A 229,354-nucleotide genomic window follows, 5' to 3' on the forward strand; every position below is an offset into this window, starting at 1 on the left:
TCGGCGCAGGCGAACACCTTCACCGTCTTCAGGAACGTGCGCGCCGCCTCCAGCCCGCCCTTGATGTCGAACGTCAGCATGCCGCCGAAGCCCTTCATCTGCTTGCGCGCCAGGGCGTGCTGCGGGTGCGACTCCAAGCCCGGGTAGGTCACCTTCTGCACCTTCGGGTGCGAGACCAGGTACTGCGCCACCTTCATCGCGTTCTCAGCATGGCGCTCCATGCGCACGTGCAGCGTCTTCACGCCGCGCAGCACCAGGAAGCAGTCCATCGGCCCCGGCACCCCGCCCACTGCGTTCTGCAGGAAGTACATCTTCTCCGCGATGTCCTGCCGGCTCGTGCCCGTGAACCCGCCAATCACGTCGCTGTGGCCGTTGAGGTACTTCGTCGTCGAGTGCGTGACGATGTCGAAGCCCAGCTCCAGCGGCTTCTGGAAGTACGGCGTCATGAACGTGTTGTCCGCCACGGAGATGACGCCGCGCTTCTTCGCGATCTCGGAGATGCGCGCCAGATCGATGAGCTTGAGCATCGGGTTGGTGGGGGTCTCCACCCACACCATCTTCGTCTTCGAGGTGATGGCCGCCTCGAAGTTCTCTGGCTTGGACAGATCCACGAAGGAGAAGTTGAGCCCCAGGCGCTTGAAGACCTTGTCGAAGATGCGGAAGGTGCCGCCGTACACGTCATCCGAGACGACGACGTGGTCCCCGGTGTCCAGCATGTGCATCAGGCAGTCGGTGGCCGCCAGGCCCGAGGCGAACGCGGCGCCGAACTTCGCGCCCTCGAGCGCGGCCAGGCACGCCTGGAGCGCATTGCGCGTGGGATTCTGGGTGCGGCTGTACTCGTACCCCTTGTGCTCCCCTGGTCCGGCCTGGACGTAGGTGGAGGTCATGTAGACCGGCGTCATGATGGCGCCAGTGGTGGGATCCGGCTCCTGGCCGGCATGAATGGCGAGCGTGTCGAAGCGCATGCCTGGGGCCTAGCACACTCCCCCAGGCCCCCGGGAGAGGCAGTTCCCACCTCTCAACACCGTCACAGCTGAGCCGAGGCCTCCTCCCCGCCTCTGACTCCGTGCAGCAAATCCGCCACCACCTTCAGGTCCTTGATGAAGGCCCGAAGCTGCGCCTTGCGATCCTGCTCGGTCGGCGCCCGGAGAATGGATGACGGGTGGACAGTAGCCACCACCACTGGGGCATGGTCGGAGTGGAGCGGCTGTCCGCGCTGCCGCGTCACCCGGAAGTCCTTGCCCAGCAGCGCCTGGGCCGCAGTGGCCCCCAGGCAGACGAGGATGTCCGGCCGGAACACCCGGAGCTCCGCCTCCAGCCAGGGCTTGCACGCCCGGATCTCCCCCGCGCTCGGCTTCGCGTGGATGCGGCGCTCGCCCTGCATCTCCTTCCACTTGAAGTGTTTGACCACATTGGTGACGTACACCTGGCTCCGGTCGATCCCCGCTGCCTCCAGGGCTTCGTCGAGCAGCCGGCCAGACGGGCCCACGAACGGCCTGCCGGCCACGTCCTCCTCTTCCCCCGGCTGCTCGCCGACGAACATCACCCGGGGTCCTGGTCCCGGAGGGCCCTCACGCTCGCCGAAGACGGTCTGGGTCGCCTTCTGCCACAACGGACACGCTCGACAGCCCGCAGCGGCTTCTCGGAGCTTGTCCAACGTGGGCGACTCAGGGATGAGGGGGGCTGCGGTTTCCAGGGATGAGGTTCGCTTGGGCATGACTACTCCACAGGGTAAGCACACACCTCCCAATCCAACAGGTATGTTCGAGAACCGGCTGCGCAAGAACGCCCGCCACTTCCGGAAGTGGGCACGCGCACGGGGCCTTACCTGCTTCCGCATCTATGACCGGGACATCCCCGAATACCCCTATGCCGTGGACGAGTACGGGGACCACATCCATCTGGTCGAGTACCCGCGCCGCCGGGCCCTCCAGTCCGGCACGGTGGAGCAGCAGCGCGAGGAGGTGCTCGCCACCGTGGCCCACGTGCTCGAAGTCGCGCCCGAGCACATCCACGTCAAGACGCACACCCCCCAGCCATGGGGCCGCACCCAATACGAGCGGCTGGGCCAGGACAGCGAGCGGTTCGTCGTCGAGGAACAGGGGCTGAAGTTCTGGGTCAACCTCAAGGACTACCTGGACACCGGCCTCTTCATGGACCACCGCCTCACACGGGCCCGCGTCCGCGAGGAGGCCCAGGGCAAACGCTTCCTCAACCTCTTCGCGTACACGGGCGCCTTCACCGTGTACGCCGCCTCCGGTGGCGCGGCCCACACGACGACCGTGGACCTGTCCAACACGTACCTCGATTGGGCCGAGGAGAACCTCGCGCTCAACGGCCTGTCGGCCCCGCGTCACACGCTCATCCGCGCCGACGTGCTGCCCTGGCTGGAGGAGCAGGCCGAGGAGCCGGATCGCTACGAACTCATCGTGTGCGATCCACCTTCATTCTCCACCTCCAAGCGCATGAGCGGCAGCTTCAACGTGCAGCGGGACCACTCCCGGCTGCTGGCCGCCATCCGCGCCGTGCTCGCGCCCGGTGGCGTCCTCTACTTCTCCACCAACTTCCTGGGCTTCGAACTCAAGGACACCGCAATCAGGGACTTTGAGAAAGTGGAAGAGCTCACCCCCGCCTCCATCCCCGAGGACTTCCAGCGCAAGGAAATCCACCGGTGTTGGCGGATGGTGGCACCGCGCGCCACTCGCCCCTAGGAGCAGACCTCGCTTCCCGGCCAGTCGACCGACCCTGCCCATTTGAAACCAGAATGAAGGTCCGCCGAGAATAAGGGGACACTTCCAAGAGAAAGGCAGAGGGTCAGGACGCAATGCACGCGCTTCGTAGGGCCATCTCAGGCCGAACGTTCAGTCTGCTGGCACTCGCTGCAACCCTGGCCCTGGCGGGGGGATGCGGAGGGGATGATTCGGGTGATGGGGACGGAGGGGGCGGAGGGGGCGGAGGCGGAGGTGGGGGTGGAGGCGGCGGAGGCGGGCCGATGACCGTGAGCGGCCGGGTCACGTACGACTTCGTCCCGGCGACCTACTCGCCCACGACGAAGTCGGGCACGCTCGTCTTCACCCAAGCCACCGAGAAGCCCGTGCGCAGCGCGGTCGTCCAGGCGCGACAGGGCTCCACGGTGCTCGCCACCACCAACACCGACGAGCAGGGCAACTACCAGCTCAACTTCACCACCACTTCCTCCGCGGCCGTCACCGTGGTGGCGCTCGCGAAGACCACCTCTCCGGCGATCCAGATCGAGGACAACACGGACGCGAACGCCATCTGGGCGGTGGGCGAGACCGTCACCTCCGGCACCACGACCAAGAACCTGCACGCCACCCATGGCTGGATGGGCACGGGCTATGACTCCTCGAGGCGTTCCGCCGCGCCGTTCGCCATCCTCGACAGCATGTACACCGCCGCCAAGGCCTTCATGGATGTCCGGCCGGTCACCTTCCCCGCCCTCAAGGTGAACTGGAGCCCGGACAACGTCCCGCAGCCGGGAGACAAGTCATCGGGCCAGATCGGCACCTCCCACTACGCCTTCCTGGACAAGGAGATCTACGTGCTGGGCAAGGCCGGCGTGGACGCCGATGAGTTCGACAGCCACGTCATCGTTCACGAGTGGGGGCACTACTTCGAGGACAACCTCTCGCGCGCGGACAGCCCCGGCGGGCCTCACACCTCGGGCGATGTGCTCGATCCGCGCATCGCCTTCGGCGAGGGCTACGGCAACGCCATCGCGGCCATGCTCCTGCCGGAGTCCGTCTATACGGACACGCTCTGGAGCGAGAACTCGACGACTCCCGTCGCCTTCGGCTTCGACGCCGAGACCGCCCCCACCCCCACGGATGATCCGGACCCGGGTGCCTTCTCGGAGATGACCGTGCTCCGGGTGCTCTACGATCTCTACGATTCGGGCACCACGGAGTCTTCGTACGACTCGGTCGCGCTCGGCCTCGGCCCCATCTACGACGTGCTGACCGGCCCGCAGAAGACGACGGAGGGCATGACGACCATCGGCTCGTTCATCGCCGGCCTCAAGGCGCAGTCCGGGGTGAACGCGACAGCGGTGAACACCCTGCTCAGCCACTACAAGATCGGCCCCATCACCACCGCCTTCGGCGATGGAGACTCCCGGCTGCGCGCCATGTACACCAACGTGAACGCGTACCCGTACACCGACTCGGCGCTCAAGCTGGGCGGCGGCTACGACTCGAACAAGTGGGAGCAGAACCAGTACTACGTGTTCACCGGCAACGGGCAGCGCGTGACGATCAGCGCGAACTCCACCTCCGATGTGGCGGTCGCCGCCTACTTCAAAGGCGAGGTGATGGACCAGGCCGACGAAAACCTCTCAGGCACGGAGACCATCACCTTCGTCACCCAACCCGACGCGCGGTACGTCCTGGTGGTCACGGGCTTCGAGGAAAGGAACATCGAATACCCTGTTACCATCTCCATCAAGAGCCCGTGACACGGCCTTGCTTCCCGCATACGCACCTGGAGCGCACATGAATCGCATGGCACTCGCAGTCCTCACGAGCCTCCTCTCGTTGCTGCCGTCGGCGGCCTGCACGCCCACCGCCAAGGCGGCCCCGGATTCCAGCAGCAAGGCCGATACCGCGAAGGTCTCCGCACCCGTGACCGTGGACGCCCAGCTTCAAGAGGGCCAGGCCCGCGTCACGGTCCGCTTCGACTCCCCGGCCTCTGATGTGAAGATCAACGTCCACGGCGTGGATGGCCTCGTGGTGAAGAGCGCCGCCACTCCCGTGGCGGGCTCGAGCTTCACTCAGGCCTCGACCAGCACCTTCGATGTCGCCTTCACCCCGGGCCCGGGCCGCTCCCACCTGGTGGTGGGTATCGAAGGCTCGTTCAACGGGACGCAGCGCTCGACCGTCAAGAGCTTCGCCGTCGGCACGCCCTCGGCCGAGCAACAGAAGTCCCAGGGCAATGTCATCACGGGAGACGATGGTCAGCGCATCAAGATCCTGCCTTCCAACGGCGGAGCCAACGCGCAGTAGCACCGAGGTTCCGGACCGACCCGCGAGGTTCCACGGGTCGGTCCCTCCCCGCGGCTTTCTCCCGCGGGCCTGCCGTGAAGCAACTCAGAGCGAGCAGCGGCCACCGATGCAGCGCTCGCCCGAGGGGCAGTCGCAGCTGACGTTGCACACCATGCCCGAGCCGGAGCCCGAGCCCGGCAGGCAGTAGCCCACCTGGCACGAGTAGCCCGTCTGGCACTGCGAGGTGTACGTGCAGGGCACGCGGCACTGGCCATCCACACAGTCATTGCCCGTGGGGCACTGCGCGTTGGTCACGCACTGGTTCGTCGAGCCCGGGCGGCACAGCCCCGACTGGCACGTCTCGTTGACGGGGCACTGCGTGTTGGTGCTGCACCCGCGGTAGCACTCCGCGTTGATGCAGTAGTTGCCGGAGCCACAGTCGCTGTTCACGCGGCACTCCGGGCTCGGCTCAGGCTGCTGGCAGCTGCCCCCGTCCGGAGTCCCTCCATCCACCGGAGGAGGCGGCGGCGGATCGCAGTAGTTGTCGTGGCCGCACTTGCCCCCACCATTGCAGTCCGAGTCATGGTTGCACGTCTTGCAGCACACGCCGTCGACGCAGCTCTCCGACCAGCCACACTGGGAGTCCGAGTTGCACCGCTTCGCGTCCGACCCGATGTCGCGACATGTGCCGCTGCGGCAGTACTGGTTGGAACGACAGTCGCTCGAGTCGAAGCAGGAGCGGGACTCGTCGTCCCACCAATCGTCACCATCGTAGTCCGTGATGACGCACCCGGAAGAGAGGCTGAGTGCGACGAGGGAAACCAGCCATGAAAGGCGGGCAGGGGCGTTCGACATGGGGGTCCTCCGAGCGAGGCGGTCCGGCCATCCGTCCTCGGTTTGATGGCCTTGGTGTCCGGAGCCCCGCAGATTGATCAAATTTCTTTTTTGATCGCTTTCGGCGGGTGCGGCGACCCAGGGGCATGGAGGTAGTGTGTTGGCCTGGACCATCCCAATAGGCGAAGGAGCGCTCCAAGCCTTGTTCTTCCGTGGTGCACGTCCCGTGGAACCTCCACCGGCGGAGGCCCAGCTCCTCGCGCTCGTCCGCCGCATCCAGCAGGGAGACCGCACCGCGTTTGATCGCCTCTACCACCTGACACGTGTGGACGCCGCCCGCACCTTGCGCCATCTCGTGGGCAACCGGACGGATGTGGAGGACCTGCTGCAAGAGACGTATCTGCGCCTGCTGTCCGCGGTGAAGGGCTTTCGCGGCGAGTCGCGCTTCCGCACCTTCCTCTATCGGGTGTGCGCCAATGTGGCTCTCTCGCACTTGAGATGGAAACGGCGGCGGCCCGAGGAGCAGACGGACACGCCTCCAGAGGTGCAGGCCCAGGGGGCGGATCCCGAACAAGAGGCCGCACGGCGGCAAGCTGCTCGGCTGGTGGAGCTGGCGCTGGAGCGGCTCAAGCCCAAGAAGCGCATCGTCTTCGTCTATTACGAGCTGTGCGGCATGAGCCCCGACGAGATCGCCGAGGCTGTGGGAAGCTCGGTCAATACTGTCCGCAGCCGTCTCCACCACGCGCGATTGGAGTTCACCGAGGCCATGCACCGTCTGGTCGAGACACCCCGCGAAGGAGGGCGCCATGGCTCGCCATGAGTCGGAAGCCCTGTGGGCCTTCGCCGCGGAGGAGCTGGGCGCCGAGGAGCGCGCGCGCGTGGCGGACCACCTCGCCCACTGTGAGCACTGCACGGGCGAACTCTCCAAGGTCCGCCAGGCCCAGGCCCTGCTCCGATCGGTGCAGGAGCATGAGCCCTCGGTGCGCTGGTCCGAAGCGGATGAGCGCATCCAGAGCGGTGCGGCGCGTCGACTGACCCGGCTCGAAGCCACGTCGCGATGGCCGTGGGCCGTCGCGGCCGTAGGGATCATGGCGGCCTTGCTGGCCCTTGTGGTGCTGCGGCCCTCGGCGCCCCCGGTTCAGCCGAGTGCGCCGATCGCAGTGCGCCCGGAGCCTGCCGCTCCGGTGGTGCCTTCTCCCGTGGAGCAGCCCGTTCCGCCGTCGACGCCAGCGTCCACTCCGGAGGCCATCGCCACGCGCGTCGAGAGCGCCTCGGGAGCCTGGATCCGCGAGGCAGATGCACCAGAGCATTCGCTCCAGGCAGGCACCCAGCTGCGCTCCGGCGCTTCCGTGAGGACGCGCGCGAAGTCCAGCGCCCTGCTGCAACTGCCGGATGAGAGCCGGGTGCGGCTGTCTCCGGACTCGGAGGTGACGCTGGCTCGCACCGAGGCGAAGGACGTGCAGCTCACCGTGACCAAGGGCCGACTCGCCGTGCAGGCCTCGCACGTGGCGCGGCAGGGCTTCACCGTGGAGGCCGCAGGCGTGCGCGCCTCCGTGGTGGGCACCGTGTTCTCCGTCGAGTGCACGGGGCGCGGTGCCGTGGTCGCCGTGCTCGAGGGCAAGGTCCGAGTAGAAACGGAGGGGCAGCCTCCCCTGTTCGTCACCGCTGGCCAGCACCTTGAGGTGCGCACGGGCCAGCATGCTCCCAAGACGCGTCCCCTCTCCGTGCAGGATCGCCAGGCCTTCCAGGAGCTGAAGCAGCCGCCGGAGACCTCCACCGCTCGCCCGAGCCCTGGAACAGGTGGTCTCTCTCCGGCCTCCAAGCCAGCGACGGAGGAAGCTCCCACCGAGCACGCCAGACCCACTCCAGAGAGTTCCCCAGCCTCCGTGGCAGCCACCGCTCATGCGGATGCGGAGGGCTCGGAGATTGCGCCCTACCCCGTGCCGACGAGCCCCGAGCCCATGGCAGCCGTGGTGCAGGCTCCCTCATCCTCAGCGCCGGAAGCCGCGTCGAACGGAAGCCCTGGGTCCTCCTGGGCCCCTCCCGAACCGAGCGGCTCCGAGCCGGGTGCCGCGGACGCGCGCTTCCTCTGGAGCGCCCGGGAGCAGCTCAGCGCCCGCACCTGCGAGAGCTTCCTGGTGGGGCTGGCGGAGATCGCCGAGAACAGCCGGGTCCGCGAGTTCCGCGAGCAGGCCCGCTACCTGCGCGCGCGCTGCTTCGAGGAGCGGCTGTCCAAGGCCGAGGCCGAAACCGAGTACCGCCGCTATCTGCGCGAGTTCCCCAAGGGCCGCTACGTCCGCGAGGCCAGGACCGCGCTGCTGCCGTAAGCCTCCAGACGGAGTTCTCAAGAGCTCCCTGGTGGATCTCCCAAGGTGTTCGACGCCTGCCAGCTTGATATCCCGTGCTCATCTTGGACAGGGGATCACCGTGAGCGCGGAGCAGTGGATGGAGCAGGTGCGCACCATCGCCCACGAGGTGCTGAGTGGCGTGGAGAACGTGGCGGTCTACGGGAACGACTCGGGCCCCAGGGCGGTGGGGATCGACCTCATCAGTGACATGGGAGAGGTCCTGGAGAGAGTCATCGTGTCCACCCGGGGCGAAGTGCTGAAACCGGCGTTGGCCGCCAGACTCGGGCTCTCCGCGCAGATGGAGGAACTCGCGCGACGGCTCCGTGCCTTGGAAATACCCGTCGAGGACACCTCCACCGCTTGGGAGAAGGAAGTCGGCGCCATCGCCAGCGAGGTGCTGGCGGGGACGGGGCACGATGCGGAGCTCCGTCGCGACATCGAGGGTCATTGGTGGATCGGGATCGAGCTCTTCGACGAAGAGAGGTTCAAGCTCCGTTTCCGGCTGCTCGCAACCACCCGGGGCGATGTGCCCCTCCCCCTGCTCACCGAGAAGCTCGGGCTCTCCGCGCAGGCGGCGGAGCTCGCGCGGCGGCTGGGAGCCCTGGGGGTACAGCCCGAAGACCCACCCCTTCCCGAGGCGCAGGCCCAATTGGTGGCCGAGACCCTCGATGGCTTGCGTTCCGGGCTGGCGCAGGGGGCATACCCCCTCCCGGAGCTCCTCGAGGGTCATTGCTACCATACCGAGTGGTCCGAGATCGGAGACGACCACGCGCTCCGCAAGGTGCTGAAGCAGTTCTCCCAGGACGTCCTCAAGCACCTGGACGAAGAGAGTGAGTGGCCCGAGGAGACCGAGGTAGACCGATTGGAGGCAGCCTTCGCGGACCTGCTCGAGGCGGGGATCGTGACGCAGATAGGCCAGGGCTTCACCCTGACCTTGGTATGGGAATCCGCCCACGCCGAAGCGGACAAGCTCCGGGAGCGCGGGCTGGAGCCCTGGGGCGCGGCGGTCTTCACCGAGCAGGATATTGATTCGGCGCTCAAGGGAGACCCGCTGTACATCGGCTTCGGAGGCCTGCTGAGCGAAGAGTCCTCCGAGAAGGATGCGCGGGTAGGGCACGCCATCGTCGAGACCCTCCGCAAACATGGCTTCGCACCCGACTGGAATGGCAGCGAGAACAGCCGCATCGCGGTGCTTCCTGTCTTCACCTGGCGGCGCAGGCGCTCGCAAGTCGATACGATCGAGAAGCTCACGCTCGGAGATTTGCCCCCCGAGCTGGTGGAGCAATTTCCCCAGCTGAGCATGATCTGGATGCGCGCCGAGGGGATGTACCTGTACGACCTGGCCCAGATGCGATCGGACAGCGTCGAGCAACTCACCCTCGCGCATTATGAGGATGAGATAGAGGCCCGAGCTGCCCTGCCCGATGTGACGGCGCTCGTGAAGAAGCGCTTCCCTCGGCTCCAGACTCTCATCATCAAGGACTACAGATCCTTTGAGGAGACCATCGATCTCTCGGCGTGAAGTGCCGCGGGGCTGGGGCTACTTCCGCAGCGCAGACGCGAGCACGAACCTGCCGACCAGCTCGATGGCCTGGCCAGACTCCGGCTCGTTGTAGGCACTGCCTGTAAAGGTGGCGACCAGTTCGAGCGAGGGGAAGACGAACGTGTACTGGCCGCCATTGCCGCGCGCGAACCAGGCCTCCACCGGTGTGCCGCCGATGCCGAAGGTGTTGAGCCACCAGAGGTAACCGTACCGGGAGTCCCCCAGCGTCCGCTCGCTGACGGTGGACTCCTGGACCCAGGACTCCGGGACGATCTGCTGGCCCTGCCACCTGCCCCCGTCCAGCATCAGCTGGCCGATCTTCACGAAGTCCCGAGGGCGCAGGAGCAGGTGCCCACCCGCATCCGTGCGCCCACCGTCCGCCTCCTGCCACTCGAAGTGGGTGATGCCCAGCGGATCGAAGAGGAAGCGACGTGAGAACTCTGGGAACTTCATGCCCGCGGCGTCCTCCACCAGCGCGCCCATCACCACCACGCCTCCGGTGCAGTACACGGTCGACTGGCCGGGCTCCTCCGCCATCGGCAGATCGAGGATGAACTTCACCCAGTCCTTGGAGTCGTACATCTTCTCCTCCTGACCTGGCGAGCCCTCCTCCCAGTCGTTGCAGGCAAGTCCGCTGCGCATCTCGAGCAGATGGCGCACGGTGATGCGCTCCTTGCGCTCGTCCGCGTTCTTGAAAGGCGCGTACCGCAGGAGCAACGGAAGAATGGGAGTGTCCACGCCCGGCAGCAGGTGCTGGTCCAGCGCCACGCCCGTCAGCAGCGAGGTGAGGCTCTTCGTGGCGGAGCGCAGATCATGCGGCTTGTCCCGGTTGAAGCCGTTCCAGTACCGCTCGTACACGAGCTTGCCGTGGCGGGCGATGAGCAGGGAGTCCGGCGCGGGGAACTCCTCGGCCGCGATGCGCTGCTCGAGCTCCGCCAGCCGCTCGGGGGCCATGTCCTCGGCCTCCAGCGATGAGACCTGCCAGCCGTCATCGAGCGCATCCGGTGGACTGCCAGGGCCCTCCATCCTTTGGTGTCCACAGGCCAGCAGGCCGATGGCGAGCACCACTCCCCCGAGGAGGTTCGGCAGAGTGGGAAACCGCAGGAGGGAGCACAGCCGCATGGATGTCCTCAGCGTCAGGAGTCCCAGCGGGGCATATCACCGTCTCAACGCTCGGAGTTGGATCCGTCGTCGGTGAACTCCGCATCCACCTCGCCTGGGATCTGGCGGCTCGGCGGCACGGGCTGCTCGAAGGGCTGCTGCGGGGGACGCACTTCCTGGACACGGCCCCAGCTCTGGACGGTGACTCGCACCGAACCGTCCTTCATGCCGCGCTCCATCGATCGACGGACCCGCTCGGCGACCCAGCGCCGGGTCGGGGGAATGATCAGGAACAACCCCAGGACATCGGTGATGACGCCCGGGACGATGAGCAACAGCCCGCCCACCAGCACGAGCACGCCGCTCAAGATGCCTTCCTCGGGCACTCGGCCCTGGGCGACCTGGGCCTGCCAGCTCCGCATCACCCGCAGGCCTTCCCTCTTCGCAAGGGCCGCCCCCAGCATGGCCATCACCAGGACGAGCCCCACCGTGGGAGCGGGTCCAATCTGCCGGCCGATGCCGATCAGCAGGTACAGCTCCAGGATCGGCACTACGATGAACGCTAAGAAGAGGTATCGGGCCACCCTTCCTCCCTAATGCTTCTCCCCGGCTTTTGCCGCCTCCGCGACAGCCCGGGGAGCGAGCGCCCGCAGGAACTGTTCAATGCGCTTCAGCCGCCGAGCTTCTCCATGAGCGAGCTCACCAGCAGGTACAGCACGAAGAATCCTCCGCCGATGAGCAGCAGGACCTTCAGGCCGGTGGGGAGCCCCTCGGGCGGAGGCGCGTAGCTGGCGGCCACGGCCTCGGACACCCCCATCATCTCCCCCGCATAGCGGGCCGTGCGCAGGAACTGATCGGCCACCGCCCCGCTGTCATTGGCACTCAGCTGCTTGCCGAGCTGGGGATCGACGAGCCGAGCCTCGGCGGAGGCAGCCAGGGCCGCGGCCTCCTCCACCACCTCGCGCACCAGGTCCGTCTTGTCCGACAACCCCACACGCAGCTCCGTGGCGATGACCTGCCCGCCCTCTCGCAGGGTGCCCACCTCGACATCCCCGTGCTTGAGCCGCCAGATGCGCTGGCCATCCGGACGTGCGAACGCACCCTTCTCCGCGAGGAGGGCATCCACCCGGGAGCTGTCATAGGGTGTCCCGGGAACCAAAGTCTGAAGGAGCAGCTCGTATCTCACTCGGGTTGGCAGTATACGCCGCGCCACGACCATGCCCATGCCGCCCGGACAGAAGAAGGGAAGACCCTCGCGCCCACAGCACGGCCGGGGCCGCCCCCACCGCCCCGAGACACCGGCCCCCGACCGCACCGCGCCCGAACTCGGCCCGGACGGGCTGCCCCAGGTGTCGCTCGTGCGCCGAGGCGTCGACCGCTGGCAGGCCGGCCACCCGTGGATCTACCGCGCGGACCTGAACGGAGATCCCGGTCTGGCGGGTGGCGAGATAGTGCGCGTCACCGATGGCCGCGGCTGGTTCCTGGGCAAGGCCTTCTATTCGAAGCACTCGAAGATCGCCCTGCGCTGGCTCTCGTACGAGGACGTGGCCGTGGACACGGACTTCTTCCGCCAGCGTCTGGCCGCCGCGGACGCCATGCGCCGCAAGGCCCTGCCCGGAGAGACCACCTACCGCCTCGTGCACGGCGAGGCAGACCAGCTGCCCGGGCTCGTGGTGGACCGCTATGGCGACTACCTCAGCGCACAGTTCCTGGTGCCCGCCATGGAGAGCCGCAAGGAGCTCATCGCTGACCTGCTCTCCGAACTCTTCAAGCCGCGCGGCATCGTGAACCGCTCGGACGTGGGCGTGCGCAACCTGGAGGGACTGCTACCCGAGAAGGGGCTGCTGCGCGGCGAGTTGCCCGGGCCCGTCTCCTTCGACGAAGGGCTGGTGCGCATGCGCGCCGACCTGCTCGAGGGCCAGAAGACGGGCGCCTTCCTGGATCAGCGCGAGAACCACGTGATGGCCTCGCAGTACGCCTCGGGCGAGGCCCTGGACTGCTTCTCCTACGTGGGCGGCTTCGCTCTGCAGCTGGCCGCCCGGGCCCAGCGCGTCACCGCCGTGGAGATCTCCGACGCCGCCGCCGCGCAGTTGCGCGAGAACGCCGCCGCCAACCGGCTCACCAACCTGGACGTCGTCGTGGCCAACGCCTTCGACTACCTGCGCGACTCCCTGGACGAGGGCAAACGCTTCGACACCATCGTTCTGGACCCACCCTCGTTCGCCAAGAACAAGGACGCCGTGGCCGCCGCCATCCGCGGGTACAAGGAGATCAACCTGCGCGCCATGCAGCTGCTGCGGCCCGGCGGCTACCTCATCTCCGCCAGTTGCACCTACCATGTGGATGAACAGGCCTTCGAGGACATGCTGGCCTCGGCGGCCGCTGACGCACGGCGCCGTGTGCAGATCATCGAGCGCCGGGGTGCTGGCAAGGATCACCCGGTACTCCTGAATTTGCGGGAAACGCGCTACCTGAAGTGCTTTGTGCTGCGCGTGTTGTGAGATCAGCGTGTTCGACCGCGGCCCCTCCATTGTGAGAAAAGAAGAAATGGATGCCACCGCGGAACTGGGACGACGACGACGAGGCCCCTCAAGCCACAGGGGCTGTCGCTGAGGCACGCGCGCTGCGTGAGTTGCGAGCCATCTACCGGCAGGCGGACGCGGCCTACGCTCCCTTCTCCTGTCCGGCGAGCGGCGAGTGCTGTCAACTGGCGCGCACCCAGCGCCAACCGTGGCTGTGGTACCCCGAGTGGCAGTTGCTCGCTAGCCGCCGGCCCCTGCCTCCACCGCGCGAGGATGGAGGCTGCCCGTACCTGGATGCCGCGGGCCGACGGTGCACCGTGTACGCGGATCGGCCCTTCGGCTGCCGGACCTTCTTCTGCGCGCGGATCCGGGGGCCGGCCCGTCAGCCCGCGGACACGGTGGACGCGCTCATGCGGCGCCTGGAGGCCGTCTCCCAGCGGGTGAGGCCCTCCCTGAACGGCCCGCGGCCGCTGTTGGAGTGGCATGCCGAGACCTGGTCTCTGCAGTCTCTGGAGGAACCGCGATGAACCGTCGATGGATGCAGTGGATGGCGATGGCTGTGCTGGCCCTACCTGCTGGGTGTCGCTCGGACGGCTCGGGAGGGGCGGCCGATGCGGTCCTCTCCACCACGCTCGCGATCGCCGCCTCGGGCATCTCCCGCTCGAAGGGGGACTGCTACGCCGCGTGTCCCACGGGGACCACCTGCGATCACAACACTGGCTACTGCGTCTCCCTGCCCTGCCGTGGCCAGTGCAAGGCCCACGAGCAATGCGTGGAGGATGGAATCCACAGCAAGTGCATCGCCCTGGGGCTGCCGGGCGAGAACGTCACCGTGGAACCGAACCAGGAAGCGAAGACCCAACCGTGACCCTCCGCTGGCTGATCGCTCCTCAAGAGTTCAAAGGTACCCTCACCGCCTCCGAGGCCGCCGAGGCACTTCGCTCGGGGCTCCGGCAAGAGGCTCCCGAAGTGCTCCTGGATATCGCGCCCCTGGCCGATGGCGGGCCTGGGACGGTGGATGCGCTGCTGGCCGGCACCGGGGGCGAACGCCGGGTGCTCACCGTGCAAGGTCCGCTCGGGGCGCCCGTGCAGGCGGCGTATGCGCTGCTGGAGTCCGGGCGCACGGCGATCATCGAGATGGCCGCCGCATCCGGGCTGTCGCTGCTGCGCCCCGAGGAGCGAGACCCACGGCGCGCCTCCACCTATGGCACGGGCGAGCTGATGCGGGCGGCGCTGGACACGGGCTGCTCGCGCCTCATCGTCGGGCTGGGAGGTAGCGCGACGAATGACGGGGGAGCCGGGGCGCTCACGGCGCTGGGCTACCGGTTCCTCGATGCGGAAGGGAAGCAACTGCCCCAGGGCGGCGCGGCGCTGCGCCGGATGGTGCGCGTGGACACGAGCGGGGCACACCCCCGGCTGGCGGATGTGGAGCTGCTGGCTGCCACGGATGTGACGGCGCCGCTGCTGGGGCCCAATGGAGCTTCGCGGCTCTTCGGTCCGCAGAAGGGCGCGGATCCGCAGATCGTGGAGGAGTTGGAGGCGGCCCTGGCCTTCTTCGCCCAGGGGCTGGCGCCCGAGTTCATCCGCGTTCCTGGCGCGGGCGCGGCGGGCGGCTTCGCCTACGGGCTGGCGGTGCTCGCGGGAGCGAACATCGTCTCGGGCTACGGGCTCGTGGCGAAGGCGCTGCACCTGGAGCGGAGGGTGGCGGTGGCGGACGCGGTGCTCACCGGCGAGGGGCGCTTCGACCGGCAGACGGCGCTGGGCAAGGGGCCCTCGGCTCTGGCGCGCTCGGGCAAGGAGCTGGGCAAACCCGTGGTGCTGTTCGCGGGCTCGGTGGTGCGCGAGGAGGGGCTGGACACGTCGATGTTCCACGAGGTCATCGACGTGGGAAATCCGGCGCTCGACAAGGAGGCGGCGATCCTGGCGCTGCGGCACGCCGCCATGCGCTGGGCCTCGGTCGCCAAGCACATGAAGCCCCACGACGCCCGGGACCGGGACCGGGCGCGCCGGGACGAGCACATGGATGGGGGCTCCCTGTAACGGACCGAGGGCCGGGGCCGCCCCGGCTCACAGCTCCACGGGATCCGAGGTCTTCACCAAGCGCATCCCGGCCTGCCGCAGCTCCTCGATCGCGGCATCGGCCACGCGCGGGAAGTCGAGCGAGGGAGGCAGCGGATCCAGCGGAGGCGCGGGCACGGGGCTCATCGCATCCTCAAGGATGTGGATGCGGCCCATCTTCGAGGGGTCCTTCTTCTCGATGTGCTGGCGCAGATCCATGAGCGTGGACAGCACGCAGTGGGACTTGGCCTGCCCGAAGACGTAGACGCGATCGAAGGCCATGAGGCGATCGAAGAGCGCGGTGTTGAACTCGCCGACCTTCTGGCCGCGCACCTCGGTCACCTCGGGGGAGAGGACGGAGTAGTTCTCCGTGAGGGGGTGCTCGCCCTTGAGCTCGAACCACGTCTGGGTGTCCCGCGCGAGCGCGTGGAAAAGGCTGGCCTCATACACGGCGGGTACGAGCGGGTGGCTCAGGCCGCCGAGCAGCGCGTGGAACGGCCAGACGGTGAGGATGTACTTGCCGCTGGACTCGAGCCGCTCGCAGTACGCGAGGCTCTCCTCCGGGTAGCGGGTGGGCTTCCAGCGCCCGTCACGGATGTCCTCGGCGGTGATGGGCGTGAGCGGAGGCGGCGGCAATCCCCCGGCGTCCTGCCACCACGAGGGGTGGAAGATCTGGAAGGCGCGGTGGGTGTCGAGCGAGAAGACGAGCTCGCTCACGCGATCCAGGTTCGTGTAGAGCCACCGCAGCGCGCGTTGGGTGTCCTCGACAGCGCCTGGGACGAAGAGGCTGGCGCCAGGGGTGCAGAAGGCCACCTGCACATCGATGCCGAAGGCGGCGACGCGGACGCGATCCTCGCGGGCGGGGCGGACGCGGTGGGTCTCGGCGTAGCGGCGAGCCTCCTGGGCAACCTCAGCGGCGCGCTCCAGGTAGAGCTGTCCGGCACGAGCGTCCTCGTGGAAGCGGGGGATGGGCAGTGCCATGACGTTCTCCTGCGGCGGATGGGGCCAGGTGGCGCCCCATCATAAGCGCTCCCCGTGGAGCTAGGGGTCGTTGTCCTGGGAGACCGAGGAGGCGCCAGACTCAGACTCCTCCTGCTCCGGCCCCCCTACCCCGTCCTCCGAGAGGAGCGCGGGGGGCTCATCCACGAGGAAGGTGGCGAGCTCGGCCATGGCCTGGCCAGCCAGCGGTGCCTTGTGGCCCTCGTAGCACTGGTAGCGGCCGATCAGGAACTCCCGGCTCCACAAGGGAGACCGCTCGAAGGGCTGGAGCGCCTTCTGGCACAGCCCCGGCCAGTCGAGAATACCCGCCATCGCGAGCTGGGCCCGCTGACGCTGGGTCTCCAGCGCATACCCGGCGAAAGGCTGCGACAGCTGGCCATAGAGGCGCATCCCCAGGGAGCGCTCCCTCTGCGCCAGTTCCTGCGTGGCCGCCAGGAGCTGGTTCGCCACGCTGCGCTGTCCCCAAGGCTCCCGGTGGAGCGCGTCATAGGCCAGGCTCAAGGCGTTGGCCGCGTCCGTCCACCGGCCCTGGCTCAGCCGCAGCATTCCGAGCAGCGTCTCCGCCTCCATGGCCCCCAGCGGACGGAGCTGATCCACAAAGGGCACGGCGGCCTCATCCCCGCTCAAGGCAAGCGCCTGCGCCACCATCGTCAGCTCCACCAGCCCCTGGGGCTGCCACCCCGCCGCACGCCACGCGCGCACGGCCCCCTGCGCATCTCCGCGGGAGAGCAGTTCCAAGAACCGCTGCCGGTCCACCGCGCTCCGTGGAAGCTGCCGGGGCTTCACCAACAGCTTCTGGTGGCTCGCGGAGGACACCATCAGCCGCTGCACCTCCACCCGATCCCAGTCGACCTTGCCCTGGCTCACCTGCGGACGGGACACCTGGAGACCTACCGCACCCGCGCGCAGCCCGATGGGCAGCCCGGAGGACTCCGTGCGCCCCACCGTCCGCGCGATGGCGAACTCCATGAAGGAGAGATCATCCGTGTTGATGAGATCCTCCTGGCCCTCGGAGAGCTTGCGGGCCAGCGCATCCCCACCGAGGTAGTGCGCGAGCACACCCTCCAGCTCATCCGTGGACCACGCGACGATGGCGGCCTTGTGGAACGGCTCCTGGGCCAGCCTGGCGCGCATGCGGTCGGCGTCGTAAGCCAGCGGCGCCTCGGTGGCCACCAGCAACATGTCCCCGCTGTTCAGCTCCCACGTCTCCACGGCCGGGAAGACAGAGGCCAGCGTGGCGTAGGCGCTCTTCATCGTCGTCGCGTCGATCTCATACGCCTGGAGCCACTGCAGGAAGATGCCCCCCGGGGCCAGCCGCTTCCTCACCGCCTGGTAGAAGTCCTGGGTGAAGAGGCTGGAGATGCCAGCGCGGTAGGGGTTGGAGGGCTCGGAGAAGATGGTGTCGTAGGTCTGGCGTGAGGCGAGCAGCACCTCGCGCGCATCTCCGATGAAGGTGTGGACCTTCGGGTTGGTCAGGACGTTCTGGTTCACCGCCGAGCAGTGCTCGGCGACCTTGAGGATGGCCGGTTCGATCTCCACCACATCCACCCGCTCCATTTCCGGCACGGCCCCCATCCACCCCGCGGTGCTGCCCGTCCCCAAGCCAATGACCATCGCGCTGCGGGGCTGGGGGTGGAGCAGCAGGCCCACCAGCCCGCTCATCACCTGGGTCGACGCGTCACCGATGCTGCCGCCATCGGACTTGCCGTTCACGTAGAAGGCCGGTCCGTCGCGCACGAGCACGCCCACGTTGCTCTCGATGCCCTCGTACTCCCAGAAGGCCTCGCGGCGCGGAGTCTCCATCAGGTTGCGCAGCTTGTTTCGGGTGGGGCGCTCCATGCGGACGCGGCCTGCGCCAATGGGGTTGTGACGCCAGCCAGCGCTGGGACCAGGCTCCAGCAGCATCATCACGGCCAGGACTCCCGCCGCCGCGGGCAGCCACAGCCTGCCGAGCTGGCGCTCCAGCCGCAACGAGAGCACCAGAGCCACCGCGCCCAGCAGCAGCAGCAGCGCCACCGCGAGCTTCCAGGTCCCCGGTGCCGTCAGCAGCGGCATGAGCCCGAAGCCACCGGCCAGCGAGCCCACGATGGAGCCCACGGTGTTCCACGCATACGTGAGTCCCACCTCGCGGCCCACGTTCTCGCGGCCACGCCCCATGAGTGCCAGGAGCAGCGGGAACTGGACGCCCGAGATGAACGCCGCGGGAAGGATGACGATCGAAGCCACCATGGCCCAGCTCAGCACCAGACCCAAGAAGCCGAAGCCCTCGAGCGAGCGCAGCATCATCGCCACGATGGCCAGCCGGTCTCCCAGAGCGTAGGGCAAGGCAATGAAGAGCGCCTCCGCCAGACACGTGAGGGCAAAGCCCTGCAGCGTCGCCGGCCGATCCTGCCGCCACAAGGCATAGGCCGCGCCTCCCAGGCCGATGCCCAGCAGCGCGACGATGAGAATGAGGCCGAAGGTGAAGGTGGAGCCGCCCAGCAGCGGGCTCAGCATCCGGTACCAGACCAGCTCCATCAGAAGGAAGGCAAAGCCCACTGCGGCCGCCGCAGCCAGGACGAAGCGGCGCGGAGGAGGAGGCAAGGCCGATGCCGGAGCCGCCACGGCGGGAGCAGCAGCCGGCGCAGCAACTGGCGCCTCCGTGGCCGGAGCCGTAGAGGACTCCTGCTCGGGCATGGAGCGCGAGGCGACCCGCGCCGCCACGGCGATGAGCCCGTTGACGAAGCACGCCAGCCACAGCGTCTGCTGGGTACCGAAGACCTCGAAGAGGAAGAAGGTGGACAGGGCCGCGCCGGCCACGGCGCCCAGGGTGTTCACGCCGTAGAGCACTGCGAGCGCGCGCCGACGCACGTCGTCGGGGGTCTCCGCCGCGCGAGCCGCCGCTGGCAGGGTGCCGCCCATGAGGAGGGTGGGCACGGCCAGCAGGAGCGCGGAGAGCACCAGCCGCACCACGCTTCCCCCCACCATGCCGAGCACCACGGTGCCGCCCAGCGCGACGTAGACTTTGCGCGCGACCCACACCAGGGCCGGAGTGAGCGCCGCGCTCAGGGCGATGAGGCCCTCCAGGTTGCCGTACAGCTCCAGCGGGCGCCGGTGCTTGTCCGCGCGACCGCCCAGGAGCGCACCTCCCAGACCGAGCCCCGCCATGAAGATGGCCAGCACCGCCGCGGAGGCCGCAGTGGAGGCCCCAAAGATGAGGCGCAGCTCACGCTGCCACGCGGTCTGGTACACCAGTGCACACAACCCCGAGCCAAAAAGGAACGGAGCGATCTTCAAGGCACGTGCGTTCATTCAATCTCTCGTGCGCGCGCAGCGAACCCACCCCAGGCTCCAAGGCGCGCCAGGGCGCGGATTAAACCGCAGTCCCTCTGGCGCGGCCAGAATCGGAGCCACGTTCACCTGCTTGGGTCACGGGCAACCACCGCTCTGGGGGCGAGCCGGTGCCTGACAGCTCCCCCCTCCCGCTCGCTATCGGGCCTTCGGAAAGTGGCGGTTTCGCAACTCGTCGGCGAGGGCCTGCGTCGCAGGCGTCGGGACGACACGAACCTCTTTGACCTCCGGGAGCTGAGCGCCCACGAGCGAGGGAGGCCCCTCGGGGGGGCTGTCCGTGAGCTGGAAGTAGCCCTCGGGCGCTGGCTCGCCCTCCTGCCCGATGAGCCCGATGGGCCCGGAGCCATGGCGCCGCCGGAAGAGAACGGGTGAGCCAGGAATGCTCTGCTTGCCCTCCGCCGCCTCGTTGCCGAACTTCATGGTCGGCGTGGTACCGGTGAGGGACAGCTTGTAGACGGCGGCCACGCGGTCGCGCGTGAACGGGCACTCCATGGGCCGGGCGACGATGTGGCCCCCATACCCGTAGAACTGGGCCGAGGGCTCCCAGCCCACCTGGCGGCGCAGCTCCTCGAACTCGCGGGTGGCCTGCGCATCCAGGCCGTCCTCGAGGATGTTGACGGGGCGGATGCCCAGATCGCGAGCCTGCGTGACGGCGTACAGGTACTGGAGCTTCTTGTTGCCCGAGTCGAAGCGGATGGAGTCACTCCGGGCTGGCTCCTCGCGGATGAGGCGGTAGGCGGCGGGCAGTCCGGAGGCGAGGGTGTCATAGGTGTCCAGCAGGTAGCTGGAGCGCTGCGGCCGGCGCTCGCGCATGGCGCGGAAGGCCGCCTCGTCCGAGCCATAGCGTTGGATGTGCTCATGCCCCATGGTGCCCACTGGGATCATCCCCAGCGTACGGGCGCCCTCCACGTTGGAGGTGCGCGTCACGCCGATGTCCTTGCAGGCGCGCAGGGCGATCTCGTGTTGCTCCAGGCAGGTGGCGGCACGCAGGCCCACCTCGAAGATGCGGCTGGGGTCCTCGACGATGTCCACCAGCTCCTTCACCTGGGCGCGCACGCGTTGGTAGTAGCCGTCGGGGTCCACGCGAATGGGCACGGCCTTGACGCCCACGTCATCGAGCGTCTCCAGGGCGATGTGCTTCTGCTGCTCGCAGGTGACGACGGTCAGCGCGCGGGCCAGCTCCTCGCGATCCGTCAGCGCCAGGGTGGCCACCTGGATGCGGAAGTTGAGCTGGATCAGCAAGGGCTCCAGCCAGGACACAATGGCCGAATTGCCCGTCAGCGAGAGCACCGGCTCTTTCGGGTAGAAGAGCGCCCCTCGGGGGAGAGCGTGGATGACGAGCCGATCCTTGCGTTGCATCGCCGACTTGAAGCCGATCCCCATCTCGTAGTCGTTGCGAGACAGGAAATCGTAGTCCTCGGGCTTCGGCTCGGGCAGCAGGCTCCGGATGAAGGCGACGATGTCCAGCGGCACCACCTGGAGCCCGCCTTTGCGGTGCGTGTAGTAGAAAGTCTCTCGGCGCAGGGGCCAGCCCGCCTCCGCCATGCTGAACTTGTAGCCGTCCGTCGCGAGCAGCGAGGTCGCCATCAGGTATCTGCCTCCTGGACTGAGCGTATCAGGGGGCGCCGGGGCGTGCGCTGTCCGTTATCCAACGGTGGTATCCTGCTCTCAACCAGGTTCGCGCTCACGAGGCAGCGTCCCGCCACCCAGTGCCCGAGGAGCCTCGCTGTCGCGGGTGCACTCAGCGGGGTATTGCGTCCTCACATAAGCTCCGGTGCCGCATGTCGCCGGTCCCTCCTCGCCGCCTGCTGCTCGCATTCGCCTTCAGCCTGGGCGTGCATGCGATCGTATGGCTCGTGCTGACCGAGAGAGCGCGCAGGACTTCGGACCCGCGCTCACCCCTTCCGCCCACTCCGGTGACACTCGAGTTCATGGACGTAGAGGTCATTCCTCCCGCGCCCAGGCCTCCTGAGCCCTCCCCTCCCCCACCCTCTGCGCGCGAGCCTTCGCCGTCCGTGCCCAAGCCCGTCGCGAAGGCACCGCCTCCTCCGCCTCGCCCTGAACCCGCGCCGCAGGCTGCGGCCCCACCTCCTCCCTCCAGCGACATTCCTCGAGCCGAGGCTCCACTCGCTGCGGATGCCCCGCGCGCCGATGGCCTGCGCCTCACGCCCTCGCCCAGGCTCATCCCCTCCCCATCACTGACTCCTGGAGGAGCAGTGGCCGTGGAGCGCGCCGATGCGGGAGTTCCCGGAGGACTCGCTGCTCAGTCCGCGCAGCAGATCGTGGACACACTGGCCCTGGAGAGCCTGGGCAAGGGCAAGGTAGAGCGAGGCCTGGCCCACCCCTACTTCACCCAACTCGGGAAGAGCCTGCTGAAGGTCTGGGACGCGGAGCGCGCCGTGACTTCGCACGGTCTCAAGGGGTTCCTGGAGCAGGCCCAGGAGAACAGCAAGGCGTGGAACGCCGTCTGGCGCGACCGGGCCTCAGCCTACGGCGCCTCGGGCTCTCCACTCGAAGCGGACGCCGCGCAGACGTCGAACCGCAGGCCTCCCAGTGGCGACCCCAACCTCCAGGCCCGCAGGGAGATGCGCCAGCAGATGCGCGAGCAGTTCATGGCCACCCGCCGCGCCACCATCCGCGTGGTGCAGGACGCACAAGGCCAGTTGCTGGAGGTGACACTCGTGTCCCCCAGCAACAACGCTCAGGTGGACAGGGAGGCGCTCAAGGACGTGCGAGCCGCCGCTGAGCAGCTCCCACCGCCGCCCGCCGAGGCGCTCGCGGGCCGCCAGACGCTCACGAGCCTCTGGCAGTTCGAGCTGATCATCTCCATCTCGCCCCCGGTGCCCACGCTCAGCTTCGAGTTCGACGAGGCGCTGAACTTCGTGGACATGCGGCTGCCGCTGGATCGCCGCATCTACAAGCGGGTGCGGCTGCTCTCGGTCCAGTGAGCGGCAGGGGGGCTCAACGCCTGCGCCGGTTCGCGAGCAAGGAGCCAGTCTTCCCCGTGCCATAGAGGCGCTGGTAGTCCTTGAAGCTGCGCCGGATGACTTCGAGTGCCTCGGGCCTGTCGTACACCTCGGCGATCTCCACCTTGCGCTTTCCCTCGCCGGGGATCTGCTTGTACGTGAGGAAGTAGTGCTTGAGCCGGTCCACCATGGCTCGGGGAGCCTGGGCCATGTGCTGGATCTCTCCGTAGGCCAGGTCCGACTCCAGCACCGCGATGATCTTGTCGTCGGCCTCGTTGCCATCGATCATCCGGAAGCCGCCGATGGGCACCGCGTGCACCAACAGGTTGCCGCTGGTGATGACCTTCTCCGTCAGCACGCAGACGTCCATGGGGTCTCCGTCGCCCTGGATGTCCCTGTAGCCGGTGCGCTCGGCGGCGCGCTTCGCCACGTTCTGGCCGCAGAACGTCTGCGGGATGAAGCCGTACGGCGTGGGGCACTGGCTGGAGAACTGCTGGGGGCGATCCAGCCGCAGGATCCCCGTCTCCTTGTCCAGCTCGTACTTCACCGCGTCCGTGGGGACGATCTCGATGAAGGCGGTGATTCGCTCCGGTGCGTCCTCGCCAGGACTCACGCCGTGCCACGGGTGGGCCTGGAATGCATGCTGCGGGCGCTTCTTCATGGTCTGTCTCCTGAGAGCTCACACGCCTGGGCGTAGAGCTTCGCGACGGTCTCTTCCAAACGGTGCGTGAGCGCTTCCCGGTCATCCACGGTGAACCCCTGGGTCGAGATGGGCTCACCGATGACCAGGGCCGCGCGCTGTCCCCAGCGGATCCCCAGACTCCCCTTGGGGAGGATGTTGCGCGTGCCGGACACCGCCATGGGGACGATGGGCACTCCGGCCTGGATGGCGAACACGGCGGCGCCCTTCTTGAACGGCTTGAGCTTGCCATCCGAGTTGCGCGTGCCCTCGGGGAAGAACATGACGCTCACCCGCTCGCGCACGGCGATGACGGCCTCCGAGAGCCGGCTCTTGTCCGACTCGCTCCCATCCCGGTCCACGGGGATGTTGCCCGCCAGGCGCATGGTCTGGCCGAAGATGGGAATCTTGAACAGCTCGCGCTTGGCCACCCATCGCGTGTGCTTCCGGACGTAGGAGAAGAAGAGGATCACGTCGTAGTTCGACTGGTGGTTGCAGACGAAGACGACGTTGCCCTCGGCGGGCAGGTGCTCCAGGCCCCGAGCGGTGTGGGTGGCTCCGGCGGCGGCCATCATCGAGCGGCCCCAGTAGTACAGCAGGCCGTCCGCATCGCGCGGGTCGCGGATCGACAGGATGGACGTCAGCGGCGAAGTGACTCCGGTCAGTCCCGCCGCGACGACATCCGAGAACACGGTCTTGAGGAACTCAGGGATCACACGAACTCGTGGGCGGGAAAGAGGAGGACGTCCGTGATGCTCGAGACTCCCATCAGCAGCATGAGGATACGATCGAGCCCCACCGCGATGCCCGCGGAGGGAGGCATCCGCCCCACGGCCTCCAGGAAACGCTCGTCGAGCGGATACACGGGACGGTTCAGGGACTTGCGAAGCGCCTGTTCCTCCAGGAGCCGGGCTCGCTGCTCGGCCGCATCCGTGAGCTCGGAGAAGCCGTTGGCCAGCTCCAGGCCCTTGACGTACAGCTCCACGCGCTCGGCCACGGTGGAGTCTCCCGGCTTCAGGCGCGACAGCGAGGCCATGGAGGCGGGGTACTCGATGAGGAAGGTGGGCCGCTCGTGCCCCAGCCCCGGCTCCACCTTCTGGAGGAAGAGGTGGAAGAAGACGTCATCGAAGCTCGTGGCGTCCCAGGTGCGGACCCCGATGGCCTCGGTGGCGCGCTTGAGGGACGGGCCGTCCGGACAGGCTCGCAGGTCCACACCCGTGGCGCGCAGCACAGCGTCCCGTACGGTGACGCGCTCGTAGGGCAGACGGGTGAAGAAGGCCGGGTCCGCCCCGGGCTCGCCACCTGTCGCCGAGCGCCCCGCCTCGGCCAGGGCCTCCTCCGTGTCCCGCATGATGGCGTGGTAGTCGGCGTTGGGCCGGTAGAACTCCAGCATGGTGAACTCGGGGTTGTGGGTGCGGGACACCTCTCCGTTCCGAAACACCTTGCAGAGCTGGAAGATGGGGCCGGCCCCGTCGGCGAGCAGGCGCTTCATGGCGTATTCGGGGCTGGAGTGCAGGTAGAGCGAGCGGGGCTTGCCCACATCCGTCTCGGGGATGAAGGGGGCCTCGAAGGCGTTGATGTGGGGCTCCATGCCGGGGACGGGGACGAGGAGGGGGGTCTCCACCTCGAGATACCCCTGGCTGGCGAAGAAACGTCGGAGGGCGGCATGGAGCGCCTGGCGGCCGGCAACGGATCGCCAACGGACTGGATTGGGCATGGGCCCGGCGGAAGTTACATTGCCCCCCACATGCACCCAAGGCTTCCCTTCCTGATGGCTGTTGCCTTCTGTATCAGCGCCTGCCCCAAGGCGCCCCCCCCGGCTCCGCCCCCCGTGCCCACGGAGACGCAGAGCCTGAACAACGAGGTGAAGGACCTGGCCGCCCAGGCCCAGGCCCTGCTCGAGACGCAGAACCGGCTGGTGTGGGATCTCTGGACGGAGGGCAAGGCGGTGAACATCGCCGCTACGTACCAGGGGAAGGAGAGCCTCTTCTCCGTGGAGAACATCCGGAAGATCGACCGGCTGCGCCAGCTCACGAAGGATCCCCGAGAGCTGCGGGCGCTGACGTCGCTCCAGTCGCACTTCGCGGGCGAGTACCTGGCGCGCGAGCTGGCCGAGTACAACGACGCCATCGCCAACCTGGAGGCCTCGCTGACGTTCTCGGCGGATGGGCGCGAGGTGCGCTACCGGGACCTGGAGCGGCTGCTGGCCAACGAGAAGAGCGCGGTGAAGCGGCGCGCGCTGTATTCCTCGGCGGTGCCGGCCATCGAGCGGCTGAGCCAGTCGCTGCGGCGCCGTGAGGAGCGGACGGTGGAGCTGGTGAAGGAGCTGGGCTACCCGTCGTACGAGGCCTTCGGGGCGGAGCTGCGGCAGGCGGATCTGGACAAGCTGGGAGTGCTGGCGGAGGAGATCCTCAAGGCGACGCAGGAGCCGTACCGCACGGTGATGGAGCGGCTGTCGCAGCACGAGCTGGCGCTGCCCTTCTCTTCGATCACCCGGGCGGACATTCCGCGGTTGTTCCGGTCGCGAGAGGTTGAGGACGCCTTCCCGAAGGAGGAGGCGATGCTGCGAGTGCACGGCTCGCTGCAGGGGTTGGGCATCGACATGACGGAGATGCCGAACATCTACATCGACGCGAGGGATCTCCCGCGCAAGAACCCGCGTCCGCTGACGCTGCCCATCGAGGTGCCGAAGGACGTGAGGCTGTCGGAGAAGCCAGCGTCGGGAGTGTTGCACCAGGCGCGGCTGCTGCATGAGGTGGGGCACGCGCTGCACTACGGTTTCACGCGGGAGCAGCGGTTCGAGCTGGCGCGGCTGGGCAACCCGACGGTGGGCGAAGCGTATGCAGCGCTCTTCGAGGATCTGCTGGAGGATCCGGTGTGGCTGGAGGAGCACGCGGGGGTGAGTGGAGATCAGCGGGCGCAGTACCTGGCGGCCTCGAGCGCGCACAAGCTGTTCCTGATCCGGCGGGCGGCGGGGCGGCTGCTGTACCAATTGGGACTGCACCGCCAGGAGGGAGGGGACGCGAAGGAGCTCTACAAGTCGATCATGGAGCGCACGGACGCGATTCCGATGAAGCCGGAGGACGAGGCGCGCTACCAGATAGACCAGGAGGACTTCTTCCAGTCAGCGGACAATTTCCGGGCGTGGTTCCTGGCGGGGCAGCTTCAGGGTCAGCTCAAGGCCCGCTTCGGCCCGGCCTGGTGGCGCAGCGCCGAGGCGGGGAACTTCCTGAAGAACCTGTGGGCGAACGGCAACGCTCTGTCAGCGCGGGAAGTAGCGGAAGCCATCGGTGAGCGGGGGATCGAGCCGGACGTGCTCCTGCTTAGGCTGGGAACGACGCTCCAGGTTCCCATCACCCTGGACACGAAGACGAGCGAGGAGTCCACGCCCCCCGCGCCCGCGCCCGCCCCACCACCTCCCGCCAATCCACCGGCTCCGAGCAACGTCCCGGATGCCGGGACATAGTCGAGGCAAATACATCAAGTGGGCCTCCCCGGAGGGGAGGGGACTCAGGGCAGCAAAACTGTGACAGGAGCCACACGTCGCGAGGATGTCCCATCCCCCAACTGGCCCAACCCTCCCTCCCCCCAGGACCAGACCGTGCCATCGCTGCGCAGCGCCAGGGAGTGCAAAGAGCCCGCGCTGACAGCAGTGATGCTGGTCAAACCCACGACTCCCGTAGGCAACAGCTGATTGGCAGTCCTTCCGTTGCCTACCTGGCCACTCTCATTGGAGCCCCACGCCAGGACGATGCCATCGCTGCGAAGAGCCAGCGAGTGCGCGGTGCCCGCGGCGATGGCCGTGATGCTGGCCAAAACCGTCGATTTCCAAGGGGTAAGCCGATTCCCGGTCTGCCCATCCCCGAGCTGACCTCTGCCGTTGGCTCCCCATACCCAGACGGAACCGTCGCCTTGCAAAGCCAACGCGTGGGCACTTCCCGTGGTGATAGCCTTGATGCTGCTTGGGCCATCCACCTGAACAGGTGGAAATTGCCCACTGGTCGTTCCATTACCCAACTGCCCCTCTCCACTATTGAATCCCCACGCCCACACACTCCCATCGTTGCTCCTGGCCAACGAGAATCCCTCCCCCGTGGCGATGGAGACGATGTTGCTCAAACCAGACACCTGAACAGGACTCGGGTGACTCGACATACCATCGCCGATGTTGCCCCATGCCCACACGGTGCCATCGTTCTTCAATGCCAACGAAGAGTATGGGCCAGCCGCAACGGCGATCACATTGCTCAGGTTGAGCACCTGCACGGGAACGAGGCGACGGAGGACAGATCCGTCTCCCACCTGGCCACTGATGTTATTGCCCCAAGCCCACACAACCCCATCACCGCGTAATGCCAGCGAGTGGTCGAACCCCGCGGCGATGGCAGTAACTCCTGTGAGCCCTGAGACCTGGACTGGAGTGTGCCTGTCGGTGGTCGACCCATCGCCAAGCTCACCTAAGGTATTGCTCCCCCAGCTCCATACGGTGCCGTCATTTCGAAGAGCCATGGAGTGAATGTATTCAGCGCTGATTGAGTTCACTCCCGTCAACCCTGGGATTTGAACAGGCACGAGGTGTCTCGAGGACACGCCATCGCCGATCTGCCCTCGATTGTTCGCCCCCCAAGCCTGAACGATTCCATCCTTTCGAAGGATCAACGAATGACTCGAGCCTGCAGCAATGGTGGCTACGCTATTCACACCAACGACTTGCACGACTGTACCGCGGGGGGTGACAGTCCCATCACCCAACTGACCATCATTGTTGGAGCCCCAGGCCCAGACAGAACCATCACTCCGCAGTGCCAGGGAATGAGCATCCCCCCTGGCAATGGCGGTAATGCCCGTCAACCCAGGGACCTGTACACTGAGTTTCACACCGTCTCCCCAAGTCCACACAGTGCCGTCGCTCCCGATCGCCAGTGACTGAGAGAGACCTGCAACAATGCCAACGATGCCGCTCAATCCGATCACCTGTACTGGAGAGGGGCGTCCGCTGGTCGTTCCGTCGCCGAGCTGACCGTAATCATTGGAGCCCCAGGCCCAGACCGTCCCATCAGCGCGCAGCGCGAGTGAATAGTCGGTTCCCGCGGCGACAGCAGTCACTCCCGTCAGACCCGGCACGCGAATCGGTGTGGGAGCGTTGGTGGTCGTCCCATCGCCCAGTTGACTCTTGTCGTTGAGACCCCATGACCAGAGGGTGCCGTCGCTGCTCAGGGCCAGGGAGTGGGTATATCCCGCCGCGACAGCCTTGATGCCACTCAGCCCCGACACCTGTACGGGCTCCAAGTGGTCCGTGGCAGTCCCATCTCCCAACTGGCTGCTCCCATTGGAGCCCCAGGACCAGACGGTGCCATCCGCGCGCACCGCCAGCGAGTGATATCCGCCTGCCGCGATGGTCAGGACGCTCTTCAGACCGGAAACCTGTACAGGAGCATCGCGGTCAGTGCTCACGTCATCGGTGAGCAGGCGGCTCCCCCAGGCCCAGACCGTACCGTCAGCGCGCAGGAAGACTGAGTGGCTGCGCCCAGCAACAACCGCTGGAGCCGGGCACGGATTGGCCGAGACGTTGAACGATCGGGTCGCGGAGAGCCCGGCCTCATTCGTCGCCGTAACGGAGATGGCGACCTGGCCCCCCGAGGGCACGCACAGCGGCGCCGTCCACGTCACGTCGCTCGAAGCGTTGGTGCTCGCCGGACTCCCGAGCTTCCCGACGCTGGCCGTCCACTCGAACCGGAGCGGACTCTTTTGAGCATCCTCCGCCGTGACATGGAACGTCACCTCCTCCTCGGCCAGCACCGCGGCCCCCGACTGCGTTCCATCCGTGAACATCGGGGGCGTGCTCGGATCCACCTCCGGGAGCGTGATGCATGCAGAGGCCAGAAGGAGCGCCAGGGGGGCCACAAACTTGAATGAGGGCATGTCTCGGCTGCCGTGCAGGGTTCGTTCCACCCTCTATCCTGTCCACCACCCTCCACTCCAGATGCCCCTCAGACAGAGGCACCGTCCGAATTCCGAGACTCCCCGTCTCCATCCGGAGACGGTCCCCACCCCATCCAGTTTCCAACCCTGAGCGCGCTCCACCTCCACATCCCCTTCCTTCGAGGATGACCCGGCGGGGCATGCGTGCCATAGGTAGCACCCACAGTCTCACCCGCCACCGATGACCGAGAACAAGCCCACACAGACCGAACGCCTTCCGACCGGGGTCTCCGGCCTCGACACCATCCTCCGAGGAGGCCTCGTCAAGGGCGGCGTCTATATGATCCTCGGTATGCCCGGAGCCGGGAAGACCATCCTCGGCAACCAGGTGTGCTTCCACCATGTCCGCACCGGAGGCCGAGCCCTCTACGTCACCCTGCTCGCCGAGTCCCACACGCGGATGATCGGCAACCTGCGCTCGATGAGCTTCTTCGAGCCCTCGCGCATCCCCGACTCCCTGGCCTATCTCAGCGCCTACTCCGTCCTCGAGGAGGGTGGCCTGGAGGCGCTGTTCGAACTCATCCGCAAGGAAGTCCGTGCCCACGGAGCCTCCCTGCTCATCCTGGACGGACTGGTCGCCGCCGAGGAGGTCGCTCCCACCGAGCGCGCCTTCAAGAAGTTCATCCACGGGCTCCAGGTCATGACGGGGATGATCGGCTGTACCACCCTCATGCTCACCACCGGAGGCGGCAAGGGTCTCAAGGCCGAGCACACCATGGTGGACGGGCTGCTCGTCCTGCGCGAGCGCACCTTCGGCGTGCGCGCCATGCGCGAGCTGACCATCCGCAAGTTCCGAGGCAGCGCCCACCTCCGCGGCCAGCATGGCTTCGACATCACCGACGAAGGCATCGTGGTCCATCCCCGGCTCGAGACGCTGATGGAGGACATCTCTCCCGATCGTCCAACGGACCAACGCCATGCCTTCGGCATCCCCGGCCTGGACGACATGCTCCGCGGCGGCGTGTTCCAGGGTTCCTCCACCATGCTCTTCGGAAGTCCCGGGAGCGGGAAGACCCTGTTGGGGGTGCACTTCCTCGCGGAAGGCGCGCGGAAGGGAGAGCGTGGGCACTACTTCGCTTTCTATGACTCACCCCGGCGCACGTGCGAGCAGGCCGCCAGTGTGAACCTCCGTCTGGAGCCGTTCATCGAGCAGGGCCTGCTCGAGCTGAGTTTCCGTCCCCCGGTGGAGAACGGGCTCGACGCCATCGGATCCGAGCTCCTGAGTCTCATCCGGGAGCGCGGGATCCGCCGGCTCTTCGTGGACGGCTTCGACGCCCTGAAGAAGGCGGTCGTCCACCCTCCGCGCATCACGCGCTTCATGGCCGCGCTCGTCAACGAGTGCCGGGCCCGAGGCGTGACGCTGCTGTTCTCCGTGGAGACCGAGTCACTCTTCGGGCTCGAGCTGAAGTTTCCGCTGCGCGGCATCTCGATGATCTGCGAGAACATCCTCTTCCTGCGCTGCGCGGAGGTGGGGGCGACGATGCGGCGCTTCATCTCCGTGCTGAAGCTGCGCACCAGCGCCCACGACCCCCACCTGCGGGAATTCCTCATCCAAGGAACAGGCCTCGAAGTCGGAGCCCCGATCGAAGATGCACAGCTGTTGATGTCGGGCCTGGCCCTGGCGTCCAAGCCCAGCCGCAAGTCCCACAAGTTCCGACTCAAGCGCCGAGGCAAGTAGGTATGGGGCCCATCCTCATCGTCGATGACGAATTCGGCATCGTCGAAGCCCTCGCGGACTTCCTGCAGGATGAGGGCTACCGGACGGAGACTGCGCCCAATGGTCGGCAGGCCCTCGAGAAGATGGCCCTGGAGCGTCCAGCGCTCGTCCTGCTCGACTACATGATGCCGGTGATGAACGGCCCCGCCGTGCTGGAATCAATGAAGAGCGATCCCCTCCTACGTGATGTGCCGGTCGTGCTCATGAGCGCCAGTCCCCCGAAGTCGTGGCGGCACCTGCCGGCCACCGCCTTCCTGCCCAAGCCCTTCGGACTGGCACAGCTCATCGAACTCGTGCAGCGCACCGTGGGTCCCTCGCGCCCCCTGTGACGCGCAGTGTCAGCCGAATCGGGGATTCCCAAATTGAAATCGATTCCCTGCCTCGCGCATCCTCTCCGCGTCCAAGGAGTCCGCATGCTGAAGCAGCTGAAGAAGACCCTGGTGGCCCTCACAGGCTTCCTCGCGCTCGTCCTGATGGCCCCGGTGGCTGGTGCGGGTCCGCTCGACGGCAACAGCAGTGACGTGCTGCTGCAGGGATTCCACTGGTACTCGTACCAGACGTATCCATGGTGGGGTGTCATCCAGAGCAACGCGGTGAACATCAAGAACGCCGGGTTCACCATGGTGTGGCTGCCTCCGCCCAGCGACGCGGCCTCCAACGAAGGGTACCTGCCCCGCCGGCTCCAGGTGCTGGACAGCAAGTACGGCACGGCGACGGACCTGCGCAACGCGCTCACCGCGCTGAACGGCCAGAATGTGAAGCCCATCGCGGACATCGTCATCAACCACCGCGTGGGCACCACCAACTGGGCGGACTTCACCGAGCCCACCTGGAACTCGGACTCGGTGTGCAGCAATGACGAGTGGGTCACCAGCCTGCCCAAGGGCAACGCCGACACCGGTGATGGCTACAGCGCCGCGCGCGACATCGACCACACCAAGCAGTACGTGCAGGACAGCATCGTCAGCTGGATGAACTCGCTCAAGAGCATCGGGTACGCGGGCTGGCGGTACGACTACGTGAAGGGCTACAGCGGCACCTACGTGGGCACGTACAACACGCGCACCACGCCGTACTTCTCCGTGGGCGAATTGTGGACGGACCTGGACCTGAACAATCCCAACCCCCACCGCCAGCTCCTCATGAACTGGATCGACGCCACGGGCGGCAAGTCGGCCGCGTTCGACTTCACCACCAAGGGGCTGCTCCAGCAGGCGGTGCAGACGGGCGAGTTCTGGCGGCTGAAGGACTCGGCGGGTGCGCCCGCGGGCGCCATCGGCTGGTGGGCGGCCAAGTCCGTCACCTTCATCGACAACCACGACACCGGCCCGAGCTACCCGAGCGGCGGGCAGAACCACTGGCCCTTCCCCGGTGACAAGGTCCTCCAGGGGTACGCCTACATCCTGACCCACCCCGGCATCCCCTCCGTGTACTGGGTGCACTACTTCGACTGGGGCACGGCGACCCAGAACGCCATCAAGACGCTCATCAGCATCCGCAAGGCGAAGGGCATCACCAGCACCTCCGCGGTGAGCATCCAGGTCGCCGAGGCCAACCGCTACGCCGCCATCATCACCGGCACCGCGGGCAAGGTGGCCGTGAAGCTCGGCTCCTCCAGCTGGTCTCCCTCGGGAACCTGGACGCTGGCCACCTCCGGCACCAACTACGCCGTGTGGACGCAGTAGCCTAGGGCTCGTCCTCGTCGGTCGAGTCCTCGGCGGCCTCCGTCTTGGCACCGAGGATCCGATTGAGCTCCGCCCGAGCCGCCGCAGCCTGCTCGGGGGAGAGACGCTTGGCCATCTGCATCTGGTCGATGATCCAGTGGGAGCGCCGCTGAAGCGCACGGGAGCCTGACTTCGGCGAGCGCTTCCTCGGAGACGGCAGCATCGCCGCCAGGACGGCGCCCTGGGCCACGGAGAGGCCCAGCGCGGACACACCGAAGTGCTCCCGTGCGGCGGCCTCGATGCCGTAGACGCCGTCCCCCCACTCCACCACGTTGAGATAGATGGCCAGGATGCGGCTCTTCGTCAGCTCGTTCTCGAGCCGGCGTGCGAGCACCAACTCCTTGGCCTTGCGCAGCAGGCTGCGATCGGTGGACAGCCAGAGGTTCTTCGCGAGCTGCTGGGTGATCGTCGAGGCCCCTCGCCCCAGCTTGCCCTGCTTCCACGCCTCCTCCATCGCCCGCTCCAGCTCCACCGTGTCCACACCCTCGTGGAGGTAGAAGGCCGCGTCCTCCGAGGTCAGGACCGCCTGGATCACGTGCTTGGGCACGTTCGACAGCGACACCCAGTACTGCTTCCGCCTCGGCTTGCGCCCCGCCTCCCGCGCCTCCTCCGCCCGCTGCTCGATGAGCGCCGTCGTCTCGGGGTTCTGCTTCTGCAGGGGCGCCGCATCCGGGAGCCTCACGTACTCATAGGCGGTGAACGCCAGCAGGGCGACCAGCACCAACCCCAGCCATCGCCACCAGCGCCTCCGCCGAGGCCCGCCTGGGGCCGGCTGGCCCTGTTCCGACACCTGACTGCTCTCCATGGGGTCCATCTACCTCGAAAACCGCGCTCGAAATGAAAGAGGCCCCCACCCTGCTCCAGGTGGAGGCCTCCACAGACTCTCGGGGCTACGACTACAGGAGCTTCATCAGCTCCGCGCGCTTGGCCTTGTACTCATCCTCCGAGAGCACCCCGGCATCGAACAGCTCCTTGATCTCCTTCAGGCGCTGCGCGGGGCTGCGCGTGTCAGCCGCTGCCGCCGGAGCCTCGGGCGCCGCCTGGGGGGACTGAGCCGGGCGCTGCTGCTGCTGGTTGTTCATGAACATCTGGGCCATGCCCATGCCCATGCCCATGCCCATACCGGCCATGGCGCCATCCGAGCCGCCACCGCCCTTGGCCATGCCCTCGGCCGCGCCCAGCATCGCCTGGCCCTGCGCGTACTGCTGGAAGCCACCGGCCACGCGCGAGTAGGCCACGTCCTTGGAGAACTTCTTGAGGGTGGCCTCGTCCTCCTCCTTGATGCTGATGTGGAAGTTGCCCAGGCGCACCACGGTGAGCCCGTAGGTGTCCACGTGCGGCTTGATGCCAGCGATCACCTCGGTCTCGATCTCCTCGGTGTACGCGCCGCTCGTCACGTCCAGCAGCGGCCAGCGCTTCTTCACCAGCAGCTCGGCGATGCGATCCTTGGTGACCTTGAGCACCTGGCTCTTGAACCAGCCCAGGAAGTCCTCGTTGCTGGAGCGGCCCATGCCCACCAGGCCCACCACCAGCTTCTCCGCCTCCGTCACGCGGATGGAGAAGTCGCCGTACACCATGGTGCCGATGCCGAGGCCCGTCTCCGGATCCCTCACGTCACCAATCGGCCCGCCGAACTTCACGCCCGGGTGCTCACGGGTGGAGACGAAGAAGACCTCCGTCATGAACATGTTGCCGCCGGTGAAGCCCTCCAGCAGCCGGGACAGGAAGGGGATGTTCTTGCTGTCCAGGGTGTGCCGCCCCGGCCCCAGCTTGCCCTCCACCTTGCCGTCTTTGACGAAGAGCGCGATCTCGTCTGCGTCCACGGTGAGCTGGGTCAGCATCCGGATGTTCTTCTCCGGATACTTGTAGATGATCTCACCCTTGGCTTCGTCCGCCCGGGCAATGAAGTTGCGCTTCGCTTCGCCCTTGATCGAATCGAATAGACCCATCGTGTTCGCTTCGCCTCCGTTCGGACCGCGTCACCTACAGAAACCCACGCCGCCGCGTCTTCCATACGGATAGCGGCCAGGGCGATTACATGCTCGCCCATCGGCGGGGGAACCTTTGCCCGCAAGATGCCAGTTTCATTGGGAAATGCCTAGCCAACCGAGCAGGCGCCCGTCCGCATTGTCCGATCAGCCCCAGCGGCTGATGAGGCGCTCGCGATCGAGCAGGCGGATGCTGGCCACCAGCAGCACCGCATCCAGCAGCAACACCACCACTCCCTGCACTGCGTAATAGCCCATGCCCGCGGTGAGCCAGCCAGCCACCTGGCCTCCCACCAGCCCCACCAGAGGCAGCACCACGAGGGCGGAGAGCTGCTGGGCGGTGCGGGCCTCGGACACGCGCGCGGAGATGAGCACCGCCACGCCGTTGCCGAAGAAGGCGAACAGCGGCGCCAGCACGAAGATGCCAAAGGACCACAGCGTGTTGGGCATGAGCGGCCCGTGCACCAGCGGCCACGCGACGATGTCCACGCCCACGCAGAACAGCAGGAAGGCCACCCAGGAGATGGCCACCGCGGGAACCAGCGAGGCCAGGCTCTTGCCCGCCACCAGCTCCGCGGGCGTCACGGGCGAGGCCAACAGCGGCTCCAGGGTGCGCCGCTCCTTCTCTCCCGCCACGCTCTGCGAGGAGATGAGGATGGGCACGAAGACGGGCATCACCAGGAACATGCCGAACCAGTCGGTGAGCGTCCGGTCGATGAGGAAGCGTGCCGAGTCCGTCCCCAGCGGCAGGGCCTGGTCGTAGTACAGGGCGATGACGCGCAGCTTCGGATCATTCGACTGCTGCGCGTACGTCCACACCACGCCGATGGGCACGAAGATGAACACCAGCGGCAGCGTCGACATGGACAGCAGCAGCCCGACGTTCTTGCGCAGGTCCAGGAAGTCCTTCCAGAAGACGGCCAACGCGCGCTTCGGTCGGAACGCCATGCTCACACCCTCCCCTGCCGGATCAGCTCCAAGTACACTTCCTCAAGAGGCCGGTGCGCGGGCACCGCGCTGTGCACCCGCGCGCCCGCGTTCACCAGGCAGGCCACCACGTCCGGCGTCTGTGCATCGTCCGTAAGCATCACCTTCAGCCGACTGCCCTCGTGCAGCACGTTGGGCGCAAAGGACAGCGCGGTCAGCGCCGGGAGGAAGCGCCCGGCATCTCCCTCCACGCGGACCTCCAACGCCTGCCCCGAGCGCCGCAGCTCGCCCAAGGGAGCCAACGCCAGCAGCCGGCCCTGGATGATGGCCACCCGCGAGCACAGCCGCTCCACCTCCGCGAGGTTGTGCGAACACAGGACGATGGTGCGCCCCTCGGTGGCCAGCTCCGCCACCGCGTCTCGCACGGCACGCGCCGACTCGGGATCCAGCCCGGAGGTGGGCTCGTCCAGGAAGATGACCTTCGGGTCGTGCACTAGCGTGCGGACGATGGCCAGCTTCTGGCGCATGCCCTTGGAGAAGCTGCCACACGGGTCGTCCTCGCGCCCCGCCAACCCGAAGCGCTCCAGGTACGAATGCGTGCGCGGCCACACCGCCGCCTCGTCCAGCTCGTGCAGTTTGATGAAGAAGCGCAGGTTCTCCCGCGCCGTCAGCCTGTCATAGAGCCCTGGCTGCTCGGTGAGCAGCCCCACCGAGCGCCTCAGCTCCTCGCCCTGGGTGCGCGCCGAGAAGCCCCACACGGAGGCCTCGCCCTCGGAGGGCTGCAGCAGACCGGTGAGCATGCGCACCGTGGTCGTCTTGCCGGCGCCGTTGGGCCCCAGCAGCCCGAACACCTCACCCGGGCGCACGTCGAACGTCAGCCCTTCAACCGCCGTCCTCGCCCCGAAGCGCTTGGCGAGCCCCTGAACCTGAATGCCACTCAATCGATGGTCACCAGAACGAACTTGTTGTTGATGTCACGGTCGATGACGGTGACCTTCTTGTCGGGCCCCACCGCGTTGGAGAGGACGCCCAGGCGGTTGTGCTCCACGAGCGCCCACTCGCGGCCCGCCGGGGCCACGAAGTTGCGCATGCGCATGTTCGAGTCCCCGGAGCGGAACTGCTCCACCGTGTTGCGCGAGTAGAACGTCTCTCCATGCCAGTTCATCATGAACGCGGCGATGGGCTCGCTGGGCTGGTGCTGGCGCCAGTAGCGCCAGAAGAGATCCCGCTGCGTCCAGTGGTGGGACAGGTCCACCCAGTGGTTCCAGTTGAACCAGATGGCAAAGCTGAAGGTGAACATCCAGAAGGTGCCGAAGAGCATCACGCGGGCCCGCCGGATCGCTCCCACCGTGGCGAGCGTGCCGCCCACGGCGAAGGCGATGCCCATGGCCCGCTTCACGTTCACGGCCTCCATCAGCACCCGCAGCAGCACGTCCGAGCCCGCCGGCTTGGCAAAGCCTCTCCAGGCGAGCAATCCCCCCGCCAGCACCCATGCACCCGCGAAGGCGGCGTTCCAGATGCGATCCTGCGGCTTGGACTTCCAGGCCACCCAGGCATTGAAGGCGCCAACAAGCACCAGGGCGATGCCGAGCAGGCCCATGACGGTCGTCTTGCCCTCATTGGCCATCGAGATCAGCGTCGCGCATCCGCCCAGCAGCATCATGAGCGCTCCGGTGCGCGCCGTGGGGGTACGGTCCTTGGGATCCTTGGAGAAGAAGGCATCCACCGAGAGGTACACCCCCAGCGCCAGGAGCACCAACGTCACCAGATCCCCCATCCACAGCGAGCGGGAAGTGAAGAACGGGATGGGCTTGCTGACGAGATCCACGGGGTACGGCCGGTCGTAGTTGTAGACGAAGAGATCGGTGAAGTCCTTCGGGTTCTCCGCCATGTCCTTGCCGACCAGGATGAAGAGCACGAGCCCGAACAGCAGGCTCACCGCGTGCTCCGCGGGCCCCTCGTTCCACAAGCGATCGATGAAGATCGAGATGAGGATGGCCAGCCCCGGGAGGATGGGGAACACGTAGTGGTGGAACTTCGTGGCGCTGGAGGCCAGCAGGTAGAAGCTGAAGGCCACCCATAGCACCGCGAGCAGCGCCAGGTGGTCCGCCTTGGACGCCGAGCGCAGCCGCAGCCGAGACACCACCGCGAACGCTCCGGGCAGCAGCGCCACCCACGGGAAGATGGCGTAGCCACCCTGCTCGATGAAGTAGGTGAAGGTGCCACCCGGCGTGGTGGTGTGCACGCCCGCCGTGAGCCGGTTCAGGTGGTCGTGGATGAAGAAGCGGTAGAAGAAGCCCTTGCCCTCGTCATCCACGCCGTCGAACAGGCTCAGGGCGAGGTACCAAGGCACTGCCACCGCGCAGAACACCAGGAAGCCGGTGCCCAGGCGCATCCGGAACATCTGCCCCCAGAGCACGGGCATGGGCCGCTTGCCCTCGCGCACCTCCTTGCGGAAGCTGCGCTTCAGCAGCCAGAGGATGTGCTCGCGCCCTGCCTCCCAGCTCCACGGGATGACGGCCAGCGCCGCGTAGAGCACGAGGAAGGCCGCCGGCATCAACCCCAGCAGGCCCTTGGCCAGCACGGACAGCCCCAGGAAGACATAGAAGGCGTACCACCAGGCTGTGCGGCGCTTCGTCGTGTCATCCAACTGGGCGATGAACGCGCACGACATGGCGCAGATCAACGTCGTGACGAAGGGCGTGTCCGTCACCGCCTGCCGCGTGAGCAGGTAGTAGAGCGGCATGGTGGTCAGCACGAAGGCCGTCGCGAGCCCCGCCCGCCGGCTCACCACCCGCGACACGGCCAGCGACAGCAGCGCCACCGCGGTCACGCTCAGCAGGGCGAAGGGCATCCGGAAGCCCCACTCGGTGTACCGAGCCAGCTCGCCGGTGCCGCGCAGCGCTCCCACCACCTGCATCCCCAGCGCCTGCATCCACATCGTCAGCGGCGGCTTGGAGAAGAACCACGCGCTCTCGTAGAAGGGATACAGGTAGTCGTGGCGCATGATCATCATCCGCGCCACCTCGCCGTAGTGCGTCTCCCAGGGATCCCACAGCCCCACGGCTCCCAGATAGGGGATGAACAGCAGCGCCGCGAGCCCTCCCGACAGCAGCAGCGTGCGCAGCGTCTCGGGCAGCGTGCCCCAGCGCTTGATCCACTTCTCGTCCCAGATCGTCTTGCCGAGCATCCCCTCGGCGAAGGTCTCCGCCGGCTTGTCCTCGTTCGAGGCGTTCGCCGGGGACTGCTTCACCTGGGGCGGAGTCTCCACCGGAGCGGATTCCGCCTGGGCCTTCTCCACCACCGGGGACGGAGCTGCCGGAGCGGATGCCGCTGATTCCGCGGGGGCTTCGGCCTGGGGAGGCTTGTCCGCCTCCTGCGGGGTGCCCGCCTGCTGGTTCTCTGCCTGTTGCTGCTCGCCGTCGCTCGCCACGGAACCGGATGCCTCCGTCTGGGTGCGGCCCGCCTACATCCCGGGTCGCGGACTTATACCCCCCGTGCCGCCCCGGGTCGACCTTCACCGGTGTGCAATGACCGCGTCATGGGTGCCGTGCATTGTGCCGGACGCTGCACACCCGTGCGCAACGAACCCCTGCATGCCCGCTCTCTGGGCCTCGGGGCACGCGGTTTGAAGAGGCCTCCTGCGCCGACCCCGTCCCCCACGGGGTCCGATGTGGGAGGCGAGATGATCATCCAGGCAGTCGCACTGAGCTGGGCCCTGCTGCTCTCGCAGGTCGAGGGCCAGAAGAGTGCCCCCCCGTCCAGGGCCTCCTCGCAGGAGGAGAACCCGGACGGCAACCCCGTCAACCTGCGCAACCCAGGGGATGCCCAAGCACCCTCCCAGGGCTCGGCGCCGACCCTTTCCCACTCCGATCTGACAGGGCTGTTGACTCCCGAGGAGCCAAGGCCCTCGCTCCGCTACGATCAGCCCATCCTCTGTACCCGGCTCCCCTCCACGAAGCAGGTGCCCACCGGGGAGTACCGGATGCAGTGCGATCCGGTGACGCGGCGGTGCCTCATCGCCCCTGCCAACGAGTTGGACAGCAGTGGAGAGGAGACGGATCGCCCGCTGCTGCGCACCTCCTATTGTGACCGCTCGGAGGTCAGCGCCGAGGCCCGCATCCAGGAGGGCTACCGCTTCGTACCCGCCATTGCCGAGTCGCCGCCGGGCTGGTACCGCGATGAGCAGGGCCGGGTGATGCAGTTCAACTTCGATCTGCACCGGCGCATGTACGTGGGCGGCGCGTGGGCGCCCCTGAAGCGCAACGGGGGGGATGTCGTTACCGACCGCATCCGGGTGGATTTTGGCATCCAGACGGAGACTCCAGGAGGAGCAGATGACCACCGGCTCCACCGGTTCACGTTCCTGGAGACCGAGGCATATGTGGGCGAGTCGAGCCTGGATGTGACGCTGCTCCGCTATGACTTCAACGTCGAGCGCAAGGTGCCGCTCTTCCGCATCACGACCTTCTTTGGCGAGCCGCGCCGCTTCGACGTCGGGCTCAACCTGGGCGCCTGGGTGGAGGTGCTGCACCAGGAATCCATCGAGCGAGAGGACTCGGAGTTGAGTCTGCTCACCTGGGGTGCCGTACATGGCACGCTGGACCTGTGGCACTCGGAGGATCTGGTCTCCTTCGTGCGGCTGCGCGCGGGGCCCGGCCTCGAACGCGATCGCACGCATGCCATGAACACGCTGGTGCCCACCGCCGCGCTGGAGGGCGATTTCTCCCTGGATGCGGACGGCTTCCACCACCTGCTCTTCTCTGCCGAGGCGGAGGAGGTGCTGATGGCGGATCGCGTGGAGGGGCGCCCGCTGCGTCCCCAGCGGCTGAAGGCTCGGGCGGGGTATGAACTCATCCTGCTGGCCATCAACGATCAGCCCTTGAGCCTGGTGGTGGATGCCCGAGGCGTGTGGCGCAGTGACATTCCTCACGTGGACGCGAAGTGGGAGTGGTCCGCCAACGCGGGGCTGCGTGTCTCGCTGTGGGCACCTGCGCGGCGGAGCGCTCCGTTGGCCAGTGCTCGCTGAGAAATGAGGACCTGACGGCATGCTCGCGCTCGGACTCACCGCCCTGCTGTTTGCCCTGCCCTCCGGCCCCTCTGGGTCGGTGGCCTCCGCGCCGCCTTCGGGGGACGAGTGCATGGGCGAAGAGGAGTTGACGGGTGAGCGCTTCCCCATCTGCTTCGATCCCGGCAATGCGCTGCTGCTCGGCACGGGGCTGCAGGTGAGGGAAGGGGTGGCGCTGCCCACGCTGCAGGCCGGCATCCTGCTTCGCACCGAGCGCACCAGCCGGAGCAAGGGGATGCTGTGGTTCAACACCCACCGCATCCTCGTCACCGAGGCCACGCCGGGGACCTCGCGGCGTGCGATCACCACCACCTTATATGAGGGCACGTTCCGGCGGCACCTGGAGGAGGGCTTCATCCTGATTCCCACCTCTCGACCGCTGCGGATTCCCTTCCCGTTCGACGTGACGGTCGCGATGCGGGCGGGTCACCTGGAGCGGCGAGTCTGGGAGGGGCCAGGGTTCACGGTGGAGACGGGGCGGGTGTCACTGCTGCTGGATCCACTCCGCTCAGCGAGCGGGCGGCTGTGGCTGGGCTTCGGGCCCGTGGCGAGCCACTCTCTGCGGCGCCTTCCGGACGGGGAGCTGGAACAGGAACTCTCTCCTTTCACCACCGGGCTGCTCGAGACCGGATACGAGACGGAGGATGGCTGGTGGACGCTGCGCGCGTCGGGGCTGGCCGGGTGGATCAACAGCCTTGAGGGTGACCGGCGCTTCCGAGTGCGTGCGGATGCGAGCGTCGAGCGAATCCTGTTCGCGGTGAACAACCAGCCGCTGTGGCTCCAGGTGTACGGGACGTATGCCTACAAGGACATGGGGCTCGCGAAGCAGACCGAGTGGACGGCGGGCGCGCGGCTCATGGTGCGAACGTTCAGCGCCCTCTGAGGTTCGGGCCGCTAAAGCGTCAGCCGGAGCGAGCCGAGGATCTGATCGTTCCGGCCGAAGTAGCCGAGGGGGCTGTAGGGCTTGCCGGCATAAACCTCCGCCGCGAGCCCCACGCTCACGTGGTCCGTGAAGCGCCAGCCGGCTCGTGGGGCGAGGACGAAGGAGCGCTGGACTGCCTCGAAGGCTCCGCGAAAGCCGAGCTCCCAGCGCTGGTTTCGTGGCGCATAGCGTGCTTCCGCCACCAGCATGTGAAGGAAGGCCGTGCGGGCCTGCCCACGCGCCGTGCCTGGCTCCAGCAGCACGAGCAGCTCTCCCGCCTCCACGCGAGGCACCGCCAGCCCCAGGTAGGTGACGGAGTAGATGAAATCGGAGTCCTCTGCCTGCGACGCCCCGAGCACCCACGTCACCGCCGGCTTGCGCAGGGGGTGCAGCCGCTCGTCGAAGAACGTCTGCGCCGGGCTGAAACCCACGTCCATATCGAGCTGCGTGGTTCTCAGCAGCGTGGTCGCCTCCAGCCCGAAGACGTGCTGCCGCTCGTAGCGGCCCGTCACGAGCGTCTCTCCTGCCTGAAGCCGCTGCTGGAGCGAGAGCAGGAGCGCCGCGTCGGGAGTCTCGCCTCGGTCCTGGGCTCGCAGCACGGCTTCCAGCTCTGGATCCAACTGCACCGCAGGCAGCTTCTCATTCGCCCACACCCACGAACCGCCCACGCGAATGCCTCGGATCTCGGACGTGACTCGCAGCCCCACGTCTCCGAGCCATGGGAATGCTTTCGGACGCTCGGTCTCCAACAGCCGAGGCTGGAGCGCGTCCTCGATAGAGGGATCCACCGAGAACGGGAGACGGATTCCCAGCCCCGGCTGGAAGAGCGCCTCGTCCTGGCCGAAGACGTCATAGCGGTGAGGCGTGAAGAAAGGCACCCACACGGCGGTGAGCGAGAGCGGTCCTGCTCCGCCCAGTGCCCGTGCCGCGAAGACGGGCAGCTTCGCGTCCTCTGGCTCGGTGAGCACGAAGCTCTGGCGCAAATCCCTCGGGTTGAGGACATCCGTGGGAGCGAAGGCCGCATTCGCCCCGAAGGACAGCGTCTGCTGCCCCACCCGCAGGTCCACGTGCGGGGTGTAGAGGTCGAGGAATGCCTCGCCCAGCGTGGGCTCGAAGATGGCCTTGGCCCGCTCCAGGCCGCGCTCGGCACCTGCGCGCCACAGCGCTCGCCCCTCGACGAGCAGCCGCAAGGAAGGCGAGAACTTCACATCCGTGGCGAGCGACGCCTGTCCTCGTCCGTCCACCACGTGCTCGGAGAGCCCGTCACTCCTCTGGGCCTCGAAGCCGGTATCCACGCCCGCTTGGAGACGCAGGCTGCCGCTCACCTGCACAGAAGGAGCTGCCACGGGCGCGGAGAAGGATTCTTCTAGGGCGGAAGGTGTCGGTTCGAAGGACTCGAGATCCGAGCTGGTGGCTCCACGCTTCGCGGCGTCAGGCTGGGGCACGAACTCCTCGATGCCCGAACCGCCATCTGGAACCTCTGGCGCCGTGCTCCCACCATCCTCGCCTGAGGCCAGTGCGGTGGCCGCCAAGAGCGCGAGCCCGAGAGCGAACGCGCGACTCACCCGCGTTCCAGCGCACGCTCGGTGAAGGCCTCGTCACCGAGCTGCGCCTCCTCGAGTTGGAGCACCTCGATCGTCGTCACCGAGCCCGTCTGAAGGTTCTCCATGGACGAGCGCGCGGCGACGACGCGGTCCTTGAAGCGCTTGAGCTGAGCGACCCGGTACACCTTGAAGGGCTTGCCCTCCTTATCGGTGTACTCGGCCTGGGTGGGCACATAGGTCTCCTGATCCACATAGAACTTCACCTCTCCATAGGGAGAGTCAGGACCGGCCTTGCCGACCAGCACCCAGGCGAGACGATCCATCACCTTCGACTCGCCCACCTTCTTCATCGTGTCGTCGCTCTCTCCACCGGTACCGCCGAGGTCCGCATAGGAGAAGTCCGTGTCCATGAAGGACTGGCCTCGCTGCGTGTTCGCCACCTTCCGCACGCGCTTGAGCTTCGGCAGATAGAGCGAGATCTCCGAAGCTTCGCCCTTGGCCCCCTCCACGGTGAGGACGGTCACACCGGCCACGCTGGCAGGCTGTTGAAAGCGCACGAGCGAGTGGGTCCGCTCGCCGATCTTCTTGGCGGAGCTGGTGACGACCTGCTCCTTGCGCTTGCCGTCCTTGCTCACGGTGGTGAGCTTGAGCTGGGCACTCAGACCCAACAGGTTGAGGGCGCCGCGCTCGCGGCTCTTCCGGGCGATGTCCGCTGCGGACTCATCAGCGCGCGCCGGAAGGAACGCCAGCAGCGCCACGAGCAGCGCGGCAGCACGGGACAGGGAGAGATGGGTCTTCCGCATACGTGGACTCTAAGTGCTTTCCGTCCTTCTGGAATTGCCTGCTACCGGCCTCCCGCTTTCAACGTGGCGCGGAGCGCGGCCTCCGCTGCGCGCAGCCTCGGGTCGCGCGGATCCACACGCCTCGCCTCCTCCAGCCGCAGCAGCGCTCGCGCCGTATCCCCCCGCGCCAGCTCACAGCGCACCCCTGCCTCCAGTGCCACCGTCTCCGAAGGCCCGTACACCAATGCCTCCTCCGCCGCACGGCACCCCTCCTCCACTCGCCCCGACTCGAAGAGCGCCCGCGCCAATTCCACCCGAGTACCCACCTGAGAGGGTGCCAACCGCACAGCCTCCCGCAGAGGCTCCACGGCCTCCTCCGGCCGCCCCCACCTCCGCAGGGACGCGCCCAGCTCCGCCAGCGGCTCGCTCGCCCCAGGCACCAGCAACGAACGCGCTCTCGCCTCGCGCAACATCGCCGGCTCCTCCAGCCGCAGCTCCGCCACCATCCGATCCACCACGCGCGAATACCGCGGGAAAGCCTCCGGCCACGTGAACACGAGTTGGTACACGAACTCACCGTGCGGCACGAACAGCGCCCTCAGGTGCGTCACGCCTCCCGGCCCTCTCAGCTCGGCCTGGACCCGCTGAGCCTTCCCACCACTCACCCAGGCCGGCTCAGGCCCACGCACCTTCTCCGGCCGCCCCTCGGGCAGCCCCGCCTCGGCCGAGAGCGCCGTCTCGACAAAGCGCAGCGCCTGCAACTCCCCGTCTCCCGGCTCCCCCGCCTGAATGGCCTCCGCTGCAAAGCTCGCGCGCCCCAGCCCCGGCAGTCCGTTGGAGAACGCCAACCGCCCCAGCCGATCCGCCCCCTGCCGCCAGCCGCCCGGCATCGCCACCGACACCCCGAACACATCGTCCCGCTCCACGCGCCACAGCGACCGCCCGAACACCCCCAGCGCCGCCAGCACCACCGCCGCCACCACCACACTGCCCGCGCGAATCCACCCCATGCTCGGAGGCTCTCCCGCCCTCAGCCTCTCCGGCACCAGGAACAGCCCCACCAACAATCCCGCGACAAAGCCTCCCAGGTGCCCCGCGTTGTCCACGCCCACCGAAGTCCACCCCATCCACAGGAAGACGAGCACCGTCGGCAGCACGCCCTCCCCCGCCATCCGCCGCCCCGCCGGAGACAGCGCCGCGCGATACCTCCGCCCCAGGACGATCAACGCCCCCACGCACCCATACGCCATGCCCGAGGCCCCGACGCTCACCTCCTCGGCCCACAACAGCGAGCACGTCATCGTCGACAGCCCCGCGGCCACCAGCAGCGCCCCGTACTCCACCCGCCGCCACGTCCCCTCCAGCACCGAGCCTGCCGCCAGTAGCACCAGCAGGTTCAGCCCCAGGTGCAGCGCATCCCGATGGAGGAGATTCGCCGTCAGCAGCCGCCACGGCTCGCCCGCCTCCGTGATCAACGGGCCCACCTTCGCGCCGAAACGCACCATCGCATCCACGTCCAGCGGCCCGGCGCGCGCCGTCCCCACGTAGATGCCGGACGCCACCAGCGCCAGCCCCAGCGTCACCCACGGCACCCGTCCCAGCCGCCCGCGCCCCAGGGACTCTGATCGGGGTTCACCCGGGCTTGACAGGGGAAGACTCACGTGGGTTGGTTCTCCTACTTCCCCCTCAGGGGGGCGGGCGAATCGTCCAACTGCCCGATGGACAACACCACTGAATGTCCCCCAACCTGCCCGAATTCCTCTGTATTCTTCAGGGGATGCTTACCTTGTAACGCTTCTGCCCCTTCTGCTATAGCTGTAAGCGGATCCGACCCGTGCTGAAGCTCATCATCGAAGACGACGAGGGGCGCAAGACCGTTGTTCCCTTCGTGCGCGAAGAGATCACGATCGGCCGTCAGGAAGGCAACACCATCCGCCTGACGGAACGAAACGTGTCCCGCCGCCACGCGCGCCTCATGCGCCTGAACGGGCATGTCGTGGTGGAGGATCTGGGCAGTTCCAATGGGACTCGCATCAACGGCGAGCGGATCAGCGGCCAGTCGCAGGTCAAGGACGGCGATCTGATCCAGATCGGTGACTACGATCTGGCGCTGCAGAGCGACGCGGCCATGGCCGCCGGAGCTCCCCCGAAGGCTCGCCCCGCTCCCGTACCCGAGGAGCCGAGCGACGCGGACCACCACTCCGAGCCAGAGACGGAGACGGAATCGCCCGTCGAGGAGGATTCCACCCCGTCCGCCGAGCGCCGTCACTCCACCGCCATCATCAAGATGGACCACGTGGAGGGCAACCGCAACCGCAAGGTCCGCGAGCTCGAGGCCGAGGAGGCTCCCCGGCTCGTGGTGGTGAGCGCGGAATTCAAGGGCCAGGAGTACGCCTGCATCCGCACGGAGATGAAGATCGGTCGCACGGACGACAACGACATCGTCATCGACCACCGCTCCCTGTCTCGCACGCACGCCAAGGTCGTCCGCGAAGACAACGGCGAGTGGCGCATCCTCGACATGCAGTCGGCCAACGGGCTCACCGTCAACGGGGATACCTACGCCCAGGCCCCGCTCAACAACGGGGACGTCATCGAGTTGGGCCACGTGAAGATGCGCTTCGTGGCCGCGGGCGAAGCGACGGGCTCGGTGGGAGCCGCGGGCCGCTCGAAGCTGCCACTGGTGCTGGCCCTGTTGGTGCTGGTGGTGGCCGGTGGGACTGCCGCCGCCTGGGCCCTCAAGGTGGGCCCGTTCAAGGACGACGCGCCGCAGAGGCCTCCCGAGATCACCCAGCAGCCGCCTCCTCCACCGCCGCCCGACCCGGGACAACAGCCCCAGCCCCCAGAGCCCTCTCCGGGCACCGACACGCCTCCGCCAGAGACCGCCGTGGCGGCGGACACACCCCAGGTGCACCTCAAGGCGGCCGACGGAGCCCTCCAGATCTGCGACCTCGAGACGGTCGCCGCCGAGCTCAAGAAGGTGAGCGGCCCCCCGTCCGCCGAGGGCAAGGCGCTCGGAGAGAAGCTCCAGGCCGAGCAGAAGGCCATGGACGCCATCGGCGAGGCCCAGAAGCTCCTGACGGACAAGAAGTACGACGAGGCGCTGAAGAAGGCGGCTCCCGCCCAGAACTCGGCCTGCTCTCGCGAGGCCTACACCCAGCTTCAGAACGACGTCCAGGCGGCCAAGGCACCTCCCAAGGTCGAGACGGCGAAAACGCCGCCGCCACCGCCTCCGACGAACAAGCCGCCGCCCGCGCAGCCCGCCGCCGACGCACAGGAGCAGGCCCAGGCCACTTATGATGATGCAGCCAGGGCTCTGCGCGCCAAGCAGTACGACTCGGCACTCACGCTGGCCTCCAAGTGCGTGTCCCTCGTCCCTGACAAGGCCGAGTGCCATATGCTGTTGGGTGCCGCATACGCAGGCCTGTCCCAGTGGGACAAGGCGGCCACCCATTACAGGAAGTTCCTGGATCTGGCGCCGGACCACAAGATGGCGCCCAAAGTCCGTCAGACAGTAGATGCCTACGAGCAGTCCAAGAAATCGTCCAACTAACCCCAGTCATCGCGAGCCTCCAGCACTACCCAGAGACGCGCGATTCCACCCCAGAGGTTCTCAACCGCAGGCGAGGAGAGGCTGTGCAGATTCGCATCCTGGTGGTCGATGACGAGCAGGACAACTGCGACTACCTGAAGCTGGTGCTGACCCGCGAGGGCTACGAGGTCGTCACCACCACGGATCCCACCCAGACGGTGGAGATCCTGCGGGGGTCCGACTTCCATCTCGTCATCCTCGACATGATGATGCCGCAGATGTCCGGTACCGAGGTGCTGGACCAGATCCGGAAGTACGACACGGATATCGCGGTCATCGTCGCCACGGCGTACCCCACGGTGGACACGGCGGTTGCCTCGCTCAAGGCGCAGGCGTCCGACTACGTGAAGAAGCCGATGGAGCCGGAGCAGTTCATCACCGCGGTCCGCAACGCCCTGCAGAAGAAGGGCTTGTCCCAGGACCCGGAGGCGGACCTGCACCGCGCCATCGGCCGTGTCATCCGTGACGCGCGCAAGACGCAGGAGCTCACGCTCAAGCAGCTGGCGCGGCGCACCGGTCTGTCCGTGTCGCTGCTGTCCCAGATCGAGCGCGCCGAGTCCTCGGCGTCCATCTCGTCGCTCTACAAGATCGCCTCCGCGCTGCAGCTGCGCATGGGCGAGCTGTTCGGCGATACCTGAGCCGGTACCCGGCCCGGGTCAGCGGCCCTGGAAGCGGGGCGGGCGTTTCTCCAGGAACGCCGCCCTGCCCTCTCGAGCGTCCTCGCTGCCAAAGGCCGCGGCCCTCAAGGCGCGCGCGTGGGCACGCTCCTGCTCGGAGAGCGCTGGCCGTCCCACCAACCCGAACACCTCCTTCATCCCCGCCACGGCCAGCGGCGCGTGCGAGGCCAGCGTCCGGCACAGCTCCAGGGCGCGCGCCTCGGCATCCTGCGCGGCAGGGCACTCATCCAACAGGCCCCAGGAGAGCGCCGTCGCCCCGTCCAGCTTGCGCGCGGTGAGGAACAGGCTCCGCGCCCGGGCCAGTCCCACCAGCCTCGCGGCCCGTGACATGCCATCCACGGAGTAGACGAGGCCCAGCCTCGCCGCCGGCATGCAGAACACCGTCTCGGGGGTCCCCACGCGGAAGTCGCAGGAGCACGCCAGGTCGAAGCCCGCGCCGAACGCGGCTCCCTGCACCAGCGCCACGCTGGGCACCGGGTGGCGCTCCAGCCGCGAGAGGAACGCCATCAGCGGATCGTCCGGCAACCGCCCATCCGCCGCGGGCGGCCCCAGGTTCGTCAAGTCGTAGCCGGAGCAGAAGGTGCCGCCCGCGCCGCGCACCAGGAAGACCCGTACGGGGACATCGGGTGGCGGAGAGAGCGCTGCGTCCAACTGCGCCAGGAGCCGGTCATCCAGCGCGTTCTTCCGCGCCGGGTTGACGAGCGTGAGCACGCGGATGCCGCCCTCGCGATCCTCCACCTCCACCGTGGGATCCATGAGGGGAGCTCGCGCCTAACTGAGCACCACGAGGACATCGCCCTCGGTGACCGCCTGGCCCTCCTTGCAGAGGACCTCCTGCACCACGCCCGCCTCCTCCGCCTCCACGGGCATCTCCATCTTCATGGACTCGAGGATGGCGACGGTGGTCCCCACTTCGACCTTATCGCCGACCTTCACCTCGATCTTCCACACAGTGCCAGTGATGTGCGCCTTCACGACTTTCGCCATACGGTGTTGCCTCCTCGCGCTGAAGCATCGAAGTGTTGAGAGGTGCCACTGCCGCCGCGCGGCCTACGGCTTCGCGTGGTTCTCCAGGAAGCGCGTATCGAGCCGGCCCTCGGCGAAGGCCGGGTCCTTGAGGATGCGCAGGTGCAACGGGATGTTCGTCTTGATGCCCTCGACACGGAACTGCTCCAGCGCCGCGATCGAGCGCTCGATGGCCTGGGCCCGCGAGTCTCCCGAAACGATGAGCTTGGCGATCATCGGATCGTAGTTCGGGGTGACGGTGTTGCCCTCGGCGTAGCCCGAGTCCAGGCGCACGCCCTCGCCCTGGGGAGGCACGTACACCTTGAGCGGCCCGGGCGACGGGAAGAACTTCACCGGATCCTCCGCGTAGATGCGGAACTCCAGCGCCGCACCCTTGCGCTTCACGTCCTCCTGGCGGACGGTGAGCTGCTCCCCGGCGGCGATGCGCAGCTGCCAGCCGATGAGGTCCAACCCCGTGGTCAGCTCCGTTACCGGGTGCTCCACCTGGAGCCGGGCGTTCATCTCGATGAAGTAGACGTTGCCGTCCGAGTAGAGGAACTCCACCGTGCCGGCGTTGGCGTAGCCGAAGGCCTTGGCCGCCGTCACGGCCGCGGTGAACAGCTTCTGCGCCACGTCCGCGTTCTTTCCGTCCGCGAACAGCGGCGAGGGAGCCTCCTCCACCACCTTCTGGTGGCGCCGCTGGATGGAGCACTCGCGCTCCAGCCCGTGGATGAGGTGGCCTTGATGGTCTCCGAGGATCTGCACCTCGATGTGGCGCGGCGCCGGGAAGTAGCGCTCCAGGTACACACCCTCACGACCGAAGGCCGCCTTCGCCCGGTCCGTGCACTGGCGGAAGACCTTCTCCAGCTCCGCCGGATCCTTCGCCGCCGCCATGCCGATGCCACCACCGCCACCCGCCGCCTTGCAGAGCACCGGGTAGCCGATGCGCTCGGCCGCCGCGAGGGAGCTGGCCACGTCCGGCACCACGTCCTCGGTGCCCGGCACCACCGGCACACCCGCCGCCGCCACCAGCTTGCGCGCCTGGCTCTTGTCCTTCATCCGCAGCATGGCCTCGGGCGGCGGGCCCACGAAGGTGATGCCAGCCTCCGTGCAGGCTCGGGCGAATTCGGCGTTCTCCGACACGAACCCGTAACCCGGATGCACCGCCTGGGCGCCCGTCTTCTTCGCGGCCTCCAGGATGGCGGGGACGTTCAGGTAGCTGTCCTTGGCGGGCGCGGGACCCAGGCGCACCGCTTCGTCCGCCTCCTTGACGAAGGGCAGGTCCGCATCCGCGTCCGAATAGACAGCGACAGTGGAGATCCCCATCCCCCGGGCCACCACCCCGATGCGGCGGGAGATCTCACCCCGGTTGGCGATGAGCAGCTTCTTGAACATGGCGACACCCTGGCTCGGAAGGGCGGCCAACCTAACCCCCGCCTCCTGACGTGACAAGCAGCCAACCGAGGGCTCGCCACAGGACCGTACAGGTTCGCACAACCACGTCACACCGTTGCGATCGCTTGGGCCCCTGGCGTACCTTGCCGACACCTTGAAGCCGAACGACACAGGGGCCGGGACGGTAGTGGATCTGCTGGGCGCTCGCCGGGAGCGGAGGCTCGACCTCTACCGAGCGAGACTCGCTGATCGGCTCGCAGCCAATCGCCTGGCGCTCGAGAACCTCTACCAGGGCGGCACCCTCTTCTCTCCCGAAGGCACCAAGACGGGCCGGGCCCTGCTCAAGGCGCGCCAGTTGCTGCAGCGCGTCAACACGCTCGTGGAGCTGCTTGCCGGTGATGGGGTTGCCCCTCCGCCGCGTCTCCCCGAGCGCGTGGAAGAGGTCTACGCCGAGCTGGACACCCTGCTGGCCCGGAGCGATGCGCTGTCCGGCCGGGATGGGGCCAGCGTGGCCCGCCTCCCCCGCCGCTGATCCCTCCCTGAGGCGCCGGCACCTGGCGCGAACTGGTCCTACAGGCAGACCAGTAGCCCCAAGCCGGCTGAAACGAACGAGGCACCTCGCGCGCGATGGCGGGAGGTGCCTCAGTTGCTTTCAGAGAGGGTGAACCGCCGCGCGAGCAACGCTCGGGGCCTGCTCAGGGCATCTCGGTCTGGCCCTGCCGGCGCAGGAACGTGGGGATGTCGAACTGATCCTCGTCCAGCGGCAGCGCGGCGTCCTTCACCACCGCGGTGCGCGGAGGCGACGTCACCGCCTTGTTCTCCGTCGAGGACATGGCGCGGCTGCCGGCCTTGGCGGGAACCAGGCTGGCCACCTCCTCGCGAGCCGCCGTCAGCACCGAGGGCGCCGGGCGGTTGACGAGCGGCACGGGCGTGGTCGGCACCGCCACCGCGCGCACAGGCTGCCTCGCCGCATCCCGGTGCACGAAGCCCGTGGCGATGATGGTGATCTTCACCTCGTCCTTGATCTCCTCGTCGATGAGCGAGCCGAAGATGATCTCCGCCTCGCCGTCGGCGGCGTCGTGCACCAGCGTGAGGGCCTCGTTCACTTCCTGCAGCGTCATGTCGCGGCCGCCGGTGATGTTGATCAGCAGGCCCGTGGCGCCGTCGATGGAGATGTCCTCCAGCAGCGGGCTGGAGATGGCCTGCTGCATGGCGCTCAGCGCGCGCGACTGGCCCGAGGCGCGGCCGGTGCCCATCAGCGCCAGGCCCTTGTCGCTCATGATGGTCTTCACATCCGCGAAGTCCACGTTGATGTAGCCGTGGTACTGGATGAGGTCCGAGATGCCCTGCACCGCGTTGAGCAGGACTTCATCCGCGCGCTTGAAGGTCTCCAGCAGCGGCATGGGCTCGGTGCTCAGGGTGAGCAGCCGCTGGTTGGGGATGGTGATCAGCGTGTCCACCGCGGCCTTGAGCTCCACCAGACCCTGCTCGGCCTGCTTGCGGCGCTTGTTGCCCTCGAAGAGGAAGGGCTTGGTCACCACACCCACCGTGAGGCAACCCAGACTCTTGGCGATGTCCGCGATGATGGGCGCGGCGCCCGTGCCGGTGCCACCGCCCATACCGGCGGTGACGAACACCATGTCCGCGCCCTCGAGCACGGCGGCGATCTGATCCTTGGACTCCAGGGCGGCCTCGCGGCCCATCTCCGGGTTGGCACCCGCTCCCAGGCCCTTGGTCAACGTCTGTCCGAGCTGCAGGCGCGTGGGCGACTTGTTGGCGGCAAGTGCCTGCACGTCGGTGTTCGCGGCGATGAAGTCGACCCGTTCCAGCTTGGCCAGGATCATCGTGTTCACCGCGTTGCAACCGGCGCCACCCACGCCGACAACACGGATCTTCGCGGCCTGCTTGTTCTGCTCGAACTGGTCCATGGTGATCCTTTCGGCGGAAGTCGCGCACCTTTTCGGGCGTGCTTCCCAAGGTCACCCATCATCAGCAAGTCGCGATCTTTGGCAAGTATTCCGCTACCTGCCTGTAGCGGCCCGCAGCGGCCCCAAGTCCTGACAGGCACTTACGCGCCGCACTGAACGTCCATTCCGTGTCGCGGAATGTGGCTGCGCGGGAGCTTGACTGGAGATCCGGATTTTGTCCCGCGGGCTCGTGCACCGCATGACCGCCCTGGCAGCCGCGCTCCGGAGATCCACCCCGAAGCACGGACCGCAGGACGGTCACGCACCACAGTCTCGGTCAGGGGTCTGACATGCCCCCCCGAACGGCTCAGGGCTGGTCGACCTCGACCTCCCGAGGCTTCACCTTGACGACGGTGAACTCCACGCGGCGGTTCTGCTCGCGGCCCTTGGCCGTCTTGTTGGAGGCCACCGGCCGGGCCTCGCCGTAACCCACCGCCTCGAGGCGGCCGCCGTCAATGCCCTCCATGGAGAGGCGATCGCGCACGGCCTCCGCCCGGGTCCGCGAGAGGACCAGGTTGACCCCGTCATCGCCCTTGTCGTCGGTGTAGCCCTCCACACGAACCTTCTCGATCTGCGAGTTGGCCCTGATCACCTGCGCCACCTGCTTCAGCAGCGGGAAGGACTTGGGGAGGATGGTGGACTTGTTGTTGGCGAAGAAGAGCTTCTCGAGGATGACGATCTTCTCGCCCTCGACGAGCACCTTCGCCTTGCCCTTGTCCGGGCAGCCGTCATCGTCCTTCACGCCGTTGATGGTCTCCGGCTGCGTGGGGCACTTGTCGTCGGCGTCCGCGACACCGTCGTGATCGTTGTCGGGATCCGGGCAACCATCCGTGTCCTCGAAGCCGTCCTTGTCCTCGGCGGCCTGAGGGCAACGATCCTTGTCATCCAGGATGCCGTCCCCGTCCGTGTCCGCGATCGGCGCCGTGTCCGGGCAGCCGTCTTCGTCCTCGAAGCCGTTCTTCGACTCAGGCTCGTTCGCGCACTTGTCGCTCGCGTCCGCGATGCCGTCCCCGTCGTTGTCCGTGTCCGGGCAGCCGTCTTCGTCCTGGAAGCCGTCCTTGTCCTCGGCGGCTGCGGGGCAACTGTCCTTGTCATCCGGGATGCCGTCCCCATCCGTGTCCGCGACCTGCGGCGGAGGAATGACCTCCACCTTGGTCTTGCCCTCGTTCGGCAGGGGCTCGGGCGGCTTGACCTCGGCCTTCGGCTCGGGCTTGGGCTCCGGTCTCGGGCTCGCCTTGGGCGCGGGCGCCACGTAGGCCAGGCCCGCGAACACGCGGAAGCCCGGCGTGCCGTAGCCCTGCGAGAGGCCAGGGCCACCGCCCAGGTGCGCGGCGATGACGTCCGAGATGCGGTACCGCACCGTGGCCAGCACCTCCAACGGCTTCTCCTCGGAGCCCCCCTCGCCCAGGCCCAGCGCGCCCATCAGCGTGCCGCCCACGGCGAGTTCGCGCCCACTGACCCGGAAAGGCACCTCCGCGCCGACCCCGTAGGCCAGCTCGTTGGAGACGACCAGGTTGCGCAGCTGCTGCTTGGAGCGGAGGTTGAGGCCCACGTTGGCCAGCACCCGCGCGCCCCCGCTGCTCCCCCACTCGCCGAGCAGCTTCGGACGGACGGAGAAGCCGCCTCCGAGAAAGCCCGAATCACCGCCGGTGGGCAGGTGGATGGGCACCGCGGCGCCCAGCGTCAGTCCGCCTGAGGAGTACAGGCTCGCCTTGGGCACCACGCGCACGTCTCCCAGGCCGGACTTGCCGACATCGTCCGAGAAGATGGGAGAGTCGCCGGACTGGGACGTCTGCGACGTGAAGGGCACCGCCAGGCCAATCTCGAACCGATCGAACAGCGCGATGGCGCCCAGGATGTCCACGGTGAGCTGGTTCGCCACCAGCTTGTAGGCCACGGCGTTGTCCTGGCGCGGATCGAGGACGGTGAGCGGGTCCTTCGCGTAGTTCACCGACAGGCCCAGGTTCCAACCCCAGTTCCCGTTCACCCTCGCGCTGTGGAGGCCCAACACGTCATAGGCCCCCGGCGCTGGCTTGTACTGCTGGACGTCGATCTTCTGGGACGCCGGGCTCGTGACGATGGTGGGCTGGGCCTTCGCCGGAGCCGCCACGAAGACGGCCAGCATGCCCAGCACACCCCAGACGCCCGCCCGAGAGGCCGGGTGCGAGCTGCCCGCCGCACGGCGCCGCCGCAGGAGCGGCAGGCCGAGCAGCAGCAGCAGCGGCATCAGGCTGGTGCCCGTGGAAGCGCAGCCGCTGCCCGCGATGATGAAGTCATCCGAGTCGTCCAGCGGATCAGTGCCACCGTTGACCTCGGCGCCATCGCTCGCGCCACCGTTATCGGTGTCCTTGTCGCGCGGATCGGTCTCGCCCGCATCCACGACACCGTTGTGGTCCTTGTCCTCAACGCCATCCGACAGGCCGTCACCGTCCGTGTCGGGGTTGTTCGGATCCGTGCCGGTTGCGATCTCGATCGCATCCGGAATGCCGTCGCCGTCGGAGTCGAGCGAAGTGCCGGTCACCGTCACCGTCACCGTGGCCGTATCCGTGCCGCCGTTGCCGTCCGAGATCGTGTACGTGAAGGTCGTCGTGCCCGTGAAGCCCGTCGCCGGCGTGAAGCTCACCACGCCACCCGTGAGCGTCACCGTGCCGTTGGCCGGCTGGGTCACCGCCGTCACCGTCAGCGTCTCGCCCACGTCCGGCGCGAACGTGTCGTTGGCCAGCACGTTGAGCACCGTGGCCCCGCTGTTCTGGGCCACCGTGAACGTGTCGTCCACTGCGTCAGGCGGGTGGTTCTGCGTATCGCTCACGATCACCGTCACCGTGGCGGTGTCCGTGCCGCCCTTGCCATCCGAGATCGTATACGTGAACGTCGTCGTGCCCGTGAAGTCCGTCGCTGGCGTGAAGCTCACCTCGCCACCGCTGAGCGTCGCCGTGCCATTGGCCGGTTGGGTCACCGCCACCACCGTGAGCGTCTCGCCCGTGTCCGGCGCGGACGTATCGTTGACCAGCACATTCAGCACAGTGGCTCCGCTGTTCTTGGCCACTGTGAACGTGTCATCCACCGCGTCAGGCGGGTTGTTCGGCGTCTCGCTCACGATCACCGTGACGGTGGCCGTGTCCGTGCCGCCGTTGCCATCCGAGATCGTGTACGTGAACGTCGTGGTCCCTTTGTAGCCCGGCGCCGGCGTGAAGCTCACGCTCGAGTCCGTGAACGTCACCGTGCCATTGGCCGGCTGAGTGACCGCCGTGATGGTCAGCGTCTCGCCCGTATCCGGCACGAACGTGTCGTTCAATAGCACGTCCAGAACCGTGGCCGAGCTGTCCTTGAGCACCGTGAACGTGTCGTCCACCGCATCCGGAGCATCGTTCACCGGCGTCACCGTCACCGTCACTGTCGCCGTGTCGGTGCCGCCGCTGCCGTCGGAGATCGTGTACGCGAACGACGTGGTGCCATTGAAGTTGGCCGCCGGCGTGAAGCTCACGTTCGAGTCCGTGAACGTCACCGTGCCATTGGCCGGCTGAGTGACCGCCGTGATGGTCAGCGTCTCGCCCACGTCCGGCGCGAACGTGTCGTTGGCCAGCACGTTGAAGTCCGTGGCCCCACTGTCCTCGGCCACTGTGAACGTGTCGTCCACCGCGTCAGGCGGGTTGTTCGGCGTCACCGTCACCGTGACGGTGGCCGTGTCCGTGCCACCATTGCCATCCGAGATCGTGTAGGTGAACGTCGAGGTGCCAGTGAAGCCCGTCGCCGGCGTGAAGCTCACCACACCGCCGCTGAGATCCACCGAGCCACCCACCGCCGGCTGAGTCACCGCCGTCACCGTGAGCGTCTCACCCGTGTCCGGCGCGAACGTGTCGTTGACCAGCACGTCCAGCACCGTGGCCGAGCTATTCCTGGCCACCGTGAACACGTCGTCCACCGCGTTCGGCGGATCGTTCACCGGCGTCACGATCACCGTCACCGTGGCCTTGTCCGTGCCACCACGACCGTCGGAGATCGTGTACTCGAAGGTCGTGGTGCCGTTGAAGTTGGCCGCCGGCGTGAAGCTCACCACACCGCTCGTGAGCGTCACCGTACCGTTGGCCGGCTGGGTCACCACCACCACCGTGAGCGTCTCGCCCGCTTCCGTCGTGTCGTTGGCCAGCACATTCAACACCGTGGTGCCGCTGTCCTCGGCCACCGTGAACGTATCGGCCACCGCGTCAGGCGGGATGTTGGCCGTCTCGCTCACGACCACCGTCACCGTGGCCGTGTCGCTGAGACTGCCATCGGAGATCGTGTACGTGAACGTCGTGGTCCCCGTGTAGCCCGCCGGCGGCGTGTAGCTCACCACACCGCTCGTGAGCGTCACCGTGCCGTTGGCCGGCTGCGTCACCGCCGTCACCGTCAGCGTCTCGCCCGTGTCCGGCGCGGACGTGTCGTTGAGCAGCACGTCCAGCACCGTGCCCGAGCTGTCCTTGAGCACCGTGAACGTGTCGTTCACCGCGTCCGGAGGATCGTTCACCGGCGTCACCGTCACCGTGACGACGGCCGTGTCCGTGCCGCCGTTGCCGTCCGACACCGTGTACGTGAACGTCGTCGTACCGTTGAAGTTGGACGCCGGGGTGAAGCGCACCGCGGTGCCGGTGTTCGACACCGTGCCGTTGGCCGGCTGGGTCACCGACGTGATGGTCAGCGTCTCGCCCGTGTCCGGCAGCGTCGTGTCGTTGGCGAGCACGTCCAGCACCGTGGCGCCGCTGTCCTCGGCCACCGTGAAGCTGTCATCCGTGGCGACAGGCGGGTTTGCGGGCGGGAACACAGACACCGTCACCGTGGCCGTATCCGTGCCGCCGCTGCCGTCCGACACCGTGTACGTGAAGGAGGTGACGCCGACGAAGCCTGTCGGCGGAGTGAAGCTCACCGTGCCTCCGCTGAGCGTCACCGTACCGTTGGTCGGCTGGGTCACCGCAGTCACCGTGAGCGTCTCACCCACGTCAGGCGCCGTCGTGTCGTTGGCCAGCACGTCCAGCACCGTGGCCCCACTGTCCTTGAGCACCGTGAAGCTGTCGTCGTTGGCCGTCGGCGGGTGGTTGGAGCCCGAAACCGTGACGGTCACCGTCGCCGTGTCCGTGCCGCCATTGCCATCCGACACCGTGTACGTGAACGTCGTAGTGCCCGAGAAGCCCGCCGCAGGCAGGAAGCTCACCACACCACTCGTGAGCGTCACCGTGCCGTTGGCCGGCTGGGTCACCGCCGTCACCGTCAGCGTCTCGCCCGTGTCCGGCGCCACCGTATCGTTGGCCAGCACGTCCAGCACTCGTGCCGGGCTGTCCACCGGCACCTGGAAGCTGTCGTCCACCGCATTCGGCGCGTCGTTGACCGGAGTGACCGAGATCGTGACGCGAGCGGAGTCCGAGCCGCCATGGCCATCGGACACCATGTACGTGAACGTCGTGATGCCGTTGAAGTCGGGGGCCGGCGTGAAGCTCACCACGCCGCCCGTGAGCGTCACCGTGCCGTTGGCCGGCTGAGTCACCGCCACCACCGTGAGCGTCTCGCCCGTGTCCGGCGCCGTCGTGTCGTTGGCCAGCACGTCCAGCACCGTGGCGCCGCTGTCCTCCGCCACCGTGAAGGTGTCGTCATCCGCCGTGGGCAGGTTGTTGGTGCCCGAGACCGTGACGGTCACCGTCGCCGTGTCCGTGCCGCCGTTGCCATCCGAGATCGTGTACGTGAACGAGGCGATGCCGCTGAAGTCCGGCGCCGGCGAGAAACGCACCACCCCACCCGCGAGCGACACCGAGCCATTGGTCGGCTGGGTCACCGCGGTGACGGTCAGCGTCTCCGGCGCGTCTGGCAGGTACGTGTCGTTGAACAGCACGTCCAGCGCATTGGCCGTGCTGTTCACCGCCACCTGGAAGCTGTCGTCGTTGGCCGTCGGAGGATCGTTCACCGGCGTCACCGTCATCGTCACCGTCGCCGTGTCCGTGCCGCCATTGCCGTCCGACACCGTGTAGCGGAACGTCGTGGTGCCATTGAAGTTGCGCGCTGGCGCGAAGCGCACCAGGCCACCGCTGAGCGCCACCGTGCCGTTGGCCGGCTGGGTCACCGCCGTGATGGTCAACGTCTCGCCCGTATCCGGCAGCGTCGTGTCGTTCGCCAGCACGTTCACGGCCGCGAGCGGGGAGTCCTCAGTCACCGAGAAGTTGTCATCCACCGCGTCGGGCTGATCGTTCACCGACGACACCACCACCGTCACCGTGGCCGTCGTCGTCCCACCGTTGCCATCCGAGACCGTGTACGTGAACGTCACGGTGCCGTGGAAGTTGGCCGCGGGCGTGAAGGTCACCACGTTGCCCGAGAGCGTCACCGAGCCGCGGCTCGGCTGGGTCACCGCCGTCAACGTCAGCGTCTCGCCCGTGTCAGGAGAGATCGAGTCGTTGGCCAGCACATCCAGCACCGTGGCCCCGCTGTCCTCCGCCACCGTGAAGGTGTCGTCGCCGGCCGTAGGCGGATCGTTCACCGGCGTCACCGTCACCGTGACGGCGGCCGTGGCCGTGCCGCCATTGCCGTCCGACACCGAGTACCGGAACACCGTCGTGCCGTTGAAGTTCGGCGCTGGCGTGAAGCTGAGGGTCGAGGACGTGAAGGTCACCGTGCCGCCCACAGGCTGCGTCACCGCCGTGATGGTCAGCGTCTCGCCCGTGTCCGGCGCCGTCGTGTCGTTGGCCAGCACGTTGAAGTCCGTGGCCGAGCTGTCCTCCTCCACCGTGAAGACATCGTCCACAGCCGTCGGCGGGATGTTGGAGCCCGTGACCGTAATCGTGACGGTGGCCGAGGCCGTGCCGCCATTGCCGTCCGACACCGTGTACGTGAACGTCGTGGTGCCCGTGAAGCCCGCCGCCGGCGTGAAGCTGACGTTCGCGGCCGTGAAGGTCACCGTGCCGTTGGCCGGCTGGGTCACCGACGTGATGGTCAGCGTCTCACCCGTGTCCGGCGCCGTCGTGTCGTTGAACAGCACATCCAGCACCCTGGCGCTGCTGTTCACCGCCACCGTGTAGCTGTCGTCGTTGGCCGTGGGCTGATCGTTCACCGGCGTCACCGTCACCGTCACCGTCGCCGCGGCCGTACCGCCATTGCCATCCGAGATGGTGTACCGGAACGTCGTGGTGCCATTGAAGTTCGGCGCCGGAGTGAAGCTGACGTTCGTGGCCGTGAAGGTCACCGTGCCGTTGGCCGGCTGGGTCACCGCCGTCACCGTCAGCGTCTCTCCCGTGTCCGGCGCGAACGAGTCGTTGGCCAGCACGTTGAAGTCCGTGGCCCCGCTGTCCTCGGCCACCGTGAAGACGTCGTTACTGGCCGTCGGCGGATCGTTCACCGACGTCACCGTCACCGTGACGGTCGCCGTGGCCGTACCGCCATTGCCGTCCGACACCGTGTACGTGAACGTCGTCGTGCCGTGGAAGTTGGCCGGAGGCATGTAGCGCACCACGCCGCCCGTCAGCGTCACCGTGCCGTTGGCCGGCTGCGTGACGGCCGTCACCGTGAGCGACTCACCCTCGTCCGGCACCACCGTGTCGTTGGTCAGCACGTCCAGCACCGTGGCCGCGCTGTCCTCGGCCACCGTGAAGGCGTCGTTGTTGGCCGTCGGCGGATCGTTCACCGGCGTCACCGTCACCGTCACCGTCGCCGTGTCCGAGCCGCCGTTCCCATCCGAAACCGTGTACGAGAACGACGTGGTGCCGTGGAAATTGGCCGCCGGCGTGAAGCTCACGTTGGAGGCGGTGAACGTCACCGTGCCGTTGGCCGGCTGCGTCACCGAGGCCACCGTGAGCGTCTCGCCCGTGTCCGGCGTCGTCGTGTCGTTGGCCAGCACGTTCAGCACCGTGGCCCCGCTGTCCTCGGCGAGCGTGAAGCTGTCGTCGTTGGCCGTGGGCGGGTTGTTCGGGCTGCCCACGCGGACCTCCACCGTGGCCGAAGTCGTACCGCCATTGCCGTCCGAGATCCGGTACGTGAACGTCGCGAGCCCCTCGAAGCCAGGCGCGGGCGTGAAGCTCACGTTGGAGCCCGTGAAGCTCACCGTGCCGCCGGTGGCCGGCTGCGTCACCGAGATGATGACGAGCGTCTCGCCCACATCCGGCACGGACGAGTCGTTGGCCAGCACATCCAGCACCTGGGCCGCGCTGTCCTTGGGCACCAGGAAGCTGTCGTTGTTGGCCGTGGGCGGGTCGTTCACCGGCGTCACCGTCATCAGCACCGTGGCCGTGTCCGAGTCCCCGCTGCTGTCGGACACCGTGTAGGTGAACGACGTGGTGCCGAAGAAGTTGGCCGCCGGCGTGAAGCTCACCACGCCTCCGGTGAGCGTCACCGTGCCATTGGCCGGCTGCGTGACGGCCGTCACCGTGAGCGTCTCGCCCTCGTCCGGCAGCGAGCTGTCGTTGAAGAGGACGTCGAGCGGCGTGGCACCGCTGTCCTCGGCCACCGTGAAGGCGTCATCGTCGGCCGTGGGCGGGTCGTTCACCGGCGTCACCGTCACCGTCACCGTCGCCGAGTCCGAGCCTCCATTCCCATCGAGGATCCGGTACGTGAACGACGTCGTCCCATGGAAGTTGGGCGCGGGCGTGAAGCTGATGTTGGAGTCGGTGAAGGTCACCGTGCCGCCCGTGGCCTGCGTCACCGAGGTGATGGTCAGCGTCTCGCCCGTGTCCGGCGCCGAGCTGTCGTTGAGCAGCACGTCGAACACCGTGGCGCCGCTGTCCTCGGCCACCGTGAAGCTGTCATCCGTGGCCAGCGGAGGATCGTTCACCGGCGTCACGTTCACCGTCACCGTCGCCGTGTCCGTGCCTCCGTTGCCGTCCTCCACCGTGTACGTGAACGTCACCGTGCCGTTGAAGTCGGCCGGAGGCGCGAACTCCACGCTGGAGCTCGTGAAGGTCACCGTGCCGTTGGCCGGCTGGGTGACCGCGGTAATGGTCAGCGTCTCGCCCGTGTCCGGCGCGGTGCTGTCGTTGGCCAGCACGTCCAGCGCCGTGGCGCTGCTGTCCTCGGCCACCGTGAAGGTGTCATCCACGGCCGTGGGCGGGTCGTTCACCGGCGTCACGTTCACCGTCACCGTCGCCGTGTCCGTGCCGCCGTTCCCATCCGAAACCGTGTACGTGAACGTCACCGTGCCGTTGAAGCCCACGGGCGGCGTGTAGCGCACCACTCCTGAGGTGAGCGTCACGGTGCCGCTGGCCGGCTGCGTCACCGCCGTCACCGTCAGCGTCTCGCCCGTATCCGGAGTCGTGGTGTCATTGGCCAGCACGTCCAGCACGGTGTCCGCGCTGCTCTCGGCCACAACGAAGGTGTCGTTCACCGCATCCGGCGGGTCGTTCACCGGCGTCACCGTGACGGTGACCGTGGCCGTCGCCGTACCCCCATTGCCGTCCGACACCGTGTACGTGAACGTCACCGTGCCGTTGAAGTTGGCCGCCGGCGTGAAGCTCACGCTGGTGTCCGTGAAGGTCACCGTGCCGCTAGAGGGCTGGGTGGTGGCGGTGATCTTCAGCGTCTCGTCGAGCTCGGGCGCCGTCGAGTCGTTGGCCAGGACGTTGAGCACGGTCGCCGCGCTGTCCTCGCCCACCGTGAAGGCGTCATCCAGGGCCGTGGGAGGATCATTCACCGGCGTCACCGTCACCGTGACGATCGCCGTGTCCGTGCCCCCGTTGCCGTCCGACACCGTGTACGAGAACGTCACGGTGCCGAAGAAGTTGGCCGCCGGCGTGAAGGTGACGTCGGAAGCCGTGAAGGTCACCGTGCCGCTGGACGGCTGCGTCACCGCGGTGATGGTCAACGTCTCGCCCGTGTCCGGCAGCGTCGTGTCGTTGGCCAGCACGGTCATGAGCGTGGGGCCGCTGTCCTCGGTCACCGTGAAGCTGTCGTCGTTGGCCGTCGGCGGGTCGTTCGTGTTGCTCACGTTGACCGTGACGGTGGCCGTGGCCGTGCCGCCATTGCCATCCGAGATCGTGTACGTGAACGTCGTGGGCCCCACGAAGCCCGCCGTGGGCGTGAAGATGACGCCCGTGGAGGTGAAGGACGTCGTGCCGTTGGCCGGCTGCGTGACGGCCGTCACCGTGAGCGTCTCGCCCGTGTCCGGCACCGCCGTGTCGTTGGTCAACACGTCCAGCGTCGAGGGGCCGCTGTTCTCGGGCACCGTGAAGGTGTCGTCGTTCGCCGTGGGCGGGTCATTCACCGGCGTCACCGTCACCGTCACCGTCGCCGTGTCCGAACCGCCGTTGCCGTCGGACACCGTGTACGTGAAGGACGTGGTCCCGTTGAAGTTGGCCGCTGGAGTGAAGCTGACGTTGGTGGCCGTGAAGGTCACCGTGCCGTTGGCCGGCTGCGTGACGGCCGTCACCGTCAGCGTCTCGCCCGTATCGGGAGTCGTCGTGTCATTGGCGAGCACGTTCACCACCGTGGCCGCGCTGTCCTCCGTCACCGTCACGGCGTCGTTCACCGCGTCCGGCGGGTCGTTCACCGGCGTCACCGTCACTGTGACGGTCGCCGTATCCGTGCCCCCGTTCCCATCGGAGATCCGATACGAGAACGTCGTGGTGCCGTTGAAGTTGGCGGCGGGCGTGAAGCTGACGTTCGCGGCCGTGAAGGTCACCGTGCCGTCGGTCGGCTGGGTCACCGACGTGACAGTCAGCGTCTCACCCGTGTCCGGCAAGGACGAGTCGTTGGCCAACACGTTCAGCACCGTGGCGCCACTGTCCTCGGCCACCGTGAAGGCGTCGTCGTTGGCCGCGGGCGGATCGTTCACCGGCGTCACCGTCACCGTGACGGTCGCCGTGTCCGTGCCGCCGTTGCCATCCGAGATCGTGTACTGGAACGTCGTGGTGCCGTTGAAGTCCGGGGCCGGAGTGAAGCGCACCTGGGTGGCGGTGAAGGTCACCGAGCCATTCGCCGGCTGCGATACCCCCGTGATGGACAACGTCTCGCCCGTGTCGGGCCCCGTCGTGTCGTTGGCCAGTACGTTCACCGCCGTGGCACCGCTGTCCTCTGCCACCGTGGCGACGTCGTCCACCGCATCCGGCGGATCGTTCACCGGCGTGACCGTGACGGTCACCGTCGCCGTATCCGTGCCACCGTTGCCATCCGAGATCGTGTACGTGAACGTCGTGGTCCCGTTGAAGTTGGCGGCCGGGGTGAAGCGCACCACGCCCGTGGTGAGCGTCACCGTTCCGTTGGCCGGCTGAGTGACGGCCGTCACCGTGAGCGTCTCGCCTACGTCACCGTTGAGCGAGTCGTTGGCCAGCACATCCAGCACCGTGGCGCTGCTGTCCTCGGCCACCGAGAAGCTGTCGTTCACCGCATCCGGAGGATCGTTCACCGGCGTCACCGTCACCGTCACGGTACCGATGGCCGTGCCACCATTGCCGTCCGAGAGCGTATACGTGAACGTCGTGGTCCCGTTGAAGTTGGGCGCCGGGGTGAAGCGCACCACGCCACCCGTGAGCGTCACCGTGCCATTGGCCGGCTGGGTGACGGCTGTCACCGTCAGCGTCTCGCCCGTATCCGGAGCGCTCGAGTCGTTGGCCAGCACATCGACCACCGTGGCAGTGCTGTCCTCGGGCACCGAAAGGGTGTCGGCGGTGGCCGTCGGCGGGTCATTCACCGGGTCGACCGTAACGGTGACCGTGGCTGTGGCCGTGCCACCATTACCGTCCGAGATCGTGTACGTGAACGTCGTGATGCCGAAGAAGTTGGGCGCCGGGGTGAAGCTGACGTTGGTGGCCGTGAAGGTCACCGTGCCGTTGGCCGGCTGGGTAACCTCGGTAATGGTCAGCGTCTCGCCCGTGTCCGGCGCGGTGCTGTCGTTGGCCAGCACGTTGAGCTTGTTGGCGCTGCTGTCCTCGGACACCGAGAAGCTGTCGGCGTTGGCGGTGGGCGGATCATTCACCGGCGTCACCACCACCGTCACCGTCGCCGTGTCCGTGCCGCCATTGCCGTCCGAGATCGTGTACGTGAACGTCACCGTACCGTTGTAGCCAGGGGGTGGCTTGTAGCTCACCACCCCGCCGGTGAGCGTCACCGTGCCGCTGGCCGGTTGCGTCACCGCCGTCACCGTCAGCGTCTCTCCCGTGTCGGGAGCAAACGAGTCGTTGGCCAGCACGTTCAGCACGGTGTCCGCGCTGCTCTCGGCCACCGAGAAGTTGTCGTTCACTGCGTCCGGCGGGTCGTTCACCGGTCTCACCGTGACGGTGACCGTCGCCGTATCCGTGCCGCCGTTGCCGTCGGACACCGTGTACGTGAACGTCAACGTGCCGTTGAAATTGGCCGCGGGCGTGAAGCGCACATTGGACGTGTTGGCCGTCACGACGCCGCCCGAGCTGGGCTGCGTGACGGAGGTGATGGTCAGCGTCTCGCCCGTGTCCGGCAGCGTCGTGTCGTTGGCCAGCACGTTGAAGGTGGTGACTGCGCTGTCCTCGTCCACGGAGAAGGCGTCATCCACCGCGTCGGGCGGCGCGTTCACCTGCTCCACCGTCACCGTCACCGTCGCCGTATCCGTACCGCCGTTGCCGTCCGAGATCGTGTACGTGAACGTCACGAGCCCGGTGAAGTTGGTCGTGGGCGTGAAGCTCACGTTCGCGGCCGTGAAGGTCACCGTGCCGCCCGTGGCGGGCTGCGTGACAGCCGAGACGGTCAGCGTCTCGTTCGTGTCCGGAGCGAACGTGTCATTGCTCAGCACGTTCAGCACCGTGGCCCCGCTGTTGCGGCTCACGGTGAAGGCGTCGTTCACCGCGTCCGGCGGATCGTTCACCGGTCTCACCGTGACGGTGACCGTGGCCGTGGCCGTGCCACCGTTGCCGTCCGAGACGGTGTACGTGAACGTCGTGGTGCCGTTGAAGTTGGCCGCGGGCTTGAAGCGCACCTTCGTGGGATCGAACGTCACCGTGCCGTTGGCCGGCTGGGTCGCGGCGATCACGGACAGCGTCTCCCCGGTGTCCGGCGCCGTCGAGTCGTTGGCCAGCACGTTGAAGTCCGTGGTCGCGCTGTCCTCGTCCACCGTGAAGACGTCCGCGGTGGCCACCGGCGGGTTGTTGCCCACCACCACCGTCACCGTGGCGGTGTCGGTGGCGTTGCTGGGATCCTTGATGGTGTACGTGAACGTCACGGTCCCCAGGTAGCCCGCCGCCGGGGTGAAGGTGACGTTGGTGCCCGTAAAGGTCACCGTGCCCTTGGACGGCTGGGTCACCGCGGTGATCGTCAGCGTCTCCGGCGCATCCGGCAGGTACGTGTCGTTGGCCAGCACGTCCAGCACGGTGCCCGGGTTGTTGGCTCCCACCGTGAAGCTGTCGTTCACGGCATCCGGCGGATCGTTCACCGGCGTCACCGTCACCGTCACCGTGCCCGTCGCCGTACCGCCATTGTTATCCGCGAGGGTGTAGGTGAACGTCGCGGTGCCGAAGAAATTGGCGTCCGGCTTGAAGCTCACCACGCCGCCGGTGAGCGTCACCACGCCGCCCGAGCTGGGCTGCGTCACCGCGGTGACGGAGAGCGTCTCGCCCGTCTCCGGCCCCGTCGAGTCGTTGGCCATCACGTTGAGCACGGTGGCCGCGCTGTCCTCGGCCACGGAGAAGATGTCTGCAGTGGCCACCGGCGGATCGTTCACCGGCGTCACGTTCACCGTCACCGTCGCCGTCGCCGTCAGCGCGCCATCCGAGATGGTGTACGTGAACGTCGTGGTGCCGTTGTACTCGGCCGGCGGCGTGTACATCACGCTGGTGCTCGTGAAGGTCACCGTGCCGTTGGCCGGCTGAGTCACCGCGGTGATGATGATCGTCTCCGGACCGTCCGGCAGGGACGAGTCGTTGGCCAGCACGTCCAGCGCCGTGGGCGTGTCCTCGAGTACCGCGAAGGTGTCATTGGTGGCCGTCGGCGGATCGTTCGAGCCCGTCACCGTCACCGTCACCGTGCCCGTCGCCGTGCCGCCCCGGCCGTCCGAGATCGTGTACGTGAACGTCGCGGTGCCGAAGAAGTTGGCGTTGGGCTTGAACTGCAAGGTATTGCCAACGATGGTCACCGTGCCGCCCGTGGGCTGGGTCACCGCGGTGATGGACAGCGTCTCGCCCGTGTCCGGCGCCGTGCTGTCGTTGGACAGCACGAAGAGCGTCGTGGCCGCACTGTCCTCGGCCACCGTGTAGATGTCGTCTCCGGCCGTGGGCGGGTTGTTCGCCTGGCCCACGTTGCACGTCACCGTGGCCGTGTCCGTGGCGCTGTGACCATCATTGATCGTGTACGTGAACGTCGTGGTGCCTCGGAAGCCGACGTTCGGCGTGAACTTCACGCCCGTGGCAGTGAAGGTCACCGTACCGTTGGCCGGCTGCGTCACCGAGACGATCGTCAGCGTCTCGGGCGGGTCCGGCAGGTACGTGTCGTTGGCCAGCACGTCCAGTGCGTAGTCCACCGCGTCGCCCGGCACCGTGAACGTGTCGTCCACCGCGTCCGGAGGATCGTTCACCTCCGGAGAGACGTTGATCGGGACGATCCGGCTACCGTTCTTCACGCCTCCGAGACCGCTGTTGCCCAGGTCGATGACCGACAGCACGAGGCCCGTCATGCCGTAGTAGTTGGGCGCCGGGGTGAACTTCAGGATGGACAACGCGGCATTGATGCTGGCCAGCGTTCCCGTGAACTGCATGGTGGAATCGTGATCGCCGTCGCCGTTGGTGAAGGTCAGCCCCGTCGTCTGCCTGAGCGTCATGGACCCGCGCAAGGCCCCTCCGGTGATGTCCAGGGTCACTCGCAGGTTGCGGTTGAAGGCGTCCGGGTCCGCGATGGAGATGAGGTTGCCGTTCGCCGCCGAGAAGATGATCTCCGTGTCCTCGGGGGCCGTCTGCACCGTCACCGGCCCGTTGACCGTGGGCGCATCGTTCGTTCCGACGACCGTCTCCTCCGAGTCCGTGTTGTTGGCCGGCGTGGGATCCGTCGTCGCCGAGGAGATGGTGACGCTCGACTGCAGCAGGACGTCGTCCTGGTTGGGCGTCCGCATGTGGAAGGTCAGGGTCGACGGGGAGTTCACCGCCCACGGCGTGAAGAGCCGGCAGTTCCAGACCCCGGCGCTCGGATTGCTGCAGGAGAACGGCCCCACGTCGAAACCCAGCGACGCGGCCTGGGTGGGCAGAATGATGGCCACCAGGACGTTGTCCGCCGGGTCCGGCCCCAGGTTCACGACCTCGAACTTGTAGTCGAAGGCGGTGTTCTCCGCGACCGGATCGGCCGTGTCAGACATCGTCACCTGCAGGTTGGCGTTCCCCGCCAACATCCAGGCCACGTTCTTGTCTGGATTCAGCAGCCACTCGCCCTTGGTCGGGCGCTGGCGCGGAATGATCAGCGGCTCCGCGGGCACCCGGGTGGCCACGGGAGCGGCGGCGGTTTCAAAGTCATTCAGTGACTCCGGACCGCAGCTGGCTCCCAACACTCCCAACAGGAGCAGGGGCATCAGCCGGCGGACGTTCGCGGAGCAAACAGAAATCGAGGAGGAACCCATCATGGTGGATGTTCCAGGCCGGGACGGAGCCACTCGGGAGCGGCCTCGTGCCTCGGTCGTTTGAGATGCGGGTGAGGACGTGGTCAGTGGGATTACGGCTGCCTACTTGAAGCGTTCCGTTCAGGATTGTACCCGAGGAATGTTGATCAAAAAAAAGAGGGACCCCACTTGGGATCCCTCTTCTTGCTTTCCGGGTTTCTGTTGAGCAGTCCGGCTAGAAAATTTCCTCAAGCCACTCGCGCATGCGGCCTTTCACTTTCTTGTACACGTTCTCTTCGCGAATCCGGAACATCCGGCGGTCGAGGTTGCGAGCGCCGTAGACGACCAGGCCCACGCCGGTCGCGTACATGGGGCTCTTCACCACGTCTACCAGGCCGCCGATACCGCGAGGCATACCGCGTCGCACGGGGAGTCCAAGCACCTCTTCGGCCAGCTCGGGCATGCCCGCCAGCAGCGTGGAGCCGCCGGTGATGACCACGCCCGAGGCGAGCAGATCCTCGTAGCCACACTTCTGGATCTCGCGGTGGACGAGCTGGAAGATCTCCTCCACGCGCGGCTCGAGGATCTCGCAGAGGATCTGCCGGCCGAGCACCCTCGGCTGGCGTCCTCCCACGCTGGGGACCTCAATGGTCTCGTCTTTGTTCACCATGCTGGCGAGCGCGCAGCCGAACTTCTGCTTGATGCGCTCGGCCTCGTGAGCAGGCGTGCGCAGGCCAATGGCGATGTCGCTGGTGAGGTTGTTGCCGCCCAGGGCGATGACGGCCGTGTGGACGATGGAGCCGCCGGAGAAGATGGCGATGTCCGTGGTCCCGCCGCCGATGTCCACCAGGCAGACGCCCAGCTCCTTCTCGTCCTCGCTCAGCACGGCCTCGGCGGAGGCCAGCGGCTGCAGGACGATGTCCGCGACGTTGAGGCCCGTGCGGTTGGCGCACTTGACGATGTTCTGCGCGCTGGAGACGGCGCCGGTGACGATGTGCACCTTGGCCTCGAGCCGCACGCCCGCCATGCCCAGCGGCTCCTTGATGCCGCCCTGATCGTCGATGATGAACTCCTGGGGCAGCACGTGGATGACTTCCCGATCCAGCGGGATGGCCACGGCCTTGGCGGCGTCGATGACGCGGGCGATGTCCGCCTCGCGGACCTCCTTGTCCTTCACCGCGACGATCCCCTGGGAGTTGAAGCCCTTGATGTGGCCACCGGCGATGCCCGTGTAGACGTGGGAGATCTCCGCCCCCGCCATGAGCTCGGCCTCTTCCACCGCGCGGCGGATGGAGGACACGGTCGCCTCGATGTTGACCACGACGCCCTTGCGCAACCCCTTCGAAGGGTGGGTGCCGATTCCGATGATGTCGATCCCGCTGTCGGTGAGCTCACCGACGATCGCGCAGATCTTCGTCGTGCCGATGTCGAGGCCGACGATGATCTCCCCAGACTTCTGCTTCGCCATGACCACTGCCTCCCAGGTGCCCCCACTCTCGTGAAAGGGCGTTCCCTACTGCGCCGAGGCCCCGCTCCTCTCGGATGCGGAGCTCGAAATCTTCACCGCCACCCAGCCGGGCCGGGCCCGGTTCTCCAGGTGGATGACATCCGCCGCCAGGCCCTTGGCGCTCAGCTCGCGCCGCACGCGCGTCAGCCGGGCCAGCTTGGCCTCCGTGTTCCCCTCCCCCATCAGCACTTCCTGGCCGGCCACCGTCACCAGCGCCAGGGCCCCGCCCTCCACCCGCACCTCGGACAGCCGCTCGTGGCGGCCGAGCTTCAGCGCCGAGTACGAGCGGGCCACCTCCAGCGCGGCCTTGAGGCGCTCGCGCACCACGGCCGGGTCCTTCACGTAGTCGTCCCGCACCACACCCGTGACGAGCGGCAGATCCAGCCCGTCTCCCGGCGTCACGCGCTTGAAGGGCTCGCCCTCCGCGTCCAGGACGTACAAGTCACCGAGCACCACGAGGGCCTCGGGGGTGTGCTCCACCACCTCCACGGAGACGGTGGCGGGGAAATGGCGCGTCACCTCCACGCGGCTCACCCATGGGTGCTGGAGCATCGCCTTCTCCAGAAGGGGTACGTCCATCGCGAAGAGGTTCTGCCCCGGCGCCAGGCCGGACAGCTTCACCAGCTCCGTGCGCGAGGCGCGGGTGAGCCCGGTGAAGTTCACCTCCGCCAGTTGGAAGCGCGGGGAAGCGAGGGCCCAGGCGCGCAGCTCGATGCCGCCCCAGACGAGGCCCGCCGTCAGGACCGCGGCGAGCAGGCCCTTGAGCACGGAGGGCCCGTGCGTCTGCACGACACTCTTCACCGCCTCCTTCTTCTGGGCGGTGTCGACGCGGCGACGGTTCTTGGACTTCCCGAAGGCCATGGAGAAAACGAGTGCGCATGCTGCGCCGGGTTGGATCTGCACGCCAGTTTTTGGCTACAGCTACGTGGCTGTTATGTAAGACGGGACACCACAGTCCGTCCAGGTTGTGACCGCGGGTTCTCGGCTGGGAGGTTGACAGTCCGAAGAGGCCGAAAGTACAAGGCCGCCCCATGCTGGTGCCTGGACTTCACGGTCCAGGCTGAAAAGGGAACCCGGTGTGAATCCGGGGCTGCCCCGCAGCGGTCAGTGAGAACGAACCTCGTCACATGCACTGGTTCCCCCTGGGAGCTGGGAAGCGACGAGCAGTAGGAAGCCGGCTCCGGCCGGAATGCTCACGAGCCCGAAGACCTGCCCGCATCCGCTCGTGGGAGAAATCCACGGACGGTTTCGACCTGGAGCCGCGAGGGACGGCCGGAAGGTCCGAGCGCTGAAGCCTCAGCGGGCCCTCACGCGTCTCGGCTTTTCCGAACCTCCACCCCTCGTGTCTTCAGTCGCCCGTGGGGGCGAAGGTCGGTCCGTGGGCTCTGATGAGCCTGGTGTGCGCTCGCGCGCACCGTGACAGCCCTTCTTCCACGCGGAGGCCCTGCCGGGCGGCCTCGGCCGTCCGTGCTGCGTGGAGGACGGACGATGCGGGACGAAGCAGAACAGACGGTGCGCTACCCCCAGGGCCACGTGCTCCTGCGCAACCTGGCGCGCACCTTCCCGGTGGTGACGCATGGAGAGGGCGTCTACCTCTTCGATGCCCGCGGCAAGCGCTACCTGGATGCCTCCGCCGGCGCGCTCGTGGCCAGCGTCGGGCACGGCAACCGCGAGGTCGCGGACCGCATCCACGAGCAACTGCTCCGCGTCGCGTACGTCAACGGCACCCACTTCACGACGGAGGTGACGGAGCAACTTGCCTCTCGCCTGTGCGCGCTCGCACCGCCGGGGTTGGAGCGCGCCGCGTTTCTCGGCTCCGGCTCCGAGGCCGTGGAGGCGGCGGTGAAGTTCGTCCGGCAGTTGTGGGTGGAGCGAAGCCAGCCCCAGCGCACCAAGGTCATCGCCCGCGTGCCCGGCTACCACGGCAACACGCTGTACGCGCTCTCGCTCTCGGGCCGCCCTCACTACAAGACTTTCTTCGGGCCGATGCTGGCCGAGGTCGTCACCACGGCCGCGCCGTACCCCTACCGCTCGGGACTGGAGGACTATGAGCGCGACGGCGCGGAGCACTACGCGCGGCTCCTGGAAGAGACTCTGCGGAGAGAGGGCCCGGATACCATCGCCGCCTTCATCGCGGAGCCTGTCATCGGTTCCTCGGCAGGCGCCTCCCCGCCGCCTCCTGGCTACTTCGAGCGCGTGAGCGCGCTGTGCCGCGAGTACGGCATCCTCACCATCGCCGACGAAGTCATGTGCGGGTGCGGGCGCACCGGGCGCTTCTTCGCCAGCGAGCGGGTCGGCTTCACGCCTGATGTGCTGGTGCTCGGCAAAGGCATCAGCGGCGGCTATGCGCCGCTGAGCGCGCTGCTCGTGAGGCAGACGCACCTCGAGGAGCTGCGCCAGGGCTCCGGCGGCTTCATGCACGCGCAGACGTATCTCCAGGCGCCCGCGATGACGGCGGCGGGACTGGCGGTGCTCGACTACTACAAGCGCCACGCGCTGGTGGACCACGCCGCGCGCGTCGGAGCGTACCTCCAGCGTCGCCTGCGCGAGGCGCTGCTTCCATTGCCCTTCGTGGGCTCGGTGCAGGGCGTGGGGTTGATGGCTGGCGTCGAGTTCGTGGAGGAGACGTCCCGCCGCCTCCCCTTCCCCCGCGCGCGCAAGGTGGTGGAGGGGCTGCTCGCCGAGCTGTTCGAGCGCGGGCTCGTGCTCTGGTCCAACACCGGCCACGCGGATGGGACGAACGGGGACCTGCTGATGATCGGCCCACCGCTCGTCATCACCGAGGCGGAGGTCGACGAGCTCGTCGACACGCTCGCGGACGGCATTCACCACTTCTTCCGGGAGGACCGATGAGTTTCCGCATCACCTATTCGGTGTTGGAGGCAGACCTGTCCACGCTGCATGCCCAGTTCGATGCGGCGCTCGACGCCGTTCGAGGGGCGCTAGGCGCTCAGCTTCCGTCATGGATTGGCGGCGAGCCGTACCGGAGCGGGGACTTGCTGGAGAGCCGCAACCCGGCCAAGCCGGACGAGCTGCTGGCGTCCTTCCACCGCACGCCCGTCTCCGAGTTGGACCGCGTGGTGCGTGTGGCTCGCGAGGCCCAACGTGCCTGGGGCGCCACGGCGTGGGAGGAACGGGTGCGCATCCTCCGGCGGGCCGCGGAGCTCATCTCCGAGCGACGGCTGGAACTCTCGGCGCGGATGACGCTGGAGGTGGGCAAGAGCCGGATGGAGTCGCTGGGGGACGTGGAGGAATCCGCGGACCTGCTGCGCTACTACGCCGCGCAGCTCGAGCAGGCCGAGGGCTTCCGCCGCCCCATGGCCCGGCTGTCTCCCCACGAGGACACGCTCAGCGTGCTGCGGCCCTATGGGGTGTTCGCCGTGCTCTCGCCCTTCAACTTCCCGCTGGCGCTCGCCGCAGGCATGAGCGCGGGCGCGCTGCTGGGAGGCAATGCCGTCATCCTCAAACCCAGCGAGGAGGCGCCCTGGTGCGCGGAGGGGCTGTACCAGGCGCTCGTGGAAGCGGGACTGCCTCCGGGCGTCTTCCAGGTGGTGCACGGCGAGGGCGAGTCGCTCGGCGCGGCGCTGGTGCGCCATCCCGGCGTGGACGGCGTCGCGTTCACCGGTAGCAAGGCGGTGGGCATGGACATCCACCAGCAGATGTCCACGGGCCGCGTGCGGCCGTGCTTCCTGGAGCTGGGGGGAAAGAACCCGGCCATCGTCTGCCGAGACGCGGACCTGGAGGCCGCCATCGAGGGCTGCTTCCGCTCCGCCTTCGGCCTGTCCGGCCAGAAGTGCAGCGCGCTGTCCCGCATCTACGTCCACGAGTCCCTGCTGGATGCCTTCATCGACGGGCTGGAGAAGAAGGTCCTGGCCGCGGAGGTGGGGGATCCGTCACTCGCTTCGGTCTTCACCGGTCCCGTCATCAACGCGGCGGCGGTCCAGCGCTTCGAGCGCGCGGTGGACGAGGCACGCCAGGACGGCGCGGTGGTCGTGGGCGCCGAGCGCTTGCGGTTGGAAGGTGCGCTCGCGAAGGGCTACTTCGTCGAACCCACCGTGGTGTTGCTGCCTCACAGGCACCGGCTGATGCGCAAGGAGCTGTTCCTCCCCTTCGTCGGAGTCACTGGCTTCCGCACGCTGGATGATGCGCTCCAGTTGGCCAACGACTGCGAATACGGGCTCACCGCGGGCATCTTCAGCCGCAACCCCGAGGACGTGGAGCGCTTCATGGCCGAAGCCGAGGCCGGAGTCCTCTACGCCAACCGCCGGACGGGAGCGACCACGGGCGCCTGGCCCGGTGTGCAGTCGTTCTGCGGCTGGAAGGCCAGCGGCGCGTCCGGCAAGGGCGGCTGCGGCCCCTACTACGTCTCCCAGTTCATGCGCGAGCAGGCGCAGACGCGGATGGGCTGAAGCCCCCGCGCGAGGAAACCGACATGAGCACGCTCCAACCCGAAGTGAAGGTGGCCCCTCCGGGGCCGAACGCGCGGGCCATCATCGCGATGGATCAGCGCTACAGCTCTCCCTCGTACATCAAGGAGTATCCCCTGGTCGTCGAACGCGGCGAGGGGCCCTGGGTCTACGACGTCGATGGCAACCGCTTCCTCGACTTCATGGCCGGCATTGCCGTGGCCTCCACCGGCCACGCGCACCCCACGATCGTGAAGGCCATCCACGAGGCCTCGAGCCGCTTCCTGCACATCTGTGGCACCGACTTCTATTACGACGCGTTCTCTCAGCTCTGTGCGCGACTCGCGGGCTACCTGCCGGAGATGGGACCCAAGCGCGTCTTCCTGACCAATTCCGGGACCGAAGCCGTGGAGGGCGCGCTCAAGCTGGCGCGGCACCACACCCGCCGTCAGTATGTGATGGCATTCAAGGGAGGCTTCCACGGCCGCACCTACGGCGCCCTCTCGCTCAACTCCTCCAAGGTCACCCAGCGCGCCTTCTTCGGGCCGCTGCTGCCTGGCGTCATCCACCTCCCCTACGCGAATCCGTACCGCTGCCCCAACGGGTGTGCTCCCTACGCGTGCGGCGAGGCGTGCAACCCGGCCCTGGCGCTGGAGCGGGAGTGGTTCGTCAATCACGTCGACCCGCGCGAGGTCGCCGCCATCTTCGTGGAGCCCATCCTGGGTGAGGGCGGCTATGTCGTCCCGCCCGCGAGCTTCCTCCAGCAGCTTCGCCGCATCTGCGACGCCCATGGGATCCTGCTCGTCTTCGACGAGGTGCAGTCGGGCATCGGCCGCACGGGGAAGATGTTCGCGGCCGAGCACTTCGGGGTGATGCCGGACATCCTGCTGTCGGCCAAGGGAATCGCCTCGGGCATGCCGCTGGGCGCCATCATCGCCCGGGAGTCGGTGATGACGTGGCCTCGCGGCTCTCACGGCAGCACCTATGGCGGTAACCCCGTGTGCTGCGCGGCGGCGATCGCCACTCTGGACGTGGTGGAGGGCCTGCTCGATGGAGTGCGCGCGGCTGGAGAGGTGCTCCAGCGCGGGCTGCGGGAACTCCAGGCTCGCTTCCCCGTCATCGGGGACGTCCGGGGCGTAGGCCTGATGGTGGGCGCCGAGTTCGTGAACCCGGCGACTCGCGAACCGGCTGGCGCCTACGTGGCCGCGCTGGAACAGCTCGCCTTCCGCAAGGGGCTGCTGCTGCTGTCGTGTGGCAAGTCCACCATCCGCTTCGCTCCTCCGCTGGTGGTGGGACGGCACGAGGTGGGCGTCATGCTGCGCGTCCTCGAGGAGTGCCTGAGCGAACTCCCGCTCCCCCTGACTCCTGCGCTCCCCCAGGCCGCCGTGGCCGGGGTGAAGCTCTGAGGCCCGAGAGGCCCCTGATATGAACAAGCTCTGCTCGATGAAGGAAGCCATTGCCGCTTCCGTGAAGCACGGCAGCTCGCTGGTGATTGAAGGCTTTACGCACCTGATCTGCTTCGCGGCCGGCCATGAGATCATCCGCCAGGGGATACGGGACCTGACGGCCATCCGCCTCACGCCGGACCTCGTCTACGACCAGCTCATCGAGGCCGGCTCGGTGCGCAAGCTCGTCTTCAGCTGGGCGGGCAATCCCGGCGTGGGCAGCCTCCACGCCCTGCGCCGACGCAGCGAGGCCTCTTCCCCCGAGCGGCTGGAGTTGGAGGAGTATTCCCACTTCGGGCTGCTGTCGCGGCTGCTCGCGGGCAGCGCCGGTCTGCCCTTCTGGCCGCTGAGCAACTACCACGGCGGAGACATCGCCCGCGTCAATCCCTCCATCAAGACGGTGCAGTGCCCGTACACAGGCCGGGAGCTGGCGACCGTTCCGGCGCTCCATCCGGACGTGGCCATCATCCACTGCCAGCGCGCGGACCGGGAGGGCAACGCGCAGGTGTGGGGCCTGCTCGGCTCTCAGAAGGAGGCGGCCTTCGCGGCGCGCAGGGTCATCGTCGTCGCCGAGGAGATTGTCTCCACCGAGCTCATCCGCAAGGACCCCAACCGCACGCTGGTGCCCGGCATCATCGTCAGCCACGTGGTGCACGAGCCCTGGGGCTGCCACCCCAGCTATGTCCAGGGCTTCCATGACCGGGACAACGACTTCTACGTGAAGTGGGAGGACATCTCCCGCCAGTCAGAGACGTACCACGCGTGGATGGAGGAGTTCGTCTACGGAGTGAAAGATCGACAGGGCTACCTGAAACGGCTGGAGAGCGGACTGATCGACAAGCTGCGCGCGAAGTCACGCGTCTGCGAGGGGGTGGACTATGGCTACTGAGTCAGTGGGGCCCACCGCCTCGGAGAGGATGGCCTACCGCGCCTCCCTGGAACTGAGGGACGCGGACGTCGTCTTCGTGGGCATCGGCCTTCCCAACCTCGCCTGCAACCTCGCGCGGGAGACTCACGCGCCGGACCTGTTCATGATCTACGAGTCCGGCGCCGTGGGAGCCATTCCCGAGCGACTGCCGGTGTCCATCGGCGATCCGTCGCTGGTGACGGACTCGCTGGCGGTGGTGGGCCAGGCGGACATCTTCCAGTGCATGCTCCAGCGCGGGCTCATCGAGGTGGGCTTCCTCGGCGGCGCGCAGGTGGATCGCTGGGGGAACATCAACACCACCGTCATCGGCGACTACGCCAACCCCAAGGTGCGGCTGCCCGGCAGCGGCGGCGCGTGCGAGATCGCCGTCCACGCGCGGCGTCTGCTCATCGTCATGCGCATGAGCCGACGCACTTTCGTGGAGACGTGCGACTTCGTCACCAGCCCGGGACACCGAGTGAATGGGAAGCGCCGCGAGGAGCTGGGCATGCCGGGCGGTGGCCCCGCGCGCATCATCACCGATCTGGGCGTGCTCGACTTCGACTCGACGGGGGAGGCGGTGCTCACCGAGGTGTATCCCGGTGTCACTCCCGAACAGGTGCGCGCGGCGTGCGGCTGGCCCCTGCGGGTGGCCGAGACGGTGCGAACAGCGGCGGAACCGGATGCCTCCGTGTTGAGCCTGCTGCGCGAGAAGCTCGATCCGAAGCGCCTCTACCTCTAGCGAAACACTCACGGAGCCCCCATGGCCCAGGCCTTCATCGTCGACGCGGTCCGTACCCCCATTGGCAGGTTCCGGGGTGCACTGAAGAGTATCCGGCCGGATGACCTGGCCGCGCACGTCCTGCGCGCCCTGCTCCAACGGAACTCGCTGGAGGGTGCTCGGGTGGACGAGGTGTTCGTCGGCTGCGCCAACCAGGCCGGCGAGGACAACCGCAACGTGGCGCGCATGGCGCTGCTGCTCGCCGGGCTGCCGGACACCGTGCCCGGCGTCACCGTCAACCGGCTGTGCGCCAGCGGCATGGAGGCCGTCATCCAGGGCTGCCGGATGATCCAAGTGGGCGAGGCGGACATCGTCCTCGCGGGCGGCGTGGAGTCAATGACCCGCGCGCCCTGGTCCATGCCCAAGCCCGACGACGGCTTCCCCTCCGGCAAGTGGGAGGCATGGGATACGGCGCTGGGCTGGCGCTATCCCAATCCCCGCCTCGCGGCCCTCTTCCCTCTGGAGCAGATGGGCGAAACGGCGGAGAACGTGGCCAAGAAGTGGAGCATCTCGCGTGAGGCGCAAGACAGCTTCGCGCTCGCCTCGCACCGCAAGGCAGTGGCAGCCCAGGCAGCGGGGCTCTTCGCGAACGAGCTCGTCGCGGTGGACGCCCCGCAACCCAAGGGCGCCACCGTGCGCGTAGAAGCTGATGAAGGGCCTCGCGCGGACACGTCACTCGAGCGGCTGTCCTCCCTGAAGCCCGCCTTCCGCCTGGGAGGGAGCGTGACGGCCGGCAACTCCTCGACCCTCAACGACGGCGCTTCCGCTCTGCTGCTGATGAGCGAGCAGGCACTGCGCGCATCCGGGGCCACGCCGCTGGCTCGCTACGTGAGCAGCGCGAGCGTGGGCGTGGACCCTCGCTACATGGGAGTGGGCCCGGTGCCCGCGTCGCGCAAGGCGCTGGCACGCGCGGGCTGGAATCTGGACTCGGTGGAGCTCGTGGAGCTGAACGAGGCGTTCTCCGCGCAGGCGCTAGCCTGTCTCCGGGACCTGGAGCTGCCCCTGGAGCGCGTCAACGTCCACGGAGGCGGCATTGCCCTGGGTCATCCGCTGGGTTCGAGCGGTGCCCGCATCCTCACCACGCTGGTGCACGCGATGAAGCACCAGGGCGCGCGCCGAGGGCTGGCGACCTTGTGTGTCGGCGTCGGCCAGGGGCTCGCCATGACCGTGGAGCGTGGCACATGAGAGAGCGTGCGCTCGGAGACGCGCTGCGCATCTTCCTCGACACGGAAACCTCCCCATCCGTCTGGAGCTACCGCCTCACGGGACGCACAGGACGTTCCAAGAAGGGCGTCATCAGCTCCCTGGATGAGCTGGCCGCGGTTCTGCGACACCATGGTGCCCTGCTCGCCGACCTGCCCTGGACGGAGCTTCCAACCTTCGGAGGGCCGGCGCCCTTGCACACCAGCGGAGTGTGGAGCTGGGACGAGCGGCGCTTGCTGGTGGGAGCGGAGCCCTCCTCACTCCAGCTCATCCCTCGCGACAGCCCCGACGTGGCCTGGACGCGAAGTCCCACTTAGAAGACCGCACCCACGTGACCAACCACTACGGCACCCTGTTCGGAGGCCAGGCCCTGGCCCTCATAGACAAGGCCGCCTTCATTGGAGCATCCCGCTACGCACGACGCACGGTCGTCACCGCGAGCAGTGAGCGCGTCGACTTCCACGTCCCCGTTCGCCAGGGACAACTCGTGGAGCTGGTGACCCGCATCGTCGCTACGGGACGCAGCTCGATGACCGTGGAGGTGGACCTCTTCGCGGAGGATCTGCTCACGGGGGACCGGCAGCTCGCGACGAGAGGGCGCTTCGTGCTCGTCGCGCTCGATGCACATGGCAAGCCCACCAACGTGCCCCCTCTTCCTGAGTCGCAGGCAGCAGCATCCGTTGGCGCCAGCTGATCGTCTTCCGGTCAGAGCCTGCCGGAGAGGCGCCTCGGAAGTCTGCTTGCCGAATCCTCGCCCGAGGGCTCGCTTACGAAGAAGGAGGTACTCTCCGGGCGCGCTCTGAGCCAACCTGTATGCCTGCCATACCAGTTCGGTTCACGGCCGCCGCCCACGGGCTCTCATTCCAGCCCGGGCACCGGCATGCACCTTGACCTGCTTTGAGGAGCCACCCTCCGGGCGCGGTCCAAGCCAAGTGGTATGCCTGTCATACCAGTTCGGTTCATGGCCGCCGCCCGCGGGCTCGCATGTCAGTCAGGACCTCGCCGTTGGAGGCGCACGCCCTCAGGCCTTGAGCGAAGCGCTCAACAGAATCCGCTCGCACAGGGCAGGAAAATCAATCCCTCGCCCAGCGGCGATCTTCGGCAGCAGGCTGGTCTCGGTCATACCCGGCAAAGTGTTGATCTCCAGCACAAACACCTCGCCAGACTCGATGGCGATGACGTCCGAGCGCGACGCCCCCGAGCACCCCAGCGCCTTGTGGACGGCGAGGCACACCTCGTTCACCCGGGCGTACTGGTCCGGAGGCAGCGGCGCGGGGAAGCGGTACTGGGTGCCGCTGCCGGCCTTGTACTTGGCCTCGGCATCGTAGAACTCGCGGGCGGGTACCACCTCGATGACGCCAAGCGCCTCGTTGTCCAGCACCGCACCCTGCACCTCGCGCCCCTTGATGAACTGCTCCACCAGGAGGAAGCCCGCATACTTGGACGCATCCTCCACGGCAGCCAGGTACGCCTCCTTCGTCTTGCAGACGTGCACGCCCACGCTGCTGCCCTCGCGGCTGGGCTTCACCACCACGGGGAACGGGAACGGCAGAGAGTCCACAGCCGCCCGAGCCGTCTGAGCATCGGAGAACACCTTATAAGGAGGCGTGGGGATGCCGTGGTGGGTGAAGACCTGCTTGGCGTAGACCTTCTCCATGCCCAGCGCCGAGGCGAGCACGCCGCTGCCGGTGTAAGGGATGAAGAGGGACTCGAGCAGACCCTGGATGGAGCCGTCCTCGCCGTAGCGGCCGTGGAGGGCGATCCACGCCACGTCCACCTTCTCCGCCACGAGACGCGCAGCGACGTCCTTGCCCACGTCAACGTCCACCACGTCATAGCCCAGGGAGCGCAGCGCCTTGGACACCGCGGCTCCGGTGCGCAGTGACACGTCGCGCTCCGCCGACAGGCCACCCATGAGCACGCCGATGCGCTTGTTCTTCAGATCGGACTTGGACAGGACGCTCATGAAAGGAACTCCCCTACGCGTTTGACTTCGGGTTTGAGTTCGACGCCCGTCTCGGCCTTCACCCGCTCCTGCATCAGCGTGATGAGCCCGAGGACGTCGCGGGCAGCAGCGCCGCCCAGGTTGACGATCCAGTTGGCGTGCAGCGTGGACACCTGCGCGCGGCCGAGGGTGTGGCCCTTGAGCTTCACCAATTCGATGAGCCGGCCAGCGAAGTCTCCCGGCGGGTTGGTGAAGACGCTGCCAAAGTTCGGCTGGCTGAGCGGCTGGGTGCTCTTGCGGTAGCCCAAGTCCTTGTCCATCGCCGCCTTGGAGGCCACGAGGTCTCCCTTGGGCAGCCGGAAGCGCACCCGTGTCACCACGGAGCCTGGAGGCAACTCCGAGTGCCGGTAGGCATGGGGAATCTGCGCCTTCGTGAGCCACCCCACCCCGTCCACGGTGGCGACCTCCACCGCCTCGACGACGCGGAAGCACTCGCCATTCTTGGTGCCGGCGTTCATGGACACTGCACCGCCGAGAGTGCCGGGGATGCCCGCGAGGAACTCCGCGCCCACGAGCCCATTGGAGCGCATCTGGTTGATGAGCCGGACGATGGCCGCACCCGCGCCCAGCGTGAGGAGCCCTTCCTCCGCGGTCACGTCAGCCACCTCGGGGAACAGGTCTCCCGGCAGCCGGAGGGTGACACCCTTCACGCCTCCATCGCCCACGAGCGTGTTGGCACCGCCTCCAATGATGGTGACGGGAGCGCCCTCCTCCCGGGCCAGCCGCAGCAGCGCCACGAGCGCCTCCGGGCTGCGCGGACGCACGAGAGCCTCCGCCGGACCACCCACCCGGACACTCGTGAGGGGCGCGAGCGGTTCGCCCGCCTTCACCTCACAACCTCCCAGGAGCGTCACCCGCTCCGGGAGAGAGGATGCGATACGCGCCGTCATGCTCACCCGCCCTTGGAGACCCCGGTCTTGCCCAGTTGCCCCAGCAGGTCCGGTCCCACCTGGGTGATGTCTCCGGCGCCGAGCGTGAGGACGATGTCCCCTTCGCGCAGGCGAGGCGCAATAGCGGCAGGCAGATCCACGCGCTTCTCCACGTACGTCACGTCACGGTGGCCGTGGGCGCGGATGGCCTCCACCAGCGCATCCCCCGTGGCTCCAGGAATGGGCTCCTCGCCGGCCGCGTAGACACTGGAGACGAAGACCACGTCCGCGTCGTTGAAGGATGTCGCGAACTCCTTCATCAGATCGTGCGTGCGCGTGTACCGGTGTGGCTGGAAGGCCACCACCAGGCGCCGGCCAAACGCCCGCCGAGCCCCCGCCAGCGTGGCCATGACTTCGGTGGGGTGATGCCCGTAGTCGTCCACCACGGTGATGCCGTGCGCCTCGCCGCGCACCGTGAAGCGCCGCTGCACGCCGCCGAACTCGGCCAGCGCCCCGCGCACGGTGTCGAGGGGAATCTCCATCTCCTCGGCCACGGCAATCACGGCCAGCGCGTTGAGCGCATTGTGCGCCCCCACCATGCGCACGCGGAACTCCCCGAGCGGCTCGTCGCGCCGGAAGGCGTTGAAGCGCGTGGTGAAGCCGTCCAGCGTCACGCCCTCCAGCCGATAGTCCGCCATGTGCGAGCTGCCGTAGGTGACAACGCGCTTCTCGATCCTCGGCAGCAGCGCCTGCACGTTGGGGTGGTCCAGGCACAGGACGTTCAGCCCGTAGAACGGCACGCGGTTGCAGAACTCCACGAAGGCCGTCTTCAGCGCATCGAGAGTCCCGTAGTGATCCATGTGCTCGGGATCGATGTTCGTCACCACGGTGATAGCCGGGTGCAGCTTGAGGAAGCTGCCGTCACTCTCGTCGGCCTCGACCACCATGAGCTCGCTCTTGCCGAGCTTGGCGTTGGAGTCGAGCACGTTCACCTTGCCACCCACCACCGCCGTCGGATCCAACCCCGCCGCCGAGAGCACCGTGGCCACCATGGAGGTGGTGGTCGTCTTCCCGTGGCTGCCGGCCACCGCCACCGCGTACTTCAACCGCATCAGCTCGGCGAGCATCTCCGCGCGGGGAATGACGGGGATCTTCCGCTGGCGCGCGGTGACGACCTCCGGGTTGTCCTTCTTCACCGCGGAGGAGATGACGACCACATCGGCCTGCACCAGGTTCTGCGCCTTGTGGCCCTCGTAGATGGTGGCGCCCATGCTGGCCAGGCGGCGGGTGATGTCACTGCCCTTCAAGTCCGAGCCCGACACCCGGTAGCCCAGGTTGAGGAGCACCTCGGCGATGCCGCTCATGCCGATGCCGCCGATGCCCACGAAGTGCACCTGCGCCGCATGCCGCGTCTTGAAGAGGCTCTGAGGCTTGCCGCCGGACTTCGTCATGACTTGCTCGCTCCTGGAGGAGAGGCCTTGGGTGCCTCATCCTTGGCCGGACGCTCGCGGCCGTTGGGCCCGTACGCCGCCACCATCAGCTCCACGCACACGTCCGCCAGCTCCTTGGCGGCCTCGGGGCGGCCCAGCAGGCCCGCCTTCTTCTCCATCTGCTTGAGGCGCGCCGGATCCAGCTTCAGGGCGCGGATCTGCTCGGCGAGCTTCTGTCCGGTGAGCTCGGACTCACGGAACATGATCGCCGCGCCCGTCTCCACCATCGCGTTGGCGTTCACTTCCTGGTGGTTGTCCGTGGCGTATGGGAAGGGAATGAGGATGCTGGGCTTCTTGCACACCGTGAGCTCCGCCAGCGTGGTGGCGCCCGCCCGGCACACCACCAGATCCGCCCTGGCGTAGGCGCTGGACATGTCGTCGATGAACTCGCGCACATCGGCCTGGAAGCCCTTGTCCGCATAGGCCTTTCGCACCATCTCCAGGTCGTTCTTCCCCGTCTGGTGCAGGAAGTGGATCTGGTCCTTCAGATCCCCCAGGTGGTCCAGCGCCTCCACCACCCGCTGGTTGATGCCCTTGGCGCCCAGGCTGCCGCCGAAGACGAAGACAGCGAAGAGCTCGTGCGCCACGTGCGAGCGCAGGTAGTTGTCCATCAGCTTGCGGCGGATGGGGTTGCCCACCAGGTGCACCTTGTCCTCGGGGAAGAAGCGCTTGGCTCCCTCGAAGGCGGTGAAGACCACCTTCACGAACTTCCCGAGCGTCTTGTTGGTGAAGCCCGGCAGCGCGTTCTGCTCCTGCACCGCGGTGGGAATGCCCATCAACCATGCGGCCATCACCACTGGCCCGCTGGCGTACCCTCCCACGCCCACCACCACATCTGGCTTGTGGCGCGCGAGGATGCGAAAGGACTCGATGAAAGCCAGCGGCAGCGCCAGCAGCCCCTTGAGGAACTGCCACAGGCCCTTGCCCTTGAGCCCCTGCGCGCGGATGAACTCCAGCGGAAAGCCGGCCTCGGGCACCTTGCGGGCCTCGAGCCCCTTCTCGGTGCCGACGAAGACCACCTCATTCTTGTGGTGGCGCGTGACCACCTCCTCCGCCAGGGCAATGCCCGGGAAGAGGTGACCGCCCGTTCCGCCACCCGCGATGAGGACCTTCACGCCGTCACCTCCCGCATCTCCGCGCCCGCGCGCGCCGGCCGGCTCGCTCCTTGCGACGCTGTACTCAGCGACAGCAGCACCCCCGCCGCACCCATCAAGACCAGCAACGACGTACCTCCATAAGACACGAACGGTAGAGTCAGTCCCTTCGTCGGCAGCAGCCCCATGGCCACGCACATGTTCACCGCTGCCTGGAAGGCGACAATCGAGGTGATCCCCAATCCCAGGTACGTGCCGAACGGCTCCGGAGACGCCAACGCGATGCGGATGCCTCGCCAGATGACCACGGCATACAGCGCCACCAGCAGCGTCACGCCGATGAGCCCCAATTCCTCGCCGATGATGGCGAAGATGAAGTCCGTGTGGGCCTCGGGGAGGAAGAAGAGCTTCTGCCGCCCGTCGCCCAGGCCCAGGCCTGTGAGCCCTCCCGAGCCGATGGACATGAGGGACTCGGCCACCTGGTAGCCCACGTCATGCCGGTGGGCCCAGGGATCCAGGAAGGCCAGCACGCGCTTCATGCGGTAGGGGCTCGAGGCGATGGCCACGTACGCCAGGGGCAGCGCCAGCAGCACCGAGCCCACCAGGTAGCTCAGCTTCGTGCCAGCGGCGAACAGCAGGACGAAGAGGAGGAAGACGAGCAACACCGAGCTGCCGAAGTCGGGCTGGCGCATACAAAGAAGCACCAGGACGCCGCACAGGATGAGGTGCGGGAGGAAGCCCACGGAGAAGGTGGCCACCTTCTCGCGCTTCTTGGCCAACGAGTAGGACAGGTAGACCACCCACGCGAACTTGGCGACCTCGGCCGGCTGCAGACCGAATCCTGGGAAACGAATCCACCGCCGAGCGCCACCCGCCGTGGTGCCAATGCCCGGAATCAGCACGGCCACCAACAGCACCAGGGTGACGATGAGCAGCGGCCAGGCCAGGCGCGCCAGCCGGCGCCAACCCACCTTCATGGCCACGGCCATGGCCACCACGCCCATGCCGGCGGCCATGAGCTGGCGCTTGAGGAAGTACAGGCTGTCGCCCAGCTTGTCCTGCGCGAGGATGGCGCTGGCCGAGTAGACCATCACCAGCCCCAGCGACACGAGCGCCAGCACGGCACACAGAAGGATGGGATCGAACCGCACAGCGGGCGCGGACGGTGTCTTCATGGCCTGTACCTCAGAGCGCCTGCACGAGCCGCTTGAACGTGTCGCCGCGGTCCTCGAAGTTCTTGAACTGATCGTACGACGCGCAGGCGGGAGACAGCAGCACGGTGTCTCCAGCCTTCGCCAGCTCGCGTGCCTTCCTCACGGCCGCATCGAGCGTACCGCACGGATGCACCGCCGCCTGCCCCTCGTACGCGGCGGCGAGCTTCTCCGCGTCCTGGCCGATGGTGAGCACGGCCTTCACCTTGCCTCGGCCCTCGTCCACCATGGGCTGGTACGGCGCGCCCTTCCCCTTCCCGCCCGCGATGAGCAGAAGGTTGCCCGCGAAGGCCCTCAGCGCCACGAGCACCGAGTCCACGTTGGTGGCCTTGGAGTCGTTCACCCACTCCACTCCATCCAGCACTCGCACGCTCTCCAGGCGGTGGGGCAGGCCCGGGTAGCTGTCGAGCCCCGCCTGCACCGCCTCGCGAGACACGCCGCCCAGCCGCGCCAGCAGCGTGGCCGCCATGGCGTTCTGCGCATTGTGCGCCCCACGCAGCGCGCGGTTCGTCAGCGTGTAGTCCTCGTTGAGGAAGTCCAGGCGAAAACCGCCCGGCCGAGCCACCGCGAGCCCCTTCAACTGCGGCCCGCCCGGCGCCACCTGTCCCGAGACGCTGAAGCCATAGGCCGGCACGTTCGCGTGGTTGCCCAACCGCATCACGTGCGCGTCCTCCGCGTTCAGCACCGCGAAGTCCCCGAGGCCCTGGTTGAGGAAAATGCGCGCCTTGGCCTCACCGTAGGCATCGTGGGTCGGGTACCGGTCCAGGTGGTCCGGGGTGAGGTTGAGGATGACGGCGCCCTTGGCCTTCATCTGGAGGATGCCTTCGAGCTGGAAGCTGGAGAGTTCCACCACCAGCGAGTCCCAGTCCTGGGGCTTCAGTGCGGCCTCGGCCAGCGGCAGGCCCAGGTTGCCACCCACGAAGGTGCGGCCTCCGCCCCGCTTGAAGAGCTCGCCGGTGAGCGCCGTGGTGGTGCTCTTGCCGTTGGTGCCGGTAATGCCGAAGAGGGGCACGGAGGACAGCGAGCGCCAGGCCAGCTCGATCTCGCCCCAGATGGGCACGCCCACCTTGCGCGCCTCCTGCAGCTCCGGCAGCACCAGCGGCACGCCCGGGCTCACCACCACGAGCGCCTGCTCCTCGAACAGGCCCGGCGGCGCGGACCCCGTCACTAGCGTCACGCCCTGCGACTTCAGCTCGCGGGCCACATCGCCCAGCGCCGCCTCGTCGCGCGCATCGAGCGCCGTCACCTGGGCCCCCTGCGCGAGCAGCAGCCGGATGGCGGCCAGTCCACTCTTCGCCAACCCGAACACCAGTACCTTTTGACCGGACAGCGCGGATGGCATGGGATGCGACTCCTAGCGCAGCTTCAGGGACAGCAGCGCCACGCCGCCACAGAGGATGGCGACGATCCAGAAGCGGACGATGATCTTCGGCTCGGCAAGCCCCTTGAGCTCGAAGTGGTGATGGACAGGGGCCATCTTGAAGACGCGCTTGCCCGTCGTCTTGAAGGAGATGACCTGGATCATCACGCTGAGAATCTCGGCGAAGAAGACCCCGTGGATGATGGCGGAGACGACTTCGTTCTTGGACAGCACCGCCAGCCCGCCCAGCGCGCCGCCCAGCGCCAGCGAGCCCACGTCGCCCATGAACACGGACGCCGGGTAGGTGTTGAACCAGAGGAAGGCGATGCCCGCGCCCACGATGCTGGCGCAGAACACGGACAGCTCCGCGCCGCCCGGCACCTGGAGGATGCCCAGGTACTGGTAGAGCGGAGTGGCCACGGTGCGCGTCACCCCGTTCACCGTCGCCGAGTCCGCGATGTTCAGCGTGGTGCCCGCCACGTAGCAGAGGATGGCGAACGTGGTGGCCGCGACGATGGTGGGGACGATGGCCAGACCATCCAGGCCGTCCGTGAGGTTCACCGCGTTGGAGGTGCCCACGACGACGATCCAGCCGAAGAACACGTAGAACCAGCCCAGGTCAGGGCTGAACCAGTGCGACGGAATGAACGGCAGCGTCAGCTTGGAGCTGATGAGCAGCGTGGGCCCGAACGAGCCATCCGCCTTCGTCCACGTGCACATGAGCCCGAAGATGGCGACCAGATAGAAGAAGGTCTGCAGCACCATCTTCTTGCGCCCGGCCAGCCCCTTGGAGTTGCGCTTGGACAGCTTGAGCCAGTCATCCAGGAACCCGATGAAGCCATAGCCGAAGGTGAGCAGCAGCATCACCCACACCGCGCGGCTCTTGAGGTCAGCGAACAGCAGCGTGGCCGCGCCGATGCACAGGAGGATGAGCTGGCCGCCCATGGTGGGCGTGCCCTTCTTCTTCTGGTGGGAGTCTGGCGTGTCCTCGCGGACGTTGCTCTGGCCGTGCTGCTTCAGCCGCAGCCGGGCGATGAGCTTGGGGCCGACGAGCATCCCCAACAGCAGCGCGAACACCCCCGCCGCGATGATGCGGAACGTGGGGTAGCGCAGGAAGTTGAGGAACCGGCCTGCTCCCGTGTCCTTGAGCCACTCGTAAAGCAGGAACAGCACTAGTGCGCACCTCCGGGTGCCGCGGCGCCCGTGAGGGCCGCCACCACCCGTTCCAGCCGCATGCCGCGGCTGCCCTTCACCAGGACCACGTCTCCCGCCTTCAGCCGAGGCTTCAGCCAGGCCACCAGCGGGTCCACCTCGGAGAAGTGGGCCGTGGAATCCCCCAGGCTCGAAGCGGCCTTGAAGCCCTTCTCCGAGCGCGGGCCGAAGAAGGCCACCACCTGCGCCTTGCCCACCACGCGCGAGCCGAGGGCCTGGTGCTCCTCCATCTCGCCGGGGCCCAGCTCCAGCATGTCTCCCAGCACCGCCACTGCGCGCCCGCCCGAGGGCACCAGCGTGCGCAGCGTATCCAACGCCGCGTCCATGGAAGCCGGGTTGGCGTTGTAGCAGTCGTCGATCACCGTGATGCCGCCGAGCCCGTCCACCACGTTGAGGCGCCGCGCGTACGGCCGCGCCGACTCCAGGCCCCGCGTGCACTCCTCGGGCGAGTAGCCCAGCGCGAGCCCCACCGCGAAGGCGCCCGTGGCGTTCAGCGCGTTGTGCTCGCCGATGAAGTGCAGCCGCACGGGCCAGTCCTTGCCCTGGTAGCGCACCGTGGCCTCGAGCCCCTCGCGCCCCAGCGTCTTCACCTGGGCCAGCCGCACGTCCGCGGCCTCCGCCCGGCCAAACGTCAGCTTGCGCGCCTTGCCTCGCGCCGCCTGCGCGGGGATGAGCGCGTCGTCCAGGTTCACCACCGCCACGGACTCGGCGCCCATCTCGCGGAACAGCTCGCCCTCGGCCTCCGCCACGCCCTCGATGCTGCCCAGGCCCTCGAGGTGCTCGGGCTGCACCACGGTGATGATCCCCGCGTCCGGCTGGACGATGCGCGCCAGGCGGGTGATCTCTCCCGGGTGGTTCATCCCCACCTCGATGACGGCCGCCACGTGCTCCGGCTCCAGACGGAACAACGTGAGCGGCACGCCGATCTCGTTGTTGAGGTTGCCCTCCGTCTTCAGCGCCGGGCCGCGCGTGGCGAGGATGGCACCCACCATCTCCTTGGTGGTCGTCTTCCCGTTGGAACCGCCCACCGCCGCCACGGGAATGCGGAAGCGCTTTCGGTGGAACCGGGCCAGCGCGCCCAGCGCCTCCAGCGTGTCGTTCACCGCGTAGAGCGGAAAACTCCCGGGCAGCGGAGGCAGGGTCCGGTCATCCCGGACCACCGCCGCCGCCGCGCCACCCGCCCGAGCTTGAGCCAGGAAGGTGTGCGCGTCGAAGCGCTCGCCCTGGAGCGCCACGAAGAGACAGCCCGGCTTCAGTGCCCGGGTGTCGGTGCAGACGTCCGTGTACGTCGCCGGAGCGAACCCGGTGCGCCGCTGCGCTCCAGTCGCCTTAGCCACCTCTTCGTCGGTGAATCGAGCGGCCATGGGGGCTCCGGGTTCGCGGCGGACTCAGCCTTGCGGACGGCTCGCGAGCGCCTTGGTGGACGCCTCGCGATCATCGAACGCCTTCTTCTCGCCGCCGATGATCTGGTACGCCTCGTGGCCCTTGCCAGCGACGAGCACCACGTCATCCGCCTGCGCCAGGCCGATGGCCGTCTCGATGGCGGCGCGGCGATCCGCGTCCACCAGGTAGCCCTTCTCGCCGCTCTTGGCCTTGCCGGCCGAGATGCGCCGCAGCCCGCCCTTCTCGAGGCCCGGCGTCACCTGGGAGATGATCTCGTCCGGATCCTCCGTGCGCGGGTTGTCGCTGGTGACGACGACCAGGTCCGCGCCCTCGGCGGCCGCGGTGCCCATCAGCGGGCGCTTGCCCTTGTCGCGGTCCCCGCCGCAGCCGAACACGACGATGACGCGGCCCTTGGCCAGCGTGCGCGTGGCCTCCAGCGCGCGCTTGAGCGCGTCGTCCGTGTGCGCGTAATCCACGAGCACCGCGGGCGCCGGCCCCGGCATGTAGTTCTCCACGCGCTCCATGCGGCCCGGCACCTTCGTCATGCGCTCGATGCCCGTCTGCACGTCGCGGCGAGCCATGCCCGCGCCCAGCGCCACACCGGCCGCCGCCAGGATGTTCTCCAGGTTGTGGGGCCCGAGCAGGCGGCTCTTCACGGGGATGTCGCCCGCGGGCGTCTTCAGCGTGGCCTTGATGCCCTGCAGCGAGTACGAGACGTCCGTGGCGGAGATCTCCCCGTTGCCCAGGCGGCTGAACTTCCACGCCATGCGCTTCTGGCCGCGCAGCTCGTTGTAGATGCGCGAGGCGTACGTGTCGTCCCCGTTCACCACGGCGACGCCGGTGGGCGACAGATGCTCACCGAACAGCTTCCGCTTGGCCTGGAAGTAGTCCTCGATGTCCTTGTGGTAGTCGAGGTGGTCGCGGCTCAGGTTGGTGAAGGCGGCGGCCTTGAACGTCAGCCCGTGCACGCGCTCCTGCACCAGGGCGTGGCTGGAGACCTCCATGACCACCGTCTCCACGCCCGAATCCACCATCTCCTTGAGGATGCGGTGCAACTCCAGCGCATCCGGAGTGGTGTTCGGCAGCTCCACCGTGCGGCCGGCGACCTTGTAGCCCAGCGTGCCGATGACACCCGTGGAGGAGTACGCCGCGGTGCTCATCGCCTCCAGCAGATAGGTGGTGGTCGTCTTGCCATTGGTCCCGGTGACACCGAGCAGCGTGAGCTGCTGGGCGGGCCGCCCATAGAAATTGGCGGCAATGAGAGCCAGCGCCTTGCGAGCGCTGCTTACCTTGAAGAACGGCACCTGCGAGGAGCCCACAGGCTTCTCGGAGACGACCGCCACAGCCCCGCGAGACACCGCCTCGCCAATGTACTGGGCTCCGTCTTCCTTCGTCCCGGGCACGGCCACAAAGAGGTCCCCCGCCTTGACCCGGCGCGAGTCCTGCGTCACCCCCGTCACATCGACCGAGGACCGACCCCCCGAAATCTGCTCGGCTCCACACCCTGCGAGGACATCCGTCAGCTTCATCTTTTCCCCTTCAGCACTGCAATCGCGGGGCCTGGACTGGTGCGGCTTCAAGGCCGCGTCGCCAGCTCCAGCGTCACCCGTGCCCCCTTATCCACCAGCGCGCCGGCGGCGGGGCTCTGCGATACCACGCGTCCACTGCCCAACAGTTGTGGCTCCAGCGCCGCGGCGAGCAGTTTCACCACGGCCTCGCGCCCGACCTGCCCCTGCACGTCCGGAACACGGACCGAACCCTCCCCTGCCTCCTGCTGCTCGGCGACAACGGGCCGGGCGGCGGAAGGCTTGGGAGTCAGAGGGGTTTTTGCCGCCACCGGGGGCGCGACCGGTGCTACCGCCACCTCGGGCGCAAGGGCGCGCGAAGGTGGCACGGCCAGATGGGCCATGGCGGCGGTAGCGATTTCCTTGAAGGCGGGGGCAGCCACAAGTCCCCCGTACACGTCCGTCTTGGGCTCGTCCACCACTACCAGTATGACGGCGCGCGGATTGTCGGCCGGTACCACGCCGACGAAGGAGGCGATCCGCTTGTCTGAGTACCCGCGTGCAACCGGATCCGCCTTCTGTGCGGTGCCTGTCTTTCCGGCCACACGGTATTCCTCCATGGCGGCCTTGGGAGCAGTGCCTTCCTTGGTGACCACGCTCTCGAGCATGCCGACGACCTGGCGAGCGACCTTGGATGACACAACGCGGCGAACCTCGGTGGGGCGGTTCTCCAGGAGGACGACGCCGTCCGGATCCACCACCTTGGAGATGAGATAGGGGCGCATGAGGACGCCGTCATTGGCCAGGGCGCCGTAGCCGGCGGCGACCTGCACGGCGGTGGCCGTCATGCCCTGGCCGAAGGCCTGGGTGGCCAGGGTGACTTCGGCCTTGGGGAAGGGAATGACGCCCTTGCCCTCGCCGGGCAGCGACAGGCCGGTGCGCTCGGCGAAACCGAACGCGTGGTAGTAGGACACCAGCTTCTCGCGCCCCAGCACCTGGGCCACCTTGGCCGAGCAGATGTTGGAGGAGAGCTGGAGGATGCCCTTGGCGGCCAGCCAGCCGTGCGGGTGGGTGTCGTTGATGGTGTAGCGGCCGATCGTCCACGCGCCGTTCTCGCAGAAGAAGACGTCCTCCGGCTTGATGGCCTTCTCCTCGAGCGCCGCGGCCACCACGAAGGACTTCATCGTCGAGCCCGGCTCGAAGGTGTCCAGCGCCGCGCGGTTGCGCAAGGTGTCGTGCTGCAGCGACTCGGGCGTGTTGGGGTTGAAGCCCGGCGCGTTGGCCAGGGCGAGCAGCTCGCCCGTCTTCGGGTCCAGCACCACCACCGTGCCGGCCACGGCCTTGGACTCCTCCACGGCGCGGTAGAGCGCCTTCTCCGCCACGTACTGGAGGTGGCGATCCAGCGTCAGGGTGACGGCGGCGCCCTCGCGCTCGATGGGATCCAGCGTGCCCTGGACCAACAGCTTGCGGCCCTTGGCGTCGCGGAAGCCGGACAGGCGCGAGTTCTGCCCCGACAGCTCGTCATCGAAGGCGAGCTCCAGTCCCTCCAGGCCGCGCCTGTCCGTGCCCACCACGCCCACCACCTGCGCCGCCAGCTCGCGCTGCGGATAGAAGCGCTTGGGTTCCTTGGTGAAGCCCAACCCGGGCAGCCCCAGCGCCTTCACCGCCTCCACATCCTGAGGCTTCGCCTGGCGCTTCACCCACGCGAAGCGCTTGGCCCGCTGCAGGCGGTTCTGCAAGTCATCGGACTCCTCGGCATTGAGCTTCAGCGCCTTGGCCAGCGAGCGAGCGCCCTTCTTCAGCTCCGGGATCATGGAGGGATCGACCCAGATGGAGTCCACCTCCACGCTCTGCGCCAGCGGGGTGCCGCGCCGATCGAAGATGTCTCCGCGCCGCGCGGGGATCTCGATCTGCCGGACGTACTGATCCTGGGCGAGCCCGCGCAGCTTGTCCTGCTCGTAGACCTGGAGATAGACGGCGCGGCCAAACACGAGCGACAGCAGGCTCAAGAAGAGCCCCGCGAGCAGCATCACCCGAAGCCGCAGCCACCGGGTATTGCTCTCGGGAACGCGCGAAGCCTTGAGGTCCCTCACCGGGCGCTCTCCCGCTCGGCGACGCGCACGCCCGCGGGAGTCCGGGCCGCGGCCTTGCCATTGCGGCGCACGCCGGGCAGCTCCGGCTGCAGCGCCACCACCGCCGAGCCTGGAGGCATCATCATGCCCAGCTGCTCACGGGCCAGCTTCTCCAGCCGCGCCGGGGCCCTGAGCGTGGCCAGCTCCAACTTGAGCCGATCGTTCTCGCGCGTGAGGGTGCGGCCCTCGGCCTCGGCCTTGGAGAGCCGGTAGCCCATATCCACCACGAACACGCGGCTGGTGACGTGAAGGAGGCCCACCGCCACGAACAGGGCCGACAGCAGCACCGCGGGCAGCAGGTGCAGCAGCACTCGGCCCACCGACACTCCATTGCGCGAATTGACCGGGTTCATCGGATCTTCTCCACCACGCGCAGGTGCGCGCTGCGAGAGCGGGGGTTGGCCTCCACCTCTTCCTCCGAGGCGGAGACAGCCTTCTTCGTGAGCAGGGCGAAATTGCCCGGGCCGCCACAGACGCAGACCGGCAGGCCCGGCGGGCAGCGGCACTGGCCCACCAGCGCGCGGAACGCCTCCTTCACCTTGCGGTCCTCGAGCGAGTGGAACGAGATGACGGCCGCTCGCCCACCGACTTTGAGCAACTGGGGCAGCGCGGAGAGCAGCGAGTCCAGGGCCTCCAGCTCGCCGTTGACAGCCATGCGCAGGGCCTGGAACGTCTTCGTCGCCACGTGGATCTTCTTCGGCCACGCCTTGCGAGGCACCGCGCGCTTCACCACCTCGGCGGCCTCCAGCGTGCGCGTGGGCAGGGCGCGCTTGAGCTCGCGGGCGATGGGCCGCGAGAAGGACTCCTCGCCCAGCTCATAGATGATGCGGGCCAGCTCGCGCTCGTCCTCCTCGGCAATCAGCTCCGCGGCGGTGCGGCCCTCGGCGCCCATGCGCATGTCCAGCGGCCCATCCTTCATGAAGGAGAAGCCACGCTCGGCCACGTCGAGCTGCGGAGAGGACACGCCCAGATCCACCAACACCCCATCCACCGGGAGCACGTCCACCGCCACCCGGGGCAGCTCGCCGAAGTTGCCGGCGCGTGCCTGGAAGCGCGGCTCGAACCGGGAACCCAGCCGCGCGGTGGCCGCCTCGAGCGCCACGGGATCGCGGTCCACGCCCACCACGGTCGCCCCCCGAGCCAGGAGCGCCTCCGTGTGGCCACCACCGCCCAGTGTGCCGTCGACGATCACCTTGCCTGCTCCGGGTTGCAGCAGCTCCACCGTCTCTTCCAGGAGGACGGTCTGATGGCTGAAGGCCAAAGCGAGCCCTGGCGCTAGACGAAGGGAGCCCGCATGAGGGCGAACGCCGCCCGGGCATCGTTCATATGCGGGTACACCTCGAACCGATCGTGTGCCCCCGCGGCCCGGAAGATGGCGGAGATATAAGGAGACAGGCCGGACAGCTTGATGTCCCCACCGGCGCGGCGGAACGCCTCGCTGCGCGCCATCAGCGGCCGAACACCGCGGTAGTCCAGGTGCCCCACCTCGGAGAAGTCCACCACCATCTGGCGCATGCCCCGCTGCAGCCGCTGCGTGAGCTCCTCGCACACCCGCGCCAGATCCTGCTCGCCCAGCTCCCCCTCGAGCATGAGCGTCTCCACCCGGTCGCCACTGGCGACCGCCGTGAATGCCCGCCTCGCCTCCGATACCTGATTCATACATCTCCCTACAATCTTGGGTGTGTTTCCGGAATCCGTCGAGAAACTGGCTACTGCCGCAGCTCTGAGAGCACGCGGGCGACATCCGCCGAGTCGGCCGCGGCCCGGGCGTCTTCCTGGGCCTTGGCCCAACCGGCGCGGCTCCACAGTTCGATGACCTTCACCATCCCCACCCACACCACTTCCTTCTCCAGCCCCGCGTGCGCGCGCAGCGCGGGGGGCACCAGGACGCGGCCCATCTTGTCCAGCGGGCACTCCTGGGCACTGGCCACGTAGAGCCGCATCAACGTCTTCACCCCTGGCTCCATGGGGTTGCGCTTGCCCAGCGCCGTCTCGAGCGCCTCCCACTCGCGCACCGGGTACGCGTGGAGGCACGGATCAAGCGCGGTAGTGAGGATGAGGCGCTCGTCATACGCGCCCGCCAGCGTCTCCCGCAGCCTCGCAGGGAGGCTGGTCCGCCCCTTCGCGTCGATCTGGTGCTCATAGACGCCACGGAACACGTGGAGCGCTTCCCCTCAGGAGCGTGCCACCGCCCCACCACGGCACGGGATTTCCCGCCACTCCTTCCCACTCCTTGCCACCGCGGCGCGGAAAATACGCGCGGCTTCCCACCGGGTCAAGAAATGCAACAGGCATGGATCGGCCCTGCCTGGCGGCCTGGGGCGCGCATCTAAGGGGGAGTGCGCATTGCTCGCCCGTTCAGGGCTCTGCTAAGTCCGCGAGGCCTTCCCCATGGGGGGAAGCCGCTCGTCCTCGCCGGGAGGACGGGCCGCATGGGAGGGCGCCTGGCGCCCGTCCCTTTTGGAGGCTCAGCACATGTTCCGCTTTGTTCGTTCCTCGCTCCTCGCTGCCGCGACCACCGCTCTCGTTGCCTGTGGAGGCGGCGACGGCGCCAAGCTCGGTGGTGGCAAGGAGGGCGCCGCCAAGGCCCTGTTCTCGGCCAGCCAGCCCGCGGGCATGGGAGGCCAGAAGAACGGCCAGTCCCTGATGCGGCAGATGGCCGCCGGCGCCGCCACGGGCGCCCTGGAGTTCAGCGTCGACTGCGCCAAGGGCGGCTCGGTCACGCTCAAGCTGGACCTGACGACCACGGGCAACCAGGCCGGCTCGTTCAAGTACGACACCGAGTACAAGGACTGCACCCAGGACGGCGTCAACAGCTTCGACGGCAAGCTCACGCTGGAGTACAGCATCGAGGCCTCGCAGACCTCGGTCGATCTGGCCATGCGCCTGAAGGGGAAGCTCGAGATCAGCGGCGACATCGACGACTACCTCGACGCCGACATCACCGAGACCTTCTCCGCCACGGACACCGGCGCCACCTCGGGCACCGTGCGCCTCACGCTCGATGGCACCATCAAGACGTCCCAGGGCAGCTACACCTACGCCAACGAGTCGCTCTCCATCACCCTGGATGGCGGCCTCCCGGCGGACGACAGCGGCAAGTCGTGATCACCCTGGCGTAACGGGTGAAACATGGAAAGGCCGGGCTACCCGTGAGGGAGGCCCGGCCTTGTCTTTTTCGCTCCCCCGCCCGACCATAGGGGTGAGCCCGCGCATGCAGATCTCTCCGCACGATTCCAGTGTTCGCCTGAAGGTGAGCTACAAGACTCCCGAGGCGCTCATCGACGAGTACACCCGGAGTGTCGGACAGGGGAGCGTCACCCTCGAGACGCGCCGCAGCCTGTCGCGCGGCACGCGCTTCGTCTTCGAGATGCAGGCCGAGGGTGTGGCGCAGCCTGTGGAAGTGGTGGGCGAGGTGGTGAACGTGTCGCCGCGGCCCGGTGGGCGCTACCACCTGACGGTGAAGTACGCGACGGACGTGGATCGCGCGGCGCTGGATGCGGTGCTGCAGCGCATCTTCGCGCAGGAGCAGGAGAAGATGCGGCGCTACCCGCGCGTGCCGCTGAACGTGCGGGCCATCGAGGCCACGCCCTTCTCTCCGGCGTTCTACGTGCGGGACATCTCTCGCGGTGGCGTCGGCATGGAGGTGGATGCGCAATCGCTGCCGGCCATCGTGAAGGTGGGCACGCCGTTCCTGCTGGAGATGGAGCTGGCGCCGGGTCCGCTGCTGCTGCCGGGCGAGGTGGTGTGGACGTCCACGGCCTTCCGGGCGCACTCTCCGGTGACGCCCATCTTCGGTGTCTCGTTCCGGGAGAACCTTCCCGCGGACACGGCCCAGCGGCTGGAAGCGCTGCTGGGACTGGACGCCCTGCCCCCCGGACCGTGGTGGGCGCGCGTCAGCTTCGGTCAGGAAGCGCTGACCCGCATTCCCTGAGCGCCGCGCTCTTCCTCTGAGCCACGCTGCGTACTCCCCGGGGGGACTGGGCGGAGTGCGTCTCGGCGCGAGATACCTCGCTGCCGTGAGGCCACGCGCATTGCAACGGTGTTGCCTATCGAGCGCCGGCATGAACTGGAGAAAAGAGGGGACTCGACTTTCCAGGGAATGCCAGTAATTTGCGCCGCCCGACGAGGACACACCATGAACGGCACGCATCGAGCGCACCTGTCCGCCATCACCGTCGCGGCGCTGTCCGCCTCGTCCGCCGTGGCGGGAACCGCCACCGTCTCGGACGGCTTCGAGGCCGTGGGCCGAATGGAGTACACGAACGAGCGCGCTCACCTCGGTTCCACGAGCCTCAAGTCGGATCCGGCCTCGGACGCTCGGAAGCGGGGCGCGGCGAACACCTTCTTCACGGGCGTCGCGGACGGAGAAGTCTCCCTCTGGTTCTACGACGACATGGGAGGCTGCTCGAACAACGTCTCCAAGAGCCAGGTGGCCTTCATCCAGACAGGAGCTGGGGGCGCGTCCACCGCGATGCTCGGCGTCATCACCAACAACTCGCCGTGCAACTACAGCCGCCGCGTCGGGACGACGTACGCCACCACCAACATCGCCCGCAGCCTGGGCTGGCATGAGTACCGCTTCGCCTGGAGCGGCAGCTCGCTGACGCTCTCCATCGACGGGCAGGTGGCCTTCAATGGCGGCTACCCCTTCCTGCCCGACTCCATCAGCTACGGAGACGTGTGGGCGGAGACCGTGTGGACGGGCATCGGCGCTGGTTGGTACGACGACGTGAGCATCCGCCTTACCACGCCGTAAGGCTTCGGACTGGCTCTAGCCACTGCGTTGCACATACAGTCCGCCCCCTCCGCTGGAGGCGCGATGCGTCACGGCGGGGTTTCAACGCAAGAGGGGGTACTACTTCATGGATTCAACACCACACGCTCGCAGGCGATCCTCGCCTGCGCCCTGGATTCTCACCGCGGCCCTGACCGTCGGGGTGCTGGGCTGCAGTGACGACGAGCCCAAGTGCAAGGATGAGCCGGTCAAGACCTGCGTTCCGCCGGACGATGGCGGCACGGGCGACGCGGGCACGCCGGACTCCGGTACGCCGGACGCCAGCATTTTCGATCCCAACACGCAGGTGCTCCTGACGCAGATCGACGTCTACCACACGCGCAATGGCATCCAGTCCTCGCCCTACAACTTCAACACCGCCTCCACACAACTGGTCCCCAAGGACGGCGGGACCGCCATTACGGGCACCATCGTCGAACCCGGCCGTCTCCGCTTCGATGCTCCGCCGGGCAGCTACCTGGTGAAGAACGTCGCCAACTACTACTCCATCTCGTGGCGCTCGGTGGACATCAGCGCTCGGCGCTACGGCGTGCCGGGCCGGGGCAGCGTGTTCTTCCAGACGCCCACCCCCACGAGCTTCAACCTCACCGGGCTCGAGCCGACCCCGGATCCGCTCTCGCCCACCGCATCCACGCTGCGCTTCCACTCACTGGACATCGAGGAGAGCGGCTCCTTCGACCTTCAGCAGCAACTGGGCGACGGGCAGACCTCGCTCGTGACGACGGATGCCCAGTACTGGTCGGACTACGGGAAAGTCCCTCGGTTCGATCCGGCCCGGGGAGACAGTGCCTGGGTGGTCCAGACCGTGGAGCGCGATGCGGGCGTCGAGGGGGACGGCGGCACCCCCTCGCTCTACACGTCGCTGACGCGCGCGGCAGACCTGAATCCCTTCGCGTTCGACGGCGGCACGCTCTCCGTCCAGGCCGCCCTGCAGCCGGCGCCCCAGCAGACCGTGCGCTTCGACTGGCGCCGCGATGAGTTCAACGCGCTGCGCATCGCGTCCGCGAGCTCGCCTTTCACCTCCGGGCAGGTCGAGGTGTATCCCGCGCTCAAGACAGCCCAGGACGGGTGGATCGACTACTCCCCCAGCCCCATGCTGTCCTATTCGGCTCAGCCCCGCGACGCGCAGACGCCGCGGGTGAAGGAGCTCGCCTATGGCAATCCCTACCCCGCTACCTGGGATGCGATCGCCATGTTCACCAGCACCTACGCCTTCGACGTCACGAACCCTGATGGGAGCAGGACCTACCGGGCCAGCGAGAGCTTCGCCTCGACCGAAGCCGTGAGCGATCTGGCAACCACGCCGGTCCGTCCCCGCATCTCGCTGCCGAGGAACTTCAAGGTGGACGGGATTGCCGCAACCACTCCGCAGCTCCTGGGCTCGGCCACGCCGCTGGTGACGTGGGATCCCCCCGAGCTGGGGACCCCGACGAGCTACACGCTGGCGATCTACAGTCTCGAACCGAGCAACGACTTCCTCAGGCCCGTGACCCGTTTCTACCTGGGCCCTGACGACCGCAGTGTGAGCGTGCCTCCCGGAATCCTCACACCGGGCAAGGACTATCACCTGCAGCTCACGGCTCAGACCTCGCCTGGAGGGCTGCGCCCGGAGCGGGTGTGGTTCACCCTCGTCGTGCCCCTCTCCGGCGCCACGACTTCCAGCGCGCTGTTCCGGGTGCAGTAACGCGCGGAGCCAGCCCGGGGTTCACACCCGGGCGAGCTTCTCCGGATTGAGGATCGAGCGGATGGCGTGGATGTGCTCGCCATCCGTCTCGAAGGTCATGACATCGAAGACCGCGCCGTTGACCCGGAACACCAGCGCGGGCCACCCGTTGAACTCGGCGAACTCCGGCTTGAGATCGAAGGGGACCTTCTTCATCAACCCGAGGAACAGGCGGGCCACGGCGTCGGCTCCCCGGACGGGGTTGAGCGACGCCCCCCGGACCTTGCCGCCACCATCGGCCCAGCTCGTCACGTCATGCGCGAGCAGGCGCTTGAGCCCGTCCAGGTCCCCGCTGAGGCAGGCGGACATGAAGCCCGTCACCAACCGCTCATGGGACTCCTTGGAGGGAGCGAAACGCGGCCGCCGCGCCCGGATGTGCTCGCGGGCCCGGTGCAGGCTCTGGCGGCAGGCGGCCTCCTCCTTGCCGACCATCTCGGAGACCTCGGAGTGGCTGTAGCCGAACACCTCGTGCAGCAAGTACACGGCGCGCTCCACGGGCGACAGGCTCTCGAGCAGCACCAGGAACGCGAGCGAGATGGACTCGGGATCCACCGGTGTGTCCGCCGTACGCATGGGCTCGGGGAGCCACGGGCCGACATACTCCTCGCGAGTGGCCTGAGCGCTCTTGAGGCGATCGAGGCACAGCCGGGTCACCACGGTGGAGAGGAACGCCCGCTCCGAGCGCACCTCCTCGCGGGGTGTGTCCTGCCAACGCAGCCAGGCCTCCTGGACGATGTCCTCGGCCTCGGCGACCGAGCCGAGCATCCGGTAGGCGATGGCGATCATCGCGGGCCGATGGGCTTCGAACGATTCCAGGGCTCCGTCGTTCATGCCGCCAGTGTCCCCTGCTGCGAGGCGACAGGCGAGAGCTTCCGGCCCGTCTTCCGCCAGGCAACGATGTTCAGGCCCATGCGCTCGAACCGCAGGGACGTGACCACGAAACGGCAGACCTGCTCCTTGAGCCAGGCGCCCATGCGGCCGCGGAGCAACCAGGGCGTCGGCGAGCCATCCAGGCGGTAGGGCTGGAGCAGCCCGTCACGGCGGCCCAGGCTGATGCAGAAGGCCGTGTCCACATAGTCGAAGGGCAGCGGATCCTCTCCTCGCGAGAGCCGTGCGAGGTTCTCGGCGACCTGGACTCCCATGGGAATGGCGGTCTTGCAGCCCATGAGCATGTGGGAAGGCGGCTCGACGAGCGCAGCGGCGTCCCCAATGCCGTGGATGTTCTCGTGGCCGATGACGCGCAGGCACGGATCCACCAGGAGCTGTCCGCGTGAATTCACGGGCAGCCCGGACTGACGCACCAGTTCGGGGACGACGAAGCCACCGGCCCACAGGCACGCATCGAAGGGCAGGCTGCGATCCGCGAGTTCGACGGAGCCGGCCTGGATCCGCCGCACCTGCCCCTTCTGAACGGTGACGCCGAGCCGGCGGAGGGCTTCGTACAGGTGCGTGCGTCCGGCCTCCGAGAGATTCTCTCCCAGCTCTCCGGAGGAGAGCAGCGTGACCTGGAGGCCCGGGTGGGCCTCGGCGAGCTCGGTTGCGCCTTCGATCCCCGTGAGCCCTCCGCCGATGACGAGCAGCCGTCCACCCCGCGCAGCGATGGACGGCAGGCGCGCGGCGAGCTCTCCCGCCGAAGCAGCATCCAGCGTGAAGGCGTGCTCACGGACTCCCGGCACACTGTCCACGTCCACCCGGGAGCCGATTGCCACCACCAACTGCTCGAAGGCGAGCCGCTCGTCGCCCAGGTAGAGGGAGCCTCGAGGGTCGATGCGGGTGACCCGGCCGATCTTCAGCGTGACACCAGAGCCCGCGAGCAGCTCCGCGAGCCCATGCTTCCCCAGATCCTGCCCGGCCGCCTGCTGGTGCAACCGGATGCGATCCACGAGGGACGGGCTCGCGCTCACCAGCGTGATGGAATCCTGCCCGCGCGTGCGCCGCGCGAGCCGAAGTGCACAGATGACGCCTGCATAACCGCCGCCCAGGATGACGATGCGCATGATGACCTCTCCTTGTTTTTCGCCCGGGAGACGAGCCAGCGCGCGCAGGCGTGACAGGGGTAATCAGGAACCGGAAACCCCTTGGATTTCAGCCCCTTAGCCCCCGTCCAAACGCCGGGGAGGATTGGGATAGATGAGGCAGAGCGCATCGAAGAGGGGCTCGCCCGGCGCGGTGTAGATGCCACTGAGGGCCCGAGCCGCCTGCGCCACCTCCGTGCCGAACGAGGGCACCAGGCAGATGTCCTCCGCCGTCTTGAACCGGCCCTTCAGGCGCTCCAGCCCCCTGCGCAGCGTGGCGATGTCCTGCTTGCCCCCTCGCACGGGCACGGAGGGCCCATTGGGGTCTCCTCCCGGCAGCTTGCCCACACTCGTGGTCAACTCGAAGCCATCCGAGCGCTGGATGATGCGCAGCTTGCCCGGAGCCACCTCCGCCAGCCACGCGCGGAAGCCATCCTCGTCCCGCAGCACGAGCCGGTAGGCCACCTCCGCGTCCGGGTGCTTCAGCCACACCTCGCCCGCCGAGTCCCTCAGCGCCTCGAGCAGCTCCGACGACTGCGCGAAGAAGGTGTCCGCATCCGGCACCACGAGCACCGCCTTGCCCTGGATGCGCTCCACCAGCCGCGCGAGCTCTCCGGGATGGACCGGCGTGAAGCGCTCGCTCCCGAGTTGGACGGACTCTCCCGCCAGTTCCAGCCGCAGCGCCTTCGCGGGGACCTCCGAGCCGTACACCTCCGCGGCCTTGACGCGGAACACCGCGTCATCCGCCACGCCCGCATCCGTGGGCTCGGCCACGAGCGGAGCCAGCGGTGCGGGGGCCAGGGATGTAAGCGGTGGGGCCGGCTTCTCCTCCTTGCACCCTACCCCTCCCAACACCACCAGGAGCAGCCCCGGCCCGAGCCGCCTCATGGAACCGTCTGCTCCGCCGTGGGCATCTTCGACGGGAACGCCGCAGCCACACACTCCGCGTTGGCCAGCCCGCTCTTCGAGGCGTGCTCGGCGGCCTCGCTCGCATCGTGGAAGAGGACCATGTCTTGGAAGCGGCTGGCATTCTCCGTCCGGCCCGCGTCGCGGATGTAGATAGCCTTCACCCGCCCGGGGAACTCCTCACGGATCTGCGCATACACCTCCGGATCCTTCTCCCCTGAGTCTCCTACCAGCACTACCGGCTGTGAAAATTGCTGCAGCAACCGTCGAATGACGGGCTGCTTGTAATTGGAGAGAGTTCCCGGTCCCAGGTCCCTCAAGTACAACCCGAGCGGGGGAAAGCCATGCCGACCCAGGAACGAGGAGATGCGCGGCACGAACTGCACCGGCGAGCCGCTCACCAGCGCGAAGGATGGAGATGTGGGCGCCTTCAGGCATCCATAGAAAGCGGCCATCCCTGGCACCACCGCCTGCGTGTCCGAGTCCTTGAGGAAGGCCGACTCCACCAGCTTCGCCTTGTTGACGACCTGCGTAACAGCGATCGTGTCGTCGAAGTCCGAGATGACGAGAAACGGTGTAGTGTCCGCGACGACCTCGACGCGGGCCTGAGCGCTGACGCCCGCCACCTTGGCCTCGGCCAGGGCGAATCCCGCCCGGAAGGTGGAGCCCGGGGCCGGTGGCAGGGTCACCTCGAAGTTCCCATCATGCCCGCTCGTCACGATGGCAGTGACGCCCTGAAAGGAGACCTCCACCTTGGCTCCCTCCCAGTTGGGAGCGGTGAGGCGGCGCAGGTTGCGCGAGAGCACGGAGCTGCCTTGGGAGGGCGCTTCCTTCAGCACACGGCCCTGCAGAATCACCCCGTCGCCCTTCCCGAGCGCCGGGAAAAGCAAGACGGCCGGCCCCGCCAGCGTACGGGAGGCCATGAGCAGGAGGGCAACTGCAAGAAAGCGGGCAGGCGAGTTCAACGATGATCTCTCAGGGCAGGTCAGACAGATCTGCATGATAGCTTCTGGCGGCTCCTCATGAGGACATGCAGTGATGCAAGCGCTGCAAGGGGCCTGCCCGAAAGGAGCCAAGACGAACGTGCAGCTGTCGGCCGAGGGCCATGAGTTCGGCAAGTACCTGCTGCTCGACCGCATCGCGGTGGGCGGGATGTCGGAGCTCTATCTCGCGCGCATGACGGCCGCGGCGGGTGTCACCAAGCAGGTGGTCATCAAGAAGATCCTACCGCACTACGCCGACAACGCCTCCTTCGTCTCCATGTTCATCAACGAGGCGCGCATCGCGGTGGGGCTGAACCACGGCAACATCGCCCACGTGTTCGACTTCGGCGAGGTGGACGGCGAGTTCTACCTGGCCATGGAGTGGGTGCACGGCCAGCCGCTGTCCACGGTGCTGCGCCGCGCGCGAGAGAAGGACCTGGAGGCGCTGCCGGTGCCGCTGGCGCTGCTGGCCGCCACGCAGATGCTCCAAGGCCTGGCGTACGCGCATAACCGGCTGGATGACAGCGGGCGCCCGCTCAACATCGTCCACCGGGACGTCAGCCCGCAGAACGTGCTGCTGGGCTACGAGGGCCAGGTGAAGTTGGTGGACTTCGGCATCGCCCGGGCGCGGCTGGCCAGCCGGATGGATGCCGCGGCCACGGCGACCCAGGGCAAGTACCTCTACTTCGCGCCGGAGCAGGCCCAGGGCCGCGAGCTGGATGCGCGTGCGGACATCTTCGCCGCGGGCGTGGTGCTGTACGAGATGCTCTGTGGGAGGCTCCCCTGGCAGGGCGAGCGGATGGAGGTGCTCCAGCGCATCGCCCGGGGTGACTTCCCTTCCCCGCGCACCCTCAACCCGCGCGTGCCCCCGGAGCTGGAGCGCATCCTGCTCACCGCGATGGCGGTGGATCGCGATCGGCGCTACCCCTCGGCGGAGGCCTTTGGCGAGGCGCTCGGGACGTACCTGCACACGGCCCTGCCGGACTTTCCGCCCAGCGCCCTGGCCCACTTCATGGGCTACCTCTTCGAGTCCGAGCTGGTGGCCGAAGGGCGTCCGGTGCGGCTGCCGCCAGACTTCCTGAGCCAGCTGGACCTGTGGAGCAAGGAACTGCCGCAGGAGCCCGTGCGGCTGCGCGCGCCCTCGTATGTGCGACTCCCCGCGGCATCACCGCCCCCGGAGGAGCTGCCGGAGCCTCCGCGCAGGTGGCTGTCTCCCCTGTCCTGGGTGCTGTTCGGCGCACCGGTGCTGGCGGCGCTGCTGGCCGCCGTGCTGATCGTCTCGGACGAGACCGACAAGACGTTCTCTGTGGAGCTCACCTCCACGCCCCAGGGCGCCTCTGTCTGGGTGGACGGACAGCTGCTGATGGACCACACGCCCACGCTCATCCCCCTCTCGGTGGACCGCGAACACCTGATCGAGGTGCACGCCATCGGCATGGAGTCCTGGAGCCAGCGTGTCCGGGCGGATGAGGGCGCCACCCTGGCCGTCCGCGCCGAGCTGCTCCCCGCCCGCCCGCGTACGGCCGCCCAGTCCCGTGCGGGCACCTCCGCCCAGGCTTCGGCTTCCCAGGTGCCCCTCGAGGGCCGCTTCCCACTGCAGGCCTTCGAGCTGAGGCCCTCGCAGCACACCATCCTGGTGCCACCCTCGGGCGCGGCGCGCCTGCGGCTGGATCCCTCGCGCACGTACTCGCTGAGCAGCGAGGACACAGTGGGAGCAAGTTCCAGCGCCGGTGGCGCCCTCGGCACGGTCGTCTACTTCCTGGAGGGAGGCCCAGGACTGCCGGCGCGGGCCTCCTTCGGCCTGCTGGGGCCCGAGGAACTGCAGGTCAGCAACGCGTTCGCGCTCTACCTCTTCGTGCCAGAACAGCCTCGGCAGGGCAGCTCGGGCAGCCTCCGGGTGCACGTGCGGGAGACGCGCAGCGGCACCGGCGCCACCGTCATGGTCGACGCACGGCAGCATGCGCTCACCCCGCGTCCCGATCAGAGCTTTACCCTGCACGGCCTGGATGCCGGCACCACCTACGAGGTCCGCCTCCGAGACACCGCCCGCCCCGCGCGGACCCGGGGCGTCCAGGGCGAGGCCGTGGGCCGGGTCCTCGTCCTTCAGGACGGAGGCTGCGGCGCCCAGGCCGGCGGGCCCTGGAAGCGCGGCGCGGCCCGGATCGTCGAAACCGGCCGCCCCACCCGCTTCGCCGGGGTGTCCTCGCTGCGCTTCACCTTCCCGGACGATGACCTGGAGGACAATGCGGGCGCACTCTCGGTGGAGGTGGTCCCGGTGGCCGGTACCCGGCCCTCGGGCTGCTGAGGGCGCCCCCGAGCCCGTGTGGCTCCCTGTAGCAATCTGGAGCATCTTGTAGCCGAAAAATTGATCAACCGAGCGTCTTCCCTACCCTGTGGCTCACAGGAAGCCCGCCCCGGCGGGCGAGACAGGGAGGACGCACATGAAGAAGTGGCTCACGCTCATGGTGTTCGGCGCGGCGGTGGTGGCGACGGTGGGGCTGTCTTCGCGGGTGTCGGCCCAGCCGGAGCACGAGCTGACGGACGCCGAGATCGACGCCCGGGTGGATGCGCGGCTGCAGGAAGTCATGCGCACCACGGTGCTGGCGGGCCAACGTTCGGAAACGCGCACCGCGGCGCTCAGCCGGTAATCTCGTAGCGTCCGGCGCCGCTCGGTGCTACGACCGGCGCTTGCGCGCTTGCTGCTCTCGCTCACGAGGGGGACATGCCAGAAGGACTCCAGCTCGCGGTCGGTGACCGGGTGGTGTACCCCAACCAGGGGGTCTGCCTCGTCTCGGCCATCGATGTGAAGGAGGTGGCCGGTCAGAAGCTGACCTTCGTCACCATGCGCCGTGAAGAAGATGGTGCCGTGGTGATGGTGCCGCAGGCCAAGGTGCAGACCATTGGCGTGCGCAAGGTGGCTACGCCCGAGGAGGTGGAACAGATCTACTCGTTCCTCCGCTCGGACAGTGACAAGGCCGACCTCGATTGGAAGCAGCGGGCCCGCACGAACCTGGACCGGATGACGCAGGGCGGAATCCTGGGTCTGGCCGAGGTGGTGAAGGGCCTGCAGGTGCTCAGTGAATTGCGGCCGCTGCCCACCAAGGAGCGCGAGCTGTACGACAACGCCCGGCACCTGCTGGTGTCCGAGGTGTCCGCCGCGCTGAACATCCCCGAGGTCAACGCCGAGGACTCGATCGACATCGTCCTCTTCCCGCCCGGCCGCGAGCGCCCCAAGCGCACGGTGGCCGAGTTCAAGCCGCGCGGGGAGGACGACGAGGATCTGGGGCTGGACGGCGGGTTGCTGGGGCTGGACGGCGAGCTGGATCTGCCCCCGGATGAAGAGGAGGCACCGCCCGAGGAGGAGGAGTCCTCTGGCGAAGAGGCGGAGGCCTCCGGCGAGGACGAGGAGGAGGCGCCCAAGGCGGCTCGCAAGAAGACCGCGAAGGCGGAGGGCGAGCCGGACGAGGGCGCGGAGGGAGCGGAGGGCGAGCCTCCGAAGCGCAAGCGGGGCCGTCCGCCCAAGCCGAAGCCCGAGGGTGAGGCCGCGGCGGCGCCAGCGGTGCCGAAGAAGCGAGGCCGTCCGCCCAAGCCGAAGCCCGAGGGTGAGGCCGCGGCGCCGGCGGCTCCGAAGAAGCGGGGCCGTCCGCCGAAGAAGAAGCCCGAGGGAGAGACCGAGTAGTCGAGCCGGCTCCGCGGCGGGCGAGTCCCGCCGGGCGAGGGCCCTGCGCCGAGGTGATGCTCCGTGATTCGCGTGGTGACGCTGGACTCGTACGATGAGAAGCAGTTGGCGAAGTTCAGCCGGACGCTCTACACGGCGTTCGGCGTGGGCAGCGAGCACTCGGGCCAGGTGGATTTGCCCTCGGGCCTGCCCGAGCCGCTGGACGCCGAGAAGGTGCTGGACGCGGTGAAGGGCGTGCGGGCGTACAAGGACGACAAGGTGCTGTACCTGACGACCCGGAAGCTGAAGGAGCGCGAGCTGCCGAGCGGCACGGCGCCGACGCAGGGCTTCTCGCGGTTCGGCAAGGACAAGGCGATCATCACCAGCGCCGGGTTCAAGGACCTGGAGGTGGGGTTCAAGCCGGTGGCGCGGCATGCTCTGCACCAGTTGGGGCACCTGTGGGAGCTGCACCACTGTCTGGATCCGCGCTGTTCGATGTACCCGCCCTGGACGCCGTCGTTCGGAGCGGGTGAGCCCAGCTTCTGCACCTTCTGCCGCGAGAAGAGCGAGCAGAAGATCCGCCTCGCGAAGTCCTAGTGTCCTGGTTCCCCGAGCTGCCCTGAGCCAGACGAATCATCGGACCGCAACGCCCACGGACTGATGATCGCGAGCGGGGCGGCTCCGTCCCAACCTGTCATCCAAGCATACAGGTTCGTCCCGAGCGCGCCCCGACAGAACCCGGCCCCCGAGCATCGAGGGGCTGATAAGGTCCCGCGCGTCTTGAACGAGAACAGTGCCCACAGGCCGCTCCTGCGAGCGCTCCCTCTGGTCGAGTTGGGAGTGATGGTGCTCGTCGCGCTGCTGTGCCTCCTCTTCTACGCACGGCTGCCGGGACGGTTCGCCTCCGAGGCGGACTATCGCGCCGTGAGCGAGCGGCTCCGGGCGGAGCTGCGTCCGGGGGATGCGGTGCTGCTCTTCCCCTGGTGGACGGAGCGGGCGCGGCTGTACCTGCCGCCGGAGGCGCCGGTGTACGGCTACTTCGGCTCGGACCGGGCCGACCTGAACGCGCACCCGCGAATCTGGGTGCTGGGCGAGCCTCAGCTGCCAAACGCCGACGAGTCGGACTTCCTGAAGGCCTTCCAGCCCTACCGGGTCGCGGTGGGGCAGCCCTTCCACGCGGGGAACCTGACGCTGGCGCTGTACACGAATGGCCGCTACCGGCCGCACCGCTTCGTGGCCTCCGAGTCATATGCCAGCGCCCGCGTCTACTTGGAGTCTCCCGACGGCACGCGGCGGCCGTGCCCCTTCGATGGGCGGGTGCACCGCTGCCCCGGGCCGCCCCACCTCTACGTGGCTCCCGAGTGGCATGAGATCTACTACGAGCCACGCCACTGCCTGTGGATGCACCCGCCCGGCGGCAAGGACCGGCTGGTGGCCGAGTTCGACAACGTCCCGGGCGGCACGGGGCTGCGAATCGAGGGCGGCATCATCTTCGAGTACCCCTACGGACGCCCCCACCTGAGCACCATCCACATGGGCGTGGACGATGCGCGCAGCGGCGAGCGGCTGCTGGACGTGGTGGTTCCTCAAGGGGTACCGGGTGTGCAGATCGCGGAGCACGCACTGCCTCCGGGCGAGCCCCGCACGGTGAAGATCTGGTCCCAGGCGGACAACGCCGAGCTGCGCCAGCTGTGCCTGGACGTGTTCGCGCTCGGCCCCGCGGGAGGGAATCCGTGATGCTGGGGCGGGCACCCACGAGGGACGAGCGGCGCATCGCCTGGGGCCTATGGGTGCTGGCCTTCGTGGCGCTCTTCCTCACCGAGCGGGCCGTGGGCTTCGTGCGAGACGAGGGCATCTACTTCGCCTCCTCCGAGAGCTACGCGAACTGGTTCCGGCTGCTCTTCCACTCGCCCTCGGTGGCGATGACGGACTCGGCCATCGTCCGAGCGTGGGACGTCAACCACGAGCACCCGGTGCTGATGAAGGAGCTGTACGGGCTGTCGCACCTGCTGTTCCACCGGGCACTGGGATGGCTCCGTCCCGCCACGGCGCTCCGGCTGCCAGCGCTGGGGATGGCCGCTCTGGTGCCAGCGCTGACGTTCCTGCTGGGCAGCGCCGTCTACGGCCGGGCCGTGGGGCTCTTCGCCGCGCTCTCCTTCCTGCTCGTGCCGCGCCACTTCTTCAACGCCGAGCTGGCGGCCTTCGACATGCCGGTGGCGGCGATGTGGCTGCTGGTCATCTACTCCTTCTGGCGAGCCATGGAGGATCGCCGCTGGGGAGTGTGGTGCGGGGTGGCGTTCGGACTGGCCATCGCCACCAAGCACAACGCGCTCTTCATGCCCTTCGTGCTCGTGCCGTTCGCCCTGTGGCGCGCGTGGAAGGAGAGCAAGGCCTCAACCGAGGCGCGCGAGTGGGCCTGGCGCTTCGTGGGCCTCTTCGCGGCGGTGACGGTTCTGTACGTGCTGCTCTTCGTGGCGCTCGGACAGGCGGGTTTCCAGAAACGGTTCATCCCCCTGAGCCCGCACACGCTGCTCTTCGTGGGACTGGCCGGGTGCGCCTTCTGGGTGCTGCGGGAGCTGTACCGTGTGAGCGAGCCGACGGCGCGGGCGCTGATCCCCATCGCCACCATGGCCCTCTTCGGGCCGGTCATCTTCTACCTGCACTGGCCCTACCTCTGGCACCACCCGGTGGACCGCGTGGCGTGGTACCTGAACTTCCACGCCACGCACGAGCACTACGCCTGGTTCTACCTGGGCGACGTCATGCGAGCCCCGCCTTTCCCGCTGTCCTACGTGGTGGTGAAGACAGCGCTCACGGTGCCCACGAGCCTCTTCGTCCCCATGGCGCTGGGCTGGCTCATCGTGGTGGGCCGAGGGCTGCTGAGCCTCTCGGAGCGCACGCGCGCCTGGGTGAGCCGCCCCACCACCACCGAGGCGCTGGTGGCGGCGAACGCGGCGTTCTCCATCCTCATCATCAGCCACCCGCAGGTGCCGCACTTCGGCGGGGTGAAGCACTGGCTGCCGTCGATGCCCTTCCTGGGCCTGCTCGCGGGCACGGAGGTGGTGCGCGGCTGCACGGCCCTGGCCGAGCGCCTGCGAGTCCGCCGCCCCACCCTGCCCTCCGCGGCGGTGGCGGCGCCGGTGTTCGCGCTGCTCATGGCGCCAGCGCTCATCGGCCTGGTGCGCGTGTTCCCCTATGGGACGGCGTTCTACTCGGAGCTGGCGGGAGGCATCTCCGGTGCGGCGTCGCTGGGCATGCAGCGCCAGTTCTGGTCCAGCCACGTGACGAGCGTGCTGCCGTGGATCAACGAGCACGCCAGGCCCGGCGCGCGCGTCTACCTGCACGAGGTGACGGGCTACTCGTTCCAGCACTACCAACAGAACGGGATGCTGCGGCCGGACCTGCAACTGGTGTGGAGCCCCTTCGACGCGGACATCGTCGCGTACCAGTACCACCAGGAGTTCCGCGAGCAGGAGTTCAACATCTGGCAGGCGTTCGGCACGCGGACTCCGGTGACGGGGCTCTACCTGGACGAGACGCCTCAAATCGTCGTCTATCAGCGCCCATGAGCGACGCGCGCACTGCGTCAAAGTCCTCCAGCGGACGAACCTTCCTCCCTGGAGCGCAACGGGCAAGCTAGGCTGGCCGGGCAGAAGGAAGTTCCACGCCACAGGGAGGGACATATGACGCGGTGGCCATGGGCCGTGGCAGCGTTGGCGCTGGGAGCTGGATGTAACAAGGGCAACGAGGGAGCGCCCACGCGTGCGCAGGTCCGCAAGGTGAGCGGCGCCACGATGGAGGTCGTCCCCAGCGACGGGCAACTGCCCTACTGCCTGCTCTACACGGTGTCGCAGAAGGGCATCATCCGGCAGCTCACGATGACGCGGGAGAACCGCTCCATCAAATGCGATGCGGGCAAGCCCATCGCGAACTCGAGCTTCCGTGTGCCGCTCCAGGAAGGGCCGGTCAAGGTCTACGTCTTCTTCTCGGATCAGCGCATCCAAGCGGGCTCGGTGGCACAGCAGCTCTTCGAGCTCCAGGGCCGCGACCGCGTGACGGGCATGGACTTCCGGCTGCCGGGCCAGGCCTTCGTGGAGATGCTGGAGTTCACCCCCGAGGAGGGAGGCGCCCCCGTCACCGGAGGCGTGGTGAGCTCCGGAGGCGAGGTGGCTCCCGGCTCTCCCGAGGCCACCCCGCCCGAGGACGGCCAGACCGAGGTGATGATGGGCGGCGCTCCCACGGACACCGATGGCGGCACTCCCGCTGGGGACGCGGGGCCCTGACCCTGTCCCAAGGACCGGTTGCGAACCTGTCCAACAAGCATACAGGTTCGCAACGGTCGCGCCCGGAGGGGGCTCGGGGAACCAAGTGTTGTCGGCATGACACTGCTTGAAGTCTGATGAGCGTCATGGACGCTCCTTCCTCGCTCACACCCGACGTGCTCGGCGCCCCTGAGGGGATTGCCAACCCCTACCCTGCGTACCGAGCCTTTCGGGGTCCCAACCCCGTGCGCTACCTGCGCCTGCCGGCCGGCCCGCTCACGGGAAGGACCGAGCCCTTGTACGCCTGGGCGCTGATGCGCCACGCGGACGTGCTCGCCGCCATCCGAGATCCGGCGACCTTCTCCTCGCAGACGCCTCAGGTGCTCAAGACGATCCCCAAGCTGGCACTGCTCCACGATGACCCGCCCCACCACACCCACCTGCGGCGGCTCGTGAGCAAGGTGTTCAGCCCGCAGCGGATCGCCTCTCTCTCCGACTGGATCAGCCGCATTGCGTTCGAGCTGCTCGACTCCATGGGCAAGGGCTCGGCGGAGTTCATGTCCGCCTATGCCGTTCCCCTCCCCATGCGCGTCATCGCCACGATGCTGGGCGTGCCGGACCAGGACTACCCCTCCTTCAAGCTCTGGTCGGAGGCCGTGGTCTCCTACGCCGGAATGCCGGCGGAGGAGCGCGCGCGGAAGACCCAGGAGATGATGGCCTACCTGGGCCAGGCGATCGCCGAGCGCCGCAAGCAGCCGAGGGAGGACCTCATCTCCGCCCTCACGGTGGCCGATGTCGAAGGGGCCGCCCTGTCGGATGCCGAGATTCGCAGCTTCGTCGCCGTGCTGCTCATCGCCGGCAACGAAACGACCACCAACCTCATCGGCAACATGATGGCCATCCTCGCCGACCGCCCGGAGCTCTGGCGCCAGGCCCGCGAGGACCGCTCGCGCGTGGAGCCCATCATCGAAGAGGTGCTGCGCTACGAGAGCCCCGTGCAGCGCCTGCCCCGGGTGACGACACGGCCCGTGCGCATCGGAGACGTGGACATCCGCGAGGGCGAACTCGTGGACATCGTCTACGGCGCCGCGAACCGGGACCCAGCCGTCTTCGAGGATCCCGACACGTTCCGGCCCGAGCGCCCCACCAACCACCAGCACCTGGGCTTCGGGCTCGGCACCCATTACTGCCTGGGCGCGCCGCTGGCCCGGCTCGAGGCGCGCATCACTCTGAGTGCGTTTCTCGATCGATTCGCCACGCTGGAGCGAGGCGTGGAGCCTGGGGTGAGACAGCGCGCCGCGCAGGTGAGCTTCGGCTATAAGGCGCTGCCCCTCGTGCTGGGCTGAAGGTGATACATCGATGAGTCGTGTGTTGAATGATCTGCTGGCGCTCCTCGAGTTGGAACCCATCGAGGAGAACCTGTTCCGCGGCCGCAGCCAGGATCTCGGCTACCGGCAGTTGTTCGGAGGCCAGGTGCTAGGCCAGGCGCTGTCCGCGGCCAGCAAGACGGTCGAGCCCTCGCGCCACGTGCACTCGCTGCACGGCTACTTCCTGCGTCCCGGCGATGCCGGCATGCCCGTGGTCTACACCGTGGACCGCGTGCGCGACGGAGGCAGCTTCAGCACCCGGCGCGTGGTGGCCATCCAAAAGGGCCAGCCCATCTTCACCGGGATGGCCTCCTTCCACGGCGAGGAGCCGGGGTTCACCCACCAGGCCACCATGCCCCAGGTGGCCGGCCCCGAGGGGCTCCCCTCGGACATCGAGCTGCTGAGCCGCAATGCCCACCGGCTCGCTGAGCGGGTGCGCGAGAAGCTCCTGGGCGAGAAGCCCATCGAGATGCGTCCGGTCAACTACATGGACCCGTTCGCACGTCAGCCGGCCGAGCCCGTCAAGCACATCTGGTTCCGTGCCAACGGCGACCTCCCGGAGGATCCGCAGGTCCACCGCTACCTGCTGGCCTACGCCTCGGACTTCAGCCTCATCTCCACCGCCGTGCTGCCACACGGCCACAGCATCCTGCAGCCCGAGTTGCAGATCGCCAGCCTGGACCACGCGCTCTGGATCCACGGGGACCTGCGCATGAGCGACTGGCACCTGTACTCCATGGAGAGCCCCTGGTCCGGCAATGCGCGAGGGCTGGCGAACGGGCGCATCTTCACGCGCGACGGCCGGCTGGTGGCCTCCGTCACGCAAGAGGGGCTGACCCGCATCCGGCAGCCGAAGTGAGCCCCAGCCTCCCGCACGGGCTCAGGTGATCCGCAGGGGCTCTTCGATGAGCGCGGGCTCGGTGGCCTTCGAGTCATCGGGCTCGAAGGCCGGTGCGTAGGGACCCGCGTGCGTCTGCTTCCACTTGCGGGGCACACGCTCGACGCCCACGGGGAAGATGGTCAGGCTGCCATCCGGATCGATGCGCAGGCGCAGGAAGTTCTTCCAGTCCGGCGAGGCCAGTCCTCCAAAGGCCTCGTTGGAGTGGGCCATGAAGCCGTTGACGCTCACCAGCATGTAGATGCCCACCACGAGAGGCCCGACCAGGTAGCCTCCCAGGAAGGTGAACAGCACGTTCAGCAGGAACCGGCCGGCCAGATGGAACCAGCCTCCCGTGCACGTCAGCCCATCCGCCGCCAGTTCCGGACAGACTCCCAGCACGCTGACCACGAAGTAGCTGGCGCCCCAGGCACACAAGAACGCGCCCACGATGTGGCCCAATCCGTGGAGAGCACCGGCCAGCAGCCTCCACCGACCGAAGGCTGCATCCGCGGAGACCGCGAGCCCGCCCATGGTGGCCACCCCCATCACCATCGTCAGCGGCCGGAGCACCATGGCCTGCCCCACGGCGCCCAACACATCGAGGATCCGTGACAGCCCCATGTGGCCGACCTCCGCGTAGGCCGCCAGTGCCAGCAGCAGGTACAGCGTCCCTGTCATCAGCCCGAACAGCGGGCTGTAGCGCAGGATCCACAGGTTGTTCCACGCCAACCGCCGGGACGTCTTCTCGTCCGGAAAGCTCTTCTTCAGCACGTAGCCGTCCAGCAATTCCTTTGCCGGAGGCGCGTGGGTGGGGTGCAGGAAGGCGCCTCCTCCTCCGGCGGTGATCTTCTGCTTCCCCTCGGAATCCTCGTGCCTGCGGTAGTGGTGAAGATCCCCCGCGATGAAGACGCTGATGCGCTTGCCCAGCACCTTCTCCTGCAGGTACTCGAGGTTGCTCTCCAGGTAGCCGCGGCGGCGCTTCGTCGCGGTGGCACTGATCCACGCGGGCTCGGCGTTGCACAGGATGACGCGATCCTTCGGACCCATCAGCGCCGCCACCGCACGGAAGTACTCCACCTGCGGCACGTCGATGTCGCTGTTGAGCTGCACGTCCGTGCCCAGCAGCCACCAGCCCTGCGGCAGCTTCAGCGCGAAGTAGCTGCGGCTCTGCCGCGTGCGCCGGCCCGCCACCCAGCGGTGGGCGCAGAACAGGCGCATGAATGAGGCCAGCCCGTCATACCAGTCATGGTTGCCCGGGATGACGAACAGGTCCGGGCTCGGAGGGTGCGAGCGGCGCATGGCCGACTCGTAGGGATAGATGAGCCGCTCCTCGTACGTCTCGCGGCTGGCTCCCGGGTACACCTCGTCTCCACCGAAGATGAGCACGCGGCCTCGCGGGGTGACGTATCGGGTGCCACCCTTCGTGCCCACCTCCAGCGTCGGCAGCGCCAGCAACCGGGCGATGCAGTAGGTGGAATCCCAGCCGTCTCCGGTGTCGGCCACGTAGTCCATCCAGAAGCTGCCCTCTCCGTCCTCCACCTGCGAGTAGTCGAAGTAGGGCTCCTGGGGCCGCACCACGGACTCGACCAGCCGCTGATCGGCGCGCACGCCGAACACGGCCGAGACGATCGCATCCAGGCTGGTGCGCATGAGTTGCGCGGGGTGGAACCACCGCACCATGCCCAGATGGCGCTGGGGTTTCGTGGCGGTACCGCTCTCCGGAGTCGTCACAGGAGCTTCAACGTCACCCAGCCTTGCCCCCGGGTCAACTCCCTGGCAGGTCGGCTGACCTCCGTCCACCCGGCCCTCCTGGAGCTCCCAGCGGGTAGGCATTGACGGGGGCGTCATCCTGCATGACGATCGTCATCCACGTCAGGAGCGATTCACGGATGGGCCATTCCAAGGCAGAGAAGGACGAGAGCCACGAGCGCATCGTGCGGGTGGCTGCATCCCGGTTCCGCGAGGCTGGTGTCGATGGCATCGGCGTGGCCGACCTCATGAAGGAAGCCGGGCTGACCCACGGCGGCTTCTACCGGCACTTCGATTCTCGCGACCAGTTGGTGGCCGAAGCGATCGAGCGCGCGCTGAAGGACGGGGGACGGGCCGTGGAGGCCGTGGAGCAGATCAAGCAGGCCCCGCTGGCCAGGCTGGTGGATGGCTACCTGAGCACTGCCCACCGCGATGGGCTGGCGACGAGCTGTGCCGTCACGACCCTGGCGGGCGACGTGGCCCGCAGCAACGACCGGGCACGGTCCGCCTACACTCGGCAGGTCGGCACGTACCTGGATCTGCTCACCCGGTTGATCGCAGGCGAGTCGCAGAAAGAGAAGAGGACGAAGGCCATCGCCGCGCTGTCCGCGTTGGTCGGCGCGGTGTCGCTGGCCCGGGCGGTGAACGACGAAAAGCTCTCCCGGGAGATCCTCAAGTCCGCCGCTGAGGAGTTGAAGGCCCAGTTGGAATGAGCCGGCCGACTACTTCGCGGCCCGAGCCTTGGCGGCCAGCTCAGCGAACTCCTCCCGCCCAAAGGCGGTACCGGAAATTCCCCAGCCCCCTTCGGCGGCCTCGGTCAGCAGCACCCACGTGCGGCTGGCCTGGGTCGAATCACCGGAGAGCTTCGTGACGATCTCCGTGGCTTCCTTGACGAGCTGCTTCTGGCCCTGACGGGACAACGATGCCGGAGGAGTCACCACCTGAATGCGCACGGTGCGAGCCGCGGCGGTAGCTGCTGTCTGCACCGCCGAGGACGGCAGGCGGTGGATGTACACGGCGGTGTTGTGAAGGTGGAAGGGCCCGGGAGCTGCCACTCCTTCCGCGCGAAGAACGGCCAGGGTGAGCTCCTCGCCGAGCTGCCGATCGGCGCCAGCGGGGAAGAGGTCAGCTGCTGCGTACACGTCGATCATCGGCATGGCGAGGCTCCTTGGAGCAGAAGAGAAGGCGGATCATCTGGATGACAATCATCATCCAGACCGAAGGATGATGACGATCATCATCCTCCCTGTCAAGCACACGGCTCCCGGTGCGAGGCGCAGGAGCCCTCGTCAGCTGGACCTCTATCGGGTTGGGTGCTAACGGCTCCCGGATGGCCAATGAATCGACTCCGATGACATCGACGCGCACCGCGCAACTGCGTCCCGAGCTGTCGATCCTGCTGACAGAGGCCGGTACCGGCCGCACCGCACTCGTCCTGCACGGGGGAGGTGGACCCATCACCGTGCAGAGCCTCAGCGAGCACCTTGCCCGAACCTTCCACGTGCTCAGCCCAACCCATCCGGGGTGGAACGGCACCTTGAGGCCCGAGTCTCTCACCCGCATCGGAGACCTCGCGGACGCCTACCTTCAGCTCCTCGAAGCCGAGGGCCTTCGGGATGTCCTCGTCGTCGGCTCCTCGATCGGCGGATGGCTCGCCTCCGAGATGGCGCTCCGCGACAGTAAAGGCCTCATCAGCGGGCTCGTGCTGATCAACTCGGTGGGTGTCGCGATCGAAGGGCAGCCGATCCGCAACCTCTTCACCCTGACCCCTCGCGCTATCGCCGAGCACGCCTACCACGATGCGGACCGCTTCTACGTCGATCCCGCCACGGTCCCTCCGGAGCAGAAGGCCCGGCAGCAGGCGAACATGGCGACCTTGAGAGTCATCGCGGGCGACCCCTACATGCACGACCCGGCGCTCCTGGAGCGGCTCGGGCAGGTCCGCGTCCCCGTCCTCGTGCTCTGGGGCGAAAGCGACCGCATCGTCACTCCGGATTATGGACGCGCACTCGCACGGGCCTTTCCGAATGCCCGCTTCGAGCTCATCCCGCGCGCCGGCCACCTGCCGCAGCTCGAACAGCCCCAGAGCACGTTCGCGGCGATCGATGGCTACGTCGCATCCCTCCCCTCACCGCGGACCTGACCTGCCTGGGCGAGGCCCGCGCCGGAACATGAAGCGCAACGCACGGGGCAGCCGCCTTCGCCACGCCTGTGCGTTGTGGTCCGCCGGAGGATCCGGCCGCCACCACAACTGGCTTCGCGAGTAGCCGCGAGAGCGAAGTTCCTCGGCAAGGGCTGCGGCGGGTGGAAGCATCCGGCCCTCGGCTTCTCGGCCCCCGCAGTCGATGTAGATGCGGCTGAACGAGGGGCGCGCACGGCGGCGCAGTGACTCGAAGATGGCGAAATGGGCCACCCAGCAACTGGGCGACAGAGAGAGCGCTCCGCCAAAGAGGTGCGGGAACGCGAAGTGAGCATGGAGGGCAAGCAGTCCTCCCCAGGAGCTTCCGCCCACCACGGCCCCAAGCGCTCCCTCCGGAAGCAGGAAGCGCTGGCGCGTGCGAGGCACCACTTCCTGGGTCACCCAGTCGAGGAAGGCGTCGGCACGTCCGCCACGGCCATCGGTGGGCCAGGGCGTCAGCTCGTCTTCGCGTTCGGACCAGGACGCGCCGCTGGGGATGGCCACCACCAACGGCGCCACGTTCCAGCGCCGGTCGAGCCCGTCCACGGCCCGGTGAACGAACCAGCCCTCATCCTGCCCCGGAGGCCCGTCGAAGACGTTCTGGCCGTCGAAGAGGAAGAGGGCCGGGGTGGGCACCTGCGGCTCGAAGCCGGGGGGCACGAAGACGCGCACCTCCCGGCCCGCGAAGCCCGGTGGCTCCATCCAGCCCAGCGATTCGAAGTGACCGGTGTCTGGCACGGAACCCTCTGACGAACAGTGAAGGAGGCCTGCCGGGCGCGGCCTGGCCCAACTGGTCCACTTGTCATACCAGTTGGCTCACGTTCCGCCGACAGGGCACCCGTTCAACGAGGGCCCCACGCCGTCAGCCGGTCAGAGCTCCACCATCGTCTTGAAGCCGCCGTAGACCATTCTCTTGGCGTCGAAGGGCATGCCCTTCGGGTCCATGGCCTTCAGCCGCGGGTCCGCCATCACCTTCTTGTTGATGCGGTCGCGCTGCGCGCGCGACTTGTAGATGATCCACGAGAACACCACGACCTCGTCCGACTTGAGCTTGACGCCCTGTGGGAAGGACGTGACCTTGCCCGGCTTCACGTCGTCCGCGACGCACTCGATGTACTCGAGCGCTCCGTACTCCTTCCAGACCTTGCCCGCCTTCTGGGCCAGGCGGCGATAGTCCTTCAGGTTCTTCTTGGGTACTGGCACAACGAAGCCGTCCACGTATCTCATGATGCCCCCCGGTGTGAGGTGAAGGCCTGGAACGTGCTTCAGACCGCAATGCGGCTCAAGCGTGCTCTCACGCTTTATCGGCTTGCGAACGAAGTGCCCCCGAACCTCAGCCTGCCTCCGGCACGAGCACGATGCGCCCGCTGACCTCATGCCGCTCCAGCATGGCGTGGGCACGCGAGGCTTCTCGGATGGGCACGAGGGTCCGCGCGGGGACTCGCAACCTGCGGGCCCGCAGGCCATCGACGAGCACTCGGGTCGCCTCGCGCAGCGCAGCGCCATCGAGGTCCTCGGTGGAGTACCCCGTCAGGGTGATGCCGAGCAGGAGATCCCAGACATCGAACACGGCATCGTTACCCGCCATGGCGCCCACGACGCTGAGTCGTCCCGAGTGACGCAGCGCCTTGACGAGCACTGGGAACAGCGGCCCGGCGACGGTGTCGAACACCGCGTCGACACTCCGCTCTGGCAGCGCGGCTCGAAGCGGCTCGGCGGCTCGCGCTACCACCACCTCATCCGCACCGAGCTCCGCGAGATAGGCCTGCTGCTCCGGGCGAGACGCCACCGCCAGAACCCACGCGCCCTGCATCTTCGCGAGCGCCACGGCGGCGGAGCCCACTCCCCCACCCGCGCCCGTCACCACGAGCCGCCGCTGGTCCAGCGGCCCGATCTGCGCCAACCCCTGATAGGCCGTCACGCCCGCCAGCCCTACCGCGGCGAACTCCACTGGATCGAGCTCGTCCGGCAAAGGAGCCAGAGCGCTGGCCGCGACGGTGACGTGCTCGGCGTAACCCCCAGGCCGCTCCGCACGGACACCCCCGAGCCCTTGCATCATGGTCCACGCCCGCTGCCCCACGACCAGCCCCGAGACGTCGCTGCCGATGCCGACGATCTCCCCGACAGCCTCCAGGCCCGGCACATAGGGGAACGGAGACTCGGGCAACAAAGGCCAGGTCCCCGCGCGGATCTCCAGGTCCGAGTGGTTCACTGCCGCGGCGAGCGTGCGCAGCCGCACCTCATCCGGGCGCAGTGGGGGAAGCTCCACGGACCGCCACGTCAACACCTCCGGCGGCCCGGCCCTGTCCATCATGATGGCATGCGACTTCATCCGGTGGATCCTCCCCGCTGGCTCACGGAGTCACGCTGCGTCATCTATCGTTGGCCTGAACGAAGGCGCCGGGCTTTGGGAGTGCGCCCTCCGCTCACCGCGCCATAGAGCATGATCTCCACGAGCCGTTGGAGCCTCTCGTCCGTGCACTGTTCCTGACGGAAGAGGATGAGGTGCTGCGCACTTCCAAGCACCAGATCGCGTATCAACTCCGTATCCGTATCGCTCGGGAGTTCCCCGCGCTCGACAGCCCGCTGGAACATCACGAGCGTGTCGCAGTCACTCTTCTCCGTCAGCTCTCGAATCAGCGCGTCGATCTTGCCACTCCCGCCGCCGCCCAGATGCATCCGCATCAGGGACAACATCGCGGGTGAACGGCACACCTCTCGATAGCGTCGGAGGTAATCCATCAGATCGCCCTGCAGCGACCCCGTGTTGGAGAAGGGATCCTGGTCGGAGACTCGCTCGAAGGCGCTGATGGCGAGGGCCTCGGGTGTCGGCCACCGGCGATAGATCGTGGTCTTGTTGACCCCAGCGCGCTCGGCGACCTCTTCGATGGACAGGTTCTCGTAGCCCACGCGCGCGATCTCGCTGAGCGTCGTCTCGAGGATCTTCGCGACCAGCGGCTCGCCGCGCAGTTGCTTGGCTCGAGGGGGGCTCGTCATGCCTCGACATCTTAAGGCGCACCTGACGCCCGGCAACGCCCCCGTTGCCCCCATCGCAACGAAGAAGTTGCGTTCCGCGCACCCGCTCATTAAAGCAACGAAGCAGTTGCGATGCTGACGACCCACTCAGGAGACTTCCATGACCGCTGAGCAGAACCGTCGTTCCGTCCTGGTGACGGGTGGCACCGGCAGGCAGGGCGGTGCGGCGGCGCGAGCCCTTCTCGCGCAGGGGACACCCGTACGAGCGCTGGTGCGAGACCTTCACTCACAGGGCGCCGAGGCCTTGAAAGCACTCGGTGCCACCCTCGTGCTCGGCGACCTGGATGACAGAGAATCGCTGCTGGCGGCTTGCACCGGAGCGTACGCGGTCTTCTCGGTGCAGACTCCCAACCTGAAGGATCTGGCATCGGACTCCGAGCGGGTTCACGGAAGGAACCTGGTGGAGGTCGCGAAAGCCGCCCACGTCACGCACTTCATCCACACCTCGGTCTCGGGCACGGGTGACCACCATCGCAGCGCACCGGGTTGGAAGGAGGGGCGCTGGAAGGGCTGGAACGAACGCTACTGGGAGACCAAGGCCGCCACGGAAGAGCTCGTGCGAAGCGCCGGCTTCCCCTTCTGGACCCTCCTCAAGCCGTCCTTCTTCATGGAGAACTTCGTCCGCCCCTCCTTTCTGTTCGCGAACTTCGTCGACGACCGGTTGCTGACGGCCCTCGCGCCAGACAAGAAGGTCGCTTGCGTCACGGTGCAGGATGTCGGCACGGCTTGCGCCGCGGCCATCAACGCTCCAGAGAAGTTCAACAAGGTCGAGCTCGAACTCGCCGGCGAGCTGCTGACGATGCGCGAAGCCGCTGCCATTCTCTCGGAAGTCTGGGGCAAGCGGATCGAGGCACCGGATCTGTCCCCCACAGAGGCGATTGCTCAGGGGCTCATGCCCGAGTTCGTGCGCGGACAAGAATGGATGAACGAAGTGGGGAGCCCGGCCACTCCCGAGCAAGCACAGGCCCTGGGCGTGCCCACCACCGATTTCAAGACGTGGGCCCGTCAGAAGTGGCCAGCGCCGGCCTGACTCACAGTAGCCTGGACGCCCCTTTCAGCGGAGGCGTCCCACCCATGTTCAAGGCTGTGTTCCAGAAGAAGGTCCCGGCGAATCACCTGCTCCTGGTGGCGTGCATCCTGGGAGCAACGGCCGCGCACGCCGACGGACCCACTCTGGCCGAGGCCTACAAGGTCCTCTCCACCCGCAAGTTCGTCGATCTCACCCACAGCTTCAGCCCCAGCACCCCGGTGTGGCAGGGCTTTGGCCAGGCCAGCTTCACCGCGGCGGCGGACCCGAGCACCTACCGGCCCTACACCCTGAAGGAGGACGGCTTCCGGACCACGTTCTATTCCTTCGTGGGCCAGTATGGGACGCATGTGGATCCGCCCGCTCACTTCCACAAGGACGGGATCACCATGGATCGCATCCCGCTCCAGGACATGATCCTGCCGCTGGTGGTCTTCGACATCACCCCACTGCTCGGCAAGGATCCCAACCACGCGCTCACGGTCCAGGACATCCAGGAGTGGGAGAAGAAGAACGGCCGGGTTCCGGCGGGAGCCTTCGCGGCACTGCGCACGGACCTGTCCAAGGACTGGAGCAACCCCGAGCGCTTCAAGCGCTCACCGTTCCCCGCCTGGTCGTTGGCCGCCGTCAAATTCCTCTTCGAGCAGCGCCAGATCAAGGCCATCGGACACGAGTCGCTCGACACTGACACCACCCAGACGATGGAGTCGGAGACGTGGGTGCTGACCCAGGGGCACTATCAGATCGAGGTCATGGCCCACCTGGACCAGGTGCCTCCGGCAGGCGCGCTCATCGTGGTGACGTGGCCCAAGGTGGAGAAGGGGCTGGGCTTCCCGGCGCGCGCCTTCGCCATCCTCCCTTGAGACGTGATGAAGGTATGAGCGAGGACATACAACCCGAGCGGTATCGCCGTGATGTCTTGTTGTGAGAGCTGGCCAGGCGAGCTCGCCGCCTGGCGCTTCGACCTCTGGTAAGACCGGGGCCCATGGCCACGACCCTCGTCCAGTGTCTCTGCGGCGCAGTTCAACTGGAGCTTACCGGTGAACCGATCGCGCAGCTCTACTGCCACTGCGACGACTGCCAGGCGGTGCACGGCGCTGCCTATGTGCCTGCCGTGATGTACCGCATTCCCGCCACCCGGCTCGTCCGCGGCGAGCTCGGCATGTGCAAGCGGAAGGTCACCCCACGCACCTCTTGCCGGGAGTGTGGCACCCGAATGTTCGCCGAGCCTCCCGGCCTGGGAATTCGTGGCGTCACCGCGCTCCTGCTCCCTCCGGGCATGTTCAAGCCCACGTTCCACATGCAGTGCCAACATGCACTGCTACCCATCAAGGATGGCCTGCCTCATTTCAAGGGCTTCCCAGCCGCGTTTGGGGGCTCCGACGAGCAGGTGGACTGGTAGCACCATGGGATAGGCAAGCTGCTCCCTGCCGTGCCCATCGCCCGTTAATTCAAGGTCAGCAGGGCTCCCACCACCATGAGGCCCACGCCGAGCACCAGCTTCCACGTCCAGGGCTCCCCCAACACCCCCACCGCGAGCACCAGCGTCATCGCCAGGCTCAGCTTGTCGATCGGCGCCACCCGCGAGGCAGGCCCCAGTTGTAGCGCTCGGAAGTAGGCCAGCCACGACAGCCCCGTAGCGATGCCCGACAGCACCAGGAACAGCACCGTCTTCCGGCTGAGCGACGCCAGAGCCTGATGCTCGCCTCGCGCCAGGACGATGCCCCACGCGAACACCAGGATCACTCCGGTCCGGATGGCCGTCGCCAGGTTCGACGGCACTCCCGCCACACCGATCTTCGCCAGGATCGCCGTCGCCGCCGCGAAAGCGGCCGACAGCAGGGCATACGGCAGCCACGTCATCGCAACCTCTTGGGAGGGTTCCGCGCGGAACTCTGGCGCGGGAACTCGGCCGGTTGCCGCAGAAATAATGACGCGAGAAGAAACCTACAAAATCCCACCTGCGATAACTCAGGCACACACAGCCGCACATCAGGAACCCCGTCATGGCCACGCGAATCAACGAGAAAATTCAAGGAGTTAGCTCACAGCGAGAGCCCGTCCAGGCTCTCAACAACCGCGTGGCAGGGTCCGCGCCGGGGCGCGCAGGCCCGGACGCACGGCTCCTCCTGAAGTCCGCAGATGGTTTCGAGGGCGCCTCGTCCACTCCGCAGACCGCGCGTCCTCGCGTGGCGCTCGATGGCGCTCCCCCCGCCGCTCCGCTTCCCCGCGCCGCGACGCCCACCGCCGGAGCCCCCATCTCCCAGAGCGTCACGCCCCGCGCCCCCATCGAGGACAACAAGACGGTCACCTCCACCCTGGCGCTCACCGGGGACGCGACGGTGGACTCGCTCAAGCTCAACCTGGACATCACCCATCCGTATCGCGGGGATCTCGTCGTCTCGCTGACGAGCCCCTCCGGCAAGAGCGCCGTCATCTCCAATAAGGAGGGAGGCAGCGCCGACAACATCCAGGGCACCTTCGATCTGTCCGCGTTCGCGGGCGAGAAGGCCGCCGGCACGTGGACGCTCAAGGTGCAGGACACCTCGGCCCAGGACACCGGCACACTCAACAGCTGGGGCCTCACCGTCACCCCCAAGGGCGAGCAGCCGCCGCCTCCGCAGCCCGCCGGGGATGACTCGGATCCGATGAAGCACATCACCTATCTGGCCTCGGACGAGTTGAAGGGCCGCGACAGCCCCTCGGAGGGCCTGAGCGCCGCCTCCGCCTATGCGGAGCAGCTGGCCAAGAAGTACGGCCTGGTCGGTCCCAACACGCAGAACCCCGCGGACCCCTACCAGCAGAAGTTCCAGGTCTTCTCCTTCGCAGGCGCGCCGAGCGAGGGCTCCCATGGCGCCGCCGCAGCAGCCGGACACGAGCACAAGAACTTCGGCAACGAGGTGTTCGACGAGGGCTTCTACCTGGACAAGGACATGCCTGCGGAGACCCGCGAGCTGCTCACCCAGCGCTATGAGGAGACGATGAAGGCCACTGGCAGGCCGCTGGCGCCGCGCTCCGGACCGATGAGCGTGGACCAACTGCGCGAGGTGGCCCAGGTGGACGGCATGGCGCAGAACACCATGGCCATGCTGCCGGGCACCGGGCCCCACAAGGACGAGGTCATCGTCGTCATGGCCCACCTGGACCACATCGGCACGGGCCGGGGAGGCGTCGTCAACAACGGAGCAGACGACAACGCCTCGGGCAGCGCGGTGCTCATGTCCTCGATCCCCGAGCTGGCCGAGGCGCAGAAGCGCGGCGAGCTGGATCGCTCGGTGCTCTTCCTGTGGACCGGCGCCGAGGAGAAGGGCCTGGTCGGCTCCCAGTACTTCGTGGACCACCCCATCCCGGGCCTCGGGCTGAAGAACATCGCCGGCGTGGTGAACATGGACATGGTGGGCCGGTGGGATGATCAGCGGCTGTCCGTCATCGACACCAACTCCAAGGGCCAGGCCACCTACTTCCGGGAGGTCGTCAACAAGGCCAACGAGCAGCTGGCTGATCCGTTCGACCGTCTCAACCAGGACATCAACCAGTACCGGGACCGGCAGGACGGCGCCGTCTTCACGCGCAAGGGCGAGGACGTGCTCTTCCTCTTCGAGGGCCTCTCCAACCCCAACGGCGGAGGCGATCTCATCCCCGAGTACCACTCGCCCACCGACGACATCGACAAGATCGTCCGCGACAACGGGGGCAACAAGCCGCGCCGGGTGAAGGACCTGATGGTCAACGTCATCAAGCTGGCCTCCAACCGCCAGACTGTTGGCGCCTGACCTCTGCACTCCCAGAGCGTGTCTCTCGAACAGATCGAGTGATCGCGCCGAGACAGAGAATCAGGCAAAAGCCGAAAGGCCTTCGACTTCTCAACACACAGTGTCGGAGCGAGGTTGCGGTACTACCCCTCCGACTCAACGTTCCCCACACCCCCCGACGGGAAGCCACCTTCTGGCTGTCGGGGAACCGCCCGGAAGTCCAGGGCGGGGGTGGTTTCAAAACGGACCCTTGAGGTCCTGCGCATTCGTGGGGGATGCCAGATGAAGCTGAGTGCCGTGGGGAGTGTTTTCTTGTCGGTTGTCGCCTGGACGCTCATCTCCTGTGGACAAGCCGGAGATGGTGGGTCGGCGACGGTGAACGCGACACACCAGCAGGTCAACAGCACCAACAAGGTGCTGATCCTGGGCAGCAGCGTGAGTGGGGGGCTCACCAGTCGCGAGGCGCTGGCCGTGGCGGCCGTGGCTCCCACCGCGCAGATCGACGTGGTGACGCCGGCGCAGTGGAAGGCGATGACGGCGCAGCAGTTCATGTCCTACCGCGCCCTCATCATCGGCGATTCGGAGTGCCGCAGCAGCGAGGCCTCCTTCCAGGCGGCATTGGAGACGCGCAACGTCTGGGGAGAGATCGTCGACGGCGACGTGGCCCTCCTCAGCACGGATCCGACGCACAACCACACGCCGCTGCTGGTGGAGAACGCCATCCAATTCGTCCTCAACTCGGTGCAGAAGCGCACCGGCATGTACATCGCGCTGGGCTGCGCGTACCAGAACACGCGTACCCCTACCCCGGTGGCGCTGCTGGAGCCGTTTGGCCTCTTCACCGTGCAGGGCGTGCCGGACTGCGCCGACCGCGCGCACATGCTGGAGATGAACAACAATCTGATCTCCGCAGATGTCACCGACACGGGCCTGCGCGGTGACGGGTGCGCGGCGCGCTCGGTATTCACCCGCTTCCCGGAGCACAACTTCTCCTTCGCGGCGCTGGCGATGAGCGCCTCCGGCAAGCCCATCCCCGGCCAGCGTCCCTACTCGGACTACCTGGTGAACGCTCCGGACGAGACGCACTACGTGAGCACGCCGTACATCCTCGTGCGCGGCGCGTCGGCCCTGGGCGCGGGCTGCGGGCTCGCCAGCTGCACGGCCGCCCGGCAGTGCGACCTGGGAGACCTGCTCAATGGCCAGCCCGCGGTAGCGAACCAGGCGCCCGATGAGACCTGCTCGTACTCGTGCCACCTCAACTGGTGCGGCGACGGCCACGTGGACGCAGAGCTGGGCGAGGAGTGCGACCTGGGTGTCGCCAACGGCCGCACCAATGACCCCGCCGGCAACGTCGGCGCGTGCACCTCGTTCTGCAAGCTGCCCCACTCCAACGAGCCTCCCGTCAGCCAGGCACCGGTGGCGCTCTGCCAGAACGTGACGAAGGTGGCGGATGCTACCTGTGGGGCCGCGGCCAGCATCGACAACGGCTCCTATGATCCAGACGGGGATCTCGTGAGCTGCACGCAGAGCCTGGCCGGCCCGTTCAACGTTGGCAGCACCTCCGTGACACTGACCTGCACGGACCAGGCGGGCCACTCCTCCTCGTGCACCGGCGTTGTAACGGTGACTGACACCGCGCCGCCCTACATGACCCTCAAGGGCTCGGAGACCGACACGGTGGAGTGCACCGTGGGCGGCACCTATGCCGACCCGGGCGCCACCGCGACCGATACGTGCGATGCCAACCCGACCCTCACCAGGACCGGCTCGGTGGACATGGGCACCCCGGGCTCCTACCCGCTGAGCTACAGCGCGACGGACTCCTCCGGCAACACGGCCCTGCCCGTGCAGCGCAAGGTAACCGTCCACGACACCTTGGCGCCCCAGATCGTGGTGAAGCCCGGGCCGGACTTCCTCCAGTGCAATGGCCCGGCGTACCAGGATCCCGGCGCCACCGCCTCGGACCGCTGCGATGGAGACCTGACGTCGCGCATCACCACCACCAGCAACCTCAACCAGTCCCAGCAGGGCCAGTACACCGTCACCTACCGCGTACAGGACGACTCCGGGTACGCGGCCACCGCTACCCGTCAGCTCACCGTGGGCCCCTGCTCCACCAACACCTGCGTGGACCTGCACCTGAGCGACTACAACCTGTTCCTCCTCGAGAACTACGAGGGCGGCCATGACGTCGTGGGCAAGGTGGCGGCCGGCGGCAACATCTCGCTCACCCACTTCGCGGTGGGCGCGGGGCTGGACAACGGGAGCACCGCCAACACGCTGGTGGCCGGCGGCAACCTGACGCTCAAGCACGGCGCCGTCTGGGGCGATGCGCGCTACGGCGGCACCTACAGCGCGGACGGGACCGTCGTCTATCCGCGGGGCTCCGTGGCCCGGGGCACGCCCATCAACTTCGCCGCCCGGTTCGCCGAGCTGAACCAGCTCGCAGTGCAGCTGGCCGGCATGACGGTCAACGGGTCCACTACGCGCACCTCGTGGGGCGGCATCCTGCTGCGCGGCACGAGCACCGGCGTGAACGTCTTCGACCTGGACGGCAACGCCTTCAACGGGGCCCGGCTGCTGTCCATCGAGGCTCCGGCCGGCTCGCTCGTGGTGGTGAACATCCGCGGCTCCGCGATCAACATCGTCGGCGGCGGCACCTCGTTCAGCGGCGGCATCGACCAGCACGGCGTGGTCTACAACTTCTTCGAGGCCACGAGCATCAGCGCCACCGGCTTCGGCATCTTCGGCACGGTGCTGGCGCCCTCCGCGGACATCTCCTTCAACAACGGGAGCTGGGATGGCGGCATCTACGCGAAGTCCCTGTCGGGCAACGCCGAGGGCCACATCAACCCGCTGAACGATCGCAACATCTGCCAGCCGTAACGCGGCCGGAGCACGGCCCCGGCGCTCGGAAGGCAACGAACGCTGGGGCCCTCACGCCGCGCAAATCACGGACTGGAAGCGAGCCCCTCGCGGGATTGATCCGCCGGAGTGGCTGACCGGGGCGCGGGCTTGGACATGCCCACGCTCCAGTGGAACCAGGACTGGCCCTTGAAGAGCAGGTACAGCAGCCACGGGCCCACGCACCCCGCCAGGGTGCCGAGCACCAGGTGCACCCCGACCATCGTCTCCGGGTGCACGCGCTCCAGCGCGATGCGCATCCCCGACACGAAGTAGAGGTGGAACAGGAAGAGGATCATGCTGATGGAGCCGGTGTACACGAGCCGGCGCCAGGCCCCCTTCCACGCCGTGCCCCACTCCACGCTGCGGTTGCGCAGGAAGGCGGACAGGCTGAACAGCATGCAGAAGCCCAGCGTCCCGTTGATGGCGGCGACCAGCGCGTACCGCTCCGCTGGGAGCACCGCGTACACGGCGATGATGGCCGCCATGAAGCCCGCCGGCACCAGCGCCTGCATGGGAATCGAGGAGCCCGTGAGCCACTGGCGCACCGACGCCAGCCACGGGAAGACGACAATGCCCAGGGCGAAGAAGCGGTTCCAATAGAGGATCAGCTCGACGTACTCGTTGAGCACGCCGGTGCCGCCCTCCGTCCAGGGGCTGGCCACCAGGTGCATCACCATCGTGATGCCGAAGTAGGCCGGCCACAGCCAGCGGCCCAGCGCCTCGCCCGCCACCTTGCGGAACGCCCAGGTCAGCAGCGTGCAGCCCACCAGCGCATGCACGAACCAGAAGATGGAGTACGGCGGGAACCACGTGGTGGGCATGCGCAGCAGCAGCTTCGTCCACGCCTCGAACCCGTGCGGCAGGCCCCACGTCAGCTCCTGCATCAGGAACAGCACCGGCGCCCAGACGAGCATCGGCACGAAGAGCTTGTTCAGCTTCTTGCGGATGAAGTCGAGCAGCGGCGGAGACTCCCGCCCGAAGGCCGCCGCCGCCACGCCCGAGCCCATCAACATGACGGCCATGTTGAAGCTGTGGATGACCTCCACCAGGAGCCGAAGGTCCATCCGGTTGGGCGGGAAGAGCTTGCGGATGCCGTGCTGCGCGTCGACGCCGAGCACGTGCACGAGCACCACCAGCAGGATGCCGATGCCTCGCATGCAGAACAACTCACTGGAGAGCGTCTGGCTGTCTTCTCGGCGGTTTTGCATGGTGATCCTCGATATCTGAAACTGTACTGAAAAGCGGGAAGCGGCGCAAAACCTCCATCTCTGATTTCTCTGGAGAAGATCTCTCCAGTTGGAGCGGATCCGCGAGGCGGGAAATCGGGCTCGAAGCGCCTATGTGCCTACTTGTGGAGGACGGTGGTAGCCAGCCTCGCCGTAGGGTTGGAGCCGCTCGAGCCAGAGCGCTTCGAGCACGCGCAGCTCCTCTTTCGGATCAGCGCCAGGATCCTCCGGGGGTCGCAGCTCGTCGAGCACCTCGAAGGAGAAGCTGTCGGATCCATGACGCCGCCAGTCCTCCTGGAGTTCGACACAGGGATGAGAGCCCATGTCGAGTTGGAAGCGGACGCGGTTGAGCGCTCCGGGGAGGTTCAGGCTGGACCCCACCAGCACCTTGCCATGGACCTGGCAGCGGACGGCGAACACGCCCATGGGAGGAGGCTTCTCTTTATAGGCGCGCTTCAGCTCGGCGCGGCTGGACATGCGGGTGATCCTTTCGTGGGTGAGGCGTGAGAACGGCTCAGTTCGTGAAGCCGAGGGCGATGAGCTTCTGCTCGAGGCGCGCGTGGGCGGCCATGTCGAGCGGCTCCACCCAGTTGCGGCCCATCCGCTCCCAGTCGGGATCGGCGGGATCCACGCCCAGTGCTCGCAGGAAGCCCGCCTCGCAGACGAAGAACTGTTGGCGGAAGGGGAAGAGAAAGCCCCCTGCCTTCCGCAGCGCGGCGAGCGCCTCCGGGTACGAGGAGAACCAATGGTTGAGGAAGGAGCTCACCGCCGAGGTGAAGAAGGACTCGGGGTCGAACCGGGGTGAGGTCTCCTCGCCGAGCGCCTGCTTCAGCTCGACCCAGGAGTCATAGCCCTGCTCGCGGGCGATCACGGCCAGTGCGTGCTTGCGGCGCACCGAGTCCTTCCGGGCGATCAGCTGCGCGGGAGACAGCCCGGAGAAGGCGGGGAGCGTGCCCAACCGCTCGGCGGCCCGGGTGGCGCGCGCGAGCTCGGCCGAGTCCAGCCCCTTGAGCAGGAGCGACGCGCGGATCTTGCACTCGTGGAGGTTGAGGCGCGGCGCGGCGCGAGAGTCGGTTCCCATGACAAGTCCCTCGTAACCGGCCCTCACCCGAGTCATGGGCCGTGGAAGGAACTCACAGAGAACAACGTGTCGGGCTGCACTGAAGCGAGGGTGACGTCGTCTTTTTCGGGTCCAGGCGCCCCTCGGCACCTGGGGGTAGAGCTAATGGAAGGCTGGGGAGCACCGCAAGGGCTTTTTCGCGCCTGTGCCCGCCCGCTCGAAGGCTTCGCCATCTTGGGACACTCATTCGTGGCCGTGGCCCTATAGAATGGCCTCCGCCCCATGACCGCGCGCACCGAAAACCTGAATGTTGTTGGCGTTGACCACATGCCCTCGCCGGTGGAAATCAAGGCGCGGGTCCCGATGACCGAGCGGGCCGCCGAGGCCGTGCTCGCTGGCCGCCGGGCACTGATGGACATCCTGGACCGCAAGGATCCGCGCATGTTCGTCATCGTGGGCCCCTGCTCCATCCACGATCCGGTGGCGGGCCTGGACTATGCGCGCCGGCTGCGCAAGCTGGCGGACGAGGTCCGTGACTCCCTCCACGTGGTGATGCGCGTGTACTTCGAGAAGCCGCGCACCTCGACGGGTTGGAAGGGGTTCATCAACGATCCGCGGATGGACGACTCCTTCCACATCGAGGAAGGCATGGAGCGAGGGCGTCGCTTCCTGCGAGACGTGGCGGAGCTGGGCCTGCCGGCGGCGACGGAGGCGCTCGATCCGATCGCGCCGCAGTACTACGGGGACCTGGTGTCGTGGACGGCGATCGGCGCGCGCACGGCGGAGTCCCAGACGCACCGCGAGATGGCGTCCGGGCTGTCCACTCCGGTGGGCTTCAAGAACGGGACGGACGGCTCGCTGGAGGCGGCGGTCAACGGCATCCTCTCCGCGTCGCGGAAGCACAGCTTCCTGGGACTGAATGACAGCGGTGCGTCGGCGATCATCCGCACCGCGGGCAACGCGTACGGCCACCTGGTGCTGCGCGGCGGAGGCGGACGGCCCAACTACGACACCGTATCCATCGCGCTCGCGGAGCAGGGGCTGTCGAAGGCGAAGCTGCCGCGCAACATCGTGGTGGACTGCTCGCACTCCAACTCGTGGAAGAAGCCGGAGCTGCAGCCGCTGGTGATGCGGGACGTGGTCCACCAGATCCGCGAGGGCAACCGCTCCGTGGTGGGCCTCATGGTGGAGAGCTTCATCGAGGCGGGCAGTCAGCCCATCCCGGCGGACCTCTCGCAGCTGCGCTATGGCTGCTCGGTGACGGATGCCTGCGTGGACTGGGACACCACGGTGACGATGCTGCGCAGCGCCCACGAGGTGCTGCGCGAGGTGCTGCGGACTCGCGGCAAGCCGTGAGTCCGGGCTCAGCCTGAGGCCCGGGAGCGCCGGAGCCTGCGGGCCACCGTCCGCGTCACCGAGAGCAGGTTGGCGGGCGTGAAGCGGAACCACATGCCCACGTAGGAGCCATTCGTGCGGTAGTCCGGGTTGACGGAGGCGTAGCGCCGGGCGCCGGGCTTCTCGAAGAAGGCGGGCGGGTAGCGGCTCAGCGTCTCGGGCGTCATATAGATGTCGACGAAGAACAGGCCGGTCTCCGGATCCATGCGGAAGTGGCTCTGCTCGGCCAGCATCTGGAACGCATCCCGGATGGCCTGGCCTTCTTCACCCAAGGCCTTCGGATCGAACAGCTCGTAGTGCGCCAGGGCCTCGGTGATGGACACGAACCCGAAGATGCTGGGGATCGAGAGCCGGTAGTGGCGCGTCAACGGGTGGAGCAGCGCGTTCACGAGGAAGAAGTCCAGCCCGGCGAGCAGGTGCAGCCCATGGCGCCGGAACTCGGGGAGGATCCGCAGCTTGCCCCCGAGGATGATGCGACTCCGAGGCAACTTCATGGGCGCGGTGCGCCAGAACTGGAAGCCGACGATGGCGCCCGTGTCGGTGCGGCGGAACACGTAGACGAGATCGTTGGCCTGGGCATGCACTCGGAAGTGCTCCAGGTCCTCGGCCATCAGCCGGTTGGACAGAGCATGCAGCTCACCCAGGAGCCCCTCGGTGAAGTGCTCCCGGAGGATGCGCTCCATGCGGATGGGCGGGCGGATCGACGAGAAGTGGAGCAGGAATTCGAGCATGGCGCTGAGGGCTCTACCGGCGCTTGACGAGGGTGGGCCCGAAGCCCTGGTCCGCGGGCATGACCTCGACCACGTTCAGGTTCACGTGCGCGGGGCGTGTCACGCAGAACAGGATGATGTCCGCGATGTCCGCGGCCACGAGCGGCTCCATGCCCTCATACACCTTGTTCGCGCGTTCGGCGTCACCTCGGAAGCGCACGATCGAGAACTCCGTCTCCACCATGCCGGGCTCCACATCCGTGACCCGGACGCGCGTGCCCACCAGGTCCGACTTCAGGTTCTGCGAGAACTGGTGCACGAAGGCCTTGGTCGCGCCGTAGACGTTGCCACCGGGGTACGGGAACGTGCCAGCGATCGAGCCCATGTTCACGATGTGCCCGCGGTTGCGCTGCACCATGCCGGGCAGCAGCGCCCGCGTCACGTAGACGAGCCCCTTGCAGTTGGTGTCGATCATGGTCTCCCAGTCATCCATCGACGCGCTCTGGGCGGGCTCGAGGCCCAGTCCCAGACCGGCGTTGTTGACCAGGATGTCCACCTCGGCGAACGGGGCGGGCAGCGCGGCAAGCGCGGACTCGACACCGCTGCGCGAGCGCACATCCAGCTCGACGATGTGCGAGGGAACCCCCACCTTCGCCGCCAGCGCCTCGAGCCGATCACGCCGGCGGCCCGTCAAGACGAGCCGGGCGCCCTCCTTCGCGAACAAGAGGGCGCAAGCCTCACCGATCCCCGCGCCTGCGCCCGTGATGAGGGCTGTCCTTCCTTGGAGAGATTGCATGGGGCGCGGACTCTAACAAGGCCCGGCCGCCCTTGCCTTCCTAGACCAACGGACGAATCGCCTCTTCCAGCTTCGCGCGCGGCACGGCACCGACGATCTGCTTCACCACCTTGCCCTCCTTGAACACGAGCAGGGTCGGCATCGCGCGGATGCCGTACTCCTCCGTCGTCCGCTGGTGGTTGTCCACGTTGAGCTTGGTGAACTTCATGCGGCCCTTGTACTCGGAGGCCAGGGTGTCGAGGACCGGAGCAATGACGCGGCACGGAGGGCACCACGTCGCCGTGAAGTCCACCAGCACCGGCTCCTTCGACTCGAGCACCTCCCGCTGGAACTCCGCATCCCCGATCTCGATGACTTCCCCTGCCATGACGTGTCCTCCTCGATGGGCGACGGCCTCGAGGACCGTGCCTGGGTACGCGGCAGATGTAGCGGCGGGGGGTGTCAGGGACGAGAGGCCCGGGAAGAACGCACCGTTGCGCGAAGGCCCCTCAACCGCGGGACCGTGGGGGCCGTGACGGTGCCGGAGAGGCGTCTCCCTCCCAGGGGACTGCGGCGCTGCGCTCCGAGAGATGGCTCAGGAAGGCGCGAACCTTGGGGGCGAGCTGGCGGCTGCTCGGATAGACGGCGAAGACGGGGATCCCTGGGGGCGTCTCGGCCACCAGGATGGGGACGAGCATTCCGGCGCGCACATCCTCGGTGACCAGGGACGCGGGCAGCCGCACCACGCCCAGCCCTGCCCGCGCTGCGGCCTGGCCGGCACGGACACTCGGCACGCGCAGGCGTCCGCTCACCGGCACCGTCCGTGCGCCCTTCCCTCCTCCAAAGAACCAGATTTCATCGGTGCCTGGCTCGGCCAGCAGGACGCACTCGTGTCCCTGAAGTTCCTCGGGAGACCGGGGCGTGCCGTGGCCGCTGAGATAGGCAGGGCTGGCGTAGTAGCCGGTGCGTACATGCCCGAGCCGGCGTGCGATCAATGTGGAGTCCGCCAGTGGCCCGGTGCGCAGGGCCAGATCGTACTCCTCTGCGATGAGATCCACGTGCGCCTGAGCGAGGGAGACCTCCACGCTCATCCGAGGCTGGCGCAGGAGGAACTCGGCGATGACCGGGGTGAGCAATTCGCCGAGAAGCGAGAGGGTCGCGATGCGCAGCGTGCCCTGGGGCGTGTCGCGCGACTCGCTCAGCGCCCGGTTGACCTCGCGGGCCTCGGCGACGAGGCGCGCACAGTCCGCGTGGTACTGCCGGCCCGCCTCGGTAAGCCGCAGCCGGCGCGAGTTGCGCTCAAGCAGACGGACTCCCAGCCGGTCCTCGAGCGCCGCGAGCCGGCGGCTCACCGTCGACTTGCGCAGGCTCAGGCGCTCGGCCGCGGCGGTGATGCCTCCCGTCGCCACCACCTCGGCGAAGAGCAGCATGTCATCCAGCAACGGGGGGCTCGGGGACACGGCGGCAGCCTACGCGCCATGCGAGGATGCTGCCCAGCGAAACCCCAAGCCCCGACCTTCCTATAGGAACCCTTCGTCAGAAGTGCCCAGCGCGCGCCTCGTCGAAGAGAACCCAGTGCTTGAGGTAGGCGCCTGCTAGCAGGCAGGTGGGCCTTCCCGAACTCGAAGGTACCGCCCTCGAAGAAGTGGTGCACCACCGCGCCGCGCCCTGGGTGCGTCAGCGCATACGAGCGAGACGACCTTGTCGGCGGCCTTGCCAAACGCGAATGAGCGGCTCCAACTGGTCGCTCGAAAGGCCGGCTCCTGACCTGATGCGACGCTCGCGATACGATGGCGGGCGAAGCCCCCACTGTGGTTCCCGAGGTGTCGTTTCATGGGACAGGACAACTCGCCCCCCCGAGGAAAGCCTCCCGGCTCCCGCCCGGCTCCCCCAGGTCGAGCCGAGGATCGGGAGTCCACGGCCCCAACCGTCCCTATGAAGCCCATCCCCATCCCGGGGACGGAGAAGAGCTCCAGTGCGCCCACCGTGCCGATGCGGCCGGTCCGTGTGCCCGAGGCAGACAGGAGCTCCACGGCTCCGACTGTCCCCATGAAGCCCATCCCCGTGCCGGGTGCGGACAGGGGCTCTACGGCTCCGACCATCCCGATGAAGGCGGTGCCACTCCCCTCCTCCTCCGTGGAGAGCCCGGGCCCGGTCGCTGCGCCCATGGCGGAACGGCCCGCCGAGCCAACTCCCCGCTCTCCGCAACTCACGGCTTCTCGCCCGGTGGCTCAGCCCTCGCGCGCGGAGAAACCGGGCCCACTTCCCGAAGCTCCCCAGCGTGCCGCACCTCGCGCTGCTCCCGTGACAGGAGTCGCAGTCAGCCAGAAGCCCCCCGCCGCCGAGAACCGGGAGACCACCGGCAGCCGCTCCACGGTTCCGCAGCCACAGCCCGCGACGAAGCCCGGCCCCCCGGCTGCCGAGCCACGAGCCGCTGTCGCTCCCATGATCGAGGTCTTCCGCCCCAGCCCGCCTGCTCCCCCGAGCCCGCAGACTGCCACTCCCGAAGCTCCTGTCCCCCAGAAGGCCAAGATCCCTGAGGCGGATGCGCCCCGCCGACCAGGCCAATCCACCTCGGTGATGCTGAGAGCCAACAAGCTCCACAAGCTGCTCGATCAGTCCGGGCAGGGCCTCAAGAACGCGCTCCCGCGCAGACCCAGTTCTCGCTCGAAGCGCTCCCCCTTCGCCCCCGCTCAGCCCGGAACCTCCGCCGTGGGCGCCTCCACACCCCCTGCGAAGCTCGTCCTGGCCCCCATCGAGAGCCATCCCGGCGAGCGCACGCCCCAACAAACCCAGAACGTCATCCACCAGTTCGCCGTGGCGACCAACCCCCGCTACGCACAACGAACCCAGGAGTTGGGCGAGGCGGGACACCTCTTCGTCTTCGACGTGATGAACGCGCTGCACACCACGCTGGGCACGGCCTTCCCCACGGGCCCGAGCTCCTTCCGACCTGGCACGCTCGCGGAGATCTGGAAGTGGCTGCACCAGACCGCGCTCTCGCAAGGCTGGCGCGAGGTGGCAGGCCCTGCCCTGCTCGATGCGGCGGCACGAGGCCTGCCCATCATCGCCATGGCGAAGACCTCCGCCGGCCCGAAGCTCGCCGTGGTGGAACCGGGGCCGCCAGGTCCCGACGGCAAGCCCCGCCTGGCCAGCGCGCACGAGCCGCGAGGCCAGCAGCAGTCACCCGCCACGCTCTTCGGCTCGAGCCCCGTGCGCTACCTGGCCCACGACTGACACGGCCCTGCTTCGACCTCAAACGAGCCGCCCCACCGCGACCCCAGGGGCAATTTCCTGAGTCAAGTCGGGCACTTCAGCCCTGCCAGGGAACGGTTCCCAGCAAGGAGCGGCAGGCAGGGAGGCGACCTCGGAATCGGGCAGCAGCATGAGCGCAAGCGGCCGCGTGTTACCTTCGCCGCAAATATGCAATCCGACTTTCGACGCGTCTTCAACCAGCGGTTCTCCCCTGAGTTCTACGAGCAGTACCGCAATCGGCTGCAGTCCGTAGTGGGTCCGGTTCCGTATCGCCTCGCGGAGTCACCGCTCTTCATTCCTCTCGCGGTCCGCGACCGCATCTTCCAATACACGCGAGAGATCATCGCCCAACTGGCGGAGCCGGATCGCATCGCGCGCGCGCGCCGAGCTGTCCCCCCCGAGTTCGACGTACCGAACCAGGACGCGGCGCCGGACGTGATGACGGTGGACTTCGCCGTCGTCCGAGGCGCTGACGGTGAGCTGGACGGGCGCGTGGTGGAGTTGCAGGCCTTCCCGTCGCTGTTCGCCTTCACCATGATCCAGGCGCGCATCTTCAACGAGATGATGCAGATGCCGGATGCCGCGAAGGGCTTCCACTGCTTCGCCCCCGGCTACGACTACGACAGCGCCCAGGCCTTCTTCCGCCGTGCGCTGCTGGCCGGCCACTCTCCGGAAGAGGTGATCCTGCTGGAGATCGAACCACAGCGGCAGAAGACGCTCCCGGACTTCATCGCGACGCAGCTGATGACGGGCGTGGATGCCGTCTGCGTGACGGACGTCCAGCGCGAGGGCCGGCAGCTCTTCCGCGTGAAGGACGGCCGCCGCATCCGCATCAAGCGCATCTACAACCGGGTGGTCTTCGACGAGCTCCAGCAGAAGAAGCCGCCCATGGCGTTCAAGTTCACGGATGACCTGGACGTGAGCTGGTTCCCGCATCCCAACTGGTATTGGATGTGGTCGAAGTTCTCGCTGCCGCTGCTCGACCACCCGGCGGTCCCCAAGGCCACACCCCTGGCGCAGTTGAAGGAAGTGCCAGCGGACCTCGAAAACTACGTGCTCAAGCCGCTGTTCTCGTACGCAGGCGCGGGTGTGAAGGTGGATCCGACGCCCGAGGACATCGCGAAGGTCCCCTCAGAGCAGCGTGAGGGTTGGATCCTCCAGCGGAAGATCACCTACGCGCGCGAGATGTGGACGCCCGATGGCCAGGGTGTGGCCGCGGAGATCCGCGTGCTCTGCCTGCGGGACCAGGGTCAGCGCCTGCCCGAGCCCTTGATGAACCTCGCCCGGCTGTCCCGGGGAAAGATGCTCGGGGTCGACTTCAACAAGGGGCTCGACTGGGTGGGCTCCTCCGTGGCCCTCTGGCCGAGGGCGGAGTAGCCCCCAGCCACGAGCGCGAAGGAGGTCCCCTCCGGGCCGCCTTTTCAGGCGAGGCCTCGCCGTTCGAGTCCTGCGCCGTCAGCCGGTCTGGCTGGCGGACGAGGACGAGGAGCTCACACCGCGCATCGTCTCTTCGATGAGCCAGCGGGTGACGGCGCGCGTGTCGTTGTTGCTGTTCTTGTAGACCTCCAGCTGCCGCTCCGCGGAGGTGCCTTCCGTGACGATCTTGCGCACGTTGGCGACCTCGTGCGAGGTGCCCAGGATGTCCGAAGCCTCGGAGACGAACTCGATCATCTCCTCGAGCAACTCCGTGTACGGGCGCTCCTTCTGCTGGCCGAAGTCGATGAGCTTGCCGCGGATGCCGTAGCGGCTGGCCCGCCACTTGTTCTCCTCGACGAGCGGCGACATGTAGTGGCGCCAGGACATGTTGCGCCGCAGCAGCAGGTACAGCTTGGCCACCAGCGCCTGGATCAGCGAGACGATCGCGATCTCCTGGTGCAGGTTGGTGGGCATGTCGCAGATGCGGATCTCCACCGTGTCGAAGACGTGGTGGACGCGCACGTCCCACCAGATCTTCTTCCCGTTGTCGATGCAGTTGGTCCGGATGAGCAGGTCCACATACTCCATGAACTGGGAGTAGCTCTCGAACGTGGGCGGGATGCCGGTGCGCGGGAAGCGCTTGAAGATGAGCGTGCGCTGCGACTGCTGGCCCGTGGCGCGCCCCAGCCAGAACGGCGACGAGGTGGAGAGCGCCAGCAGGTGCGGCAGGAAGTACCGGATCTGGTTGGCCAGGGCGATGGCCGTCTCGCGGTCCTTGATGCCCACGTGGACATGGAGCCCGAAGATCAGGTTGCCGCGCGCGATGTCCTGCAGGTCCTCCACGATGACGTGGTAGCGCGGGTTGGGGGTGATCTCCTGGTTCTTCCAGTCGCTGAACGGGTGCGTGCCCGCGGCGACGATGTTCATCCCACCCTTCCGCGCCAGCCGGTCCAGCTCGATCCGCATCTCGGTGAGCTCGTTGCGGACCTCGTGGATGCTCTTGCAGATACCCGTGCCGACCTCGACGACGGACTGGTGCATCTCCGCGCGAACCCGCTCGCGGAGCACCGTCTTGCCGTCATCCATCATCTTGGAGATGTACGAGCGCAGCTCGTGCGTCTGCCCGTCGACGATCTGGAACTCTTCCTCGACACCCAGCGTGAACTGCCCATCCAGCGGAGATGGCGCGCCCATGTTCGTTACCTCGCCTTCGCGACGGCAGGAATCGCAGCAGCAGCAGTGGCCCGGGGGCTGGCCGGAGTGGCCGCCTGTCGGGGTGCCTTCTTCTCCAGGTAGCGCTGCCACGCGTGGTTCGTGTCGTTCTTGCGGCCCTCACGCGCGGCGCTGATACACAGCTCGGACATCTTCTCCAGGCACCACTCGTAGTTGTCCGGGAGGATGTGGTGCGGATACATGTCCGGCGCCGGGTTGGTGAAGTCGATCGCGTACGGAACGCCGTCCTTGATCGCAAACTCCACCGAGTTCATGTCGTAGCCCAGCGCCCGGTTCAGCTCGCGCGCGTTGTCGATGATGCGGGCCTCGAGCGCGGCGGGCAGGAAGTTCTTGTCCGGCAGGTAGCTGCGAGTCTTCACGTCGTAGCGGATCATCCGCACGTGCTCGCGGCCGATGACCAGGCAGCGCACGTAGTCATCGAACTCGATGAACTGCTGCATCGTCAGCACCAGCTGGCCCGAGTCATTGTAGACGCGCATCAGCTCGTCCATGTTGTTGACGCGGTTGACGTTGCGCCAGCCACCGCCGTCCGCTGGCTTGCAGATGGCCGGGAAGCCCACGTACCGGGCGATGGCCTGCCAGTCGAGCGGGTAGACGAGGTTGTTCAGCGAACGCTGCGGATCGATGGCGGGGATGTACTCGCGCTGCGGGAGCATCACCGTCCGGGGAACGGTGACGCCGATGCGCGCGGCCAGCGAGAAGCCGAAGAACTTGTCATCCGCCGAGAACCAGAACGGATCGTTGATGACGTAGGTGCCGGCCAGCATCGCCGCCTTGAGGTGGAACCGGTAGAACGGCACCTCGTGGCTGATACGGTCGACGAGCACGTCATACTTCGCGGTGAAGTTCTCCGGGGTGGCGTCGATCTTCGCCAGCTCCGCTTCGAAGCCGGGGACCTTGTTGATGCGCTCGATGAGCGCCATCGGGAAATGGTCCCACTCCATCCCTGCAATGATTCCAATCTTCTTGTTCACGTATTGCTCTCCGCTGAAACCGCGGTTTCCGTAGGACGTCCGAAGGCATCCAGGCCCACGGCCGCGTCGTATGTCGGCATGTCCACCGGCGCCCAGTCACGATCCAGTGCCAGCGCGTTGAAGCTCCGAGCCATCCACCCCGGCAGCAGCAGCGCATAGGTGCGTGCCAGCCGCGTCGGATCGTCGATGGTCTTGCACATGCGGCGGTAGATGAGTTCGCCGTAGGTCTCGATGACGGCCTTGGCCTGCTCCGGGCGCTCGAGCCAGTTGAGCACCCCGGGCCGGTCCGCCTCGGGGTGGAAGATGGTGCCCTCGACACCCGAGGAGAAGCGGAAGGCCATCAGCCCTCGGCCCTTGCTGTGCCCATCACGGCTCTCGCGAGCCAGGAGCGTTCCGCCCAGCTCCTTCAGCCGCTTCTCGTCCACATCCACCGCCTGCCAGCTGCGGTGCTCCCAGACGAAGAGCCGGTCTCCGAACGGGGCGAACATGGGAGAGGCCAGGCCCTCCTCTGTCGGGTAGACGGGCATGATGCCGAACTTGCGCTCGCGCGGGATCATCGCCGCGAGGCCGAAGTGCATCACGGCGATCTCGAACGAGTAGCAGACGGCGAAGAGCGAGGCCGCGGAGCTGCCGTGCTGCAACTGCCCGTCGACGATCTTGTCGAAGAAGGTGCGGAGCTTGGGCGCCCAGCTCTCCTTGAAGCCGTCCACCGGCGCGTCAGGGCCCCCGGTGCTCAGGTAGAGATCGCAATCCGGGGGCGGGGCCTCTCCGAGGTTGCGCGGCTGCACGTGCGCGGTGGTGACGGTGAGCCCCGGGTTACGGGCTCGAGCGCGCTCGGCGAAGGCGGCGATGATCGACCGGAACGAGCGGATGGCCTGGTTGGGCACCCCGTTGTTCATGTCGATCAGGCCAATACGGAGGGTCCGGGAACGGCCTGCAGGAGTCATGTGACTCCCGTCCTACCTGTTTTCACTCCGCAGTGAAAAGGGGGGGAGGCCTCAAACCCTCCCTACCTGCGCCGTTCGGCCTCGGAGATGGCCGCGGCCGGCTGCACCACACCCCACCCCTGCCGCTCCACCGCCACGCTCGGGAGACGTCTCGCCGTCGCAATGAGGATTCGTTTGACCTCCCACGGTGGCAGACGTGGATTGGCCTCGAGCATCTGCGCGACGATGCTGGTGACGATGGGAGCGGCGAAGGAGGTGCCGTCCACGTGCTTGTAAGCCCCTGAAACGACTTTCTGATCTCGCAGCTTGGAGCCGATCAGCTGTCGGATGAGGTAGGGCTCGTCGTTCTTCACCGCGTCGAGTTCACGGATGACGCCCGGGTGCTGGCCCACGACTTTGCTGAGCTCGGCGTCCGGTGTCGTATCCAGCAGGGTGAGCAGCTCCGCCTCCTGGGCGGTGGGAGTGTCCGGGAGGATGGGGGCGACGACCCAGATGGCCGGGGCCATGACCTCCGGCTTCTGCAGCCCATCGATCGTGGGACCGAAGCAGGACCAGTAGGTGCCCATGCGGCCCTGGCGCGGGTCGCCGCGATCATCCAGCCCCCCCACCGTGATGACCGCAGGGGTGCTGGCGGGAGAGATGACGCGGTTGTTGCCGTGCGCGGCGTTGCCCACGGCGCAGACGACGGTGATGCCAGCGCGGACGGCATCCTCGGCGGCCTGGCAGATGGGATCCACCAGGTAGCTCGCCTCGTAGTCACCGCCGGCGGAGATGTTGAGCACGCGGATGCCGAGCTCTTCCTTGTGCGCGATGACCCAGCGGATGCCTCGGGCGATGTCGTCGTGCTTCACGCGGGACAGGTGCCCCACCTTGACGAGGACGAGGTCCATCTCGGGGGCCAGGGACTTGAACTTCCCCTCGGAGAGGAATCCGTTCCCGGCGGCCACGGTGGACGTCATCATCCCGTGCCACATGGAGTTGTCCGGCTTGCTGATGAGGTCCAGGCCCTCCTTGTCGTTCACCAGATCGTAGTAGCGGCGGATGCGGCAGCGCGGCTGCATGAGATCCGAGTGGGCGAAGAAGCCCGAGTCCAGGAACGCAGCGGTGACGCCTCGACCCTGGTAGTGCGGGTTGACCGCGAGCCGGCTGGCGATCGGGAGGATCTCGATCAGGGCGGGCTCTCCCTGGGGCCAGACGGTGTGGGGCTCCTGCTCGAGGAGGGGGCGCTCTCCGTAGACGACGCTGCCAGAGGGCTTGGACGGGGTGTCGGACTTGGACGAAGTGTCGGACATGAGGGGTCGCGGAAGATACCGGTCGGGTTCCGGTGCTGCCCAGTGGTTTTCCAGGCCAGTTCCCGAAAGGACCTGTGGGATGGTGCCACGCGTGAACACGAAATTCAGCATCGAGGGCGTCGCGGACATCTCCGCGGCTGCGAAGGACACGGACGCGCTGGTGGTGGTGGCCCCCGCGCCCTTGAAGGCATCACTGGAGACGCTGGGGCTGCCGCAGGAGTGGAAGCGCGCGGTGGAAGCAGCGCTCAGCGTGGATCGGGCGCTGGCGGAGGGAAGTCCCGGGCCCACGCTGGTGGCCGCGCCTTCCGCACCGGGAGGCCGGATCATCGTCTCGCCGACCGCTCCCATCACCTACGACACGGACGACTGCCGGGTACTCTCGGAGGCGAGCGCCGCCGCCATTGCACGGGCAGTACAAGCGGGTGCGTCCCATCCCCTACTCGCCGTGGGGGTGCCGAAGGAGCAGCGCTTCGCTCGCACCCTGGAGGTCTGTGCCCTGTCGTCCGCGGCCACCGCGTGGGAGCCGCTGGAGGCTCGGGAGTCTCCCTCGCGCAAGGCGCCCCCCACGCAACTGCGCAAGCTCTCGGTGTTGAACCTGTCGAGCCAGGCGGCGGCCCGAGCCTCCGCGCTGGAGACGGGACGGGCGCTCTGCCGGGATCTGGTGACGGGAGGCCCCGAGCGGCTCACCCCGCTGCGCTTCGCCGCGTACTGCGAGGAGGCCTTCGGGGGTACGGGCGTGAAGGTCTCGGTGCAGAAGGACGTGTCCGGCTATCCGCTGCTGGCGGCGGTGGCTCGGGCGTCGATGGTGGTGGAGCACCACAGGCCTTGCGTGGTGACGCTGGAGTTGGTCCCGGAGGGGCCTGTCACTCGCACGGTGCTCTTCGCCGGCAAGGGCGTCACCTATGACATGGGCGGCGCGGACCTGAAGACGAACGGCGGCATGGCGGGCATGTCTCGCGACAAGGGGGGCGCCGCGACGGTGGCGGGGCTCATCCGGGCGCTCGCCGAGCTGAAGATCCCGGGGCTCCGGGTCATCGCGCAGCTGGGCATGGTGCGCAACAGCATCGGAGAGGAGTCGTTCGTCTCGGATGAGATCATCACGTCTCGCGCGGGCGTGCGCGTGCGCATTGGGAACACGGACGCGGAGGGACGCCTGGTGCTGGCGGATCTGCTCGCGGCGCTCAAGGAGGGCGCGGATCCGGCGACCTCGGTGCTCGTCTCGGTGGCGACACTGACCGGGCACGTCTACCGGGCCTTTGGGCCCTACGTGGGAGCCATCGAGAACGGGGCGGCGCGAGCGCAGGGCTTCATCCGGACGCTGAGCGAGGCCGGAGAGCTGCTGGGCGAGCCGCTGGAGTCCACCGTGCCCCGGCGCGAGGACTACCTCTTCGTGGCGCCCAAGGCTCCGACCGAGGATGTGCTGTCGAGCAACCGGCTCGCGAGCGTGGACACGCCGCGCGGGCACCAGGGCCCGTTTGCCTTCATCGATGTCACGTCCGGGCTGCGGTCCTCGAAGCTGCCGTTCGTCCACCTGGACATCTCGGGAGTGGTGGTGACGCCCGCCGACTGGCAAGCGGGCAAGCCCACCGCGTCGCCCATCGCAGCCCTGGTCGAGGCGCTCGAAGTCCGTCAGCGCGGCTGAGCAGAGCGGCACGGGAGCCGGTGCACCGGCTCACTCGTACCAAGTGGGAACAATCTGCTGGATCGCGGGTTCCGCCGCGATCCGGCAGACCTTCTCCCAGGCCGCATCGGTCATGGCCTTCGTGTCATCGACGCAACTGCCGTTCGATCCAGTATCGAAGAAGTAGAGCGTCTCCCTCGAAGGGTCACAGCCCGCGCGTCCCCGTGATTCCCCCGTGCGCAGGGTCGGCACCAGCGCTCGGAGCCGGGCTGCCAGTTGCACATCCTCCTTCGGCACGCAGAACTCGAGCGAGCCATCGCTGAGGCACCCCGTGGCCTGGGTGACGCGGATCTTCTCGAGCGGACAGGCTCCGGATGCGGCCTCCTGGGCCGCGGGCTCCCCTCCCCTCGACGTCGAGGAAGAGGAGCACCCGCAGAGAGCACTGGAGACGAGCAGGCACGGCAGCATCCACCGCATCCGGGCACCTCCGCCTCGCGCTGAGCCCGTCAAGAGGTCGACTTGGCCGGCGCGGGGAGCGAGGCGTGGAACTCGCGCGAGATGCGCTCCAGGTAGTTCTTGAGCAGCTCCTCGACCCGCTCCTGCTTCGGCGAGCGCACGACGAACCCGATGTGGTTCTTCTTCTTGAGGCGGTCGACGATCTCCGGGTCCGAGAACGAGGAGGTATCCGGGTACTCATCTCGGGCGAGCGAGATGATGACGCCACCGAACTCCTCGCGAGACCTCGGAGCCTTGTAGGCGAAACCCTCGCCTTCGATTTCGAGCTTGGCCCACTCGCTCCAGAGATTGACGCCGGTAGCGGCCTCGACCGTCTCGGAGATGTTCGCCCCCCCCACGCGAGCAGAGGTCTCGATGAAGTAGGGCTTGCCGTCATCGCGGCCGATGATGAACTCGGTGTGCGAGGCGCCTCGGCGCAAACCGAAGCCCTTGAGCACCGCAGCGTTGGCCTTGATGAGCTCAGCGGCTTCCTTGGAGTCACGTCGCATCGTCCGCGTCACATAGATGCCGCCCTCGTGAGCGACCTCCAGCAGGGGCCGGCCGTAGCGCCCTACCTCCACGAACGCGATCTCACCGTCCTGCGTGATCGAGTCCACGTGGTAGAGGTCGCCGGGGATCATCTGCTCCAGGACGTGGAACGACTGGCGGTCGCCCAGCCCGTGAATGGTGGCCCAGGCCTCGTCGGCGGACTGGAGCTTCTTGATGCCGACAGCGGAGGCCTCGGAGCGCGGCTTGATGAGCCACGGAGCGGGCACCTCCTCCAGGAACTTCGCCACGTCCGGGTAATGGAACACGGGTGTGAAACGCGGGACGTTGATGCCCAGCTCGCGCGCCTTCACGCGCATGGCGAGCTTGTCCCGGAAGAAGCGTGCGGCCGTGTCGCCCATGCCGGGCAGGCGGAAGTGCTCGCGCAGGGCGGCGCCGACCTCCACGTCGAAGTCATCCAGGGCGACGATCCGGTCGATGCGCCGTTCCCGGAACAACCACGCCACACCATTGATGAGCGCCGCGCGGTCCTCGAACGAGGGGACGGAGTGGAACTCGTGGATGTACTGGCGGGCCCAGTCCTCATCCTTGAAGCGCTCCGAGGTGATGAGGATGACGTAGCAGCCCTCTTCATGGAGTCGCTGGAAGAAGCGATTGCCCTTGAAGAAGCTGGCGAGACACAGCACGTTCAGGCGGGGGGAGGGGCTCATGTCCCTCAACCTCAACCCGACTTCAGCCTGAGATCAACTGGAAGACCTGATGAGAATCCTGCATACCATGCTGCGCGTGGGAGACCTGGAGCGCTCCCTTGACTTCTACACCCGCGTGCTCGGAATGAAGCTGCTGCGCCGCAAGGACTATCCGGACGGGAAGTTCACCCTGGCCTTCGTGGGCTACGGCCCCGAAGAGACCCACCCGGCGCTGGAGCTCACCTACAACTGGGGCACCTCGAAGTACGAACTCGGCAGCGCCTATGGCCATGTCGCGCTGGGCGTTCAGGACATCCACGCCACGTGCGAGTCCATCCGTCAGGCCGGAGGGAAGATCGTCCGCGAGCCCGGCCCCATGAAGCACGGCACCACCGTCATCGCTTTCGTCGAGGACCCGGACGGCTACCGGGTGGAGCTCATCGAGCAGCGCGCCTCCTGAATGGAGCAGCCGCGCCCATCGGGATTGCCAGTTTTACTTGAATTACGAGAAGTAGACCCGCAGGCAGGAGACGACACGGGGCGCTCGCCACAGCGGGGGCGCCGTCACTCGGCGCCGCGCCGTCGCCGAGCCGCCTCGCGGCGCTTGAGCATCTCTTCCCGCTGCTGCGAGACGAGCTCGCGGGCGCGAGGCTTCTGCTGCTCCGTCAGCACCTTCTCCGCCTCCTCATAGGCGCTGTTGTCGTTCGCCTCCATCTCATCGAGCGTGGCCTTCATTTGAGCGAAGTGCTCCTGCATGGCTTCCCTGTCGGGTCCGCCACCGCGGCCTCCTCTGCCGCCACCGCCCATGTGACCGCCCCCCATCCCTCCGCGACGGCCTCCGCCCATTCCGCCCATTCCGCCGCCCCCCATGGGCCCTCCCATTCCGCCACCACCCATGGGTCCTCCCATTCCGCCCTCCCCCTCTCCACCGCTGCTCCCACGGCCTCCACCTGGAGGCCCCCCCTGCCCTCGGGGAGGCCGAGACTCCTCCAGCTTCTTGCGCAGCGGTGCGTTCTTCTCCTGGAGACGGCCCTCGATCTCATCGAGCTGCGTCACCTGCTCTGGGCTCAGGGACAGTTCCTCACGGTGCTGGACCAGCAGCGCCACGGAGGAAGGAAAGTCCTTGAGCGCCGGCCCTGCCTCCGCGCTCGGCGGAGCTTCCTGGGGCGAGGAGTGAGAACAGGCGACGAGGGAGAGGGGCAGCAGGAGCGCTGCGAATCTGAGCGACATGGAGGTCCTCGAAAAACAAAGGGGTGACGTCATCAAACCCCCGAGGGCCTCCAGAGTGAGTCCGTGAAATATTTCTTCATCTGCCTGAAGCATTCGGTCATGCACAGGCATCGCTCGGCCACTCGCGTGGCCGGTTCCTACGGTCCGCGGGCCTCGGAGCCTGGAGCGAAACACTGGCGCAGCACCTGCGGTGAGGACGCGCGGTAGATGTTGTCGTGGCGCAGGTCCGGCCTGGGCACGTACTGCCAGTGCAGCCCGGCTGGTGCGTCCTTGCCAAGCACTTCCGCCAGGCGCGCGGCGGCGGAGACGATGTTGTCCTCATCGGCGGACGACAGGAACAGCGTCTTGCGCAGCTCCGACTGGGCCTTGAGCCGCTCATCAGCCTTGCGGACCAGCTCCTCGTTGTTCCACCAGAGGCTGGGGCTGAGGGCGATATAGGTGTCGAACATCTCGGGCTGCAGGAAGAAGGTCTCGACGATGAACAGCCCGGCGAGCGACTCGCCGATGATCGCGGTCTCGTCCGTCACCCGGTACCGGCGCCGCACCTCCGGCATCAACTCATTGCGGATGAAGTCGCGGAAGGCCGCCGAGCCTCCGACACGCGGAGCAATCTTGCGATCCTCGTCCACCTCGGTCGGGCCGGTGACGTCGCGGCGCCGCTCGGTGTTCTCGATGCCGACCACGATCATCGGCCGCATCTCGCCAGCCCGGATGGCGGTGTCGACGGTGGCGGAGACGTGCGGGAAATCCTCCTGCTCGCCGCCATCGGGCATGTAGAGGACCGGATAGCGCGTGTCCGGCGCCGCGTCGTAGCCCGGCGGAGTGTAGACGTTGATGCGCCGGGTCTCCTTGAGCACCGCCGACTCGATCGTGAAAGACGCGTGCGGAAGCACCGCCTCGGACGGCGCCACGGCCCGGTGGCAACCAGCCGCGAGCGCGGTGAACAGGAACAAGCAGGTGAGCTTCATCGACAGTCGCGGCAACGTGTTCTCCTTGGCACGAGCATGAGTGTCAGTCTTCTGACTGAACGTCCTGGGCCATGACGCCCCAGTCCTCCAGAACCTTCGCTTCCTCCTGGGCACTCCGCGTCTTCTTGAAGCGGGCCCCGGATACGCCCTTCACTCTGCGCTCGCACGCAGCCCAGGAAGCATGGCGCTTCACGGACTGGCCCACCTGGCTCAAGTAGGAATACGCCTTGCCCGAACCCTCGCGCTTCTCGGACTTCTCCTCGGGAAGCGACGTGTCCTCGGGAAGCTCAAGCACCGCCACGCCGTACCCTTGCAGGGAGCCGGCATAGAGCTTCACGGACCGGCCCTTGGAGAAGTCGACGGCGATGACATCCACCCGCTCGTTGCCCGGAACACCTGCGTGCCCTCGGACATAGTGCCACTCCACGGCGGCGGCCTCGGCGGAGAAGGTCTGTTTGCGCTGGGCCATCAGCGCCATCAGCCGTTTCCAGTACGCGGTATTGGCCACCTCCTTGCCGTCGGCGGTCTTCCATCCGCGACGGCTCCAGCCGAAGGCCCAGCGGGTGATGCCCTGAATCACATAGGTGGAGTCCGTGTAGATGTGCAGCGGGCCGGGCGTCTGCTCCAGGTGACGAAGCACCTTGCCCACGGCGGTCATCTCCATCCGGTTGTTGGTGGTCTCCGGCTCGAAGCCTCCAAGCTCCGTCACATCTCCTTCGGGGGAGACGATGATGACGCCCCAGCCTCCCGGACCGGGGTTGCCTGAGCAGGCGCCGTCAGTGAAGACCAGAAGGGGTCGGCTCTCCATGCCTTCACCCTATGCGGCTACGGGCTCCCCTTCCAGGGAGAGCTCGAATCTCACCAGGCGTATGAATTGCCTTCGAACAGGGGCGCTCGGTGGCGGCGATGGACCGCACTGGTATGACCGCCATACCAGTGGGCGCGGACCGAGCCCGAAAGGCAGGGCCCTCCGCGGCGATGAACTGATCCGCGGAGGCCCTCGAGCCGTGGCTCAGTAGGTGCCCTTCATCGTGACGTTGGTGAAGGCGCTATAGCCGCGCGAGCACGCGTACCAGGTGCCGGCGGCCGGGTTGCTGAGAGTACACGTCTCGGAGTTGCCGCTCAGATAGGGACGGCAGTTGTAGGTAGTGGTCGTTGGCGCCGCGCCGAGCCGGACATACAGGTCCGCATCGCCTGTGTTGCCAGTCCCCCCCACCTGGTTGAACACCAAGGAGCTCTTGCCCGCAGGAACATCGAGCGTCCAGCACGTCATCGAGCCCACGGCGCCGCCATATGGAGCCGTGGCCACGCCATTGGTCAGCGGTTGGGTGGGCGGCGGAGGGGAAACCACACCCACGCCCACGGCCTGCCACGCAGCGCTCACGGCATTGGCCTCGGTCTGGCCGTAGAGCTGCAGTGCCGACTGCTCCGTGTACGTCTTCGCCTGCGCGAAGTTCGTCGAGGCCGTGAAGATGTTGGCGTTGGCCCAGTGCCAGATGTGCGCAGCCTTCTCGACACCGATGCCGGGCACCACCACGCTCGTCTTGCCGCGCGGGTGCGTGCCGCCCTTGGCCAGCAGCGCGAAGGCCAGGTTGGAGATCCCCGAGCTGTAGTGCACGTCCGTGTTCCCGTTGTAGTTCGGGTAGTAGTCGAGCGATATGCCGTCCCTGACTGGATCGTCCATGTAGCGCAGCGCATCCCCTGGGGTTGCGGGAGTCCAGACATCCTCGCCGATCTTCCAGATATCCGGGTCTGGCAGCACGAAGCCCCGGGTCCAGCTCTCGCAGATGGCGGCCGCGGCGTCCGAGAAGCTCTCATTGAGGCCGCCGGACTCACCCGCGTAGGTGAGGTTGGACGTCGATTCCGTCACCGCGTGGTACAGCTCGTGCGCCACCACATCCAGATCCTTGCAGAGCGCGGAGGAGTTCGCACCATCGCCATCTCCGCAAACCATCTGGGTGCCATTCCAGTAAGCGTTGACGTAGTTGGTGCTGTAGTGGGTCGTACTGATCAGCACCGCGCCCGCGTTGTTGTACGAGTCGATGCCGAAGACGGCCTTGAAGCACTCGTAGACAGTGCCCAACACGTCATAAGTGCCATCCACGTTGGTATCGCCAGTAGCCGCCCCTCCTTCCGAGCGCCTGAGCGTGCCGGGAAGGGTGGTCCTGTTGTTGCCGCTGTACACCTTGCGGTTCTTCGCGTTGAAGATCCGCGGAGCCCTCAACTCCACCGCGCTGGTATTGGCATTCACGTACACCCGGTCATCCACCGGGGTGTCATCCGCCAGCAGGCCCTGCACACGCACCTCGTGCGCCAGGACGAGCTGGTCGCTGACGTCGCGCACGTACACCAGGCGCTCGGCCCTGGCCTCCCGGTTCGACGCGCTCGTCGCTTCGAGGGCCCCCCGGGCCGCGGCCTCCGCCGAGATTCGCGGCTGGACAAGCGGGAGGCTCGGCTGGAGCGAGTCGCGCGCGGAGCCGTTGGCGGCGTAGACGACTCCGTCTGGGTCCACGTGGAGGAGGAGCTCACCGCCGATGACGGGGAACCCGTTCTTCAGCTGGCTGAAGCGCAGGTGCTGGTGCCCCTGCTCATCCACCGTCATGCGCTGGAACACCAGATCCTCCGTGTGGAGGCGGTAGACCGGAGCAATGCTTGCCAGCGCCGCTTTCACGGTCGCCTTCACATCCGCAGCGGCCAGGCCCCGTGCCGAGGCCGAGGCCGTGCCCAGATGTCCCTTGATGAAGTCCGGTGTCCCATCGCGCTGGGTGGAGAGGACAGAGACTCCGCTCATGGCACTGAGCGCCTGCTGGATGTCCGTGCCGTCCCTCTCGCTTGCCAACGACAGCGTGTCATCGGCCGCTGAGAGCAGTTCGGTGGAACCGCAAGCGACGAAGACAAAACCCACGCACGCCGCGCGGAGCGTCCTTGAAAGTTGATGGCTCAAATCCATTTCCTCCTGGGAAGGAGAAAGCGTCCATTCAAAGACTCATTTTGAAAAGCGATTTCTGCCACTCGTGGTGAGGGGTCACCGGAAGTCATTGCCAGCACGGCTCGATGGTCCGATGGTGCGGCCTGGAGGAAGCCATGTCCGACAGCACTCTCAAGAGCCGCCAGGTGGTCCTGGCCCGCTACATCCACGGGCACCCGTCGCCCGAGGACTTTCGCACCGAGACGATCGACATCCCTGCCCCCGGAGACGGCCAACTGCGAGTGCGCACGCTGTATGCCTCGGTGGATCCCGGCGCGCTCGCGAGGCTCGGCGGAGAGGCCTCGTATGTACCGCCCATGGCACTCGGGGACGTGATGGCGAGCGCCGTGGTGGGCGAGGTGGTGGACTCGCGCCACGAGCAGTTTTCCCCGGGAGACCTCGTGGTGGGCAGCTGGGGTTGGTGCGAGGTGGCGGTCGTGGGCCCGAAGGGGCTCCGCAAGGTGGAACCGGGCCCGGAGCCGCTGTCCGCCGAGCTCGGCGTGTTCGGCATCCCGGGGCTGACTTCGTACTTCAGCATTTTGGAGCTGGGAAAGCCGCGCGCGGGAGAGACGGTGCTCGTGTCCTCGGCCGCGGGGGCAGTGGGTTCCGTCGCCGGGCAGATCGCGAAGCTGCAGGGAGCGCGCGTGGTGGGGATCGCGGGAGGCCCGGCCAAGTGCGCCTGGGTGCGGGAGCTGGGCTTCGACGAGGTCCTCGACTACCGGGCGGAGAAGGATCTCACCGCGGCCATCCAGCGCACGTGCCCCGAGGGCGTGGGCGTGTACCTGGACAACGTGGGAGGCGCGATGCTGGACGCGGCGCTCCTGAACATGGCGCTGCGAGGGCGCGTGGTGCTGTCCGGGCTGATCACGGAGTACGGCGTGCCTCCCGAGCAGCGGCACGGCCTGAAGCACACGCCCCGCTTCATCACCCACCGCCTGCGCATGGAAGGCTTCGTGGTGTTCGACTACGCCGATCGTTTCCGGGAGGCTCGCGCGGCGTTGTCGCGCTGGGTGAGCGAAGGCAAGGTGAAGTACCGGGAGCACGTGGCGGAGGGGCTGGAGTCCGCTCCCTCCGCGTTCGCGGGCGTGTTCCGAGGAGAGAACCTCGGCCGCATGCTGGTGCGCGTGGGCTCTCCGTCTAGAACGCCTCGCGCGCCATCATGAGCAGATCTTCCTCCGTGCACTTGCGCGGGTTGCTCAGGTGCGAGGCATCCTCGAAGGCCTTGGCGGCGATGCGGGGCAGGTCCTTCTCCTGAACCCCCGCATCCCGCAGCCTCGCGGGGATGCCGATGGCCGCGTTCAGCTTGCGCACCCGCTCGATGGCATGGCCCGCGAGCACGTCCTCGCGCATGTTGGCGAACTCGCCCAGCGCCACCGCCACTCGAGCCAGCCGCGCCGTCGTCATCGGGCGGTTGAACTCCATCACCACCGGCAGGACGATCGCATTCGCCAGGCCATGATGGACGTTGGAGATGGGCGTCAGCGCGTGCGCCAGAGCGTGGCAGGCCCCCAGGCCCTTCTGGAAGGCCATGGCGCCCTCCATCGCGGCCACCATCATGTCCGCGCGCGCCGAGACGTTGCTGCCCTCCTTCACCGCCGTCACCAGCGAGCGCCCCACGCGGATGATGCCATCGATGGCCACGGAGTCCGCCAGCGGATGGAACCCGTTGGACAGGTACGCCTCCAGACAGTGGGTGAAGGCATCCATGCCCGTGGCCGCCGTCACGCCCGGAGGCAGCCCCAGCGTCAACTCCGGATCGCAGATGGCCGCCTTGGGCATCAGGAACGGACTGAAGATGACCGTCTTGCGCCCCGTGTCCGCCAGCGTCGCCACGCCCGAGCGGCTCACCTCCGAGCCCGTGCCCGCCGTGGTCGGAATCGCGATCAGCGGCGGCACATCATCCCGCACGTACTGGTCACCGCCCTTGGCGTCGTCATAGCGGGACAGCGGCGGCTCGTGGGTGGTGAGCAACTGGATCAGCTTGGCCGCGTCCAGCGGACTGCCGCCTCCGAGCGCCACGATGCCGTCGCACCCAGCGCTCCGATAGGCCTCCAGCCCCGCGAAAACGTCCTTCTCGGTGGGGTTCGGCTCCACGCGGTCGAACACCGCGTAGTCCACCCCGGCCTCCTTCAGCACGTCGAACACGCGCTGGGCCAGCCCCACCTTCACCACGCCGGCGTCGGTCACCACCAGCGGGCGCTTCATCTTCAGCCGCGCGACCTGCGCGGGCAGACGCTTCAGTGCGCCCACGCCGAAGACGATCTTCGTGGGCCAGGACATCTCGGTGACGCGCGCTTCAGTCGGCATATCGAACGGATGCATCGTAACGGGACCCGGTCCTTCCGTGTAGCGAGTGGATCAAATGAGTTCCATGTAGCGTTCGAGCTCCCAGTTCGTGACAGCGCGCTCGTACTGGCGAACCTCCCACTGGCGCGTCCGGACGTAGTGGTCCACGAAGTCCTCCCCAAGCAGCTCCCTGGCGCGATCGGAGCGCTCGAGCAGCGCCACCGCATCCTTCAGGTTGCGCGGCAGCGGCTGGGCGTTGACTTCGTAGCCATTGCCCGAGCACAGGGCCGGAGGCTCCACTTCGTTCTGGATGCCCCACAGGCCCGCCGCCAGGCTCGTGGCCATGCCGATGTACGCGTTCATGTCGGCGGCCAGTTGCCGGTACTCCAGGCGCGTGGACTTGGGGCTGTCGCCGATGACGCGGATGGCCGTGGTGCGGTTCTCCCGGCCCCACGTCGCCGTGGTGGGCGCCCACGTGTTCTCGACGCTCCGCTTGTAGCTGTTCACCGTGGGCCAGTAGAGCGCCGTCAGCTCCGGCATCAGCTCCACCAAGCCGCCGATGTAGTGCCGCATCGTCTGGCTCATGCCGTCCTTCGCGGACGAGTCATGGAAGAGGTTCTCGTCGCCCTTGAGGTCCCACAGCGACTGGTGCACGTGCCCCGAGCACCCCGGCAGCTTCGCGTTCACCTTCGCCATGAAGCACGCCGTCAGCCCGTGGCGCGCGCAGATCTCCTTCACCACCGTCTTGAAGAGCACCGCCTTGTCCGCGGCCTTCTCCAGCTCGTCGTAGCGGATGGCCGCCTCGAACACACCCGGGCCCGTCTCCGTGTGGAAGCCCTCGATGTCCACCCCGAAGGCGTTGCACCCGTCGATCAGCGCGTGCACCAGCGACGAGTTCAACGACGTGCGCAGCCATGAGTAGCCGAACATCCCCGGCGTCAGCGGCGTGAGGTCGTGGAACCCCTTCTCCCTCAGCGAGTGCGGCGTCTCCTTGAAGATGAAGAACTCGTACTCGGCGCCGAACTTCGGCAGGAAGCCCAGATCCCTCGCGCGCTTCGCCACCTTCTGGAGCAGCTGGCGCGGGCTGGGACCGAAGGGCGTGCCGTCCGGGTTCACGAAGTCCAGCAGGAAGGCCGCCGTGTCCGGCTCCCAGGGGATGATGCGCCCCGAGGACACGTCCACCCGTGCCTGCGCGTCCGGGTAGCCCGTGTGCCAGCCCGTCACCTTCGTGTTGTCGAGCAGCTCGTCTCCCAGGTCCCAGCCGAAAACGACGTCACAGAAGCCCAGCCCGCTCTTTGCCGCGGAGAAGAACTTGTCCAACGAGATGTACTTGCCTCGCCACACCCCGTCGATGTCCACGGCACCCAACTTCACCTTGCGAACGCCCTTCTCCTCGAACCACTTCCTCAGGAAGTCCACGCCACCTGGCTCGCGGTGGAGATGGCGCACGTTGTCGCCCTTCTCCTTCGCGCGAGCACGCCTCGCCATCACCGGATGAGAGATGACCTTCGCCTTGGAACGGATTGCCATGGGTACGCGCCCTCGTCTCGAGCTGAATCAGAGGCCCGCCGGCAGCTTCGTCCACACCGCCTTGTACTGGAGGTATCCCTCCAGCGCGTGGTGAGACAGGTCCCGGCCCCAGCCGGATTCCTTGTAGCCACCGAACGGCGCCGCGTCGTCGAACTCGTTGAAGCAGTTGATCCACACCACGCCACTCTTCACCTTGCGCGCCATGGCGTGCGCCTTCGCCACGTCGCGCGTCCAGATCGCCGCCGCCAGGCCGTAGTTGGTGCCGTTGGCGATCTCCAACGCATGCGCCTCATCCCGGAACCGGATGCAGCTGAGCACCGGCCCGAAGATCTCCTCCTGGGCGATCTTCATCTCCGGCTGCACATCTCCGAAGATGGTGGGCTTCACGAAGTTGCCCTTCGCCTTGGAGCCCTGCGTGTCCCGCTCACCACCGGCCAGCAGCTTCGCGCCCTGCTTCTTGCCGCTCTCGATGTAGCTGAGGATCGTCTCCAGTTGCTTCGGGCTGATCTGCGAGCCCATCTCCGTTTCGGGGTCCAGCGGATCGCCCACGCGCATCTTCTGAGCGCGCTCGGCGAGCCGGCCGACGAAAGTGTCATAGGCCTTCTCGTGGACGAGCACGCGGCTGCCCGCGTTGCAGATCTCTCCCTTGTTGCCGAAGATGCCCCAGAAGCACGCCTCCACGGCCGTGTCGAAGTCCGCATCCGCGAGGACGATCTGCGGGCTCTTGCCGCCCAGTTCCAGCGTCAGCTTCTTCAGGTTGCTGCCCGCCGAGGCCTGCAACAGCCGACGCGCGGTGCGCCCCGATCCCGTGAAGGAGATCTTGTCCACGTCCGGGTGCCGCGCGAGCGCCTCGCCCGTTGGATCGCCGTAGCCCGTCACCACGTTGAGGACGCCCGGCGGGAAGCCCGCCTCCAGCGCGAGCGCGCCCAGCTTGAGCGCGGTGAGCGGCGTGAGCTCCGAGGGCTTCACCACCACCGTGCATCCCGCCGCCAGCGCCGGGCCCAGCTTCCAGCACAGCAGGCACGTCGGGTAGTTCCACGGAACGATGGCTCCCACCACGCCCACCGGCTCCTTGAGGCAGTAGGTGAGGAAGGGCCCGTCCACCGGCAGCACCTCGCCGGTGATCTTGTTCGCCCAGTCCGAGAAGTAGGCCAGCGTGGCGGCGCCCGGCGACACGTCTCCGCGGATGGCCTCGCGGAACGTCTTGCCGTTGTTCATGGACTCGACGAGCGCGAACTCCTCGCGCCGCTGCCACAGCAGCTCCGACAGCTTGCGGATGAGCTTGCCGCGCTCACTGGGGTTCATCCTGCTCCAGGGACCGGACTCGAAGGCACGGCGCGCGGCCTTCACCGCCTTGTCCACATCCGCGCCCGAGGCAGATGGCACGTCACAGATCTTCTGACCTGTGGCAGGGTTCATCACTGGAAGGCTGCCCCCTTCCACGGGGTCCACAGGTTGCCCATCGATGAGCAGCTTGAGGGCCGGAAGTTGTGGAGCGAGCGAGCGAGCGTCGGTCATGGAGATTCCTTGGATCACCTGGAGCGGCAGAGAACGGTAGGGATGGCCCAGAGGGGCGGCAACCCGGCGCGGAGAGAGGTTGGATGAAGAACGTTCTGTTGCTGAAAGCAGGAGATGCCGCGGCCTCGGTGCGCCTCTTGGTAGGCGACTACGACAAGTGGTTCCTTCAGGCGCTTGGACTGTCCGGTTATCGATTCGACGTCATCGCCGCGCACCAGGGCGCGAAGCTGCCCGCGGATGCCACGGGCTATGACGCGGTGATGATGACGGGCTCACCGCTCTCGGTGACGCAGTTGGAGCCGTGGATGGTGCGTGCGGCGGCGCTCATGGTGGATGCGGCGGAGCGGAGCATCCCGGTGCTCGGCGTGTGCTTCGGCCACCAGCTCCTGGCGCACGCGTATGGTGGCCACGTGGTGCGCAACCCGCTGGGCCGGGAGATCGGCACCATCCAGGTGGACCTCACGCCCGAGGGCCAGGCGGATCCGCTCTTCCGGGGGATGCCTCCGCGCGTCGCAGTGCAGGCCACCCACGAGGACATCGTCCCCGAGACTCCCAGTGGCACGGTGTTGCTCGCGGGCAATGCGAACACCGTTGTCCAGGCGCTCGCCTTCCGGCCGTGCTCGCGCGGCGTGCAGTTCCACCCGGAGGTACAGCCGGAGGCCATGCGGGCGCTCATCCAGGCCCGAGCGGAGCGGCTCGAGGAGGAGGCCACCGCGCGCGGCATGCCTCCCGGGGAGCGGGTGCTCCAACTGCTCGCGGGCATCACTCCGACGCCCTATGGGCGGCAGGTCCTGGTCAACTTCCTCGAGCACTTCACCTGACGACGAGGCCCCCGTGTCCCGAGCCCTGTTCCTCGCTCCCCTCTTCCTGCTGCTCTCCTGCTCCGACCGCGACTACTGCGCCGAGGCCCCGCTCTGCGAGAAGGACCAGGCCATCAACTGCGAGCGCTCGTGCTCGGTGGGTCCCTGCTCCACCGGCGCGAACATCGTCGAGTGCGGCCCCACCGCCAGCTGTGAGTTCGTCATCGGAGATACCACCTCGCCCCGCTTCTTCCGCTCCCGCGCGCTGTGCATCGAGGAGGGCTCCGCGTCCTGCGATCCGGACACCTCGGGCCCTCCGGTGTGCGACGGGCAGGGGTTGTTGATGGGCTGCAGCGGCTACAAGCGCATCATCCGCGCCTCGTGCTCGCAGGCGGCCCTCTACTTCACCAGTTCCGACTGCTGCCGGTCAGGCACCCCGAGCGATGGCGGCGTACCGGATGGCGGCTCCCCGGACGCGGGCCCGTGAGCTAGGGTGACACGCATGCCCTCGCGCTGGGATCATCTCTTCGAGGCGAAGCCCGTCCCCGTCCTGGACCATCTCCTGGAGGAGGTGGCGAAGCTGCTGGCCAAGGATCTGTCGAAGTGGCCTCCTCCTGTGCAGGAGCTCGATCTGGACGTGGGCGGCACATTCGCGCCGCTCTTCCTGGAGGCCACGCCCCGTCCCTCGCAGGCCGTTTATGAAGAGGCGCTGAGGCTGTCCCGCTGGGAGCTGGAGCGCGAGTTCGAGGCCTACGACGACTACATGCGCAACAAGCGCTACCTCGAACGGGGGCTGGCGCCCACGGACCGGCTGGCGCTGCTCTTCCTCAACCGCTGGCTCGTGGAGCAGATGCTGGGGCTCGGCGAGGCCACCGAGGGCCGCGTGAAGCGCCCGATGATGCGCCAGGTCCTCGACAAGGTGGAGGCACGCCTGCGCCTCGTCCAGCCGCCCCCCTCGGGCCTCATCCTCTGAGAAGCCCCGGAGAGCCCCCCCGACGCCTGCTCCGTATGGGTCCCAACCATCGGGTTCTCCCCAGGGGAGAGCCCCCTCCTCGGGGAGCCTTGTGGGCAGGGCGAGACCTCTGCCATAAGCCGCGCCCATGCTGCAGCCCCCTGAAGCCTCCGTCCTCTCCGAGCGCCGGAAGCGGCTCATCATCCTCGCCTGCCTGTGGGGAGCCATCGCGCTGGTGCTCGTCACCTTCCGCTCGGTGGTGATGCCCTTCGCGGGCGCGGCCCTCATCGCCTACCTCGTCCAGCCGTTCGTGGCGCGCATCACGCGGCTGCGAGTCGCGGGCCGCCAGGTGCCTCGGTGGGTGGCCATCCTGCTCATCTACGCCGTCTTCTTCGTGGGCATGTACCTGTTCTTCATCGCGCTGGTGCCGCAGCTCTACCGCGAGCTGGCGCGCATCAGCCGGGACGCGATCACCTTCGCCAACTCGCTCACTCCAGAGTACCTGCAGACGCTGGCCCACCGGGCCGAGGAGTGGCTGGGCGGCTACGGGATCCCCATCGCGCTCTCCAACCGGGGCGTTGAGGGAGCGGACGACGTGCCGAGCCCCTCGCTCAGCTTCGCGGTGGATCTGGCGCAGCTGCTCAAGGACATGGTGGCCCGGGCGTCCGGGCTGGCGCGCGAGAACCTGGGCAATATCGTCGGCATCTCGCGCAGCATCATCGGCGGGGTGCTGGCCGGCGTCTTCAGCCTCTTCTTCATCCTCATGGTGGCGGCGTTCTTCTCCATCGACGCGCAGGCCATCCGGCACTACTTCGGCACCCTCATTCCTCCCGAGTACGCCAGTGACGCGCGCGTGCTGCTGGAGCGCATCGACCGCTCGCTGTCCGGCGTGGTGCGCGGGCAGGTGACGATCTGCGTGGTGAACGGCACGCTCACGGCCATCGGGCTGCTGATCTTCGGGGTGAAGTTCGCCTTCCTGCTGGCCACCATCGCCACGTTCTTCAGCCTCATCCCCATCTTCGGGACGATCATCAGCTCGGTGCCCATCGTGCTGATCGCGATGGCGGACGGGTTCAACAAGGGGCTGATCATCCTGGCGTGGATCTGCGGCATCCACGCGCTGGAGGCCTACTTCCTCAACCCGAAGATCATGGGCCAGGCGGCGCGCATCCACCCGGTCATCGTGGCCTTCAGCCTCATCGCCGGGGAGCGCCTCTACGGGCTGGTGGGCGCGCTGTTCGCGGTGCCCATCGCCGCCATCTTCGTGGCGTGCTTCGACTTCGCGCGGACCAAGGCACAGCCCGCGCTGGCCGAACCGGCCGTTCCCGAGGAGAACCCCGCGCCCGCCGTCCAGCCCGCCCCGCCGCCAGCGCCCTGAGGCGTCTCAGGGCCTCACTGGCAGGCCGCTTCGCAGCGCGAGTCCCGGCAATAGGGGACACAGCGTCCGCAGTCGATGCTGTTGGCCTGACACGTCCCATCGCACCGGACGTTGGAACAGTCCGGCGCCTCCGACACATGCGTGGGGTGGGTGCCCTCGCCGCAGCATCCGTTGGGGGCGCAGTCGCTGTCCCGGTAGCAGGTCTTGTCCGACAGCCCGACGGGGATGTCGATCGGGTCGATGGGCTCACACCCCGTCCCCAGCAGGCCGAGTGACACTCCCAACACGAGGGCAGCCAATCGTCCGAGGCGGGGGCGGGGCATGAGGCTCCTCCTAGCGGTTCATCGAGCCCAGGAAGTCGATGTTCGACGGCGTGGGGCGCATGTGCTTGAGCACGAACTCCATCGCGTCGATCGGCGTGAACGGGTGGAGCACCTGCCGCAGGGCGGTGATGCGGATGAGGTCCGCCTGGCTCAGCAGCAGCTCCTCCTTGCGCGTGCCGGACTTGTTGATGTCGAGGCACGGGAAGATGCGCTTCTCGAAGAGCTTGCGGTCCAGGACGATTTCCGAGTTACCGGTGCCCTTGAACTCCTCGAAGATGACCTCGTCCATGCGGCTGCCGGTGTCGATGAGCGCCGTGCCGATGATGGTGAGGCTGCCGCCCTCCTCGATGTTGCGCGCGGCGCCGAAGAAGCGCTTGGGCTTGTGGAGCGCGTTGGCGTCCACACCGCCGGAGAGGATCTTCCCGGAGGCCGGCACCACCGTGTTGTAGGCGCGCGCCAGACGGGTGATGGAGTCCAGCAGGATGCACACGTCGTACTTCTGCTCGACCAGGCGCTTGGCCTTGTCGATGACCATCTCGGCCACCTGCACGTGGCGCGTGGCGGGCTCGTCGAAGGTGGAGGAGACCACCTCGCCGCGCACGCTGCGCTCCATGTCCGTGACTTCCTCCGGGCGCTCGTCCACGAGCAGGACCATGAGGTAGACGTCCGGGTGGTTGCGCGCGATGGCGTGCGCGATGTTCTGCAGGAGCACCGTCTTACCGGCCTTCGGCGGCGCGACGATGAGGCAGCGCTGGCCCAGGCCGATGGGGCAGAACAGATCGATGATGCGGGTCGTCATCTCCGACCCCTCGTGCTCCAGCTTCAGCTTGCGCGTGGGGTAGAGCGGCGTGAGGTTGTCGAAGAGGATGCGCTCGCGGGCCGCCTCGGACATGGGGTCCGCGAAGTTGACCCTGTCCACCTTCTGGAGGGCGAAGAAGCGCTCGCCCTCGCGCGGCTGGCGGATGGGGCCCGTCACCGTGTCGCCGGGCCGCAGGTTGAAGCGGCGCACCTGCGACGGGGACACGTAGATGTCGTCCGGGCTGGGCTGGTAGTCGCTGTCGGAGCTGCGCAGGAAGCCGAAGCCGTCGCTGAGCAGCTCGAGCACGCCCTCGGCGTGGACCTCGAAACGCTTGTCGGCGATGCCCGAGAGCAGCGCGAAGATCAGGTCCTGCTTCTTCAGTCCCTGGTAGCCCTCGATGCTGAAGTCGTGGGCCATCTTCGCCAGCTCGGTGATCTTCATCCGCTTCAGGTCATTGAGCTTGATGACCTGCATCGGAGCGCCATCGCGTGTCACCTCCGTGACAGCGGGCATCTCGGAGGGCTCGGCGGCGGGGGCGGCCGGCTCGGCGGCGGCGACGGCGCGGGCTTCCTGGAATTCCTCGTCGCGCACTGGGCGCGGCATGGGGGTCAGCACGGGGCGGGGGGCCTCGGCGGCCTCCTCGGCGGCCTCGGGCTCGGGAGCCTCCTCCTCTTCGGTGCGGCGGGAGGCGGTGCGGCGGCGCGTGGGGCGCTCGGGTTCTTCACGCTCGCTGGCCTTGGCTGTCTTGCGGCCACGCTTGGGGCGCTCCTCTTCGGCAGGGAGGGCGTGATCAACCTTTTCTTTGGTGGAACGGGCTTTGCGCATGATGGGGGAAGCGGTGCTGAGGGGCGCCCGAGGTTTCGAGCGCGGGGCTGTTGGCGGAAGTTTTCGCGGGGTGCGAGAAGGCACCGTCCTGGCGACACTGAGCGACTCGCCCGAAGCCCGCGGAGGACCGAAGGAGAGTCGAAGGGTGTTGGGAAGAAAGGGCACCAGGGGAACCCTGACGCCTTGAAACCGCTGGGCAGGTTATTGACGCCCCCTGGGGCTGTCAAGGCGTCGTTACCTCGCCTGCTCCCGGACGTCCTTTAGGGAGCAGGTGGTTCCCGGGGTTGGAACCGGTGGTGGGCGGTATTCCTTCCCGAAGCGAATCGGTGCAGGGCCAACAATTCCAGGGCCACCGGGCAGGGCGGACCTGTCCTGGAGTCCATCTCCTCCTTTGACTCCCTCTGGATGCACCCTCGTCAGTCTACGGACCAGGTATGCTGAGAGAGGTGCAACCCCCCACGTCGGCAGCCGTCTCCGCGCAGGCCCTGCTCAACGAGCTCAGAACGCGCTGGCAGCTTTGGCGCTTCAAACGAACCTTCTGGAAGTTCTTCGCACGGTGGCAACTGCTGGGCATCTTCCTGGTGCTGCTCACCGGTCTCCTCGTCTTGTCCTACCGAGGCTACCCGTGGGGCATCTTCCTGGTGCTTCCCGCCGTGAGCTATCTGGCCCGGTGTTTCGAGGAGACGTGGGAGGAAGCCCGCGAGCCGCACGCCGAGAAGCTGCTGACTCGCGCTCGAGCAGCGCAACGAGCGGGCAAGCTGAACCGGGCACTCCAACTCGCGCGGACAGCTTGGGCCGTGACGAGGACTGCCGAGTGCCACGACCAGGCCCTGGAGCAACAAGCCCGGAGCCTTCTCCTTCAAGGGGACGGCACCGCGGCGCTACGGGAACTCTCGCGCACCTCCTCGTATCACACGCCTTCTCCCACGCTGCGAATCCAAGCCCACCTGCTGGCCGGAGAGTCCTCCATCGCCCTGGCGCTGGCACGGCGGATGTTCGCGCAAGCGCCAAGACCGGAGACGGCGCGCCTCATTGCCCAGGCGCTCGTCCAATTGCAGCGTCCCGAGGAAGCGCGGCACTTTTCAAGCCTGGCGGGCAGGAGCGAGGAAAGCCCCCCAACCACCGCTCTCCGCCCCCATCCGGCAGCGCCCGCGTTCCGCCCGTGGGAAGTGCACCTGCCGTTGGGGTTCCAGGCATCCTGGATGATGGCGACGACCGTGGGGGCGCTGTTGATTAGCGCGGCAGGGGAATTCCCTGTGTCCTGGTGGGCACCCAAGCCCCAGGATCCGTATGAGTCTCCGGGCGCCTGGCTCTTCTTCATCCCGGGCATGGTGCAAGGCGGCTTGCTGGGGCTCGCGCAATGGTCGGTGCTCCGGCGGGTCTTTCCGGAGACTGGCCGCTGGCCGTGGCTCACCGCTCTGGGGTACGGGCTGGGGAGGATGACGGTCAAACTCCTGGCGGATGCTCGCGATCCGTTCCATCCCTCCTCCTCCCTGCTCACCGACGTCGCGTACCTAAGCCTTCTGGACTTAGTACCCATGTGCTTTCAAGCCCTCGTGCTGGGGCGATGGGTTCGGCGCTCGGCGACCTGGCTGCTGGCCATGATGGGAGCAGCACCCCTGGCGGAACTCCTCTTGCTCGGACTCCTCGGCTGGGCATGGCAGCCGGACTCGCCGCTCGCGTGGGCCCTTGCCGTGTTGGGGAACCGCGTGGGCGCGACCTTGCTCGGCGCGCTCATCCGGGGGCTGATCCTCGGAGGAGTGGGAGGCGCGCTGCTCCAGCGAGAACTGGCTCGGTTGCGGCAGCGCCATCCAGTCCCTCTGCTCCGCCCCCTCACCGCGAGTTTCCCTCATCTCTTCGCGCGCACCAGGCCACCCGTCTTCGAGAAGGAGGAGCTCCCCGAGAGACCCTTCTCAGTGGCGCCCATGAGCGGCAACCTGTTCTGCCCCGGGGCCGATGCCTTCTTCAACCTGTCGGAGGCGGAGTACATGCGGCTCTCCCTGGCCTTCTCCACCCATCCCTTCGTCATCGTCCCAGGGCAGGCGGAAACACCCTCGTGGCCCGGAGAGGATCCACCCCAGGTAGGCGTGCTGGCCGGTCTGTACGAAGCCCTGCAGGTGTGGCCAGGAGAGGACTACCGGATGACGGTGCGCATGCTGGCGCGCGTCCGTCTCCGGGAGTTCGTCCCGTCGGAACAAGGCACTCAGGCATGGGTTGAACTGATCGAGGACCTCCCCTGCACGCAGGCCCAGGTGCAGCTCGATCGGCTGCGGTACCGGCTCAACGATTACATCCGGAGCACTCTGGACCTGGGGTTGGAAGAGGCCCTGGGCTTGAGGGATCCGGTCTTCCTGGCGGACCTGATCGCCTCGGGCCTGGAGCTGTCGCTGGAGGAGCGCCGGGCCTTGCTGGAGGATTTGAACCCGGACTCACGCGTCACGCGGGTCTGCGAGTGGCTGGATCGGGCACTGCTGGAACCTCCGCGGCAGCCTGAAGGCATCAAGGCCCGTATCACGAAAGTGTTCTTCAACCGTGCCTGGGACGAGTGAGCGGGTTGAGCATGGAGCATGAGTTGTTGCTCACCGCAGACCCAGCACCTTGAACGAGGTTACTCCCAGTGATTGAACCCAGCGGTCCCCCTCATCGCAGCATGTCCGTGCCACGCCCTACCCTGTGGACTGTCGGGTGTGGCGCGCTCTTGCTCATCGCCGCCTGTGCGGGGCTCCTCGCCTGGTTGCTGCTCCGCACGGGTCCTCTGGTCGAACGTCTGATCAGCGACACCAATGCCCTCGAAGGTGCATCCCACCCGCGTCCAGCGCACGTCTCTCCCTCCACACCGGGCACGTTCGCTCAAGCAATAAAGCCTCTGCTGCCAGAGCTCCGTGCTCTGCCCGAGCCTGAGACGAACTCCGTGCCTACCCCCAAGGAGGACGACAACGGGGCCGCGTGGGCGCGCTGGTACCAGAAGCAAGAGCAGCTCCGCGAGCAATGCCTCGCCGTTGCCTCGGGCAAAGCCCCGCTCGAGACAGTGCCAGCGCCCTGCCTCGCAGCGTTGGAGACCCACCGGAACGTCATGGGCAGGGTCCTGGCCGCCACCCATGCGGAGACAGGGGGACTCCCATCTGGCGCCAACAGCCTGAACCGCTCCGACTCATTGCAGTCCGGAGGAATGGGCGCCATCGCGCGCGTGGTGCACCTGGCCGCTCTCGAAGTATGGGAGCTGCTGTCACGAGGACACCCAGTGGAGGCCATGAACACCTGCCTCGACGCACTGGCCTTGAGCCGCGAATTGGCCCTCGGAGGCGGGCTGTACGGCAGCAAGCTCTCCGCGCAGAGCCAGGAGATCGTCTACCCCTCTTGCGCGGCCGCGCTCGATGCCGTGCCCTTGGGGCGCAAGCGTGAGGCGCTGGAGCAACTGTCCCGGCTGCAGAGGGGCTTCCCGCCTCCATCCCGCCTCCTGCGAGAGGAGTCCGTCTTTCTTCAGCTCCGCACATTCGGTCCGGACTTCCTGCCCCTCGAAGCCCTCTCCAGGCTGCCCCCGGCCGCCAAGACGCTCGTCCATGGTGGAGGCGGATGGTTCTTCTTCACGAGCCGTGTCGGTCACCCGTTGGTGCGGCGATACATCTGGCGACGAAACGTCTCCCTGTTCGATCAGATGATGGCTGTGGCCGACCTGCCGCCCGATGAGCGCCAGCGCGCCTTCGCGAGGATTGATGCCGACCATGCGCTGCTCGCAGACTACCCAGGCGCCGTCAGCGCCAGGACATTCCACCGCGAGTTGGCGCACCTCGAACCTCAACACCTCCGAGCCGTCGCGCTCGCCACGCTCGTCCAAGTGGACATCACCCGAACCGAGCAGGGCCGCTGGCCCACCACCCTGCCTGCTGACGCGACCGGCTTGTTCTCGCTCCAGCTCGTCAGTGCGCAGGAAGCACGGCTCGTGCCCCTGAACACCGAGGCTGCTGAAAACACCCTGAGCGTCACCGCCGACGAGAGGTGAGGTGGCGGTGGCGTCATTACGGGCGAGGGAGCGGATCGAGCGCGCATGCTTGGGCTAACCTGGAGGCCTTGCATGCCGCCTCTCTGGTTATCCGTCCTCTCTGAGTTCGCCCGCGCCCTGCGCTTGGGGCTGGTGCTGAGTGCTGTAGCCCTGGCTGCCGGGTGCGGCACCACTCAGTCCGCCTTGCCGTTCGTCCCTGCGGATGCGCCCCTGCGCTTCTCCACCTATCTCAACTCCCACGGAGAGCTTCGCGGTGAGGATTGGGCGCTGGTGCTCATGGGGCACCCGGCTCACCGCGAGCAGGTGTTCCTCCAGGCGCGCCAAGGGCTCTTCCCCGCCTCAGAGGCCTGGTTCTATCTGGAGGCTGTCTGCCGAGGGGCTGGCGCGATAATGGCGCAAGAGCACGCCCGGACCCAGTGCACGATGTTCCCTGGCGAGGCCGGATGCGAGTTCAACTGGCAACCCGTTAGCGCACTCATCCCAGGCACAGGCCCTGGCCGCGATCGCCTCACTGACGTCTACAAGCAGGGCTACGACGAGCGCTGGGAACAGTTGCGGCGCGGCTTCCAACTCCGCTCGGAGATTGTCCGTGCCGGCACGCTCATGGCAGCCCCCTTGTTGGGGCGCACTCCGGCGGCGGCTGAGGGCCGCACCACGGCAGCTGAGAGCGGCGCTTCGGTGGCGGAAGGCAGAGCGCTGAGTGCGGAGAGTCGCGCCCTGGCGGCTGAGAGCGAAGTCGCTGGAGCGCGCGCCACCAGCCTGCTGTCCGCGGAGTCGCTGGGGCTCGGCAGAGCCCTGAGCGCCGAGGAGGCCAGCGCCCTGGAGTCGCGGCTTCTCGAATTGGAAGCGGAAGCCCCGGGCAAGCGGGAAGCCTTCTCCTCAGCGGAGCTCCGCAACGGCACGCTGACTCCCAGGCCGAAGCCCTCGGATTTGAACGCGGAGGGAAGCCTCCGCTGGGACGAGTTCGAGGCCTACCGCCAACGCCGGCTCCAGGAGGTGCGCTCCCAGAAACTCGGCGGCGCCAACTCGCTCTCGGTCAAGCCTCCTCTGCGCTGGGAGGCCTATCGCGACCTGCTCAATCACTTCCAACGTTGTTACCAGTTCGAGTCCAGGGTGGGCGGCACCTTGCTTCAAGAGTTGGAGCAATCTGCGGGCTCTCGCAGAGTGCTCACCGGCTCACGCCAGCCGCTGCTGGCCCGCCACGTGGGGACGACGAAGGTGGGCCAGGAGGGCGTGCACTACCCGGACTACCTCGCGGTGGACGAAGCCACACTCAAGGAAGGCAGTGTGCCTCGCGTGGAGACCGTCAGCGTCAAGATGCGCAACTTCTCGAAACTGAGCGAAAGCGAGGTGCGAGATCTCGTCCAGGCTGACCTCCAGGAAGCCATGAACAAGTATGGAGGCAGGTTGGAAGTGCGACGTCCCGGACATCCGCTCTATGGCCGCACCGTGCAGGTCTCTCAGATCCACCTCGCCTATTCAGAGCAAAGCCTCGGAACATGGCGGGCACTCATCGAAAAGCTTTGCCAGCAAGCCCGCGTGAAGGTGCACTTCGAATGATCAGCTACGAGGAATGGAACCGCTCCGACAAATTGGCCGTGGAGTTGCACTTCGCGACCAATCCCTTGGACCAAGGTCCCTCGGGGCTGGACACGGTCCTGGAGCTCGTCGAGCGAGAAGCTGGCTTCCTCATGCCGGACAAGGTGATGCGGAAACGCACCTACCGTTACTCCCGGCAGCGTGCTCGGGAACAACTCATGCGAGTCACCCCCTTTCTCGACTCACTCCTCCTGCCCAAAGAGAACGGCGACCTTCAAGGAGTCTGGAGCCTGAGCTTCGGGGGAACTCAAGGAGGCCTCACCTTCGAAGTGAGCCTCTACCCATTGAGCTTCTTCCGTCAGCAGGAGACGACCGAGGCCCGGTGCCAACACGTGATGCACGTGGTGCGCGCTCTCTGCCTGCACTTGGGTCCCGTCAAGTACGGCTTCGCGCACAGCGGCGCGGACTCCTTGCTGGGCACGGATCCGCACACCACGGACCCGACCTCTCCTCCAGGCGCCTACGAGGCCTACTGGCTCAACGTCTACGGCAAGCCCCTGGTGGACGCCCTCGGGCGCGAGCGCGTGCTCTCCCTCCCTGCGCACTCCATCGAGCCCCTGCCCTGCGGCGGCGTGCTGTGGCTCTCACGCCCCACCCTGGCTGACTTCGACAGCCCACAGGGCCGCAGTTCCCAGGCTCGCTGCCTCGTCCACCTGCGCCCCGAACTCCGCCTCGAAGATGTCAAGCGCTCACTGCTCGAGCGCAGCCTCGCCTTTCAACCCGTGGAGAAGAACTTCGACCCCGACATCGCGGGCCTCATCGAGCTCATCCTCCAGCGCACGACAGGGCTCTCCACCCTCAGGAAGGAGATTGAGCGCTACAACCTCTATCGCCCTCCTCCCGTCTCCGAATGGCGGCCTGCCCACGAAGTCCAATCCGATGTGGACAACCCCGCCAGCAAGCTCACCTTCTACGAGGTGCAGGCCGAGTCCCTCATCGCCCTCCTCCACACCGAGCACCCCTCCGTCGCAGGCCAGGAGCCTAGCTCCATCATCGAAGTCGATGACTACGTCGGCCGCGAGCGCTGGGCCGAGTTCAAGGAGTACATGACCCAAGCGCAGCGAGAGCTCCTCGTGCCCATGCTCGGCGCGTACTTGGGAGAGTTGCTCATCAAGCACCTCGGCGGGCGCTGGGTGCCTCGTCGCTCTCTCCTGGAGTCCTCCGTCGTCGTAGGCCCTCGCGCCTGGCTACCCTTCCTGCGCGCCCACCACCTGCTCCAGGTCCCCTCCAACTCCCTGGGCAAGTCGCTCGACTTCACCCTCTCCCAGCTCTTCCACCAGGCCGTCCGCCTCGCCAGCGTGTGAGGGCCCTGCCCCAGGTGTTCTGTAGCAGAGACTCCCACCCGGAATGCACCCTACGTACTGGGTGGTCCCTTGCAACCCGTTCCGGCATCCGTGAGGATCACCCTACCTCATGGCGGCAGCCTCTCTTTCCAACCTGCCACGTCCTGTGTCAGAGCCTTCCAGGAGCCTCTCCGGGCCTCTCGGGAACGGCCTTGTCGAGGCTTGCGCGGAGCCGGGGAAGATCGCCATCCTCGCGCCCGATTGGGCCGGGGACGACGATTTCCTCCCGCGCCCCGGTGAGGCTCCACTCGTGGATTTGAAGACCGCCGAGAAACGCGCGCGCGAGCTCCGTCAGGAACTCGCTCACCACAACTATCGCTACTACGTCCTCGACTCGCCCGAAGTCAGTGACGCCCAGTACGACCGGCTCATGCGCGAGCTCCAGGAGCTCGAGGGCCAGTACCCCCAGCTCGCCACCCCGGACTCCCCCACCCAGCGCGTGGGCGGCGAGGCCGCCGAGAAGTTCGAGAAGGTCGTCCACCGGGCGCCCATGCTCTCGCTGGCCAACGTCTTCAATGATGAGGAGTTCTCCGACTTCCACGAGCGCATCCTCAAGCTCTCCAACGCCTCCGACGTCACCTACGTCTGCGAGCCCAAGCTCGATGGCCTCGCCATCACCCTGCGCTACGAGAACGGCACCTTCGTCCAGGGCGCCACCCGCGGCGACGGCACCACCGGCGAGGACGTCACCGGCAACCTGCGCACCGTGCGCAGCCTCCCCCTGCAGTTGCTCCCCCAGGACGGCGTGAAGGTGCCTCCCGTGGTCGAGGTCCGCGGCGAGGTGTTCATCCGCAAGGAGGACTTCAAGAAGCTCAACGAGAAGCGCGAGGAAGAGGGAGAGCCGCTCTTCGCCAACCCGCGCAACGCCGCCGCCGGCAGCCTGCGCCAGTTGGATCCGAAGATGACCGCCTCGCGCCCGCTCTCCATCTACCTCTATGAGTACGTGCCCACCGAGGGCATGCCCTCCTTCGAGACGCACACCGAGAAGCTCGAGCACCTGAAGAAGCTCGGCCTGCCGGTGAACCGCCACGTGCGCGCCAAGGGTCTGGATGGCGTGCGCGCCGCGCACGAGGCCTCGCGCAAGGGCCGCCACGAGCTGCCGTTCGAAGTGGACGGCATGGTGGTGAAGATCGACGAAGAGGACCTGCGCAAGCGGCTCGGGCAGGTGTCCAAGAGCCCGCGCTGGGCCGTGGCCTACAAGTTCCCTCCCGAGGAGGAGTCCACCCTCGTGGAGCTCATCGACGTGCAGGTGGGCCGCACCGGCGCCCTCACCCCGGTGGCGCACCTCAAGCCCGTCAAGGTCGGCGGCGTCACCGTGTCTCGCGCCACCCTCCACAACGAGGACGAACTCCGCCGCAAGGACGTGCGCGCCGGGGACACCGTCTTCGTCCGCCGCGCCGGAGACGTCATCCCCGAGATCGTCTCCGTGGTGCCCTCCAAGCGCCCCGCGGACTCCAAGCCGTACGAGTTCCCCAAGAACTGTCCCGTCTGCGGCGCCAAGACAGCCAAGGACGATGAGGGCGCCATCATCCGCTGCACCGGCGCCTCATGCCCCGCCCAGCTCGTGGAGAAGATCCGCCACTTCGCCTCGCGCACGGCCATGGACATCGACGGCATGGGCGACAAGCTGGCCTCATCGCTCGTCTCCAACGGCCTGGTGAAGACGTTCGCGGACCTCTACGCCCTCAACAAGGAGAAGCTCCTGAGCCTGGAGCGCATGGGAGAGAAGAGCGCGGAGAACCTGCTGGCCGCCATCGACCGCTCCAAGCAGACCACCCAGCGCCGCTTCCTCTATGCGCTCGGCATCCGCCACGTGGGCGAGGCCACCGCCAAGGCCCTGGCCGAGTCCTTCCCCGAAGTGAAGCAGCTCTACTCCGCGGACATCGACGCCATCACCCGCGTCAAGGACGTGGGCCCCACCATGGCCCAGGTGCTCTTCGCCTTCTTCCAGGAGCCGCAGAACCGCGCCGCCATCGACGCGCTGCTGGCCGCGGGCGTCACCCCCGCCCCTCCCCAGGTCACCACCTCTGGCCCCTTCGCTGGAAAGACCGTCGTCCTCACCGGCGGCATGTCCGGCATGTCCCGCGACCAGGCCAAGGAAGAGATCGAGCGGCGCGGAGGCAAGGTGTCCGGCAGCGTCTCCAAGAAGACAGACTTCGTGGTGGCCGGCGAGGATGCTGGCAGCAAGCTGAAGAAGGCTCAGGAGCTCGGAGTGCGCATCCTGGATGAGCAGGCGTTCCTGAAGCTCCTCCAGGGCGAGGCTCGGGGCTGAGGGAGACCAAACCATGAGCATGCGGCGAGCCACGCTGCGCATCCGCGGCAAGGTGCAGGGCGTCTTCTTCCGGGAGAGCTCCCGTCAGGAGGCCTCCCGCCTGGGCCTCACCGGCTGGGTGCGCAACCGAGACGACGGCTCCGTGGAGGCCGTCGCCGAGGGCGAGCCTGCCGCGCTCGAGGAATTCATCCGCTGGTGCCACCGAGGCCCCCAGGCCGCGCGCGTCACAGACGTCGAGCGCTCGGACGGAGAGGCCTCCGGTGAGTTCCGCACCTTTATCGTGGAGCGCTCGTCATGACGTCGTATGGAATGGGCTCGCTGCCCGTGATGCTCGGCATCCGCGCCGGCTCCAAGGTCTCCGTCATCAACCCCCCGCGCGGCTTCGTCCAGCGCCTCAATCCCCTGCCCGACGGCGTCGAGTTCCTCATCACCGCCCAGTCCGGCCTGGACGTCATCCTCTTCTTCACCTCGGATGCACACGAGCTCGTCCAGCGCCTGCCTGCCCTCTCGCGCGCCATGGCCCTCACCGGCGGCATCTGGATCTGCTGGCCCAGCGGCGAGGGCATCAAGAGCTCGCTGTCCGAGGACTTCGTCCGTCAGGCCGCGCTCGATATTGGTCTGGTGGACAACAAGATCTGCCTCATCGACCAGACCTGGACGGGCCTGCGGCTGGTCCGCCGGCCGCGCGGCCGCATCGACAAGCCCGAGGGGCGCAAGCAAGCGCCTACTGCGCAGGCCTGAATCCCGGGAAGCCAGGAACGACCTGTGACATCGGGTGGACAATCTCCACTTCTCGGCTTTACACGGCCGTCAAATGCATGAAAAACTCCATGTGTTTCTGGACAGTTGTGTGACGCCCCGCGTCGGCGGAGCGTTTGAGGTCCAGGTGACTTTTTGAGACGGGTTGCGTTCCCGGACTTCCTTGGGCGCGCCGGCTGCACCGATTTCTCCTGTCGCCCCCCCAAGGCGCCCGCGGATGGGTACCGACCGGGTGTGGAGGGCAGGAGCGGGCGGCACGCGCGAGCAAGAAGCTGAGAACGCTCGGAAGAAAAGGCCTCGCCCGGCGCGGTGCCGGTGGTCGCGAGGCGCATTGAACTCAGAGGTGCAGACGGTGTTCCTCCCAACCCCCACCCGCGCGATGAGAGCAGACATGGGCTCCGCCGAGGCGGGAGGGTTCGAGGCCGCCCCCTGTCCTCTCGCAGCGCGCGTGGAAGCGCGAGGCCTTGTCGCCTCCCGTCCGGTGGGGCACGCCCGTCCGCGCGCGCGTCCAGGATTCGCCCATGGGCAGCACCCTCGTTATCAACGCCTCGGGTCGGGAGACCCGGGTCGCCCTCGTCGAGGGCGGCCACATCGCGGAGTTCTATCTCGAGCGTAAGAAGGACAAGGGCGTCGTCGGAAACATCTACAAAGGCCGCGTCGTCCGGGTGCTCCCGGGCATGCAGGCGGCCTTCGTGGATATCGGGCTCGAGAAGGCCGCCTTCCTCTACGTCAGTGACGTCGTCTACGACCCGGACTTCGCTCGCTCCCAGTTCGAGCTGACCGAGGGCGAGCACGAGGATTTCCCCGACGTGCCCTCGGAGATGGAAGCCGAGGCCGCCGAGGCCGCCGCCAGCAGCCCCGAGGCCGCGCCCCACGAGGTGGAGCTGGAGGTGCAGGAGTTGGCCCCTGGTGAGCTGGCTCCTCCTCCTCAGGGTGAGCCGGTCGCTCCCGCTGCTGCTGCCGAGCCTGCTGCTTCCGTTGCCGCCGCGCCTGCCGCCGAGACCCACCCGAGCGGCCTTCCTCCCGTGGAGTCGGGTGTCATCGCCGCGGCTGCGGTGATGACCGTGCCTCCTCCGAGCCCCGTGGAGACCACCGAGGCTCCCGCGGCTCCCGCCGAGCCTGCCGTGGCTTCGGCTCCGGTCGAGAGCGCTCCTGTGACCGCCGCTCCCGAGGCTGCGGCTTCTGTGGCTGCGCCTTCGGAGGCGCCTGCCTCCGTGGCTGCGGCTCCCGAGGCCACCGCCTCCGCGCCCACTGCCGAGCAGACCTCCGTGACTCCCGCCGAGGGCACGCCTGCTGTCAGCGCGCAGCCCGAGCCGCCTCCGCATGCGGCCTCCGCGCTGGGCGAAATCATCCCTCCTCCCCCTCCCGCCGAGGCTCTGGCCCAGGCTCCCCGTGCCGAGGTGGCCACGGGTGAGCGCCGCGCGCCTCGCGAGGGCCGCGAGGGCCGTGACGCCCGGTCCCGTGACCGCGAGAAGGACCGCGACTCTCGCGAGAAGGACAAGGACAAGGACAAGCGCCGCCAGCGCGATGACTCTCAGCGCCGCGACAAGGAGGAGAAGTCCAAGTCGCGCAAGAGCTCGCGCATCGAGGACCTGCTGAAGGTGGGCCAGGAGGTCGTGGTCCAGATCTCCAAGGATCCCATCGGCACCAAGGGCGCCCGCCTCACCTCGCACATCTCCATCCCCGGCCGCCACCTGGTGTTCATGCCCACGGTGGACCACGTGGGCATCAGCCGCCGCATCTCCAACGAGAAGGAGCGCAAGCGGCTGCGCGAGATCGTCGACCGGCTGCGCCCACCCGGAACGGGCTTCATCGTCCGCACCGTCGCGGAGAACGTTCCCCAGGAGAAGCTCGAGAGCGACATCCGCTTCCTCATCGAGGTGTGGAACCAGGTGGTGCGCCGCAACGAGAAGCGCGGCGGCCCGGGCCTGCTCCACCCCGACCTGGACCTCATCCTCCGCGCCACCCGCGACCTGTTCGCGCACGACGTGGAGAAGCTCGTCGTGGACGACCGCGAGGAGTACGAGCGCATCCTCGCCTTCGTCACCGCGCAGGATCCGCTGCTCAAGGATCGCGTGGTGCTCCATGACGGCGACGAGCCCGTCTTCGACGCCTACGGCATCGAACAGGAGATGCACCGCGCCACCCAGCGCAAGGTGTGGCTCAAGAGCGGCGGCTACCTGATCATCGACCAGGCCGAGGCGCTCACCGCGATCGACGTCAACTCGGGCCGCTACGTCGGCAAGAAGAGCCTCGAGGAGACGATCACCAAGATCAACGTCGAGGCCGCCAAGGAGATCGTCTACCAGCTCCGGCTGCGGAACATCGGCGGCATCATCATCTGCGACTTCATCGACATGGAGAAGGCGCAGAACCGGGACAAGGTCTTCAAGGCGCTCCAGGAAGCGCTGGGCCGCGACAAGGCGAAGACGAACGTGCTGCGCATCTCCGAGCTGGGCCTCGTCGAGATGACGCGCAAGCGCGTGCGCGAATCCATCGGCCGCGTGCTCCACGAGGACTGCCCGTACTGCGACGGCAAGGGCTTCGTGAAGACGGCCACCACCGTCACCTACGAGATCTTCCGGGAGATCCGCCGCGAGGCCCCCGGCTACAAGGACTCCACGCTGGTCATCAACTGCAGCGCGGAGGTGGCCCGGCAGCTCCAGGGCGAGGAGCGCCAGGAATTGCGCCACCTGATGGACCGCTACAACAAGTCCATCCAGGTCAAGGCGCAGCAGAACTACCACCGCGAGCAGTACGACATCTACGGCCGCTCCGCACAGGGCCCCGAGCACAAGGTGGCCTCGTCGCCCGGCTCGGGAGACGGTGAGCTGTCCCTGCAGCGGCGCCCCGAGGGCCCGGGCCCCGGCGATCGCTACCGTCAGGACCAGGGCCGCAGGGGTGGCGGCAGGGATCGCGACCGCGACCGCGGCCATGGGGACCGCAGCCACGGTGAGCGCGGAGACCGGGATCGTGGTGGTGACCGGGAGCGCGGTGGCGACCGGGAGCGCGGTGGTGACCGGGAGCGCGGTGGCGACCGGGAGCGCGGTGGCGACCGGGAGCGCGACCGTGGTGACCGTGGTGACCGCGGCGACAGGGATCGGGGCGACCGGCGAGAAGGACGCCGCCCGGATCGCGACCAGAACCGGGGAGACCGCAACCGGGGCGGAGAGCACCGCCGCGGAGACGACCGCCGAGGCGAGGACCGTCGCGGAGACGACCGTCGGGGCGAAGAGCGTCGCGGCGAGCAGTCCCAGCGGCCGCAGCAGCAGGCTCCGGCGAGCACCGAGTCCTCTTCCGGTGGCGGCAGCACGCCTCCGCCGACGCCTCCTTCTTCCTCGAATGAGGGACAGGGAGGGAACGGGTCTCCTGGCGGCGGCGGCGAGTCCTGACCGCTGCTCCTTGAAAGAGCCGTCCTGCCTGCTGGGAAGTCTGTCCGGCAGGCAGCCATTCAGGCACGTACCGCCGAGGGAGGCTGGCCCATCGGGCGCGGGATTGACTAGCCTTGCGCCCCGCCTCACATGACCGGACTCCAACCCCTGCGTCACCTGCGCACGAAGCTGGCCGGATGGGCCCAGAAGACCTGGGAGCCCGTGTCGCAGACGTCCATGGGCCGCTTCGCGGCGGACGTCTACCTGGCCGCGCGGGCGCTGGTCCGAGACTTCCAGGGTGAGAACATCAGCCTCCGGGCGGCGGCGCTCACCTACATCAGCGTCTTCTCACTCATCCCGCTGGTGACCGTGGTGCTCGCGCTCCTGCGGAGCCTCCACCAGGAGGAGTTCCAGCGGCGCATGCGCAGCGCCATCTACGTGGCGCTCGCTCCGGGCATCCGTGAGCAGTCCTCCGAGTTCTTCGATCGCTTCCTCACGACAGCCAACTCGATCGCCATCGGCAGCGTGGGCTTCGTGGCGCTGCTGTTCTCCGCGGCCTCGCTGCTGCGCAACATCGACGGGGCCGTCAACGAGGTGTGGGGCATCCGGCGCCAACGCCCCATCCTCGTCCGCGCGCTCATCTACCTGGGGTTGCTGCTGCTGGGGCCTGTGTTCCTCGCCGCCTCCTTCGCTGGCACGGGGGCGGTGCGCGGCCTCATCGTGAATGCGGGCTACTCCGTCGCACCGCAGATCCTCCTGATCACCACGACCGCGCTCGCCGTGTCGAGCATGACGCTGCTCTACTACTGGACGCCCTACGCCAAGGTGCAGGTGCGCTCGGCGCTGGCGGGGGGCATCGTGTCGGGGTTGGGGTGGGTGATCGCCAAGGAGCTCTACCAGCAGTTCGCCGAGCAGCTCTTCCGGTACGACAAGCTCTGGGGCTCTCTGAGCGTCGTGCCGCTGTTCCTGGCGTGGATCCACATCAGCTGGCTGCTGGTCCTCAGTGGTGCGCGTTTGTCCTACGCGGTGGAGCACGCCTCCTTCCGGGACTCGCTGTGGGCCTTTGGCAACCACCCGCGAGCCCTGGAGCTGGTCGCCACCCGTGTCGCCATGGAGGCCACCCTGGCCTGGGTCGACGGTCAGCCTCCCCCCCTGCCTCGGGAGATGGCGCTCCAACTGCGAGTACCCGAGTCCTTCGTCCATGACGTCATCGAGCGCATGGCGAACGCGAGCCTGCTGGTGCTGGGCCGGAAGGGGGGCGTCCAGCCAGCCCGGGACCCCTCTGATCTCTCCCTGGCCGAGATCTCCAGCGCCATTCACGGCGTCACCATCCTGGGGGGACCGGAGACCTGGACGGGCCCTCGAGGGGCTACCGGCTTCGAGCAGGTGGAGGTTCTCTTCCACACCGCCGACTGCGCCACGGCGGACGTGCTGCGCCGGACGAAGTGGATCGATCTGATCGCCCCCCTGCGCCCCGGGCTGGCGGTGACGGCAACTCCCGAGGCCCCTGCCCCTTCGGCCACGGTGGCCCGCGGCTGAAATCCGTAAGGTTTCCAAGAGGTTCGAGCCCGTGGCTGCTTGCAACGGTGGCACGTTCTGTTAAGGTTTGCGGATTCGATCACGGGCCAAAGCGCCCTCCTTCCGAGGGGTCACGCGGTTTGCGGGAGCGTCCGATGCTCAAGTCCGATTTGATCAACATCCTCGTCGCCAAGCGGGGCGTGACCCAGAAGCAGGCCGAGGCCACCATCGAGACGATCTTCGAATCGATGAAAGAGGCCCTCTGCCGCGGCGAGAACATCGAGATCCGCGGACTTGGAGCCTTCCACGTCAAGAACTACCAGGGATATCAAGGCCGTAACCCGAAGACGGGTCAGGTCATCCCGGTGAAACCCAAGCGGGGTCTGCTGTTCCGGACCGGCAAGGAGCTGCGCGACCGGGTCAACCGGCCGGCACCCCAGTCGGCCCAGCCGGACCTGGCAGATCCCGGTAAGGGCAACACCGGCACCGGAAGCCTTTGATTTTCCTCATGCGGTGAGCGGCACGGGCGCCAGCCGTCCCAGCGGACGGATCTGCAGGTCCGCGTCCAGCTCGCCGTAGGTCAGCACGGCCACGTCGGGGAAGGCTCCCTCGATGAGGCGCCGAAGTGCCCTGCGGACATCTGGCGCCGCGAGGAGCACCGCCCTGCCCCCCGAGGCGATCCGCCGCACGCCTTCCAGGATCTCCGAGACGCGCTCCGGAGACGGAGCAGGCCCACGGGGGCCGCCTCCTCGCAGTGCTTCCTCCACCTCTGGGTCGACGAGGTAGGCAAAAAGAGGACCCGAGGGAGCGAACTTGTGGCTCAGGTAGCGGTGCAACGCCTGACGGCAGCGCTCGGCGAGGGCTGTGGCATCACCCTCGGTAGCGGGTGAGACGAGCGCTTCCAAGAGGCCCTTCATGTTCCGGATGCTCACCTGCTCCCGGACGAGCTTGCGCAGCACATCGGTGAGCAGCGGCAGCGGCACCTTCTGCAACGCCTCCTTCACCAGCATCGGAGCCTGGGCCTCGAGTCCCTCCAGCAGCCCTTGCACCTCCTGAACACCCAGCAGGCTGGCGGCCCGGGCGCGGAGGATGGCGCGGAAGTGGTCCACGATGAGCTCCCCCGGCCGCCGCAGGGGAATCTGCGCCATCTCGAGCCGCGATCGACTGGACTCGCTCAGGCGGCTGATCGGTCTGCCCGTGACGGGCTCCACCGCGGGCTCGAGCCGGACTTCGAGGAACGACAGCTCCTCGGGCGAAGCCAGGGCGTAAAGGGCTCCCGGCGTCACCTGCCCTGTTCCAGCGGGGACCTCATCCACGAGGAGGGCGTAGCCTGCCGCGGGAAGGTAGCCCGCGTGGGTTCTCACCCGGATGCCCGGCACTCGCACTCCCAGCTCATAGAAGATGTCGTCTCGGAGCTGGTTGAGCAGTTGGTGCACGAAGGCGCCCCCCTGCTGTTCTGCGATAGCGGTGAGGTCCGGAGAGAGATCCACGGTCAGCGGAGAGACTCCCACCGGGGCCGCCGCGCTCGCTGGAGCCGCTCCCACTCCAGTGCCACCCCCTCCTCCCTCCGCAGCAGGCTGGGGCTTCTCGGCGGCTGAGGCATCCTTCTCTCCCGCAGCCTTCTTCATCTGCCCGAGCGAATACGCGACGGCTCCCAACATGGCGCCCAGCCCGAGGAAGGTCAGGAGTGGCATCCCCGGCATCAACGCCAACGCGGAGCACAGGCCCGAAACGACCCAGAGCGCCCGGGACTGCCCGAAGAACTGAGCGCCGATCTCCGAGCCAAGTGAATCCTCCTCCTTCTCCGAGGCCACGCGCGTGACGACGAGCCCCGCCGCCACCGCGATGCACAGCGAAGGAATCTGGGACACGAGCCCGTCACCGATGGCGATGAGCGCGAAGGTCGAGGCGGCCTCGGACAGGCTCATGCCCTGCTGCCAGACGCCGATGGTGATGCCCCCGAGCAGGTTCACCGCCACGATGACGAGGCCCGCGATGACATCGCCCTTCACGAACTTCATCGCGCCGTCCATCGCACCGAACATCTGCGACTCGCGCTCCAGGTTTCGCCTGCGCTGGCGAGCCTGTGCCTGATCGATGGCACCCGCGCGCAGGTCGGCATCAATGGACATCTGCTTGCCCGGCATCGCATCCAATGTGAAGCGCGCGGACACCTCCGCCACGCGCTCGGCTCCCTTGGCCACGACGAGGAACTGAACGAGAGTGAGGATGGAGAAGAGCACGGCTCCGACGACATAGTCCCCACGGACGACGAACTCGCCGAAGGCCTGGATGACCTCGCCCGCGTGTCCCTCGGCCAGCGCGAGCCGCGTGGACGACACGTTGAGCGCGAGCCGGAAGAGCGTGGTGAACAGCAGGAGCGTCGGGAACGCCGTCACCTTGAGCGCGTCCTGGGCGTAGAGGGCCGCGACGAGCAGCGCCACCGCCGCGGCCAGATTGATGGCAAGCCCCAGGTCCAGGAGCCACGGTGGCAGTGGAATGATCAGGGCACCGAGCACGGCGGCCATGGCCACCGCGAGCACCACATCCGATGACTTCCGGGCCCTCGAGAGGATCTTCACAAGCAGGTTCATGATGTCTGACTCCGTGGACGGCCGTCCGTGTCACGAGACTCCATGGCCACGCGAAGCACGACGGCCGCCGTCTGGTAGAGCTCCTCGGGGATCTGCTCCCCGACGTCGTAGTGGATGAGGCTGCGAGCCAACGGAACGTCCCGAACCACAGGGATTCCGAGCCGTTGGGCCTCACGCCGGAGCCCGAGTGCATCCGCCTCGCGCCCCTTGGCCACGAGGTAGGGGGCTTCACACTCCTGAGTGTCGTAGCGGAGAGCGACCGCGATATGCGTCGGGTTGACGACCACGGCCGTGCCCCTCTGCACCCCACGTGCAGGTCCTCCCTGTGCCAACTGGCGATGGAGCGCCTTACGCTGCGCCTTGTGGTGCGGATCGCCCTCGCTCTCCTTGAACTCCCGCTTCACCTCTTCGCGGGTCATCATCAGGTCCTTGAGGTGCCGCCTCCGCGCCAACGCGTAATCGACAAGCCCCAGGACCAGCAGCACCCACGCGATGCGGGTCGCCAGCGGCACCAGCCGCTCCATCAGCTGGCTCAGCCCCACAGCGCCCTCCAACCACACCGCGCGCAGTGCATCCGGGCCGGCCGCTTCCGCTTCATTCCACACGAGGACCGCGACCACGCCCATCACCACCAGGGCCTTGGCCACATCCACCAGCGAGCGGACACTGAAGAGACGCTTGAGGCCCGCGGCAGGACTGATGCGCTCCAGCTTGGGAGCCATGTGCTCCGGGTTCAGCTCGAACCCCACCATCGCTACCGAAACCCCCAAAGAGGCCACCAGCGCACCCCCAAGGGCAGGCCCGGACAGACGCGCCATCATCCACAGTGTTTCCTCCCAGGCTCCCTCACTTCGAGGCTCCAGCAACAGGCGAGCGGTCCACTCCTTCAAACGCTCGAAGCCATCGGGGGCGAAGGCCGTGAAACCGAGCAGGCTGCCCAAGGTCACCGCGCTGGAGGACAGCAACCGGCTGCGAGGTATCTGCCCCTTTCTGCGAGCATCACGCAGGCGCTTCGCGGAGGGCTTTTCTGTCTTCTCGCTCATCGCGCCATGTCCCCCAAGAGCCTCAGTGCCCCCTCCACCCCCGCAACCCCGCTGAGGAGACGTTCGGAGAGAACACCCACCCCGAGCCACACGAGCGCGCCGCCGCCCAGGACGCGCAGCGGAGTGCCCAGTTCGCGAAGATTCATCTGGGGCGCCGCACGGGATGCCATGCCCACGAGGCAGTCCACCATCATCACTGCTGCTGCGACCGGAGCCCCCACCGCCAACCCCGTCGCTATCGCTCCACCCGCGAGCGTCACGACGTAGAGCGCCGCAGTCTCCGAAGGAACGAAGGTCCCCAAACCCACCACCCCGAAGCCCCGTAGCAATCCCGAGAGGACCACCGGGAACACGCCACCCGTCACCACCAGCGAGACGAGCAACTGATACAGCGCATCCCCGGTAGCGGATTCACGAGTTCCCACGAGAGGAAGGCTCGCCTCGGCGGACGTTCCCCTGAAGAGATCAATGAAGCGTCCTCCCATGCGGGCCGCATCGAAGGGCAACGCTGCGATGAGCCCCACGGAGGTGCCATAGACCAGCTCCTTGATCACGAGCGCCACCAGCGTCACGGGCGTCTCCATCGGAACCGGCAGGCCAACTCCCGCGACCAGGTGAAGAAAGAGCGAGAGGCTCAATACGAGCGAGAGCCTGACGGTCGTAGGAGTCCCCTGCCCGCCCAGGAGCGGGCAGAGGAACGCCACCGGCAGGAGTCGTGACGCACAGAGCGCTACGGAGACGATGTGCGGCCCCAGCAACTCGAGCTGCGCACGAAGAAGCGAGAGGTTCATATCGCCACCTCGGCGATGGCCATGAGCAACTGGTGGGTGAAGCGCGTGAGTTCCCCGGCAATCCAAGGTCCGGCGAGCACGAGCGCCAGCACCGCCGCGCACAGCTTCGGCACCACCGAGAGGGTGCTCTCCTGGAGCTGGGTGGTCGCCTGAAAGACGCTCATGATGAAGCCCACCACCAGGCTCGCGCCGATGGGTGGCAGCGAAGCGAGGACCATCAGGAGCAGGGCCTCGCGGCCGAGGGCCAGCAGGACATCCTGGGTCATGGCATCACCGGTACCCGAGGATGAGCCCGCGTGCGAGCAGCGACCAGCCATCCACGGCGACGAAGAGGAGGATCTTGAAGGGCAGACTCACCTGGCTCGGAGACAGCGTTTGCATGCCCAGGGCGAGCAGGACGTTGGCGATGACCATGTCAAGCACCAGGAACGGCAGGAAGATGAGGAAGCCGATCTGGAAGGCCTCCTTCAGCTCGGTGATGACAAAGGCCGGGACGACCACGAAGAGATCCGTGTCCTGCACCTGTCCTGCCTCCTCGGGCGGCCGGAGTTCGCGCGCGAGGTCCACGAAGAGCGCTCGCTCCTCCGGGCTCCCATGCTTGACCAGGAAGGTCCGCAGCGGGTCCGCCACCCGAGCCGTCGCGGCGAGGATCTGCGCGCCAGACTCCACCTCCTGGTAGGCCGACTGGCCCGCGTCGTACATGCGCTCCATCACCGGCGACATGATGTGCGCCGAGAGCACCGCCGCCAGTCCGGTCAGGACGATGGTCGGCGGAGCCTGCTGCGTTCCCATCGCCGTGCGCGCGAATGACAGCACCACGGCGATCTTCGAGAAGCTCGTCAGCATCAGCACCGCGAACGGCAGCAGCGACATCAGCGCGAGAACCGCCATCATCGCCAACGGGTTGCCGGCGTATGAGGCCTGCGAGAGCGTCTGCTCCCTTGCCATGGCCCACGCCGGCACCAGCAGAAGACCCACGAAGAATCCCGGCTTCATCGCACAGCCCCTCTCAGCCGCTGCGGACCTCGGCGGCGCAGCCCAGACCCGCGCGCCTGCGCCAGCGCAGGCCTGAGAGCCGGAGCGGGATGGATCTCGGCGAAGGAGTCACCAAAGGCCACCAGGAAGCTGCGGCCATCCATCTCCACCAGCGCGAGGCCACACCGCTGGGAGAGACCAGCGCGGGAGACGACTCTCAAACGCTCGGGCAGCGTGAACCGAGGCCCAGCAGCGCCACGGCTCCACAACCACGCGCCCAGCCCCACGAGGACCCCGGCGCCCAGCAACCACCGCGCCGCTCCCGAAGACGACAGCCCGCCCAAGGGAGCCACCACCGCGAGCCCAAGAATGAGTCCGCTCGCAATCAACAGGCGCTTCTGGGGAGACAGCGAGGCAAGCATGGCATTTCCTCGAGCGCTCACGGCAGCAGGCTCAGAATGCGGGCGCCGACTTCGCCGTCGATCTCGACCAACTCGGCCCGTGCCACCGCGCGCTCGCCCACTCGCAGCAGCACCGGCTCGCTGGCGTTGATGCGCAGCGGGAGCAGATGTCCCGGCTTGAGGGCCGCGAGTTCCGAGAGCGGCAGCATCAGCCGCGTCAATTCAATCTCCACATCCACGGGAAGCGGAGGCATGCCTCCACCCTGCTCGATGACAGTTGCCATGTTGGACTCCAGGGAAAGTGCGCGCCTCAGCGCGCGGGTCAGGGAAAATCCTTCGGGGGTGAAGTCCCCCATCAACTCGAAGCCTCGGGTCACCAGGCGTCCTCTGCCTCTGAGGTGATCGCCTCCGTGCAGCACGCCCTCGAAGACGACGACGTCCCCCAGCGTGAGCGCCTCCAGCGCCGACGGAGTCAGTCGGGTGCGACCGAGAAAGCACCTCGCGCCAATGGACGCCGCGAGGATCTCCGGTGCGATGGTGGAGTCCCGTTGCGCAGGCAGTTCCTTGCAGACGGACTCGAACACCACCGAGGGCAGCACCAGCCGCCCCCCAGCGGATACCTCGCCCACCATGAGCGAGAGCTCCACACCCAGGTGAGGCTTGCGCCCCTCCATCCGAGCCAACGCCTCCGCCCGGTTCATCGTTACTCCCGCCAACCGAAAACCCAGGCGAGATTGCAGCTCCGAACGGGACCGAAGCACCGCCAGCCCGGACAGCACCAGAAAGGCGACCGTTGCCTCTTCCAAACGCGTGAGGCGTGTCACAGGGCTCGGCCGTTGACTGCTCCCCGCCATGCGCTCCAAAGCGGCGAAGAGGACCGGCAGCTCCAGCTCCAACACCGCCGTCCCTCCCGTCATCGATAGATCCAACAGAATGAAGGCCGCCGTGTGTGCCAGTCCCGCTGCGGGGATCACCACCGCATCCACCAGCCGCCCGGTGGCGCTCACAGCAGTGCTCAACTCGCGGCTCAGCACCTCACTGACGAGTTGAAGCGCCTGCCGCCCGAGCTGCGCGACCTGCGGGCGTGCCCCCAACGTCACATGGGCTCGGGTGAGCCGACGTGTGCCGAGCCTCGTCAGCCTGGAGACCTTCGGGACTGGAGAGGACGTGCTACGGGATTCGATGTGCATCGGAAACTCCTGTGCTGCGAAATAGGTTCAACGTGTGACTTCGCGGATCAACCGCTCCGCCAGCGCGGCCAGCGCGGGCGTCGGCGATGCATCGGCAGGCACCACGCGCCGCTTCGGGAAAAAGGTGCGGTGGTACGGCGGCAGCCTGCGGAAGATCTCCTGCTTGAGTGCTTCAGGAGCCTCTGACATCAAGGCTCGGAGTTCGTCCGCCGGGTCGCTCCGCATCCCGAACTCCCGTGCCACCCGGGCCTGCCGCTGAGCCGAGGTGAGCGCCGCGAATCCCGTCAGATGCTCCTTGGCTCGCTCTGCCTCGCGCTCTCCGAGCCCCTCGAGCAACTCCACGGCTCGCTCCCGCCCGAACACCAGCGCTACCAACGCGTACCTCGCCAGAGGCAGCAGGGCAGGAGGAGTTCTCGAAGCCGCCACCTTCCCGGTGGGAACTTTCCGCACCGGGGCTCGCACAGCCTTCGCTCCGGGCAGGGGATTGCGCGTGATGCGCGTGGCCTCATCGGCATTCCCCTTTGCGACCGGCTTCCGGACGATCCGTGTGACTTCCATGGAGTGCCCTCCCGACGGCTCACGCCACCTTGCGCGCGGCATTCGCCGCCACGACAGGGCGCGCAGGAACAGGCGGAACCACCGGCGCAGCAGCCTCGGTCTGGTACTGCCGCAGGCGCATCGCCACGTACACCAGAGCCCCCGCCAGTCCCGTGAGCACCACGCCCATCACCGCCAACAGCACCCGCAACCGCAGCACGGGCGAACTCCCAGGGGCCGCCACCTCCACCCGACTCACGGCCTCGTCCACGAGGAGCGACACCGCCTCGGGAGCGAGCCCCTCCACGCCTCCCGAGATGAGCGCCTTGAGCTGCTCCTGTGACTGGCGGACCCGATTGCCCTGCCCAGGCGCCGTGCGCACCATCGCCGACGCCTTCGCGGGCACCGCCGTCTGTCCAGGACGTGGAACCGGAGGCACCATCAAGTGCACCCGCGCGACCAACACTCCCTCCACGCCCTGGAGTGTCTTCTCCAGCCCCCGCTCGAGCACCTGCACCCGGCAGAGCTGCTCCTCCACCGGCGAGCGGATGAGCCCACCCCCACCAAAGACATCACAGCCCTCTTCCTCCAAGGGCCTCGGCAATCCCAGCTCCGCCAGGATGCGCACGGCGTCCGAGGCCTGCTCCTCGTCCACCTCGATGGACCACGTGGGCCTCTTGCCCGCTTCCGGCACCTTGCGAGCATCCACACCTCGCTCGACGAGGACCGTCTGCAGTTCGTTGGCCTGGCGCTCGTCCAGCCCATGTTGGATGCGCTCCCGGCACGCGGTGATGCTCAGGAGCAGCAGAAGAGAAAGACCGTGTCGAAAAGTCAGAAACATGGGTCGTTCCTCAAACCTGCGTCTGCAGCACTTGCTTGATGCCGCCCGTCGCCTTCTCGACGACCTTCCCCGCAAGATCGAGCTCCTGGCTCGCGGCGTACACGTGGGCCTGGAAGGCGAGCAGCTCCGCGGGAGTGAACGTCCGCCCGGACTCGGCCAGCGCGAGGATGTGGTCCAGCCGCTTCTGCGCCTGACTCACCCGCTCGATCATCTGCGCGGCCTGTTGCTCTCGCGCCGACTGCACCGAGTCCGCCCGCGTCCCGGGCTTCACCTCCATCCTGCCCGCCGAGGCCCGCTCCACCGTCTGCGCCCGCTGCGGCCCGCTCACCGCCTCCGAGGGCGCAGAGCGAGCCGGCCCCTCCATCGACACGGGAATGCCCGCCCCGCCCCCTCCGCCCTTCACGCCCTCAAGCACCTTGCCGAACTGCTGCTTGCCGGTCTCCAGCGCAGGAGAGACTCCCGCGCCTCCGACCGAGCCCACCTTGTCGATCGCCATGGAGCCGCCCCTAACGGATGTTGTTGATGGCGGCCTTCGCCGAGTCGTGGCGGACCTTCATGATGTTCGAGATGGCGTTGTGCTCGCGGCTCTCCTTCTGCATCTCGTTCTGGAGCCCCAGGTACGCCATGTTGAACTTCTGCCCGTCCTCAGCCATCAGACGCTGGGCCTCGAGCATGTCCCATGCGTCCCCCTGCCCCGTTGTCCCGGTCGTGCCCGTCACGCTCCCCGTGCTCCCCGTCCCGGGAATCGGCGTGATGGACGCGTTCGTCGAGCCCACCGACGCGACCGTCGAGCTCACGCTCGAGACGGCCGCGCTCATCACCGGCCCGCTGGGGACCATGCCTCCGACAATGCTCGCTCCCGTCTTGACGACCTCCTGAGCGGTGCGCGCAAGCACTGCTCCGAACTCGTTGCGCGGCGTCTGCCGCGCCAGGGTGGGGGTGATGGACAGCGACGCGATTCGATTGTTGTTCTCCACGTAGGGTCTCCTGGTTGAACTGCGCGGAGCCCCCTCTTCAGTTGTCGTGCCAGCGCGAAGTTCCTGGAAGCTCGCGGGGTTACCTACTCAGCAGGTTCAGCGGGAGCCCGCCCACCGTCTCGCGAGTCCACGCCGCGAGACGGTGGCCATCCCGCCGCGCGCGCCGCCCGAAAAGTTGCGAACTCGGATCCCTGCTTCAGACTGCTCCCGACCTGTTGCACCGAGGAGATCCGGAAATGCTACCCACCGCCAATCCCCGCACAGCCGATCGCTTCCACCCCCGCGTCGAGGCCCGGCTCATGGTCAAGGTCCTCCTCTCGGGGCGGCCCGCCGTCCTCGCCAAGGCGCGCGACGTGTCCATGGCGGGCCTCTTCCTCCACGCCCACCCCGCCAGCTCCCTGAGCGAGCTCACCCTGGCCATCCCCCTGCCGGATGACCGGGAGATCACCGCCACCTGCACCATCGTCCGCCGGGAGCCCAATGGCGTGGCGCTCGAGTTCGGCACGCTCGACTGGGATGACTTCCTCGCGCTGGCCCGCTACGTCCACCCGCTCCTGCCCTGAGCGGGCTGAACCTCAGCCGAACCTCAACGGACCGAGGCCGCCGCGCGCAGCCGGTCCACCAGGGCCATCAGCTCCGTGCCCTTGAACGGCTTCTGGATGTAGCCGTCCGCGCCCGCCGCCGTGGCGCTGTCCACATCCGCCTTCTTCGCCTTTGCCGTCAGCATGTAGAGCGGCACGCGCGACGTCGCTGGATCGCTCTTGAGGATCCGGCACACCGACACGCCATCCAGTTGCGGCAACACCACGTCCATCAAGATGAGATGGAAGGGCCGGCTCTTGGCCAGCTTCAGGCCCTCGACGCCATCCGCCGCGCACACCACGTCCACAGAGCCGTCGCTCAGCATCGAGCTCACCAGCTCGCGAATCACGGGCTCGTCCTCGACGAGCAGGATGTGGAAGGCGGATTGCGGATCAGCGGCCATGGGATATTCCCTACTCGTAGGCGAGTGCCTCGACAACGTCCAGTGCCGCCGCTCTCCGTGCCGGATACAGACCTGCGACCGCAGCGCACAATGTGGACGTGAGCGACATCTGCAACGCCACTGCGGTAGGGAAGTGATACGGGACGCGCCAACCGGTGGCCTGTTCCCCCACCGTCGTCGTGACAATGAGCCCCAGTACGGCACCCGCCAGCACGCCGAGAAGCCCCCCGGACAGCCCAATGAAGGCGGCCTCTCCCACGAAGAGGCGCAGCACGTGCCCCCGAGCCGCTCCCACGGCCCGCAGCAGGCCGATCTCGCGCGTGCGATCCAGCACCGCCGCCAGCAGCGTGTTGATGACTCCCAGCAGCGCCAACAGCACCGCCACGCCCTCCATGGCGTAGGTCACCCGGAACGCGTCATCCATGAGCGTGGAGATCTCCTGGCGCAGCTCGCTGTTGGACATCACGTAGAGATCGTATGAGCGCCCCCACTTCTCGGTGATGGCGCGACGGACCTCCTCCAGCCTTCCCGGGTCCGACAGGTACGTCTCGAAGATGTCCACCCGATCATCCTGGAAGTGCGCCTTGTACACCTCGCGCGCCATCACGAGGCCGCCCTGATTCGAGGTGTAGTCCACGACGACAGCGCCCACCGTATAGGTGCGCACCCCCGTAGGTGTGGACATCTCGATGGAGTCCCCCACGTGCAGATCGCGGCGGCGAGAGAAGTTCTCGGAGATGAGCACCCGCCCGGCCGCCCACTCCTCCGGGGTAGACATGCGCCCCTCGAGGAAGAGGGGCTTCGTCCGCTGCACGTAGACCTCCGGGTCCAGCGAGATGACGTAGATGCGTATGCCCAGGACTTCATGCGGGAGGATGCGAACCCGATCCACCTGAGCGACTCCCGGCAGCGCTATGATGGCGGTGCCCAACTCCGGGCGCATCGGCTGGTTCTTCAAGCCGGCCGTCCGTGCCGATGAGATGACAAAGAGATCCGCGGGCACCGACTGCTGGATCCAGCGATCCGACGACTCCACGAACGAGTTCACGAACCCCGAGATGCACACCGCCATCGACACGCCGATGGTGAGCGCGGACACCGGCACCGCCGTCCGTCCCGGCGCACGGGAGAAGTTATCGGCCGCGAGCCTCCCGCTGATGCCCAGCAGCCGCTCGCCCGGAAACCGGTACACGCGCCCGAGCCCCTCCAGCACCGTCGGCGCCAGCAACGTGGTTCCCATGAGGACCAGGAAGACGGCCAGGTAGCCTCCCACCGGCATGTTCTCCATGGGAGACGGCAGTTGCGTCAGCGGGTACACCACCGCGAGACAGCCGAGCCCGGCCCACAGCGTCCACGGCCGCGCATCTCCCACCTGAAGGCCCGCCGCCGCATCCCGGCGCAGCGCCTCCACGGGCTGGACCCTCGAGGCGTGCAGCGCGGGCCTCAGCGCCGCGAACGCACTGCCCAACACGCCCAGGGCGACGCCCAGCCCCAGCTCCAGCACCGTCACCTGGATGTCTCGCGCGTTCACCTTCACATAGAGGGTGGAGATGGTCTGCGAGATCACGCCAATGGCCGCCCGGCCGACGAGCACTCCCAGTGGCAGACCCACCGCTGTCCCAACTCCGCCCAGCAGCATGGCCTCCAAGGTGAACAGCGCCCGGATGCGCAGGCGCGAGGCCCCCAGCGCACGCAGCGTGCCAATCTCCCTGCGCCGCTGCACCACGCTGATCGAGATGGTGTTGTAGACCAGGAACACCCCCACCAGCAGCGCCACCCCCGAGCCCAGGTTCAGCCCCATCTGGAAGCTGCTGACCATCGCCTCCACCGAGCCGCCGCGCCGGGACGGAGGCTCCACTTCGAACGCCCCGCCCAGCGCTCGGCGCAGGTTCTCCTGCGTTGCATCCACTCCCACCTTCGGATCCACCGCCACGTCGATACGGTCCAGCTTCCGGTCCCGCCCGAAAGCCGCCTGCGCGGAGGCCACATCCATCACAGCCACCGAGCCCCCGAAGGCCTTGATGGGCCCGGACTCTCGGACGAGCGCATGGACGATGAAGTCCTGCGCCCCGCTAGAGGTCATCAGCGTGAAGGTGTCTCCCACCTTCAGCCCATGCTCCCGAGCGAAGCGCTCCGAGACCAGCATCCGATCCGTCGAGTTGAGGAACTCCAGGTCCTCCGTCAGTGAGCCCAGGTTCCGATCCACACCCTCATAGGTGCGGAAGTACCCGTCATCGAGCAGATCCACGCCCATGACATAGAGGGACTCTCCCGGCGAGCCTTGCACCGGCGCGATCACCGCCAGATTCCCCGATGCATGCGCCACCCCGGGCACGCTCCGGACCTGGGCCAGCACCTCCTCGGAGAACCCCACCTGCGAACCCGCCACCGTGAGGTCCGCCTTCCCCGCGACGGTGTCCACCGTGGAGCGGAACGCGTCCATTACCGAACGGTTGATGGCCGCCACGCCCACCATCGTCGCCACGCCCACCGCCACCCCCACCAGGGTCAATGCGGTGCGCAGCGGCGCCTGCACCAGGTGCCGCAGGGAGACGAGCCTCAACAGAGCCAGGAGCACACGCCGCACCTTACCCGGGCCCTCTCGCCCCTGTCCGACCCCTGATCTAGAATGAGTCTGGAATGGCAGAAAACCTCGAATGTCCCGAGTGTCACGCGCCCATCGCACCGGATGACTTCCTGTGCGAGAGCTGCGAGCTGCTGCTCAACCCCCAGGTCGCCTCGGGCGAGTACGTCATCACCGATCCGTCCATCGTCCGCGCCCTGCTCTCTCCGCCCCAGCGCACCTCGTCGCGGGAGACGCCGGCCATCCCCCAGCGCGCCCTCGTGGACGACGCCGTCACCGTGCGCTTCAGCGTTCCGCTGGACGAGGACACGGTGCCCTACCTCATCGCGGGGCTCGACATCGCCCTCCAGCCGCTCCACCCCTTCGAGGCCTATGTCGCCTCCTTCATCGATGGGACGCAGACGGTGGCCGCCCTGGCTCGCGCCGCCCGGCTGCCAGTGATCGAGATCAAGGTGGTGCTCAAATCACTCTTCGATCTGCACCTCGTGGAGTTCCATCGCCAGCCCGCACCGCGCACTCCCGAGGATGCGTTGCCTCTCCTCAATGGCGCGGAGTTCCTCGCGGAGGAGACCGCGGCGGCCCGCGCTCCGGAGCCCATCCCGCAGCCGCCACCGCCTCCCCGCCCCGAGCCACCACCCCCGCGCAACCCGTTCGCCCTGGAGCCCCCGCCGGTCCGCCCCCCCGTGGCCACTCCGTCTCCCACGCGGAAGGCCTCTCTGCCCACCCCTCCGCCCATCGCCCCAGTGCACGTCGGCTCGCCTGCTTCCCGAGCTTCCGTTCCGACACCGCCTCCCGCCCGGCCGCCTTCCCGCTCCACACCCACGGTGGCTCCGCCCCAGCCCTCCAGCCCCCCTCGTTCCCAGGAGCGCAACGAGGAGTTCCTCCAGCGCGCGGTCCGGCTCGAACGCGAGGGACAGGTGGATCGAGCCATCGAGGTGCTCAAGCGCGGACTGGCTCGCTCCACTTCGCCCGCGCCGCTCTACAACAAGCTGGCGCTCATCCTCGTCAACCAGCGCAAGGACTTCATGCAGGCCGCGGAGCTGCTCGAGCGCGCCGTGCAGCTCGAGCCACACAACGCCGTCTTCCAGCAGAACCTGCTCAAGATCACCGCCATGGTGGCGAACACGCCCGGGCTCCATGACAAGAAGCCTCGTGGCACTCCGGGGCGCATCACCGGGCGAAGCTGAGTCCCCTCAGGGCAACAGCCCGTCCAGCAGCCGCTCCGCCTCTTCCAGCGAGAAGGCCAGGTGCGGCTCGTGCTGCATCTCCTTGCTGTCTCGCGCGAACTGGAGCGCCGTCTGCGTGGACCGGCCGACGATCCGCACCGCACGGCCGTACTTCCGCTCGCGCTGCGCCTCCAGGACGCGCTTGAGCTGGGCGGAGCCCTCCGGCCCCAGGGGCTCGGCCTGCGTCAGGTCCGAGACCACGTCGAACCCGGGCCGCAGCCGATCCATCTCCTTGATGATGGCGTCCGCGATGCTCCGAGCCTGTGCGTCATCGAGCCGGCCTTCAATCCGAATGAAGAGCCGATTCTTGCCAACATTGGCCTGAACGTCGACGACCACGTGCGGTGACCTCCCCGATGCGGGATGGCAGGCCCCCCAGAGCCCCCAGTAATCTACCTGCCCGGGGCATCTGTCAAACTGCCTGCCTGACCAGCCTGCATTTGAGCGCGGGGGATCACCACCGCCAGATCCAGCTGCTCGCACTGGAATTGCTGGACTGGCCACACGCAATGAGAGAGCGGCACTAATCCGGGACAACCCCAGGTACACCGCGAGTGGGCTCGTCTCCGATGATGGCTCCGTCCGCGAGCCGGAGGATGCGGTCTCCCACCTCCGCGGCGCGCGGATCATGGGTGACCATCACCACCGTGAGCTGGCGCTCCCGGGTGGCCTCGCGCAGCAGCCGGAGCACCTCCGCACCTGTCCTCGAGTCCAGGTTGCCCGTGGGCTCGTCGGCCAGCAGCAGGGCCGGCTCCGTCAGAAGCGCTCGCGCCACCGCCACCCGCTGCATCTCTCCCCCCGACAGCTCGTCCGGCCGGTGCTGGGAGCGGCCTCGCAGGCCCACCGTCTCCAGCAGGGACTCGGCCTTTGAGTGCAGCGCCTCGCGCGGACGGCCCGCAAGGAGCCCCGGCAGCATCACGTTCTCCACCGCGGTGAGCGTGGGCATCAGGTTGAAGAACTGGAAGACGAAGCCCAGCCGCTCGCGCCGGAACGTCGACAGCGCGGCGTCGTCCATCCGCGCCAGTTCCTGCCCGTCGATGCGGATGCTCCCACCCGAGGGCACGTCCAGCGCGCCGAGCAGATTGAGCAGCGTGCTCTTCCCCGAGCCCGAGGGCCCCATCACCGAGAGGAACTGTCCCCGAGGCACCGTCAGTGACACGCCCGCCAGCGCCCGAACCTCGGTGCGGCCCCGGCGGTAGACCTTGGTCGCCTGGTGGACTTCGATCATATCTCCGCCACGCCGTCGCGCTCCGTCCAGCCCTCCAGCCCGTTGGGGAGCCGGATGCGCACGTAGCGGCCCGTGTCCTCCAGCACGCGCACCTTCAGGCCGGCATGAACCTCGAAGAGCGACTTCGCATCGCTCTTGGGGAACTCGCGCGCCACCATCGTCGGGGAGAGCACCACCGCCTCATGCACCGTGCGCTCCACCCACGCGTGCGCTGCCAGCAGCGCGCCGGACGGGAGCGACGCCAGCAGCGCCAGCGCCGCGAGCACCGCCGCCCAGGTACGGCCGCCCGGCTTGAGGAACCGGAAGAGCAGCAACAGCCCGAAGCCCACCGCCCACGCGGCCAGGAACGCGACGCCGACGATGTCCCCCGGCGTGGCCTTCACCAGGCGCGTCAGGAAGTCCTCCTCCACCGCCGCGCCCTCCACCTTGTCCTTCTGCTGCGCCCGGGCGAGCGAGAGGTTGGCCTCGAGATCCGGCGCGCGGCCGCCCTGCTTCCAGGCCCGCTCGAACGCGAGCACCGCGCGGCCCAGGTCCCCCTGCGCCATGTACGTGGTGCCCAGGTTGTACTGCACGTCCGGACCGGCCTGGCCGTGGGAGATCAGCTTCTCGTAGCCCTCCTGCGCGGCCTTGTAGTCCTCACGGGTATAGGCCTCGTTGGCCTGGGTGAAGAGGGCCTGTGCCTCCTCGGGCGTGTAGTAGCCCTGGCCCAGCAGCGTGGTGACGAGGATCGCGGTGATGGCGCTCACTTCTCCCACCCCTCCATCACAGCCTCGGCTTCATCGAGGACCCGGTTGCGCTCGGACAGTTCCGAGCCTCCGCCAAAGCGCCCCATGTCACACGCCTCGAGCACGAAGAGCGTCCGCGAGCGCCGAGCGGGCTCCACTCCCGCCGCCGTCATCTTCTCGGCCAGCGCCTCTCGGGTGAGGCCCACCACGGGGATGTGCAGCCGGGCCTCCAGGAAGCCCGTCAGCGCCTTCTCCACCTCCGCATAGAAGGCACTGGTGCTGCCCTCGCCCACCAACTTCTCCGCCGCGGCCAGCCGCTTGCGCGCCGCCTTCGCCTGCTGCTTGGTGCGGCCCGCCTCCGTCTGCGTGGAGAGCCGCCCGCGCACCTGTCCCAGCAGCATCACCCCGAACAGCAGCCCCACCGGAGCCAGCACCGCCGGCAGGAAGAAGCCCTGCCGCCACAGCGGCGTCGAGGGCTCCACGAAGCGCGCCTGGTAGCGCAGCGGACGCAGGCCGCCCGCGGTGAGCACGTTCTTCTGCTCGTTGGCGGCATCCTGGAGCGGCGCGGGCGTCGGGCCCACCGAAGCCACTCCTCCTGCCCCGGCCTCCACCGTGATGGTGATCGGGTCCGTGCGCGACACGTCATATTCGCGGCGGCGCGGATCGAAGAAGGGGAACTCCATCGCCGGCAGCGTGAAGACGCCCGTGCGCTGCGGCATCACCAGGTACTCCTGCACCCGGCGGCCCTGGACCTTGTTCTTGTTGGGCGTGAGCCGATCCGTGGTGGTCGGATCATAGACCTTGAGCGCCGAGGGCGCCGTCAGCTTCGGCGGGGTGATGTTCTTCACGTTGCCGACGCCGTCGAGGATGACCTTCACGGTGATGGGCTGGCCCAATTCCACGCGCGTGGGAGTGACATCCATGGAGAGCTGCCAGCTGCCCACGTTGGCGGAGGCCATGCTCGCGGGCCCGCCCGGAGGCAGGGGCTTCACCTTCACCTTGAGCCCGTTGGACACGCGGTGCACCCGGTGGCCGGCGAAGAGGAAACCGGTGGTGATTTCCGCCTCCGCGGGGGTGATGGACAGCGTGCCCGACTTCACCGGGAACAGCGCCCGGCGGCGCAGCAGGTACGCGCGGTAGGGAATCCCGTTGACGACCTTCTGCTCCCCTGAGAGCTGCGTGGGGCTCTCGACGTCCTCGCTCCAGAAGCCCTCCAGCTTCGGCATCGTGACGGCGTCCACGCTGGACAGATCCACCCGCGAGTAGATGTAGAGCGACAACGTCGTCTGCTCGCCGATGAAGACCTCGTCCCGATCCAGGCTCTCACGCAGGAACAGGTCCGAGTCCCCGCGAGGAATGGTGGGTTCATCCGCCTCCTCGTCCATCTCCTCGAGGGGATCCATGGAGGGGAAGTTGCGGAACGGATCCGGCAGCGCCGGCCGCGTGGCCTGTCCCGGCGCAGGCCCCAGCCTTCCGGCCTTCACCGTCATCTCGATGGGCTCGGTGCGGTAGGTGCGCCCGGCGGTGATGAGCGCGGCGGGCGGAATGGTCAGCTTGCCCGGCCGCTTCGCCCGAAGGATGAGCAGGTGCTTGGTGATGTCCTGGATGACGGCGGGGCCGCCTCCCGACAGTTGGATGGAACGCTGGCTGCTCTGGGAACTGGAGAGGACATCGAAGTCCTTCGGGTTTGGCAGTTGCACCTGCGAGGACGGCGGCGCATCCACCGCCACCACCGTGAGGCGGAAGGTGTCCTCGGTGCCGACCTCGTTGCGGTCCACCGATTGATAGAACTCGATGTCCGCGGCCCACACTGGCGCCGAGGCCAGCAAGGCGAGGCCGGCGAGCAGCGCCGTCCAGCCGCTACCAGTCCTTCTCATTGGGCTTCCTCTGCTTCTTCTTCTGCTGGAAACGCCACAGCTGAAGATTCTTCTCGTTCTGCTTCATGGCATCCAGCAGGCGCTCCGCTTCCTGCCGGTCGATGTCCTCGGGGCTCACGCCCGCGTCCACCTCGGACTCCGTGCGCTCACCGGTCTCGCTGCCCCCGTCGGTCCCACCGTCCTGCCCCTCACCCTCACCTTCGCCCGAACCACCGTCGGAGCCACCATCCAGGCCGCCATCCCCCTGCCCATCCCCCTGCTGCCCGGCGTCCCCGCCGCCATCGCTCCCGCCATCACCGCCTCCGTCCGCTCCTCCGTCCGCCCCTCCGTCCGAGCCGCCATCGGAGCCACCATCCGGACCCCCATCGCCCTGCTGGCCTCCATCCGCGCCGCCGTCCGTGCCGCCATCCTTTGGCTGGCCACCGTCCTGGGGTTTGCCTCCATCCTGGCCCGCGTCGGGACGGCCTCCATCGTTACCTCCATCATTGCCGCCGTCCGAGCCTCCATCCGGACCGCCCTGCTGGGGCGGAGGAAGGTTGCGCAGCACCACCTCGTAGTTGTGGCGGGCCATCTCGTCGTTCGGGTCCAGCTTCAGGGCGCGCCGATACGACTGCAGCGCCTCCTTCCGCTCGCCCGCCTGCGCGTGGACGTTGCCCAGGTCGTACCAGGCCTTCTCCTGGAGGTCCGGCCGGTTGGACTCGGTGACGCGCCGGAAGGCCGCCTTCGCCTCCTCCGCCCGGCCAAGCTGGGCGAGCGCGACGCCGCGGTTGTACTCCACCGCTGGATCATCCGGCCGCTCCTTCTTCGCCTCCTCGAAGGCGGAGAGCGCGTCCTCGTACTTCCCCGCGTTGTACGCCGCGCGGCCCCTGGACACGAGCGGATGGTCCACCTCGAGTGGACCGGCCGCCCATGCTGGGGAGACCATCCCCACCACGAGCACCCACACCAGGACATGTCTGCCCAGGCCCTGGTTCACGACGCCCTCCTGCGCGAGGAAGGCACCAGCAGCATGCCTCCGGCCAGCAGCGCCAGACCCGCGATGGCGTAGTCCTGGAAGCGCTCGTCGTAGCGCACGGTGACGCGGCTCTCGAGCTCGCTCTTCTGCATCTTGTCGATGCGCTCCACCACCTGCCCCATGGCCACGCCGCGAGGCTGGAAGAAGAAGGAGCCGCCCGTGGCCTCGGCGATGGTCGTCAGCCCCGCGCGATCCAGGCGGGTGATGACCGTCTCTCCGTTGGTGTCCTTCTTGTAGTCCACGAACTCGCCGCGCCGGTTGTAGATGGGAATGGGCTCGCCGCTCTCCGAGCCGACACCGATGGCCAGCACCTGCACGTTGCCATCCTTGAGCTGCTCCACCGCCTCGTTGACCTCACCGAAGAGGTCCTCGCCATCCGACAGCAGGACGACGACGCGCTCCTTGGCGCCACGGTCCGCGTTGTCGAGCACCTGTTTGGCCAGCGTCAGCGCCGAGCCGATGTTGCTGCCTCCCTGCGGCATCTGTTCCGGATCCACGGCGCGGAGGAACAGCTTCACCGCCGAGTAGTCAGAGGTCAGCGGCGACTGGATGAAGGCATCTCCCGCGAAGACCACGAGCCCCACGCGGTCGCCCTTCAGCTCATCCAGCAACGTGGCCAGTTCGAGCTTGGCGCGCTCCAGGCGGCTGGGCTGGACGTCTCGCGCAAGCATGGACTTGGAGGCATCCAGCACCACCACCACGTCGATGCCCTTGCGCTTCGTCAGCTCGCTCTTGCTGCCGCACTGGGGCTGCGCGAGCGCGAAGCCGAAGAGCAGCAGCCCCAGCCCATAGAGGCCGCTCTGCACCGCCGGACGCCACTCGGAGACACCGGGCGCGAGCTTCGGCGACAGACGCTCGCTCAGCAGCGCACGCACCCGGGAGCGCCGGCGCAGCGCCAGCACCAGCGCCAGCGCGCCCAGCAACAGCCCTGCCGCGCACAGCCCCAGGAAGAGCGGCTGGGCCAGGCCCAGCTGGTAGCCGAGGAACGTGAATCGCCAGGGGCCCACGTTCGGAATCACGGGAAGACCCTCAGGAAGGTGGAGCGCAGGAGCAGCTCCAGCGCGGCCAGGCCGAAGGCCAGCAGCAGGAACGGGTGGTAGTCCTCGCGGTAGGTGGCCGACGCTCCGCCCTCCATCAGCTTGGAGCGCTCGAGAGAGTCCAGCACCTTCTGAAGGCCCTGCTTGAGGCCCTCGGGGTCCGTGGCGCGGTAGTACTCACCGCCGGTGCTCGAGGCGATGTCCTGCAGCAGCTCGGGGTTGATGGGGATCTCCGTCTCCCGCCACACCGTGTTGCCGAAGAGATCCTGCCCCTGCGGGAACGGCACCTTGCCGCCCTTGCCCACCAGGATGGTGTAGATGGGGATCTTCAGGGACTTCGCCATCGCGGCGGCATCCAGCGGAGCGATCTTCCCCGCGTTGTTGTCGCCGTCGGTGATGAGCACTACCACGCGGCTCTTCGCCTCGGAGTCCCTCAGGCGGTTGAGCGAGGTGGCCAGCGCGTCGCCAATCGCGGTGCCGTCCTCCAGCACGCGGGTGCGCAGTTGCTTGAGGACCTCGCGCAGCACGCCGTAGTCCAACGTGAGCGGGGCCTGGGTGTAGGCGGCGCCCGCGAACACCACCAGGCCGATGCGGTCGTTGATGCGGTTGGCGATGAAGTCCGAGAGCACCTCCTTGGCCACGAAGAGGCGGTTCTGCGGCCGGAAGTCACCGGCCTCCATGGAGGTGGAGAGGTCCAGCGCGACGACGATGTCGATGCCCTCGACGTTGAGATCCTTCACGCGCGAGTCGCGGACCTGGGGCCGGGCGATGGCGATGATGGCCGCCGCCACCGCGATGACGCGCAGCAGGGGCAGCACGGGGAGCAGGTAGGTGCGCAGGCCTCGGCCCTGCTGGAGGAAGACGTGGGCCGCGGAGAAGCGCAGCACCGCGCGGCGGCGGCGCTCGCGCCATGCCTGGAACAGCAGCACGGGCACCAGCAGGAGCCCCCAGAGCGCCTGGGGGCTATGAAACGCGAGATCCAGGGGCATTGGGCGGAGGTGTGGGAGCCGCGGGAGCGGGCGGGACGTAGGTCTTCTCGACGAGCTCGTAGCCGAAGGCGATGGACTGCGAGCAGGACTCCGGGGAGGCCTCGGCCTTGGCGTACTTCACCAAGTCCGACTCGGAGACGAAGCGCATCAGCTTTTCCTCGGGGAGCCCCGGCGTGCGCAGCTTGCGCAGCGAGGCGATCAGCTCGGAGCTGGTGCACTCCAGGGCCTCGAAGCCGTAGCGCTCGCCGAGGTAGCCGCGGATGATCTCCGAGAGGCGGAAGTAGAAGTCCTTCACGTGGCCGTGGGCGGGCAGGTCCTCAGCCTTGAGCTTGTCGAGCGCCTCGAGGGTGCGGACATTGAGCGGGGCCAGTGGCTTGACGACGGCGACCTGGGCACGCGGGCGACGCAGCCACTTCACCACGGCCCAGCCGATGAGCCCCACCGCGATCAACCCGAGCAGCACATAGAGGAGCCGCCACGAGCGGATGGGGACCTCGGTGGGCGGCTGGTAGTCGAGGAGGTTGGCGCCCTCCTTGTCCGCATCCTTCGGGAGCGTGGGCAGCACCTCCACCTGCATGCCGGGCACGGCGACGGTCTGCGTCACTCCCGGGGCAGTGAGCTCGAAGACGAGTTCCGGGAGCGTGAGCTGGCCCAGCTCGAAGGCGGACATCTTCAGGGTGAAGGTCGTCACCGAGCCATTCGCCCCATCGATGCGCTGGCGGGACTGCTCGACGATCTCGAACTGCTCCAGCTCCTTGGGCTGCACCAGCTCGAAGCGCTGGTCCTTGGCGTGCGTGAGGGTGATCTCGTAGACGAAGGGATCGCCGATGCGCGTCTGCTGCGGGACGACGCGGCCCTTCACGTCCCAGGGCTCCACCTTCGCGGCGTCGCTCCCTGCATCGGGGACGCCTCCGTCCAGCACCTTGGGGATGAGAGACGTGGCCTCCGCGTTGTCCGCCGAGCGAGAGCCACCACCACAGGCGGCCAGCCCGAGCACGAGCGCAAGGAAGAGCAGCCGCCTCATGCCGCCAACCTCCGGGCCCGTGCGCGGAAGAACTGCGCGAGCGCCTTGCCGTGATCATCCCCGGCGCGCAGCTCCACGTGGTCGAGCTCCAGCTTCTTGAAGAGCTTCAGGCGCTCCTGGCGCTGGGCCTGCATGGCGCGAGAGAAGCGGCCGCGGATGCGCGGATCGCTGGTATCCACGATGAAGCGATCGCCCGTCTCGGGATCCTCCATCTCCACCAGCCCGAGCTTGGGGAACTGCACCTCCATGGGGTCGGCGATGACGACGGGTACGAGGTCATGCTTGCGGCCGACGAGCCGGAGCGGCTTCTCGTAGTCGCGGGCGATGAAGTCGGAGATGAGGAACGTCACGGCCTTCCGCTTGGCCACCTGGCGCAGGTACGTGAGGCCCGAGCCCAGATCCGTACCACGGCCCTTCGGCTGGAAGGTGAGGATGTCGCTGATGAGCCGCAGAACGTGCGAGCGGCCCTTGCGCGGCGGAACCACCTTCTCCACCCGATCCGAGAAGAGGATGAGCCCCACGCGGTCATTGTTGGCGATGGCGCTGAAGGCGATCTGCGCGGCGACCTCGGCGGCGATCTCGGCCTTGCTGCGCTCGTGCGAGCCGAACTCCTTGGAGGCCGACACGTCCACCACGAGCATCACCGTGAGCTCGCGCTCCTCGGTGAAGACCTTGACGTAGGCCTCGTTCATGCGCGCGGTGACGTTCCAGTCGATGATGCGGATCTCGTCACCGGCCTGGTACTGGCGGACTTCGGAGAAGGCCATGCCGCGGCCCTTGAAGACCGAGTGGTACTGGCCCGCGAGCATGTCCGAGACCACCTTGCGGGTCCGGATCTCCAGCTTGCGGATGCGGCGGATGAGGTCCTTCGGGAGCACGGGGCGCTCGGGGGCTCGGACGCGGGGTGGGGTTAGGGCACTTCGACGCGATCGAAGACGCGCTGGATGATCTTCTCCGACGACAGCTCCTCGGCTTCGGCCTCGTAGGTGACGCTGACACGGTGGCGGAGCACGTCGTAGGCCACGGCCTTCACATCCTCCGGAGTGACGAAGCCGCGGTGGCGCAGGAAGGCGTGGGCGCGAGCGGCCTGGGCCAGGGCGATGGTGGCGCGCGGGCTGGCGCCGAACTGGATGTAGTCGGCGAGATCCTTGAGGCCGTACTTCTGGGGCTCGCGCGTGGCGAACACGACGTTGAGGATGTACTCCTTCACCTTCTCATCCATGTAGATGGCGTGGACGAGCTCGCGCGCCTTGGTGATGTGGTCCAGGCTGATGACCTTGGTGGCGCGCGGAGAGGAGCCGCCGGACATGCGGTCCATGATGACCTTCTCCTCGTCGCGCGTGGGGTAGCCCACCTTCACCTTGAGCATGAAGCGGTCCACCTGGGCCTCGGGCAGCGGATAGGTGCCCTCCTGCTCGATGGGGTTCTGGGTGGCGAGCACCAGGAAGGGCGCGGGCAGCGGGAAGGTCTGGTCGCCGATGGTCACCTGGCGCTCGGCCATGGCCTCGAGCAGGGCGGACTGGACCTTGGCGGGAGCGCGGTTGATTTCGTCCGCGAGGACGATGTTGGCGAAGATGGGGCCCTTGCGGACGGTGAAGTTGGCCGCCTGCTGGTTGTAGATCATCGTGCCCACCAGGTCGGCCGGGAGCAGATCCGGCGTGAACTGGATGCGCATGAAGGTGGCGCTGAGCGCGTCGGAGACGGTGCGCACCGTGAGCGTCTTGGCCAGGCCCGGCACGCCCTCGAGGAGGACGTGGCCATTGCAGAGCAGGCCAATGAGGATGCGCTCGAGCATGTAGCGCTGGCCGACGATGACCTTGCCGGTCTCCTGGTTGAGGAGTTCGACGAAGCTGCTTTCCTGCTGCACCCTCTCGGTGAGCGCGCGGATGTCCGTGTTCATGTCCCCTCTGGGCGAAACAGCCGGAAACGGCCGGCCAGACTAGGTTTTCAGGGCGACCGGCTCAACACCGCAGAATGAGGGACATTCCGGTAAGGTGCGTCTGTCCCCCTTCCGGAGACCCCATGCCCGTGTGTAGTCGGCCGTTCGCCCCGCTGTATCCCACATCCTGGAAGAAGGGTTCCAGGGGGGTGGGTCGGGCGTGAACCCGAACGTTCCGGGGCCCGTGGAGGCCCATATCCTGGCGCAGTTGGGCCCGGTGGTGGAGGCGAGCCTGTACGAGCTGCCGGGTGGCGGAGTGCTCCGGGCGTTGGAGGGAGGCGAGGGGCCTCCGGTGGTGCTGCTGCACGGGCGGGGACACGCGGCATCCATGTGGTTCTCCTACCTCACGGTGCTGGCGCGGGGGCGGAGGGTGGTGGCGTTGGATTTGCCGGGGTTCGGGCTGTCGTCGGCGCCCGGGGGTCCGCTGCGGACGGCGGAGGACGGGCTGCGGTTCTTCACCGATCCGGTGGAGGAGCTGCTGCTGGCGATGAAGGCGGGGCCGGTGGCGGTGGTGGGGCACTCGCTCGGGGGGTTGGTGGCGTTGGAGCTGGCGCTGCGGGGGAAGGTGCCCATCGAGCGGCTGGTGCTGATCGATGCGATGGGGCTGGGGCCGGAGATGAAGCCGCTGGCGCGGGCGTTCTTCCGGACCGGGCCGGAGCGGTTGGCGCGGGTGCTGGGGCAGGAGCTGTTCGATCGATTGCTGCCGCCACCGGAGACGCCGCTGGGCCGGAGGCTGGGGGCGCTCGGGTATGAGCTGCTGGCCGTGCCTGGGGGGCGGCCGCGTGCGACGCGAGCCTTCGACACGCTGGTGCCGATGGTGGGCGAGGTGTTCCACCGGTTGGAGCAGCTCGATTCGGTGAGGCAACCGGTGCTGCTGGTGTGGGGAGAGAAGGAGGATGCCCTGCCCGTGTCTCTGGCGGTCGAGGCTGCGAACCGGCTGCCCGAGGTGCGCCTGCTGCGCGTGGTGGCCGGGCACAGCCCTCATCTGGAACGACCGGAGGTGGTACTGCCGGCGCTCAGGGCGTTCCTCGACGACGCGCCTCAGCAATCGACAGCCGTTTGATCATGAAACTCTCCTTGGCGCGCCACCCTCTTCCTGAGCCCCACATGCTCCGCACGCTCTGCCTTACCCTGCTCTCCCTCTCCCTCGCGTGCAGCGCACACTCGAGTTCCAACCCCACTCAGCCAACGCCTGCCTCGGGACCTGTGTCGAAAGAGGAACTGGCGCGCGTGCGCCAACGTGCCGAGTACATCCAGGCCTCCGAGCGCGCCTCCATCCGCGCCACGGATCTCCTCCTTGAGAGGAAGGACCTCGACACGAGCAAGCTGCAACGGTTCCTCACCGTCCCTCGTGAGGGCTTCTGGTACGCGCTGTTCGGCCACTTCACGGAAGAAGAGACGTTCGTCCCTGCCTACGCGTACCGAGCACCTCTCTCCGAACCCGAGCAGATGGAGAGCGTCACCGTGGAATCACTCCCGGGAGACTTCAGCCCCGCGGCCCGAGCGGCGAAGAAGGCCGTAGAAGTCACCGCGAAGATCCACCAACGGGGGCAGGTCAACCCGGTGGTGCTCGAGGAAGCAGATGAACTCACCCTCTATGTCATGCAGGGAAGCCACGTCGCGGGAGTCACCATCCTCGGAGGCGACTTCCGATTCCGCTTCAGCCAGGACGGACGCACGATTCTCGAGCAAACCCCACTGCACCAGGGGCTGATCAGCGTGGACGTACGCGTGCGGCACGACGAGTACGCGGGAGCCATGCACACCCATGTGCTCTTCCCAGGCCCCCTCGAGACCGAGCTGGCCATGCTCATGCTCTTCCCCGAGATGCAGGTCCTCTATGTGGGGGACCCGCGCACGGGCTTTGTCTACCAACTCCTCCCGGATGGAACGATCGAGACGCTGAGCCTGGACGAGTTCGAGAAGCGCCAGAGGCCCCCAGGCCCGCCCCCGCATCCAGAGAGCACCCAGCTCTAATCGGCCCGTCTCCCCTCCTTCGAGGCCAACCACCTGTTTTCTGGGGGTCTTTGGATCTGCAAATAGTCAGGCCCCAAATCATGTGTTGCCAAAATAGTCAGGGGCCTTATTAAGTGGGCCGCGTGACGACTCGATCTCCCCCGCGCCTGAAGCCTCCCGCGCCCCGCTATGAGCGGATGCAGCGGCTTGCGCAGCGCTTCCCGGACCTGGACGCCAGCGCCATCGAGACGTGTCTGGCCATGCTGCGCACCTCGCAAGAGCTGAGGGAAGCCTACGACTCCCACTTCACGCGTCACGGCCTGTCCCAGGGCCGCTTCGTGGTGCTCATCCATCTGCTCTACGCGGAGGATGCCACCAGCGGAGGGCTCAGCCCCGCGGAGCTGGCCGACAGCTCCGAGTGCACCCGCGCCACCATGACGGGGCTGTTGGACACGCTGGAGGACAGCGGCTTCATCTCCCGCCAGGACCATCCCGAGGATCGCCGGATGTACACGGTGCACCTCACCCCCAAGGCGCACGCGTTCCTCCAGGAGATGCTGCCGGATCACTTCCGCCGCATCTCCGCGCTGATGACGCCGCTGAGCCAGTCCGAGCGCGACACCCTGCAAGAGCTCCTCAAGAAAGTGTCCTCGGGCATCCCCGCCCTGAGAGACCCCTGATTCCTCTCGAACCCTTCACTCCTTCCATATGACGACCCAAACAGCCTCTGCTCCCAACCTCCCCACTCCTCCCTCTGTCGGCGCTGCCTCCCAGAGCCCCGCCGCGGCTGCCCCGCGCTCGCGCGCGAAGATCGTCCTGCCCGCCATCCTGGGGGTGGCGGTGCTCGGCGCCGGCGTGCACTACCTGCTCACCTACGGCCGCGAGACGACCGATGACGCCCAGCTCGAGGGGCGCGTCGCCAACGTGTCGCCGCGCGTGGCCGGCCAGGTGGCCAAGGTGCTCGTGCAGGACAACCAGCTCGTCCACGCGGGGGACGTGATGGTGGAGCTCGATGTGAAGGACCTCAACGCGAAGCTGGATGTGGCTCGCGCGGACGTGCTCAGCGCCGAGGCGCAGCTGGCCTCCGCGCAGTCCCAGCTGGCGCTCACCGAGGCGACCGTCGGCGCCAACCTCCGCCAGGCCAAGGCCGGCGTGACGCAGGCCTCGAGCGGCATCAGCTCCTCGAAGGCCGCGCTCGATCAGGCCCGTGCGGACGTGGCCGCCGCCGAGGCCCGCTTCAAGCTGGCCGAGACGGACCTGGGGCGCGTGAAGCAGCTCACCGAGCAGGGCGCGCTCTCCCCCGCGGACCTGGACACGCGTCAGGCCACCTATGATCAGACTCGCGCGCAGTTGGAGCAGGCCCGTGCGCGGCTGACCTCCACCGAGGCCGGCATCGAGAACTCCTCCGGAGGCCTGGAGGCGGCGCAGGGCCGGCTGGTGGCCGCGGAGGCGGGACCGGCCCAGGTGCAGGCCGCCCAGGCCGCAGTGAAGCTCGCCGACGCGAAGCTGCAGCAGGCCAAGGCCGCGCTGGAGCTGGCGGAGCTGGCCGTCTCGTACACCCAGGTCCGTGCTCCGGTGACGGGCCAGGTGAGCCGCCGCACCGTGGAGGTGGGGCAGATGGTGGGCCCCGAGCGTCCGCTGATGGCGATCGTCCCCCAGGATGACGTGTGGGTGGTGGCCAACTTCAAGGAGGATCAGGTGGGTGAGATGCGCGCGGGCCAGCCGGTGGACGTCAAGGTCGACGCCTTCTCCGGACACCACCTCAAGGGCCACGTGGACAGCCTGGCCGGCGCCAGTGGGGCTCGCTTCGCGCTGCTGCCTCCGGACAACGCCTCGGGCAACTTCGTGAAGGTGGTGCAGCGCATCCCCGTGCTCGTGCGCCTGGACGAGAAGCCGTCCGAGCTGCCGCTCAAGCCCGGCATGAGCGCCGTGGTGACGGTCGACATGAGGGGCCACTAGCCCTCCGGGGCGTTGGGCTCGAGGCGCACCATGCAAGAGACCATCACCGGCTCGAAAGCCGGCATCACCATCGCCGCCATGGCCGCGGCGCTGATGGCGGTGCTCGACATCTCCATCGTCAACGTGGCGCTGAGCGACATCCGCGCCAGCTTCGGCACGCCGCTGGATCAGATCGCCTGGGTGTCCACCGGCTACATGATGGCCAACGTGGTGGTCATCCCGATGACGGGCTGGCTCCAGCGGCGGTTCGGCTTCCGGAAGTACTTCACCTTCTCCGTGCTGATGTTCACCGCGGCCAGTCTGCTGTGCGGGCTGTCGTGGAACCTCACCTCACTGGTGCTGTTCCGCATCCTGCAGGGCATGGGCGGTGGCGCCATCATCCCCACCGCGCAGTCGCTGCTCTTCGCCCGCTACCCGCGCGAGGAGCACGGCATGGCGGGCGCGCTCTTCGGCCTGGGCGCGGTGACGGGGCCGCTGCTGGGGCCCACCGTGGGCGGGTTGCTCATCGACGCGGCCAGCTGGCACTGGGTGTTCATCATCAACCTGCCGGTGGGCCTGTTCGCCGCGTACATGGCGTGGCGCCACATCGAGCAGAAGAACTTCACGCCCTCCAACGAGCCGGTGGATCGCTACGGCATCGCCCTGTTGGCGGTGGGCATGGCCTCGCTCCAGTACGTGCTGGAGGAGGGCAACCGCGAGGACTGGTTCGACAGCCGCACCATCACCGTGCTCGCGGTGATCGCCGCCGCGGCGCTCATCACCTTCATCGTCCACGAGTTGGAGACGCCACGGCCCGTGGTGGACTTGAGGGTGTTCGGCAACCGCTCATACACAGCGGCCACCGGGGTGAACTTCCTCATCGGCACGGCGCTGTTCTCGGGCAGCTTCCTCTACAGCCTCTTCTGCGGCACGGTGATGAGGTACTCGGCGCTGGACATCGGACTGCTCTTCCTCAAGGGCAGCGCCATCCAGATCGCCATCATGCCCCTCATCGGCCGGTTCGGTAACAAGCTGGACCCGCGGATGATGGTGGCCTTCGGCATCCTGGGCATGAGCCTGTCGCTCTTCGTGAATGGCCACCTCACCAACCGGTTGGACGAGGGCTCACTCATCCTCCCCATCTTCATCCGCGCCTGCTCCATGGGCTTCATCTTCGTGCCCATGTCGGTGATCGCGCTCAGCGACCTGAAGCCCGAGCAGCGAGGCAACGCGGCGGGCCTCTTCAACCTCACCCGCGAGTTGGGAGGCTCCATCGGCACCGCGTGGATGAGCAGCGCGCTCAGTCGCTCCACCCAGCTGAACACCACGCTGCTCTCCTCGCATGTGGACGTCTACAGCCAGGTGACGCAGGAGCAACTCGCCGGGCTCCAGGGCCAGGTCGCCGGGCGGGTGTTCGACTCCATCAGCGCCGCCTACGGCATCATGAACCTGCGCATCAGTACCCAAGCGCTGGTGCGGGCCTTCAACGCCAACTTCACCATGCTGGCCGTTCTCTTCGTGTGTGCGCTGGCGCTGGTGCTGCTGCTCAAGCGGCCCAGCCCCCACATGAAGGCGGATCCGGCGGCTCACTGAGCGGGCTCCAGATATGAAAAAGCGCGGAAGGAGCGGCCCCTCCTTCCGCGCTTCTGCCCCCCCAGACTGCAGTGCGCCTATTTGAGGAGGCGCATGGTCTTTAATGATGCGGGTTTCGTGCCAGCCCCTGGCAATCCCTCTACTCAGTGAAATCCACTACTTCAAGAGGGCTCCGAGAAACGGCTGCGTTCGAGCCGGACGCAACTGCGTTCAATTTGGAAGCGCTTGCGTCCAATGCGTACGCGCAGGGCTCTGAGAGGGTGAGGCCTGTGGCCGTTGAGCAGAGAGGCCTACATGGCCCTTCCTGGCTCAGGGTTCTCGGTAACGAAGAATAACCCTTATCTTGAACCAGAACCTGAGGTTCTTGCCAATCCTCGTCTACCGCTTTCGTCCCCTGGTGGACGGGAGCGGCTGGAGGACGAAGACGCGATCCAGCCGGTTGCTGTTGCGCCCGACAGGGGTCTCCAGGCGGTAGTCGAAGTCATACATGGCCAGGACGCGCAGGCCCGCGGAGCGGAAGAGGCGCCGGGCCTCGGCCAGATCATAGGTGCGGAAGAACCACTTTGTCTCGATGAGCATGTCCTTGCCGGGCCCGGAGATGCGCAGGCGGTTGCGCATGGGCGAGCGGCGGAGGCGGCGATCGGGCAGGCCTTCGCGGGTGTTGCAGATGACGGTGTCCCGGCCGACGCGGCCGACCCAGCGCTCGCGCTCGAGGGTGGTGCGGGCGTAGTCGGTGAGGTGAAAGCCGAGCGCATAGACGCCGTCGGGCTTGAGCAACCGGCGGGTGCTCTGCAGGTGGGCGCGGGCGGCGGCCTCGCTGTCCAGGTAGCGGAAGGTGGAGACGAGATTGAAGGCCAGGTCCACGCGGCCCTCGAGTTCGGGTGCGGAGAAGGACTCCATGCGGGACTGGAAGAGGCGGACGTGGCGCCTGCGGGCGGGCGAGAGGCGGCGGCGGGCATGCGCGAGCATGGGCTCGGCGATGTCATAGCCGACAACGTCGAAGCCACGGCGAGCGGCCTCGGCGACGAGCCGTCCCGCGCCACAGGCGGGCTCGAGCAGGAGGGAGCCTCCGGTACCGTGGTGGCGGCTGAGAGCGAGGAGGAAGTCCATCTCCTTCTCGGTGTCAGTGCCGAAGATGGCCTCGTAATACTTGGGATGGGAGTACCAGTCGGAGCGTCGTTCCATGGGGGCCGGCTTCGGTGTCCGCGGGGGCAATGGGGTTGGCTCAGTGCTCGGTCAGGCGCGCCAGCGCGAGCATCAGCAGCAACCCGGCGATGAGCGCCACCAGGTTGCGCCCCTGCCGATCCTTCCCATGGCGGCTGACGTGCGGGAGCAGATCCGACACCGCGATATAGAGGAAGGTGCCCGCCGAGAACGCCAGCGCCCACGGAGAGAACCGCTCGAAGCTCAGCGCCGCATCCGACGCGAAGTAGAGCCCCGCCCCCACCGGCACCATGAGCCCGTAGAAGGCCGAGTACGCCAGGATGACCGGAGTGCTCTTCCCCTCCGACTTGAGGATGGACGCGAGCGACAGCGACGAGGGCACCTTGTGCGCGATGATGGCGATGAAGGCCATCAACCCCACGCCCTCCTTCACCGACGAGCCCAGCGCCACGCCATCGATGAGCGTGTGCACCGAGAGCCCCACGAACGCCGCGAGCCCCAGTCCGTGGTGCGCGTGCTCCGTGCAGTTGATCGGCTCCTCGCAGGAGTGCGAGAGGAAGTTGCGCTCCAGCACCACCAGGAAGACGAACCCCGCCGGCACCAGCGTGAAGGACGGATAGCCGCCCCCGTGAAACGCCTCGGGCAGCATGTGGAAGAAGGCGGCTCCCAGCATCACCCCCGCCGCGAAGGCCAGGAAGGACACCAGACGCGTCGCTCGATGGGTGAACACCACCACCAGCGCGCCCGCGATGGCTCCCAGCAGGATGAAGAACGAATAGGTGGCGACCGTGGCCACGACCGGCGACATTGGGGCGCGGACCCTACATCAGATGGGCCGGGCGCAACACTTCCCCTGCAACGCACATTCAGTAGTAGCGCCGCAACACCACCACGGTGACCCGTCCCGGCCGTACCTCCACCTCCTTCGCGGAAAGATGGCCGTTGAACTCCACCTGCACCATGTGCCGGCCCGCCGGCAGCCGGAAGCGCGTGAGCTGGAACTCGGCGGGCAGGGACAGCCAGGAGCGCAGGTCCGCCTTGTTCGCCAGGTTGAGCAGCAGGAACGTCAGGTATCCCACCTCCTCACTCTTGGTGAGAGCTCCTGCACCCGCCGCCAATCCCGCCTTTGCCACCGCCCCGGCCAGTTGCTTCGCCAACATCCGGCCAATGCGGTCATCGAGGTGGACCTTCGCCACCCGCTCCAGCGACGTCACCGTCACCGCCCGCTCCGCCGCCGGTCCCACGCTCACCTGCGCCTGGGGCGTGGAGCCCCGGTCCCGGTACACAGGCACCGTGATGAGCTCCACGGCATTGGGCTCATACGGGCGATTCATGGGCTCCTTCTCCGGCGAGAGCCCCGCCTCCACGACGACCACCACCTGCCCCTCCCCCGGCCCGAGCGGCTCGTGCGTCACGCCCGGGAACTGTTGGAGCAGCGATGAGTACGCGTCATCCCGCCCCGTCAGCTTCGCCAGGCGCAACAGCGGTTCCGCCAGGGCTCCCAGCTGCGGCTCCAGCTCCAGCGCCTTCGCGTAGTCGATGAATGCCGAGTCCCAGTCCCGCTGGTCCTCGTAGAGCACTCCGCCGATGTAGCGCGCGATCGCGAGCTGCTCGTACGGCTTCTTCTCATCGACGATCATCTTCTGCAGCCGCTCGTTGACGCGACGGACCTCGACGAGCGCGTCCTCGTCCTTGCCCAGCTGCGCGTAGTTGAGCGCCTGGAGCACGGAGATCATCAGCTTCTCGAAGTCCTCCCCGCGGTAGGCCCGCTGCCGCTCGCTGCTCAGCAGCGCGCCCGCCTCCTCGCGGATGGAGATGCCGTCCAGTTGCTGCGACAGCCGGTCCGCCTTCGCCAGCACCTGGATGCTCTCCTCCCAGCGCCCAGCGGCGTGCAGCACCATGCCCTTGTCGAGCAGCACCAGCAGCGCATCCCGAGGCTCCCCGTGCTGCTCCAGCTCCTCCAGCTCGTCCAGGGCGCGCGGGTAGTCCTCCGCCTCGTAGGCCTGGCGCAGGCCTCGTGTGCGGGCCACATAATCGCCCGCGCAACCGACCAGCAACACAGGCCCCAAGAGCACGAGCAGTGCCCACGCCCGAGGGCGCGGGCTGCGACCGAGACAAGGGGACATGGAACGGGACCCGAGCGCTCAGCCGCCCACTACCAGCCGACGCTGCGCTTCTCGAACTTCTTGCGGATCTGCTTCTCGTCCGTCCATTCGATGAGGCCCGTGCGTACGTTGTTCAGCTTGGCCGTCATCTTGTAATAGACGAGCTTGTCCCGGCCGACCTCCTGGATGATCGAGGCGAGGTCTCCCGTCATGATGAAGTCCACGGACACCTGCTGTCCCGGTGCCTTGGCCTCGTTCGGGTTCACGTAGCCGGACTGCTGGTACTCGTACTCCTCGGCGATGTCCCAGCGCGCCTGCTGGTCCACCAGCGCGAAGCGGCCCGTCTGCGCCAGCGCCGTCTGGATCTTGTCTCCCAGCGAGCGCATGTCGATGTGCTCGGAGGTGCTGTTCTTCAGCTTGCCCACCAGGACGATCGGCAGGCGATTCGGATCCACCTGCGCGAAGCGCGGCGAGCTGGCCAGCGACTCGGCCATCTTCTTCGCGATGAGCTGCAGATCGTTCTCGTTGAACTGATCCGACAGCATCTCGATGGTGTTCGGATCCTCGTAGGTGCCGCGCGTGTAGGCGCGAGGCCCATCCACGTAGCAACCGGTGAGCGCGGCGGCCAGGCTGGCGGAGACGATGAGGCGAGCGTTCATGGGGCGTGCACTCCTAGTTCCATTCGCATTCGAAGCGGCTTCCCTCGAAGCGCCACTTGTAGCCAAGCACCGCGTCCTGCCGGTACCCCGCCGTCAGCCGGCAGAGGCTCTGCAACGAGGAGCGCGGATACTCGAAGGTATAGAGCTGGGCCTTGGCCCGCTCCTGTTCGGTCAGCTGCGACGGGTGGCTGAGCGTGGGCTTCGCGCTCGCGGCCACCAACACCCGGTGCGAGCCGTACGTCTTCAGCGGCACCCAACCCGGCAGCTGGATGCGCCGCACCGTCCGCGCCCGGAGGATGTCACTGCGATCCACCACCGTGTCGTGCGCATTCTGATTCCTCAGCAGGTCCGGAATGTTGAGGCTCAGCACCCGCGTCAGGTCCCCGTCCTCCACGAAGAAGTAGAGGAAGGCCTCGCGCGCGTCGCGGCTCTCTCCGGTGAAGTCCAACGTCACCAACAGGTTCAGCGTCCGGTTGGGCGGCAGCGCATGCAGGGAGATGGCGGACAGCACGTCCGGCGCCACCCCCGCCTGCTTGAGCCGGATGAGCCCGTCCGCGCTCGCGTCACAGGCGCAGCGGCGCTCCTCGATCATCTTCACCAACTGCGCGGGCGTGAAGCCGGCCTTGGACAGCTTGGCCACCTCTTCGTCCGTGAGCGGCAGCTGATCCGAGCGCTCGTAGATGCGAGGCAGCTGGTTCGAGTTCCACTCGATGAGGTTGACGGTCTGCACCTCGCCCGTGGGGAACGGGAACACCGGCACGGTGGTCCCCCGAGCGGTGGTGGCGCTGGGCGTCTGGCCCGTGGCGAGCGCCAGGGCGGCGATGAGGGCTTGGACGATCATGCATGGCGCTAGAACCTGTACCCGAGGCTCATGAACACACGGTGGGTATTGCTCCCTCCGTCCGCCTCGGCCGGCAGGGGGATGTCCAGCGCGTACGAGAGCCCGAGGAGGATGTTCTCCCGGTCTCCCATCATCAGATCCGCGCCCACCTGCGGAGACAGCCCGAAGCGCGTGCCAATCTCGGGGATGAAGATGGCTCCCGCCTTGAGGCCTGCGTACAGGCTCAACGGGTAGCCGTAGGTGCGGAAGCGAGGCCCTACCAGCAGGTCCAGCCGCCCACCGTCCAGCACGTAGGCGCCGCTGAAGTCCAACTGGAACCAGTCATCTCCCCAGAAGGAGGCGGTCGCTCCCAGGAAGAGCGGCGGCCCCTCGGGGGCTCCCGGAGGCGGGGACTCCTGGTTGACGGCCGCGCCCCAATCGAACTGCAGCGAGAACCGCCCGTCTCGCTGCCGCGAATAGCCGCCTTTGCCGTACTCGGAACCCTCGGGGCCGTCGGTGCGCCCGCGCTCCTGGGCTCCGGCGGACAGGGGCACGACGGCAAGCAGCGCGAGCGTACCCCACATACTGGCATGACGCTTCATCACGATGGACTCCAGCGACGAAGGAAGGACTTCAAGAACGCGTAACGTCCAAGGGCCGGAAATATTCAGCGGCCCCCTGGGGGAGCAAGCGGCCTTCGGATCCAGATGTCACGCCCGAGGCGTTGGCGCGGTGGTTGGACTGCCTGGCTGCTCGCTCTGTCCCTGGGGGGGTCCGAGCGGCCTCGTCTCGCTGCGCACCGTCGGCAGCCACGCCGGGTGACGCCGGAGGAAGACGATGAGCTGCTCGCGCACCAGGCACCTCAGGTCGAACAGTTTCCCCGAATCCGCGCTTACCAGCGCGCGCACCGAGAGTGTCTTCTCCAGGACGCTCAGCACCACCACGGACTGCACCTTCCCATCCCAGAGCTGGCGACCCTCGTTCTCCAGGATGCGCTTGAGCTCCGCGCGCAGGGCGTCGATGTCCGTGGAGAAGTCCACCTGGAGGAGCACCTCGCCCAGCATGCTCGCGCTGGCGCGGCTCCAGTTCTGGAAGGGCTTGTCCAGGAACTGGGTGATGGGGATGACCATGCGCCGCTCGTCCCACACCCGAACCACCACATAGGTGAGGGTGATCTCCTCCACGGTGCCGAACTCGCTCTCCACCACCACCTTGTCCCCGAGGCGGATGGGCTGAGTCATCGACAGCTGGATTCCGGCCAGCAGCGTGGAGATGGACTTCTGTGCCGCGAGACCGATGACCAAGCCGGCCAATCCCGCCGAGGCCAACAGCGACACACCGACGTTGCGCACCACCTCGAACTGCATGAGCAGCAGCGCCGCCGCGACGATGTAGGTCGCCACCTCCAGCACCCGCCGCATCACCGCCAGCTGCGTGCTCAGGCTGCGCAGGCGGCTCGCATCCTCCGCCGTGTTGCTCACCTTGGCGTGCACGTACTCCGTCGTCACCCGCAGGAAGCGCAGGATGAACCAGGCCACCGCCACGATGACCAGCGAGTAGCAGAGCCGCTCGATCAACCGGCGGGTCGGTTGGGGCAGCAACAAGAAGGAGGTGCCCACCGCCAGGAGCGTCGCGTAGTACGGCAGCCGCAACGGCCCCCGGCCCGCTCCCACCAGAGAGTCGTCCCAGTTGATCTTCGTCCACTTCGCCAGCCGCATCGCGAAGGACAGCGACAGCCGCTCCAGCACCAGCGACAGCACCCAGCCGCCCCCCAACACCACCACCAGCCCCAGCCACTGCCACAGCTCCAGTCCCAGCACCGGACGCTCGAAGAAGATGGCCGGCAGCGTCTCGGCCAGCAGCGGGCCGTACTCATCAAAGAGCTTGTCCACCTGCTTCACCGTGGACTCGCTGAACACCCACACCAACCCACCCTCCTCGCCTCCCGTCACGCGCTGGAGGCGGATGGGCACGGCGATGCCATCCAGGGGGATGGTGTCGAGCACGTCGAAGCGGGCATCGACCGGATCGCCCTCGGGCGCTTTGCTCAGCGCGGACAGGTCCACGTGGACCTTGCGGTCGAGCACGAACTTGAGCCGCCGGGCCAATTGGGCGCCGCGCTCGACCTGGTCCGCACGAGACACAAAGTCGAGATCCAGGTAATGCGCGGCCCTCTTGTAGTCCCCGGCGTGGGCCGCCTGCATGAAACCCTCGAAAGTCGCTTGGGGCGTCTGCCGATCCACGGTAGGTGGAGGTGGACCCAGACCGGCATTGAGGGCCCAGGCGGGGAGGGAGACGAGGAAGAGGGTACAGAAAGCCGGGAGGGCTCGGGACATAGCCGCTTTCCTTACTCCGACTGGGGAGCGTATGCCCGTGGACATGAGCCGAGGGTTGTCGGGCAACCAGGCGGAAGGAAAGCCGTGGTACCTCGGGAGGCGGATAAGTTAGAAGAAGGCTCCAAGGGAAGGTCGCCGTGCAAGAGAAGCGAAAAATCCTCCTCATCGACGACAGCGAGATCACCCTCGCCATGGAGAAGGCCGTTCTCGAGGCGCGCGGCTATGAGGTGGTTGCCACCTCGACGCTGATGGAGTTCGAGAAGACGCTGCGCACGTGGCGTCCGGACCTGATCCTCACGGACATCCACATGCCCGAAGCCAAGGGCACGGACATCTGCCGTACGCTCAAGAACGAGTACGGCACGCAGGACATCCCCATCATCCTGTTCTCCAGCCTGCCGGACGACGAACTGTCCAAGCTGGCCGAGCAGGTGGGGGCGGATGGCTCCTTGTCCAAGGTGAACGGGCTGGAAGCCATGGGCGAGAAGATCGACGAGTTGGTGCAGAGCATCCTCTGGTGAGGCGGCCGCTCACGGTCCTGGTGCTGGCGGCGGTGGTGCTCGCCGGGTGCAAGCGCGCCCCGGAGCCTGCTGCGGCCTCCACCGCTGTGCCGGATGCGGCGGCGGGCCAGGCCACGGGAGCCATCCTCCTGTTCTCCGCGGACACGCGTGGCTACCTGGGCCCGTGTGGATGCAGCGAGAACATGCGCGGGGGCATCGACCGGGCGGCCTTCGAGGTGCAGGAGGCGCGCAAGGGCACCCTGCCCGTCCTTTATATCGATGGAGGCGACAGCCTCTTTGGCGAGCCGACGCTCAAGCCCGCGCAGGTGCCGCAGGAGGAGCGCAAGGCGCAGGCGCTGGCCGAGTCCATGAAGCGCATGGGGCTGGCCGTCCGCGCCACGGGCGAGCTGGATGATGTGCGCGGCGTGACCTTCCGTCAGGGGCTGGGCCTGCCGGAGCTGGCTCCCGGGACCGTGAAGCTGCTGACGGCGGGGGCTCGGCAGGTGGGCGTGGTGGCGGTGCCTGAGGCGGCGCAGCTCGCCCCGCTCAGTGCCCAGGCTCGCAAGGAGGGCGCGGACTTCGTGGTGGCCCTCTTCCACGGCACGGTGGAGCAGGCGCAGGCGGTGGCGGACCAGCCCGGGTTGGAGGCGGACCTCATCCTCGCCACGCACACGGCCACCGAGTTCAGCGGTGAGGAGCACAAGCTGGTGCGCTCGGCCGTGCCGGTGGTGGGGCTTCAGAGCAAGGGCCGCGAGCTGCTGCGCGTGGACCTGGGCTACGGCCCCCAGAAGGGGCGCTTCAGCCAGGTGAAGGGGCAGGGACAGACGGAGGGTGAGGTGGCGGCGCTCGACCAGCGCATGGCCCTGCTCAACAAGGAGATCAACCTGCCGGGCATCGCTCCCGAACTCCAGAAGCTCAAGCAGGCCAAGCTGGAGGAGTTGGTGGCGCGCAAGCAGAAGCTGCTCACGGAGCCCGCGGCGGCTCCGGCCGGCACCAACAGCTTCTCGCTGCGCTTCCTCCCGCTGGAATCCAGCCTCCCCGGCCAGCCGGAGGTGCAGGAGGTGGTGAAGGCGTACGACCGGGACGTGGGGCAGATGAACCTGGCGTGGGCCAAGGAGCACGGGGAGGACTGCCCGGCTCCAAAGAAGGGCGAGGCCGCCTTCGTGGGTACCGCGGCCTGCCAGGAGTGCCACGCGGAGACGATGCCCCTGTGGGAGCATTCCAAGCACTCCCACGCGTGGGCCACGCTCGAGGAGAAGGGCAAGCAGTACCACCTCAACTGCGTGGGGTGCCATGTCACGGGCTACGAGAAACCCGGCGGCGTCTGCCGCCTGGACAAGGTGGCAGGGCGCCAGGGCGTGGGCTGCGAGAGCTGCCACGGCCCGGGTTCGCTCCATGCCGAGGATCCGACGCCGAAGAACATCGTCCGCAATCCGGGGCGAGAGCTGTGCGTCACCTGCCACAACCCGGAGAACTCACCCCACTTCGACTACGCCACCTACCTCCCGAAGATCCTCGGCCCAGGCCACGGGCAGCCCGCGGCGAAGAAGTAGGGAAAATTCTCCACTGGCAGTGAAAACCTCGGGCTGATAATGCCTGCTCGGGAAGCAGCCCGACGGGCTGCTTGTTTGACTGTCAAGGAAAATCACGGAAACTTGGGTCTTCTCCTGCATCCCGGGCACACGCCCCCAGGGTCTCCATGCCGTCCCTCTGCTTGATGCTGGTCACCCTCGCTGCGTCGGTCCCCTCCTCGAAGGAGGAGTTGCCGATGCCGCCACCACCTCCCGGCATGCACGTGCTGGAGGTGGAGGAGAAGAAGCCACAGGTTGGTAGCACCGTGGCCCAGGAGGCGGAGGAGCCCGAGGAGGCCAACGAGGACGTCGAGTCCGAGTCCGCGGAGCTGGAGGAGTTGCGCGCCCTGGAGGGGGCGGCGTTGGACCCGACGGCGAAGCCGAACGCGGAGGTGCTCCAGTCGCTGCGGCGCCTGGGCCTGGCCAACCCGCTGCGCCTGCGCATGCTGGACGTGCTGGAGGAGCCCACGCTCCGAGAGGACGACACTCCGCCGGAGCTGCCGCTCATCAAGGACCTGGAGAACTTCGACGTCGCGCAGATCCAGGACCGGTACGACATCCCGGTGGAGATGCAGCCGCTGGTGGCGCAGTACATCCAGTTCTTCCAGGGGCCGGGCCGCAAGTGGTACCGCAAGTGGATGTCGCGCTCCACGCGCTACCTGCCGGTGATGCAACCCATTCTCGAGGCGAAGGGGCTGCCGCGCGACACGGTGTACCTGGCGATGATCGAGAGTGGGTTCTCGGCCAACGCCTATTCGTGGGCGCACGCGGCGGGCCCGTGGCAGTTCATCTCGGGCACGGGTCGGATGTACGGGCTGCGCGAGGACTTCTGGGTGGACGAGCGGAGGGACCCCATCAAGTCCACCTACGCGGCGGCGGCCTATCTCAAGCAGCTGCACAGCGAGCTGGGGCACTGGTACCTGGCGTGGGCGGGCTACAACACGGGCGGCGGGCGCGTGCGGCGGTTGATGGACCGGCACGGCACCTCCAACTTCTGGGCGCTGGCCGAGGAGAAGGGGTTCGCCAAGGAGACGAAGCACTACGTGCCGAAGCTCATCGCCGCGGCGCTGATCGCCAAGAACCCGGGCGCCTTCGGCTTCCGTGAGGAGGAGTTCGAGTACGAGCCACCGCTGGCCTATGACGAGGTGAAGCTGGTGGACGCCACGGACCTGGATGCGATCGCCCGCGCGGCGGGAGTGAGCGTCAAGGACGTGCAGGAGCTCAACCCGGAGCTGAAGCGCTGGTGCACCCCGCCGGCCACCGAGAAGCAGCCGTACGTGCTGCGGCTGCCCAAGGGCACCTCGGAGCAGTTCGCGCAGAACTTCAAGCAGCTGTCACCGAACGAGCGGCTGAGCTTCCGGATCCACCGGGTGAAGCGCGGGGACACACTGTCGAAGATCGCGCTGACCTACGGCAGCGCGCCGGAAGCGATCCTGCAGTTCAACCGGCTGAAGAGCGCTCGCTCGCTGCGCGTGAACGCGGACCTGGCCATCCCCGTGCCGAGCGGCCGCAACGGCAGCGCGGCGCTGGAGCGCAAGGTGGCCCAGGCCCGCCGCAGCGGCGTGACGGCGCTGCGCCCCGAGGAGGAGATTCCCGCGGGCACGCCTCGGGCACCGGTGGCCACGGGCGCTCTCAAGACGGAGGTCATCGGCGGGCGCACCCGCGTCACCTACGGAGTGCAGGACGGCGACAGCCTGTGGGCCATCGCGCAGCACTTCAACGTGACGGTGGATGACCTGCGGAAGTGGAACGAGCTGCCTCGCCGCAAGCGCGGGCTCAAGGTGGGCACGATCATCCAGGTGTGGCCGGGCAGCGCGCCTGCTCCTGCGCCGGTGCAGGAGCGCTCGGGCACGGTGCTGGCCTCGACGCAGGAGCCTGCGAAGGCGCAGGCGGGCCGGGCCACGACGCACACCCTGGCCGCTGGCGAGACGCTCTGGTCCGTGGCTCAGCGCTACGGCGTCACGGTCGAGGACATCAAGCGGTGGAACAACATCAAGGACCACCGCAACATCCCCGCCGGCAAGCAGCTCGTGGTGGCCGCGCCGTAGGCCACGCAGCGAGTGCCTCCACGCTCGTTCGGAGAGGTCCACGCCAGCTGGTATGCCCTCTTAGAGAACGAGAATGTAAGTAAAAGCAACACCTCTGATTTCACTCCGATAATGGATTTGTTCCGCTTGATTTCAGGTCGCGGAGCCTCAATCCACAGGAGATGTCCTCATGAGCGTTTCGGGTTCCACGCGGTCCACGGGTGGTTCTACGCGGTCTTCCGGCACGTCGGTCGGCTCGACCCGGTCCGCAGGCAGCACCAAGGGCACCACCACCACCAAGGGCACCACCAGCACCCGAACGGCTACAGGCTACTCCAGCAAGAGCAGCTTCACCCCTGCCAGCGCGAAGGGCTCGCTGCGCACCGGAATGAGCGGCGCCTCGGTGAGCTCGCTCCAGGACCGGCTGCGCTCCGCGGGCTTCGACCCGGGTCCCTCCGACGGCAAGTACGGGCCGCGCACCGAGAGCGCAGTAAAGGACTACCAGCGCTCGCAGGGCCTGCAGGTGGACGGCATCGCGGGCCGCCGCACGATGGGCGCGCTCAACGGCACCCAGGGCACCTCCAGCAAGCCGTCCACCGCTGCCAACGGCACCGCGAGCCTCAACCAGGTGCTCAACGGCAAGGGCATGACCACCGGCAACATCACGGTGAACGGCCACACGTACCAGTTCAACTCCGGCGGCCGCACGAAGTTCTCGACGCCGCAGGGCACCTACCGGGTGACAGCGCACCGCAACACCCGCAGCGATCCGGGCTTCGTGCGTGACGGCGTCGGCTACAGCTTCCGCATGGAGGACGCGCGCCGTCCCAACTCCGACGCGATGTACGACGCTCGCGCGGGCCGTGATCGCACGGCGCTGCGCATCCACCCGGACGGTGGCGCGACCGGCACCTCGGGCTGCATCGGCATCGTCGGCGATGCGGCAACCCAGCGTCAGTTCCGCGCCGACATGAACGCGGAGCTCGCCCGCAACGGCGGCTCGTACACGCTCAACGTGCGGTGATTTCCGACGACGACCGTGAGGCCTCGAAGCCTCACGGCGTCTTCGCGCCAGGAGCAAAGCTCCAGTCATGCCGCGCCCTCATGGGACTCTGCCCGTTGCACCCCATGAGAGGCTCGCTATGATTCGGCCATCATGATGATGTCGGACACCATGCAGTTCGCAGTGTTCCTGCGCGCCTGAGGCGCCGCAGAAGCATTGAACCGGGGCGGCCTACCGGCCTGCCCTTTTCGGCCGTCGTTCCGCGACGGCCTGACGAACTCATGGGATTTCCATCATGCCTGGCACTACGCCCGCGCTCTCTCGAGCGCAGATCGATCAATTCATCACTGACGGCTTCATCCGCCTCGACAACGCCTTCCCGAGAGCCCTTGCCGACGAGGCTCGCACCATCCTCTGGGCCGACACTGGCTGCGATCCGGAGGATCCCCGCACGTGGACCCGGCCGGTCATTCGCCTCAACCAGTACGGCCATCCACCGTTCAAGGCTGCCGCCAACACTCTCATCCTGCACCAGGCGTTCGACCAGCTCGTCGGTCCCGGCCGCTGGCAGAGACCCGGCGCCCTCGGCACGTTCCCGGTCCGCTTCCCCTCCCCCGATGACCCGGGTGACGCCGGGTGGCATATCGATGTCTCCTTCGGCGCCGAGCATCCAGACTTCCTGGAGTGGCGCGCCAATATCGCCTCCAAGGGCCGGGTCCTGCTGATGCTCTTCCTCTTCTCCGACGTCGAAGAGGAGGATGCGCCCACCCGCATCCGGATCGGCTCCCATGTCGACATCGCCCGGCAACTGGCCTCGGCTGGCGAAGCCGGAATGACGCTCCGAGAACTGGCCGCCGATGGTTTCGCCCGAAGCGCCCACCGGCCCGAAGCGCTGGCAACGGGTGAAGCGGGGACGGTCTACCTCTGCCATCCCTTCCTCGTGCACTCCGCCCAGCCTCATCGGGGCAGGAACCCGCGCTTCATGGCACAGCCCCCACTCCTGCCCGCCGAGCCGCTGAAATTGGAGCGAGCAGACCAGGCCTACTCACCCGTGGAGACAGCGATCCGGCGCGCACTCGCACTCGAGTAGCCGACAACTCCCCGTGATGCCGAGGGAGCTGGATGCGCCCTCGGCACTCTCAGGTGGTCCGTGCCAGGAATTCGCTGGTGGAGAGGGGCTTGGCGTAGGCGAAGCTGAGCGCCGCCATGAAGGCGGCATGAACCTGAGCGGCGGGCACGTGCACGCCGCCGAACTCCAGATCGCGGGTGGCGCAAGCATCGTGGATCAAGGTGCAGGGATAGCCCAGATCTGCCGCCGCCCGGACCCCGCCATCAATGCACATGTGGCTCATGGCGCCGCAGACAACGAGCTCCTCGACTCCCTTGCCGTCGAGGATCTTCTTCAGGTCGGTCTCGCGGAAGGAGTTGATCTGGTGCTTGAGCACTACCGGCTCGCCAGCGATCGGGGCGACCGTCGCATGGATCGCCGCACCGTTCGTGCCGGGAGCGAAGAAGGGAGCATCGGCCGTCTTGGCCTCATGGCGGACATGGACGACCAGCTCGCCCTTGGCCCGCGCGACGGCAATCAACCGGGCGGCGTTGCTGGCGGCGGCTTCGACGCCGACGAGCGGCCATCTCCCGCCCGGGAAGTAGTCGTTCTGGAGATCGATGATGAGGAGGGCGCGCTTGCTCATGGGGGGTATCCTTTCAGTCCCTGCCGTCGGGTGACGGGGTGATGACCGAACTGTAGGGCCCCTCCCTGCCCACGGGGATGGGCGGAGCTGACAGAATCCGGGTTAGAACTGACAAATGATAGCGGGTCGCGTTCAGGCCGACATCGGGCTGCTGCTCTATCCCGGAGCGCAGCTGTCAGCGGTGCACGGATTGTCGGACATGTTCCGCACAGCCAACCGGCTGGCCGCCGAGCAAGGCCTGCCGGGAGCACCCGCGCTGCGAGTCAGCCACTGGCAACTGGGCGGCAACGGGCAGGTAGAGCAGGTACTCGCCTCCCCCAGTGAGGCGTGCGACCGCCTGGCGGTGCTGATCCTCCCTCCCAGCCTGGAGTCCGAGCCGCTGGCGGGGCGCACAGCGCCGCTGGCACGTTGGATCGCCACCCGGCACGCCAGTGGAACCATCCTCTGCTCCATCTGCGCCGGTGCTTTCCTGCTGGCGGAGACCGGGTTGCTGAACGGGCGTCCGGCCACCACCCATTGGAATCTCGCGCCCAGACTGGCCGAGCAGTTCCCCGCCATCCGGCTGGATGCGGACAAGCTCCTCATCGAGGATGGCGACATCATCACGGCCGGAGGCATCCTGGCCTGGATCGATCTCGGGCTCCGGTTGGTGGATCGACTGCTCAGCCCGAGCATCATGCTGGCGACCGCCCGCTTCTTCCTCGCGGATCCAGCGGGCCGCGAGCAGCGCTTCTACAGCAACTTCGCGCCGAAGCTGAACCATGGCGACGAGGAGATCCTGAAGGTGCAGCACTGGCTTCAGGCTCACGGGACGGAGAGGCTGACGTTGCCGATGATGGCCGCGCACGTGGCGCTGGGGGAGCGCACCTTCCTGCGCCGCTTCCAGAAGGCGACCGGTATGAATCCGACCACCTACGTCCAGCACCTGCGCGTGGGAAAGGCGCGGGAGTTGCTGGAACTCTCAAATCTCCCCATCGAGCAGGTGGCCTGGCGGGTCGGCTACGAGGATCCCGGCGCCTTCCGAAAGATCTTCTCCAAGCTGATGGGCCTGTCCCCTGGAGACTACCGGCGCCGGTTCAGCGTCACTCCCAAGCCGTGACGGCCGCGAGGGGGGCCTCACCTTGACTCGGGGATGCCACTTCACGGACGTTACCGGCATGCGAAGAAGAGCCCCCTACTCCGTGCAAGACAGGAGCATCACCGAGAGGGTGTACACCTACTGCCTTGCGCAGAACATGGACGATGGGTGGGCGGAAGAAGACCAGCACGCGAACTTCCAGAAGCTGCTGGAGATAGCGACGTTCGCTCGCCATCCCTTGAAGGGCGCGTCCGTGCTCGACGTGGGTTGTGGCACGGGGGATCTCGTCGAGGTGCTCCAGGAGCACGGGATCCAGGAGTATCTGGGGATCGACCTCGTCAAGCCTTCCATCGGGCTCGCTCGTACGAAGCATCCTCAGCACGTGTTCGAAGAGGCGGACTTCCTCGAGTTCGAGCTGAATCAGCCGTACGACTTCGTCCTGGCCTCTGGAACGCTCGCCTTGAGACTCGAGACGGACAACTACGCCGTCATGGAAGCCCTCATCGAAAAGATGTGGGAATCGGCGCGCCACGGCGTGGCATTCAACTTCCTCTCTCCCAAGCATGAAGGACAGACCGACGATGCGCTCTTTCTCTACGAGATCGATCGCATCTTGTCCTTCTGCAGGAAGGCTGCAACCGGAGCGGCGGTCGAGCACCAATTGAACCATGCCGGAGCGGATTCACAGTTCCTCCAGGCCCATGTCTACCTTTCTCGAACCGGCCGCTGACGCCCCCACCCTCAGAAGCTCGCGCCAATCCGGAGAAGGTGGAGGTTGAGATCCCAGACGACCTTGTTCTCCCTTCGGGCGAGATCGGGCCAGTCCCAGAGAGAGAAGAAAACGCTCTGGCTCGAACTCGGGACGTTCCATCCCCAGCCAACACTGCCTCCCCCGACGAACGCCAGGAAGAGGGGGCCGAGCTTCGTGCGATAGCCCAGGTCGAGTCCCAGCGAGAGCTGCGTTCCTGTCTCGGTGTTCTCTCCCCCGCGAGAGTCCCGGGCCACCACGCCCCCCAGCTTCGGCTGCAAGAAGAAGCCTCCTCCCGAATTGTTCGGGAGGACCGTCCACGACGAGCCAACGGCCAGGGACAGGCCGTATGTGCTGCACCGCCCCTCGCACTCCTGGAGGCTCATGATGGGGGTGATCTCGAGCACCAGATCCTGGGTGGGGCTCAAGGGAATGTTCGCGCCCCCTGGCACCATCAAGAAGGTGTTCCCCTCGGAGGCCGCGAGGGGGGTGAGCGTGAGCGCGCTCAGGGGCTGAATCCAGAGCGACAGCGAGGGCTCACGCTCCGCAGCCCATGCGGCTCCCGCGATGAGCCAGGCCGCCAGGACACACAGGTTCTTCATCCGTGACTCCGTCCTTTTCAAGAGGAGCCACGCGTCAGAGCAAGGGGCGGACCACCCGCCCAGGCAACACACGAAACGGGCCCTGACGCTTCTTCCCGGACATTCTTGTCAGGGCCCTTGGAGAACTTGAGGCGGCCTGGGCTCCCGGCGAGCACCCGCCCTCAGCGGAGCTCGTTGGTCCACATGCAGCGGTATGGCCGCGTGCTCGCGGTGGCGGTCGGGATCACCCCCCAGGTGGAATACGCGGAGTACTGATCGTTGAACCCCGTGTTGACGGCCGTCCACTTCAGGATGCTCACGTACGGGACGGGAGTCTGGGTGGTGGAGCGGTCGTCATAGGTCAAGTCCGAGGTCAGCAGGTACTGGCCGCTCCCGTTGGGCAGGCTGTGGCGGATGGCCTCGGTATGATCCCGGGAGGATGCGAGCCGTCCGCCCAGCGCGGAACAACTGGACATGGCGCCCTCGAGAGTGGCCAGGGACCGATCCTTCATGTCCATCCACACGACTGCCGGTGTAGCGCCCGAGAGCTGGAAGCGCATGCACCCGCCCTGGCAGCTCTGCTCCGCAGGCCCGGCATACTGCGCGTCGAGCGGGTAGTAGATGCAGCGGAAGGGCCGATCCGGCGGGGTCCCCGTCTTGTAGACGGTGCTCACATAGTCGGAGTTGTAATAGCCGAAGAGCTTGTTCGAACCCGACCACCGCAGGGTCATCGCGAGGAATTGCGTCCCGTTGTAGCCCGCCTGATCGGAGGTCCAGAGCCAGGAGTTGTCACCGTTCGGCAGCCCCTCCTGGATCAACGCCGCGAGCTCCGTCGAGCGAGGCAGGTGCCCGCCCCGGTTCCAGCACGTGTCGTGAGCCACCTCCCACACGGCCTGGACCGGGTTGCTCCCTTCGCCTTTGTAGCCGCTCCGAAGCCCCACGAACTCGCCCACCACGGTGTTGGGGTGAGTGCCCGCGGCGTAGTTGACGCCGACGCACCGGAAGGACCGCGAGGCGGTCAACGTGCTCGCGGTGGTGTTGCCGCTGGCGATCCAGGACTTCTGGACGCCAGTCCACTTGATCAGGACATCCTTGCTGGAGCGGGCATCGTCTCCGGTGTGGTACCAGCTCGCGTTGCCTCCCGGAAGGCCTGCCACGATGGCGGCGACGTAGGTGCCGTAATCCGCCAGATGGGCGCGCTGATAGGTGCACTCCCAGACTGCTCCATTCTTGGAGAGCAACGGGCGATCCACGCCGTCCATGTTGTACCGGCCGCCGCCCTCCTTGAGCGCGAAGCACCCCTTTCCGGGCGAACCGAAGCACGCGTTGCCCGAAAAGGACTCCGGCGCGGAGGCGGAGGGACACACGCAACGGTAGGTCTGCTTGGCGGAGGTACTGACGGCCGCGGTGGAGGTCAATCCGTCGCTCAACCGGACCGTGTGCTGAGTGGCGGGGCCGTACGGTGCGAGCGACCAGAGGTAGTTGGTGGAAGTCGCGCCGATGTTCTCCAACCGCTTCGCGTTGACGAGGAACAGCTCAGAGGCCGTGGGCAGTCGCGCCCCCAGGCCCTCGCAGGTCTGCTTCGCCGCGGCATAGGTGTTGGCGATTCGCTCGAGCCCATCCCAGGAAGTGTCCCAGGCGTCCTTGACGGGAGCAATGAGGCTGCTGGCGCACGAGGTGGCGACCTTGCAGACGCCCTGGAGGCAGGACTGCCCCGAGCTGCAGGCCTTGCCGCAAACTCCACAGTTCTGGGGATCCGTCTGCGTGTCGATGCAGGACTGCCCACAGCTCGTCAGCCCGGACTGGCAGCCGCCACACGTTCCCGAGGAGCAGACATGGCCGGGATTGCAGGCCGTACCGCAGGTGCCACAGTTCTGGGGATCCGTCCCGGTGTCGACGCAGGTGCCATTGCAGTCCCGCTGGCCCTGCGGGCAGGGAGTGCCACAACTCCCCCCGCGACACTCCAGACCTGCGGTACAGGCCTGGTTGCAGCCGCCACAATGCTGCGAGTTGCTCTGCGTATCGACGCACGCTCCGCCACACCACTCCTGGCCCTCCAGGCACGGCGAGACGCAGTTGGCAGACACACACACCTTGCCGCCAGTGCAGGCCTGGTTGCAGCCGCCACAGTGCTCCGAGCTGCTCTTCGTATCGACACACGTGCCTCCACACACCTCCTGGTCCTCAGAGCACGCCAGGACACAACCGCCGTCCTTGCACACCTGGCTCTCAGAGCAGGCGGTGCCACAACTGCCGCAGTTCGAGACGTTGCTCCGCGTGTCGACGCAGGTGCCACCGCACTCCGTCTGCCCCTGCGCGCATTGGGACTTGCACGCGCCCTGGCTACAGACCTGGCCGGCGGAACAGGCCTGGTCACAGCCGCCGCAGTGCTGGAGGGAGCTCTGCGTGTCGACGCAGACGCCGCCACACTGTTGGCCGGTGGAGCAGGAAGACGGTGGGGGATCAGAGTCACCACAGCCTGTCCCGAGAACAGACACAGCCCACACTACGACCAGCAGGGTACGAAAGGGTTTTGACTTTGACATGGCTTCCTCACGGAGTGCCTGACGGCTGCCACTGGGAGTGAAGCGGCCAGGCAAGCGGGCGGCACCCTATGAGGAGGGCCTTGGCGGGGCTGTACCACCCGCGGCGTACGCGAACGAGCCGAGGACTGAACGTCCCCCCTCCCAGCTCCCTTCAGATGCGACGCACCTGGGAGGCAGGGCTTTGGGCATCGGAAATGCAGTGCCTGGCGCGAGCATCGGCTACGATCGCGTCACGACTTCCGCCCAGGAGAGTGCTGATGGAGAAGGTGTGGCTGAAGCATTACCCGACGGGTGTGCCGAGCGAGATCGATCCGCGTGAGTACCGGTCCCTCGTGGACCTGTTGCAGGAGTCCTTCCAGAAGTACTCCTCACATCGCGCCTTCGTCTGCATGGACAAGGCGCTGACCTATGGAGAGGTGGACCGCCTGTCGCGCCAGCTCGGCGCGTGGCTCCAATCGCGCGGGCTGGCACCACAGTCACGGGTCGCCCTCATGATGCCCAACATCCTGCAGTACCCCGTCGCGCTGGCGGCGGTGCTGCGCGCGGGCTACATCGTGGTCAACGTCAATCCGCTCTACACCCCGCGCGAGCTCGAGCACCAACTCAAGGACAGCGGAGCCGAGGCCATCATCATCCTCGAGAACTTCGCGACCACCCTTCAGAAGGTGTTGGACAAGACGCCGATCCGCCACGTGGTGGTGGCCAGCATGGGCGACCTGCTGGGCGGCGTGAAGGGCATGCTCGTCAACTTCGTCGTGCGCAACGTGAAGAAGATGGTGCCGGCCTGGTCGCTGCCCGGGAGCACCCGCTTCAACACGGCCGTGGCGGAGGGAAAGAACCTGTCCCTCAAGCCCGTGGAGCTGAAGCCCGATGACATCGCCTTCCTCCAGTACACCGGCGGAACCACGGGCGTGTCCAAGGGAGCGACCCTGCTGCATCGCAACGTCGTCTCCAACGTGCTCCAGTCCGAGGCGTGGATGCAGCCCTCGCTGCGCAAGGGCGCGCCGATCGATCAGGTCATCCACATTGCCGCGCTGCCGATGTACCACATCTTCGCGCTCACGGTGTGCTGCCTGCTGGTCATGCGCAGCGGCGGCATGGCCCTCCTGATTCCCAATGCGCGTGACATCGGCGGCTTCATCCGGGACATCCGCAAGTGGAAGTTCCACATGCTCCCCGCCGTCAACACGCTCTACACCGCGATGCTCAACCACCCCGAGTTCGACACGGTGGACTTCTCCAGTCTGCGAGTGGCCAACGGCGGCGGCATGGCGGTGCAGGAGGCAGTCGCTCGCAGATGGCTGGAGCGCACGAAGTGTCCCATCATCGAGGGATACGGACTCTCGGAGACCTCTCCGAGCGTGACCTGCAACCCGACGGACTCCGACAAGTTCTCGGGCACCATCGGTCTGCCCCTGCCGTCCACCGAGCTCGAACTCCGCGACGATGACGGCCAGCCCGTGCCGCTCGGCCAGCCCGGAGAGATCTGCATCCGCGGTCCACAGGTGATGGCCGGCTACTGGAAGCAACCAGAGGAGACAGCCCGGGTGATGTACCCGGACGGCTTCCTGAAGACAGGCGACGTCGGCGTCATGGACGAGCGCGGCTACACGAAGATCGTCGACCGCAAGAAGGACATGATCCTGGTGTCCGGCTTCAACGTCTTCCCAAATGAGATCGAGGGCGTGGTTGTCGAATGTCCGGGAGTGCTGGAGGTGGCCGCTATCGGCGTGCCAGACGAGCACTCGGGCGAGGTCGTCAAGCTGTTCATCGTCAAGCGCGACCCATCTCTGACCGAGGAAACCGTGAGGGCGTTCTGCAAGGAGCGACTGACGGGCTACAAGCGTCCGAAGCACATCGAGTTCCGCTCCGAGCTGCCGAAGACGAACGTGGGGAAGATCCTGCGCCGCGAGCTGAGGGAGAAGAAGACGGCGTGAGCTGGCTCGGCACGAGCCGCACTCCGCTTCCTCCAAGAGCAAGCGGGCCCTCGAGCCCTGGTTCGAAGCTGTCTGGAGAGAGCGCCTCCCTGATAGGACTCCGCCGAAAAGGGGTGGCCATGACGGCTGCCTCCTCGTCGGGGAGCACTTATGCGGATGACGCGAATGCGCTGGATGGTGGCACTGTGGCTGTGCGGGTGTGGCTCTTTCGAGGTGGAACCTGAGTCGACGGCACTGGCATCGCAGGATCAAGCCGTGGTTCCCGTCGAGCAGTTCCGGGACAACTTCAACGGCGCCAACAACTCGATCGACACGGGCCTCAACGACAACCTCGCGAACCGGCAGTCCGGCTCGCTGGCCCCCGCGACGTACACCCGTGTGCCGGGCCTCTGGTATCCCGCGCCCCCTCCCAGCATCTGGTGGGCCCAGGTCAACCACATCTGGCACCCGAACACGCTGTCCTTCCATGGCCAGGTCTCGGCGCTGCGCCTGGACAAGCCCGTCTCACGAGATGCCTCGGGAGCCTTCCGCCTCTCCTTCGTCACCGAGCCCGTCGTCTCTGACGCCCGCGACAACTTCAACTGGGTGTCCGTCATGCTCGGCGGCACCTCGTCCTCCAGCGGCTACATCAGCAACACGGACATCGACTTCGGGTTCCTCATCCGCTCCAACGGCGGACTGGCCATCTATGACAACGGCCAGCAGATGACCGTGACTCCGGGGTCCGTTCCCCCTGCTGACACGTACGCGGTGAGCCTCTCCGTGCGGGACGGGCAGGTGCTCGGCACCGTCAACGGCACCTCCTTCTCCGCCCCTCTGAGCGGCCCTGGCGCGCTCCCCTCCTCGGCGTACTTGTACCTGGGCGCGTATCTGACCGAGGGGCAGGTCGCCCGCTTCGATGACGTGGCGGTCTCCCCGGTGGTGAGCCACCTGAAGCAGTACGGCTACTACTGGGCCCAATCCAGCAACTATGGCTCGCACCTGGACGAGGTGACGGCCCATACCAACCTCAACTTCGTCCAGCGCCCCGAGGATCTGGTCCTGTGCGCCGCACGTGGGGTGAAGTGCCTGCTGGAGACGCGCTGGCAGTTCTTCAACGGCTCCACGCTGCGCCCGGACTACGTGCAGGCTTGGAACCAGCTCGTCACCGCCATCACCCCCTACCTGGGGAGCGTGGGCGGCTTCTATGTCATCGACGAGCCGTACTGGGTCGGGGTGAGCGTGCAGGATCTGGAGACGTGCGTGAACACCCTCAAGAACACCTTCCCCTCCATCCCCGTGATGGTGGTCCACGCGGTGCCCTCGCTGTCGCCCACCCTCGTCACCCCGGCTCGCGCGGACTGGGTGGGGTTCGACCACTACGGTTCGATGTCTGAAGTGGTGAGCTACCTCAACACGCTGCGTGCCACGTTGAGCCCGTCCCAGAAGCTCTGGCTGGTGCCGCAGTCGTTCCTCACCAACGCGTACCCCAGCGACGCGGCGCTCGCCCGCGCGAACTGGGAGTACTACGACCTGGCGCGCAGCGATCCGCGCATCTACGGGCTCCTCAACTTCGGAATGTGGACGCACCAGTCTCCAGCCACGATTCCGCAGACGTTCAACGCCCAGCAGGCCATCGGACGGGACCTCCTGCAGCGGTAGCGGATGTCGAGGGCTACTGCCCCCGGAGCAATGGGGAGGCCTGGGACGAGGTATGCTGCTACCCAGTCGGGAGGAACACGATGCCCCGTGCACGACCGCTTGGGTGGATAGTCGAAGCCTTGGCCCTGGTCTTCCTGTGCCTCGCGATGCCCGTCGCCCTCATCGGCCTGCTCCTCCCGCTGAACGAGTACACATGGATGGAGAGTGACGGGGTCCTCCCCGAGCAGTTGCCCTTCGACTGCGACGCCCTCCTCATCAGTGGACTCTTCCTCTTCCCAGCCACTGTGATCTTCCTCGGGGGTCTGCTCGGATTCGGCTACCTCGCCTTACGGCGGAGCTCAGGCTCCAGGCTCCTCGGCGTGTCGCTCTCGCTCTTGGTACTGCTCGGGATCGGCGTCAAACTCCCGAGCTACTTTCGGGAGTCAGCAAGAGCTGCCGACGTGTGCGGGGAGTGAGCCCCCCGAGTGGTCTCCGATGAGCCTCCGATCAGGCGCTCTGCTCGATCTCGGCGTACGCAGCGCTCAGATGCTCGACGAGAAGCCGGACACGCGGCAACACCGAAGCCATCCAAGGCAAACTCACGGAGCAGGTGGCCCGCGTTGCACGAGCAGCGCACCTTCATCCGCTCATGCGCCGTGGCAGTCCCGTTCCGATGGTGGCCTGGGAGTGACATGATCCAATATTCCTGAATTACTTCAATACACCAGAAAGCTGCTCTGGCCCTCAAGGGGAAGACCATGCGGATTCTGGTGACACTGCTTGTGGCAGGACTGGTGCTCGCTTCGTGCGAGCCCCCCTTGGAAGACTCCACCGCCGAAGACTCGGAGCGGCACCAGGCGGTCGTCTGCACGGGGACGGACTCCACGCCTCCTCAGGCCGCCCTCACCTCGCCCTCCTCGGGAACGATGCTCATCGGCACGATGACGCTGCGCGCCACGGCCTCGGACGACGTGGGCGTCACCCGTGTCGAGTTCTTCCTGGGCACCCGCTTGATCGGCACGACCTCCACGGCGCCCTACCAGTTGACGTGGAACAGCGCCAACCTCAGCAACGGCTCGGGCACGCTGACGGCTCGGGCCTATGACGCAGCGTGCAACCAGGGCGTGAGTGCGCCGGTGGATGTGACGATCCAGAACGCCGGCAACGCGGCGTTCGACACCATGCGAGGCGCCCCCATCTGTGACACCGCGGGCAACAAGTGTGACTCGGTGGAACTGCTGGACGGACGAGGCCCCGTCGGTCCCGAGCCGCACCAGCCCAACACGGTGAGCGGCTCGTGCGCGGACGGCACGAGCGGCACCTACCACTCCAGCCCTTCGCTGGATCGCCTCGTCCTCTTCCGCAGCGACGGCACGGCGTTCGCGACGGGCAAGGAAGTGACACTGCAGGCCACCGTGTATGCGAGCACCAGCTACGCCCAGGAGGCGCTGGATCTCTACCTGGCACCGGACGCGATCAACCCCACCTGGACGTTGCTGGGCACGCTGACGCCGCCGGGCAGCGGCATCCGCGCGCTGTCCACCACGTACCTGC

At 67.6% G+C, this 229,354-nt stretch carries 195 protein-coding genes and 1 riboswitch (2 of these 196 cut by a window edge); of the genes, 87 read left to right on the forward strand and 108 right to left on the reverse strand.

Annotated elements, in window-relative coordinates:
- Positions 1-965: the 5' portion of a cystathionine gamma-synthase gene (locus KY501_RS21785; protein WP_224365160.1), read on the reverse strand. It extends 181 nt beyond the left edge of the window; the window shows 965 of its 1,146 coding nt (coding positions 1-965); its start codon is at positions 963-965; the stop codon falls past the left edge of the window.
- Positions 966-1,027: 62 nt separating this feature from the next.
- Positions 1,028-1,717: a UdgX family uracil-DNA binding protein gene (locus KY501_RS21790; RefSeq protein ID WP_224365161.1), complete on the reverse strand. Its 690-nt coding sequence runs from the start codon at positions 1,715-1,717 to the stop codon at positions 1,028-1,030.
- Here KY501_RS21790 and KY501_RS21795 point away from each other — a divergent pair.
- From KY501_RS21795 to KY501_RS21805, 3 genes are all read left to right on the forward strand, one after another.
- A complete protein-coding gene (locus tag KY501_RS21795) occupies positions 1,716-2,711 on the forward strand; it encodes a class I SAM-dependent methyltransferase (protein ID WP_224365162.1) in 996 nt (331 codons plus the stop codon). The two genes, KY501_RS21790 and KY501_RS21795, sit on opposite strands and share 2 nt — an antisense overlap.
- Before the next feature lie 281 nt (positions 2,712-2,992).
- Positions 2,993-4,474 (forward strand): hypothetical protein, encoded by a 1,482-nt coding sequence (locus tag KY501_RS21800; protein WP_224365163.1) that lies wholly within the window; start codon positions 2,993-2,995, stop codon positions 4,472-4,474.
- Positions 4,475-4,511: 37 nt separating this feature from the next.
- Positions 4,512-5,021 (forward strand): hypothetical protein, encoded by a 510-nt coding sequence (locus KY501_RS21805; RefSeq protein WP_224365164.1) that lies wholly within the window; start codon positions 4,512-4,514, stop codon positions 5,019-5,021.
- 84 nt (positions 5,022-5,105) lie between these two features.
- Here KY501_RS21805 and KY501_RS21810 read toward each other — a convergent pair whose 3' ends face one another.
- Positions 5,106-5,855: a DUF7107 domain-containing protein gene (locus KY501_RS21810; RefSeq protein ID WP_224365165.1), complete on the reverse strand. Its 750-nt coding sequence runs from the start codon at positions 5,853-5,855 to the stop codon at positions 5,106-5,108.
- A 205-nt stretch (positions 5,856-6,060) separates the two neighbouring features.
- On the opposite strand from KY501_RS21810, the gene KY501_RS21815 reads away from it, so the two are divergent.
- The 3 genes from KY501_RS21815 to KY501_RS21825 all read left to right on the forward strand — a co-directional run bounded on the left by KY501_RS21815 (position 6,061) and on the right by KY501_RS21825 (position 9,704).
- On the forward strand, positions 6,061-6,654 hold the full coding sequence (locus KY501_RS21815; protein ID WP_224365166.1) for an RNA polymerase sigma factor: 594 nt from the start codon (positions 6,061-6,063) through the stop codon (positions 6,652-6,654).
- Positions 6,641-8,161 carry a FecR domain-containing protein gene (locus KY501_RS21820; RefSeq protein ID WP_224365167.1) on the forward strand — a complete coding sequence of 507 codons (1,521 nt, stop codon included), beginning with the start codon at positions 6,641-6,643 and terminating at the stop codon, positions 8,159-8,161. The genes KY501_RS21815 and KY501_RS21820 overlap by 14 nt, the downstream gene beginning before the upstream one ends.
- A 100-nt stretch (positions 8,162-8,261) precedes the next feature.
- Positions 8,262-9,704 carry a DUF6891 domain-containing protein gene (locus KY501_RS21825; RefSeq protein ID WP_224365168.1) on the forward strand — a complete coding sequence of 481 codons (1,443 nt, stop codon included), beginning with the start codon at positions 8,262-8,264 and terminating at the stop codon, positions 9,702-9,704.
- 18 nt (positions 9,705-9,722) lie between these two features.
- Here the strand turns inward: KY501_RS21825 and KY501_RS21830 are convergent, their stop codons facing one another.
- From KY501_RS21830 to KY501_RS21840, 3 genes are all read right to left on the reverse strand, one after another.
- Positions 9,723-10,847, reverse strand: a complete 1,125-nt coding sequence (locus KY501_RS21830) for a serine hydrolase domain-containing protein (protein ID WP_224365169.1) — start codon at positions 10,845-10,847, stop codon at positions 9,723-9,725.
- Between the two features lie 44 nt (positions 10,848-10,891).
- The gene (locus KY501_RS21835) at positions 10,892-11,410 is read right to left on the reverse strand and encodes an FxsA family protein (protein ID WP_224365170.1); all 519 of its coding nucleotides are present in this window, start codon (positions 11,408-11,410) and stop codon (positions 10,892-10,894) included.
- 86 nt (positions 11,411-11,496) lie between these two features.
- Positions 11,497-11,952 carry a hypothetical protein gene (locus tag KY501_RS21840; protein WP_224365171.1) on the reverse strand — a complete coding sequence of 152 codons (456 nt, stop codon included), beginning with the start codon at positions 11,950-11,952 and terminating at the stop codon, positions 11,497-11,499.
- Between the two features lie 97 nt (positions 11,953-12,049).
- Here KY501_RS21840 and KY501_RS21845 point away from each other — a divergent pair, with 97 nt between their 5' ends.
- The 4 genes from KY501_RS21845 to KY501_RS21860 are packed head-to-tail and all read left to right on the forward strand — an operon-like array spanning position 12,050 to position 15,388.
- Positions 12,050-13,327 carry a class I SAM-dependent rRNA methyltransferase gene (locus KY501_RS21845; RefSeq protein ID WP_224365172.1) on the forward strand — a complete coding sequence of 426 codons (1,278 nt, stop codon included), beginning with the start codon at positions 12,050-12,052 and terminating at the stop codon, positions 13,325-13,327.
- 50 nt (positions 13,328-13,377) lie between these two features.
- On the forward strand, positions 13,378-13,875 hold the full coding sequence (locus KY501_RS21850) for a YkgJ family cysteine cluster protein (RefSeq protein ID WP_224365173.1): 498 nt from the start codon (positions 13,378-13,380) through the stop codon (positions 13,873-13,875).
- The gene (locus tag KY501_RS21855; RefSeq protein ID WP_224365174.1) at positions 13,872-14,216 is read left to right on the forward strand and encodes a hypothetical protein; all 345 of its coding nucleotides are present in this window, start codon (positions 13,872-13,874) and stop codon (positions 14,214-14,216) included. Before KY501_RS21850 ends, KY501_RS21855 begins: the two co-directional genes overlap by 4 nt.
- Positions 14,213-15,388, forward strand: coding sequence for a glycerate kinase (locus KY501_RS21860; protein ID WP_224365175.1), 1,176 nt, complete (start codon positions 14,213-14,215; stop codon positions 15,386-15,388). The genes KY501_RS21855 and KY501_RS21860 overlap by 4 nt, the downstream gene beginning before the upstream one ends.
- A 27-nt stretch (positions 15,389-15,415) precedes the next feature.
- Here the strand turns inward: KY501_RS21860 and KY501_RS21865 are convergent, their stop codons facing one another.
- From KY501_RS21865 to KY501_RS21875, 3 genes are all read right to left on the reverse strand, one after another.
- Positions 15,416-16,387: a nicotinamidase gene (locus KY501_RS21865; RefSeq protein WP_224365176.1), complete on the reverse strand. Its 972-nt coding sequence runs from the start codon at positions 16,385-16,387 to the stop codon at positions 15,416-15,418.
- Between the two features lie 60 nt (positions 16,388-16,447).
- Positions 16,448-19,696, reverse strand: coding sequence for a fused MFS/spermidine synthase (locus KY501_RS21870; RefSeq protein ID WP_224365177.1), 3,249 nt, complete (start codon positions 19,694-19,696; stop codon positions 16,448-16,450).
- A gap of 177 nt (positions 19,697-19,873) precedes the next feature.
- Positions 19,874-21,322 (reverse strand): nicotinate phosphoribosyltransferase, encoded by a 1,449-nt coding sequence (locus tag KY501_RS21875; protein WP_224365178.1) that lies wholly within the window; start codon positions 21,320-21,322, stop codon positions 19,874-19,876.
- Positions 21,323-21,516: 194 nt separating this feature from the next.
- Here KY501_RS21875 and KY501_RS21880 point away from each other — a divergent pair, with 194 nt between their 5' ends.
- Positions 21,517-22,683: an energy transducer TonB family protein gene (locus tag KY501_RS21880; protein WP_224365179.1), complete on the forward strand. Its 1,167-nt coding sequence runs from the start codon at positions 21,517-21,519 to the stop codon at positions 22,681-22,683.
- Between the two features lie 13 nt (positions 22,684-22,696).
- Here KY501_RS21880 and KY501_RS21885 read toward each other — a convergent pair whose 3' ends face one another.
- The 3 genes from KY501_RS21885 to epmA are packed head-to-tail and all read right to left on the reverse strand — an operon-like array spanning position 22,697 to position 25,097.
- On the reverse strand, positions 22,697-23,362 hold the full coding sequence (locus KY501_RS21885; protein WP_224365180.1) for an inorganic pyrophosphatase: 666 nt from the start codon (positions 23,360-23,362) through the stop codon (positions 22,697-22,699).
- Positions 23,359-24,096 (reverse strand): lysophospholipid acyltransferase family protein, encoded by a 738-nt coding sequence (locus KY501_RS21890; RefSeq protein WP_224365181.1) that lies wholly within the window; start codon positions 24,094-24,096, stop codon positions 23,359-23,361. The genes KY501_RS21885 and KY501_RS21890 overlap by 4 nt, the downstream gene beginning before the upstream one ends.
- Positions 24,093-25,097 carry an EF-P lysine aminoacylase EpmA gene (gene epmA / locus KY501_RS21895; RefSeq protein WP_224365182.1) on the reverse strand — a complete coding sequence of 335 codons (1,005 nt, stop codon included), beginning with the start codon at positions 25,095-25,097 and terminating at the stop codon, positions 24,093-24,095. The genes KY501_RS21890 and epmA overlap by 4 nt, the downstream gene beginning before the upstream one ends.
- 30 nt (positions 25,098-25,127) lie before the next feature.
- Here epmA and KY501_RS21900 point away from each other — a divergent pair, with 30 nt between their 5' ends.
- Positions 25,128-26,846 carry a chromosome segregation protein SMC gene (locus tag KY501_RS21900; protein ID WP_224365183.1) on the forward strand — a complete coding sequence of 573 codons (1,719 nt, stop codon included), beginning with the start codon at positions 25,128-25,130 and terminating at the stop codon, positions 26,844-26,846.
- Positions 26,847-26,890: 44 nt separating this feature from the next.
- On the opposite strand, the gene KY501_RS21905 is transcribed toward KY501_RS21900, so the two are convergent.
- Positions 26,891-29,026: an RCC1 domain-containing protein gene (locus KY501_RS21905; protein WP_224365362.1), complete on the reverse strand. Its 2,136-nt coding sequence runs from the start codon at positions 29,024-29,026 to the stop codon at positions 26,891-26,893.
- On the opposite strand from KY501_RS21905, the gene KY501_RS21910 reads away from it, so the two are divergent.
- From KY501_RS21910 to KY501_RS21925, 4 genes are all read left to right on the forward strand, one after another.
- Entirely contained in the window at positions 28,938-29,132 is a 195-nt protein-coding gene (locus tag KY501_RS21910) for a hypothetical protein (RefSeq protein WP_224365376.1), read from the forward strand. The genes KY501_RS21905 and KY501_RS21910 overlap by 89 nt on opposite strands.
- A gap of 411 nt (positions 29,133-29,543) precedes the next feature.
- The gene (locus KY501_RS21915) at positions 29,544-31,040 is read left to right on the forward strand and encodes an ATPase domain-containing protein (RefSeq protein WP_224365184.1); all 1,497 of its coding nucleotides are present in this window, start codon (positions 29,544-29,546) and stop codon (positions 31,038-31,040) included.
- A gap of 2 nt (positions 31,041-31,042) precedes the next feature.
- A complete protein-coding gene (locus KY501_RS21920) occupies positions 31,043-31,408 on the forward strand; it encodes a response regulator (protein WP_224365185.1) in 366 nt (121 codons plus the stop codon).
- An 84-nt stretch (positions 31,409-31,492) separates the two neighbouring features.
- Positions 31,493-32,764 carry an alpha-amylase C-terminal beta-sheet domain-containing protein gene (locus KY501_RS21925; protein ID WP_224365186.1) on the forward strand — a complete coding sequence of 424 codons (1,272 nt, stop codon included), beginning with the start codon at positions 31,493-31,495 and terminating at the stop codon, positions 32,762-32,764.
- Position 32,765: 1 nt separating this feature from the next.
- Here KY501_RS21925 and mtgA read toward each other — a convergent pair whose 3' ends face one another.
- The 5 genes from mtgA to KY501_RS21950 all read right to left on the reverse strand — a co-directional run bounded on the left by mtgA (position 32,766) and on the right by KY501_RS21950 (position 38,908).
- The gene (gene mtgA, locus KY501_RS21930) at positions 32,766-33,608 is read right to left on the reverse strand and encodes a monofunctional biosynthetic peptidoglycan transglycosylase (RefSeq protein WP_224365187.1); all 843 of its coding nucleotides are present in this window, start codon (positions 33,606-33,608) and stop codon (positions 32,766-32,768) included.
- A gap of 91 nt (positions 33,609-33,699) precedes the next feature.
- Positions 33,700-34,752 (reverse strand): SPFH domain-containing protein, encoded by a 1,053-nt coding sequence (locus tag KY501_RS21935; protein ID WP_224365188.1) that lies wholly within the window; start codon positions 34,750-34,752, stop codon positions 33,700-33,702.
- 186 nt (positions 34,753-34,938) lie between these two features.
- Entirely contained in the window at positions 34,939-35,739 is an 801-nt protein-coding gene (locus KY501_RS21940) for an ABC transporter permease subunit (RefSeq protein WP_224365189.1), read from the reverse strand.
- A gap of 2 nt (positions 35,740-35,741) precedes the next feature.
- A complete protein-coding gene (locus KY501_RS21945) occupies positions 35,742-36,659 on the reverse strand; it encodes an ABC transporter ATP-binding protein (RefSeq protein WP_224365190.1) in 918 nt (305 codons plus the stop codon).
- Positions 36,656-38,908 carry an ArnT family glycosyltransferase gene (locus KY501_RS21950; protein ID WP_224365363.1) on the reverse strand — a complete coding sequence of 751 codons (2,253 nt, stop codon included), beginning with the start codon at positions 38,906-38,908 and terminating at the stop codon, positions 36,656-36,658. Before KY501_RS21950 ends, KY501_RS21945 begins: the two co-directional genes overlap by 4 nt.
- 495 nt (positions 38,909-39,403) lie before the next feature.
- Here KY501_RS21950 and KY501_RS21955 point away from each other — a divergent pair, with 495 nt between their 5' ends.
- Positions 39,404-40,747, forward strand: coding sequence for a hypothetical protein (locus KY501_RS21955; RefSeq protein ID WP_224365191.1), 1,344 nt, complete (start codon positions 39,404-39,406; stop codon positions 40,745-40,747).
- A 19-nt stretch (positions 40,748-40,766) separates the two neighbouring features.
- Positions 40,767-41,669 carry a hypothetical protein gene (locus KY501_RS21960; protein ID WP_224365192.1) on the forward strand — a complete coding sequence of 301 codons (903 nt, stop codon included), beginning with the start codon at positions 40,767-40,769 and terminating at the stop codon, positions 41,667-41,669.
- 11 nt (positions 41,670-41,680) lie between these two features.
- Here the strand turns inward: KY501_RS21960 and KY501_RS21965 are convergent, their stop codons facing one another.
- From KY501_RS21965 to KY501_RS21975, 3 genes are read right to left on the reverse strand one after another with little or no spacing between them, the layout of a single operon-like run.
- Positions 41,681-43,273 (reverse strand): hypothetical protein, encoded by a 1,593-nt coding sequence (locus KY501_RS21965; protein ID WP_224365193.1) that lies wholly within the window; start codon positions 43,271-43,273, stop codon positions 41,681-41,683.
- Entirely contained in the window at positions 43,270-44,055 is a 786-nt protein-coding gene (locus KY501_RS21970; protein WP_224365194.1) for an outer membrane lipoprotein-sorting protein, read from the reverse strand. The genes KY501_RS21965 and KY501_RS21970 overlap by 4 nt, the downstream gene beginning before the upstream one ends.
- Positions 44,056-44,096: 41 nt before the next feature.
- Complete coding sequence (locus tag KY501_RS21975) at positions 44,097-45,695, reverse strand: rhomboid family intramembrane serine protease (protein WP_224365195.1); 1,599 nt, start codon at positions 45,693-45,695, stop codon at positions 44,097-44,099.
- 173 nt (positions 45,696-45,868) lie between these two features.
- On the opposite strand from KY501_RS21975, the gene KY501_RS21980 reads away from it, so the two are divergent.
- A complete protein-coding gene (locus tag KY501_RS21980; RefSeq protein ID WP_224365196.1) occupies positions 45,869-47,587 on the forward strand; it encodes an FHA domain-containing protein in 1,719 nt (572 codons plus the stop codon).
- A gap of 83 nt (positions 47,588-47,670) precedes the next feature.
- Positions 47,671-48,264 (forward strand): response regulator, encoded by a 594-nt coding sequence (locus KY501_RS21985; protein ID WP_224365197.1) that lies wholly within the window; start codon positions 47,671-47,673, stop codon positions 48,262-48,264.
- Positions 48,265-48,282: 18 nt separating this feature from the next.
- On the opposite strand, the gene KY501_RS21990 is transcribed toward KY501_RS21985, so the two are convergent.
- From KY501_RS21990 to KY501_RS22000, 3 genes are all read right to left on the reverse strand, one after another.
- Positions 48,283-49,059 (reverse strand): enoyl-CoA hydratase/isomerase family protein, encoded by a 777-nt coding sequence (locus KY501_RS21990; RefSeq protein ID WP_224365198.1) that lies wholly within the window; start codon positions 49,057-49,059, stop codon positions 48,283-48,285.
- A gap of 15 nt (positions 49,060-49,074) precedes the next feature.
- Complete coding sequence (locus tag KY501_RS21995) at positions 49,075-49,290, reverse strand: acyl-CoA carboxylase biotin carboxyl carrier protein subunit (RefSeq protein ID WP_224365199.1); 216 nt, start codon at positions 49,288-49,290, stop codon at positions 49,075-49,077.
- A gap of 63 nt (positions 49,291-49,353) precedes the next feature.
- Complete coding sequence (locus KY501_RS22000; protein WP_309242987.1) at positions 49,354-50,703, reverse strand: acetyl-CoA carboxylase biotin carboxylase subunit; 1,350 nt, start codon at positions 50,701-50,703, stop codon at positions 49,354-49,356.
- A gap of 154 nt (positions 50,704-50,857) precedes the next feature.
- Between KY501_RS22000 and KY501_RS22005 the strand changes: the two genes are divergently transcribed.
- Entirely contained in the window at positions 50,858-51,235 is a 378-nt protein-coding gene (locus tag KY501_RS22005) for a hypothetical protein (RefSeq protein WP_224365201.1), read from the forward strand.
- Between the two features lie 163 nt (positions 51,236-51,398).
- On the opposite strand, the gene ftsZ is transcribed toward KY501_RS22005, so the two are convergent.
- The 4 genes from ftsZ to KY501_RS22025 form a co-directional block, all read right to left on the reverse strand.
- Positions 51,399-52,631 (reverse strand): cell division protein FtsZ, encoded by a 1,233-nt coding sequence (gene ftsZ, locus KY501_RS22010; protein WP_224365202.1) that lies wholly within the window; start codon positions 52,629-52,631, stop codon positions 51,399-51,401.
- A 346-nt stretch (positions 52,632-52,977) separates the two neighbouring features.
- A complete protein-coding gene (locus KY501_RS22015) occupies positions 52,978-68,184 on the reverse strand; it encodes an Ig-like domain-containing protein (RefSeq protein WP_309242985.1) in 15,207 nt (5,068 codons plus the stop codon).
- Between the two features lie 211 nt (positions 68,185-68,395).
- Positions 68,396-69,628, reverse strand: coding sequence for a cell division protein FtsA (ftsA, locus tag KY501_RS22020; protein ID WP_044198530.1), 1,233 nt, complete (start codon positions 69,626-69,628; stop codon positions 68,396-68,398).
- A 45-nt stretch (positions 69,629-69,673) separates the two neighbouring features.
- Positions 69,674-70,528: a cell division protein FtsQ/DivIB gene (locus tag KY501_RS22025; RefSeq protein WP_224365203.1), complete on the reverse strand. Its 855-nt coding sequence runs from the start codon at positions 70,526-70,528 to the stop codon at positions 69,674-69,676.
- Positions 70,529-70,685: 157 nt separating this feature from the next.
- Positions 70,686-70,898: riboswitch (cobalamin riboswitch) on the forward strand.
- A gap of 257 nt (positions 70,899-71,155) precedes the next feature.
- Between KY501_RS22025 and KY501_RS22030 the strand changes: the two genes are divergently transcribed.
- From KY501_RS22030 to KY501_RS22065, 8 genes are read left to right on the forward strand one after another with little or no spacing between them, the layout of a single operon-like run.
- Positions 71,156-72,520, forward strand: a complete 1,365-nt coding sequence (locus tag KY501_RS22030; RefSeq protein ID WP_224365204.1) for an aminotransferase family protein — start codon at positions 71,156-71,158, stop codon at positions 72,518-72,520.
- On the forward strand, positions 72,517-74,076 hold the full coding sequence (locus KY501_RS22035) for an aldehyde dehydrogenase family protein (protein WP_224365205.1): 1,560 nt from the start codon (positions 72,517-72,519) through the stop codon (positions 74,074-74,076). Before KY501_RS22030 ends, KY501_RS22035 begins: the two co-directional genes overlap by 4 nt.
- 23 nt (positions 74,077-74,099) lie before the next feature.
- A complete protein-coding gene (locus KY501_RS22040; protein ID WP_224365206.1) occupies positions 74,100-75,479 on the forward strand; it encodes an acetyl ornithine aminotransferase family protein in 1,380 nt (459 codons plus the stop codon).
- A 19-nt stretch (positions 75,480-75,498) separates the two neighbouring features.
- Complete coding sequence (locus KY501_RS22045; protein WP_224365207.1) at positions 75,499-76,407, forward strand: CoA transferase subunit A; 909 nt, start codon at positions 75,499-75,501, stop codon at positions 76,405-76,407.
- Positions 76,397-77,167, forward strand: a complete 771-nt coding sequence (locus KY501_RS22050; protein WP_224365208.1) for a CoA-transferase subunit beta — start codon at positions 76,397-76,399, stop codon at positions 77,165-77,167. Before KY501_RS22045 ends, KY501_RS22050 begins: the two co-directional genes overlap by 11 nt.
- 21 nt (positions 77,168-77,188) lie before the next feature.
- Entirely contained in the window at positions 77,189-78,391 is a 1,203-nt protein-coding gene (locus tag KY501_RS22055; RefSeq protein WP_224365209.1) for a thiolase family protein, read from the forward strand.
- On the forward strand, positions 78,388-78,726 hold the full coding sequence (locus tag KY501_RS22060) for a hypothetical protein (RefSeq protein WP_224365210.1): 339 nt from the start codon (positions 78,388-78,390) through the stop codon (positions 78,724-78,726). Before KY501_RS22055 ends, KY501_RS22060 begins: the two co-directional genes overlap by 4 nt.
- 14 nt (positions 78,727-78,740) lie before the next feature.
- Positions 78,741-79,103: an acyl-CoA thioesterase gene (locus KY501_RS22065; RefSeq protein ID WP_224365211.1), complete on the forward strand. Its 363-nt coding sequence runs from the start codon at positions 78,741-78,743 to the stop codon at positions 79,101-79,103.
- A gap of 327 nt (positions 79,104-79,430) precedes the next feature.
- On the opposite strand, the gene KY501_RS22070 is transcribed toward KY501_RS22065, so the two are convergent.
- Genes KY501_RS22070 through mraZ form a run of 14 tightly spaced genes read right to left on the reverse strand, consistent with a single transcriptional unit; the run spans position 79,431 to position 94,829 of the window.
- Positions 79,431-80,375 carry a D-alanine--D-alanine ligase gene (locus KY501_RS22070; protein WP_224365212.1) on the reverse strand — a complete coding sequence of 315 codons (945 nt, stop codon included), beginning with the start codon at positions 80,373-80,375 and terminating at the stop codon, positions 79,431-79,433.
- Complete coding sequence (gene murB / locus KY501_RS22075; protein ID WP_224365213.1) at positions 80,372-81,304, reverse strand: UDP-N-acetylmuramate dehydrogenase; 933 nt, start codon at positions 81,302-81,304, stop codon at positions 80,372-80,374. The genes KY501_RS22070 and murB overlap by 4 nt, the downstream gene beginning before the upstream one ends.
- Before the next feature lie 2 nt (positions 81,305-81,306).
- Complete coding sequence (gene murC / locus KY501_RS22080) at positions 81,307-82,734, reverse strand: UDP-N-acetylmuramate--L-alanine ligase (protein ID WP_224365214.1); 1,428 nt, start codon at positions 82,732-82,734, stop codon at positions 81,307-81,309.
- Positions 82,731-83,888: an undecaprenyldiphospho-muramoylpentapeptide beta-N-acetylglucosaminyltransferase gene (gene murG, locus KY501_RS22085; RefSeq protein ID WP_224365215.1), complete on the reverse strand. Its 1,158-nt coding sequence runs from the start codon at positions 83,886-83,888 to the stop codon at positions 82,731-82,733. Before murG ends, murC begins: the two co-directional genes overlap by 4 nt.
- Positions 83,885-85,042 (reverse strand): putative lipid II flippase FtsW, encoded by a 1,158-nt coding sequence (gene ftsW / locus KY501_RS22090; protein ID WP_224365216.1) that lies wholly within the window; start codon positions 85,040-85,042, stop codon positions 83,885-83,887. The genes murG and ftsW overlap by 4 nt, the downstream gene beginning before the upstream one ends.
- Before the next feature lie 10 nt (positions 85,043-85,052).
- A complete protein-coding gene (gene murD / locus KY501_RS22095; protein ID WP_224365217.1) occupies positions 85,053-86,420 on the reverse strand; it encodes a UDP-N-acetylmuramoyl-L-alanine--D-glutamate ligase in 1,368 nt (455 codons plus the stop codon).
- 12 nt (positions 86,421-86,432) lie between these two features.
- Complete coding sequence (mraY, locus tag KY501_RS22100; RefSeq protein ID WP_224365218.1) at positions 86,433-87,611, reverse strand: phospho-N-acetylmuramoyl-pentapeptide-transferase; 1,179 nt, start codon at positions 87,609-87,611, stop codon at positions 86,433-86,435.
- Complete coding sequence (locus KY501_RS22105; protein WP_224365219.1) at positions 87,611-89,014, reverse strand: UDP-N-acetylmuramoyl-tripeptide--D-alanyl-D-alanine ligase; 1,404 nt, start codon at positions 89,012-89,014, stop codon at positions 87,611-87,613. The genes mraY and KY501_RS22105 overlap by 1 nt, the downstream gene beginning before the upstream one ends.
- Positions 89,015-89,038: 24 nt before the next feature.
- Positions 89,039-90,562 carry a UDP-N-acetylmuramoyl-L-alanyl-D-glutamate--2,6-diaminopimelate ligase gene (locus tag KY501_RS22110; protein WP_224365220.1) on the reverse strand — a complete coding sequence of 508 codons (1,524 nt, stop codon included), beginning with the start codon at positions 90,560-90,562 and terminating at the stop codon, positions 89,039-89,041.
- Between the two features lie 47 nt (positions 90,563-90,609).
- Positions 90,610-92,631 carry a PASTA domain-containing penicillin-binding protein gene (locus tag KY501_RS22115; RefSeq protein WP_224365221.1) on the reverse strand — a complete coding sequence of 674 codons (2,022 nt, stop codon included), beginning with the start codon at positions 92,629-92,631 and terminating at the stop codon, positions 90,610-90,612.
- Positions 92,628-93,023: a cell division protein FtsL gene (locus tag KY501_RS22120; protein ID WP_224365222.1), complete on the reverse strand. Its 396-nt coding sequence runs from the start codon at positions 93,021-93,023 to the stop codon at positions 92,628-92,630. Before KY501_RS22120 ends, KY501_RS22115 begins: the two co-directional genes overlap by 4 nt.
- Positions 93,020-93,931 (reverse strand): 16S rRNA (cytosine(1402)-N(4))-methyltransferase RsmH, encoded by a 912-nt coding sequence (gene rsmH / locus KY501_RS22125; RefSeq protein WP_224365223.1) that lies wholly within the window; start codon positions 93,929-93,931, stop codon positions 93,020-93,022. The genes KY501_RS22120 and rsmH overlap by 4 nt, the downstream gene beginning before the upstream one ends.
- A 14-nt stretch (positions 93,932-93,945) precedes the next feature.
- Positions 93,946-94,329: an STAS domain-containing protein gene (locus KY501_RS22130; RefSeq protein ID WP_224365224.1), complete on the reverse strand. Its 384-nt coding sequence runs from the start codon at positions 94,327-94,329 to the stop codon at positions 93,946-93,948.
- Positions 94,330-94,379: 50 nt separating this feature from the next.
- A complete protein-coding gene (mraZ, locus tag KY501_RS22135) occupies positions 94,380-94,829 on the reverse strand; it encodes a division/cell wall cluster transcriptional repressor MraZ (RefSeq protein WP_224365225.1) in 450 nt (149 codons plus the stop codon).
- 316 nt (positions 94,830-95,145) lie between these two features.
- Between mraZ and KY501_RS22140 the strand changes: the two genes are divergently transcribed.
- From KY501_RS22140 to KY501_RS22155, 4 genes are all read left to right on the forward strand, one after another.
- A complete protein-coding gene (locus tag KY501_RS22140; RefSeq protein ID WP_224365226.1) occupies positions 95,146-95,778 on the forward strand; it encodes a hypothetical protein in 633 nt (210 codons plus the stop codon).
- 106 nt (positions 95,779-95,884) lie between these two features.
- Positions 95,885-96,604, forward strand: a complete 720-nt coding sequence (locus KY501_RS22145) for a PilZ domain-containing protein (RefSeq protein ID WP_224365227.1) — start codon at positions 95,885-95,887, stop codon at positions 96,602-96,604.
- Positions 96,605-96,808: 204 nt separating this feature from the next.
- Entirely contained in the window at positions 96,809-97,429 is a 621-nt protein-coding gene (locus KY501_RS22150) for a hypothetical protein (RefSeq protein WP_224365228.1), read from the forward strand.
- A 106-nt stretch (positions 97,430-97,535) separates the two neighbouring features.
- Positions 97,536-99,152, forward strand: coding sequence for a hypothetical protein (locus KY501_RS22155; RefSeq protein ID WP_224365229.1), 1,617 nt, complete (start codon positions 97,536-97,538; stop codon positions 99,150-99,152).
- A gap of 21 nt (positions 99,153-99,173) precedes the next feature.
- On the opposite strand, the gene KY501_RS22160 is transcribed toward KY501_RS22155, so the two are convergent.
- The 4 genes from KY501_RS22160 to KY501_RS22175 all read right to left on the reverse strand — a co-directional run bounded on the left by KY501_RS22160 (position 99,174) and on the right by KY501_RS22175 (position 103,035).
- Positions 99,174-100,022: an RNA polymerase sigma-70 factor gene (locus KY501_RS22160; protein ID WP_224365230.1), complete on the reverse strand. Its 849-nt coding sequence runs from the start codon at positions 100,020-100,022 to the stop codon at positions 99,174-99,176.
- Positions 100,019-101,188: an NAD(P)/FAD-dependent oxidoreductase gene (locus KY501_RS22165; RefSeq protein ID WP_224365231.1), complete on the reverse strand. Its 1,170-nt coding sequence runs from the start codon at positions 101,186-101,188 to the stop codon at positions 100,019-100,021. Before KY501_RS22165 ends, KY501_RS22160 begins: the two co-directional genes overlap by 4 nt.
- Before the next feature lie 96 nt (positions 101,189-101,284).
- Complete coding sequence (locus KY501_RS22170) at positions 101,285-102,094, reverse strand: hypothetical protein (RefSeq protein WP_224365232.1); 810 nt, start codon at positions 102,092-102,094, stop codon at positions 101,285-101,287.
- Positions 102,091-103,035 (reverse strand): phosphatase domain-containing protein, encoded by a 945-nt coding sequence (locus tag KY501_RS22175; RefSeq protein WP_224365233.1) that lies wholly within the window; start codon positions 103,033-103,035, stop codon positions 102,091-102,093. Before KY501_RS22175 ends, KY501_RS22170 begins: the two co-directional genes overlap by 4 nt.
- 115 nt (positions 103,036-103,150) lie before the next feature.
- Between KY501_RS22175 and KY501_RS22180 the strand changes: the two genes are divergently transcribed.
- From KY501_RS22180 to tesB, 9 genes are all read left to right on the forward strand, one after another.
- Entirely contained in the window at positions 103,151-105,400 is a 2,250-nt protein-coding gene (locus KY501_RS22180; protein ID WP_224365234.1) for a serine/threonine-protein kinase, read from the forward strand.
- A gap of 136 nt (positions 105,401-105,536) precedes the next feature.
- On the forward strand, positions 105,537-105,743 hold the full coding sequence (locus tag KY501_RS22185) for a hypothetical protein (protein ID WP_224365235.1): 207 nt from the start codon (positions 105,537-105,539) through the stop codon (positions 105,741-105,743).
- A gap of 74 nt (positions 105,744-105,817) precedes the next feature.
- On the forward strand, positions 105,818-106,774 hold the full coding sequence (locus KY501_RS22190; protein WP_224365236.1) for a CarD family transcriptional regulator: 957 nt from the start codon (positions 105,818-105,820) through the stop codon (positions 106,772-106,774).
- 63 nt (positions 106,775-106,837) lie between these two features.
- A complete protein-coding gene (locus tag KY501_RS22195) occupies positions 106,838-107,350 on the forward strand; it encodes a zinc metalloprotease (protein ID WP_224365237.1) in 513 nt (170 codons plus the stop codon).
- 246 nt (positions 107,351-107,596) lie between these two features.
- The gene (locus KY501_RS22200; RefSeq protein WP_224365365.1) at positions 107,597-108,490 is read left to right on the forward strand and encodes a hypothetical protein; all 894 of its coding nucleotides are present in this window, start codon (positions 107,597-107,599) and stop codon (positions 108,488-108,490) included.
- A complete protein-coding gene (locus tag KY501_RS22205; RefSeq protein WP_224365366.1) occupies positions 108,490-110,322 on the forward strand; it encodes an ArnT family glycosyltransferase in 1,833 nt (610 codons plus the stop codon). Before KY501_RS22200 ends, KY501_RS22205 begins: the two co-directional genes overlap by 1 nt.
- Before the next feature lie 114 nt (positions 110,323-110,436).
- Positions 110,437-111,036, forward strand: a complete 600-nt coding sequence (locus KY501_RS22210; RefSeq protein ID WP_224365238.1) for a hypothetical protein — start codon at positions 110,437-110,439, stop codon at positions 111,034-111,036.
- Between the two features lie 125 nt (positions 111,037-111,161).
- A complete protein-coding gene (locus KY501_RS22215) occupies positions 111,162-112,361 on the forward strand; it encodes a cytochrome P450 (RefSeq protein WP_224365239.1) in 1,200 nt (399 codons plus the stop codon).
- A gap of 13 nt (positions 112,362-112,374) precedes the next feature.
- A complete protein-coding gene (tesB, locus tag KY501_RS22220; RefSeq protein ID WP_224365240.1) occupies positions 112,375-113,241 on the forward strand; it encodes an acyl-CoA thioesterase II in 867 nt (288 codons plus the stop codon).
- Between the two features lie 21 nt (positions 113,242-113,262).
- On the opposite strand, the gene KY501_RS22225 is transcribed toward tesB, so the two are convergent.
- Entirely contained in the window at positions 113,263-114,942 is a 1,680-nt protein-coding gene (locus KY501_RS22225) for a metallophosphoesterase family protein (RefSeq protein WP_224365367.1), read from the reverse strand.
- Between the two features lie 209 nt (positions 114,943-115,151).
- Between KY501_RS22225 and KY501_RS22230 the strand changes: the two genes are divergently transcribed.
- Positions 115,152-115,724 (forward strand): TetR/AcrR family transcriptional regulator, encoded by a 573-nt coding sequence (locus tag KY501_RS22230; RefSeq protein WP_224365241.1) that lies wholly within the window; start codon positions 115,152-115,154, stop codon positions 115,722-115,724.
- A gap of 9 nt (positions 115,725-115,733) precedes the next feature.
- Here KY501_RS22230 and KY501_RS22235 read toward each other — a convergent pair whose 3' ends face one another.
- A complete protein-coding gene (locus KY501_RS22235) occupies positions 115,734-116,168 on the reverse strand; it encodes a tautomerase family protein (RefSeq protein WP_224365242.1) in 435 nt (144 codons plus the stop codon).
- A gap of 194 nt (positions 116,169-116,362) precedes the next feature.
- Between KY501_RS22235 and KY501_RS22240 the strand changes: the two genes are divergently transcribed.
- On the forward strand, positions 116,363-117,154 hold the full coding sequence (locus tag KY501_RS22240; protein ID WP_224365243.1) for an alpha/beta fold hydrolase: 792 nt from the start codon (positions 116,363-116,365) through the stop codon (positions 117,152-117,154).
- Here the strand turns inward: KY501_RS22240 and KY501_RS22245 are convergent.
- From KY501_RS22245 to KY501_RS22260, 4 genes are all read right to left on the reverse strand, one after another.
- Positions 117,140-117,928 (reverse strand): alpha/beta hydrolase, encoded by a 789-nt coding sequence (locus KY501_RS22245; protein ID WP_224365244.1) that lies wholly within the window; start codon positions 117,926-117,928, stop codon positions 117,140-117,142. The two genes, KY501_RS22240 and KY501_RS22245, sit on opposite strands and share 15 nt — an antisense overlap.
- Before the next feature lie 132 nt (positions 117,929-118,060).
- Positions 118,061-118,417 carry a DUF1428 domain-containing protein gene (locus KY501_RS22250; RefSeq protein WP_224365245.1) on the reverse strand — a complete coding sequence of 119 codons (357 nt, stop codon included), beginning with the start codon at positions 118,415-118,417 and terminating at the stop codon, positions 118,061-118,063.
- A gap of 106 nt (positions 118,418-118,523) precedes the next feature.
- Entirely contained in the window at positions 118,524-119,522 is a 999-nt protein-coding gene (locus KY501_RS22255; RefSeq protein ID WP_224365246.1) for a quinone oxidoreductase family protein, read from the reverse strand.
- A 44-nt stretch (positions 119,523-119,566) separates the two neighbouring features.
- On the reverse strand, positions 119,567-120,187 hold the full coding sequence (locus tag KY501_RS22260) for a TetR/AcrR family transcriptional regulator (RefSeq protein ID WP_224365247.1): 621 nt from the start codon (positions 120,185-120,187) through the stop codon (positions 119,567-119,569).
- Between the two features lie 139 nt (positions 120,188-120,326).
- Between KY501_RS22260 and KY501_RS22265 the strand changes: the two genes are divergently transcribed.
- From KY501_RS22265 to KY501_RS22275, 3 genes are all read left to right on the forward strand, one after another.
- Positions 120,327-121,256, forward strand: coding sequence for an NmrA family NAD(P)-binding protein (locus KY501_RS22265; protein ID WP_224365248.1), 930 nt, complete (start codon positions 120,327-120,329; stop codon positions 121,254-121,256).
- A 44-nt stretch (positions 121,257-121,300) separates the two neighbouring features.
- A complete protein-coding gene (locus KY501_RS22270; RefSeq protein WP_224365249.1) occupies positions 121,301-122,116 on the forward strand; it encodes a cyclase family protein in 816 nt (271 codons plus the stop codon).
- A gap of 122 nt (positions 122,117-122,238) precedes the next feature.
- Positions 122,239-122,655, forward strand: coding sequence for a GFA family protein (locus tag KY501_RS22275; RefSeq protein ID WP_224365250.1), 417 nt, complete (start codon positions 122,239-122,241; stop codon positions 122,653-122,655).
- 44 nt (positions 122,656-122,699) lie between these two features.
- Here the strand turns inward: KY501_RS22275 and KY501_RS22280 are convergent, their stop codons facing one another.
- Entirely contained in the window at positions 122,700-123,116 is a 417-nt protein-coding gene (locus tag KY501_RS22280) for an EamA family transporter (RefSeq protein WP_224365251.1), read from the reverse strand.
- A 143-nt stretch (positions 123,117-123,259) separates the two neighbouring features.
- On the opposite strand from KY501_RS22280, the gene KY501_RS22285 reads away from it, so the two are divergent.
- Entirely contained in the window at positions 123,260-125,026 is a 1,767-nt protein-coding gene (locus tag KY501_RS22285) for a M28 family peptidase (protein WP_224365252.1), read from the forward strand.
- Positions 125,027-125,317: 291 nt separating this feature from the next.
- A complete protein-coding gene (locus tag KY501_RS53660; RefSeq protein ID WP_304608630.1) occupies positions 125,318-127,891 on the forward strand; it encodes a choice-of-anchor A family protein in 2,574 nt (857 codons plus the stop codon).
- A gap of 65 nt (positions 127,892-127,956) precedes the next feature.
- On the opposite strand, the gene KY501_RS22300 is transcribed toward KY501_RS53660, so the two are convergent.
- From KY501_RS22300 to KY501_RS22310, 3 genes are all read right to left on the reverse strand, one after another.
- Entirely contained in the window at positions 127,957-129,120 is a 1,164-nt protein-coding gene (locus KY501_RS22300) for an acyltransferase family protein (RefSeq protein WP_224365253.1), read from the reverse strand.
- A gap of 129 nt (positions 129,121-129,249) precedes the next feature.
- Entirely contained in the window at positions 129,250-129,615 is a 366-nt protein-coding gene (locus KY501_RS22305) for a GIY-YIG nuclease family protein (protein ID WP_224365254.1), read from the reverse strand.
- Between the two features lie 37 nt (positions 129,616-129,652).
- Positions 129,653-130,219 (reverse strand): hypothetical protein, encoded by a 567-nt coding sequence (locus KY501_RS22310; protein WP_224365255.1) that lies wholly within the window; start codon positions 130,217-130,219, stop codon positions 129,653-129,655.
- Between the two features lie 261 nt (positions 130,220-130,480).
- Here KY501_RS22310 and KY501_RS22315 point away from each other — a divergent pair, with 261 nt between their 5' ends.
- Positions 130,481-131,554: a 3-deoxy-7-phosphoheptulonate synthase gene (locus KY501_RS22315; RefSeq protein ID WP_224365256.1), complete on the forward strand. Its 1,074-nt coding sequence runs from the start codon at positions 130,481-130,483 to the stop codon at positions 131,552-131,554.
- 8 nt (positions 131,555-131,562) lie between these two features.
- Here KY501_RS22315 and KY501_RS22320 read toward each other — a convergent pair whose 3' ends face one another.
- The 4 genes from KY501_RS22320 to KY501_RS22335 all read right to left on the reverse strand — a co-directional run bounded on the left by KY501_RS22320 (position 131,563) and on the right by KY501_RS22335 (position 134,508).
- The gene (locus tag KY501_RS22320; RefSeq protein ID WP_224365257.1) at positions 131,563-132,324 is read right to left on the reverse strand and encodes a hypothetical protein; all 762 of its coding nucleotides are present in this window, start codon (positions 132,322-132,324) and stop codon (positions 131,563-131,565) included.
- A gap of 13 nt (positions 132,325-132,337) precedes the next feature.
- A complete protein-coding gene (locus KY501_RS22325) occupies positions 132,338-133,099 on the reverse strand; it encodes an SDR family NAD(P)-dependent oxidoreductase (protein ID WP_224365258.1) in 762 nt (253 codons plus the stop codon).
- 40 nt (positions 133,100-133,139) lie between these two features.
- Complete coding sequence (trxA, locus tag KY501_RS22330; RefSeq protein WP_224365259.1) at positions 133,140-133,466, reverse strand: thioredoxin; 327 nt, start codon at positions 133,464-133,466, stop codon at positions 133,140-133,142.
- A gap of 121 nt (positions 133,467-133,587) precedes the next feature.
- Complete coding sequence (locus KY501_RS22335) at positions 133,588-134,508, reverse strand: LysR family transcriptional regulator (protein WP_255636769.1); 921 nt, start codon at positions 134,506-134,508, stop codon at positions 133,588-133,590.
- Between the two features lie 874 nt (positions 134,509-135,382).
- On the opposite strand from KY501_RS22335, the gene KY501_RS22340 reads away from it, so the two are divergent.
- Together KY501_RS22340 and KY501_RS22345 are read left to right on the forward strand one after the other, a co-directional pair.
- Positions 135,383-136,315 (forward strand): hypothetical protein, encoded by a 933-nt coding sequence (locus KY501_RS22340; protein ID WP_224365261.1) that lies wholly within the window; start codon positions 135,383-135,385, stop codon positions 136,313-136,315.
- A 186-nt stretch (positions 136,316-136,501) separates the two neighbouring features.
- Positions 136,502-137,710, forward strand: a complete 1,209-nt coding sequence (locus KY501_RS22345; protein WP_224365262.1) for a hypothetical protein — start codon at positions 136,502-136,504, stop codon at positions 137,708-137,710.
- 78 nt (positions 137,711-137,788) lie between these two features.
- Here the strand turns inward: KY501_RS22345 and KY501_RS22350 are convergent, their stop codons facing one another.
- The 4 genes from KY501_RS22350 to KY501_RS22365 form a co-directional block, all read right to left on the reverse strand.
- The gene (locus KY501_RS22350) at positions 137,789-138,943 is read right to left on the reverse strand and encodes a carboxylate-amine ligase (protein WP_224365263.1); all 1,155 of its coding nucleotides are present in this window, start codon (positions 138,941-138,943) and stop codon (positions 137,789-137,791) included.
- 5 nt (positions 138,944-138,948) lie between these two features.
- On the reverse strand, positions 138,949-139,956 hold the full coding sequence (locus tag KY501_RS22355; protein WP_224365264.1) for an ATP-grasp domain-containing protein: 1,008 nt from the start codon (positions 139,954-139,956) through the stop codon (positions 138,949-138,951).
- Positions 139,953-140,903 (reverse strand): type 1 glutamine amidotransferase family protein, encoded by a 951-nt coding sequence (locus tag KY501_RS22360; RefSeq protein ID WP_224365265.1) that lies wholly within the window; start codon positions 140,901-140,903, stop codon positions 139,953-139,955. Before KY501_RS22360 ends, KY501_RS22355 begins: the two co-directional genes overlap by 4 nt.
- A 62-nt stretch (positions 140,904-140,965) precedes the next feature.
- A complete protein-coding gene (locus tag KY501_RS22365) occupies positions 140,966-142,195 on the reverse strand; it encodes a S8 family serine peptidase (RefSeq protein WP_224365266.1) in 1,230 nt (409 codons plus the stop codon).
- 91 nt (positions 142,196-142,286) lie between these two features.
- Between KY501_RS22365 and KY501_RS22370 the strand changes: the two genes are divergently transcribed.
- On the forward strand, positions 142,287-143,837 hold the full coding sequence (locus tag KY501_RS22370; RefSeq protein WP_224365267.1) for a M17 family metallopeptidase: 1,551 nt from the start codon (positions 142,287-142,289) through the stop codon (positions 143,835-143,837).
- Positions 143,838-143,867: 30 nt separating this feature from the next.
- Here KY501_RS22370 and KY501_RS22375 read toward each other — a convergent pair whose 3' ends face one another.
- Positions 143,868-144,293, reverse strand: coding sequence for a hypothetical protein (locus KY501_RS22375; protein ID WP_224365268.1), 426 nt, complete (start codon positions 144,291-144,293; stop codon positions 143,868-143,870).
- Between the two features lie 29 nt (positions 144,294-144,322).
- Entirely contained in the window at positions 144,323-145,528 is a 1,206-nt protein-coding gene (locus KY501_RS22380; RefSeq protein WP_224365269.1) for an ATP-grasp domain-containing protein, read from the reverse strand.
- A 49-nt stretch (positions 145,529-145,577) separates the two neighbouring features.
- Here KY501_RS22380 and gloA point away from each other — a divergent pair, with 49 nt between their 5' ends.
- Complete coding sequence (gene gloA, locus KY501_RS22385) at positions 145,578-145,967, forward strand: lactoylglutathione lyase (protein ID WP_224365270.1); 390 nt, start codon at positions 145,578-145,580, stop codon at positions 145,965-145,967.
- Positions 145,968-146,071: 104 nt separating this feature from the next.
- Here the strand turns inward: gloA and KY501_RS22390 are convergent, their stop codons facing one another.
- The 4 genes from KY501_RS22390 to KY501_RS22405 form a co-directional block, all read right to left on the reverse strand.
- Positions 146,072-146,737, reverse strand: coding sequence for a hypothetical protein (locus KY501_RS22390; RefSeq protein WP_224365271.1), 666 nt, complete (start codon positions 146,735-146,737; stop codon positions 146,072-146,074).
- Positions 146,738-146,874: 137 nt separating this feature from the next.
- Positions 146,875-147,720, reverse strand: a complete 846-nt coding sequence (locus KY501_RS22395; protein ID WP_373691633.1) for an alpha/beta hydrolase — start codon at positions 147,718-147,720, stop codon at positions 146,875-146,877.
- Positions 147,721-147,748: 28 nt separating this feature from the next.
- Entirely contained in the window at positions 147,749-148,513 is a 765-nt protein-coding gene (locus KY501_RS22400) for an RNase H family protein (RefSeq protein WP_224365272.1), read from the reverse strand.
- 204 nt (positions 148,514-148,717) lie between these two features.
- Complete coding sequence (locus KY501_RS22405) at positions 148,718-150,649, reverse strand: M4 family metallopeptidase (protein ID WP_224365273.1); 1,932 nt, start codon at positions 150,647-150,649, stop codon at positions 148,718-148,720.
- 140 nt (positions 150,650-150,789) lie between these two features.
- Here KY501_RS22405 and KY501_RS22410 point away from each other — a divergent pair, with 140 nt between their 5' ends.
- On the forward strand, positions 150,790-151,836 hold the full coding sequence (locus KY501_RS22410; protein WP_224365274.1) for an NADP-dependent oxidoreductase: 1,047 nt from the start codon (positions 150,790-150,792) through the stop codon (positions 151,834-151,836).
- On the opposite strand, the gene KY501_RS22415 is transcribed toward KY501_RS22410, so the two are convergent.
- The 3 genes from KY501_RS22415 to KY501_RS22425 are packed head-to-tail and all read right to left on the reverse strand — an operon-like array spanning position 151,811 to position 156,007.
- Entirely contained in the window at positions 151,811-152,995 is a 1,185-nt protein-coding gene (locus KY501_RS22415; RefSeq protein ID WP_224365275.1) for an iron-containing alcohol dehydrogenase, read from the reverse strand. The genes KY501_RS22410 and KY501_RS22415 overlap by 26 nt on opposite strands.
- Positions 152,996-153,031: 36 nt before the next feature.
- Positions 153,032-154,489: a glutamine synthetase family protein gene (locus KY501_RS22420; RefSeq protein ID WP_224365276.1), complete on the reverse strand. Its 1,458-nt coding sequence runs from the start codon at positions 154,487-154,489 to the stop codon at positions 153,032-153,034.
- A gap of 27 nt (positions 154,490-154,516) precedes the next feature.
- Entirely contained in the window at positions 154,517-156,007 is a 1,491-nt protein-coding gene (locus KY501_RS22425) for an aldehyde dehydrogenase family protein (protein WP_224365277.1), read from the reverse strand.
- A gap of 83 nt (positions 156,008-156,090) precedes the next feature.
- On the opposite strand from KY501_RS22425, the gene KY501_RS22430 reads away from it, so the two are divergent.
- The 4 genes from KY501_RS22430 to KY501_RS22445 all read left to right on the forward strand — a co-directional run bounded on the left by KY501_RS22430 (position 156,091) and on the right by KY501_RS22445 (position 159,137).
- A complete protein-coding gene (locus tag KY501_RS22430; RefSeq protein ID WP_224365278.1) occupies positions 156,091-156,828 on the forward strand; it encodes a glutamine amidotransferase in 738 nt (245 codons plus the stop codon).
- Between the two features lie 13 nt (positions 156,829-156,841).
- Positions 156,842-157,294 carry a hypothetical protein gene (locus tag KY501_RS22435; RefSeq protein WP_224365279.1) on the forward strand — a complete coding sequence of 151 codons (453 nt, stop codon included), beginning with the start codon at positions 156,842-156,844 and terminating at the stop codon, positions 157,292-157,294.
- 15 nt (positions 157,295-157,309) lie between these two features.
- The gene (locus tag KY501_RS22440) at positions 157,310-157,780 is read left to right on the forward strand and encodes a hypothetical protein (RefSeq protein ID WP_224365280.1); all 471 of its coding nucleotides are present in this window, start codon (positions 157,310-157,312) and stop codon (positions 157,778-157,780) included.
- Positions 157,781-157,907: 127 nt separating this feature from the next.
- A complete protein-coding gene (locus KY501_RS22445; protein WP_224365281.1) occupies positions 157,908-159,137 on the forward strand; it encodes an AI-2E family transporter in 1,230 nt (409 codons plus the stop codon).
- A gap of 14 nt (positions 159,138-159,151) precedes the next feature.
- On the opposite strand, the gene KY501_RS22450 is transcribed toward KY501_RS22445, so the two are convergent.
- Together KY501_RS22450 and rho are read right to left on the reverse strand one after the other, a co-directional pair.
- On the reverse strand, positions 159,152-159,460 hold the full coding sequence (locus KY501_RS22450; protein WP_224365282.1) for a hypothetical protein: 309 nt from the start codon (positions 159,458-159,460) through the stop codon (positions 159,152-159,154).
- A gap of 10 nt (positions 159,461-159,470) precedes the next feature.
- Positions 159,471-161,084 (reverse strand): transcription termination factor Rho, encoded by a 1,614-nt coding sequence (rho, locus tag KY501_RS22455; RefSeq protein ID WP_224365283.1) that lies wholly within the window; start codon positions 161,082-161,084, stop codon positions 159,471-159,473.
- 446 nt (positions 161,085-161,530) lie between these two features.
- Here rho and KY501_RS53955 point away from each other — a divergent pair, with 446 nt between their 5' ends.
- The 10 genes from KY501_RS53955 to KY501_RS22505 all read left to right on the forward strand — a co-directional run bounded on the left by KY501_RS53955 (position 161,531) and on the right by KY501_RS22505 (position 176,446).
- Positions 161,531-163,633, forward strand: a complete 2,103-nt coding sequence (locus tag KY501_RS53955; RefSeq protein ID WP_224365284.1) for an LON peptidase substrate-binding domain-containing protein — start codon at positions 161,531-161,533, stop codon at positions 163,631-163,633.
- Between the two features lie 362 nt (positions 163,634-163,995).
- Entirely contained in the window at positions 163,996-165,084 is a 1,089-nt protein-coding gene (locus KY501_RS22465) for a hypothetical protein (RefSeq protein ID WP_224365285.1), read from the forward strand.
- A gap of 72 nt (positions 165,085-165,156) precedes the next feature.
- Complete coding sequence (locus KY501_RS22470; protein ID WP_224365286.1) at positions 165,157-166,644, forward strand: hypothetical protein; 1,488 nt, start codon at positions 165,157-165,159, stop codon at positions 166,642-166,644.
- Complete coding sequence (locus KY501_RS22475; protein ID WP_224365287.1) at positions 166,641-167,987, forward strand: hypothetical protein; 1,347 nt, start codon at positions 166,641-166,643, stop codon at positions 167,985-167,987. The genes KY501_RS22470 and KY501_RS22475 overlap by 4 nt, the downstream gene beginning before the upstream one ends.
- Before the next feature lie 295 nt (positions 167,988-168,282).
- A complete protein-coding gene (ligA, locus tag KY501_RS22480; RefSeq protein ID WP_224365370.1) occupies positions 168,283-170,298 on the forward strand; it encodes an NAD-dependent DNA ligase LigA in 2,016 nt (671 codons plus the stop codon).
- Positions 170,299-170,311: 13 nt separating this feature from the next.
- Entirely contained in the window at positions 170,312-170,596 is a 285-nt protein-coding gene (locus tag KY501_RS22485; protein ID WP_224365288.1) for an acylphosphatase, read from the forward strand.
- A complete protein-coding gene (locus KY501_RS22490; RefSeq protein ID WP_224365289.1) occupies positions 170,593-171,039 on the forward strand; it encodes a DUF3052 domain-containing protein in 447 nt (148 codons plus the stop codon). The genes KY501_RS22485 and KY501_RS22490 overlap by 4 nt, the downstream gene beginning before the upstream one ends.
- 539 nt (positions 171,040-171,578) lie before the next feature.
- Positions 171,579-174,449, forward strand: coding sequence for an Rne/Rng family ribonuclease (locus KY501_RS22495; protein ID WP_224365290.1), 2,871 nt, complete (start codon positions 171,579-171,581; stop codon positions 174,447-174,449).
- 129 nt (positions 174,450-174,578) lie between these two features.
- Positions 174,579-175,967 carry a YhjD/YihY/BrkB family envelope integrity protein gene (locus KY501_RS22500; RefSeq protein ID WP_224365291.1) on the forward strand — a complete coding sequence of 463 codons (1,389 nt, stop codon included), beginning with the start codon at positions 174,579-174,581 and terminating at the stop codon, positions 175,965-175,967.
- A gap of 134 nt (positions 175,968-176,101) precedes the next feature.
- The gene (locus KY501_RS22505; RefSeq protein ID WP_224365292.1) at positions 176,102-176,446 is read left to right on the forward strand and encodes an HU family DNA-binding protein; all 345 of its coding nucleotides are present in this window, start codon (positions 176,102-176,104) and stop codon (positions 176,444-176,446) included.
- A 6-nt stretch (positions 176,447-176,452) separates the two neighbouring features.
- On the opposite strand, the gene KY501_RS22510 is transcribed toward KY501_RS22505, so the two are convergent.
- Genes KY501_RS22510 through KY501_RS22560 form a run of 11 tightly spaced genes read right to left on the reverse strand, consistent with a single transcriptional unit; the run spans position 176,453 to position 185,295 of the window.
- Positions 176,453-178,540, reverse strand: coding sequence for a flagellar biosynthesis protein FlhA (locus KY501_RS22510; RefSeq protein WP_224365293.1), 2,088 nt, complete (start codon positions 178,538-178,540; stop codon positions 176,453-176,455).
- The gene (locus tag KY501_RS22515; protein WP_224365294.1) at positions 178,537-179,583 is read right to left on the reverse strand and encodes an EscU/YscU/HrcU family type III secretion system export apparatus switch protein; all 1,047 of its coding nucleotides are present in this window, start codon (positions 179,581-179,583) and stop codon (positions 178,537-178,539) included. The genes KY501_RS22510 and KY501_RS22515 overlap by 4 nt, the downstream gene beginning before the upstream one ends.
- Positions 179,580-180,374 carry an EscT/YscT/HrcT family type III secretion system export apparatus protein gene (locus tag KY501_RS22520; RefSeq protein WP_224365295.1) on the reverse strand — a complete coding sequence of 265 codons (795 nt, stop codon included), beginning with the start codon at positions 180,372-180,374 and terminating at the stop codon, positions 179,580-179,582. The genes KY501_RS22515 and KY501_RS22520 overlap by 4 nt, the downstream gene beginning before the upstream one ends.
- Complete coding sequence (locus tag KY501_RS22525) at positions 180,371-180,640, reverse strand: flagellar biosynthetic protein FliQ (protein WP_224365296.1); 270 nt, start codon at positions 180,638-180,640, stop codon at positions 180,371-180,373. Before KY501_RS22525 ends, KY501_RS22520 begins: the two co-directional genes overlap by 4 nt.
- A 4-nt stretch (positions 180,641-180,644) precedes the next feature.
- Positions 180,645-181,370: a type III secretion system export apparatus subunit SctR gene (sctR, locus tag KY501_RS22530; RefSeq protein ID WP_224365297.1), complete on the reverse strand. Its 726-nt coding sequence runs from the start codon at positions 181,368-181,370 to the stop codon at positions 180,645-180,647.
- On the reverse strand, positions 181,367-181,771 hold the full coding sequence (locus KY501_RS22535; RefSeq protein WP_224365298.1) for an MFS transporter: 405 nt from the start codon (positions 181,769-181,771) through the stop codon (positions 181,367-181,369). The genes sctR and KY501_RS22535 overlap by 4 nt, the downstream gene beginning before the upstream one ends.
- 17 nt (positions 181,772-181,788) lie before the next feature.
- Positions 181,789-182,940 carry a FliM/FliN family flagellar motor switch protein gene (locus KY501_RS22540; RefSeq protein ID WP_224365299.1) on the reverse strand — a complete coding sequence of 384 codons (1,152 nt, stop codon included), beginning with the start codon at positions 182,938-182,940 and terminating at the stop codon, positions 181,789-181,791.
- 27 nt (positions 182,941-182,967) lie between these two features.
- A complete protein-coding gene (locus KY501_RS22545; protein ID WP_224365300.1) occupies positions 182,968-183,498 on the reverse strand; it encodes a hypothetical protein in 531 nt (176 codons plus the stop codon).
- 19 nt (positions 183,499-183,517) lie between these two features.
- Positions 183,518-184,318, reverse strand: a complete 801-nt coding sequence (locus KY501_RS22550) for a flagellar M-ring protein FliF (RefSeq protein WP_224365301.1) — start codon at positions 184,316-184,318, stop codon at positions 183,518-183,520.
- Between the two features lie 10 nt (positions 184,319-184,328).
- Positions 184,329-184,814, reverse strand: coding sequence for an EscF/YscF/HrpA family type III secretion system needle major subunit (locus KY501_RS22555; RefSeq protein ID WP_224365302.1), 486 nt, complete (start codon positions 184,812-184,814; stop codon positions 184,329-184,331).
- Between the two features lie 10 nt (positions 184,815-184,824).
- Positions 184,825-185,295, reverse strand: coding sequence for a hypothetical protein (locus tag KY501_RS22560; RefSeq protein ID WP_224365303.1), 471 nt, complete (start codon positions 185,293-185,295; stop codon positions 184,825-184,827).
- Positions 185,296-185,531: 236 nt separating this feature from the next.
- Here KY501_RS22560 and KY501_RS22565 point away from each other — a divergent pair, with 236 nt between their 5' ends.
- On the forward strand, positions 185,532-185,858 hold the full coding sequence (locus tag KY501_RS22565; protein WP_224365304.1) for a PilZ domain-containing protein: 327 nt from the start codon (positions 185,532-185,534) through the stop codon (positions 185,856-185,858).
- A 23-nt stretch (positions 185,859-185,881) separates the two neighbouring features.
- On the opposite strand, the gene KY501_RS22570 is transcribed toward KY501_RS22565, so the two are convergent.
- Together KY501_RS22570 and KY501_RS22575 are read right to left on the reverse strand one after the other, a co-directional pair.
- Positions 185,882-186,280 (reverse strand): response regulator, encoded by a 399-nt coding sequence (locus tag KY501_RS22570; protein WP_224365305.1) that lies wholly within the window; start codon positions 186,278-186,280, stop codon positions 185,882-185,884.
- A 10-nt stretch (positions 186,281-186,290) separates the two neighbouring features.
- On the reverse strand, positions 186,291-188,858 hold the full coding sequence (locus KY501_RS22575) for an ABC transporter permease (RefSeq protein WP_224365306.1): 2,568 nt from the start codon (positions 188,856-188,858) through the stop codon (positions 186,291-186,293).
- A 62-nt stretch (positions 188,859-188,920) separates the two neighbouring features.
- Here KY501_RS22575 and KY501_RS22580 point away from each other — a divergent pair, with 62 nt between their 5' ends.
- Positions 188,921-190,051 (forward strand): tetratricopeptide repeat protein, encoded by a 1,131-nt coding sequence (locus tag KY501_RS22580; RefSeq protein ID WP_224365307.1) that lies wholly within the window; start codon positions 188,921-188,923, stop codon positions 190,049-190,051.
- 6 nt (positions 190,052-190,057) lie between these two features.
- Here KY501_RS22580 and KY501_RS22585 read toward each other — a convergent pair whose 3' ends face one another.
- From KY501_RS22585 to KY501_RS22630, 10 genes are all read right to left on the reverse strand, one after another.
- Positions 190,058-190,429: a hypothetical protein gene (locus tag KY501_RS22585; protein ID WP_224365308.1), complete on the reverse strand. Its 372-nt coding sequence runs from the start codon at positions 190,427-190,429 to the stop codon at positions 190,058-190,060.
- A 184-nt stretch (positions 190,430-190,613) separates the two neighbouring features.
- On the reverse strand, positions 190,614-191,318 hold the full coding sequence (locus KY501_RS22590) for an ABC transporter ATP-binding protein (protein WP_224365309.1): 705 nt from the start codon (positions 191,316-191,318) through the stop codon (positions 190,614-190,616).
- Positions 191,315-192,064, reverse strand: a complete 750-nt coding sequence (locus KY501_RS22595) for a tetratricopeptide repeat protein (protein WP_224365310.1) — start codon at positions 192,062-192,064, stop codon at positions 191,315-191,317. Before KY501_RS22595 ends, KY501_RS22590 begins: the two co-directional genes overlap by 4 nt.
- Positions 192,061-193,920: a BatD family protein gene (locus KY501_RS22600; RefSeq protein WP_224365311.1), complete on the reverse strand. Its 1,860-nt coding sequence runs from the start codon at positions 193,918-193,920 to the stop codon at positions 192,061-192,063. Before KY501_RS22600 ends, KY501_RS22595 begins: the two co-directional genes overlap by 4 nt.
- Positions 193,904-194,845 (reverse strand): tetratricopeptide repeat protein, encoded by a 942-nt coding sequence (locus KY501_RS22605; protein ID WP_224365371.1) that lies wholly within the window; start codon positions 194,843-194,845, stop codon positions 193,904-193,906. The genes KY501_RS22600 and KY501_RS22605 overlap by 17 nt, the downstream gene beginning before the upstream one ends.
- A 47-nt stretch (positions 194,846-194,892) precedes the next feature.
- Positions 194,893-195,951, reverse strand: coding sequence for a VWA domain-containing protein (locus KY501_RS22610; protein ID WP_224365372.1), 1,059 nt, complete (start codon positions 195,949-195,951; stop codon positions 194,893-194,895).
- A complete protein-coding gene (locus KY501_RS22615) occupies positions 195,951-196,961 on the reverse strand; it encodes a vWA domain-containing protein (RefSeq protein WP_224365312.1) in 1,011 nt (336 codons plus the stop codon). The genes KY501_RS22610 and KY501_RS22615 overlap by 1 nt, the downstream gene beginning before the upstream one ends.
- Positions 196,936-197,985 (reverse strand): BatD family protein, encoded by a 1,050-nt coding sequence (locus KY501_RS22620; protein ID WP_224365313.1) that lies wholly within the window; start codon positions 197,983-197,985, stop codon positions 196,936-196,938. Before KY501_RS22620 ends, KY501_RS22615 begins: the two co-directional genes overlap by 26 nt.
- Positions 197,982-198,863: a DUF58 domain-containing protein gene (locus KY501_RS22625; RefSeq protein ID WP_224365314.1), complete on the reverse strand. Its 882-nt coding sequence runs from the start codon at positions 198,861-198,863 to the stop codon at positions 197,982-197,984. The genes KY501_RS22620 and KY501_RS22625 overlap by 4 nt, the downstream gene beginning before the upstream one ends.
- Before the next feature lie 32 nt (positions 198,864-198,895).
- A complete protein-coding gene (locus tag KY501_RS22630) occupies positions 198,896-199,885 on the reverse strand; it encodes an AAA family ATPase (RefSeq protein ID WP_224365315.1) in 990 nt (329 codons plus the stop codon).
- A 199-nt stretch (positions 199,886-200,084) separates the two neighbouring features.
- Between KY501_RS22630 and KY501_RS22635 the strand changes: the two genes are divergently transcribed.
- The 5 genes from KY501_RS22635 (at position 200,085) to KY501_RS22655 (ending at position 205,411) form a co-directional block, all read left to right on the forward strand.
- The gene (locus tag KY501_RS22635; protein ID WP_224365316.1) at positions 200,085-200,987 is read left to right on the forward strand and encodes an alpha/beta fold hydrolase; all 903 of its coding nucleotides are present in this window, start codon (positions 200,085-200,087) and stop codon (positions 200,985-200,987) included.
- 167 nt (positions 200,988-201,154) lie between these two features.
- A complete protein-coding gene (locus tag KY501_RS22640; RefSeq protein WP_224365317.1) occupies positions 201,155-201,901 on the forward strand; it encodes a hypothetical protein in 747 nt (248 codons plus the stop codon).
- Positions 201,902-202,023: 122 nt separating this feature from the next.
- A complete protein-coding gene (locus tag KY501_RS22645; RefSeq protein ID WP_309242986.1) occupies positions 202,024-202,560 on the forward strand; it encodes a MarR family winged helix-turn-helix transcriptional regulator in 537 nt (178 codons plus the stop codon).
- Positions 202,561-202,588: 28 nt separating this feature from the next.
- Complete coding sequence (locus KY501_RS22650; RefSeq protein ID WP_224365318.1) at positions 202,589-203,839, forward strand: HlyD family secretion protein; 1,251 nt, start codon at positions 202,589-202,591, stop codon at positions 203,837-203,839.
- A 30-nt stretch (positions 203,840-203,869) separates the two neighbouring features.
- Complete coding sequence (locus tag KY501_RS22655; protein WP_224365319.1) at positions 203,870-205,411, forward strand: DHA2 family efflux MFS transporter permease subunit; 1,542 nt, start codon at positions 203,870-203,872, stop codon at positions 205,409-205,411.
- Positions 205,412-205,789: 378 nt separating this feature from the next.
- Here KY501_RS22655 and KY501_RS22660 read toward each other — a convergent pair whose 3' ends face one another.
- The 7 genes from KY501_RS22660 to KY501_RS22690 form a co-directional block, all read right to left on the reverse strand.
- Positions 205,790-206,596, reverse strand: a complete 807-nt coding sequence (locus KY501_RS22660; protein WP_224365320.1) for a class I SAM-dependent methyltransferase — start codon at positions 206,594-206,596, stop codon at positions 205,790-205,792.
- 40 nt (positions 206,597-206,636) lie between these two features.
- Complete coding sequence (locus KY501_RS22665; RefSeq protein ID WP_224365321.1) at positions 206,637-207,383, reverse strand: ZIP family metal transporter; 747 nt, start codon at positions 207,381-207,383, stop codon at positions 206,637-206,639.
- Positions 207,384-207,441: 58 nt separating this feature from the next.
- On the reverse strand, positions 207,442-208,701 hold the full coding sequence (locus KY501_RS22670; protein ID WP_255636739.1) for a COG3014 family protein: 1,260 nt from the start codon (positions 208,699-208,701) through the stop codon (positions 207,442-207,444).
- A 29-nt stretch (positions 208,702-208,730) separates the two neighbouring features.
- Positions 208,731-209,339 (reverse strand): penicillin-binding protein activator LpoB, encoded by a 609-nt coding sequence (lpoB, locus tag KY501_RS22675; RefSeq protein ID WP_224365323.1) that lies wholly within the window; start codon positions 209,337-209,339, stop codon positions 208,731-208,733.
- Between the two features lie 13 nt (positions 209,340-209,352).
- Positions 209,353-210,180, reverse strand: coding sequence for a hypothetical protein (locus tag KY501_RS22680; protein ID WP_224365324.1), 828 nt, complete (start codon positions 210,178-210,180; stop codon positions 209,353-209,355).
- An 8-nt stretch (positions 210,181-210,188) separates the two neighbouring features.
- The gene (locus KY501_RS22685) at positions 210,189-210,761 is read right to left on the reverse strand and encodes a hypothetical protein (protein WP_224365374.1); all 573 of its coding nucleotides are present in this window, start codon (positions 210,759-210,761) and stop codon (positions 210,189-210,191) included.
- 108 nt (positions 210,762-210,869) lie between these two features.
- Positions 210,870-212,495: a mechanosensitive ion channel family protein gene (locus KY501_RS22690; RefSeq protein WP_224365325.1), complete on the reverse strand. Its 1,626-nt coding sequence runs from the start codon at positions 212,493-212,495 to the stop codon at positions 210,870-210,872.
- 137 nt (positions 212,496-212,632) lie between these two features.
- Here KY501_RS22690 and KY501_RS22695 point away from each other — a divergent pair, with 137 nt between their 5' ends.
- From KY501_RS22695 to KY501_RS22715, 5 genes are all read left to right on the forward strand, one after another.
- Positions 212,633-213,016 (forward strand): response regulator, encoded by a 384-nt coding sequence (locus KY501_RS22695; RefSeq protein WP_224365326.1) that lies wholly within the window; start codon positions 212,633-212,635, stop codon positions 213,014-213,016.
- Positions 213,010-214,548 (forward strand): multiheme c-type cytochrome, encoded by a 1,539-nt coding sequence (locus KY501_RS22700; protein WP_373691634.1) that lies wholly within the window; start codon positions 213,010-213,012, stop codon positions 214,546-214,548. Before KY501_RS22695 ends, KY501_RS22700 begins: the two co-directional genes overlap by 7 nt.
- Positions 214,549-214,694: 146 nt before the next feature.
- Positions 214,695-216,614: a LysM peptidoglycan-binding domain-containing protein gene (locus KY501_RS22705; protein ID WP_224365328.1), complete on the forward strand. Its 1,920-nt coding sequence runs from the start codon at positions 214,695-214,697 to the stop codon at positions 216,612-216,614.
- Between the two features lie 169 nt (positions 216,615-216,783).
- A complete protein-coding gene (locus KY501_RS22710) occupies positions 216,784-217,617 on the forward strand; it encodes a peptidoglycan-binding domain-containing protein (protein ID WP_224365329.1) in 834 nt (277 codons plus the stop codon).
- Positions 217,618-217,891: 274 nt separating this feature from the next.
- Entirely contained in the window at positions 217,892-218,686 is a 795-nt protein-coding gene (locus KY501_RS22715) for a phytanoyl-CoA dioxygenase family protein (protein WP_224365330.1), read from the forward strand.
- 49 nt (positions 218,687-218,735) lie between these two features.
- Here KY501_RS22715 and KY501_RS22720 read toward each other — a convergent pair whose 3' ends face one another.
- Positions 218,736-219,290, reverse strand: a complete 555-nt coding sequence (locus tag KY501_RS22720; protein WP_224365331.1) for a cysteine hydrolase family protein — start codon at positions 219,288-219,290, stop codon at positions 218,736-218,738.
- A gap of 115 nt (positions 219,291-219,405) precedes the next feature.
- Here KY501_RS22720 and KY501_RS22725 point away from each other — a divergent pair, with 115 nt between their 5' ends.
- Together KY501_RS22725 and KY501_RS22730 are read left to right on the forward strand one after the other, a co-directional pair.
- On the forward strand, positions 219,406-220,389 hold the full coding sequence (locus KY501_RS22725; protein ID WP_224365332.1) for a GlxA family transcriptional regulator: 984 nt from the start codon (positions 219,406-219,408) through the stop codon (positions 220,387-220,389).
- An 82-nt stretch (positions 220,390-220,471) separates the two neighbouring features.
- A complete protein-coding gene (locus KY501_RS22730) occupies positions 220,472-221,098 on the forward strand; it encodes a class I SAM-dependent methyltransferase (RefSeq protein WP_224365333.1) in 627 nt (208 codons plus the stop codon).
- An 11-nt stretch (positions 221,099-221,109) separates the two neighbouring features.
- Here the strand turns inward: KY501_RS22730 and KY501_RS22735 are convergent, their stop codons facing one another.
- Positions 221,110-221,718: a hypothetical protein gene (locus KY501_RS22735; protein ID WP_224365334.1), complete on the reverse strand. Its 609-nt coding sequence runs from the start codon at positions 221,716-221,718 to the stop codon at positions 221,110-221,112.
- Between the two features lie 161 nt (positions 221,719-221,879).
- A complete protein-coding gene (locus KY501_RS22740) occupies positions 221,880-224,243 on the reverse strand; it encodes an MXAN_6577-like cysteine-rich protein (RefSeq protein WP_255636740.1) in 2,364 nt (787 codons plus the stop codon).
- 257 nt (positions 224,244-224,500) lie between these two features.
- On the opposite strand from KY501_RS22740, the gene KY501_RS22750 reads away from it, so the two are divergent.
- The 4 genes from KY501_RS22750 to KY501_RS22765 form a co-directional block, all read left to right on the forward strand.
- On the forward strand, positions 224,501-226,180 hold the full coding sequence (locus KY501_RS22750; protein ID WP_224365335.1) for a long-chain fatty acid--CoA ligase: 1,680 nt from the start codon (positions 224,501-224,503) through the stop codon (positions 226,178-226,180).
- A gap of 156 nt (positions 226,181-226,336) precedes the next feature.
- Positions 226,337-227,821, forward strand: coding sequence for a hypothetical protein (locus tag KY501_RS22755; protein ID WP_224365336.1), 1,485 nt, complete (start codon positions 226,337-226,339; stop codon positions 227,819-227,821).
- A gap of 80 nt (positions 227,822-227,901) precedes the next feature.
- The gene (locus tag KY501_RS22760; RefSeq protein WP_224365337.1) at positions 227,902-228,276 is read left to right on the forward strand and encodes a hypothetical protein; all 375 of its coding nucleotides are present in this window, start codon (positions 227,902-227,904) and stop codon (positions 228,274-228,276) included.
- Positions 228,277-228,558: 282 nt separating this feature from the next.
- Positions 228,559-229,354, forward strand: the 5' end (the start) of a protein-coding gene (locus KY501_RS22765) for an Ig-like domain-containing protein (protein ID WP_224365338.1). It continues 4,298 nt past the right edge of the window; only the first 796 of its 5,094 coding nucleotides appear in the window; it begins with the start codon at positions 228,559-228,561; its stop codon lies beyond the right edge, outside the window.

It is taken from the genome of Hyalangium versicolor (assembly GCF_020103695.1).
In the GTDB taxonomy this organism is placed as follows: domain Bacteria; phylum Myxococcota; class Myxococcia; order Myxococcales; family Myxococcaceae; genus Hyalangium; species Hyalangium versicolor.

What these genes read in the sequence shown, in the direction of transcription:
- KY501_RS22320 (WP_224365257.1), bottom strand. Translation starts at nt 132,324, where the DNA reads ATGCTCGAATTCCTGCTCCACTTCTCGTCGATCCGCCCGCCCATCCGC.
- KY501_RS21920 (WP_224365185.1), top strand. Translation starts at nt 31,043, where the DNA reads ATGGGGCCCATCCTCATCGTCGATGACGAATTCGGCATCGTCGAAGCC.
- KY501_RS22500 (WP_224365291.1), top strand. Translation starts at nt 174,579, where the DNA reads ATGACCGGACTCCAACCCCTGCGTCACCTGCGCACGAAGCTGGCCGGA.
- KY501_RS21795 (WP_224365162.1), top strand. Translation starts at nt 1,716, where the DNA reads ATGACTACTCCACAGGGTAAGCACACACCTCCCAATCCAACAGGTATG.
- KY501_RS22475 (WP_224365287.1), top strand. Translation starts at nt 166,641, where the DNA reads ATGATCAGCTACGAGGAATGGAACCGCTCCGACAAATTGGCCGTGGAG.
- KY501_RS21885 (WP_224365180.1), bottom strand. Translation starts at nt 23,362, where the DNA reads ATGAAGAAGCGCCCGCAGCATGCATTCCAGGCCCACCCGTGGCACGGC.
- KY501_RS22440 (WP_224365280.1), top strand. Translation starts at nt 157,310, where the DNA reads ATGCCCTCGCGCTGGGATCATCTCTTCGAGGCGAAGCCCGTCCCCGTC.
- KY501_RS22155 (WP_224365229.1), top strand. Translation starts at nt 97,536, where the DNA reads ATGGATTCAACACCACACGCTCGCAGGCGATCCTCGCCTGCGCCCTGG.
- KY501_RS22200 (WP_224365365.1), top strand. Translation starts at nt 107,597, where the DNA reads ATGGTGCTCGTCGCGCTGCTGTGCCTCCTCTTCTACGCACGGCTGCCG.
- KY501_RS21820 (WP_224365167.1), top strand. Translation starts at nt 6,641, where the DNA reads ATGGCTCGCCATGAGTCGGAAGCCCTGTGGGCCTTCGCCGCGGAGGAG.
- KY501_RS22735 (WP_224365334.1), bottom strand. Translation starts at nt 221,718, where the DNA reads ATGAAGAACCTGTGTGTCCTGGCGGCCTGGCTCATCGCGGGAGCCGCA.
- KY501_RS22690 (WP_224365325.1), bottom strand. Translation starts at nt 212,495, where the DNA reads ATGTCCCGAGCCCTCCCGGCTTTCTGTACCCTCTTCCTCGTCTCCCTC.
- KY501_RS22580 (WP_224365307.1), top strand. Translation starts at nt 188,921, where the DNA reads ATGGCAGAAAACCTCGAATGTCCCGAGTGTCACGCGCCCATCGCACCG.
- KY501_RS22510 (WP_224365293.1), bottom strand. Translation starts at nt 178,540, where the DNA reads ATGAACCTGCTTGTGAAGATCCTCTCGAGGGCCCGGAAGTCATCGGAT.
- KY501_RS22565 (WP_224365304.1), top strand. Translation starts at nt 185,532, where the DNA reads ATGCTACCCACCGCCAATCCCCGCACAGCCGATCGCTTCCACCCCCGC.
- KY501_RS22420 (WP_224365276.1), bottom strand. Translation starts at nt 154,489, where the DNA reads ATGGCAATCCGTTCCAAGGCGAAGGTCATCTCTCATCCGGTGATGGCG.
- KY501_RS22655 (WP_224365319.1), top strand. Translation starts at nt 203,870, where the DNA reads ATGCAAGAGACCATCACCGGCTCGAAAGCCGGCATCACCATCGCCGCC.
- KY501_RS22130 (WP_224365224.1), bottom strand. Translation starts at nt 94,329, where the DNA reads ATGAATCAGGTATCGGAGGCGAGGCGGGCATTCACGGCGGTCGCCAGT.
- KY501_RS22240 (WP_224365243.1), top strand. Translation starts at nt 116,363, where the DNA reads ATGACATCGACGCGCACCGCGCAACTGCGTCCCGAGCTGTCGATCCTG.
- KY501_RS22110 (WP_224365220.1), bottom strand. Translation starts at nt 90,562, where the DNA reads ATGAAGCTGACGGATGTCCTCGCAGGGTGTGGAGCCGAGCAGATTTCG.
- ftsW (WP_224365216.1), bottom strand. Translation starts at nt 85,042, where the DNA reads ATGAAGACACCGTCCGCGCCCGCTGTGCGGTTCGATCCCATCCTTCTG.
- KY501_RS22175 (WP_224365233.1), bottom strand. Translation starts at nt 103,035, where the DNA reads ATGGCCTCCCGTACGCTGGCGGGGCCGGCCGTCTTGCTTTTCCCGGCG.
- KY501_RS21960 (WP_224365192.1), top strand. Translation starts at nt 40,767, where the DNA reads ATGCTCGCGCTCGGACTCACCGCCCTGCTGTTTGCCCTGCCCTCCGGC.
- KY501_RS22710 (WP_224365329.1), top strand. Translation starts at nt 216,784, where the DNA reads ATGAGCGTTTCGGGTTCCACGCGGTCCACGGGTGGTTCTACGCGGTCT.
- mtgA (WP_224365187.1), bottom strand. Translation starts at nt 33,608, where the DNA reads ATGGAGAGCAGTCAGGTGTCGGAACAGGGCCAGCCGGCCCCAGGCGGG.
- KY501_RS22660 (WP_224365320.1), bottom strand. Translation starts at nt 206,596, where the DNA reads ATGGAACGACGCTCCGACTGGTACTCCCATCCCAAGTATTACGAGGCC.
- KY501_RS22180 (WP_224365234.1), top strand. Translation starts at nt 103,151, where the DNA reads ATGCAAGCGCTGCAAGGGGCCTGCCCGAAAGGAGCCAAGACGAACGTG.
- KY501_RS22350 (WP_224365263.1), bottom strand. Translation starts at nt 138,943, where the DNA reads ATGGGCGCGCCATCTCCGCTGGATGGGCAGTTCACGCTGGGTGTCGAG.
- KY501_RS22190 (WP_224365236.1), top strand. Translation starts at nt 105,818, where the DNA reads ATGCCAGAAGGACTCCAGCTCGCGGTCGGTGACCGGGTGGTGTACCCC.
- KY501_RS21830 (WP_224365169.1), bottom strand. Translation starts at nt 10,847, where the DNA reads ATGCGGCTGTGCTCCCTCCTGCGGTTTCCCACTCTGCCGAACCTCCTC.
- KY501_RS22070 (WP_224365212.1), bottom strand. Translation starts at nt 80,375, where the DNA reads ATGAGCGTCCTGTCCAAGTCCGATCTGAAGAACAAGCGCATCGGCGTG.
- KY501_RS22140 (WP_224365226.1), top strand. Translation starts at nt 95,146, where the DNA reads ATGTTCCGCTTTGTTCGTTCCTCGCTCCTCGCTGCCGCGACCACCGCT.
- KY501_RS22485 (WP_224365288.1), top strand. Translation starts at nt 170,312, where the DNA reads ATGAGCATGCGGCGAGCCACGCTGCGCATCCGCGGCAAGGTGCAGGGC.
- KY501_RS22035 (WP_224365205.1), top strand. Translation starts at nt 72,517, where the DNA reads ATGAGTTTCCGCATCACCTATTCGGTGTTGGAGGCAGACCTGTCCACG.
- KY501_RS21805 (WP_224365164.1), top strand. Translation starts at nt 4,512, where the DNA reads ATGAATCGCATGGCACTCGCAGTCCTCACGAGCCTCCTCTCGTTGCTG.
- sctR (WP_224365297.1), bottom strand. Translation starts at nt 181,370, where the DNA reads ATGAAGCCGGGATTCTTCGTGGGTCTTCTGCTGGTGCCGGCGTGGGCC.
- KY501_RS21790 (WP_224365161.1), bottom strand. Translation starts at nt 1,717, where the DNA reads ATGCCCAAGCGAACCTCATCCCTGGAAACCGCAGCCCCCCTCATCCCT.
- KY501_RS22050 (WP_224365208.1), top strand. Translation starts at nt 76,397, where the DNA reads ATGGCTACTGAGTCAGTGGGGCCCACCGCCTCGGAGAGGATGGCCTAC.
- KY501_RS22570 (WP_224365305.1), bottom strand. Translation starts at nt 186,280, where the DNA reads ATGGCCGCTGATCCGCAATCCGCCTTCCACATCCTGCTCGTCGAGGAC.
- KY501_RS21970 (WP_224365194.1), bottom strand. Translation starts at nt 44,055, where the DNA reads ATGCGGAAGACCCATCTCTCCCTGTCCCGTGCTGCCGCGCTGCTCGTG.
- KY501_RS22450 (WP_224365282.1), bottom strand. Translation starts at nt 159,460, where the DNA reads ATGCCCCGCCCCCGCCTCGGACGATTGGCTGCCCTCGTGTTGGGAGTG.
- KY501_RS22000 (WP_309242987.1), bottom strand. Translation starts at nt 50,703, where the DNA reads ATGTTCAAGAAGCTGCTCATCGCCAACCGGGGTGAGATCTCCCGCCGC.
- KY501_RS21950 (WP_224365363.1), bottom strand. Translation starts at nt 38,908, where the DNA reads ATGCTCGGCAAGACGATCTGGGACGAGAAGTGGATCAAGCGCTGGGGC.
- KY501_RS22545 (WP_224365300.1), bottom strand. Translation starts at nt 183,498, where the DNA reads ATGGAAGTCACACGGATCGTCCGGAAGCCGGTCGCAAAGGGGAATGCC.
- KY501_RS22665 (WP_224365321.1), bottom strand. Translation starts at nt 207,383, where the DNA reads ATGTCGCCGGTCGTGGCCACGGTCGCCACCTATTCGTTCTTCATCCTG.
- KY501_RS21995 (WP_224365199.1), bottom strand. Translation starts at nt 49,290, where the DNA reads ATGGCGAAAGTCGTGAAGGCGCACATCACTGGCACTGTGTGGAAGATC.
- KY501_RS22410 (WP_224365274.1), top strand. Translation starts at nt 150,790, where the DNA reads ATGTCCGACAGCACTCTCAAGAGCCGCCAGGTGGTCCTGGCCCGCTAC.
- KY501_RS22040 (WP_224365206.1), top strand. Translation starts at nt 74,100, where the DNA reads ATGAGCACGCTCCAACCCGAAGTGAAGGTGGCCCCTCCGGGGCCGAAC.
- KY501_RS22270 (WP_224365249.1), top strand. Translation starts at nt 121,301, where the DNA reads ATGTTCAAGGCTGTGTTCCAGAAGAAGGTCCCGGCGAATCACCTGCTC.
- KY501_RS22060 (WP_224365210.1), top strand. Translation starts at nt 78,388, where the DNA reads ATGAGAGAGCGTGCGCTCGGAGACGCGCTGCGCATCTTCCTCGACACG.
- trxA (WP_224365259.1), bottom strand. Translation starts at nt 133,466, where the DNA reads ATGGCAGGGGAAGTCATCGAGATCGGGGATGCGGAGTTCCAGCGGGAG.
- murC (WP_224365214.1), bottom strand. Translation starts at nt 82,734, where the DNA reads ATGACGAAGTCCGGCGGCAAGCCTCAGAGCCTCTTCAAGACGCGGCAT.
- KY501_RS22365 (WP_224365266.1), bottom strand. Translation starts at nt 142,195, where the DNA reads ATGTCCGACACTTCGTCCAAGTCCGACACCCCGTCCAAGCCCTCTGGC.
- KY501_RS22515 (WP_224365294.1), bottom strand. Translation starts at nt 179,583, where the DNA reads ATGAGCGAGAAGACAGAAAAGCCCTCCGCGAAGCGCCTGCGTGATGCT.
- rho (WP_224365283.1), bottom strand. Translation starts at nt 161,084, where the DNA reads ATGCGCAAAGCCCGTTCCACCAAAGAAAAGGTTGATCACGCCCTCCCT.
- KY501_RS22390 (WP_224365271.1), bottom strand. Translation starts at nt 146,737, where the DNA reads ATGTCGCTCAGATTCGCAGCGCTCCTGCTGCCCCTCTCCCTCGTCGCC.
- KY501_RS22550 (WP_224365301.1), bottom strand. Translation starts at nt 184,318, where the DNA reads ATGTTTCTGACTTTTCGACACGGTCTTTCTCTTCTGCTGCTCCTGAGC.
- KY501_RS21955 (WP_224365191.1), top strand. Translation starts at nt 39,404, where the DNA reads ATGATCATCCAGGCAGTCGCACTGAGCTGGGCCCTGCTGCTCTCGCAG.
- KY501_RS22615 (WP_224365312.1), bottom strand. Translation starts at nt 196,961, where the DNA reads ATGCCCCTGGATCTCGCGTTTCATAGCCCCCAGGCGCTCTGGGGGCTC.
- KY501_RS22375 (WP_224365268.1), bottom strand. Translation starts at nt 144,293, where the DNA reads ATGCGGTGGATGCTGCCGTGCCTGCTCGTCTCCAGTGCTCTCTGCGGG.
- KY501_RS22215 (WP_224365239.1), top strand. Translation starts at nt 111,162, where the DNA reads ATGGACGCTCCTTCCTCGCTCACACCCGACGTGCTCGGCGCCCCTGAG.
- KY501_RS21915 (WP_224365184.1), top strand. Translation starts at nt 29,544, where the DNA reads ATGACCGAGAACAAGCCCACACAGACCGAACGCCTTCCGACCGGGGTC.
- KY501_RS22740 (WP_255636740.1), bottom strand. Translation starts at nt 224,243, where the DNA reads ATGTCAAAGTCAAAACCCTTTCGTACCCTGCTGGTCGTAGTGTGGGCT.
- KY501_RS22715 (WP_224365330.1), top strand. Translation starts at nt 217,892, where the DNA reads ATGCCTGGCACTACGCCCGCGCTCTCTCGAGCGCAGATCGATCAATTC.
- KY501_RS22045 (WP_224365207.1), top strand. Translation starts at nt 75,499, where the DNA reads ATGAACAAGCTCTGCTCGATGAAGGAAGCCATTGCCGCTTCCGTGAAG.
- KY501_RS21990 (WP_224365198.1), bottom strand. Translation starts at nt 49,059, where the DNA reads ATGGATCCCACGGTGGAGGTGGAGGATCGCGAGGGCGGCATCCGCGTG.
- KY501_RS22470 (WP_224365286.1), top strand. Translation starts at nt 165,157, where the DNA reads ATGCCGCCTCTCTGGTTATCCGTCCTCTCTGAGTTCGCCCGCGCCCTG.
- KY501_RS22225 (WP_224365367.1), bottom strand. Translation starts at nt 114,942, where the DNA reads ATGGTGCGGTGGTTCCACCCCGCGCAACTCATGCGCACCAGCCTGGAT.
- KY501_RS22300 (WP_224365253.1), bottom strand. Translation starts at nt 129,120, where the DNA reads ATGCAAAACCGCCGAGAAGACAGCCAGACGCTCTCCAGTGAGTTGTTC.
- KY501_RS22685 (WP_224365374.1), bottom strand. Translation starts at nt 210,761, where the DNA reads ATGAAGCGTCATGCCAGTATGTGGGGTACGCTCGCGCTGCTTGCCGTC.
- KY501_RS21800 (WP_224365163.1), top strand. Translation starts at nt 2,993, where the DNA reads ATGACCGTGAGCGGCCGGGTCACGTACGACTTCGTCCCGGCGACCTAC.
- KY501_RS21865 (WP_224365176.1), bottom strand. Translation starts at nt 16,387, where the DNA reads ATGGCACTGCCCATCCCCCGCTTCCACGAGGACGCTCGTGCCGGACAG.
- KY501_RS22335 (WP_255636769.1), bottom strand. Translation starts at nt 134,508, where the DNA reads ATGCTGCTCTTCGCCGAGGTGGTGGCGACGGGAGGCATCACCGCCGCG.
- KY501_RS22525 (WP_224365296.1), bottom strand. Translation starts at nt 180,640, where the DNA reads ATGACCCAGGATGTCCTGCTGGCCCTCGGCCGCGAGGCCCTGCTCCTG.
- KY501_RS22650 (WP_224365318.1), top strand. Translation starts at nt 202,589, where the DNA reads ATGACGACCCAAACAGCCTCTGCTCCCAACCTCCCCACTCCTCCCTCT.
- KY501_RS22535 (WP_224365298.1), bottom strand. Translation starts at nt 181,771, where the DNA reads ATGCTTGCCTCGCTGTCTCCCCAGAAGCGCCTGTTGATTGCGAGCGGA.
- KY501_RS22105 (WP_224365219.1), bottom strand. Translation starts at nt 89,014, where the DNA reads ATGGCCGCTCGATTCACCGACGAAGAGGTGGCTAAGGCGACTGGAGCG.
- KY501_RS22165 (WP_224365231.1), bottom strand. Translation starts at nt 101,188, where the DNA reads ATGCGCATCGTCATCCTGGGCGGCGGTTATGCAGGCGTCATCTGTGCA.
- KY501_RS22590 (WP_224365309.1), bottom strand. Translation starts at nt 191,318, where the DNA reads ATGATCGAAGTCCACCAGGCGACCAAGGTCTACCGCCGGGGCCGCACC.
- KY501_RS22360 (WP_224365265.1), bottom strand. Translation starts at nt 140,903, where the DNA reads ATGACTCCTGCAGGCCGTTCCCGGACCCTCCGTATTGGCCTGATCGAC.
- KY501_RS22150 (WP_224365228.1), top strand. Translation starts at nt 96,809, where the DNA reads ATGAACGGCACGCATCGAGCGCACCTGTCCGCCATCACCGTCGCGGCG.
- KY501_RS22505 (WP_224365292.1), top strand. Translation starts at nt 176,102, where the DNA reads ATGCTCAAGTCCGATTTGATCAACATCCTCGTCGCCAAGCGGGGCGTG.
- KY501_RS22680 (WP_224365324.1), bottom strand. Translation starts at nt 210,180, where the DNA reads ATGATCGTCCAAGCCCTCATCGCCGCCCTGGCGCTCGCCACGGGCCAG.
- KY501_RS21900 (WP_224365183.1), top strand. Translation starts at nt 25,128, where the DNA reads ATGCACCCAAGGCTTCCCTTCCTGATGGCTGTTGCCTTCTGTATCAGC.
- KY501_RS21940 (WP_224365189.1), bottom strand. Translation starts at nt 35,739, where the DNA reads ATGGCGTTCCGACCGAAGCGCGCGTTGGCCGTCTTCTGGAAGGACTTC.
- KY501_RS22030 (WP_224365204.1), top strand. Translation starts at nt 71,156, where the DNA reads ATGCGGGACGAAGCAGAACAGACGGTGCGCTACCCCCAGGGCCACGTG.
- murB (WP_224365213.1), bottom strand. Translation starts at nt 81,304, where the DNA reads ATGACGGCGCGTATCGCATCCTCTCTCCCGGAGCGGGTGACGCTCCTG.
- KY501_RS22490 (WP_224365289.1), top strand. Translation starts at nt 170,593, where the DNA reads ATGACGTCGTATGGAATGGGCTCGCTGCCCGTGATGCTCGGCATCCGC.
- KY501_RS22425 (WP_224365277.1), bottom strand. Translation starts at nt 156,007, where the DNA reads ATGACCGACGCTCGCTCGCTCGCTCCACAACTTCCGGCCCTCAAGCTG.
- epmA (WP_224365182.1), bottom strand. Translation starts at nt 25,097, where the DNA reads ATGCCCAATCCAGTCCGTTGGCGATCCGTTGCCGGCCGCCAGGCGCTC.
- KY501_RS22015 (WP_309242985.1), bottom strand. Translation starts at nt 68,184, where the DNA reads ATGATGGGTTCCTCCTCGATTTCTGTTTGCTCCGCGAACGTCCGCCGG.
- KY501_RS22275 (WP_224365250.1), top strand. Translation starts at nt 122,239, where the DNA reads ATGGCCACGACCCTCGTCCAGTGTCTCTGCGGCGCAGTTCAACTGGAG.
- KY501_RS22380 (WP_224365269.1), bottom strand. Translation starts at nt 145,528, where the DNA reads ATGAGCCCCTCCCCCCGCCTGAACGTGCTGTGTCTCGCCAGCTTCTTC.
- KY501_RS22025 (WP_224365203.1), bottom strand. Translation starts at nt 70,528, where the DNA reads ATGGCCTTCGGGAAGTCCAAGAACCGTCGCCGCGTCGACACCGCCCAG.
- KY501_RS22310 (WP_224365255.1), bottom strand. Translation starts at nt 130,219, where the DNA reads ATGGGAACCGACTCTCGCGCCGCGCCGCGCCTCAACCTCCACGAGTGC.
- KY501_RS21810 (WP_224365165.1), bottom strand. Translation starts at nt 5,855, where the DNA reads ATGTCGAACGCCCCTGCCCGCCTTTCATGGCTGGTTTCCCTCGTCGCA.
- KY501_RS22235 (WP_224365242.1), bottom strand. Translation starts at nt 116,168, where the DNA reads ATGCCGATGATCGACGTGTACGCAGCAGCTGACCTCTTCCCCGCTGGC.
- KY501_RS22555 (WP_224365302.1), bottom strand. Translation starts at nt 184,814, where the DNA reads ATGGCGATCGACAAGGTGGGCTCGGTCGGAGGCGCGGGAGTCTCTCCT.
- KY501_RS22325 (WP_224365258.1), bottom strand. Translation starts at nt 133,099, where the DNA reads ATGCAATCTCTCCAAGGAAGGACAGCCCTCATCACGGGCGCAGGCGCG.
- KY501_RS22445 (WP_224365281.1), top strand. Translation starts at nt 157,908, where the DNA reads ATGCTGCAGCCCCCTGAAGCCTCCGTCCTCTCCGAGCGCCGGAAGCGG.
- KY501_RS22205 (WP_224365366.1), top strand. Translation starts at nt 108,490, where the DNA reads ATGCTGGGGCGGGCACCCACGAGGGACGAGCGGCGCATCGCCTGGGGC.
- KY501_RS22430 (WP_224365278.1), top strand. Translation starts at nt 156,091, where the DNA reads ATGAAGAACGTTCTGTTGCTGAAAGCAGGAGATGCCGCGGCCTCGGTG.
- KY501_RS22760 (WP_224365337.1), top strand. Translation starts at nt 227,902, where the DNA reads ATGCCCCGTGCACGACCGCTTGGGTGGATAGTCGAAGCCTTGGCCCTG.
- KY501_RS22285 (WP_224365252.1), top strand. Translation starts at nt 123,260, where the DNA reads ATGGCCACGCGAATCAACGAGAAAATTCAAGGAGTTAGCTCACAGCGA.
- KY501_RS22250 (WP_224365245.1), bottom strand. Translation starts at nt 118,417, where the DNA reads ATGAGATACGTGGACGGCTTCGTTGTGCCAGTACCCAAGAAGAACCTG.
- KY501_RS22185 (WP_224365235.1), top strand. Translation starts at nt 105,537, where the DNA reads ATGAAGAAGTGGCTCACGCTCATGGTGTTCGGCGCGGCGGTGGTGGCG.
- KY501_RS21925 (WP_224365186.1), top strand. Translation starts at nt 31,493, where the DNA reads ATGCTGAAGCAGCTGAAGAAGACCCTGGTGGCCCTCACAGGCTTCCTC.
- KY501_RS21875 (WP_224365178.1), bottom strand. Translation starts at nt 21,322, where the DNA reads ATGGCGACCTCGCTGCTCGCGACGGACGGCTACAAGTTCAGCATGGCG.
- lpoB (WP_224365323.1), bottom strand. Translation starts at nt 209,339, where the DNA reads ATGAACGCTCGCCTCATCGTCTCCGCCAGCCTGGCCGCCGCGCTCACC.
- gloA (WP_224365270.1), top strand. Translation starts at nt 145,578, where the DNA reads ATGAGAATCCTGCATACCATGCTGCGCGTGGGAGACCTGGAGCGCTCC.
- tesB (WP_224365240.1), top strand. Translation starts at nt 112,375, where the DNA reads ATGAGTCGTGTGTTGAATGATCTGCTGGCGCTCCTCGAGTTGGAACCC.
- ftsA (WP_044198530.1), bottom strand. Translation starts at nt 69,628, where the DNA reads ATGGCGAAGCAGAAGTCTGGGGAGATCATCGTCGGCCTCGACATCGGC.
- KY501_RS21880 (WP_224365179.1), top strand. Translation starts at nt 21,517, where the DNA reads ATGTCGCCGGTCCCTCCTCGCCGCCTGCTGCTCGCATTCGCCTTCAGC.
- ftsZ (WP_224365202.1), bottom strand. Translation starts at nt 52,631, where the DNA reads ATGGACCAGTTCGAGCAGAACAAGCAGGCCGCGAAGATCCGTGTTGTC.
- KY501_RS21855 (WP_224365174.1), top strand. Translation starts at nt 13,872, where the DNA reads ATGAACCGTCGATGGATGCAGTGGATGGCGATGGCTGTGCTGGCCCTA.
- KY501_RS22120 (WP_224365222.1), bottom strand. Translation starts at nt 93,023, where the DNA reads ATGAACCCGGTCAATTCGCGCAATGGAGTGTCGGTGGGCCGAGTGCTG.
- KY501_RS22670 (WP_255636739.1), bottom strand. Translation starts at nt 208,701, where the DNA reads ATGTCCCCTTGTCTCGGTCGCAGCCCGCGCCCTCGGGCGTGGGCACTG.
- KY501_RS22415 (WP_224365275.1), bottom strand. Translation starts at nt 152,995, where the DNA reads ATGCATCCGTTCGATATGCCGACTGAAGCGCGCGTCACCGAGATGTCC.
- KY501_RS22255 (WP_224365246.1), bottom strand. Translation starts at nt 119,522, where the DNA reads ATGAAGTCGCATGCCATCATGATGGACAGGGCCGGGCCGCCGGAGGTG.
- KY501_RS22620 (WP_224365313.1), bottom strand. Translation starts at nt 197,985, where the DNA reads ATGAGGCGGCTGCTCTTCCTTGCGCTCGTGCTCGGGCTGGCCGCCTGT.
- KY501_RS21935 (WP_224365188.1), bottom strand. Translation starts at nt 34,752, where the DNA reads ATGGGTCTATTCGATTCGATCAAGGGCGAAGCGAAGCGCAACTTCATT.
- KY501_RS22605 (WP_224365371.1), bottom strand. Translation starts at nt 194,845, where the DNA reads ATGGTCTCCCCAGCATGGGCGGCCGGTCCACTCGAGGTGGACCATCCG.
- KY501_RS22055 (WP_224365209.1), top strand. Translation starts at nt 77,189, where the DNA reads ATGGCCCAGGCCTTCATCGTCGACGCGGTCCGTACCCCCATTGGCAGG.
- KY501_RS22520 (WP_224365295.1), bottom strand. Translation starts at nt 180,374, where the DNA reads ATGAACCTCTCGCTTCTTCGTGCGCAGCTCGAGTTGCTGGGGCCGCAC.
- KY501_RS22315 (WP_224365256.1), top strand. Translation starts at nt 130,481, where the DNA reads ATGACCGCGCGCACCGAAAACCTGAATGTTGTTGGCGTTGACCACATG.
- KY501_RS22630 (WP_224365315.1), bottom strand. Translation starts at nt 199,885, where the DNA reads ATGAACACGGACATCCGCGCGCTCACCGAGAGGGTGCAGCAGGAAAGC.
- KY501_RS22345 (WP_224365262.1), top strand. Translation starts at nt 136,502, where the DNA reads ATGCAATCCGACTTTCGACGCGTCTTCAACCAGCGGTTCTCCCCTGAG.
- KY501_RS21850 (WP_224365173.1), top strand. Translation starts at nt 13,378, where the DNA reads ATGCCACCGCGGAACTGGGACGACGACGACGAGGCCCCTCAAGCCACA.
- murD (WP_224365217.1), bottom strand. Translation starts at nt 86,420, where the DNA reads ATGCCATCCGCGCTGTCCGGTCAAAAGGTACTGGTGTTCGGGTTGGCG.
- KY501_RS22145 (WP_224365227.1), top strand. Translation starts at nt 95,885, where the DNA reads ATGCAGATCTCTCCGCACGATTCCAGTGTTCGCCTGAAGGTGAGCTAC.
- KY501_RS21870 (WP_224365177.1), bottom strand. Translation starts at nt 19,696, where the DNA reads ATGAACGCACGTGCCTTGAAGATCGCTCCGTTCCTTTTTGGCTCGGGG.
- KY501_RS22305 (WP_224365254.1), bottom strand. Translation starts at nt 129,615, where the DNA reads ATGTCCAGCCGCGCCGAGCTGAAGCGCGCCTATAAAGAGAAGCCTCCT.
- KY501_RS22540 (WP_224365299.1), bottom strand. Translation starts at nt 182,940, where the DNA reads ATGCACATCGAATCCCGTAGCACGTCCTCTCCAGTCCCGAAGGTCTCC.
- KY501_RS22230 (WP_224365241.1), top strand. Translation starts at nt 115,152, where the DNA reads ATGGGCCATTCCAAGGCAGAGAAGGACGAGAGCCACGAGCGCATCGTG.
- KY501_RS22750 (WP_224365335.1), top strand. Translation starts at nt 224,501, where the DNA reads ATGGAGAAGGTGTGGCTGAAGCATTACCCGACGGGTGTGCCGAGCGAG.
- KY501_RS22720 (WP_224365331.1), bottom strand. Translation starts at nt 219,290, where the DNA reads ATGAGCAAGCGCGCCCTCCTCATCATCGATCTCCAGAACGACTACTTC.
- KY501_RS22495 (WP_224365290.1), top strand. Translation starts at nt 171,579, where the DNA reads ATGGGCAGCACCCTCGTTATCAACGCCTCGGGTCGGGAGACCCGGGTC.
- KY501_RS22400 (WP_224365272.1), bottom strand. Translation starts at nt 148,513, where the DNA reads ATGGAGAGCCGACCCCTTCTGGTCTTCACTGACGGCGCCTGCTCAGGC.
- KY501_RS22600 (WP_224365311.1), bottom strand. Translation starts at nt 193,920, where the DNA reads ATGAGAAGGACTGGTAGCGGCTGGACGGCGCTGCTCGCCGGCCTCGCC.
- KY501_RS22170 (WP_224365232.1), bottom strand. Translation starts at nt 102,094, where the DNA reads ATGAGGCGGCTCGGGCCGGGGCTGCTCCTGGTGGTGTTGGGAGGGGTA.
- KY501_RS22210 (WP_224365238.1), top strand. Translation starts at nt 110,437, where the DNA reads ATGACGCGGTGGCCATGGGCCGTGGCAGCGTTGGCGCTGGGAGCTGGA.
- KY501_RS21845 (WP_224365172.1), top strand. Translation starts at nt 12,050, where the DNA reads ATGCCGCCCGGACAGAAGAAGGGAAGACCCTCGCGCCCACAGCACGGC.
- KY501_RS22160 (WP_224365230.1), bottom strand. Translation starts at nt 100,022, where the DNA reads ATGAACGACGGAGCCCTGGAATCGTTCGAAGCCCATCGGCCCGCGATG.
- KY501_RS22260 (WP_224365247.1), bottom strand. Translation starts at nt 120,187, where the DNA reads ATGACGAGCCCCCCTCGAGCCAAGCAACTGCGCGGCGAGCCGCTGGTC.
- KY501_RS22280 (WP_224365251.1), bottom strand. Translation starts at nt 123,116, where the DNA reads ATGACGTGGCTGCCGTATGCCCTGCTGTCGGCCGCTTTCGCGGCGGCG.
- KY501_RS22755 (WP_224365336.1), top strand. Translation starts at nt 226,337, where the DNA reads ATGACGCGAATGCGCTGGATGGTGGCACTGTGGCTGTGCGGGTGTGGC.
- KY501_RS22265 (WP_224365248.1), top strand. Translation starts at nt 120,327, where the DNA reads ATGACCGCTGAGCAGAACCGTCGTTCCGTCCTGGTGACGGGTGGCACC.
- KY501_RS22705 (WP_224365328.1), top strand. Translation starts at nt 214,695, where the DNA reads ATGCCGTCCCTCTGCTTGATGCTGGTCACCCTCGCTGCGTCGGTCCCC.
- KY501_RS22725 (WP_224365332.1), top strand. Translation starts at nt 219,406, where the DNA reads ATGATAGCGGGTCGCGTTCAGGCCGACATCGGGCTGCTGCTCTATCCC.